This window comes from Photobacterium sp. TY1-4 (assembly GCF_025398175.1).
Taxonomy (GTDB): Bacteria; Pseudomonadota; Gammaproteobacteria; order Enterobacterales; family Vibrionaceae; genus Photobacterium.
Map to the genome: position 1 here is coordinate 57,672 of NZ_CP099734.1, position 228,615 is coordinate 286,286.

Here is a 228,615-nt window from a genome sequence, read left to right on the forward strand (position 1 = left end):
GATCTTGAGCGGTCAGCGCCAGGTAGTAGATCCCTGCCTGTGCTTTGGACTGGCTGCTTTCCGTGTCTTCAATGGCGCGGATGGTAATGTTGCCGTTGTGATCGATAGAAACATCGATACCGTTGTCAGCCAGGTGCTGTGAGCTTTCGGGAGTGATCGATACGTCTGGTGCCGTGGCTTGGTCTTCATCGTTGAACAGGTCATAAGCTGCGGTGCCCGCCGTGTAATTGAAGTTCTGGCCGGATTTGAGTTCAGCGCCCGCCAGATCCTGGGACAACTGTTTCAGCACTGTTGCATTTACAGTGGCCTGGTAATTGGCAACTGCTGGCTCGACTTTCTCTTCTCCGTCGATTTTGGTGACCGGCACGACAGGTTTGTAATTTGGGTTATCCAGTTGTTCTGTCGTCGCGCTATTGACTGCATCAACCGTTTGGGCGACTACCTGCTCTGCCACCTTATCCAGGCTGACATCGGTCGCTGTTTGGTGCTGGGTTTCGGTCAGGATCTGGGCGGTCTTATGGAGTTTGCTGGCCAGCAGTTTGGCTTCCTCTGAGGCAGCGGCCGTTTTCTCTTTCACATAATCAGCATACAGGTTGATCTCAATTTGGCTGTTGGCCTCTTTCAAGCCGCTGAGCATCAGGCGAACCTGGTTTTCCGCTGCCGCTTGATCTTTGCCTTGCTTCATTTCAGCAACGATCAGATCAGTGATCGGGCTGGCAATCGGGCTGCCCGCCGGGGCACGAAAGACGACATCTTTGCCCATGGCTTGATCCGGCTGGTCCATGTCGACCGTATAGATCCCCGGCGCAATGCCAAACTCCGGATAGGTTTTGTAAGGTTCCAGGATTTTCACGACCAGTGGGTTGCTTTGGATGCTTTCTTCGATGCTCTTCTTGACCTTGATGTCCAGTTTCCCTTCGGCATCCGTCAGAACCAGCTTGCCGTCGATGTCCGTGATTACTTCGTTGGCTTCACAAAGTCCGTTCTGATTGGTATCAGAGCAGATTAGGGCATTTTTCAGGTAGCCATCCATGGTGGTGATCACTACGTCGCCAGCGGCGGGTTCGGTAATATGCGGTTTTTTTTCGTCGCCGCTACCTGAGCCGCTTTCTGAACCGCCACCACAACCTGTCAGTGCAAGCGCCACGGACACCGCCAGTAAACTCATTTTTTTCATGTTTCATTCCTTGTGCTCTAGAAGTTGGCTGAAGCCAAATTGCTTTTATTTGTATTTGGTCTTCTGCAACCGCTCAAAGAGAAAACCAAAATAGGCATTTTTTAAAGCGGACTCACATTGAAAGCAAGGTACGAAAAAGAAAGGAAAAACCGTAAAATTTATTTTGTTTTTTTTATCGCTAACCGGCTTCCGGCGCGATGGCATGTCTGAATGTGAGCTACAAATTTTCTCTTTGTTCGCTGTTTTGCCGGGCGTGGTGATAAATCATATTGAGCTTCAGCTCTTCGAGTAAATGCGCATACTCCGGTTTCGGGCGGAGAATGTAGCTGTATATTTCACCGGCGACGAAAGGGTTTTGATCTTCAAAATCGTGGTTGATGTATATCGCTGACTGGGCTGTGTCATAGGGATTTGCATGACAGTCCAGATGCGCAAGATCATTGGGACGGGCGCTATCGGAGATAATGGGCCCGACACGGCCTTGTCCGGCGAGTCGTGAAAACAGGAAGTAGGGTTGGATGGCTTGGCAGTCGAGTTGGCCCGCCACTCGGAAGATGTTCAGATCGCTATCGTAGCGTTGATACTCGGCAGGGTTGATTGCGCGGCGGTCAAAGATATAGTTCATCACCGTTGTGTCGATGTAATTGTCTTGCGGATCGGTGAGTTGATAATCAAATGAGTGGCCCTGGTAGAGTCTTTGGCCCGTATGGACGTTGAGTCTGCGTTCCATGGCAACTTTGTCGGTTTGCAGTGTATAGGTTTCGTAGCCATCCCCCCTTTTGACCGTAGTCAGAAGGTTGTTGCTCTCAGGCGCGAATCTGGAAGGATAGATCTTCCGTACGATCCACCGCTGCTGGGCATCAAAATCAGATAAGTCGCTGGTGAGCAGCAGATCGTCCTGCTCAAACTGGTAACTGCCAACCAGGCGAAGATCGTCTTCATCCGGACAGCGGGTGCGGTTTCGGGCGGCGGCAAAGAACACCTGTTCATTGACCAGTTTCCACGCCTCACAGTACACCACTTCGTACGGGTAGTGTCGCCCGCCCAACTGCTGCGTTGTTTCCAGGCGATAAAACGTGGTACTAACCAGGGGATGTGTTTTATCGTTCATGGATCGGTTGATAAAGGGCAGTTCGAACGCTGCCGTCACCCAGGCATCTTGGTCGTTTCCGTGGTGATCGTCCCTGACTGCAATCGTCAGCATGGCGGTCGCAATGGCGGCTGACGGCGCTCCCAGCAGATGTATTCTGGAGCCATAGCGGACTTTCAGGCCGGGTACATTGGTCTGGATTTGCGTGGTCAGAAAGTCGTTGTCCGGATCGGTAAAGAGATCCTCGACAGAGAGACTAACACTGACCGGACTGTTTTGCGTCAGCTCCCAGCCGTAGATTTGTCGCTGTAGCTGCGCGTATACATGTTGATTGAGCTGCGGCTTGCGGTTTTTGGTCAGAAATGGGCTGCTTCCCCCGGGTTCGGGCCCGGGTTCGGGAGCGATGGTAACGGACTGCATGGCGGTCTCCTGCACGGGCTGTGGCGTAGCTTCGTTTGACGCGAGGAGAGCCATCGCTGGAGCGGAGTCCGAACCCTTTGTTTGTTGCTGCGTTTGCCTGGTTTCCTGTCTGGCTGGAGACGATGACGTATTCACTAGCGTTCGAGCGAAAATCGATGGTTTCGTCTGACTGAGTGCCTGTACCGCCAATGCCTTGCCAGCTGACAGGGAGAGAAACGCCTGGTTGTGGCTGCTCAGCAGCCATAGGGCGGTGGCGATAATGGCTGTTGTGGCAGTGAACAATAATCTTTTTTTCACGCGTCATGACGCCATTCTTGATTGCAGCCAGCAGCGGGAGAACTTGAGATCTTTTTCGATCAGGCTGGCACTGCACTCGAGGAGCTCGCTGATTTCCTGGTTTTTGAGCCCCATCAGGTACTTCAGCTTGAGGGCGTCTGACTGGCGCGGGTAGTGGGCACTGAAATTCTCCAGAGCTTTATCCATAATGATGAATTGCTCGAACCTGTCCTCGTTGGAAGACGGCAACGAAGTGAGTTGCTGGCGCTTCTGAGCCTGCTGCGCGCGGGCATTGTCGATCAGGATCTGACGCATCACTTTTGCCGCCAACAGAAAAAATTCTCGTTTATTGGCTATCTGGCTCGGATCGCTGCTCGATAGTTTCAGGTAGGCATCATGGATCAACGCCGTGGTGCTGTTGACACTGTCGGCGAGTACCTGGTTTGCAGTGCCGTGCTTTTCAGCGCTGCGCGCTCGCTCCTGTTGGGCAATCTTTCGTAGCTGAAGGTAAGCGAACTGATAGAGCTGACTTTCAGCCTGCTTATTACCGGATTGCCACTGGTGGATAATCTGAGTGATTTGTGAGTAAGGCTGACTCATGAACGTACTCCGGAAACTTTGATAAATTCAGAGATCGCAAAGGTATCAATGCGATCTGAACCATCTGGCTGAGGGGTGACGATTTGGCGATAGCGGTAGAGCACTCCCTGGTCCCAGAATTGCCCGGCAGGGAGGTATTCCCAGGTGGTGTATTGCGGTTGTGCGTCTTGTTGATACCAGCGAACCAGGACATTCAACTGCGCCAGCTGTGCCTGTCGGTTGGGGTTTTGCAGCCACCACATATCCGCATAGTGCTGGGTCACGTCTTGAGGATAAGCTGCTTTTGTCTCGGGGCATTGGTCGACATTGTCGGGTCCTGAGAAGACACGCCCGGCTTCAATGAGCAGGCAGGACTGACGGATCGCTGTGCCTTGATAGGAGGTCTGGCGCCATATCCCTTCATGGGCAATGCGATGGCCTTTATCCCGGGGGTAAGTAAACCAGATCATCTCGGTCTTATTCGCGTGATGTACCTTTTCATGGCGTCCAAGCCCTTGGACTTTTTCCATCAGTAGTTGCGTCTGTGGGTCAAAGTTCAGGGCGAGTGTGCGGTATTTCCAGTCTCCTTCATCATCATGATTATCAAGAGAGAACCCATTGAGGTCATTGCGGGTACAGCCGGTGGCCGCGCAGCCAATCAGGCCGTCCCAATCGGCAAAGTTTGAAAGGGGCTCTTCTATTTGGCTGTGGTTAGAACCGTGGCGGTCGAGATCACAACCGTGAAAATAATCCCCCACACTTGGATACTGGATCAGCTTGTCTGTTGTGATTTCGTAGGTCACTTCTCCAATGGGTGGATTGTAGTTCGGATCATGCGCCCTGCGGGCGTCGAGTGCACAGACTCTGCCCTGGCCGTCTTTCTTCTTAATGATAATGTTGGCGAGGCGCACATGAAGTGGCGCGTAGATCACTTCATTTGACCTGAAATTCTGCTCAATATAGCGCTGGCTTTGATTTAAGTGGGTAACTGCCTCTTCAACCGAGACGAGATCTAAAGCCAACTTGCCTGCGCTGTTGTCCAGAAAGCTGAGATCGAGGCCTTGTAGTTGCTGTTGGAATTCCGGGGAGGATAATGCTTGACTCATTAATAGGATCTCTTCGCGGTTTTGTGGCGTTTCGTCAAGCGACAGCAATAGCCGCGTCATATTAATGCTGCGGCTGGGCTGGGTTGTTGAGGCTGTGGGGGTGATCACTTCCCGGCCCGAGAGTGTGGTCAACAGGTAGCTGTTGTCATCTTTGCCGAGAAAAAAGCTGATGACGTCTCCCGGATGATATTGAAAGGCCCCTTTTTGGGTGGTCCCGGATAGATCTGAGCTGGTTTTGTAATACAACCCGGTCACCGGTGCATCAATAAAGTAACCGGTCTTGGGTTGTTGTGCCTGGGTGGTCAGGGGGATGAGGCTGAGGATCACAGCCATGACAAGAGAGTACTTCATTGGGTTACGCCTTCTGGATCACTTTGCGTCTGACAACCGCCCTGAACAAACTGACAGCCGGGGCTAATGTTGTGCTTCTCCGGAATGGGGGTGATCATGGCCAGTAATATTTTTTGTTTGATGTGCTTCGGGATCTCTGGGTTGGACAAAATCCTGCGCCGTGTGAGTTCAAGCATAGTGTTGACGCTGAGGTGTTTGGTCTCGGCCGCCTTGCTGTGAAACATCAAGCTGGTCACTTCATACATCATCTCTTCTGCAATCATTTTTTCCTGTGCCAGCTGGCGATTTTTGCTGATTAAAGTGCTGGTGAAGAAAATCCCGGCCAGGATCAGCAAGGTCAGTAAAAAGGTTGGTACGGGCCTGCGTTGGATCAGTCTTTGAACGCTGTAAAGGGGCGCATGTAGCTTGAGTGAAATCGGACGGTACGCCAGCACATGCTCAATATCATGCCGTAGTTCACTGACGCTGGAGTAACGCTGTGCTGCTTCGGGCTCCGTCGCTTTACGACCTATTAAATGAATGTCGGAGTGACTGCGCTCTTGAGGAAACATCCATAGGAGGATTTTCCCCAGCGAATAAAGATCACTTTGTTGCGTGAGGAAGGCGCCGGCTTTTTGTTCAGGGCTGGCGTACTTTTCGCTGTAAGCAATGCATGGATGATCAGCGCTGGCCGGCGTGCCACTGACTTTTTGCGTGAGGTTAAAGTCGAGTAATTTCGGATTCTGTTCGCGGTCGATCAGGATATTGTCCGGCGTCAGATCGGCATGCAGTACCTGATTTTGGTGAGCGTGTTCAATGGCCTGGCAAATTTTGCTCAAAAGTTGCAGTTTACTGGTTGGTGTCAGATGCGTGTCTTGCAGATACTGGTTCAGCGTCCTGCCTTCAATCTGCTCCATCACAATATAAACCGAGTCCTGATGGATGCCGCCATCAAAAATTTTCGCGATATAGGGATGACTTAACCGTGCCAGCAATTGGGCTTCTTCGAACAGTGCCCGTTTTCCCAGAACCCGGCTCAGGCTGGGCTGAATGAATTTGATCGCCAGGTCTTGCTCAAACGTTTCATCGGCCCGTCGAGCGGCGTAGACAATGGCGATACCGCCACGGCCAAGCTCATGACGAAGCTGATATTTGTCGATTGACTGGTTGCTGAAATCCAGTTCATCTTCAGTGGCTTGTCGGGCATGGAAGGTCAGCAAATCGGTAAACGGGTCGGCGGCTTCACTGTTCAATAATGCCGAGACCTCGTGAAACAGCCCGGGCTGTTGTCCTTGTATTTGCGCGAGCAGCTGTTGTTGTTCATTGTGCTCCAGATCCAGGAGGTGATAAAACAACTCGGTGGCGTGGTGCCCTGTCTGGAAGTGAGATGTCATGATGATGATCTAATCAGCTGCGTTTTATCCGGGGGGATGGTTGATGTTGGCTTGTAACTGAACAGACAATGTGTTCGAAAGATGAATGTCATCCCCATTGATGGTGAGGCCGCAATGGTATGCGCCGCGGGTCGTCAAAATACAATTGGTCTATCTATCCGTTCAATGTTGATAGACCCGTTTATAGTATCGGATGCATATTTACAGGAAGGCGTATTTTTGATCAATGTCTCATTTTTGTGTCTGTGATACCGGGCAAATTATTTTATAAATCAACACAAGCAAATGTCCTGCGCAGGGTGTTTTTAGGGAGATGCATAACTGACCGAGGATGACTCGCACTCACCCGGTGGCCGGAAAACAAAAAGCCAGCTGCAGGCAGCTGGCTTTAACGGGACAAAGGTTGGATGACCTTAGAAGATCAGGTGACCCATCAGCGCGATGACTGGCAGGGTGATCAGGGTCCGCAGGATGAAGATCAGGAACAGCTCCCATGGTTTGACCGGGATTTTACTGCCGATCAGCAGGGCGCCGATTTCTGACATATAAATCAGCTGCGTGACCGACATCGCTGCAATCACGAAGCGGGTCAGGTCGCTCTCGATGCCCGAGGCCAGAATTGATGGCAGGAACATATCGGCAAAACCGACCACAATGGTTTCAGAGGCGGCGGCCGCTTCCGGGATCTGCAGCAGTTCCAGGAACGGGATGAATGGCTTGCCCAGGATGCTGAACACCGGGGTGTTTTCCGCAATCACCAGAGCCACGGTCCCGATGGCCATCACCACCGGCAGGACGCCAAACACCATATCGACTGCGTTGTGCACGCCTTCTTTGAGCACTTTGCGCAGGCTGGTGACTTCGCTGGCTTTTTCCAGCGCTTGCTCCAGGCCAAAACCAATCACGCTCTTGCCGGCCGGCACGGCTTCTAAATCTTCAGTTGGAGCGGTGTCATCAATAAAGCGATCTTTTTTCCATGACAGCGGCGGCAGGCGTGGCACGATCACAGCAGCGACGAAACCGGCCAGACAGACCGTCAGGTAGAAAGGCACAAACATGTGCTCCAGGTTGACCTGGGCGATCACCACCAGGCTGAAGGTGATCGACACTGCAGTGAAGGTCGTGCCGATCACGGCTGCTTCACGTTCTGTATAAATCTTGCTTTCGTACTGTTTGCTGGTCATCAGCACACCGACACTGCCATCGCCCAGCCAGGAGGCGATACAGTTGACCGCCGAGCGACCCGGCAGGTTAAACAGTGGACGCATGATGCGGGTAAACAGCGCACCGACAAACTCCAGCAGGCCGAAATTCAGCAGCAGCGGCAGCAGCAGGCCGGCAAAAATAAACACGGACAGCAGCACGGGCAGCAGATCATTGAGTACCAGGCCACCGGTTGCGCCATCGTGGATCATCGCCGGGCCGACCTTGAAATAAGTCATCAGCACGAACAGTGCGCCAAGTTGCTGGACCACAAACCAAGGCAGGCTCGGATTGAACAGGCCGCTGAGGAGCCGGCTATTGAGAATGGCACGTGGCTTGAAGGTTTTGGTAAAAAGGGTCGCCACAGCTGCCAGGGTGATCACGAAGGTGACCATGGTGGTCAGCATGCCGTCCAAGAGCGTCTGGACGGATTTGGCCAGGACCGCAATCGGGATGGTGAGCGCATCCTGGTATTGGATGGGCGCCATAAATAAAAATACCCCCAAGAAAGAGGGAATAAAGAACATCAGCCAGTTTGCTTTGCGTGAGGGTGATGTTGTGAGTGCCTGTTCCTGCATATTCGACCTTTAACGTACTGTTTTCGTTCAGAGTGATGGCTATTGTTATTATTGGTGGAATAAATATTCACTGATTTTCCATAATCACGTAGTGAAAGATTACATTTTTTAGCTATGAAATGGAATACTTTGCGGTGTTTTCTGTGTTTCTATTCACTTTATGCTAAATTTGACTGTAATCACACCGCGCTAATGTTGACCTTTTGATAACAAATGATCAACAAGAAATTTAAGTCTGAATCCAACCGCGATCATAGTTTTGATAACTTTGTTGTTATTTTCACGATTGCTGAGGTTTCGTTACGGTCGGTTGCGGGTGAATGAGTTGTCGCTGGAAATGGGCGAAATATGCTCATTTTTGCATTCGCACCGCCAGTTTTAGCGTCGGATCTGTGCAATCGGTTGTTGATGATGAGCGGGGATCGCCAGGGGATGGCTTGGGTGAGCATGCACCCGCCCTGGGGTGGCTGGGCGCATCACACGGTGCAGCGAGGCGGATGGCAGTGCAATCGGCGATGTCACCCGGCATATTCATCATCTCTGCCGGGCTGCGCGCCATGGCCGGTTCTCGGGCAAGGTTATGCGCGCTCGGCCCGGATGATATTCCGGCGCTGGGTGGAGTGCTCTGCGTCCGTGACGGTAAAGTTGTTGGTCAGGGAGTGCAGCTTATCACCCAGTTTGGTGATGTCGTTGCTCAAGATGGCGCAGAGCTCAATCACACGACGGGTTTCTTCAAAACTGCTGTCCATTTGCTGGAAATTGTCTGAGACGCCGGACAGGACCCCGAGCTGTTCATGAATGGCATGGTCAATCTGGCTGACATGCGCTTCAATTGTATGCATCGCCGTTTCTATGTCAGCCCAGTTTGATTCGGTCTGGGTGACTTTGGCGGTGCAGTCTTCAGTCGACACCAGGCCTTTTTCCATGATCAGCGACAGGTGGGAGGTACTGCTACTGATGTTGTTGACCATATTGGTGACATCGTCGGTCGACTCCCGGGTCCGGGCGGCCAGGCCGCGGACTTCATCCGCCACCACAGCAAATCCCCGACCCATTTCTCCGGCCCGGGCGGCCTCAATTGAGGTATTCAGGGCCAGCAGGTTGGTTTGCTCGGCAATGCTGCTGATCACATCAACAATCCGGACAATTTCCTTGGCATCATTTTTCAGCTGGACCACGGCGCTGGAAACATCGCCAATTTCCTGCTTGAGCTCCTGCATTTTCGCGACGGTGGTACTGACGGCTTTGCGGCCGTTGCTGACTTCGTTGGTGGCATTCTCGGCGGCGGCTTTGATGTTGCTCAGCTCGCTCTCAACCGTGCGGCTGGCGGCCAGCGACTGGGTCAGTTCATCTTTCGCGCCCAGCGGAGCCGGATTTCGGGCAATCAAGGCCGACTGAAATGACTGCGCTCGGTCCGATAAACCGGAAAGCATCTGGCTGACGTCGGCGGTGCTGCCCGGGTTCAGAGCGGTAAACTGGCGGGAAAACTGGTTTTGGTAGTAATCCGTCAGCGCCGGATCGGCGGTTTGGGTGAGGGGCCGTTGAAAGAAGGCCTGATTAAATGCCTGCATGGCCTCGATATACATCAGGTTGTCTGACGTGGTGTTGATTTGACCGTAAGCCGTCGAAAAATAGTTCTCAACCTGCATCGCAGCCTGATTTCGGCTGGCGACCAGCTGGTTTTGTGCGTTGACCAGCAAGAGCTGCCGCGCTTCGTTGAGAGTCAGTGAGCCGAGGATCAGGCTACTGACGATGACAAAGGTAATAGCCAGGGCTGTGGTACTGAACAGCAGTTTTGATTGTAGCTTCATCACTCGATCCATGAATGTAGAAAAAATGCGTTGATCCTAGACTAGCATACAGGCGCATATGTGCTGTTGTGAGTGGGTTAATCGGGATGTTTGCGGATAAGGCTATCGCAGAACACGGTCCGCCAAAAGGAAGCGAGCGCAGATGATTTACGAGTGACTTGCAAGGGGATAGCGTGGTTGGGGAAAGTACAGGGCGCAATGATCGCGCGCCCTGTGTCGCTGTGATGCGCTTAGCGCATGGTCACAAACTCTTCCGAGCCCGTCGGGTGGATCGCCACCACGCTGTCGAAGTCCGCCTTGGTGGCGCCCATCTTCATTGCAACGCCGAAGCCCTGGATCATCTCATCCACGGTAAAGCCGATGCCGTGCAGGCCGACCACGGTTTCTTCCGGACCGGCACAAACCAGCTTCATCTTACATGGCTGACGGTTGCTGGTGACTGCGGTGTACATGGCGGTAAAGCCGGATTTGTACACTTTGACGTTGTCTTCGCCGTACTGGGCAATGGCTTCCGGCTCGGTCAGGCCGATGGTGCCGATTGGCGGGTGGCTGAAGACCACGGTCGGCACCAGCTTGTAATCCATCTTAGCGTTCGGCTTGTTGTTGAACAGGCGCTCAGACAGCTGGCGACCTGCTTTGACTGCGACCGGCGTCAGCTCGATCCCGCCTTCCATGATATCGCCGACACAGTAGATGCCCTCAACATTGGTTTGCTGGTACTCATCCACTTTGATGTAGCCGCGATCGTTGGTTTCCACCCCGGCTGCCGCCAGGTTGATTTTGTCCGTGGTCGGATTGCGGCCGATGGCCCAGATCAGCAGGTCTGTGTTGTGGGACTCACCGTTTTCAAAGTGCAGGGTGGTGGTGCCGTCGGCTTCTTTGACCACTTCTTTTGGCACGGAGTGGGTGTGCAGCGTCGGACCTTCGTTGTCCATCACTTCAACCAGCGTCTCAACGATCATCGGATCAAAGCTGCGCAGCGGCGACTCTTTACGCACAAACAGGTGGGTTTCAGTGCCCAGGGCATGCAATACTCCGGCAATCTCAACTGCAATATAGCCAGCGCCGACAACCGCGGTGCGTTTTGGCTGCTCGTTCAGGGCAAAGAAGCCGTCGGAGTCGATCCCGTGCTCGGCACCCGGAATATTCGGGATGGTCGGCTCGCCGCCGACGGCGATCAGGATGTGATCGGCGCTGTAATGCTCGCCGTTCACTTCTACGGTTTTCTCATCAACAAAGCGGGCAAACCCGTTGATCACTTCAATTTTGTTGTTGCCCAGCACGTTGTCGTAGGCGGTGTGGATCCGGCTGATGTAGGCTTCACGGCTTGCAACCAGCTTGCTCCAGTCGAATTGCTTCACTTCCACATCAAAGCCGTAATCTTTGGCGTACAGGTGCATGGCTTCTGCAATCTGGGCGCCGTGCCACATGACTTTTTTCGGCACACAACCGACATTGACACAGGTACCGCCCAGAGCTTTGGCTTCAATCAGCGCGACTTTGGCGCCATACATTGCCGCCCGGTTTGCCGATGCAATCCCGCCGCTACCACCACCGATACAAATGTAATCAAAATGCTTCGCCATGACTTTCTCCGCTTGGATAATTCGATATATTCGCCTGCGACAGGTTGAGCGCTGCAGGGGAAACTGGCCCTAGTGTAATCAAGAAAGTTGAGAGTTACGAGTACCGGGCTGGAATAACTCATGGCCAGAAAAAAGCGGGCCGGAGCCCGCTGTTGTGGAAGGTTGGTCAGAGAGCGCGTCGGCCGCCGGGTTACTCCGGAACGATCCAGTCCACTTTATAGAAGCCGTGGGTCGGGGCGATGGCCTGTTGCAGCCACGGCAGGATGGCCTGCATCTGGCTTTCCAGCTTCCACGGCGGGTTAATCACGATCATGCCCGAGGCCGTCATGCCGCGCTCGGTCGTATCCGGCTCCACGCCCAGCTCGATTTGCAGAATTTTACGGATCCCCAGGCCTTCCAGACCGGCAATCATCTGGTCGATATTCTCGCGGTACACCACCGGATACCAGATCGCGTAAGTGCCGGTCGCCCAGCGCTTGTAGCTTGCTTTGATCGCTTTCACCACGTCCATGTACTCGTGTTTGAGCTCATAGGGCGGGTCAATCAGCACTACCCCGCGGCGCTCTTTCGGCGGCAGGCTGCCCTTGAGGCGGGCAAAGGCATCTTCTTTATAGATTTTGACTTGGCGATCGCCGCGAAACTCCTGCAGCAGCAGGGGGAAATCAGTCGGATGCAGCTCGGTCAGCACCATGCGGTCCTGCTCGCGGAGCTGGGCGCGGGCAACACGGGGAGAGCCCGGGTAATAGCGCAGCGCATCGCCCTGGTTCAGTGTCTTGATCGCTTCAATGTAGCAGGCGATGTCGGCCGGCATATCGTCCCGCTGCCAGATCCGGGCAATGCCCTGCTTGAACTCGCCGGTTTTTTCGCTGCGCTCATCTTCCAGATCGTAGCGGCCCACACCGGAGTGGGTGTCGTGGTAGACAAAGGCTTTGTCCTTTTGCTTCAGGGCATCGAGGATCAGGCTCTGGACGATGTGTTTCACAACGTCGGCATGGTTGCCGGCATGGAAACTGTGGCGATAGCTCAACATTGCAAGGCTCTCTACAGGTCAGGGTGGAATAGGGCGCCTATTATGGCGGAAACGCGGTGGGGCGCAATAGCGGCGGATCTCCGCAGCAGGGGCGATGCTTTTGCCGGGCAGGGGACGGATTCCGGGTTAGACTATAAGGATAAAGGTGGAATTACCGCCCTTAAGGGATTGAATTTATAAGTTTGAAGACACATCTTGTCAGGAACAGACAAATTAAGGATTAGCGCATGTCGAACCCATTACTCACCATGACGGATCTGCCTCCGTTTTCTCAGATCGAAGCGGCACATGTTAAACCGGCCATTGAGCAGGCGATTGCCGATTGCCGTGCCAAGGTTGAAGCGGTGCTGGCCAACGAGGCGCTGCCGAGCTGGGACACCATTTGCGCGCCGCTGGCCGAAACCGACGATCGCCTGAGCCGGATCTGGTCGCCGATTAGCCACCTGAACGCGGTCAAAAACAGCGATCAGCTGCGCGAAGCATACGAGAGCTGCCTGCCGTTGCTGTCGGATTACGGCACCTGGGTCGGGCAACATAAAGGGCTCTATGAAGCGTATAAAGCGATCAAAGCCGATGCCGGGTTCAGCCAATTGAGCCAGGCCCAGCAGAAATCAGTGACCGATGCGCTGAAAGAGTTTGAACTGTCCGGGATTGGCCTGCCGGCGGCGGAGCAGCACCGCTATGGCGAGATCAGCAAGCGCTTGTCTGAGCTGTCGTCGACGTTCAGCAACAATGTGCTGGATGCCACTATGGGCTGGACCAAGCTGGTGACGGATGAAGCTGAGCTGGCCGGCATGCCGGAGTCGGCGTTGCTCGCGGCGAAAGCTGCTGCCGAAGACAAAGATCTCGACGGATACCTGCTGACGCTGGAGATCCCGTCTTACCTGCCGGTGATGACCTACTGCGAGAATCGCGCGTTGCGCCGGGAGATGTATGAAGCCTTTGCCACTCGCGCTTCGGACCGCGGCCCGAATGCCGGCAAGTGGGACAACAGCGAAATTATTGCCGAGAAGCTCAAGCTGAGCCACGAGCTGGCACGCTTGCTGGGCTTCAATTGCTACAGTGAGAAGTCCCTGGCGACCAAGATGGCCGAGACACCGGATCAGGTGCTGGGATTCCTCAATGATCTGGCTGCCCGCGCCAAGCCGCAGGGTGAGCGGGAAGTGGCGGATCTGCGTGAGTACGCTGCGGCTGAATTCGGCGCGACTGATCTGGAACCGTGGGATCTGGGCTTTTATGCCGAGAAGCTCAAGCAGCACCGCTACAGCATTTCCGACGAGCAGCTGCGTCCGTATTTCCCGGAGCATAAGGTCGTGGCCGGACTGTTCGAAGTCCTCAAGCGGGTATTCGGCATGGACGTTCAGGAGCGGCAAGGCGTTGATACCTGGCATGAATCGGTGAAGTTTTTTGATATTTTCGACGCCAAAGGTGCCCTGCGCGGCAGCTTCTATCTGGATCTGTACGCTCGTGATAACAAGCGTGGCGGGGCTTGGATGGACGAGTGTCTGGTGCGCCGAACCCGTATGGACGGCAGCCTGCAAGCTCCGGTGGCTTACCTGACCTGTAACTTCAACAAGCCGGTGGGCGGCAAGCCAGCGTTGTTTACCCACGATGAAGTCGTCACCCTGTTCCACGAAACCGGTCACGGTATTCACCACATGCTGACTCAGGTCGATATCCCGGCGGTATCCGGCATTAACGGCGTGCCATGGGATGCGGTCGAGCTGCCAAGCCAGTTTCTGGAAAACTGGTGCTGGGAAGAAGAGGCGCTGTCGTTTATTTCCGGCCACTATGAAACCGGTGAGCCGCTGCCGAAAGCAATGCTGGAGAAAATGCTGGCGGCCAAGAACTTCCATTCGGCCATGGGGATCCTGCGCCAGCTGGAATTCGGCCTGTTCGATTTCAGCCTTTACACCGATTACGATCCGGAAGTCGGCGCCCAGGTGCTGGAAACCCTTCGCAACGTGAAATCCCGGGTCTCCGTGGTTCAAGCGCCTGAATGGGGCCGTTTCCCGCACAGCTTCAGCCATATCTTTGCCGGTGGCTACAGCGCAGGTTACTACAGCTACCTGTGGGCGGAAGTGCTGTCCTCCGATGCCTACGCCCGCTTCGAGGAAGAAGGGATTTTCAACCCGCAAACCGGGGCTGATTTCCTCGACTGCATCCTAGAGCGCGGCGGCAGCGAAGAGCCAATGGCGCTGTTTAAGCGCTTCCGGGGCCGGGAGCCGAAGATTGATGCACTGCTCCGTCATTCCGGCATCACCGGATAATTGACTGATTGGGCTGGTTATTTCACCTCATTGCTGCATCGGACATGCTCATTGATAGTTATCAACTCCGCGTGTCCTTTTTGCTCTGAGGTGAAATTCCTGCGCCGAATCAGCAATGATAATTTTGCAGGCGAAGGGCATGCTCATGGATGGTGATGAACGCCGCGTGCTGGCTTAGCTCTGGAACGAAATACCGGCGCTGAACATCAGAAAATAAAAAAGCACCCGATTGGGTGCTTTCTTGTTTGGCGCTTTGTTGTTTTGGAGCCTGTTAGCTTTCGATCAGCGTCAGGGGCCAACCCATATCGGTTTGGCGGTTGGCTTCCTGTTGCAGCTCGGACCGGGTGAGCGGGTTGTCGGCCAGCCAGTGCGCCGGGAGGGTCAGGGTCAGTTGGTTGTCCTTGACCGTCAGGGTGGCGGGTGGCTGATTGCTGTCGTCGCGGCGGTGACACAGGATCACGGCCAGACGCAGCAAGCGCAACAGGCGGGTGGCCGTCTGGGCCGAGACCGCATGTTGCTCCGGCAGGCTGCTCAGCTGCTCGCGGAAGCGGCGCAGCAGTTCGGCAATCAGGTGTTTCTGGGCCCGGGTGAAGCCGGGCAGATCGAGATGATGGATCAGATAGGCGGCATGTTCGCCGCTTTGCTTGAACTCAATACAGGTGCCGATCTCATGCAGGGAGGTACAGGCATGGAGCAGACACTCGGCCTGCGGCTCCAGTTGCCAGTGCGGCTCACAGCTGGCCAGCAGGGCCATCGCCGTTTGGGTCACGGTCTCGGCATGCTGGCTGTCGAGCTGGAAGCGGGCATGCAGGCTGTCCAGGGTTCGGGTCCGTACGTCATGATGACGCATCTGGCTCATCATTTCGTACACCATCCCTTCGCGCAGCGCACCCCCGGCCAGGGTCATCGACTCAATGCCCAGGGTTTCGAAGATCGCGATTAGAATCGACAGACCGCTCGGGAACACCAGGGCGCGCTCGAGGGTCAGTCCTTCAATATCCAGATCTTCAAGATGCTTGTATTGCATCGCCTGACGTTGCATGCGTTTGAGTTTGGGGAGGGTGATCAGTTCGTCCATCCCTTGTGCCAGCATGATTTCCTGCAAGGCCTGGACGGTGCCGCTGGCGCCGACACAGGTCTCCCAGCCCAGGGACTGGTAGTGCTCAATCATCGGCTCAATCGCCAGCTTGGCTGCCTGAATTGCCGCCTCGAAGTTTTCCGTGTTGAGGCAACGATCCTTGAAATAGCGCTCAAGCCAGGTCACACAGCCGATTTTCAGGCTGGTCAGGGCACTGGCATCGAGCCCTTCGCCGATCACGACTTCAGTACTGGCCCCGCCGATATCGACCACCAGGCGCTTGCCGCCGCCACCGGAGGTGTGGGCAACGCCCTGGTAGATGATCCGGGCTTCTTCTTCGCCGGGAATGATGGCGATTGGGTGGCCCAGAATCGTTTGGGCTCTGGAAAGAAAGACATCGGCATTGACGGCGGTCCGCAGGGCTGCGGTACCGACAATCCGAATCCGCTCCGCCGGGATATCCTGCAGTCGTTCGGCAAACAGGCTCAGGCAGTCCCAGCCGCGTTGCATGGCATCATCGCTGAGCTCGTTATGTTCGTTCAGCCCGGCAGCCAGGCGCACTTTGCGCTTGATCTTTGCCAGGGTATGCACGCTGCCGGCGACTTCCCGGACGATCCACATATGGAAACTGTTCGAGCCTAAGTCAATGGCGGCATACAGCGGGGAGACGGTTCTTTCCATAGCTTATCTTATTGTTGTTTCTGTGGTGGGCGACGGCGGCTACGCTGACGCGATTGCCCCTGACCTTTGCGCTGCGACGAGCCACTGCGGCGGTTGCCACCCTGGCGCGGTGCGCGTGGGATGCTGACTGGTGCCGGCAGGTCGGTCAGGAGCGCTTCACTGTCGTACTTGGACTGCGGGATCGTATGTTCAATGTATTGCTCGATAGCCGGCAGGTTAATGGCATATTCTTCACAGGCAAAGCTGATGGAATGGCCGCTGGCCCCGGCACGTCCGGTCCGGCCGATACGGTGCACGTAATCTTCGGCATCGTCAGGCAGGTCGTAGTTAAAGACATGCGTTACCTGCGGAATATGCAGGCCGCGGGCAGCCACGTCGGTCGCCACCAGAATATCGACTTCGCCCTGGGTGAACTGCTCCAGGATCCGCACGCGTTTTTTCTGCGGGACGTCACCGGTCAGCAAACCTACGCGATGTTGGTCGGCGGCCAGGTGGGCCCAGATATCTTCACAGCGGTGTTTGGTATTGGCAAAGACGATCGCGCGATCCGGCCATTCTTCTTCGAGCAGGGTTTGCAGCAGGCGCATTTTTTCCTGGTTCGACGGGTAGAACAGCTCTTCTTTGATCCGGTGGCCGGTTTTCTGCTCCGGTTCGACCACAACGCTTTCCGGGTTGTTCATGTGTTCGAATGCCAGTTCTTTCACCCGGTAGGACAGGGTGGCAGAGAACAGCATGTTCATGCGTGCTTTCGGTGCCGGCATACGACGGAACAGGAAGCGAATGTCTTTAATAAAGCCCAGATCGAACATGCGATCGGCTTCGTCCAGTACCACGACCTGAATCGAGCGCAGGTCAATGACGCGTTGCTTATAAAAGTCGATGATCCGGCCGCAGGTGCCGATCAGAATATCGACGCCGTCTTCCAGGGTCTTCTGTTGCTTTTCATAGGCTTCGCCGCCATAGGCCAGGCCGGCTTTGAGGCCGGTACTGTCGAGCAGCGGTTGGGCATCATTGAAAATCTGAATGGCCAGCTCGCGTGTAGGTGCCATAATGATGGCACGGGGGTGATTTGGCTTACGGTCCTCCGGTGCCGGATTCAGCAGCAATTGGTTGAAAGTCGCCGTCAGGAACGCCAGGGTCTTTCCGGTCCCTGTCTGCGCCTGACCAGCAATGTCTCGGCCGGTGAGCACTACCGGCAATGCCAGCGCCTGGATCGGCGTACAATGATGGAACCCTTTGGCTTCCAGTCCTTGTAATACCAGGGGGTGTAATCCCAGGTCGGCAAATTTCTGCTCTGTGATGTGAGTCGTCTTCATTCGTATAGAATATCAGCTTAGGGTTGCAATACGAAACGGATTCCATTCAAATAGAGCATCGATTTGCTGGTTAAAATCAAATCAGCCAACAAAATCAACCATTGGAGTGGAAGATGAGCGACAAGATTGTGCAGCTGACAGACGCAAGTTTTGAAAGCGATGTAATTAATGCTGCGGGCCCTGTTTTAGTCGATTTCTGGGCTGAATGGTGCGGGCCTTGTAAAATGATTGCCCCGATTCTTGACGAAATTGCGGATGAGTACGAAGGTAAGCTGACGATCGGCAAACTGAATATCGACCAAAATGCAGGCACTCCGCCGAAGTTTGGGATTCGCGGTATTCCGACGCTGCTGTTGTTCAAAGACGGTGGTGTGGCTGCGACTAAAGTCGGTGCCCTGTCCAAAACTCAACTGAAAGAGTTCCTGGACGCGAACCTGTAAGCCGCTTTCAGTAAACCATGCACAATTTCTCGTTGTGCATGGTTTGACTTCCGACTATGCTAGACGGACAGCATCTTTAGTGCTAACTTATTGCACGTTAATTGTATATTTGTTCATTCCTTGACCAGCCCCATTGGTCGACTCTATCTCAACTAACATAGAACCCCGATTTTGACTGACAAGAAACCCACCACTATGAATCTAACAGAACTGAAAAACCAACCTATTTCCAAGTTGGTTGCGCTTGGAGAAAGCTTAGGACTCGAGAACCTGGCGCGTTTGAGAAAACAAGACATTATCTTCGCAATTCTCAAGCAGCATGCAAAAAGTGGTGAGGACATTTTTGGCGATGGTGTTCTGGAAATCCTTCAAGATGGCTTCGGCTTCCTCCGCTCAGCAGACAGTTCTTATCTTGCCGGTCCCGACGACATCTACGTTTCTCCTAGCCAAATCCGCCGCTTTAACCTTCGCACTGGTGACACCATTTCCGGCAAGATCCGTCCGCCGAAAGATGGCGAGCGTTACTTCGCGCTGTTGAAAGTGAACGAGGTGAACTACGACAAGCCGGACAACGCGCGTAACAAGATCCTGTTTGAAAACCTGACCCCGCTGCATGCGAACGAGCGTATGCGGATGGAACGCGGCAACGGTTCGACAGAAGATATTACCGCGCGTGTGCTGGATCTGGCATCGCCAATCGGTAAAGGTCAGCGTGGTCTGATCGTGGCGCCACCGAAAGCGGGTAAAACCATGCTGCTGCAAAACATTGCACAAAGCATTGCTTACAACCACCCGGAATGTGAGCTGATGGTTCTGCTGATTGACGAACGTCCGGAAGAAGTGACCGAGATGCAGCGTCTGGTGAAAGGGGAAGTGGTCGCGTCGACGTTCGATGAGCCGGCCTCTCGTCACGTTCAGGTCGCAGAGATGGTGATCGAAAAAGCCAAGCGTCTGGTTGAGCATAAGAAAGATGTGGTGATCCTGCTGGACTCCATCACGCGTCTGGCCCGTGCCTACAACACCGTGGTGCCGTCTTCCGGCAAAGTCCTGACCGGTGGTGTGGATGCCAACGCCCTGCATCGTCCGAAGCGTTTCTTCGGTGCGGCCCGTAATGTCGAAGAAGGCGGTAGCCTGACCATTATTGCCACCGCGCTGGTGGATACCGGCTCGAAGATGGACGAAGTGATCTACGAAGAGTTCAAGGGTACCGGTAACATGGAACTGCACCTGTCGCGTAAGATTGCAGAAAAACGCGTCTTCCCTGCGATTGACTTCAACCGCTCAGGCACCCGCCGCGAAGAGCTGCTGGCGAAAGCTGATGAGCTGCAGAAAATGTGGATCCTGCGCAAGATTGTTCACCCGATGAGTGAAACAGATAGCATGGAATTCCTGATCGATAAGCTGTCGATGACCAAGACCAACGATGAGTTCTTCGATGCGATGCGTCGCCAGAAGTCTTAATTTCGTCGGCTGACTCACAGTTTATTTAAACGCCACCTTGTGTGGCGTTTTTTATTATCGGCGCTTGTCGCATAATCGGCGGAGTCGTCTGGCTGTGTCGGCGCAGTCACGGAAAGCGGTTGTGAGGGTTATACTGTCATCCTTTCGACACACAGCGACACTATACTGCGCGTACCCGCAAGGAATGCCCGCGCGCTGCCAGGATGGCGGTTGACCGGGGGCGGGACGGATGATGTTTTATTCACCATAAGGAGGTGGTGATGATGATGCGACAAACATGGGGTCTCATGTTGCTGTTGTTCGCAGGCAGTTTGCACCCGGCGGTTGCCGCCCAGGAAGTATCCCAGCAGCAACTGGCACAAGTGGCGGCCTCGGCCCGGGTTCAGGATCGGGTGACAGCACTGACCAAGCTCTACAATCGCAGCGATTTCCGGGCGCTGGAATTTAACCTCTCCCAGCTGCCGCGTCTGCAGCAGGAAGCGGTTCGCGCCCAGCTGGTGGCCCATGCAATGGCCCACGGGGCGCTGGATCAGGCCAAAGCGGATTGGCTCCAGGTACAGGCCGAACGCAAGCAGGCCTTTACGGTGGTGGAGCAGGGTGACGGCTACCAAATTACCCAGTCCGCGTTTCATTATCCGGCTCAGGCCCGTAGCCTGGTGCGGCAATGGCAGGAAACCCAGCTCGGGCAGCAGATGGTGGCCCAGGCCGAAGCCGGCGAGCTGGTGCTGTCACGCTGGCTGGCCGGGGATCTCCATACCCAGCAAACCCGCCGGGATCTCTTTTTGCAACGCCTGCCGCAACTCTCTGCGTCGGCGGTTGCCAATCTGGTGGCCCAGTTTGCTTCTGATAGCCAGCTGATGTGGCTGCCGGATAACGGGGTGATCGCGCATCTGGCTGCGGTATCCGGTGATCCGGCTATGTATCATCTGCTCTGGCGGCGGCGCACGGATCGCTACAGCCAGGCTGAGCTGAACCGGCTGGCGAGCCAGGCGCCGGAACCAACGGCCGTGACCCAGCTGATGGCGGCCACGATGAACCCTTCCCTCAAACCGCAGGCCTATAAGGCCCTGATCACGTTGAAGCCGTTACCGGCGGAGGCTCGCGCTTTCCTGTCCCAGAAACTGGATGAAGTTGATGACGGCCATCTGGTGGCTTCGGAGCTGGCCCGCCATGGGTATCGTCAATGGCTGGCCCAGTTGGCTTCCGATAGCCGGAATCCGTTGCGCAAAAAGCACTTACAAGCAGCCCTGGCCCTTGAACCCTGAGTCTTGGGGTTGATTTTCCCAGTGTGCTCAGGTTAACAACTCGTTATAATGACGCCCAATTTATTGCAGATCCCGGCCCGTGGCGATACGGTGCCGGGGTTTGGCGCGCTGAAGATAACGAGAATCACGAGCCTATGAAATTCAAGGATCTGCGAGATTTTATCCACTTTCTGGAGCAGGCAGGGGAACTGAAGCGAATCACCCACCCGGTCGATCCGGATCAGGAAATGACCGAAATCTGTGACCGCACCCTGCGTGCCGGTGGCCCGGCGCTGCTGTTTGAAAACCCGATCGGCTACGACATGCCGGTGTTGGCCAACCTGTTCGGCACCCCGAAACGGGTGGCGCTTGGCATGGGCCGCGAGGACGTGCTGGAGTTGCGTGAAGTCGGCAAGTTGCTGGCGTATCTCAAAGAGCCGGAGCCGCCGCGTGGTTTTCGCGATGCCATCGACAAGCTGCCGGTGTTCAAGCAAGTACTGAACATGCCGGCCAAGCGGCTGCGCAAGGCGCCGTGCCAGGAGATTGTCTGGCAAGGTGACGCAGTTGATCTGGATAAAGTGCCGGTGATGAGTTGTTGGCCCGGTGATGTGGCCCCACTGCTGACCTGGGGCCTCACCGTGACCCGAGGTCCGAACAAGAAACGCCAGAACCTGGGCATTTACCGTCAGCAGAAGCTGGGGAAAAACAAGGTGATCATGCGCTGGCTGGCCCACCGGGGCGGCGCGCTGGATTTGCGCGACTGGATGGAAACCCATCCGGGCAAGCCGTTTCCGGTCTCGGTCGCTTTTGGCGCCGATCCGGCGACGATTCTCGGGGCGGTGACGCCGGTGCCCGATACCCTGTCTGAGTATGCTTTCGCCGGGTTGCTGCGCGGCAGCAAAACCGAGGTGGTCAAGAGCATCAGTAACGATCTGGATGTACCGGCCAGCGCCGAAATGGTCCTGGAAGGTTACATCGACCCGAATGAGTTTGCCGATGAGGGGCCGTATGGCGACCATACCGGCTACTACAATGAGGTCGAACGCCACCATGTGTTCACCATTACCCATATCACGATGCGCAAGGATCCGATCTACCACAGTACCTACACCGGTCGTCCGCCGGATGAGCCTGCGGTGCTGGGCGTGGCGCTCAATGAGGTGTTTGTCCCGATCTTGAGCAAGCAGTTCCCGGAGATTGTTGACTTCTACCTGCCGCCGGAAGGCTGTTCGTACCGGATGGCCGTGGTGACCATGAAGAAGCAGTATCCTGGCCATGCCAAGCGGGTCATGATGGGCGTGTGGTCGTTCCTGCGCCAGTTCATGTACACCAAGTTCGTGATTGTGTGTGACGAAGACGTCAATGCGCGAGACTGGAACAGTGTGGTTCAGGCGATGAGCACCCACATGGCGCCGGCGCGTGATACGCTGATGATCGACAGCACGCCGATAGATTCGCTCGACTTTGCCTCCCCTGTGGTAGGGCTGGGGTCGAAAATGGGGCTGGATGCCACCCGGAAATGGGAGGCTGAAACAGCGCTCACGCCCACTGCTGACCGGTCGGCGCTCCAGGATGCCGCCGCGTTCGACGGCGAGGCGATCACCCGGGCCATTCAGGCGCAGTTTCCGGAGGCGGTGGATTGTTACTTGCCGCCGGCGGCCGCGGGCGGCATGGTGATGGTCAGCATGAAGAAGACGGCGGCGGATCATGCCCGCCGCTTGATTGACGGACTCTGGTCGGTGCTGACGCCGCAGCTCGGCACTCCGTTCCTGATCCTCTGCGATGAGGATGTCAATGTCCGGGACTGGCATGATGTGATCTGGGCGGTGACCACACGGATGGATCCGAGCCGGGATACCCACATGGGCGAGTCCGATCTGGGGTCGCGCATGGCGCTGGACGCCACCAATAAATGGCCGGATGAGGTGCAGCGCGAATGGGGTACCCCGATCGCCAAAGCACCGGCAGTTGTGGCCAAGGTCGATGCGATCTGGGAGACGCTCGGTATCCTGCGTTAAGCGGCGGGCCTGCGACACCGATTGCCAGTACGCTGAAAGCAAGAGTGATCGACAGCTCGATCAACAATCAGCAAGATCAACAACCAGCAAGATCAACAACCAGCAAGATCAACCGAAAGCGGCCGGCAGTGATGCCGGCCAGATGAGTGACCGATATGCACCAAGTACGCCTGTTGCCGCATCACATCACGTTTTTTGCCGACGAGCAGGAGACTGTTTTGCAGGCAGCGCTCAACGCAGGCGTCGCGTTTCCTAACCGGTGTCAGGTCGGGGTGTGTGCCATGTGTCTGTGCCGCAAACTCTCTGGCGAGATAAGTTACCAGCTTGAACCTATGCTTACTGAGAATGAGCAAGCCGAAGGTTGGATCTTTACCTGTCAGGCCACGGCCAAAAGCGACCTGGTACTCCAGTTAGACTAGAGGAAAACAATGTCAATACAATGCGAAGTAAAGTCAGTTGAACCGCTTGCGTGTAATACCTACCGTATTCTGCTTCAGCCGGAACAGCATCTGGACTATAAAGCCGGTCAGTACCTGCTGGCGGTGATGGGTGAAAAAGACAAGCGTCCGTTCTCGATCGCCAGCAGCCCGTGCCGTGCCGGTGAGATTGAGCTGCACATCGGTGCGGCCGACCACAATCCGTTTGCGATGGAAGTGGTTGATGCGATGAAAGCAGCCATGGCCGCCGGACGTCCGTTTACCGTGGAAGCGCCGCATGGTGATGCCTGGGTACGGGAAGACAGCGACAAACCACTGCTGATGATTGCCGGCGGCACCGGATTCTCGTACGTGCGCAGTATCCTGGATAACTGCTTGAGCCGTGGTGTCACCCAGCCGATCTTCGTCTACTGGGGCGGTCGGGATGAATGCCAGCTGTATGCCCATGAGGAGCTGCAAGCCCTGGCAGCCCAACACCGCAACCTGACCTATGTGCCGGTGGTCGAAACCGCGCCGGCAAACTGGCAGGGCAAAGTCGGCAATGTGCTTGAAGCGGTCAGTGACGATTTTGTCAGCCTGTCGGCGTACGACATTTATCTATGTGGCCGGTTTGAAATGGCCGGCGCGGCGCGTGAGCAGTTCATAGCGGAGAAAGGTGCCGAGCGCGAGCGGATGTTTGCCGACGCGTTTGCGTTCATCTAATCCTGTTGGAGCGCACCGGCTGTGATGTAAAAGCCGTACAGTAAAAGCTGTTTAGTAAAATGCTGTGTAGTAAAAGCTATACAGTAAAAGCTGTGCAGCAAAAGGCGAGTCAGAGACTCGCCTTTGTTGTTTTTGCAGTTGTCATGTTTCGCCGTGGCGGCTGTTTCCTCAGGCGCGCGCGGTGGCGATTTTGCGCTTGACCCAGGTTTCGTTGAGCCACAGCGAGGCGATGATGATCACCCCGCCGGCGATCAGGCGCGGATAGTCGACATCGCGGTTCCAGATCAAGATATTGACGATCAGACCGGCCGGGACCAGCGCATTATTCATGATCGCCAGGGCTCCGGTGTTGACCAGGGTTGCCCCTTTGTTCCAGATAAAATAGCCCAGGCCGGAGGCTACGATGCCGAGGTAGATCAGAATGCCCCATTGGGTCTCTGTAGTCGGTAGCTTCTCGGTGTTGCCGAACAGCAGGAACATCGGCAGCGCGACGCAGATGGCACCGAGGTAGAACAGGCCGAACACGGTATGCTGCGGCAGATCGGCCTGCTCCTGCTCCATGATCCGCTTGTAGCCGACCTGGCCGATGGCAAAGCACAGGTTGGCCCCCTGGACAATCAGGAAACCGACGATGAAGTCTTCGTTGATCCCCTCAAATTTGATGACGGCCGCGCCCAGCACGGCAATGGCCGCCGTCAGCAGGTACCAGGCCGAGAACTGCTTGTGCAGCAGATCGTAAATCAGGGTGACGTAAACCGGGGTGAAAATGGTAAACAGCAGCACTTCCGGCACACTGAGGTAGAGGAAAGACTGGTAGTAGAAGCAGTACATCAGCCCGAGCTGGCAGGCACCGACAAACATCAGCTTCAGGGCGAGGGCCGGGCGCAGGTGCTGTTTACGCAGAAACGGCAGGAACACCAGGGCAGCCAGGCTGACCCGGGTCAGGACCGAGAACCAGGCGTCGACCTGTCCGGCCAGATACACCCCGATCAGGCTGAACGAAAATGCCCACAGCAGGGTGACGGCAGATAAATATCCCATAGCTACAATTCGATTCCAGATGATGAAGGCCGCCAGTGTACCTGATCCTGCGGTGCTGAAATATCACAAATCGACATTTGAGATACGTCCCGGCACCGGTAGCGCAGCGGTTGATTTCGGCGGGTGAAGCGGCGTTCAGGCATAAAAAAGCGATCCCGGGGGATCGCTTCAGGTCGGGGCAAAGGCTGATTTATTTCAGCGGCACCATCAGCAGATCGACCGGGGTGCGGTTGATCAGCTGCTTGGCTGAAGAGAGGACCTTGCTCCAGAAATCCTGGTGATGGCCGCAAACAACCAGCTCGACGTTGATATCACTGATGGCATGGCAGATTTCTTCGCTGAGATCGCCGCTGCCGACCAGGGTATGAGAAACCGGGTAGTTGGCTTTGTCAGCCAGCGACTGCAGCTGTTTCTGGGCATCTTCCGCCATGCGATGCTGGGCTTCGGCCAGGTTGATATCAATCAGGCCGGTATACAGTTCGGCATAGTTCACATCAATATGGATCAGCGAAAGCTTGGCATCCAGTACTTTCGCCAGTTCTGCTGCCTTGGCAACCAGAGTATAGCTGTCGTCAGACAGATCGACTGCCACCATAATGTGTTGATAGGCCATTGTTTGCACTCCGTGTCATATGTTTGCACTCATGCTAGCATTGAACCGGATTGAAAAATATCGGTCTGATCGCATCCTGGGGGCCTGGCAAAGCGGGCGATCTACGAAAAGGATTTCTTTGAGTTGCATTCTCAATGTCGCATTGTGACAATGGGTTATCGGCGATTTCTTACCAATCCATAGGATTGGTATACACTAGAATAGATAGGAGTAGTGCGATGCTAGCTCAGGCAATGGTTGAAAAACTAAACGAGCAAATCAACTTGGAGTTCTTTTCTTCGAACCTGTACCTGCAGATGAGCGCTTGGTGTGAAGACAAAGGATTTGAAGGAGCGGCCGAGTTTTTGCGAGCCCATGCGGTCGAAGAAATGGAGCATATGCAACGTTTGTTCACCTATGTGAGCGAAACCGGTTCGATGCCAATCCTGGGTGCGATTGAAGCGCCGAAGCATGAGTTTGCATCGCTTGGGGATGTATTCCGCGAAACGTATGAGCATGAGCAGTTCATCACTCAGAAGATCAACACACTGGCTCATGTCGCGTTTACTTCCCAAGACTACTCCACGTTTAACTTCTTGCAGTGGTATGTTGCAGAACAACACGAAGAAGAAAAATTGTTTAAGGGTATCCTGGATAAGATTGAGCTGGTTGGTGAAGACGGTAAAGCATTGTTCTTTATTGATAAAGATCTTGCTGCACTGGCCAAGGCTGAATCGTCATCCGTGATGGATACACCAGCTGGCTAACGCCGCCGGGGCGCTGTGAGGTGCCCCGAGTTTCGCCCGGCCAGCCTGTGATGACACGTTGTTCGGGGGTTGTTATGATCAGTGGTGATGCGCTTCTTTTAGCTCTCTTTTTTGTCGCAGTCGTGAATATTTCCCGCTATGTCAGCACGTTAAAAACCCTGCTGGCGGTGATGCGCGAATGTGATCCGCTTCTCTATCAACAGGTCGACGGGCGTGGCTTCTTCTCTTCCCAGGGGAATGTCAGCAAGCAGATCCGCCTGTTTCATTATATCCGCAGCCAGCAATACCAGAATCACCATGATCCGATTTTTATGGAGAAGTGTGTCAAGGTGCGCAAGCTGTTCATCCTGGCCAGTACGTTTCTGACGGTCTTTTTGGTATCGATTTTTGTCGTCGCCTATCTGGGCATTTAATGTATTGCTCATAAATGTGTCACTTGCTGCATAGATCATGTTTTTTCATTGATTGAACAAAACGTTGCGATTAATTTATCGCCATTTGTTCCAAAAAATTGAAAGCGGTGTCTATGAACAGAGTGTATGTATGGTGGGCGGCCCTGGAGCGCGGGGTGAGCCAGGACTGGATGAGCAATGTAGGCTTGTTGCTGTTGCTCAGCGCTTGTCTGTGGGGAGCCTGGCTCCTGTTGACCCGTCATTTGCTGGTCGCGGTCGGGAAAACCCGGCTGGTGTGGGACGATGCGTTGGTCCATGCGGTCCGGCGCCCGGTCAGCTGGTTGATCTGGCTCTGGCCGGCCGCGTTCTCACTGGGCGTGGTGATCGAAAATACCTCAGATTATCCGACGCAATTTCTCTCCGTCGTCCGACACCTGATGCTGGTGTGGACCTTCATCTGGGTGCTGCTGCGGCTGATCACCAACGCCGAAGATGCAATCAGCGAGACCGCCAAGGACGTCACCACCATCAATGCCATCTCCAAGGTACTGCGCCTGATGGTGCTGGTGATCGGTGGCCTGGTGATGATGCAGAATCTCGGATTGAGCTTGTCCGGTGTGCTGACCTTTGGCGGGGTCGGTGGTCTGATTGTCGGTATGGCGGCCAAGGATTTGCTGGCCAACTTTTTCGGCGCGATCATGATTTACTTTGACAAGCCGTTCAAGCTGGGCGACTGGATCCGTAGTCCGGATCGCGAGATTGAAGGCACCGTGGAGCGGATTGGCTTTCGGATGACCGTGATCCGTACCTTTGATAAACGCCCGCTGTATGTACCGAATGCCGTATTCAGCTCGATTGTGGTGGAAAACCCGTCGCGGATGCTCAACCGCCGGATCAAGCAAAAGGTCGGATTGCGCTACCAGGATGCCGCGGTGGTCGAGGATGTGGCCGCCGATATCAAGGCGATGTTGCAGGCGCACCCGGATATTGATACCAACCAGACCCTGATCGTGAATTTTGACAGCTATGGCCCGTCGTCGCTGGATATTCTGGTGTATACCTTTACCAAAACCACGCAATGGGTGGTGTTCCACGAGATCAAGCAGGATGTCATGCTCAAAATTGTCGAAATTGTTGAGCGCCACGGCGCGGAGTTTGCCTTTCCGACTTCGACGGTTCATCTTCCCGAACCGGAGCAGGTGGCTGTAGCCAAGTCTGCCCGGATGGCCCGGGTCTGACGCCCGCCTGCCCGCTTGTCTGCGGGGGAGGCAGCGACTGGCGTGCAATGCACGCTGATGTGACATGTCGGGTCTGAAGCGCTTGGGTGTACAGCGCGCTGATGAGAAAGTAGGGTGGCAATCCGTCCCGGTCGCGGTAAAATAGCCCGGATTTTGAGGGATGCAAGCAGTGTGCGGGCATCCCTTTTTCATTGGCAGGCGAACGTGATAGAGAAAAGGGCTGGCGTGGTGAGCGGGACGGATATGGCAGAAAAGTTTGATGTGGTAATTATCGGTGCCGGGGCTGCCGGGCTGATGTGCGCAGCCGAAGCGGGCAAGCGGGGCCGCTCGGTGCTGGTGGTGGATCACGGCAAGAAGCCGGGCCGGAAAATTCTGATCTCCGGCGGCGGGCGCTGTAATTTTACTAACTATGATGTCACGGCCGGGAATTACCTGTGCCGGAACCCGCATTTTGTGAAGTCTGCGCTGTCTCAGTACACCCAGTGGGATTTCATTGCCATGGTTGCCAAGCATGGGATTGCTTTTGAAGAGCGTGATCACGGTCAGCTGTTCTGCGAAGACTCGGCTAAAGACATCGTCAAGATGCTGCTGGCGGAGTGTGACTTGCCGTCGGTTCAGCAGCGCTACCAAGCCGACGTCCACCAGATTGAACAAACCGAGACTGGCTTTCGCCTGATGCTCAACACCGATGTGGTTGCCTGTGACTCGCTGGTGATTGCGACCGGTGGCCTGTCGATGCCGAAGCTGGGTGCGACGCCGTTCGGCTACCAGGTGGCCGAGCAGTTCGGCCTGCCGGTGGTGCCGACGACCGCCGGGCTGGTGCCGTTTACCCTGCACAAAGAAGAGAAAGAAGCCTATGCCGAGCTGTCCGGGATCTCGGTCCCAGTGGTGGTGGAAGCAGCCGATGGCACCAGTTTCAAGGAAAGCCTGCTGTTTACCCACCGAGGCCTGTCCGGCCCGGTGATCCTGCAAATCTCCTCCTACTGGACGCCGGGTCAGGCGGTCACCATTGATTTGCTGCCGGATCTGGATTTGCAGGAGACGCTTGAGGCGATGCGGGACAAGCATCCGAACCAGAGCCTGAAAAACTCGTTGGCACGGCTGCTGCCCAAGCGCTTTATCGAAGTGCTGATTGCTCGCGGCGATATTCAGGACAAGCCGCTCAAGCAGTTCAATGCCAAAGAGCTGACGGCTCTGGCAACTTATTTCCACCAGTGGTCGGTTGCGCCGAACGGCACCGAAGGTTACCGCACGGCCGAGGTGACGCTGGGCGGTGTCGATACCGATTCATTGTCTTCCAAAACCATGGAAGCCAAACAGGTGAAGGGGTTGTACTTTATCGGGGAAGTGATGGACGTCAGCGGCTGGCTCGGCGGCTACAACTTCCAGTGGGCCTGGAGCTCCGGTTTCGTCGCCGGACAGCATGTATGATGCGCTGAATTCGTCGCGCTCGTGTGTTGAATGATGAATGCCCGGCAACACTCGGTATGGCCGGGCATTTTTGATCGGATGTTCCGTCGTTATCCGCGGCTCAGGCGGTGTGCATCGCCGTTTGAGGAGACAATTGACGGCTGCAACCCCAGGCGCACAGCAGCACCGCGGCACCGGCAGCCAGGGTGACCCCAAACCCCTGCTGGACCCCGGCGATATCAATCACCCAGCCTGCAATCGCAGCGCCGGCGGCCACGCCGATCCCCAGGCCGGTGATCATCCAAGTCAGTCCCTCCGTTAACTGCGAGGCCGGCACCAGACGCTCGGCCAGCCCCATGGCAATGATCATGGTCGGCGCAAAGAACAGTCCGGCCACAAATACCGTCACCGAGAGCGCCAGGATGCTGTTGACCGCCAGCAGCGGCAGGGTCATGGCGGCGGTGGCCGTGGCCGCTATCAGCAGCTGTTTCGACAGCGGCAGGCGAACGTTCATCGCCCCGAACACCAGTCCGGCCAGGCAAGAGCCGACGGCGTAGACCGACAGCACCACACTGGCAGCGACCGGTTGCCCCTGCGCTTTGGCAAACGCCACGCTGATCACATCAATGGTGCCGACAATCATCCCCAGCGCCAGGAGCGCCAGAACCAGCAGTTTCATCGACAGGCTGGCTAAGGCTGAGCCCGTGTGGGATGTGGCAGCAGCCTGGATTGGGGGCTCCGTTTGTTTCTGCTGTACAAAAGCCAGGACGCCGACTGCCTGGAGCAGAGCGGCTGCCAGCGGACCGGCCTCCGGGAAGACGGCGACGCTGAGCCCGACGGCGAGCGGCGGACCGAGGATAAAGCAAACTTCATCGAGGACCGACTCAAAGGCATACGCTGTTTGTAGTTGCGGTGTGTCGCGGTAAATCGCCGTCCATCGCGCTCTCACCATCGCCGGCATACTGGGCATACATCCGGCTAGGGCCGCCCAGACATAGAGGGTCCATGTCGGTGCCTGGAAATGGGTGCTCAGGAGCAGGAGCAGCATGCCCACCACACTGATCGCGGTTGCGAAAGGCAGTACCCGGCATTGCCCGTAGCGATCGACGGCCCGTGAAATTTGCGGGGCAGCCACCGCCATGGTCAGGGTAAACGTGGCAGCAACGGTCCCGGCGAGCCAGTAGGAGCCTTGCAACTGTGACAGCATTGTAATCAGCCCGATCCCGGTCATTGAGATCGGCATCCGGGCAACCAGCCCCGCCAGTGAAAAAGCGACGGTCCCGGGCGCGTGGAATAAGGCGCGGTATGGGTTGGCCATAAAACCTCCAAAAAGTGATCGAAAGCGCCCTACGCAACAACTCACATACGGGGCCTATGTAAAACTAATTGACATACGCTCCGTATGTCAAATATAACGAAGAAAAATCTTTGGCAGAGGAAAGACGATGGCGCGTAAAACCCGTTCAGAAACCATGGCGGAGACACGGCAGAAATTGCTGTCGACCGGTCGCGAGCTCTTTGGCACGGTGGGGTATGCCGAAACGGTGATGGATGATCTGACCGCCAAGGTAGGGCTGACCCGCGGCGCGCTGTATCACCATTTCGGGGATAAAAAGGGGCTGTTTCTTGCTGTGCTGCAAGCTCTGGATGCTGACATGGATGCACGTCTGGCACATATTTCCGAGCAGGCACCTGATCCCTGGCAGGCATTCCAGCGCCGCTGCCGGGCCTATCTGGAGATGGCGACCGAGCCGGAAGTACAACGGATCATGTTGCGTGATGCCGCGTCGGTGCTGGCGGCGGAGCAGTTGCAGGCGATGCAGCTCAACTGTGTGGCGTCGATCGCCGGGATGCTGGATGCGATGATGCAACAGGGGTTGATCCCACCGGCTTCCCCGCAGATGTTGGCGCGTTTTATCAACGGCGGTTTGACGGAAACTGCGTTGTGGATTGCCCACAGCGAGGATGCCCCGGCAGCACTGACCGAGGCGCTGGCGGGTCTGGAGGTGTGGCTGGCCGGGCTGGTGGCCGCGCGGGCCGCCTCACTCTCAGCTCCTGAGTGAGCGGTGAGGTTGGGGTTGCATCTCAGCCGGAGCTCGCGTGGTAATAGGCCAGCACGTCTTCGATAAAGGTGCGCAGCTTAGCCGTGCGGTATTGGTCCCGGGTATAGAGTAAATGAACCGGCCGCGCCGGCCCTTCAAATTCAGGGAACAGGCGGATCAGCCGTCCGTCTGCCAGGGCATCGCGGACCATTACCTCGGGCGCCATGGCTATCCCGGCGCCACGCAGCGTTGCTGCGAGTAAAGCCGTACTTTCGTTGATGTTCAGCCGGGAGGTGATCGGGATTTTCACGCCGGGCTGCCCCGGTTGATGGAAATGCCACATCTGGCAGGTGCTGGCGTTGGCCAGCAGGTAGCTCAGGCATTCGTGGTGGTTCAACTGGTCCGGATGGGTCGGCGTGCCCGCTCGGGCGAGATAGCTCGGGGCAGCACAGGCCACCATCCGGTAAGGCGGTAGCGGTCGGGCGATCAGAGAGGAGTCCGGCAGCGTGCCGAAACGAAACGCCGCTTCAAATCCTGCTTCATTCAGATCGACCCTACGGTCGGTCATCACCAGCTCCAGTTCAATCTCGGGATAGCGAGCCATGAAATCAGTGATAAACGGCATCAGGCTGTAGGTTCCGAAGGTTTTCGGCGCGCTGATCTTCAGTTTTCCGCGCGGGATCTGATCCAGCTCCTGGGATAACCGCTCCGCTTCCCGCACCGCACCGAGGATCTGCCGGCATCGTGCCAGGTATTGCTCGCCGAAGATCGTCAGGCTTTGCCTACGGGTGGTGCGGTTGAGCAGTTTAGCCCCCAGATGCTGCTCCAGCTGGGCAATTGATTTGGCCACCTGCTGCTGGGAGACACCGAGCTGCGCCCCGGCGGCAGTAAATGTGCCAGCCTCGACCGCGGCGACGAAAGTTTCCATACTCCGGAATCGATCCATGATTAACAACTTTGGGTTGTGAGTTTTCAGCATGTTAGGCCATTTATGCTCAATTCGTAAATCAATAAGCTGTGCCTGTAGCTAGTTGCCGCAGCACTTTGTGACTGGCGGTTGTATCACGGACATGGATTGAAAGAGGAAAACGAGGATGAAAATCGGAGTGATTGGTGCCGGGTTTGTCGGCCAGGCGGTCGGACGTTTGTTGCTCAAGGCCGGACACCAGGTGTTGCTGAGTAACTCGCGCGGGCCGCAGACCCTGTTCAGCTTGTATGGCGGGGTGCCGGGTTGTGAAATCGGCACGGTTGAACAGGCTTGTGAATATGGCGAGATGGTTCTGGTCGCTGTGCCGCTGGCCAGCTATCAGCAGCTCCCGCGCGACAAACTGGCCGGCAAGATTGTCCTGGATGCCGTGAATTATTATCCGGAACGCGATGGCCAGATCGCTGCGCTGGAGAATCGTCAAACCACGACCAGTGCGTTGTTGGCAGCGCATCTGGACCGGTCGGTGGTGGTGAAGGTGTTCAACGCCATTATGGCCCGGGATGTGGTGGTCGACGCCCGTCCGGCCGGGGATGCGGAACGCCGCGCATTGCCGGTGGCCGGGGATGATCCGGTGGCGAAGGGTCAGGTGATCCGATTGCTGGACCAACTGGGCTACGATGCGGTCGATGCCGGTAGTCTGGCAGAGAGTTGGCGTTTTGAACGTTCAAAGCCGGCGTATTGTTTTCCGCAAAACATCGCGGCGTTGCAGCAGGCGCTGGCCGCTGCTGAGCGGGATGTGGCGTTGCCGCTGAGTGCCTGGCATGCGGTTTTACAGCGCGAGCTCTAGGGATCGCACCCGGCGGTGGTCATGCCGTTGGCCCCGCCCGGGATATGACAGATGTCACGTTCGGGTGTGAAGAGTCACAAAAATTAAACAAATGACTGTGATGGATGAATTATAACTGTTGAATTTGACTAGTCTGTTTTTTAGCCTGTTCAAAAATAACAAATAGGTTTCATATGAAGGTTAGTCAACACAACGCAATTCTTCCGCTGCTGATCAGCCTGGCGCTCGTCGGGTGTGGGGGTGGAGACAGCAACAATACAACACCAACGCCGGGGACGGGTACGCCGCCGGGGAGCGGTACACCCAATGCAGTGACGATTTCTGTCATTGACGGCTATCTGGGGGATGCCCGTGTGTGCGTCGATCGCAATCAGAATCGCAGCTGTGATGCGGATGAATGGTTGGCCGCGGCCACTGATGCGCGAGGGCAAGTGCAGCTCGCTGAAGCGGATACCCAGTATGGGGTGATCGCGCAAATCAGTGCCGGTGAAACCCGGGACAGCGATCGCATCGGGTATGTCGCGACCTCGTATCAGCTGTATGCGTCCCCCGGCAGTGCGCAGGTGACGCCGTTTACCACGTTGGCGACCTTAAAAAACGTCTCCCTCTCGACGCTGGCGAGTCAGCTGAGTCTGCCGGAATCCGTGATCAGTGGGGATTTTGTGGCCCAGAAAGCGGGCAATCCGGATGCGGTATATGCCCACCTGATGGCGCGCAGCCTGGTACCGCAGTTGGCTGGCACACTTGCAGAAAACGATGTCCCAGCACTGGAGACGGAATTAGCGTTGATCAAGACTGAGATTGATCGCCAGGTCAACCTCGGCACCGATCTCAACGCCATTGAGGTGCGCATTGATCACCAGGGACAGGCGGTCACCAAACGGCTGACCGGGGATCTGGCCGGTTATCTGGATAACAAAAGCTTCTGGTTTATTCCGATGACGAATGTTGATTTCATTCCGGTTCCGGTGACGTTCAAAGATCAAATCTATTCTTCGAGCATATCCGATCGTGTTTTTCCCTACACGGTTGAAGATAATGTTCTGCGTTTTGACCGTTTCAGTGACACCTTTATCCACGCTTCTGAGGATTTAGCCTTGAGTCTGAGCGAGGAAGGTCGGTTATATCTGTGGTCTGAGCAGGATTTTTGGGAGCAGGTGCTACCGCTGACGGCGGAGCGCTTTGCCGGAAAAACCTGGTATCACCTGCGTGATTTAGGTTGGAGTGACACCGAGACGAAGCCTGCTTTGACAAAACTTGATTTCGCCGAGAACAATGGAGTGACTGTGACGCCGCAAGGAGAAGCGGCCATTACCGGCAGTTGGGAGATGGTGACGTTGACACTGGCCGACAAATCGACCTTACTGACCTTGAGAATCACCCTGCCGGAAGGCACCAATAGTGAGGGGTTGGCCGGGGAGACTCAGTGGACGCTGGGTGCTGTACTCGATGCCGGTGAGTTGATCATGGTGTTCAATAACGATTCTGGGCTGGCTGCTGATGATCTCCTGTTCCAGGATCCTGCATTTGCCCGGTCTGTCGCCGAGGCGTGGGTGGCTGCGGTCACGGCTGCGAATAATGCATCTTAGCCGTCAATCAGTCCTGTTGCCGGAACGTGCCCGTTAGGGGGCGACCGGCGCCATAAGATCTGAAATGCCCCCGTCTGAAACGCTGGCTGTGCTGCCAGCAATGGGTTCTCGGCAGCAAAGTGGCCGTTGCCAGAAATGGCTGTGGCAAAAGTTCAGTACCAGAGGCTCCGGCAGCGCATTAGTCGTCGATGGTGAGGGTGTTTACGCCATGTGGCCCGAGATGTGGCGGTCATGCCGTTGGCCCCGCTCGGGGATATGACAAATGTCACGTTCGGCTGTGAAGGGTCACAAAAATTAAACAAATTGCTGTGATAGGTGAATTATTACTGTTGAATTTGACCAGTCTATTTTTTAGCCTGTTAAAAAATAATCAATAGGTTTCATATGAAGATTAGCAAATACAACATAAGTAAACGTCACCTAAGCCTCCCGCTGCTGATCAGCCTGGCGCTCGTCGGGTGTGGCGGTGGAGATGACAATGCGGCGCCCAAAGTCACGGTGATTGATGGTTACCTGAGTGATGCCCGTGTGTGTGTCGATCGCAATCAGAATCGCAGCTGTGATGCAGATGAATGGTTGGCCGCGGCCACTGATGCGCAAGGGCAAGTGCAGCTCGCTGAAGCGGATACCCAGTATGGGGTGATCGCGCAAATCAGTGCCGGTGAAACCCGGGACAACGATCGCATCGGGTATGTCGCGACCTCGTATCAGCTGTATGCGGCCCCCGGCAGCGCGCAGGTGACGCCGTTTACCACGTTGGCGACCTTAAAAAACGTCTCCCTCTCGACGCTGGCGAGTCAGTTGAATCTGCCGGAATCGGTGATCGGCGGGGATTTTGTGGCCCAAAAAGCGGGCAATCCGGATGCGGTATATGCCCACCTGATGGCGCGCAGCCTGGTACCGCAATTGGCAGAATCGCTTGCTGAAAACAATGTTACGGCACTGGAGACCGAATTAGCGTTGATCAAGACCGAGATTGATCGCCAGGTCAACCTCGGCACCGATCTCAACGCCATTGAGGTGCGCATTGATCACCAGGGACAGGCGGTCACCAAACGGCTGACCGGGGAACTGGCCGGTTATCTGGATAACAAAAGCTTCTGGTATATTCCGTTGTCGAATAGTGACCATATCCTTAATAAAATAATTTTGGAAGATCAGCTGTATAAGTCGGGTATGTACGGCAAAGATATCCCGTATACCGTTGAGGATAATGTCCTGAAATTTTACCTGTTCAGTGACACTTTTATCCACGCCACGGAAGATTTAGCCTTGAGCCTGAGCGAGGATGGTCGGTTGTGTCTGTGGTCTGAGCAAGATTTTGAGACGCGAGTACTCCCGCTGACTGCGGCGCGTTTTGCAGGAAAAACCTGGTATCACCTGCGTGATTTAGGGCAAAAAACGCCGGAGATGAAGCCGATCCTGACCAAGCTTGCATTGGCTGAGGACGGTACAGTGACAGTCACCCCGCAAGGGGAGGCCGCGGTGAGCGGTCAATGGGAGATGGTGGCCTTAAAGGACTCGACCCATTTGGGGCTGAAAATTACCTTGCCCCCAGAGACGAACAGCGCCGGTTTAGGCGGAGAAACTGAATGGACGCTCAGTGCCTCGCTTGATGCCGGAGAGCTGATGATTGTCAATAATGAAGGCTCTGCGTTGAAGGCCGATAACCTGCTGTTCCAGGATCCGGCGTTTGCCCGGTCCGTCGCCGAGGCGTGGGTGGCTGCGGTCACGGCCGCGAATGCGTCTTAGCCGCCAACCAGTTTGTTGCCGGGACGTGCCCGTTAGGGGGCGACCGGCGACAAGCCCTGCCATAAGATCTGAAATGCTCCCGCTTGAAACTCTGGCTGCGCTGCCAGCGCCGGGCTCTCGGCAAACAGAGCGGCCGTTGCCAGGAAATGGCTGTGGCAAAAGTTCAATACCAGAGGCTCCGGCAGCGGCGCGATCTGTCCTGCTGCCCGGGCCTGGGTGAGTAACGCAATTAAATAAGTCATCGACGTCGCCATCAGCGCGCGATGTTGTTCACTGCTGCAGTAAGGGTTGTGGGCCATGTGCTGCATAAAGCGGATCTTGTCCGGATGGCGCTGGGCCCAGGTCAGAGCCTGTTGCCAGCAATCACTCACTTTGTCCCGGAGTTCCTCGCAGGTTGGCGCGGGTTGCATCACCTGGCCGAGCTCGGTTTTCACCATCTGGTACAGGGCGAGGATCAGTTCCTGTTTGTTGGCAAAGTGGTGAAACAGGGTGCCGGTTGCCACATCGGCCTGTTTGGCGATGCTGGCGGTGGACGTAGCCTCGATCCCCTGCTGGGCAAACAGGGTCAGCGCGGCGTTGAGGATTTGCTGTTTCTTGTGGGTCATCGTGCTGCCGCTGGTCATGCATTTACTCGTCATGCTGTTGTGAGTGATGGTCCTGCCGGACATTATGGAATACTCGCGATGGATCCTATCATGGCGGCCCTGCATAGAGCAGGGCCGGGATGTGCTAGCGGAGGAAAAACGCCAGCATCAGCTTTTGTAACCAGCCGCCGTACGGCGGGGTGATCAGTTTGCCGGTGCTGAATTTGCCGCGGCTGAGCACGGTTTTGGCTTTGGAAAAGGTCAGAAACCCTTCCTTGCCGTGATAGTGACCCATCCCGGACGGACCGATCCCGCCAAAGGGCGCATCGTCGGCGGCAACGTGGAACACGGCATCATTGATGCACATCCCGCCAGCGTGGGTGGTGGTTTTGATCTGCTGTTGCAACGCCGGATCCAGGCTCATCAGGTACAGGGCCAGCGGACGCGGCTGGCGGCGAATTCTCGCCAGCGCCTCGTCCAGGCTGTGGTACGGGATCACCGGCAGCAAGGGGCCGAAAATCTCTTCCTGCATCAATTGTATCTGCTCGTTGGTCTCAAGCACCAGGTGAGTGATCATCCGGTGCTGCTCATCATCACGTGCCTCAGGATGGCAGGGGATCACCTTTGCGCCTTGCTGCTCGGCGTCCGCCAGCCATGCGCGCAGGCGATCATACTGCTTGCGGTTAATCACAGAAGTGAAATCGTTACTGGCGACCCCCTGGGGATACATGGCCTGAAATTGTTTCTGGTATTCGGCTACAAAGGCGTCGTGCTGGTCCGCCGGGACCAGCACATAGTCCGGGGCCACGCAGATTTGCCCGGCATTGAGGCTTTTGCCGTAAATCAGGCGCTCTACGGCCAGTGGGATCGGTATATCCGGGGCGATCAGGGCCGGGGACTTCCCGCCCAGCTCCAGAGTCACCGGGGTGAGGTTGTCGGCGGCGGCGCGCATCACATGGCGGCCGACCTGTGTGGATCCGGTAAAGAGCAAGTGATCAAACGGCAGCGCGCTGAACGCTGCCGCAATGTCGGCCTCACCCTCAATCACCGCCACAGTCTCCGGCTCGAACTGGCTGGCCAGCAAGTCGCGCAGCACCTGGTTGGTGGCCGGGGTAAATTCACTCAGTTTGATCATCGCCCGGTTACCTGCCGCCAGTGCGGTGATCAGCGGCCCCAGGCTGAGCATGACCGGGAAATTCCACGGCACGACAATGCCGACGACGCCCAGCGGTTGGTACACCACCTCGACTTTAGCCGGGGTGAGCATCAGACCGGCATGGCGCCGGGCCGGCTTCATCCATTTTTTCAGATGCTTGAGGGTGTAATTCAACTGGGCGACACAAGGCAGGATGTCAGCGATCAGGGTGTCGTGATGACTGCGGCGGCCATAGTCCTGATTCAGGGCTTCGCACAAGGCCGTTTTGTGGTTTAGCAGTGCAGCTTTCAGGGCTTTCAGCTGATGAGTACGCTGTTCGAGCGAAGGCATCGGATTGGCGCGAAATGCCGCTTGCTGCGCATGCAGGATCGCCTGCATCTGGGGACGGTCGGTGGCTTGAATCGGCAGTGTCTCGATGGCGGTCATGGCTGGCTCCCTGTGCTGTTTGCATCCGGTGCGGGTAATGGTTACGAAAAACCGACTAGTCAGTCGGTTTTGAAAGTATAGCCAACTTGCCTGAATGGCGCTTGAAATTTTTACCCTTTGCGATGACCGCTCTGCTCTGCCGGAAAAGTGTCGATAAAGGTTTGATAATAATGGCTGAGTTGCGCGGCTTGCTGCGGCTCGCCGATTAAATCGAGCAGGGCAATCCCGGCTTCGCAGGTACAGAGGTTACCGGCTTGCTGATTGCGGCGCAGGGTGTACGTCGAGGTATCGGTGACCGACAGGCTCAGGCGTGGTAAGTCGGCCAGCCAGGGACTTTTGCGCACCATCTTTCGGGCTTCCTGCCAGGTGGCATCGAGCACAATAAACAGCGGCTGTTTACTAGGCTCGGCCTGAAACGGTGCAGCCGGGTGCTGCGCGTCCGCAGGAAACAGCAGCCAGGGTTGTAGATCCGGCTGGCGCAACTGGTCCAGTAAGGTCTGTGGCGGATTGACCCGATCCCAGATCTCCCGGCGGCAGTGGGGCAGCGTCCGCAGCATCAGGGCCCCGGTATTGGTGGTTTTGCTCAGCTCGCGGGGATGGGTCAGCAGGACAAACCGGGCCTGGCTGGTCAGTGTCGGCTCGGCCGGGCAAATACAGTTATAGTGAAAATGGCAGCGGGGACAGGACACGCAGTGACTCTTCTTTCTTCAGATGGCGGCAGTGTGGCACAGTTCCGGCTGTGGGTGCAATCTTCCGTACCGGTCGGCGTAGCCGATGACTTGTGCGTCCCGGCGGCTATGGTAGGCTGGGCGGCTGAATGTATGTCACCCGCCGGATGTCCCGGCCACAACGAGTGAGAGGAACGATGGCCTATTGGTTATTTAAGACAGAGCCGGATACGTTTTCGATCGATACCCTGAAAAAGCAGACGGTGTCCTGCTGGGAAGGGGTGCGCAACTACCAAGCCCGGAACATGATGCGTGATGACATCAAGCTCGGCGATCAGGTGTTGATTTATCATTCATCGTGCAAGGATGTCGGGGTGGCCGGGGTTGCGACCGTGGTGAAAGAAGCTTATCCGGATCATTTTCAGTTTGACCCGGAGAGTCCGTATTACGATCCCAAGTCGGACCCGGACAATCCGCGCTGGGTGATGGTGGATGTCGAGTACCAGCGCCACCTGCGTCTGGTGTCGCTCAAACGAATCAAAGCCAATCCGGCGCTGGCTGAAATGCCGCTGGTGAAGCGCGGCAGCCGGCTCAGTATTATGCCGGTCACAGAAGCGCAGTGGCAGGAAATTCTGGCGATGACCGGTCAGTTCTGACCGCTCCGCCGACGCTGCCACAGGCCACCCTGAGCCTGTGGCAGTCGCGTGCTGCAATAAAAGCCGGTGCCCGTTAGGAGCAGCCCCCCGGTCCTCACCGGCCCTGGACTGCGGGCCTTTTATCGCCGGTCAATCACAACAAGTGCTCGGCCAGATAGCGGGCAACCGCTTCCTCGCTGCTGCTGCCGATGACGCCGTTATCCGGCAGGGCCTGCTTGACCTTCTCGTGGGCGGTGCCCATCACCAGCCCTTTGCCGGCCATGGTCAGCATTTCCACATCGTTCATCCCGTCGCCGAACGCCAGGCAGTCCGCCAGGGTGTAACCTTTCTCTTTCGCGACGGCTTCCAGCGCATGGCCTTTGGACACCTTGGCATCCATCACTTCCAGGCACCAGGGGGTGGAGAAAGCGATGTTGGCGCGATGGCCGAAGATCTGCTTGAATTTATCTTCCCACAACGCCAGTTGGTCATGGTCCTGATCGTCGCGGATAAAGAACACTTTGGCGACGCCTGCCAGCGGCGGGTTGTCGACATCGAACAGCTGGTAGGTAAAGGACTGGTGGTACTCTTTGAGGTTTTCATCTTCGGTGCTGATCAGCCAGTCGTCATTGCGGTAAATATGGATTTTCAGTGCCGGATCATGCTTGGTCAGGTCGATCAGGCCCTGGATCACTTCCGGATGTAAATCCTGCTGGAAGATGACTTCGCCCTGGCAGTTGTGCACCCGGGCCCCGTTGGAGGTGATCATGTACGCCGGGATCCCCAGCTCATCGCGCATGTCGGCCACGTCAATGTGGTGGCGGCCTGTGGCAAAGATAAAGTCCTTGCCTTGCTGGTGGAGGCGGGTGAGGACGTCCTTGGTGAACGGGGTGATTTGATGGTCCGGGGTGAGCAGGGTTCCGTCCAGATCGGATGCGACAATTTTATACATGGCAACTCTCGGCTGATTGAAACACGCCCCCCGGCGATGCGCCGGGGGAACAACACGGTCAATCTTAAACCAGTTTGGTGTCGAGAAAAGAGGTTAATTTACGGTTCGATCGTTTCCGCTTTCCGGAAATGGGCGATGGTTGCGCCTAACACGGGGTGACGGTATTTGTCTTCCTCAAAAAGCAGCTCGTGGCGGGCGCCCTCGATGATCTTGAGCTGGCAGTCGCGTCCGGCCTGCTGCATGGTGTGGCAGAACAGGTTCTGGGCCTGGTTATCGACAATGCTGTCGTCGCTGCCCTGAAGCAGCAAGATCGGGGTGGTGATATCCGGGGCGCGGGCAATGCAGCGCCGGGCCGCGGCCAGTCCCTGCCAGACCCAACGGGCACTGGGGCCGCCGATTTTCAGCTCCGGTTTCTGCTCATACAGATCGCGGAACCACTGGTAGCGGATCTGACTCTGGCACAGGGGGTTATCGGAAAACGGTTTTGGGTAGTAGGGAACCTGCCCCGGGGCATAGTTAGGCTGGCGTTGTAATTGCTCCACCACCCGGGCCAGTGGGGACGCGATGGGCTTCATCCAGTTGTTGATGTTGATCCCGTGCATCGGGGCACTGAGCACCGCGCGGTCAATCAGTCCCGGATGTTCGGCCAGAAACAGGCTGGCAATGGTGCCGCCCATGGAATGGGCCAGCATGAAGTGCTGGCGGTAGTCGCGCGGGGCAATTTCACGCTCGAAGAAGGTTTTGAGATCGGTGACATAATCATCAAATTCTTCGATATGACCCAGTTCGGTATCTTCGGCCAGCCGATCGGAGACCCCCTGACCGCGGTGATCCAGGGCGAACACATCATAGCCCTGCTGCACCAGGTCGTAGAACAGCTCCTGGTATTTCCAGTAACTTTCGATCCGCCCGTTGACCACAATAATGGCTTTATCGTGATTGAAGCCGGTCAGGCTGACCCAGCCGACCTTGAGCTGGTCGACGCCTTCGAACATCCCTTCCCGTCGGTGTTGCCACAGCGACGCCACCGGTCCGGCCATGGTTTCACCAAACTGGGATTCCCGGGAAAACTGAAAGTAATGTGGGGGTTGGACTGTCATGGCAATTCTCAACGTCGCAAATCATTTAATCGTCAGGGAAGCCGAGTGGAGAAAATCGGCAAAAATCTAGCTTCATTATAACCTGCTTTTCTTCCTGTCGGGGTGACAAGCATATGCATTGAGTGATCTGTTGTTAACCTCTGGTGTTTGTCGGTCGCCTTATCCTACATGGGTCGTTTATACTGCTGCGAGAATATGGGTGTTGGTGCCGGATGTAACCTCGGCGCCGACGATGAACAGGGGAAAGGGAAAGATGAGTGTTGAAATCTGGTTCGCCTATCTGGCAACGGCCGTGGTCTTTAGTTTGGCGCCCGGCTCAGGTACGGTGAACTCCATCAGTAACGGCATGGTCTATGGCTGGCGCAAGTCCCTGGCCTCGATTCTCGGGTTGCAGGTCGGGTTGGGCATTCATATTTTGCTGGTGGGCGTTGGCCTGGGCGCGATTGTGGCGCAGTCGGCTACGGCCTTCACGATGATCAAATGGGTTGGGGTGGTGTATTTGATCTGGCTCGGTATTCAGAAATGGCGTGAGCCGGCCCCAACTGCGGCTGCAGGTGCCAAAGGTGGCGCCAGTGCCTGGCAGCTGTTCCGTCGTGCGGTGTTGGTGAACCTGACCAACCCGAAAAGTATCGTGTTCCTGGTGGCCCTGTTTCCGCAGTTTATCGACCCCAACGGTTCGCAGTCCGGGCAACTGATGGTGCTCGGGATCACCACCTTAGTGATCGACGCGCTGGTGATGTTGGGCTATGTCACCCTTTCCTCCAAGCTGACCGGTTATTTACGCTCCGGTAAAGTGATGGGTGGCCTCAACCGGGTCTTTGGCTCGATGTTTATCGGCTGCGGCGCCTTGTTGGCCACCGCCAAAGCCTGAGCACGCTCAGGTGCCGGATTTTTGTTATAATGACAAACTATTTATTTACATCTTCACCAGTCGAGAGGCACTCAAGGCATTATGTACTCTTATGTCGCACGCCAGCCTATTTTTAACCGTAAGCAGCGCACGGTAGGCTACGAGCTGCTGTTTCGGGACGGCGAAAGTAATGCGTTTCCGGTGATCGAGGCGAATCAAGCGACATGTCGCCTGCTGGTTGAAAACTATATGGCTGTCGGGGACAACCCGGCAACGGCCGGTCAGCGTACGTTTATCAACTTTCCCCACGAAAGCCTGATACGCCTGTTGCCGCTGTTGCTGCCCAAGCGCAAGGTGATCATCGAGGTGCTGGAAACCTGTACGCCGGACGAGGAGCTGTTTGCGGCGATCAAGCATCTCTACCGCCAGGGCTATGTGATTGCGCTGGACGACTTTGAGCTGGATCCGCAATGGCATCGTTTCCTGCCGTATGTTCACCTGATCAAGCTGGACTTTATGACCCTCGGGGCCGAGAAGGCTTGCGCATATGTGCGCAAGCATCAGGATCGCAAGCTCAAGTTTCTGGCCGAAAAGGTAGAAACCCGGGAGGAGTTTGAAGCCGCATCGGAAGCCGGATTTCATTTCTTTCAGGGCTACTATTTCAGCAAGCCCGAGTTGATGAAAAATCGCCAGGTACAGCCGGAAAAACTTACCACGGTGCGGTTGTTGCAGGAAATCTGCCGTGAAGAAGTCAACTTTCAGCGGGTTGAGCAGATCATTGCCGGCGATGTCCCGCTGTCTTACCTGCTGCTGCGCTATGTCAATACGGCGGCGCACCGCACGATTGAGCCGATCAGCTCTTTTCGTCAGGCACTGGTGTATCTGGGTGAAGAAAAAGTCAAAATGTTTGTCAGCGCCGTGGCCACCGCGCACGCGGGAGTCGACAAACCCAAGGAGCTGTATGCCCTGTCTCTGCTGCGGGCCCGGATGTGCGAGATGCTGGCGGCCCACAGCCGTCTGGCACCGATGAAGGACAAAGCCTTCCTGACCGGGATGTTTTCCCTGCTTGATGCGTTGCTGGATAACACCCTGGCGCAGATCCTCGGCGTGCTGCCGCTCGCCGCGGAAGTCCGGGAAGCCCTGTTGCATCGGGAGGGGGATTTGGGCCAGATGCTGGCCCTGATTGATGCCTACGAGCAGGCCGACTGGGAGCAGGTGAGCGTGTGCTGCCGGGCACTGGCTATCCAGGAGTCTCTGGTCGCCAAAAGCTACCAGCAGGCGATGCGGTGGTCGCAGAATTACCTCGATACCTCGGCCAGCACCGCGGGGATCCCGCCACCGGCGGCTTCCCCGGATAGCTAGATCTGGCAGCGGGCCCCAACAGCGGGCGCTCGTGAAACTTTGGTGAAAACGCGGTCACAGGCTTTCTCTGTGGCCGCGTTTTTGTTTACACTGATTTTTCTTTTTGGACTACACAAGGTCGGAGGCTGCGGCCGTGTCGGGGATCGCTTTAGGATTAGTCATGTTGTCGGCCGTGATCCATGCCGCCTGGAATCTGCTGGGCAAATCGCGTAAGCCCTCACCGGCGTTTTTCGCGGTGGCCAGTCTCGGGGCCGGCGGCTTGCTGATCCCGGTGATGGCCGCTGTGTTGGGAAGGGCGGGGGTGTTGCCGGGCGAGTTCTGGTGGGTGTTGCTCGGCAGTGGCTTTTGTCAGATGGTCTATCTGGCCAGCCTGGCCCGGGCGTATCAGCAAGCCGACGTCGGCGTGGTTTATCCGATTGCCCGGGCGTTGCCGGTGCTGATGGTGGCCACCGTCAGCAGTCTGCTGGGGCAGGGGCTCCCCCCGCTGGCTTGGTTCGGGATGGGGTTGGTGACGGTCGGTTGTTTGTTGGTGCCGGTGGTGAGCTTTCGCCGCTGGCGCTGGCAGGCGTATGGTCAGGCCGGGTGTCTCTGGGCCTTGCTGGCTGCGCTCGGGACGGCGGGCTATTCGGTGCTTGATGATCGGGCACTGCTCCTGATGGCCGGCCACTTTTCGCCGGACATGGCACCGGCTCTGGTGGCGTTTACCTATTTGGGGATGCAGTTTCTGGTGACCGGCGCCTGGCTGATGCTGTGGTGCCTGCACGCTGCCGGGCGGGCGCAGCTGCGTCAGAGCGGTGCCGACTGGCGGGTCGCCCTGCTGACCGGGATCATGATGGGGGGAACGTATGGCCTGGTGTTGCTGGCGATGAGTCTGACCGAGAATGTCAGCTATGTGGTCGCCCTGCGCCAGCTCAGTATTCCGGTCGGGGTCGCGCTCGGGGTCTGGCTGCTGCGTGAGCCGGCGCATCGTCCGCGCTTGATCGGCGCAAGCCTGGTGTGTGCTGGGCTGGTGGCGGTGTCGCTGAAATAGCGGTGAGATGCCGGGATGAAAAAAGCCGGGACAGGTCCCGGCTTGTGAAGGTTTCGTCTGTGGTCTGCCGCGTGTTGGCTTAGCCGCCCACGGGATTAACCACCGACGTTGTAGTAGGTTGCAGCACCCGGACCAACCGGGATCCCCAGGATAAATACCCAGACGTAGAACATCAGGCTCCAGCCGACGATGAAGACCATCGAGTACGGCAGCATGGTTGAGATCAGCGTGCCCAGCCCAAGATTCTTCTGGTAGCGTGTGGCGACGGCCAGGATCATCCCGAAGTAGCTCATCATCGGGGTGATGATGTTGGTCACTGAGTCCCCGATTCGGTACGCCGCCTGAATCGTCTCCGGCGCGTAGCCGACCAGCATCAGCATCGGCACGAAGATCGGCGCCGTGACGGCCCACTGGGCAGAGGCGGAGCCAATCATCAGGTTGATGAAGCCACACATCAGGATAAAGGCGAAGAACAGGGCCGGTCCGGTCAGGCCGATGGTTTGCAGGAAGTCAGCACCGCCGACAGCAAACACCTGGCCGAAGTTGGTCCACTTGAAGAACGCTACGAACTGCGCAGCAAAGAAAACCAGTACAATGTACATGCCCATCGAAGACATGGACTTCGCCATGGCGTCAATCACATCCCGGTCATTCTTCATCGTCCCGACGACTTTACCGTAGACAAAGCCCGGGATGGCGAAGAAGACAAAGATAAAGGCCACAATTCCTTTCAGGAACGGGGAGCCGGCAACCAGACCGGTTTCCGGATGACGCAGGATGCCGTTTTCCGGCACGATGGTCAGGGCCAGCAGTACCGAGACCACCAGCGCAGCCAGACCGGCTGCCTTCAGACCTTTTTTCTCCAGCGCCGTCAGTTTGCCCATGTTGTCGCTACCCAGATCTTCGCTGGCCTCTTCCGGGTTGTATTGACCCAGTTTCGGCTCGACGATTTTCTCGGTCACGAAGGCGCCCATGATGGTGATGGCGAACGTCGATGCGAACATGAAGTACCAGTTCACTTCCGGACCCACGGTGTAGGTCGGGTCGATCATTTGCGCGGCAGTTTCCGTGATCCCGGACAGCAGCGGGTCAACCGTTCCCAGCAGCAGGTTGGCGCTGTAGCCACCGGAAACCCCGGCAAATGCTGCAGCCAGACCGGCCAGCGGGTGGCGACCCAGCGAGTGGAACAGCATGGCAGCCAGCGGCACCAGCACCACGTAGCCCAGCTCAGATGCGGTGTTGGAGACAATACCGGCAAACACCACTACCAGGGTGACCATGCGGCGTGAGGCGCCCATCACCAGGCCGCGCATCGCAGATGACAGCAGGCCGGAGTGTTCGGCAATCGCTACCCCCAGCATCGCAACCAGGACGGTACCGAGCGGCGCAAAGCCGGTGAAGTTTTTCACCAGGTTGGCAACGATTTTCTGTGCGCCGTCTTCGTTGAGCAGGCTAATCACATGGATCATGCCGTCGGCCGCGCGGCCGGGTGCGCCTTCCGGACGTGGGTCAACGACCGAGACGCCAAAATAACCGGCAATGCCGGAAGCAATCAGAATCGCCAGACAGAACAGGGCAAACAGGGTAATTGGGTGTGGCAGCAGGTTCCCCAGCCATTCCACAGTATCCAGAAAGCGGGTAAACAAGGCTTTCTTTTTGGGTTGCAGCGTTTGTTGTGAAGCAGATGAGTGCATCACGACCTCCATTTATCGTACTAATCCCATCAATGGGTACATCTCTTTTCGGTGGCGAAGGTTACGCTATTGTTAATACCTTAAACAAGGCAAAAGTATGTCTAAATATTTCAAATGGTGGTTTTTTGTCTAATTTTGGTTAGTAAATTGATGCAATATGCTGATTAACTCTGTGGCGAATGGTCAGAATATTGATTTCAACTATGAAAGTGGTTGAGGATTAGTCGGCGGTCTGATTTTTGAAGAAACAAACACTTAGTTGACAGTATGAATGTCTGATGTGATCACTATCACGAAAATAAACATTGATGGCTGTTGGCCGCCAAAATTGAAACGGCTCGGTAACATGTCGGTGGTCTTTTGCATGTCCTGATCGCACCGGTCGTGCGGCAGACTCAGTGCTATAGTGGAACAAACAAGTGGCAGGCAGGGGAAGCCGGTGAGAGAGAAGGTGGTTTTTTTTGATGTGCTGCGCTGTGTGGCCGCCTTGGCAGTGGTGACCATTCACGTGCTGGGTCCTTACCGCGAGCAATTGGGGGTGATCAGCGACAGTGCGTGGAGCACGGCTATTGTCCTGAACAGCTTCAGTCGTTGGGCGGTACCGATTTTTATCATGATCACCGGTGCGCTGATGCTCTCCGATACCCGGCCGTTTGCGCCTGGGTATTATGTCCGGCGGCGGCTGGGCAAGGTGCTGATCCCGTTTCTGATCTGGTCTCTGTTTTATGCCGGCCTCTCAGGCCTGAGCGCGGACGGTTATGATGCCGGGCACGCCTGGGAAACACTGAAGCACATGCCTGAGCACGAAACCTATTACCATCTGGGTTTCTTCTACTACTTTCTGCCGTTGTATTTTGTGGTGCCATTTTTACGCTATTACGTCCAGCAGGCTGATCGGATCGGGACCCTGGGGCTGACGGTGACCTGGCTGGCGATGACGGGGTTGTATTTGCTCTCGGTGGATGGCCTGTGGAGTGAGCAGTTGCTCCTTTACAGCGGCTATCTGTTGTTGGGATACAGTCTGTTTGTCTATCGCTGGCCGGCATTGCCCTGGCTTATTCTGCCGGGCATTGCGGCATTGTTGCTGACGGCTTATATGGTGATCAGCCATAGTCTGGCGGCGGGGGAATATACCGTGGGCCGTTGGCTGTCGTATAAAACACTGAACACGGCCGTGATTGCGGCATTGGTGTTTGCTCTGTGCCGGCACTGGAGTGAGCGGATGTCTGCGCGCTGGCTCCGCGGCGCAGCGTTTGTCAGTCGCTACAGTCTGGGCATTTATCTACTGCATCCGATCTTTCTCTGGCCGGTGCGGGCCTATGACTGGTACTTCGCCCATCCCCTCATCATGATCCCTTTTTGGACCCTGATCATCACCGCCCTGGCGCTGGGAGCCAGCTGGTTGCTGGCGAGATACCGCCTGACTGCGTGGCTGGTGCCCTGAGCACAGCCTTGATCGGTTTGTGCTAGTCGCGCTGGAGCGCGAAATGGCGGAATGTCTGCCCCTGGTAGGTCATGGTGCCGCGATCGCCGGGGTTGAGCGCATGGTAGTAGTGAACACCAACCTCGAATTCCCGTTTCGGCCCGCCCCGAAGTGGCTGCACATAGATCCAATAGGCTTCGCTGTCTTCCCCCGGCCGCGCTCCGGTTACGGCAATGCTTTGTTTGTCCAGGATTTCGACCTGCACGGTTTTTTCCGGAGCTTGATCCCCCTGTACATGGCGGCGGTAGATCCGCAAGGCGTAGAAAGCAGAGAGGACCAGTAATCCGGTGACCATAAAAATGAGCGGGGTGGGCATGGTTGACTCCTGGCTGACGTGAGAGAGAGAAACCGCTGTATTATGAAAGAAGGGGCACCGCAGGCGTACCCCGGGACGGAGAAACTGTGACCTCTTTTGGTTTTCTGGACCGGGATGCAGGGCGTTGATACCTGGAGGGGATGATCCGGGATGGCTTTTAAGTCTATGATTTAACAATGTACAGAAGGCTTGCATCTCGTCCGTGGCACGATATGTTAGGGAAGAGAGAAGTCGACAGGAGTTCGGGGATGGCGAATATTGAGTTAGTGGTAACACGCACACGGCGCATTGAGCACTTACTGCGCCAGCATTACCATGCGGAAGGCAAGGGGCTGCATCAGCTCATCACCAGTTGTGAGGAGCGTCTGCCCCACGAGATTATCCCGAAATTGCGTTTTGTGGCCACGGTGCGCAATAAAATTGTTCACGAAGATGGTTATCAGCTGGATGACAAAGCAGGATTCCTGGCCGCTTGCAAGGCGTGTGAGTCGGAACTGACGCCACGCAGTGGCCGTTTTGTCTGGACCGTAGCCGCGCTGGTCGTGTTGGGCTTTACGGCGCTGGCCGTGTGGTTTTATTCAGAAAACTGGCACCATATCCGGCTGCTGCCCTGATCGGCCCGGCGATTCTTACCCTACCAGTCAACGGCCGCGAGCGGTGTCCGACGACAACCCCGTTGCGCGGCTGTCGTTTCACCCTGCCTGAAAATGAAAAAGGTGCCCTGAGGCACCTTTTTCGGCAAATTCTGTCGTGATTTAGTAGATCACAGGCAGCGTCATTAAGCCCACAATGACTGCAATCATCACAAGTCCTTGTTTCTGAGAAGATGTAAACATAAGAAAGATCCTCACTCTGCTGCTGTTGATTATATGTTCGACATACTAACACTTTATTCGGTGTTTGATCAATCTCATCTGGTTTTTTGTTATAAAAATAAATTTCATGGTGATGTTTTGCAGCTTTTATCGATAGTTTTTGTTTGTTTTTGATGGGGTTGATTTTGGTTGTGATCGTTTTTGTTGCGTGGTTTTTTTCTTAAGCTGATGATTTTAATGTGTTTATAATGTTAGATTCTTTGGGTCTTTTTTGGGTTCGATATATTATTGTTAGTTTTGTCGCCATATGGCTTCATCGGGTAAAAATTGGGGTTTTATTTTTATTTTAAATCTACTGTGATGGCGATTTGAAAGGGTTGAAAAGAAAGGTTGCATGAATATGCGAACTTTTGTCATATAAGATAATTTTATTCTGGTTATTCGCACTTATTTATCAAGATAGGTTGCAGTGGGCTAAAACAGTGTTTAGTTGACTTGTTGTTTGTTTACCTCCCTGATATATAAAAATAATTTATGTTTGTTCTCATAGGTCTTCTTGCCGGTTGTCTCATGATTTTGGGGAATTGGTGTCATGATGAGTCATTGTGAATGCTATTCAGTGACTATGGCGGTGGGAAACGTTTGCTTTTTTTATCTTGTTGAACAGTCGGTTTCGAGCTGCGGGCTGACAGCTGAGGTGATGTCAGTTTTTTCGGATAGCAGATTTGTTGTGATTGGCAAATGCGTCGTGCGTGATTTTATAAGCGGGGTCTAGTTCTGACGGTTCGCTGCTAGACAATCCGAATTGGGTTCCTAAACTGTCCCTGCTTATAACTATAATGATTTCGGTGATGTTATGTGGGTTTGGTTAGCCATCTCATTCTCTGCCCTTTTACATATGACGGCGGCCTATCATGGCCCGAAGTGGCAGTACTATGTGTTCAAGCCGCTGACGATGGTGCTGTTGCTGATCCTAGCCTGGCAATCCGGGCTCGACTCGGTCTACCGGCAGGCGATTTTTATCGGTCTGCTGCTGTCGACGGTTGGAGATGTGTTTCTCATGTTGCCCAAAGATCGGTTCATCCAGGGGTTGGCCAGTTTTTTGCTCGCCCATACCGCTTATTCGGTGGCATTCTGGAGCCAGATTGATGGCCCGATGGTCTGGTGGTTACCGGCGATGCTGGTGGGCGGGGGGATTATTGTCTTTTTGCTTCTCCTGCCGACATTAGGGGCCATGGCGATGCCGGTCATGGCCTATATTGCGATGATTGTGCAGATGACCTGGGCGGCTGGGGAGTTCTGGTTGACGGTTGGTTCAACCGCGGGTTTGCTGGCGTTGATCGGCGCGTTGGTCTTTATCATCTCGGACACGGTACTGGCTGTCGATCGGTTTCGCGGCCCTTTCCGTGCCTCTACCGGCGTGATCATGACCAGCTATTACTTGGCCCAGGCCTTGTTTACGGCCACATTACTGGTGTAGCGAGCACCCGCTCACGGGGGCGTTTCAAGCACCGTGCGGCCCACGATGGCTGGTCGGAGTGAAGGAGTGATGATGGCGGCATCCTGGATCCGGGTATATCAGGCAACCAATAATCTGGAAGCCCATAGCCTCAAGGGCATGCTGGAACATGCACAGATTGAGGTTGCGCTCAGCGGAGAAAATCTCGCTGCCGCCGCAGGGGAACTGCCTGCGGATGTCCTCCAGGTGAGTCTGTGGGTTCCGGCGGCGCAGGCTGATCGGGCGCGGGCGCTATTGAAGGCGTATGAATCTGCCGGGGAGCGCGAATGGTGTTGTCCGACGTGCGGGGAGCTGAACAGCGGCGCTTTTGAGATCTGTTGGCAGTGCGGGGAAACGCAGCCCTGAGCGACCCGAATGGAACGTCGTCAAACAGAGCTCCGAAATATTCAACATGGCGTTGACCTATCAAACATGTCTTTGCTCTACTAAACATAGATTTGAAATGACACTTTTTTGCGCTGGGTCAACGCCGTCGCGAGCGGGTGTGATTTAATCGGTGTTCCAGTCAAGCGCCCAGATGAGGACAACGATGAATTCAATCCATGCCCATACGGTACTGAACCTGTTGCTGGCGGCAGAAACGCCGTATACCGAGCAGTCGCTGCAGCAGGCCATTGCGGCGAGTTATGGTGAGCACGCCCGGTTTCATACCTGCAGCCTGCAAGATCTGACTTTAGAAGCATTACTGGTATTTTTCCTGGAACGCGGCAAAGTCGTGCGCGAAGGCGATACCATTGTGGCTAACCCGGCCATGATGTGCAGCCACTGACCGCGAGCGAACCGCGCCTGCCGCAATGATCCGGGTGGTAAAAAAGTCGCCACCCGGGTGCTCAGTTGTTATACTCTCCTGCCGTCGCTCGATCGCCTGGTCGATGCTGCCCACTATCTCTAATCTTCTGAATATTTTTCTCTTTTTGAGGTCTGCTCTGTGGAAATTATCTCTGCAGCGGTCATGCTGTTTCTGATCATGGACCCGCTCGGCAATTTGCCGGTGATGCTGTCGATCCTGCGCCATATTGAACCGAAACGACGTCGGATTATCATGATCCGGGAGTTATGTATTGCACTGGTGATCCTGCTGGCGTTCTTGTTCGGCGGCCAGAAAATGCTCAACTTTCTCCATGTTTCCACGGAAACCGTCAGTATCTCGGGCGGCATCATCTTGTTTCTGATCGCGATCCGAATGATCTTCCCGACCCCGGGTGGGGTGACCGGTCTGGCGGCCGGTGAGGAGCCTTTTATCGTGCCGATGGCGATCCCGATGATAGCCGGTCCGTCGGTGCTGGCGTCGCTGTTGCTGCTGTCGAATCAGGAGCCGGGGCGGATGTGGGACTGGGTGGCGGCCGTGTGCCTGGCCTGGGGGGCGACCTTTGTGATTTTGATGTTTTATGAGGTGTTTAACCGCTTGTTGGGCGAGAGAGGCCTGAAAGCCGTGGAACGACTGATGGGCCTGTTGCTGATCATGATTTCGACCCAGATGTTCCTGGACGGGATCCGAAAATTCTTCCAGTTGGGTGTCTAGTCGGCGGGCCAGAGACAGCGCGAGGCCGGTGGGCCTCGCGTTGGGTTACATCATGTGCTTGCGGCGGATATCCAGTAGCGCGAAGATGCCGAAGATCAGGATCGACCATTTCTCCCAGCGGCTCATGGCGATCTTGTCGCCGAAGGCGCCGAGGAAAATCAGCATTTGCAGGCCGTGCATCATCAGCAGGAAGCCGGTCATGATGTACAGGGCCATTGCGGCCACGCCCGGGAAGGGATAGAAAATATTGATGAGCAGAATCAGCCAGACAAAGCCGATGGCTGCTTTCGCCAGGGTAATTAGCACTTTCATGATGCGTCTCTCTCGTAGAGCCGGTAGCTGACCTGACCGGCAGTTTTTTCCTTGTATAAATGCCAATGGGCCGGCGTTTCCGGTAAGCCCAGCTCCTTTTCCGCCTCGATATAGATGATGGCACGGGGTGCCAGCCAGCCATTATTTTCCAGTCGCAGGATCACTTCAGGCAGTAAGTGCTTGCGAAATGGCGGATCAATAAAGATGATATCAAACGGCGTACCCGGTTTGTCGAGAAAAACCAGGCTGTCGGTTTGATGGATACGGGCATTGTCGGCCCCCAGAGTCTGGCGGTTTTGTTCCAGTTGCGTGGCCGCCTGGCGGTCCAGCTCCAGCATGGTGACGCTGTCGACCCCGCGGGAGAGCGCTTCAAAGCTCAGGCTGCCGCTGCCGGTAAACAGATCCAGGCAGTTCGCCTGATACAAATCGGGAGCCAACCAGTTAAAGACGGTTTCTTTGACCCGGTCGGTCGTTGGTCGGAGACCTTCAACATCGTGTACTGGCAGTTTGCGTCCGCGCCAGCGTCCGCCGATGATCCTTACGACCCCTTCCCGGCGGTGATCGGGCTGATTTCGCCCGGATTGTTGCCTGCGTCTCGTCATAGATTTATTCGACCGTTGAGAAAATGTTAGTATACAGCAGTTTTTAAGCTGCAAATTGTACCAATCAAGCTTTAGGATTTGCCAATGGCAGAAAAAAAGAAACGCGGATTATTTTCGTGGCTGGGTTTTGGTTCTGAAGAACAAACCGAGCAAACCGAGCAACAAGCCGCCCAGGCGGAAGAGAAAGCAACATCGGCGGACGACGCAACGCTGACTTCGCAGGAGTCGTCGACGGCGCAGTCAGCCACGGAACAGCCTGCGCCGGAAACGGCTGAGACGAGCCGCGAGGCCGTGCAGGACGTTGAGCCGGAAGTTGTTGTTGTTGCGCCGCATGAGGCTGCCGAGATCGAGCAGCCTGCTACAGCGGAACAACCGTCGGCCCAGGTATCTGAAACACAAGCACCGGAAACCCTGGCACCTGAAACAAAAGCACCTGAAGCCCAGGTTGCAGAAGCACAGGGTTCAGAAGCCGAGCAACCGGCCGACGAAGGCAGTGCGGTTCAGAGCGCCGAGCAGGAAAAACCGAAAAGTGAAGGCTTCTTCGCCCGCCTGATGCGCGGCCTGAAGAAAACCAAATCCAATATCGGGTCTGGCTTTGTCGGTTTATTCCGCGGCAAGCAGATCGACGATGATCTGTTTGAGGAGCTGGAAGAGCAGCTGCTGGTGTCCGATGTCGGGATGGATACCACGCTCAAGATCATTGAGAGCCTGACCGAAAAAGCCGATCGCAAGGCCCTGAAAGATGGCGAAGCGCTGTATGGTTTGCTGAAAGAAGAGCTGGGTGAGATGCTGGCGAAAGTCGAGCAGCCGCTGGTGATCGACACCACGCGCAAGCCATACGTGATCCTGATGGTCGGGGTGAACGGCGTCGGGAAAACCACCACCATCGGCAAGCTGGCCAAGCAGTTCCAGAGCCAGGGTAAATCCGTGATGCTGGCTGCCGGGGATACCTTCCGCGCCGCGGCGGTGGAGCAGTTGCAGGTGTGGGGTGAGCGCAACAATGTGCCGGTGGTGGCCCAGCATACCGGCGCCGACAGTGCATCGGTGATTTTCGATGCGATCGAGTCGGCCCGCGCCAAAAACGTTGATGTGGTGATTGCCGATACGGCCGGCCGCCTGCAGAACAAGAGCAACCTGATGGAAGAGCTGCGCAAGATTGTACGGGTGATGAAGAAAGTCGACCCGCAGGCGCCGCACGAAATCATGCTGACAGTCGATGCCGGGACCGGGCAGAATGCGATCAGCCAGGCCAAGCTGTTCAGTGACGTGGCGCCGGTGACCGGGATCACCCTGACCAAGCTGGACGGGACCGCCAAGGGCGGGGTGATTTTTGCCATTGCCGATCAGTTCAATATCCCGATCCGCTACATTGGTATCGGCGAGGGGATTGACGATCTCCGTCCATTCGCGGCCAATGAGTTTATTGAAGCACTCTTTAGCGACGAGGAGTAAATCGTGATCCGGTTTCAGCAGGTCAGTAAAGCTTATCGGGGCGGGCGTCAGGCCCTGCAAAAAGTGGATTTCCACCTTCAACCAGCGGAAATGGCGTTTTTAACCGGACACTCCGGGGCCGGTAAGAGTACCTTGCTGAAACTGATCTGTGCCATTGAGCGGCCGAGTGACGGCCAGATTTTTTTCAATGGCCACGAGATTACCCGAATTGAAAACAAGCATATCCCGTTCTTGCGCCGCAATATCGGGATTATCTTTCAGGATCATAAGCTGTTGATGGACCGCAGTGTCTACGACAACGTGGCCTTGCCGCTGCGGGTCGAGCTGGCTTCGGAAGCGGAAATTAAACGCCGGGTGTCGGCGGCGCTGGATAAAGTCGGGTTGCTCGACAAGGCCCGCTGCCTGCCGCTCCAGCTCTCGGGCGGGGAGCAGCAGCGGGTGGGCATTGCCCGGGCGGTGGTGAACAAACCGCGGTTGTTGCTGGCCGACGAGCCGACCGGGAACCTGGACGCAGCCTTGTCGCAACAAGTCATGCAGCTGTTTGAAGAGTTTAACCGGGTGGGGGTGAGCGTATTGATGGCCACCCATGATACCTCCTTGCTCAGCACCCATAATTACCGGCGTCTGGATCTGCACCAGGGGCACCTACGGGAGGTCGCACGTGGCGCGTAAACAACCGGGCTTTTTTGCCGTCCATAAAATGCAATGCCTCGGGGCGCTGTCGGAGCTGATGCGACGGCCGTTGGGCAATCTGCTAACCCTGGCGGTGCTGGCGTTTGCCCTGACGTTGCCGGCCAGTTTTTACCTGCTGGCGAAAAATATCACTCTGGTGGCTCAGGCCTGGCAGAATCCGACGCAGCTGACGGTGTATCTGGCACCGCAGGTATCACCGGGCACCGCGACTCAGCTCTCCGAGCAACTTGCTGCCTGGCCGGAAGTGGAGAATGTGCGCTATATCTCGCCGCAGCAGGGGCTGACAGAGTTTCGGGAGCAGGCCGGGTTTGCCCAGGCGCTGACATTGCTGGAGGAAAACCCGCTGCCGGCTGTGGTGGTGATCCGTCCGGTGGCGGCGTGGCAGGGCAGTGATCAGGCCGCACAGCTGGCAGCGAAATTGCGTGCTGAGGCGACGGTGGACGAAGTGCGGCTCGACAGCGACTGGCTGCAGCGTCTGGCGGCGATTAAGTCGCTGGCGATCACCCTGGCGGCGCTGATTTCCGGCCTGATGCTGTTTGCGGTGTTTCTGATTGTCGGCAACACCTTGCGCCTGCAGGTGCTCAACCAGAAAGACGAGATCCAGGTGATGAAGCTGGTGGGCGCGACCGACAGTTTCATCCTGCGCCCGTATCTCTATACCGGGGCCTGGTATGGTTTGTTGGGCGGGATCGCCGCTTGGGTGCTGGCCGCAATCGTCACTATACTGCTAGATGGCGCGGTCGCGCAGTTGGCCGCACTCTACGACAGCGGGTTCCGGTTGGTCGGCCTGAGCTGGGATGAGACCCTGATCCTGTTGATGACGGCGGCGTTTCTCGGGCTGCTGGCGGCCCGGTTGTCGGCCGGACGTCATCTGAAAGAAATTGAACCTGTGTAAATTTTCGGACTCTACAGATGGGTCATGTGGCGAGAATGCACATGACGGCTTGCAATGTTGGCCCTTTTCCGGGCATCATTACAGGTTATGACGATGTTCCATCAGTACACAAAACACACGAGGTTTGTTGAATGGCACAAGAAATGACTTCATTGGCGTTAGTTTCTACAGACAGCCTGGACAGCTACGTTCAGAGTGTCAACGGCTACCCGATGCTGTCGGCGGAGCAGGAACGTGAGCTGGCGGAGCGCCTGCATTACGAGGGCGATATTGATGCGGCAAAGTCGCTGGTCATGTCCCACCTGCGATTCGTAGTGCACGTGGCGCGCGGGTATTCCGGCTATGGTTTGCCGATGGCGGATCTGGTTCAGGAAGGCAACATCGGCCTGATGAAGGCGGTGAAGCGGTTTAATCCGGAAGTCGGCGTGCGTCTGGTGTCGTTTGCGGTCCACTGGATCAAAGCTGAAATTCATGAGTATGTGCTGCGCAACTGGCGTATTGTCAAAGTCGCCACCACCAAGGCGCAGCGCAAACTGTTCTTCAACCTGCGCAAGGCGAAAAAGCGCCTGGGCTGGTTCAATAACGACGAAGTCAACATGGTTGCAGAGCAGCTCGGGGTCGATGCCAGCGAGGTCCGTGAAATGGAGTCCCGTCTGGCGGCGCAGGATCCGACCTTTGAAAGCCCGGTTGATGATGATGATCGCGACAGCGGCTTCAGCGCGCCGGTTTATTTCCTGGAAGACAAATCATCCGATGTGGCCCTGAGTTATGAAGAGAATAACTGGGAAAGCCATGCCACCAATCGCCTGTCTCAGGCGTTGGCCTGTCTGGATGAGCGCAGTCAGCACATTGTCCGCTCCCGCTGGCTGGATGAGCAGAAAGCAACCCTGCAGGAGCTGGCTGAGCATTACGGAGTGTCTGCGGAAAGGATCCGTCAGCTCGAAAAAAATGCGATGAAAAAGCTCAAAGAAGCGGTGGGTGACAGTCTCTGAGGATCCTTGGAAACTATCCACAACGATCCGCACAAGAAACCGGCCTGGCGCCGGTTTTTTTGTGCTTGATTTCTGGGGCGCAGGTCACATTTATGGCCTGAAATTCGAATGAAAGGTAAACTTATCCACAGATTATGATCGGATCCGATCTACATGTAGTGGATCCTCTGGGCACGAAACACATTATCAACGCTATTCACAGATTTTTCCACAGCTGGTGATTATTTGTGCGTCTGGTGGGCGCAGAGGTTTGGCAGGAGACCTTCAACCCTGGCATGGCCTGGATGAGTGCCCCCGGGAGCCGTCGGGTCAAAGCCCTACTTTCTGTGCGAGGTTGTGAGTAACTTTGTGGGGTACAATGGCGTCCTGCGCTGACGACTTTGGACCGTCGCTCGGGGAACCCAAAACGGAGGATCATCACAGTTTTGGACCGGGGCGGATCCTGGCGGGATCAGCAACGCAATAACCCTAATGCTGACAAGGTCAGCAGGACTTCAGTGAGGCAATGAATGGATCAGTTCGAGCATATATCGGTAGAGCAGGCGTTTGAGCTGCTGCAACAAGCGGACACCGGGGCCGTGCTGGCCGACATCCGCGACCCGCAGTCGTTTGGTCTGGCGCATCCGGAGTCGGCGTTTCACCTGACCAACGAGACCATGGTCGCGTTTATGGAGCAGGTCGATTTCGAGCAGCCGGTGATCGTGATGTGCTACCACGGGATCAGCAGCCAGGGCGCGGCCCAGTATTTGATTAATCAGGGCTATGAGACGGTTTACAGCCTGGATGGCGGGTTTGAAGCCTGGCGTCGACAGGCGTATCCTTGTCACCAATAGGTATCATCCTCACGGAGACTCAGATGTATCGGTTAGCCGGATTAAACAACCCCCGCCTGGCGCAGGCATTTATTGACTATATGGCGTCACGGGGGATCCCTATGAGTCTGGCGCCGGAGCCGGAAGGGCGGTTCGCGATCTGGCTGGAAGACAGCCAGTATCTGGTAGAAGCCGAGGCTGAACTGAGTTTGTTTCTGGCCAATCCCGACGATAGCAAATACCAAGCGGCCTCGTGGGCGATGGCTGAGTCCCGCACGGCTCGGTTTTCCTACCATAGTCCGGATCTGCTGGCGATCATCCGCGCCCGGGCCGGGCCGTTTACCCTGGCGGTGATGATAGCTGCGATGGGGATTTACGGCTTGTGGCTGTTCGGGTTCGAGCAGCCGGTGTTCCGCTGGCTGCATTTTCCGCTGATGCAGGGGGATGAGTGGCAGCTCTGGCGTTTTTTCTCCCACGCGCTGCTCCATTTCTCGACCTTGCATATCCTGTTCAACTGCCTGTGGTGGTGGTTGCTCGGCGGTCAGCTGGAGCGCCACAGCGGCAGCGCCAAGCTGTTGCAGGTGTTTCTGCTCTCGGCCCTGATCTCCGGATTCGCCCAATTCTGGTTTTACGGTCCGGGTTTCGGGGGGCTTTCCGGCGTGGTGTATGCCCTGTTGGGGTATGTGTGGTGGATGGGATGGCTGGCGCCTGAGCGCGGTCTGGCGATCCCCAAACCTTACGTTGTCTTTATGCTGGTGTGGTTGGTGATTGGTTTTGCTCAGCCGATGGGGATGTCGATTGCCAATATGGCCCACTTGTTCGGGTTATTCAGCGGTTGTGCGATTGCGCTGGTCGACGGGAAGCTGCGTCGCCCGGCCCGCAGCTAGGCGAGGCCCGAAGCGGCGAATGCTGCTCGGCTGAACCGACCGGGTGGCGAACCGAATGGAGCCGATACCCGGCACTCCCGCGACTCCGAAGATCGGTACGCAAGCCTGCTCAATTCCTCTTTCTCCCTTCATGTTCACTGAACCTGTTGATCTGTCAGCCTACGTCTTACTTTTTACAAAAAAGATAGAGTTAATACTCTATATGTTAATAATTAATCTTCGTTTTTGATTCCTTTCACATTTTATTATCGTCTTTCGAGCAATAATTTGCACATTATGAGTACTTTTGAGTATTTTCGCTCATCATTTTTTTGCGTTTACGCAAACCATCGCTAACAGAACGACAACTTCTAAGGAAACTTTTATGTTTGGCATTTTCAAACCCGCCATGCATACGGATCGGCTACCGGACGGCCAGATCGATCCTGTGTATAAGCGCCTGCGCTGGCAGCTCTTTTTCGGTATTTTCTTTGGTTACGCCGGGTACTACCTGGTGCGCAAGAACTTCAGTCTGGCAATGCCGCACCTGATTGAAGAATACGGCTACAGCCGTGGTGATCTGGGTGTGGCCCTGGCCGCGGTATCGATCGCTTACGGTTTGTCGAAGTTCCTGATGGGGAGTGTCTCGGACCGCTCCAACCCGAGATATTTCCTGGCCGCCGGTTTGACGATGTCGGCCCTGGTGATGCTGTGCTTCGGCTTTATGCCGTGGGCAACCGGCAGCATTGCGGCGATGTTTATCCTGCTGTTTCTAAACGGTTGGTTCCAGGGCATGGGCTGGCCGGCGTGTGGCCGGACCATGGTGCACTGGTGGTCGCGCAAGGAGCGTGGTGAGATTGTGTCGATCTGGAACGTGGCCCATAACGTGGGCGGCGGCTTGATCGGTCCGATGTTCCTGCTGGGCCTGTGGGCGTTCAATGATGACTGGCGTGCGGCTTTCTACGTGCCGGCGTTCTTTGCCCTGCTGGTGGCGGCATTTACCCTGCTGGTGATGCGTGACACCCCGCAGTCGTGTGGTCTACCGTCGATTGAAGAGCACAACAATGATTACCCGGACAGCTACGACAAATCCCATGAGCAGGAGATGACGGCGAAGGAAATCTTCTTCAAGTATGTCTTCAACAATAAGCTGCTGTGGTTCATCGCGGTTGCCAACGCCTTCGTTTACCTGATCCGCTACGGGGTGCTGGACTGGGCGCCGGTATACCTGAACGAAGTGAAACACTTTACCGTCGATAAGTCTTCCTGGGCTTACTTCCTGTACGAGTGGGCCGGGATCCCGGGCACCCTGCTGTGTGGCTGGATGTCGGATAAATTCTTTAAGGGCCGTCGTGCGCCGGCGGGTATCCTGTTCATGGCGTTGGTCACCATTGCGGTATTGGTCTACTGGTTCAACCCACCGGGCAACCCAACGGTTGATATGTTGGCGCTGGTTGCAATTGGCTTCCTGATCTATGGTCCGGTGATGCTGATTGGTCTGTACGCCCTGGAGCTGGCACCGAAAAAAGCGGCAGGGACGGCTGCGGGTCTGACCGGCCTGTTCGGTTACCTGGGCGGCGCAGTGGCAGCGAATGCGATCCTGGGTTACACCGTGGATCACTTCGGCTGGGACGGCGGCTTTATGGTGCTGACGGCGTCTTGTGGTCTGGCCATCTTCTTCCTGACCCTGGCCCTGATTGGCGAGAGCAAGCTGCATAAGGAAGTTGTGCAAGCGCAGGCCGGGCAAAATGCGTGATTGAGATCGCCATCATTGGCATCTTGGCAACGCACTAGGTAATATGACAAGGCTTCGCATTCGCGGAGCCTTGTTGCAACTAGGAGCCGCGTGAGCAGTGAAGCAAAGCAAACGTCATCAGGAAATCATCGATCTCGTTAAAACCCAGGGGTACGTCAGCACCGACGATCTGGTAGAGCGTTTTAACGTGAGCCCGCAAACGATCCGTCGTGACCTCAATGAGCTGGCGGCAGACAACAAAATCCGTCGTCATCATGGTGGCGCCACCATCCCATCCAGCTCGGTCAATACCTCATACAGCACTCGGAAGGTGATGCAGCTGGCGGAGAAAGACCGGATTGCCCAGGCGATGGTCCGGCATATTCCGGACGGGGCGACGTTGTTCATTGATATCGGCACCACGCCTGAGGCGGTGGCACGCGCGCTGCTCAACCACCACGATTTGCGGATTGTGACCAACAACCTCAATGTTGCCAGTATTCTGACCGGCAAGGATGATTTTCGGGTGATCCTGGCCGGCGGTGAAGTGCGCAACCGCGATGGCGGGATTGTTGGTGAAGCCACGCTGGACTTTATCTCCCAGTTCCGGCTCGATTTCGGCATCATGGGGATCAGCGGCATTGACCTCGACGGCTCGCTGCTGGACTTCGATTACCATGAAGTGCGGGTGAAGCAGGCGATCATTGAAAACAGCCGTTGTGTGATGTTGGGGGTGGATCATACCAAGTTTGGCCGCAACGCCATGGTCAATCTGGGCGACATCAGCCAGATCGATATGCTGTTTACCGATCAGCAACCGCCGGAAGAGCTCAATAAGCGCCTGGTGGAGAACGAGATCCACCTCGAAATCATCAACTGAGCCGTCGCTTTCCCCCGACCACGGACCCCTCACGGGCTGCCTCAAAAAAGGCAGCCCGTTTTTTTTCTATTCTTGTTACCTGTCTCATACTTATGTAACAAAGCGAAAATATAAATGATGATCTTCGTCAACACATGATCTATTATGTTCGCAATCGAGCATTTTTGAGCGTTTTTGAAATTTTTATTTTCGATTGAGGTGGGGATATGAAGGTTGCGACATCTGAAATTCTGGATTTGATTGTAGTCGGCGGTGGGATTAACGGTGCCGGGATTGCGGCTGATGCCGCCGGTCGCGGCCTGAAAGTCGGGTTGTTTGAAGCCAGCGACTTTGCCTCGGCGACCTCATCGGCCAGCTCGAAGCTGATCCACGGCGGCCTGCGTTACCTGGAGCACTATGAGTTCCGTTTGGTCGGGGAAGCCCTGGCAGAGCGGGAAGTGCTGCTGCGCAAGATCCCTCATATTGCCCGCCCGATGCGCTTTCGTCTGCCGCATCGTCCGCATCTGCGCCCGGCCTGGATGATCCGTGCCGGCCTGTTCCTGTACGACCACCTGGGCAAGCGCACCACGCTGCCGGCCAGTCAGGGGCTGAAGTTCGGCGCTGACTCGGTGCTGGTGCCGGAAATCACCAAAGGTTTCGAATACTCAGATTGCTGGGTCGATGATGCGCGTTTGGTGATTTTAAATGCCATGGAAGTCGCGGCCCGCGGTGGCGAAGTGCGCAACCGCTGCAAAGTGGAAAAAGCTGAGCAGGACGGCGTGCTGTGGCAGGTCACTGTTCGGGATACGATCACCGGCGAGACGTTTGAGCGCCGGGCCCGTGCGCTGGTGAATGCGGCCGGTCCTTGGGTGAAAGCGTTTTATGATCAGAGCCTGGCGACCAAATCCCCGCGCAACATTCGTCTGATCAAAGGCTCCCACATTGTGGTGCCGCGTGCCCATGACGAGCCGCAGGCCTATATTCTGCAAAACGAAGACAGCCGGATTGTGTTTGTGATCCCGTACCTGGACCGCTTCTCGATCATCGGCACCACGGATGTTGAGTACAAGGGCGATCCGCGCGAAGTGGCGATCGACGACAGTGAAATCGACTATTTGCTGAAGGTTTACAACAATCACTTTACCCGCAAGATGGCCCGTGAAGATGTGGTGTGGACCTACAGTGGGGTGCGCCCGCTGTGTGATGATGAGTCGGACTCGCCGCAGGCAATCACCCGCGACTATACCCTGGAGCTGGAGCAGACCGGCAACCAGCCGCCATTGCTGTCTATTTTCGGCGGCAAGCTGACCACGTACCGTAAGCTGGCGGAAGCGGCGATGACCAAACTGGCACCGTTCTTTCCGCAAATGGGGCCGGCCTGGACGGCGGATGCGTTCCTGCCGGGCGGCGAAGCACACTTCGACGGCCAACAGCTGGCAACGCAGCTGCAGCAGCAGTGCCCGTGGCTGTCCCGCTTTACCGCAGAGCGTATGGCGACCAACTACGGGACCCGTGCCCTGACTCTGCTGGACGGGATCTGTGAAGAAGCTGAAATGGGCGAGCACTTCGGGGAAGGTTTCTATGCCCTGGAGCTGGATTACCTGATGAAGCATGAGTTTGTTCAGGATGCCGAGGATGCCCTGTGGCGTCGCAGCAAACTGGGCCTGTATCTCAGTGCGGCACAGCAGCAGGCAGTGGCGGGCTATATCGCCGCAAAGCAGTTGGCCCGCTCGGCTGCGGCCTGAGCTGAATCAGCATGAAAAAGGCGCTCAAAATGAGCGCCTTTTTCTTTTGATGCCCAAGGGCCCGTTACTGGTACAGGTATTTGGTAAACAGCAATTCGGTGAGAATGCGCTGGCGGGTTTCCATGATCAGCAGCTCGTTGACCTTGTTCAGGCACGCCTGGCGGATTTCTTCCCGTCCGGCCAGCGATTTGATCCGGGCCTCCGGCTGCTCACCGATGATGTTGATAATGGCATCGCGGATCAGCGGGGCGTGGTGCTCAACGTCTTTGATCAGGGACGGGTCGGCCACCATCAGGTCAACCTGGAGGCGCAGGTAACCCAGTTTTTTGCCTTGGGTGACATAGTTGGTCGTGATGTCCGGCTCCAGGGTGTAGTAAGTGTATTGCGGCGCAGCCGGGCCGTCCTCGTCAGCCATGGCCTGAAAAGGCACCGTCAGCACGGTCGTACACAGGGCCAGGGCAAAAAATAGTGATCTCATTATGACACTCATTCTGGATTGACCGCCGTTGGCCGGCGGTGAATTGCGTTCTTTCGATCGTAACGATATTCGTACCCGTTACGGCTTGCTACAATAGTGTTTCCTTATGGTAATCAATTAACAGAGCTCTACCAAGCCCTTGCTGGCGACGTGGTCGAGTTTTTATTATAAAGATGTCGAAATTCAAGCAGTTGTACAAACCTTTGCTGGATGGTGCCCAGTGGCAGTGCCCGCAGGACATTGCCGTGGAAGACACAGCGTTCGGGCCCTGGTTGCTTGAACCCGATTCGCTGTCGCGACGTTTTCAGCGCTATTGCGAGCATTTCACCGTGACGCTGCTGGAGCAGCGGGTGATTGGAAATCACCAGTTGCAGGCCGACGAGCGGGCCTTGCTCGGCGAGGCCGACTGCCTACTGCGCAAGGTGGTGCTCAAAGGCGATGGGGTGCCCTGGGTGTTTGCCCGGACGCTGATCCCGCAGACCACCCTGACCGGTCAGGAGCAGGATCTGGAGCAGTTGGGCGAAATGCCGCTGGGCTTTCGGGTCTTTACCGACCGCAGCGCCCGCCGCGATGCGCTGATGGTGGCCCAGGTTCGTGAAGCGGCCCATTCCCTGTGGGCACGTCGCTCCCGGTTGTGGGTCAACGACAAGCCGATGTTGGTTGCTGAATTGTTTCTTGAACAGGCCCCGATCTATGCAAAGGAGACGCAAAGTTGGAATTAAGCAAAGCAAAAGCCTTTTGGCAACTCGCGCGATTTGACCGCCCGATTGGGAGCCTGCTGCTGCTGTGGCCGACCTTATGGGCGTTGTTCCTGGCCGCAGACGGTTGGCCGGATCCACGGGTGATGGTGGTTTTTGTCCTCGGGGTGTTCCTGATGCGAGCGGCCGGATGTGTCATCAACGATTATGCCGACCGTCATTTTGACGGCCACGTGAAGCGCACGGCGCAGCGGCCGATGCCGTCGGGGAAGGTGTCTGAGCGCGAAGCGTTAGGTCTGTTTGGGTTGCTGGTGGTGGCGTCCTTTTTGCTGGTGCTGACCATGAACCCGCTGACGATCCAGCTGTCGGTGGTGGGTTTGCTGCTCGCTGCCGCATACCCGTTTATGAAGCGCTACACCCACCTGCCGCAACTGGTACTGGGGATGGCATTTGGCTGGTCGATCCCGATGGCCTATGCGGCGCAGGCCGGTGCGCTGCCGGAAACGGCCTGGTTGTTGTTTGTCGCCAATATTCTCTGGACCGTGGCTTATGACACCCAGTATGCGATGGTCGATCGGGATGATGATTTGAAAATCGGCATCAAGTCGACGGCGATCCTGTTTGGCCGCTTTGACAAGATGATTGTCGGCCTGTTGCAGCTGGGGACGGTCCTGCTGCTGATTGTTGCCGGTTCTCTGCAGCAACTGCACCCGATCTACTTTTGGTTCCTGCTGCTGGCATCGGCGCTGTTTGTCTATCAGCAGAGGCTGATCCGCGGCCGCGAGCGTGAGCCTTGCTTTAAAGCCTTTTTGAACAACAACTACGTTGGCATGCTGGTGTGGTTGGGGATGGCGGTGAGTATCGCTTTGAGCTGATCGGTATATCTTTTTGACATCCTTTGAAAAAAGCGCCGAATGGCGCTTTTTTTGTGGCCGCCGTGATCATGGTGACCATGTCAGCAACCCGTTTGTGTTGTGGGCGAGGGGACGCGCGGGCAGGGCTTTTAGGCGGTCGTGTCCCCAAAGCTCAAACACCTGAACGCGGGTGGGCCGCGAGATAAAAAAAGCTGGCCCGGAGGCCAGCTCAGTGTTTCTGAGGTGAAAAGCAACTGCGCGTTTTAAGTCTCCGGCGTCACTTCTTCGACTTTCTCTTCCCGGCTCATGACGGCCTGAATGGTCAGTTTGACCTCCGGGGAAACCAGCGCGGCCAGCTGATCGGCCAGGGTTTCGACCGGGCGCGAGACGGCATGGCAATCTTCGTTCAGATAGCCTTCGCTGCGCAGGGTCTTGACCAGGGTCGCGAACACGCCTTTATCGAAGAATTCTGGTGCATTGATGCCGTGCAGCCGGCTCAATCGCTGGGCCATCATCTGGCTCTGTTGCTCCAGATCGCTCTTCATCAGTTGCGGCTCAGAGCGTAGCAGGGTCAGGGCAATGGCATAGCGTTGCAGGGTTTCGGTGATGGTGCGGGCCAGCAGTTGTAGCGGACCGATCCGGGCACTGTTGAGGGCCACGGTTGTGCCGTCGCGCAGGATCAGCCGCTGGCGGACCAGCTCGTCAATGTGGCCTTCGATGGCCTCGATCAGCTCTGCCTTGGTGTAGCGCAGGAACAGCTCGGCCTTGAGGAACGGGTAAAGCCGTTCGACCTGCACCCGGATCGCCTCGACGGACAGCTGCTGGTGCTGGACCACGATGTGGGCGATCAGCGACGGCAGCGCAAACAGGTGGATGATGTTATTGCGATAATAGGTCATCAGGATCGACTGCTGGCGATCCAGCGACACGATCTCGCCCAGGCTGTCGCGCTCAACCAGGAATTTATCCATGCTCAGGGCATGTTCAACCAGCGTCGCGGTGTCGTCGGTCGGAATCGTACACTGCGAGGAATACGGCACGTTACGCAGCAACTGCAGGTAGCAGTCGATCTGCTGCTCCAGCTCTTCTCGGCTCAGGGCGCGTTGGCGCGAGGCCAGCAGGGCCAGGGCACACAGGGTCAGGGCATTGGTTGCCGCGGCATCGTTGATGTGGGTCATCATCTTGTTGGCCAGATCATTGACCACCGGGTTCAGCCATTGCGGGCGCTGCGGCTCAATCGGGTCGATGTCCTGATGCCAGGTCGGCACCTGCTCGTTGAGGTAGCTGTTGAGCGGGATCGGCTCGCCGAAGTTGACGTAGCCTTGGCCCAGATTGCGCAGTTTGCGCAGGGTCCGCAGTACCTGGCCGACATTTTCCTTCTCTTTGCGCTTGCCGCGCAGCTCTTTGGCGTAGGTGCCGACTTCCATCACGTGCTCGTAACCGATATACACCGGCACCAGGGTGACCGGGCGGTTCAGCCCGCGCAGCATCGCCTGGATGGTCATCGACAGCATGCCGGTTTTGGCCGGCAGCAGGCGGCCGGTGCGGGAGCGGCCGCCTTCACTGAAGTATTCGACCGAATAGCCCTTGGCAAACAGCTCCGCCAGGTACTCGCGAAAGACCGTGGAGTAGAGGCGGTTGCCCTTGAAGCTGCGACGGATAAAGAATGCCCCGCCGCGGCGGAAAATCGGTCCGGCCGGGAAGAAGTTGAGGTTGATCCCGGCGGCAATGTGCGGCGGCACCATCCCCTCGCGATACAGCACGTACGACAACAATAGGTAGTCCATGTGGCTGCGGTGGCACGGCACGTAGACGATCTCATGGCCGTCCTGTGCCAGCTGGCGTACCCGCTGGGCATTGTGGACATTCAGGCCTTGGTAGAGCTTGTTCCACAGCCAGCCCAGGAAGCGATCGCCGCGTTTGATCAGCGAATAGGAGAAATCGGCCGCGATCTCTTCCATCATGTCGATGGCTTCTTTGCGGACTTTTTCGATCGGTACATCCCGGCTTTGGGCTTCTTCGGCGACCACTTTTTCAATCGCTTTGGAGGCCAGTAGCCGCTTGAACAGCGCATGGCGGTCCGGCAGTTTCGGTCCGGATGCGGCCAGTTGCTGTCGGGAAAAGTGGATCCGGGCGACCCGGGCCAGCTTGTGGGCGATGGAGTCATCGGTGCCGTGGCGGTCAGCCATGTAGCGCAGCGAAACCGGGGTGCTCAGGCGCACCATACAGTCGCGGCCGCTGCCCAGCACGGCGACAAATTTCTCCGGGCCGTTGAGCGGGCGCAGGATCGGCTTCTGGCTCTCTTCCCGGCCCGGCTTGCGGCCCCAGAGGATCGCGGCCGGGACCACCTGGACATCCAGCTCGGTGTCTTGTTTGTGCTGCTCTAGCAGGGCGGTGAACAGCGCCAATGATGCCCGGGGCAGCTCGCCGTCCGAGCCAAACACGCTCGGCCCGTCTGCGACATAGACATAGCGATCAAACAACTGTCCGCCCAGCTCCAGCGGGGACAGGGGATCGGGTAGGCCTAACGCCAGGGCGCTGCTGCGCAGGGTCATTAAATCCGTGTTCGAGCGGAACGGCAGGATATAGATGATGGGACGCGATAAATCCAGCGCCAGATCCGCGACCGGGTCTGATGGTATGGAATGGGTTTTAACCAACAGAGAAAGCGGCAAATTCAACAATTTTCGATAAACTTTCTGCCAACTTGACATATATTTACTAGCCTCGAAATCCTAATGCGTGGCAAGGATAGCAGAAAATGCCGGGTATTTTACGCTGAAATGCGACATCTTGACGGTGAAAGATCTGATTTCAGGAAATTTTATGCTAACCCATTGTTTCTTGGTGGCGGGGTTGAAGCGTAACGGGGATTTCGAAGAAGAAGCCAGCGCGTTCGTGACACAGAGCCCACAGGATGGACCAGCTGGACTTGTGCCTGCCGGGGGAATTGCTCTTTTCGTAAACAATTGTCTTTTCAACTTTGTTAACACTGGATATACTCACAGTGAACTGTATAAAAAGACAGGATTGAGCCATGAAGCCGTTAACGCCGCGCCAACAAGAAGTCTTTGAATTGATCAAAGCCAGGATTGAAGAGTCCGGAATGCCGCCTACACGCGCAGAGATCGCCCGTGAACTGGGCTTCCGCTCGGCCAACGCTGCCGAAGAGCATCTCAAGGCGCTGGCCCGTAAAGAAGTGATCGAGATTATCCCCGGTGCCTCCCGTGGGATCCGGGTCCTGGGTCTGCACGATGAGCAATCGGAGCAAGGGCTGCCCCTGATTGGCCAGGTCGCGGCCGGGGAGCCGATCCTGGCGCAGGAGCACGTGGAAACCCATTATGAGGTCGACCCGGCCCTGTTCAAACCGCGCGCTGATTTCCTGTTGCGGGTCAACGGGATGAGTATGAAAGACATTGGGATTATGGATGGTGACTTGCTTGCCGTACATAAAACCCAGGATGTCCGCGACGGCCAAGTGGTTGTGGCGCGGGTTGAGGATGACGTGACCGTGAAGCGTCTGGAGCGTAAAGGGTCCCAGGTGCTTCTACATGCCGAGAATGAAGCCTTTGCGCCGATTGTGGTCGATCTCAATCAGCAGCAACTGACCATTGAGGGCATTGCGGTCGGGGTGATCCGCAACACCGACTGGATGTAATCCGTGCCGGGCTGCCTTGGCAGCATGCCCGCTTTGAAATCGTCAGGCCCGAAACCTGGCGATTTTTTGTCTCAGGGGGCTTTACAAAAGTTAATGATAGTCATTATCATCCATTGATGATCAGATGGAGATGACAATGACCAAAACTTCCCGCTACCACATCCCGACAGCGTTGTTGCAACCGCTCTGGCTTCGTAGTCGTGAAAGCCTGGAAGATGAGGGTCTGATCTACGATCCTGTCGCCGCTGCTGCCTGCAACCAATGCCATTTCAAAGCAGACTGCCTGACCGGCAATGTGCCCGCCCGCCAGTTATTACATGCCACCCTGACGTTGCAGTGTGATCGCCTGGTGCAGCAGTTTTTGCGCCGTCATCCCAATGGCTGGATCATCAACGTCGGCGCCGGGCTTGATACCCGGTTTTACCGTCTGGATAACGGGCGCTGCCGCTGGTTTGAACTCGATACCGATGAGAACCTGCTCTGGCGTGAACGGCTGTTTCACCGCAGCGAGCGCTATACGATGCGTCCGGGGTCGGTCACGGATCTGTCCTGGCTGAAATCGTTGCCGGTCATGGGCAAGGCGCCGGTCCTGTTGCTGTGTGATCAGGCCCTGCTGCAGTGCAATGATGCGGAACTGGCTCGCTTCGTGCAGCAACTCGGCTGCCACTTCAGCCAGATTGAAGTATGCCTGGTCGTGGCCGGAGATCGTTGTGGCTCAGCGCTGGCGGCCCGGATGGGCTCGGGGTCGTATCAGCATGGCTACAAAGATCCGGTGCGCCAAATCCTGAGCTGGCTGCCCTGGGCGGAACTGATCGGCAGCCATAGCCCGCTGGATCATGCGTGCCCGCGCTGGCGGCCCTGGCAACGATGGCTGGCGAAAGTACCCAGCCTGAAATATCGCATCACGCCGGTTTTGGTTCATTTTCGGTTGTAATCGTCACCCTCTGTCATACCTTCCGCTATTCTCTCCGCACCCACTGCCGATTGCCTGCTGGCCGTCGGCCTGCTGACAGCTGATTTTTTTTCTGACATTTTTTTGCTGTTCTTTTCCTTTTTGTCCTAAGTTGAATGTAAATAAAGTGTTAATTCTCTTGGCATAAGTTTGCCGTCCAGACGGGTGTGCAAACTGCGCATTGTGTGCTGCGCTTTCGTTCGCTGAGGACGTTGGATAGGGAGGGATTGCGGTGAAAATTCGCAAATGGCTCTGCGGGTTACCGGCGGCTATTTTGGCCGGTTCGGTGGCTGCCGAAACGGATTCGATGCGGTTTAACATGACGGCCGGGGTCACCGACGTCAGTCAGCGGGTGTATGATCTCCACATGACGATCCTCTATATCTGCGTGGCCATCGGCATTGCCGTGTTCGGGGTGATGTTCTGGTCGATCCTCCACCACCGGAAATCGAAAGGCGCAGTCGCCGCCTCGTTTCATGAAAGTACCAAAGTGGAAATCCTCTGGACCCTCATTCCGTTCGTGATCCTGATCCTGATGGCCATTCCGGCCACCCAGACCCTGTTGGCGATGGAAGATACCACTGAATCGGATATCACAATCCAGATCACCGGGTCGCAATGGAAATGGCATTATCGTTACTTTGATGAAGATGTTGATTTTTACTCACTTTTGGCGACATCTCCCGCCCAGATCGCCAACGAACGGGACAAGCGTGACAACTACCTGCTGGAAGTTGATCGGCCGCTGGTGCTGCCGGTCGGCAAAAAGGTGCGCTTTCTGATCACCTCGCAGGATGTGATTCACTCCTGGTGGGTGCCGGCGTTTGCAGTCAAGAAAGACGCCAACCCGGGATTTATCAATGAAGCCTGGACCCGGATCGATGCGCCGGGGGTGTATCGCGGCCAGTGTGCGGAGCTGTGCGGCAAGGATCATGGCTTTATGCCGATTGTGGTGATCGCCAAGCCGCAGGACGAGTACCAGCAGTGGCTGCAGGCGACCAAAACCGCCCAGCGGGTTGCGGTTGAGGAAGAGCAGCGCTTACTGGCGATGGAAATGCCCATGGATGAACTGATGAGCCTTGGCGAGCAGGTCTACGGCACCCGTTGCGCTATGTGTCACCAGATCAATGGTCAGGGGATCCCGGGGGCCTTTCCGGCGCTGGCTGGTGAGGGAGTCTCGATTGATCCGGCACGCAAGCTCGAGCATGTCAGTGTGGTCGTTCACGGCCGGAGCGGTACCGCGATGCAGGCGTTCGGGCCTCAGCTGAGCCTGAAAGAGCTGGCGGCAGTGATCACCTATGAGCGTAACGCCTGGGGCAACAACACCGGCGATACCGTGCAGGCAGCAGAAGTGCAGGCCGTGATGGATGGTAAAGCGCTTTAACCGAAAGCGTTTTGGGTCAATGTTTTCAGGTTTAGGTTTTCAGGTCCCAGGTATAGGTTGCTAAGTACCAGGTAAAGATTTCCAGGTAAATGTCTTCGGGACATTAAGCTTTCATGGCAAGAGCTGAGGAGAACAACGATGACGGACATGTTGCGTGAGCAGGCCGGAGTGGAGGATGAACGGGCAACCGAGCATGCGCATCACGACCATCCTCAAGCCGGGTTCAAGCGTTGGCTGCTGACCACCAACCACAAGGATATCGGCTCATTGTATCTGATGTTCAGCTTCGCCATGTTCCTGGTCGGGGGCGCCATGGCGATGGTGATCCGCGCCGAGTTGTTTCAGCCTGGGTTGCAGCTGGTGGAGCCGAATTTCTTTAACCAGATGACCACGGTCCACGGCCTGATCATGGTGTTCGGGGCTGTGATGCCGGCCTTCACCGGGCTGGCCAACTGGATGATCCCGATGATGATTGGCGCGCCGGATATGGCGCTGCCGCGGATGAACAACTGGAGCTTCTGGATCCTGCCGTTTGCTTTCACGCTGTTGCTGGCTTCGCTGTTCATGGAAGGGGGCGGCCCGAACTTCGGCTGGACGTTTTATGCGCCGCTCTCGACTACCTATAGCCCCGCCAGTACCGGCCTGTTCGTGTTTGCCATTCATATCATGGGGATCAGCTCCATCATGGGGGCGATCAACGTGATTGTCACCATCGTCAACCTGCGGGCGCCGGGGATGACCTACATGAAAATGCCGCTGTTTGTCTGGACCTGGCTGATCACCGCGTTTTTGCTGATTGCGGTGATGCCGGTGCTGGCCGGGGCGGTGACCATGGTGCTGACGGATAAGTTCTTCGGCACCAGCTTCTTTGATGCCGCCGGCGGTGGCGATCCGGTGATGTTCCAGCATATCTTCTGGTTTTTCGGTCACCCGGAAGTGTATATTATGATTTTGCCGAGTTTCGGTATCATTTCGGCGATTATCCCGGCATTTTCTCGCAAGAAGCTCTTTGGTTACAGTTCAATGGTTTATGCGACGGCGTCGATTGCCGGGCTGAGCTTTTTGGTCTGGGCCCACCATATGTTCACCACCGGGATGCCGGTCGCCGCCGAGCTGTTTTTCATGTACTGCACCATGCTGATCTCGGTGCCGACCGGGGTCAAGGTGTTTAACTGGGTGGCGACCATGTGGCGCGGCTCGCTGACGTTCGAAGTGCCGATGCTGTTTGCGATCGCCTTTATTATTTTGTTCACCATCGGCGGGTTCTCCGGCCTGATGCTGGCCATTACCCCGGCGGACTTCCAGTATCACGATACCTACTTTGTCGTGGCCCATTTCCACTATGTGCTGGTGTCCGGAGCGATTTTCTCGATTATGGCCGCGGCCTATTACTGGCTGCCGAAATGGACCGGGCACATGTTCGACGAGAAGCTGGCCAAGTGGCATTTCTGGTGTTCGGTGGTGTCGGTCAACATTCTGTTTTTTCCGATGCACTTTTTGGGATTGGCGGGGATGCCGCGGCGGATCCCGGATTACGCGCTGCAGTTTGCGGATATCAATGCGGTGGTCAGTATCGGCGGTTTCCTGTTCGGCCTGTCGCAGCTGATCTTCCTGGCGGTGGTGGTGAAGTGCGTACGCGGCGGACAGCAGGCGTCGGCCAAGCCCTGGGACGGGGCTGAGGGCCTGGAGTGGACGGTCGCATCGCCGGCGCCGCACCATACCTTTACCACCCCGCCCAAGATTGATTGAGCGCGACACGCAACCAGGAGGCATGGATGAGCGGGAAATCGAACCCTACGCCAGCAACGCCGACACCAGGCCAGTCCAAAGCTGGGAATGCCACGACGGCTGAGCAGCGCAAGTGGCGCTCGATCTGGTCATTGGTCGGCCTGGCGCTGGGGATGTTTGGCTTCGCCTTTGCTCTGGTGCCGCTCTATGACGTGTTTTGCGACATTACCGGGATCAATGGCAAAACCGCTTCGACTCCGACGGAAGCCAGCGAGCGGGTCGATACCTCGCGGCAGGTCACGGTGGAGTTTGTCTCGTATATCAATCCCGGGGTGCCATGGACGTTTGAACCGGAAGTGCGGCGGCTGGTGGTGCACCCCGGTCAAACCCAGACCGTGAATTACGCCGCGCGGAACCTGGCGCAGGAGGCAAGCATCGGCCAGGCGGTACCGTCGGTTTCACCGGGTCAGGGCGCCCAGTATCTCAATAAAATCGAATGCTTTTGCTTTAACCGTCAGCCGCTGGCGGCCGGGGAGTCAGCCCGGCTGCCGTTGGTGTTCTATGTTGACCCGGCGTTGCCGGCCGACATTCACACCCTGACGTTGGCGTATACCTTGTTCCAAGCCCCGTCGACTGAGACGGCTCAAACCCAATGAGGTGGCACGATGGCAAATCCCTACAGCGAACATGATCAGGCAATCCAGCCTCCCCATGAACCTTATTACGTGCCGGCGACCAGTATCTGGCCGATTGTCGGGGCGGTGGCGCTGTTTCTGATCGCCTTGGGTGCCGGGGCCTCGGTGGGCGGCCTGTTTGGTGGTCAGGGGCCGTGGATCCTGCTGGCCGGGGTCGGGATTTTGCTGCTGATGGTGGTGGGCTGGTTCCGGGATGTGATCCGTGAATCCATGGGCGGGCTGTACAGTCATCAGATGGACCGCTCCTTCCGCCAGGGCATGAGCTGGTTCATTTTCTCGGAAGTGATGTTTTTTGCGGCCTTCTTCGGTGCGCTGTTCTACGCCCGGATGATTGCCGTGCCCTGGCTCGGCGGGGCTGGTAACAATGCGATGACCCACGCGGTGCTGTGGCCGGACTTTATCGCTCAGTGGCCCTTGGTCGCAACGCCGGGCGGCACCATCACCGAAGCCATGGGGGCGCTCGGGTTGCCGCTGTATAACACCCTCATCCTGCTGACCTCCTCGATCACGGTGCATATTGCCCACACCGCACTGGAGCAGGATAACCGCCCGCGCCTGACCCTGTTTCTGCTGTTGACGGTGCTGCTCGGCGCCCTGTTTGTGTATCTGCAGGGGGTGGAGTATGTCCATGCCTATCACGACATGGGCCTGACGCTGGATGCCGGGATCTACGGCAATACCTTTTTCATGCTGACCGGATTTCACGGCATGCACGTAACGCTGGGCACGGTGATCCTGTTTGTGGTCTGGCTGCGGGTCCTGCGCGGTCATTTCTCGTCTGAAAAGCATTTTGCTTTCCAGGCCGGGGCTTGGTACTGGCACTTTGTCGACGTGGTGTGGCTCGGGCTGTTCGTGTTCGTGTATATCCTCTGAGAGCGACCCGACGGGGGCCGGTGTCAGTAGGGGCGGGGATTGGGCGTGAGATAGCCGGTGACCATCGCAATCAGCAGCAGCGCGAACAGCAGGACGGAGATCAGCAGCCGGCGCCCGAGATAGCGGCTCATCGGCTGGCTGCCCCGACCCTTGAGCATCACCGGCAGGGCCCGGAACAGGTTGAGGATGATGAAAATCAGCAGGCAGACAGCAAGGGCTTTTAGCAGCATCGGCGCTCCATGGAATGACAGGTGAGTATGCGACGGATCGGGTTCATCTTTTTTACTGTGGTGGTCCTGGCGACATTGGTCAAGCTGGGGATGTGGCAAATGTCACGGGCGCAGGAAAAAGAAAGCCTCAGCGCGGCGCTCAAATATCGCGGTGAGCAGACTTACTTCAGCCTGGCCAGTTTGCCGACAGACCCGCGCTGGTACCACCTGACCTTGCGCGGCCACTTTGACCACAGCAAAGCTGTGTTACTGGATAACCAGTTGTATCAGGGGCAGGTCGGCTATCACCTGCTGTATCCCTTTTCCGCCGAAGACGGCTGGGTGCTGGTCAATCTGGGCTGGATTGCGGCGCCGGCTTACCGGGATCAGATCCCGGTCCTGCCGGAGCATCACGGCGAGATGCGGATCACCGGGGTGATTGCCCCGGCCTCCAGTTTGCCGGAGCTGGCGGCAACGCTGCCGGAGCAGCTCGGGGCCGGGGGGCCGTTGCGGGTGCAGAACATTGATCCGGCTGAGTTGGGCGAAATCATGGGCGTGGCCCTGCAGCCTTGGGTGCTGCAAATCGACACCGATAGCCCGGTGGCGTTGCAGCAGACCTGGACGCCGGTGGTGATGGGGCCGCAAAAGCATTATGGCTATGCGGCGCAGTGGTTTCTGATGGCGCTGGCCATTGCGGTGGCGGCAGCATGGTGGCTGAAACGGAGCAAGGGATGAAGAAATTCGGGAAGCTATGGTTGTTGCTCGCCGCATTTGCGCTGCCGGTCGGGATTGCCCAGCTGATGCTGACGATGCACTGGTACCAGGGCGGTGTTACCAACCGCGGGATCCTGCTGGACCCGCCGCTGCATGAGGATTGGGTTGCCCGGCCCGGGCGCTGGCAACTGTTGTATGTGCTGCCGGATCACTGCGATACGGCATGTGCCGGGGCGCTGTTTCACCTGCGTCAGATCCCGCAGGCGGTTGGCGCCGATCAGGATCGGGTCGCGGGCTTGCTCTTGGTGAGCGAGCTGGCCGGCCAAGCGGATGAATTGCTGCAGGGATTACAACCATCGATGGGTCCGGCGCCGCTGCTGAAGCAGTTGCAAGCGACCGAATACGGCGCGCAGGCAATCTATCTGGCCGATCCGCTCGGCAATATCCTGATGGCCTATCCGCTGGCCACAGATCAGCCGGCTATTCTCGCCCAGGGCAAAGATGTGCTGCGCGATCTGAAACGACTGCTGAAAGTGTCCAAAATCGGCTAAGGAGAGCCTATGCGCTGGAGACGGTATCAATACCTGGTGTATCTGACGTTGGTGTGGTCGCTCGCGGTGATTGTACTGGGGGCTTATACCCGCTTGACGGAGGCCGGACTGGGGTGCCCGGACTGGCCCGGCTGCTACGGGTTTGCCGCGGTGCCGCAGACGGCGGAGCAGCATCTGCAGGCGAAGGCTGCATTTCCCCATGCGCCGCTGGAAGTCCACAAAGCCTGGAACGAGATGATCCATCGCTATTTTGCCGGTGGGTTGGGGATTTTAATCTTGCTGCTCAACCTGATGGCCTGGCGGCACCGGGGATTGCCCCGCGGGTTGCCGGCATTGCTGCTGGGGGTGGTGATCTTTCAAGCCATGCTCGGGATGTGGACGGTCACCATGGCCCTGAAGCCGGTGGTGGTGATGGGGCACCTGCTGGGTGGATTTACCACCGCCGGATTGCTGTTGCTGCTGGCAATGCGGGTCCGGCGCCGGGTCCGGGGCCATCTTGACCGGAGAACCCCGGCGCGAAATATGGGTGGATTGACCTGGCTGGCGGCGCTGGCGTTGCTGGTGACCCTGACCCAGGTGGCACTCGGTGGCTGGACCGCGGCCAACTATGCGGCGGTGGTTTGTACCCAGCTGCCGGTGTGCGAGGTGGACTGGGCCCAGCAGTTTGACTGGTCCGCATTTCATCCGATCCAGCCGCCGCATGACAGTTATCAGTACGGGGTGCTGAACTATGAGCAGCGGGTGTCAATCCATGTGGCGCATCGCTTCGGCGCGGCGATCACTGCGTTGGTGCTGGGGGTGTTGAGTTGGCAGTTATGGCAATCGGTCCGGCTGCGTCGGCTGGCCTTGTGGGTCGGCACTCTGTTGGGGGTGCAACTCACCCTCGGGATCACCAACGTGGTGGCGAGTTTGCCGCTGATGGTGGCCGTCGGCCATAACCTGGTCGGGGGATTGCTGCTCATAACCCTGGTGGCAACCAATTACGCCATCTTCAGCTGCCGGGTGCCGTTGGGGATGCGTTTGAACATGGCAAGGGAGGGCTGAGCCGATGACGAAGTTATTTCAGACCGCGGGGCGGGCGCATGTCAAAGGGAGCGTGGTCCGGCCCGGTGTATGGCAGGATTACCTGACCATCACCAAACCGAAAGTGGTGGCGATGCTGCTGCTGACCGCGTTGGTCGGCATGTGCCTGGCGGTGCCCGGGATCCCGCCGCTCAAGGCGGTGGTGCTGGGGCTGGCGGGCATCGGCTTACAGTCGGCGGCGGCGGCGGCGTTCAACCATGTCCTGGATCGCCGGTTTGACGCCCAGATGGCCCGCACCCACCACCGGCCGCTGGCCAAAGGACGGATTTCTACCGCGCGCGCCGTGGGGTTTGCGACCGTGTTGATGGTGCTTGGCTTCGTATTGCTGTGGCAGCTCAATGCCCTGACTGCCTGGCTGACTTTCGCCAGTCTGGTCGGTTATGCCGTGGTCTATACGGTGTGGCTCAAGCACGCCACGCCGCAGAATATCGTGATCGGCGGTCTGGCTGGTGCGGCGCCGCCGCTGCTGGGCTGGACGGCGGTCACCGGCCAGCTTGACCCGCATGCGCTGCTGCTGGTGATGCTGGTTTTTACCTGGACCCCACCGCATTTCTGGGCGCTGGCGATCCACCGCAAAGCCGATTATGCCCGGGCCGGGATCCCGATGTTGCCGGTCACCCACGGCATTGAATTTACCAAAACCATGGTGCTGCTCTATACCGTGATGCTGCTGTTGGTCGGCTTGCTGCCCTGGCTGACTGGGATGAGCGGGCTGTTTTATCTCGCGGGCAGCAGTGTGCTGAACCTGGGGTTTGTCGCTTATGCCCTGAAGCTCAAGTTTGCCGATGTGCCGGGCCATGCCTGGGCCACGTTCAAGTATTCGATCTGGCATCTGCTCGGCTTGTTTGTGGTGTTGCTCGGCGATCACTGGTTGCTGGCCCTGCTGCGATGAGCCGGTGTCTTTAACGTTGCTTCATAATCCCCAGTCCATGTAACTGGCTTCGGTCCGAAACTGCTCCTGGCAGTTTCGCCGTTGCCGGCAAGCCGCTACACTGTCTGCCTGATTGAAACAGCCTGCCGATACGCGGCGGGCAAAGCGTTTGAGGTTGAGAGTGCTGACTGCGTTACGGGATATGTCGCTACATCGCCAGGTGTTTGCCCTGGCCCTGCCAATGGTGTTGTCCAACATTACGGTGCCGCTGCTCGGGCTGGTGGATGCGGCAGTGATTGGCCATCTGGAGCATGCCTGGTTCCTCGGTGGGGTTGCGGTCGGCGGGACCATGATCAATGTGACCTTCTGGCTGCTGGGTTTTCTGCGCATGGCCACCACCGGCCTCAGTGCTCAGGCTTATGGTGCTGGTGATAAAGCCGCGCAGGCCGGTTACCTGATCCAGGGGCTGGCGCTGGCCTGGCTGCTGGCCCTGGTGCTGATTGTCCTGCACCAGCCGCTGGCGGAGCTGATCTTCCACTTCAGTAGTGCCAGCGCCGAAGTCAAAACCTACGCCGGGCAGTATTTTTCGATCCGGATCTGGAGTGCCCCGGCGGCCCTGGCCAACCTGGTGATCATGGGCTGGTTGCTCGGCACCCAGAATGCCCGCCTGCCGATGTGGCTGCTGATCATCACCAATGTGGTCAATATTCTGCTCGATCTGCTGTTTGTCCTCGGCTTTGGCTGGCAGGTGCGCGGCGCGGCGGCGGCGTCGGTGATTGCCGATTACAGCGGGCTGGCGCTGGGACTGTGGTTTGTCGCAGGTCAGTGGCGCGCCCATGGCCTGCCAGCGCTGAAAAGTTGCCTCGGTGCGGTGCGCCATGGTATGGGTCGGCTGCTCAAGCTCAACCGTGACATTTTCCTGCGCAGCCTTTGCCTGCAACTGGCGTTTTCCTTTATGACCTTCCACGGCGCCAGCCTTGGCGATACCGTGGTGGCGGCCAATGCGGTGCTGATGAGCTTTTTGATGCTAGTGTCCTACGCCATGGACGGGTTTGCTTATGCCATGGAAGCCATGGTCGGCAAGGCGATTGGGGCGCGCAACCGCGATTTGCTGGGACGCTCACTGGTTGGTACCACCTTCTGGAGCCTGATCATTTCGCTGCTGATGACGCTGGCCTTTGTCGGCTTTGGCCGGGAGATTGTCGGCCTGATCTCCGATATTCCGGCGGTACGGGCGGAAGCGGCGCGCTATCTGCCGTGGCTGGCGGCGGTCCCGCTGGTGGCGATGTGGTGTTTTCTGCTCGACGGCATCTTTATCGGCGCGACGCGGGGGCGGGAGATGCGCAACAGTATGGTGCTGGCGACCAGCAGTTTCTTCCTGACCTGGTGGCTGCTGACGGATTGGGGCAACCATGGCCTGTGGGCGGCCATGTTGGTATTCCTGGCCATGCGTGGGATCGGCCTGGCAGTTGTGCTGGGATACCAGTGGCAAAAAAAGACGTTTTTATTTCCCGGTGAAACTTGCTAATTCAACAATGAGTTAAGTTTTTTCAAGCGTACCTGACCAAATTTTACACAAAAAAAGCCTGTTCTCGGCAGCATAAAATTGCTTAAAATGGTGGTTTTTTGAGCAGGTAATGGTAGCGCATGAGGAAAGTAGTTCTTGGTCTGTTGTTGACGATCATGATGTTGGGCGGCGGGATGGCTCAGGCCAGTTTAGTCGGGAAACAGTTGCAGGTCACCGCGACCGCGTATAACTCGGTCCGGGCACAGACGAATTCAAATCCCACCCTTGCCGCCTGGGGCGACCGCCTCAAGCCCGGGATGAAAGTGATTGCGGTGTCTCGTGATCTGCTGCGCCTCGGGATCGGGCACGGGACCCGGATCAAGATTTCCGGCCTGCCGGGGGAATATGTGGTGATGGACAAGATGAACAAGCGCTGGTCGCGCAAGATCGATATTTATATGGGCAAAGATATCCGCGCGGCGAAAAAGTGGGGCCGCCGCAAGGTGACGATCACGGTGCTCGGGGCCTGATGATTGGCTGAGCGTGAATAGAGCGAGAGCGCGGCTCTCGCTTATTCATACTTGGACGGGGCGTCGTCAGCCGGAGGTTGAGGACGCCCTGAGCCGTTTTGTACTTAGTAGTAAGAGTGCTCGCCCCGGGCGTGCTCGGTGACGTCACGGACACCGGTCAGCTCGCCTTCAAACTGCGCCAGCAGCTCTTTTTCGATCCCTTCTTTCAGCGTTACATCCACCATTGAACAGCCGTTACAACCGCCGCCGAATTGCAGGATCGCCACGCCGTCTTCGGTGATTTCGGCCAGGGACACATGACCGCCGTGGCCGGCCAGTTGCGGGTTCACCTGGGTTTGGATCACGTAATCCACACGTTCCATCAGCGATGCATCGTCCGAGACTTTACGCACTTTGGCGTTCGGCGCTTTCAGGGTCAGCTGAGAGCCCATTTTGTCCGTCACGAAGTCGATTTCAGCATCTTCCAGAAACGGCAGGCTGAGCTCATCGATGAACGCAGAAAACAGACCAAACTTAATTTCGGTATCACTGGCTTCCACCGCTTCTGGTGGGCAGTAGGATACGCCGCACTCTGCGTTTTGCGTCCCCGGATTGACCACGAATACACGGATATTGGTCCCTTCCGCCTGTTGGGCGAGCAGTTTGCCGAAGTGCTGCTCCGCACTTTCAGAAATAGTAATCATAGACACGACGTAATACCTGACTGAGTTAGTAAGTTTAATTCTATTCTACTCCGAGATAGCCTCGGTATCATCCCCTAATCGTTTCGGCGATGTGTGCATCACAGTTTACCCGTGCTGCGGCGGCACCCCGGTTTGACTCCGGCCTCGCGTGGCGCCCGGATTCAACGGGATGTCCGGCCGTGCGCCGGCGTATAACAGAGGCAATAAATGTCCACCTGACGGCACCCCTGAGCCAGCAGCAACCGGGTCAGTTCGGTGAGCGTGCTGCCGGTGGTGATCACATCATCGACCAGGGCGACATGGTCGGGGAGATCCCTTGTCTTGAGTATAAAAGCCTGGCGCAGATTCTGCTGGCGCTCGCGGCGACTGAGGTGGTGCTGGGGCGGGGTATGCCGAACCCGCCGGAGTGCATTGCTGTCACAGGTGCTGCCCAGCGTCCGGGCGATAGCCTGCGCCAGCAGGGTGCTCTGGTTGAAGCTGCGGGATAGCCGGCGTTGGCGATGCAACGGCACCGGGATCAGCGTGGGGGCCGGGGTGGTGATTTCGCGTGCCAGCTGTTGTCCGAGTGGCTCAGCCAGCCAGAATTTGCCGCCGAATTTGAGCTGGTGGATCAGCTGGCTGAGCGGAAAACGGTACTCGCCGAGGCGATAGCACTGCTGCCAGGGCGGCGGATCGCTGAGGCAGCGGCCGCAGGCGCTGGTCGGTGCGGGTGTGGTGGCGCCGCAGCGGCGGCAATAGGGGAGCCGGGGAAACCGGGCCAGGCAGTGTGTGCACCACAGAGGCTCGTTCCGGTCCAGCGGTAACTGGCACAGCTGACATTGACGTTGGGTCCGGGCCATCCACTGGCCAAGGACATGAGAAACAAACATTTGTATGCTCCGGTGCGGGGCTACCCAACAGATTCGACCACCCCAGGCGATCAGAATGGGGGCTGGTTTGGTATGATAGCCGGAAGTCGCGGTTGATAGAGGAAGTGTAAATGACAGCCAAGCTGCATTGGGAAACGGAAGGTCAGGGTTCGGATCTGGTTCTCATTCATGGATGGGGAATGAACGGAGCCGTCTGGCAGGCACTGATGCCGCTGCTGACGCCGCACTTTCGGGTTCACCGGGTGGATTTGCCGGGTTATGGCCACAGCCGGGACCTGGGTGCCCGGAGTCTTGAAGAAATGGCACACCTGTTGCTTGAAAATTCACCAGCGTCTGCAACCTGGTTAGGCTGGTCGCTCGGGGGACTGGTTGCCAAACAAGCGGCCTTGCTGGCCCCGACACGGGTTCGTCAGTTAGTGACGGTTGCCAGCTCACCACGGTTTGCAGCCGAAGATACATGGCGGGGGATCCAACCCAAGGTGCTGCGTGATTTTCAGCGCCAGCTGAGCGAGGATTTCCAGTTAACCGTGGAACGCTTCATGGCCCTGCAGGCGATGGGCAGTGCGACCGCGCGCCAGGACATCAAACAACTGAAACAGGCCGTATTCTCCCGTCCGCAGCCCTGCCCGCAAGCGCTGGCCTCCGGGCTGGACGTGTTGGCCGAGGTGGACCTGCGCGATCAACTGGGGCAAATCACCCAGCCGTGGTTACGTCTGTACGGCCGCCTTGACGGCTTGGTGCCGGTGAAGGTTGCCAGTGCGCTCGATGGCCTGGCGCCGCAGTCGGAGCGGCAGGTTTTTGCCGCGGCTTCACACGCGCCGTTTATTTCGCATCCGGACGATTTTGTTCGGGCGGTACGGGCGTTCGTCGGGGAAGGATAAGCCGGGGGCGTTTGCCCGTCATGTGTCATGTGTCATCAGGTGTGGGTGTCGGTGCTTTTTTATTCAATTTTTGCTGTCAGGTGCCGATATTGATCAAATGGAGTTGCTCTGTTTCGGAGAGGAGCCATAATGACAATAGGAATAGTTACAAAGACAACAGGATACATGCCGGGGATGTTGCAGGCATCGTCGGAGCAGCGGGCGTTGTCTGCTTCATCTTCGGATAAGCAGGACAGCCGTGCGGGCCGCGGCGCCGATACGGTCTCGTTGTCGAGCGAGGCGAAGCGACTTCAGCTTGCAGACGCCCGGGTAGAAGAGGCAAACAATAAGAATACAGAGGCTGGTGACATGGCCCAAACGACGAAGAAAGCCGAGTCGTTTGCCTATGGGGCGCTAGGATTGGATCACCCTGAAGCGGTTCAGCAATACGATGACGACTACTATAGTGCCGGGAAGGGATTGTCGGCACTGGGTACGGTCGCGACGGTACTGCTGGCAGTGATCTGATGCCCCCATCAGCTGATGTCCGGAGAAGTACATCAGCATGATCGTTTCCCCAACACAAGCCGGCGTGCCGACCATCGCGCCTTCCGTGAACCCGCCAACCGAACAGGCTGCGCGGGATAACCGCGTTCGTGAAAAAATTGTCCCCCCGACCGAGACTACGGCGTCGGCCCGGGAAAAACCGCTCAGCAGTGATGAGAAGCAGCTGAAAAAACCGGCCTGGGATCCCAGTGAGCATCCGGATTATCACGAGGCGGTGGTGCGTGAGCAGCAGTATGGCTACCAGGATGATCTGGAGCAACTGGTCAAAGCCCTGTCTGCCGACACCTATTTGCGTGATGTCGGCGAGCTGGGTTATTCGATGCACATTCAGCTGCCGCGTAATCTGCTGGAAGAGCTGGAGAAAATCAGCGAAGTGGAGCGGATCAAAGGAGTGGTGGCTCACCGCTATGCCCAGGCGACGGTGCCGAATCCGCCGACGGAGTATCTGGTGATCCTCTAGCGTATCCCCGGTCACGACTGGCACGACACACTGAGATCAAAAAAGAGCCGGCATGATGCCGGCTCTTGTCGTTTGGCGCGCTCACCACCGACGATATCGGTGGTTGGCGCGGGTTACTTCTTCTTGGCGTTGGCAAAAGCCGCGGCAAAGGCGCCGCCCATCGCGCTGTTGTCCGGCTTGCCCGTGTTGCGAGCGCCTGCGTTGCGAGCGCCGGTCGGGCGGGCCTGGCCTTGCGGTTGCGGCTTGCGGGCTGGTTTGTCCTGGCCCGGCTCATCGCTGAGGCGCATCGACATACCGATCCGCTTGCGCTGCAGATCCACTTCCATCACCTTGACCTTGACGATGTCACCGGCCTTCACCACCTCGCGCGGATCCGAGACAAACTTGTCGGACAGCGCCGAGATATGCACCAGACCATCCTGATGAACCCCGACATCGACAAAGGCACCGAAGTTGGTCACGTTGGTGATCACCCCTTCCAGCACCATGCCCGGGATCAGATCTTTGACCTCATGCACGCCTTCGGCGAAGGTGGCGGTCTTGAACTCCGGACGCGGGTCACGGCCCGGTTTGTCCAGCTCGCGAATGATGTCGGTGACGGTCGGCAGGCCGAACTGCGCATCGGTGTATTCGGCCGGTTTCAGACCCTTGAGGAAGTCACTGTTGCCGATAATGGCATCGAGCGCCTTGTCATTTGCAGCGGCGATGTTTTTCACCACAGCGTAAGATTCCGGGTGCACCGCCGAGCTGTCGAGCGGGTTCTTGCCGTTCATGATCCGCAGGAAACCGGCACACTGTTCAAAGGCTTTCGGCCCCAGACGCGCCACTTTCTTCAGCGTGGTGCGGGCATCAAAGCGGCCGTTTTCATTCCGGTAGTTCACGATGTTCTGGGCGATAGTACCGTTCAGGCCGGCGACGCGGGTCAGCAGCGCCGCTGAGGCGGTATTCACATCGACGCCGACGGCGTTGACACAGTCTTCGACCACGGCATCAAGCCGCTTGGCCAGCATGCTCTGGCTGACATCGTGTTGGTACTGGCCCACCCCGATGGATTTTGGATCGATTTTCACCAGCTCGGCCAGCGGATCCTGCAGGCGGCGGCCGATGGATACCGCGCCGCGCAGGGACACATCCAGGTTCGGGAATTCATTGGCAGCCAGCTCAGACGCGGAGTATACCGAGGCACCGGCCTCGCTCACCATCACGCTCTGGACTTTCAGGTTGTTCTCTTTCAGCAGCGTGGCGACAAAGCTGTCGGTTTCCCGCGATGCGGTGCCGTTGCCGATGGCGATCAGATCGACGTTGTGCTTGGTGATCAGCGCCAGCACCGTTGCGGCCGATTGGGCCACCTGGCGTTGCGGCTGGTGCGGATAAATGGTTGCGGTATCAAGCAGCTTGCCGGTTTGATCGACCACGGCCACTTTACAGCCGGTGCGCAGACCCGGGTCCAGCGCCAGGGTGATACGCGGACCGGCCGGCGCGGCCATCAGCAAGTCTTTCAGGTTGTCGGCAAACACCTGCATGGCACCGTCTTCGGCTTTTTCGCGCAGGGCACTCAGCAGCTCGGTTTCCATGTGCATCAGGATTTTGATCCGCCAGGCCCAGCTGATCACCTGCTTGCGCCAGCTGTCGGCCGGTTGGGTGCCGAGGGTGATGCCGTAATGATCGGCGATCATCACTTCGCAGTAGGAGCCGCGGGTGCCCGCTTCCTGATTCGGATCGGCGTTGAGGGTCAGTTGCAGCACGCCCTCGTTGCGGCCGCGGAACAGCGCCAGGGCGCGGTGCGACGGGATGTTTTTCAGGGTTTCGCTGTACTCAAAGTAGTCTTTGAACTTGGCACCCTCTTGTTCTTTGCCGTCGACGACGGCGGCGCTCAGCTCGGCCTGCTGTTGCAGGTGGCGGCGGATTTTATCCAGCAGCGCGGCATCTTCGGCAAAACGCTCCATCAGAATGGCGCGGGCACCGTCGAGGGCTGCTTTGGTATCCGCTACGCCTTTGTCAGCGGCAACAAAAGCTGCTGCCGCAGCTTCCGGTGACTGGCTCGGATCGGTCCACAGGCTGTCGGCCAGCGGCGCTAAGCCGGCTTCGATAGCAATCTGGCCTTTGGTGCGGCGCTTGGGTTTGTACGGCAGGTACAGATCTTCGAGCCGGGTTTTGCTGTCTGCGGCCTGGATTTCGGCTTCCAGCGCCGGGGTCAGCTTGTTCTGCTCACTGATGGATTTCAAAATCACCTGGCGGCGATCTTCCATTTCCCGCAGGTAACCGAGGCGGGACTCCAGGTTGCGCAGCTGGGTATCATCCAGCCCGCCGGTGACTTCCTTACGGTAACGGGCAATAAAAGGGACTGTATTGCCGTCATCGAGCAGGGTCACGGCGGCCGTGACTTGCTCTGGGCGTACCGCCAGTTCATGGGCAATCGTCTGGTTGATCGGGTTGCTCATCCGTTCATTCTCTTGTTGTCGTTTGTGCCTCCATTCTACGGGTGAATGGGGCGGAGGCAAGTTGAGAACCGTCAGGTGTCTGTCAGTGTGACCCCGGTGCCGTGATTGCCCGGGGTCCGGCGACGGGGCGGTGATCCAGGGAGCATCAGTCCGGGGCAACTGGCTTAGAAGCGGTCGACCCGGAACGGGGCCGGATCGATGGCCGGTGGCTGACCGCGCAGCAGGCTGACCACCAGCTCGGCACTGACAGCTGCCTGGGTCAGCCCCAGGTGCTGGTTGCCGAAGGCAAACAGCAGGCGCGGGTGACTCGGGTGACGGTCAATCACCGGCAGGGAGTCCGGCAGCGTCGGCCGGTGGCCCATCCATTCGCTGATTTTCAGGCTCGGGTCGGCCAAGTGCCGGAGTAACTGGCTGCTGTGGTGGCGTAGGGCTGCAAAGCCCCGGGCCAGCGGCGGCAGGGACAGGCCACCGATTTCGGTGATCCCGACCACCCGCAAGCCGCTGTCGAGCGGGCTCATAACAAAGCGGCGTTCGGCGGAGCCGATGGGATGGTTCAAGGTGAGATGGTCAGCCTCAATTGTCAGGTGGTAGCCGCGCTCGGCTTCCAGCGGCACGGTGAGCCCGACTTGCTGCAACAACGCTTTGCTCCAGGCCCCGGTGCAGATGATTGCCTGCTCAGCATGGAAACTGGCACCGTCAGCGGTCTCAAGCTGGATCCGGCCGGCTTGCGGGGTGATGTTGCGGATCTCCTGGCGAAGAAGCTGGCCGCCGCGGGCTTCAAACGCAGCCAGCAGGCATAGCGACAGCTGGTACGGGTCGCGGACCCGGCAGGCGTTCGGAAAAAACAGTGCGTGGCTGAGGCGCTCGGCCAGTGCCGGCTCCTTGGCGGCCAGCGCTTCGCCCTGCAGCAGCTCGGTCGGGATCCCCTGCTGGGCCAGAGATCGGGCATGGGCTCGGGCAGCCTCAAGCTTGTCGGGGGACTCCCATACCAGCAGATAGCCTGAGCGGACGAGTTGCTCGGTGGCGCCGATGTCGTCCAGGCAGCGCTGCCAGGCCGGAACTGCGGCCCGGTTCAGGGCCGTCAGGGCAGCCCGGCTGTGCGCAACGGCAGCCGGAGCGGCGGCGCGGATAAAGCGTGTCAGCCAGGGCAGGGCCCGGGGCAGGTAGCGCAGCGGCAGTGACAGCGGCCCGTTGGGATCGAGCCACATCGCCGGGGCGCTGGCCAACGTTGCCGGGGTGGCCAGCGGGTCGATGAGCTCGGTGGCCAGGTAGCCGGCATTGCCGAACGATGCGCCGGTACCCGGCGGGTTGCGGTCGATCAGGGTAACGGCATAGCCATGGCGCTGGGCTTCCAGCGCTGTACAGAGCCCGACGACACCGGCACCGAGGACCGCCAGTCGGCCCCGGGATGCTGCGGGTGAGGAGAGATTGGCCATGGTTGGATTTCCTTCTGGTCGTTGAATCATTGGGAGGGCGCGGCAGCAGGCGCAGCATCGTCATCGCGTGTCGAGGTTTGCGGGACCTGCAGGGAGAACCAGCCGGTCTGGGCATAGAGGATGCCGATTGCCGGGGACAGCCAGCAGGCAAACGCCAGCGGGATATACAACAGCGCGCTGTAATCGCCCGGGGTGACACTCAGGCCGAGGGTGCCCATCACAAAGGCGCCGCCGGCATTCCAGGGGATCAGCGGCGAGACCAGGGTGCCGCCTTCTTCAATGGCTCGCGACAGGTTGAGGCGGCTGTAGCCCAGTTTATCGTATTCCGGCCCGAACATCCGGCCCGGCAGGGCAATCGACAGATAGACATCACCGGAGACGGCATTGGTTGCAACGGAGGTCAGGATGGCATTGGTCTGCAAGCCGCGAAAACAACGGGTGGTGCGCATGATGGCGCCGACCACGGATTCCAGGCAGCCGGTGCGCTCCAGGGCGCCGCCGAAGGCGAGGGCGAACATCATCAGGGTGATCACCCAGGTCATGGAAGAAACGCCGCCGCGGTTGAGCAGGCTGTCGAGGGCCTGGGTGCCGGTGTCGATTTGAAAGCCGCTGTGGGCAAAGGTCAGGATTTCATTGAGGTTGTAGCCATACTGGTGGGCAGCCACTCCGGCGCCGAGGACAAAGCCGGTAAACAGCGCCGGAATGGGAGCGATTTTGCCAAACGCCAGCGCCATCACCACCACCAGCGGCAGCAGCGGCAGCAGACCCAGCGCAAAATGTGCTTCCAGTCCCTGGCGGATGTCGGTGATATGGGCCAGCTGCGACGGGTCGGCGCTGTTGGTGCCGCCGACAAACGCATAGATTGCCATGGCAATCAGCATCGCCGGGATGGTGGTCGGCATCATGTTGCGGATATGGGCAAACACATTGGTCTCGGTCACCGCCGCGGCCAGATTGGTGGTATCGGACAGCGGGGAGACTTTATCGCCGAAAAAGGAGCCTGAGACCACGGCGCCGGCGGTCCAGTAAGCCGGGATCCCAAACGCATAACCGATGCCGACCAGCGCCAGGCCGACGGTACCGACTGTGGTCCAGCTTGATCCGATCGACAGCGAGACCAGCGAGCAGAGCAGCATGGTTGCGGCCAGAAACCAGCTTGGGTCGATCAGGGCCAGGCCGTAATAAATCAGGGTCGGGACGGTGCCGCTGGCAATCCAGGTACTGACCAGCATGCCGACTACAATCAGGGTGGCGATCGACGGCATGGCGATGTGCAGCACGCGAAACGCACCGGCTTCAATGTCCTGCCAGCGCAGCCCCTGATACCAGCCGACCAGGGCGGTGAGGGCAAAACCAATCGCCAGGGCGATATGGGGGGTAAAATCGTCGTAGTAGAAAATCTGGATCGCCAGCAAGCCAATGGTCAAAAGAATGGGGATCATGGCCACACCGAGGTGCGGGGTGGCGGTAAAGTCTGAATTTTTCTGTGTCATCGTGCTGCATCCTTACATCAATCGATCCCGGGCGAGCCCGGTTGCAGGCGGGAGCCGGCGTCAGAGCCCCGGCTCCCGGAGGGCTGACGGTACTCAGGCGATGCTCTGGTAGGCCAGTATCGCGGCGGCGAGATCTTCGCGCGAATCGCCCACGGATTTAAAGGCCGTGATGGCCGTCTTCGGATCGGGCAAGGCCTGGCGGCCGGTGTGAGTGCCGCTGCACAGCTCGGCAAAGTCAGCGAGGATATGGTGCTCGTCGATGGCGCCATCCTGGATCGGCAGGATCAGCTCACCGGTTTCCGCCAAGGCGGCGGCTTTGACATCGACAAACAGCGCCGCCCGTTGCATGGCGTTGTTGTCGGCTTCGCGCATGGTCGGGGTGAAGCTGCCGACCAGATCGAGGTGGGCGCCGGGTTTGAGCCAGGCCCCTTGGACGATCGGGGTGGTCGACAGGGTGGCACAGCTGATCAGATCGGCAGCTCTGGCCACGGTTTCAAGCTGGTCCAGCGGGCAAGCCTGTGCCTCAATGCCCTGGTCGCGCAGCTCGGTCGCCAGTTGCTCGGCGGCGGCCGGGTTGATATCCCAGATATGCACGGTGTCGATCGGGCGAACACTCATGTGGGCCGGGATCAGGCGGCGGGCGACCCGGCCGGCACCAACCATCAGCATGCAGCGGGTGTCTTCGCGTGACAGATAACGTGAAGCCAGCGCCGATGCGGCGGCCGTGCGGCGGGCGGTGAGCTCATTGCCGTCAATCTGGGCCAGCAGCTGCCCGGTCTGGCCGCAGCTCAGCAGGTAGTGGCTGCTCAGGCCCGGCAGGTTGCGGGCGCTGTTGCCGGGAAACACATTGACCTGCTTGACCCCGAGGTATTCGCCGGGCAGCCAGGCAGGCATCAGCAGCAGGGTGGCATCCGGATTCTCCGGCACCGACAGGGTATGGTGGTGGCGGATCGGTGCGACCACATCACGGGTAAACATGGTGCGTAGCGCCTCGATCAGCGGTTGCCACGGCAGTGCGTCCTGGACTTGGTTCTGGTTGAGTTGCATTTCAGACTTCCTTCCCTGTTAATGTATTGTTATTTTATCGACAAATAAAACCGGGCATTTGCCTGAGACTATGATGTTGTTAGCTCAGACTCCTGAGCTGTTGCCAAGACGTGGAAAAGTGAGGGTTCGGGTGGAGCGTAGTCAGATCAGAAGGAATCTCATTGCCCGTCGGCAGGGCGATCATCAGCATGGCTTTGCCCAAGTGTTGCTGGGCTGGCGCGGGCAGATGGCGTGTGAGTTTGAGCGTGAACAGGGCCAGATTGGCCATGGCGGGATTGCGATTGTTCCCGACAGTGCGCCGCATTTTTTCAATGGCCTGAGTGAAGACAGTGAGTTGCTGGTGATCGATCTGGCGCCGGCCGATCCGTATCTCCAGGCGCTGGAGCAGGCATGTGAGCAGCCACTGCTGACCACCCTGTTCAGCCAGCCGCATTTTCTGACCTTGGCTCCGGACAGCCAGCCGCTGCTTGATTTTGCGGCCCACCAGTTACGTCGCGCCGGTGAGCAGGTTAGCCCGCAGCTGCATTGTCAGCTGATCTCATTGTTCCTGACCCAGTTCGGGCAGATGTCCGCGGCGCCGGTAGCGCGGGTACTGACCTCCGGGCGCCTTGACGCGCGGACGCTCGATGCCTATCTCGACCGGCACCTGTCGTCTTCGCTGAGCAATGCCGCGATTGCCCAGGCGATGCATTTAAGTGAAAGCCATTTTTACTGCCTGTGCCAGCGCCAGTTCGGCATGACGCCTCAGCAATATGTGATGCAGCGGCGGATGCGGCGGGCGCGGCAGTTGCTGCTGGAGACCCAGATGCCTCTGACCGAGCTGGCTGCCGAAGTCGGCTTTGCCCAGCTGTCCGGCTTTTCCCGCGCCTACAAACGGTTCTACAGTCAAACGCCCAGCGTGACCCGGCGCCGGACGAATTAACCCGACGCGGCGGTTGCTGAGAAAGCGCGGGATGGCCGGGATGAATGGGGGCGGCGTTAGCGGTAGCGAATGCTGTTGACGAACCACTCTTTTTTGCCGGCCGGGGTGCTGACCTCAAACTCGTCATCGACTTCTTTTTTCAGCAGGGCTCGGGCCATTGGTGAGTCGATAGAAATGTAGTCGTTGCGGCCGTAGATCTCGTCCGGGCCGACAATGCGGAAGGTTTTCACCTCGCCGTCTTCGTTTTCAATTTCAACCCAGGCACCGAAGAAGACTTTGCCGTCCTGCTGCGGCGAGTAGTCGACGACCTGGACCAGCTCCAGGCGCTTGCGCAGGTAGCGCACCCGGCGGTCAATTTCGCGCAGGCGCTTTTTATTGTACTGATAATCCGCATTTTCACTGCGATCGCCGAGGCTGGCGGCCCAGGTGACTTTTTTGGTGACTTCCGGGCGCTCTTCCTTCCACAGGAAATCGAGCTCTTCTTTGAGCTTGGTGTATCCCTCACGCGTGATTAAGTTGGTTTTCATGGTGTGGATCCGAATCTGGTTGTTGGCTGCGTAAATCTTCTAACGCTTTGACTCGCAGGTCAATCTCCGCGCTTGCAGGGCGACGGTTCAGCATAAAATCGGGGAAAGCGGGAAAGCTGCAAATTGCGGTGGCGTCGATGAAAAAGGCCACAGGGACAGTAGCCCCTGTGGCCTGGCTCGGATCAAGCGATGAACCGAGACGCGTTAGAACTTAAACTTGTTGAGCTTCTCTTCCACGTCGCTGGTTTGCGTCAGCATCCCTTGTGCTTCCTGGCTCGATGTTTCGGCACTTTGGGCGGCCTTGACGGTGATCTCGGTGATCGCATTGATGTTGCGGTTGATATCTTCCGTCACCTGATGCTGCTCCTCAGCCGCAGTGGCGATCTGGCAGATCATCTCCTGCATGGCAGCAGTGGTTGCCATCAACGCCTCAAGCTCCACGACGGCCGTTTTGCTGCTGTCGATGCTGCTGCGGCTATAGGACTGGCCGTTGGAAATCGCTTCAACCGTCCGCTGGATCTGGCTCTGGAAGCGGTCAATCATCTGCTGGATTTCTTGCGTCGAGTTTTGGGTCTTGGAGGCCAACTGGCGCACCTCATCGGCGACGACTGCAAACCCACGGCCATGCTCGCCCGCCCGGGCGGCTTCAATCGCGGCGTTCAGGGCCAGCAGGTTGGTCTGGTCGGAAATACTGCGGATCACCTCGAGAATGCTGCTGATCTGGTGGCTCTGGGTTTCCAGCTCCACAATCGTCTCCGTCGAGCGCTCCATTTCCTCGCCGAGCCGGCTGATCATGCTGGCGCTGTCATTGACAACATCGCTACAGCGGGTGATGGCCTGGTTGGCTTCCTCCACCGAGCTGGCCGTGTTGGCCACATTGTTGGCGACCTCGCTGGCGGTACAGGCCATCTCATTGATGGCGGTCGCGACCTGCTCTAACTCCTGGCGCTGTTGCTGGACGCCCTGGTGCGAGGTTTCGGCGATCCCGGCCGAGCGGTTGGCGGCCATGTTCAGGTTGTCAACCGAGCCGGCAATATCCCGGATCATGCCCTGAAGCGACGCCATCAGGATATTTAGTCCATGCATGAGGGCGCCGGTTTCGTCTTTTCGGGTGACGTCCAGCCGGTAGGTCAGATCGCCACCGGCTTGACCGAGCTGGCGGACGATATCGACGACCTGTTGGATCGGGGTGGAAATCCGTTTGGCCATGATATATAGCACCGCCAGGGCAAAGAGAGAGATCACCACACCGGCGATCAGCTGGCTGTTCAGAAATTCCCCGAACGAGGTCTTCAGATCGCGTTCCAGGGCATGGATATCCTCAAGCAGCTCGGCTTTAGGAACCGATATCCACAGCATCCACGGGGTATCCGTATTCCCGACCCGAATCGGCGTCACCAGGCTGGAGAAGTCTTCGGTTGAGTTCCAGATTTGCTTGCCGGCCTGGAACTGGGCTTGGCGCTGGCTCCAGTCGCTCAACACCTCACCGAGCGGGGAAACCGGGTTGGTATCCCCGGCGACGACGCCGCGATAGGTGATAATACTGATGTGGGAGTTCGGGCCGAATTTTTCGCGCTGCAGCTTGAGGGCCAGCTCGTTGATAAAGTTCACCGACAGATCAATCCCGAGCATGCCGATGGTCCGGCCGTTGACCTTGATCGGGGTCACCAGGTTGGCCATGAGCACCTGCTGGCCCTGGACATCATAGGCCCACGGGTCGATGAGGCAGCTGCGCCCGGTTTCCAGCGGGCACAGATACCATTCACTGACCCGGGTGCCGGTTTTGGTCCGGTCCTGGAGATAGAATCGATCGGAGTCCACCGATGAAGGCTTGAGCTGGTTATCGCTACTGCGGGTCCAGTAGACGTTGAACTGGCCTTTGCCGTCAATGGACTCATAAATGGCATCTTTGCCGTCCCAGGCATTGGGCTCGAACGCGATATAGGCGCCGAGGAATTTCTGGTTTCCGGCCAGCAGATCCCGGACCATCAGTGAGAGCGCTTCGCGGCTCAGCCTGTCTGGGGTGTCCGTCGCGCTTGCCATGCCTGACACGACACTGGCCAGGGCTTCGGCCGAGTTCATGGCCACCGAGAGCTGGTTCTGGATCTGTTCGGAGTGAAATTTGCTGGTTTCTTCCAGAAGCTCGGTCAGCGTACTATCGGCAAACGCGTAGGTTTTGTTGTGCACCATGCCTTCCAGCTGGGTCGAGTATTTCTGCCCGACCAACAGGACCGCGACCAGTGAGAAAAACAGGCAGCTGGCCGCACCAAGAATGATTTGGTGACGGATGGATTTGAGTGACATCATAATGCGATTCCGGTGTTGACGAGGCGGGCGGCATCTTTCGCGAGGATCTGATGCATGGCGGTCGTCGGGTGCAGGCCGTCCCAGTACAGGTTGTGGTTCGGCTGGGCAATCACCTTGCCGGTGGCGTAGCTGTAGGCTTCACCGGTGACATCCGTGATGGTGACTGCCAGCTCGGCATCATGGTACCGGCCGTTTTGTTTGACTGCGTTGATCACTTTGTCAAAGGTCGCAAACGCGTCGAAGTGGAAGATCGCGACTTCGGGATGGCTTGCGGCCAGCTGCTCCAGACCGGATTTCAGCGCAAGATTGTGCTCACGGATAAAGCGGGTGGCTGTGTTCTGCTGGCCGTCAAACCAAGGGGCATCGACAAAGTTTGGAATATTCGCCGCCAGGATGTGTGTTGCGCCGGCATCAATGAGCGATGCGATATCTTTGAGCGCCAAGGCCGCCGCCTGATCTCCGCTCTGGCCGAGATCGCCGAACAGGGTGAACCATAAGTTATTGGTCCCGCTCATGTAGCTCACGAGCTCATGGCCGCTGAACGGGCCTTTATGGTGGATGCGTTGCTGAATCTGCAGGCCGCTGTTGGACAGGACATCCAGCCCTGCGCTGGCCGAGAAGCCGTTGGCGGCATCAATGTCGATAAAGCGGCCCGGTCCGGACATAGCGCCGCCGACCGCCCAGTTGGTGCCGATCAGGGCCTTGCCCTGGTAGCGGTAGCTGACTTGCTGCCCATCCGGGCTGGTTAAGACGACGGTGCTCTTAATCTGGCCGTGGGCACGTGTCGGGGCCGGCATTTCGAGCTGTGTGGCGAGGTATTCGGTCCAGACCGGGCCGTTGCTGAAGCGGCCGTTGACGTTGGGCGCCTGGGCGCGGATACCGATATTGCCGTCGGTCGCCTGATTCATCTCGACGGTGATCAGGTGCTTGTTGCCCATATCGGACAGGCTGTCCCCGAAGTTGGTGATCGTTGTAAAGTCTGCGGCGTGAAGGCTCAGCGGAAACAGTGCAAGCAGTGCAGGTAATGTTAATTTGTTCATACGGTACTTATCTGTGTGATGGAGTGGCGGAAGCGTTGTTGTGTCGGGCAGGTGTGAAGTGACCTGTGCACATCAAAATGGTTGTCATGCGCGATTGGAGTATTCAAGCGTGCTCAGTGCAAGTGGTTTATTCTGTTGGATTATATAGAAAGGTTTCCTATTATCAAATTCATCAGCCTGGAAAGATGAATCTTTCGGTGGGTGAGTCCGTCTTGAACTATTAAGGGCCGGATGTGGTCAGTGGTGTGGGGAATTCACCGGAATGCGCTGCTTTTCGCCGGGATGGTAATCACGCGACATACTCTGTAACAATTTGGCGTATGATTTAGCAGCACGGTTGCGTGTCAGGGTACTGTTGTCGAGTAAGATATGAATAAATTTCGATACGATTGTCGATGCAGGTGAGATGAGATATGCAGGAAAATTTCAAGATTCTGGTGGTTGATGATGATATGCGCCTGCGGGCGTTGCTGGAGCGTTACCTGTCGGAGCAGGGGTTTCAGGTGCGTAGTGTTGCCAATGGCGAGCAGATGGACCGTTTGCTGTCCCGGGAGAATTTTCACCTGATGGTGCTGGACCTGATGTTGCCGGGCGAAGACGGTTTGTCGATTTGCCGCCGGCTGCGCAATGCCAACAACATGCTGCCGATCCTGATGCTGACCGCCAAGGGCGATGAGGTCGATCGGATTGTCGGGCTGGAAGTCGGTGCCGACGACTACCTGCCGAAGCCGTTTAATCCGCGTGAGCTGCTGGCCCGAATCCGGGCGGTGCTGCGTCGTCAGACCATTGAAGCGCCGGGTGCCCCGAGCGTCGACAGTAAGATCATCGAGTTCGGCGAATTCCGCCTCAACCTCGGTACCCGCGAGATGTTCCGTGGCGAGGAAGCGATGCCGCTGACCTCGGGCGAGTTTGCCGTGCTCAAGGCCCTGGTGACCAATGCCCGTGAGCCGATGTCCCGCGATAAGCTGATGAATATGGCCCGCGGCCGTGAGTATTCGGCCATGGAGCGCTCGATTGACGTGCAGATCTCGCGCCTGCGCCGGATGATTGAAGAAGATCCGAGCCGTCCGCGTTACATCCAGACCGTCTGGGGTCTGGGTTATGTGTTCGTACCGGACGGCAGTGAGGCATAAAGAAGGACGCGACCATGCGGATGTCCCCGCGCAGTACATTTGCCCGCACCCTGATCCTGCTGGCTGGCCTGTTGATAGCCAGCCAGATTTTTTCGTATCTGGCGGTGCTCAACTATGCCCTGCTGCCCAGCCTGAAGCAGTTTAACCGGATTTTGGCCTACGAGGTTCGGCTGATGCTCAAGGAAGATGTGGAGCTGGCCGACGGCCATACCTTCCACCTCGACACGCCGTTACGGCGCCAGTTGCTGGAGCAACTGGGCGTGACGCTGCATAGCGAGGAAAGCGAGTCGCTGGCGGAGTTTCGCGAGGCGACCCGGATTGATTATCTCAGTGAGGAGATGAGCCGGGAGCTGGACGCGCCGACCGAGGTCCGCCTGGTGCTGGGGGCCGACAGTTATGTGCTGTGGATGAAGTGCGATGCGATGCCGGGCTACCTGATGCGGATCCCGCTGTCGGAATTGCAGGAAGAGGATTTTTCGCCGCTGTTCCACTACAGCCTGATCATTGCGCTGATGGTGATTGCCGGGGGCTGGCTGTTTATCAAGATCCAGAACCGGCCGTTGGTGGCGCTGGAGCAGGCGGCGTTGCAGGTGGCTCAGGGCGGTACTCCACCGCATTTGCCGGAGCGGGGCGCGTCGGAGATCCGGGCGGTGACTCGGGCCTTTAACAAGATGGCGGAAGGGATCCAGCAACTGGAAGATGACCGGGCGCTGCTGCTGGCCGGGGTCAGCCACGATTTGCGCACTCCGCTGACCCGGATCCGGCTGGCAACCGAGATGATGTCGCCGGAAGACAGTTACCTGGCGGAGAGCATGATTAAGGACACCGAGGAGTGTAACGAGATCATTAGCCAGTTCATGGAATACCTCAAATCGACCAAGCAACTGGCGCAGGAGCCGCTGGATCTGAACAGTTTGCTGCAGGAAGTGGCCGAAGCCGAAGGCGGTTATGAGCAGGAAATTGCGCTGGCGCTGAGTCCGATCCCCGGGGTGGTGCAGGGCGATCCGGTGGCGATCAAGCGCTCGGTGGCCAACCTGGTGGTCAATGCGTTGCGCTATGGCCATGGCTGGGTCAAGGTGTCCAGCGGGGTGACGGTCGATCGCCAGACCGCCTGGTTCTGTGTCGAAGATGACGGGCCGGGGATTGCGCCGGATCAGGTGGCGAAGATGTTCCAGCCGCTGACCCGGGGCGACAGTGCCCGCGGCAGTGACGCGGAAGGGACCGGGCTGGGGCTGGCCATTGTGAAGCGGATCATCGACCAGCATGGCGGCAGTATTCTGGTGACCAACCGCAGCGGCGGCGGGTTGAAAGTGCAGATTGGCCTGCCGATGCAGAACGGTAAAAAACATTAAGATCCGGGCGCGCCGCGCGCCGGGTCAAAACAAATCGGATCAAAACGAAAAAGCGCCGGCAGTGATGCCGGCGCTTTTTTTATCGGTTGTGATTGCCGTGAGGCGAATTACTTCTCTTCCGGCAGCACCAGGTTCAGCACAATTGCGGTGATCCCCCCGGCAGCCATGCCGGAAGACAGGATGCTCTGGATCCATTCGGGCATGAACTGGAGGATTTCCGGTTTCTGGGCAATGCCCAGACCCATGGAAAATGACAGCGCCATGATCAGGATCGCCCGGCGGTCGAGGTTGCAGCGCGAGATAATCCGGACTCCGGAAGCCGCAATGGTGCCGAACATCACAATGGTGGCACCGCCCAGCACCGGCTCGGGGATCAACTGGACTAAATTGGCCACGCTTGGCAGCAGGCCCAGCAGTACCAGCATCCCGGCCACGAAGTAGCCGATGTAACGGCTGGCAACCCCGGTTAGCTGGATAATGCCGTTGTTCTGGCTGAAGGTGGAGTTCGGGAAGCTGTTCAGCACGGCGGCCAGCGCTGAGTTGACGCCGTCGGCCAGGACGCCGCCCTTGATCCGTTTCATGTACACCGGACCGGCAACCGGCTGCTCGGAGGTTTCGGACGTTGCGGTAATATCGCCGATGGCTTCCAGCGAGGTGATGGCAAAGACAATCACCAGCGGGATCAGCAGCGACCAGTCAAAGCCGAGGCCGTACTGCATCGGCAGCGGCACGGCGATCAGGTCGGTCTTAGCGACGTGGGCGGTATCGAGCATCCCGGTGCCCCACGCCAGCAGAGTGCCGGCGGCCATGGCAATCACAATCGAAGAGACGCGCAGGTACGGGTTCTTCACCCGGTTCAGCAGGACAATCAGGCCCAGCACAGTCCCCGCCAGCATCAGGTTATCCAGGCTGCCGAAGCTGCCGTTTTCAATTGCCGCGTAGCCGCCACCCATGGAGGTGAGGCCGATTTGGATCAGGGTCAGGCCGATCAGGGTGACGACGATCCCCGAGACCAGCGGGGTGATCACGCGCTGGGCATGTTGCAGCACCCGGGAGATCAACACTTCGGTCAGCGAAGCGGCCAGAATGGTGCCGAAAATGGCCGCCATCATGGTTGGAATATCTGCGCCGCCGGCTTTCATTGCCAACCCGGCACCGATGATCGGACCGAGGAAGTTGAAACTGGTGCCCTGGATCGACAGCAGCCCCGAGCCGACCGGGCCGATGGTGCGGATCTGAATGAACGAGGCAATGCCCGAGGCGAACAGTGACATGCTGACAATGGTGTTGGTGTCACTGGCCGGCAGGCCGAGGGCCTGGCAGATGATCAGCGACGGGGTGATCACCGCGACAAACATCGCCAAGAGGTGCTGAGTGGCGGCAAACAGGGTTTGCGGCAGTGGCGGCCGGTCTTCAAGGCGATAGATCAGATCGGATTTCTGCGGTGTTGCGATGTCGTCGTGTTGGCGTGTCATAGCCATGGTTTCCTTGATGGACTTCTAAATCCCCGGCGCTGCGCTGGATGGGCAAAGCCAGTGAGGGCGAATAATTCTGTGATTGCTGTTAGTCAGATCCGCCGGTTCACGGGAGAAGTGCGTGTGGGTGAAATTTTGTGCGCTATTGTAATTATCTGACAGAAAATAGCAAACGTTTGCGCTGAGTTGGGCAGACTTTTTTATCGTCCTGTCAGGGCGGTTCGGGAGTGGCTGTGGTGGCGGTGCTGCGGCCGGAAAGTGCACTTTCCGGCCGCATATGTGGGCTTTGGGGACAGCGCTGGTGCTGGGAACGGCTCAGGCGTTGGAGTAGTTCTCGCGCCGGCCGAGCCAGCGGGTAATGATGGCTTGGGCATTGTCCGGATAGCGGTCGTGAATATAGCGGGCCAGTTTCTGCACCTGCGGGATCAGATGCTGGTCGCGTACCAGATCGGCCACTTTGAAGTCGGCGAGGCCGGTCTGCTTGGTGCCCAGCAATTCACCGGGACCGCGGATTTCCAGATCGCGCTGGGCAATCACAAACCCGTCGCTGCTCTCGCGCAGCACACCCAGGCGTTTCTGAGCGGTTTTGGACAGCGGGGCATGATAGAGCAACACACAATGGCTGGCGACGCTGCCCCGGCCAACCCGGCCGCGCAGCTGGTGGAGCTGGGCCAGACCGAGCCGCTCTGGGTTTTCAATCACCATCAGGCTGGCGTTCGGGACATCGACCCCGACCTCAATCACGGTGGTGGCGACCAGCAGGTGCAGCTCGCCGTCCTTGAAGCGTTTCATCACCGCCTGTTTTTCAGCCGGTTTCATCCGGCCATGGACCAGGCCGATATTGAGCTCCGGTAGCTGGGCGGTCAGCTCGTCGGCAGTATCTGACGCCGCCTGGGCTTCCAGCACTTCGGATTCATCAATCAGGGTGCAGACCCAATAGGCCTGGCGGCCTTCATTGAGGCAGGCGGCGCGGATCCGCTCGACGATATCTGCCCGGCGGCTGTCGGGCACCGCCACGGTCTGGATGGGCGTGCGGCCCGGCGGCAGCTCGTCGATCACCGAGGTTTCGAGATCGGCATAGGCGGTCATTGCCAGGGTGCGCGGGATTGGGGTGGCGGTCATGATCAACTGGTGCGGATAGTGGCCGTTGTGGGCGCCTTTCTCGCGCAGCTCCAGCCGCTGATGGACGCCGAAGCGGTGCTGCTCATCGATGATCACCAGCGCCAGGTTCTGAAACACCACCTGCTCCTGGAACAGGGCATGGGTGCCGACCACCATTTTGGCTTCGCCGCTTTCAATCCGGGCCAGTTCGTTTTCACGGGCCTTGCCCTTGAGCTTGCCCGCCAGCCAGCCGACCTCGATGCCGAGTGGGTTAAGCCAGTTGGCAAAGTTCAGCGCATGCTGCTCGGCCAGCAGTTCGGTCGGGGCCATCAGTGCTACCTGATAGCCGTGCTCAATCGCGCGAATGGCGGCCAGGGCTGCGACCAGGGTTTTTCCCGAGCCGACATCCCCCTGCACCAGACGCATCATCGGATGGGGCCGGGCGAGGTCGGTTTCGATATCGCCGACGACCCGCTGCTGGGCACCGGTCGGGCTGAACGGCAGGCTGGCGAGCAGCTGCTGTTTCAGGGTGTGGCTGGGCGGCAGCGGCCAGGCCAGATGTTGCTGGCCTTTGCTGCGCACGGCCAGCATCGACAGGTTCTGCGCCAGCAGCTCTTCGAGGATCAGCCGTTGCTGGGCCGGGTGTTTGCCTTCTTCGAGTTGATCGAGGGAGACATCCGGGGTGGGCCGGTGCATAAGGTGCAGCGCTTCGGCCAGGGTCATCTGGCGATCGTAGAGACCTTCGGGCAGCAATTCGCTGACTGCGGCCTTGTCGAGCAGGGCCAGCGCCTGATCGGTCAGGTTGCGCAGAGTGAGCTGGCGCAGGCCGTCGGTGGTCGGGTAGACCGGGGTCAGGGTTTCCTCGACGCTGAGTTCGGTCGGCTCGGAAAACACGTTGTAGTCGGGGTGAATGATCTCCAGCCCGTGCTGGCCACGCTTGATCTCGCCATAGGCTTTGACCTGCTTGCCTTCGGCCAGGCTGTTTTTCATTGCCGCGTTGAAGTTGAAAAAGCGTAGGGTGGCGCTGCCGGTCTGATCGCTGATTTTGACCGTCAGCATCCGCCGTTTGCCGAAGCTGATGTTGTTGCTGATCACCTCGCCCTGAATGGTGAGGTGCTGACCGGGCAGGGCCCCGGCAATGGGCCAGATCCGGGTGCGGTCTTCATAGCGGAGCGGCAGGTGAAACAGCAGGTCCTGCACGTTGTGCAGGCCGATTTTTTCCAGTTTTTCGGCCATCTTGGCCCCGACGCCGGAGAGTTCTGTCAGGGCGACGCTGTCAAGGAGTTGTCCGCTCATCGCTATTTCCGCTGATTAGTTATTTCCGTTGGTTAGTGACGCTTTGGTTTACGTTTTTTGGGCTCGATGGCCTGCATGGTCTGCCACCACTGCTCGTCTGCGACGATCTGACCGTGCTCGTCCAGTGGCGGATACGGCAGCCCCTTGCGCTGGGCCACCTTGGCCAGCACCGGATGGCCGCGTTCAAACAGGATCCGGTGAACCACATCGTCCGGTAACGGCGTGGTGGTGCGATCGTACATCCCGGCGGCCTGACGCTGGCGCTGGGCTTCATAGAGGATCAGGGCGCTGGCCACCGAGACATTGAGCGACTGTACCATACCGACCATCGGAATGATGATATCCTGATCGGCCAGTGACAGCGCTTCAGCGGTGATCCCATTTTTCTCGCCACCGAGGATAATCGCCGTCGGCAGGGTGTAATCCACCTCACGAAAATCAATCGCGCGCTCTGACAGGTTGGTGGCAACCACCTGCATGCCCTGGGCTTTGAGGGCGGCGACCGCGTCGACCATGGAGTCATGGGTGTCCAGCTCGACCCAGTTGCGGGCACCGGCGGAGGTATGGCTCAGCACGCGCATGTCTGCTTTCGGCCACACGGCATGGACTTTGTGGACACCGACCGCATCGGCGGTGCGGATGATCGCAGACACGTTGTTGGGCTTGTGCACTTCTTCCATGCAGACGGTCAAATCCGGCTGGCGGGTGGCCAGGACCGACTGGATCCGTTGAAAACGTTCGGGTGACATACTGTTCTATCGTCTTTTTGAATAAAGAAAACGCCCGATAACGGGCGTTCGTCAACAGGCGGCTGGGACCGCACTCGCGGTCAGCCTTAGTTTTTCTGGCGTGAAACCCGAACCACGTTCGGCATCACCCGGATCCGGCGCATGATATTGGCCAGGTGGATCCGTCCCTTGGTCGTCAGGCGCACCGTGATGGTGTACAGGCGACCGTCTTTCTCTTCCGTCGACAGGCCCTGGATGTTGGAGCCGGTCGCGGCAATGGTGTTGGTCAGATCGGCCAGCGCACCCTGGTGGTTTTGCATGTCCACTTTGAGGTTGGTGACAAACTCCTGCTCGAAGTCTTCGCTCCACTCGACCGGCATGTATTTGTCCGGCTCTTTCTGGTAACCGCGGATGTTGGCACATTCTTCGCGGTGGATCACCAGACCTTTGCCCGGGCTGACATGGGCCATGATCGGGTCACCGTGGATCGGGTGACAGCAGTTGGCAAAGGTCAGCAGGATACCGTCAGCACCACGGATCGGCATGCTGTGGGCGGTTTCCTTGGCGTGGCCTTCCTCGCTGTTGCCGAGCAGGCGACGGGCGATGACGACACTCATCCGCTCACCGAGACCGATGGCGGCCAGCAAATCGTCGATGGATTTCAGGCGCAGATCGCTCAGGGTTTGCGCCAGATGGTCCGGGTTGATCTGATCGATACTCAGCTCGCCCAGCGCGTGGTTGAGCAGGCGGCGACCCAGGGTGATCGACTCGGCCCGGCGCATGGTCTTCAGCACCTGACGGATTTTGGTCCGGGCGCGGGAGGTGACCACATAGTTGAGCCAGGCGGCGTTCGGGCGGGCACCCGGCGCACAGATAATATCGACGGTCTGGCCGTTTTTCAGCGGCTTGCTCAGCGGATACGGCTGACGCTCGACCCGGGCACCGACACAGGCATTGCCGACATCGGTATGTACCGCGTAGGCAAAGTCGACGGCGGTGGCACCCACCGGCAGTTCGACAATCCGGCCTTTCGGAGTGAAGACGTAAATCTCATCCGGGAACAGGTCAGATTTCACGTTCTCGATAAACTCAAACGAGCTGCCGGCGCTTTGTTGTAGTTCCAGCAGGCTCTGCATCCAGCGCTGGGCCTTGACCTGCGCGGTGGTGCCTGAGCTTTCGCCGTCCTTGTACGTCCAGTGTGCAGCGACCCCTTTGTCGGCCATTTGGTCCATATCTTCAGTTCGGATCTGCACTTCCACCGGCACGCCGTGCGGGCCGACCAGCGAGGTGTGCAGCGACTGATAGCCATTGGCTTTCGGGATCGCGATGTAGTCTTTCATCCGGCTCGGGCGTGGCTTGTACAGGTTGTGGACCTGGCCCAGCACCCGGTAGCTGGTATCGAGATCTTTGACCAGTACCCGGAAGGCGTAGATATCCATGATGGAATGGAAACGCTGCTCCTTGCTCTTCATCTTGTTATAGATGGAGTACAGGTTTTTCTCGCGTCCCAGCACCTTGGCATCGATCCCCGCGTCTTTGAGGCGGCCCTCAATTTCGGCGTGGATCTTGTTAATCATTTCTTTGCGGTTGCCGCGCGCAGAGGCGACGACTTCTTTCAGCACCCGGTAGCGATTGGGGTAAAGGGCTTCGAAACCCAGCTCTTCGAGCTCGGTCTTGATATTGTGGATCCCCAGACGGTGGGCCAGCGGTGCAAAGATTTCGAGGGTTTCGCGGGCAATCCGGCGGCGTTTGTCCGGACGCAGGGCACCCAGGGTGCGCATATTGTGCGTGCGGTCGGCCAGCTTGATCAGGATCACGCGGATATCATGGGCCATGGCCATGATCATCTTGCGGAAGTTTTCCGCCTGCGCTTCTTTGCGGTCGCGGAATTTGAGTTTGTCCAGCTTGGAGACGCCATCCACCAGGTCTGCGACGGTTGCGCCGAAGCGGCTGTCGAGATCGTCTTTGGTGACCTCGGTGTCTTCGATCACGTCGTGCAGCAGCGCAGACATCAGTGTTTCGTAATCCAGGCGCATTTCCGCCAGGATCCGGGCTACGGCAATCGGATGGATGATGTAAGGTTCGCCGCTGGAGCGGGTTTGCCCTTCGTGGGCGTCGCGCGCAACGAGGTACGCCTGCCTGAGCGCTTCAATTTGTGGCTCAGGCAGGTACTCGATGACGACTTCTTTCAGGCTATCAAAGAGATACAATTCGCCCGGTTCCCTGAATTAACGGTGGTCGCCTGCAATCGCGCTCACAGCTGCTAGCTCTGCCGCTTCTTGCTCTTGAAGTTCCTGACGCTCACGGGCATCCAGGATGTCTTTGGTGATCAGACCTTCTTCGATCTCGCGCAGGGCGATCACGGTGTACTTGTCGTTTTCTTCCGGAACCAGTGGATCCTTACCGCCAGTTTGCATCTGACGAGCGCGGCGTGAAGCAATTTGGATCAGATCGAAACGGTTGCCAATTTTATCAACAGCGTCTTGAACGGTTACGCGTGCCATGGAGGACTCCAGTGGTTATCTACAAATAAAAGATGGAAAATTGTACAAAAATAGTTACTGCTGCGCCAGTAGGGCAGTGATCATGCTGTTATATTTAGCAGCTTGTTTGTCCTGCTTCAATCGCTCAGCACGGATAATGGCTTTGAAGTCCATCAGCGCGACATCGAAATCGTCGTTAACGATCACATAGTCGTACTCATCGTAGTGAGAGATCTCTGAGCGGGCTTCCTGCATCCGGCGCTCAATCACGGCATCGCTGTCCTGACCCCGGGCATTGAGGCGACGTTCCAGCTCTTCTTTGGAAGGTGGCAGAATAAACAGGCTCTTGGCTTGCGGCATCTGCTTGCGGATTTGACGCGCACCCTGCCAGTCGATATCCAGGAACACATCAATGCCTTTGTCCAGTTGCTGCTCAATCCACGGACGGGATGTGCCGTAATAGTTGCCGAACACTTCAGCATGCTCCAGAAAGGCGCCCTGCTCGACCAGATCAGTAAATTCTTCGACACTGACGAAATTGTAATGAACACCATGCTCTTCGCCGGGACGCATACCGCGTGTGGTGTGGGAGACGGATACCTTCATATCATAGGTCGGGTTAGTCTCAAGAAGGGCGTTAATCAAACTGGATTTGCCCGCGCCACTTGGGGCCGACACGATGTAAAGTGTACCTTTGCTCATTGTTCATCCACTCAGTGTTAGAAGGGCGCGCAGATTACCATGATCCGCCGGGAATTGAAATTCTCTGCCTGCCTGAAAAATCATCTTTTTCTGATCTGAAGCGCTTCTTATTAATCCTAGATGGCTTTTGGCAAAAAAGGGGGAGGTGGCCGGGCTGCGGCGTGACAGCCCGGTGAGAGAGGTGAGTGTCCCGCGACAGGTGGGCTTGTGCGACGGGTAGGCTTGCGTTACGCCGGTGCGGTGTCGGTTGGCTCATTCTGTACCGGCGCGGCAGTTGTGGCCGTGTTCGAACGGTCAAGCAGCAAGGTCAGCAAGCCGAGCATGGCGATGGCGATCCCGACCCACATCGGTGCGTGGAGGCTGTAGCCCCAGTCCAGCACCTGTCCGCTGGCATAGCTGCCGAACATGATCCCGAGGGTGATCACCGAGGCATGGACGGTGTTGACCAGCGGCCGCTCGCCGTTCGGGACCTGCATCACCCGGCTGACCATCGCCGGGTTCATGCTGATCCCGGTCAGGCCGAGCCCGAGGACGGCGATGACGGCTGCCCAGGGCTGATGGACCTGCAGGGCCAGCAGTGCCAGGAACAGGCTCTGCAACACCAGGCCGCAAGCGAGGATGCGCAGGTTACGCTGGCCGGCCAGCCGGGCGACGACGTGATTGCCGAACAGCATGGCGATCCCGTAGGCAAACAGCAGCCAGGTGACGCTGTGGTGCGCAAAGCCGGCCAACTGGGTCAGGATCGGGACGAAGTAGCTGAACGCAGCATAAGTCGTGCCGATGACACAGAAACTGGTGGCAAAGACGGCCCAGAGCTGGCGGTTGCCAAACGCTGCCAACTCCTGACGCAGGCCGATTTTTGGGGCGGCGGGTAAGGTGGGGAGCAGCACGGCCGTGCCCAGGGCTGCCAGCACGGTCAGGATGACCACGAACCAGAAGCTGGCGCGCCAGCCGTAATATTCGCCGACCAGGCTCGCCAGCGGCAGTCCGAGAATGGTGCCGACCATGATCCCGGCCAACACGATGGCGACGGCGCGGATCCCCAGCTCGGGCGCGACCAGGCGGTGACAGGTGCCCAGCGCGGTGCCGAAGAAAGCCCCGGACACGGCACCGGTGATCAGCCGGGAGACGATCAGCATGGGATAATTCTGGGCCAGTGCCCCCAGAATTTCGCCGACGATAAAGAGCGCAAACAACAGGTAGAGGATTTTCTTCGGCGGCTGGGTTCCCAGCCCCAGCGTCAGCAGCGGGCCGCCGAGCGCCATGGCAGCGGCATAGATAGAAACCAGATAGCCGACCTGGGAGATGGAGATGTCCAGATCCCGGGCCATTTGCGGCATCATGCCCAGTACCTGCAACTCGCAGTTGATCATGGCGAAAATGCCCAGGGCCAGGACATAAACGGAAACCGGTATGCTCGGTTTGGCGGTGGTGTGCATAAGCGATCCTTGTTATGGAGTGGATGTCACTTGCACCAGTATCACTTATGCAATAAGTTTGATTAACCCGGTCACTCTCCTTTCAGTAATGAATAAAATCATGGATCTCAATGCGATTCGCCAGTTTCTCAAGGTCGCCGAATGTCTGAGCTTTACCGATGCGGCGGCCCAGCTCGGGGTGACCCAGTCCGGGGTCTCTCGTGCGGTCAGCCGCTTGGAGCACCAGCTTGGGGTGCGCCTGCTGCACCGCAATACCCGTCGCCTGAGTCTGACCCCGGACGGTATGGTGTTTTATGAGCGAAGTGCCCCGCTGCTGGGCGATCTGGAGGCACTCGGCCAGGAGTTGCAGGACCGTCGCAGTTCTCCCTCGGGACGGCTGAAAGTCAGTGCGCCGTCGGCATTCGGGCGGGTGGTTCTGATGCCGATCCTGGCCCGGCTGCTGGTAGCGCATCCGCAACTGAACATCGAAGTGGTGATGAGCGATCGCATCGTCGATTTGGTGGAAGAAGGCTTTGATGCCGTGCTGCGCACGGGGGAGATCCGGGATCAGCGTCTGATTGCCCGGCCGCTGGCCCCACTGACCTGGCAGACGCTCGCTTCGCCGGAGTATCTGGCCCGCCAAGGCATGCCAGTGTATCCGGATGAGCTGGCCGCGCACAACTGCCTGCAAGTGCGCAATCCGCATACCGGGCGCCCGGTGCGCTGGCGTTTCACTGAAGCAAATCAGGAGAGAATGTTAGCTGTGGATGGCAACCTGGTGTTCGACCACGGCGATCCGCTGCTTGATGCCGCGCGGCTCGGGGTCGGGGTGGTGCAGGTGATGACTTTCTTTGCCCGCGAGGCGATCGCCCGCGGCGAGCTGCAACCGATCCTGACCGAGTTCAATCCCCCGGCACACAAGCTGTCGCTGGTCCATCAACCCTCAAAGCTGCATTCAGCCAAACTACGGGTGTTTAAAGAAGCCTTGCTGGCCGAGTGGGGCGAAGCCCCGGTGCCGCAGCGTATCCAGGAGGAAGCGCGGGGTCGGAAATAAAGTTATTTGTGTCGCCATTTGATGAAAGGCAACTCCTCAATTACTTTTACTTCATACGTTGTAGCGTATAGTGACCAGTATCACCTACTCAGATAGATAATCAGAGAATTGGCTACGGCGAAGGTCATCTACGAGCAGCTGAATCCGCTGTTGTTGCTCGTTATCGGCATCGCAGATCCCACCAAGCCAAGCGAGCAGCATCCGGTCCGCAGGGAAGAACCACTCCTTAAGGGCTTTATCCTGTCGAATACCGTTATTTATCCACTCGTCAAACTCGGCAGCCTGCTCCTGATTGTTGGGTAGGGTGTTGCATCTTAAAGCATTGTCTTCAAAGGCATAGCGAACCTGATTGAGATGAGCCTGTACGCTGCGGTCGGTACCTGTGGTGACATGATATTTGCCAAAGCGTGACATTAAGGTGTTCAGCATGGGGGTTAAGTGGTCTTCGCTCCAAAGTTGCAGTGCTTCGCCTTGCCACATCAGGTTGTTTATCCAACGTTCAAAGAACAGGTTGAGAAACCCCTCCCAATCCCCCTTTTTGAGGTCGGCAAATACCATGGCATAGCGGGTATATTGCTCCATGGCGATGAGCACATGCTTGCGTTTGACAGTAAACGCATGGATCTGCCAGTGGGCTAGTGGCTTTGGCGTTGATGGCTTTACCTCGTTTTTGCTCTGCTTTCCCCTACTGGGGTCTGCTGCGGTGAGTATCCGTTTGCCTGTCAATAATCGTATTTTTGCATAAAGCAGAAGGGAAGTCGTAACAGATTTTGGCGTTATGTGATTGAGAGAAAATCATTTGTGTCATCGTGAAGTGTGGGTCAACACCCTATAAATCAATGTGTTGATTTTTAAATACATTTATCGGCTTTCATCATGATTCATACAGCAAGGCGACCTTTCCAACATTACTCGACCAAACTTATCGCAAGATAAAATCGATATCAGGTGACGGCGCTTATGATACCAGGTTGTGCTATCAAGCGATTCACCGGAAAAAGGCACGTCGGCTTATTCCTCCAAGAGCTGGGGTGTAGTGGTCACCTCAAGAATGTTGTAGTGGCAAACCAGCGATTTTACGGCAGCAGCGAACACTGGAAAAAGATAAGTGGCTACCACCGTAGTTCAATCTCAGAAACAGCGATGTTGAGATATAAGCGGTTACTTGGCTCAGCTTTAAGTTTGCGAGATTACAACGCTCAAGTCGGGAAGCACTTGCTGCCGTCCGTGCGTTGAACAAATTAACAAGGCTAGGTACGCCCGTAAACCACAAAGTAAGCTAAATCATGACTTATGTTGGGTTGATCTGCTGGATTCTCTGATTTGAACAACAAAGTCGCTCTCGCACACAATCACTCGGAGGGGCTGCCTACATGAACCCTTGCACACTGCTAATAAATAGATCTTGAAGGCCTTTGTTCCCTGCAAAATTCATCCGTTAATTATTCGTGTAATGAAGTGTAATAGAGTGCAGGGCTCTATTAATTTAAATTGGCATTTAAGCGGTATTTTTAAACTCAATGACTAACCAACTGATTAAAAGGAATGTGTTATGGGTTCTTCTCCAAGTTTTCAAAAAGTTGCCATAGATGTCTCAAAAGAAATGCGAGATACGTATACCAAAGAAGGAGATGCTGAATTTATAGAACTGCAAAAAAAGTATTTCAAGCACCCAGAAGAAAACCAAATAATCCTGGAAGGAGGTTCATGCGACGTACAATCTGTAGAGGGCTCGCCGACTTTCAACATAATGAATACAGTTCAAGGCTTGGCTAAAGCTCTGATTATGGAAAAAGACAGGTACAAGTTTGACTTGACCAATGTCACTATCAATGCTTCTTCAAAGCAGAATTACGAAGCGTTATTGAAGGAAAAAGGTGGAGAAGACCCACTTTTATTTAGCCCGGAAGGTTCTATCGCATTAGCTTGTTTTTCTTCAATACAGGATACTATAGATGCTGTTAGTGGTGAAGACAAAGAGGGCACGACGTCTTCACGCTCCTCATTTTCTACTATCGGCATAGGCGTGCGTTTACTCGTTGTGGCGAACAGTGAGATTCGTGAAATCACTGAGGATGAAGCTGCAAAAAAAGGCAGAATACGTGTTATTTATATCCAATATCAACTGGTATGGAGCCCAGATTTGTTTTTGGACGATACATTAATAGGGGAGCTATATCTTAATGAAGAAGCAGTTATAAAAAATTTGGAGTCCGTAAACCAGCTTGAGCGGAAAGCACTCGATTTACAATTGGATGGGAAAATAAACGAAGCTCAGGTATTAATTGATGCATGTGCAGGGTGGACTGAACGATCGCAGCAAAAATTGGAACAAATTAAGGAACTGCTCAAACACTTCAAACAAACAGAAGTCGTGAGCTGAACATCCGGATTGTTGTGACTGACATTTTTAGTGGCACTGAATATAAGCTAGATTTATTTTCTGGTTGGTGATGTGGAAACACTCATAGACAGGACCTTAAGCATTAATATTTTCATAAATTCCATCTAAGGTTCTGTCTTTCTTGTATTTTCTCTGGGCTGATTTACGAGCATTTATTGATATATATATACGATAGCACACTCCAATCGTCCTGATATTTCAGACCTTGCTTGGTGCATCAAGCTTTCCAATATTGGAAGTAGCCAAACATCAACATTTTTTGCCGCTTTTAATACAGATACTGACGGCAGGCTGGTTATGGCGATACTTCGCCGAACCATCAGCGCTAAATAGCTGATCCTAATAGTGCTACATTTTGATAATCCCATGCCCGCCTCCTGGAAATGGTGATACGTTGTCCATGAAGAACTTCACCTGCCGAAGAAGTTGCCACATATAGCTACATTTGTGGTTCCGTGTGATGGTTTCATGCAGCGCATTCCACAGCCGCTCGATAACATTGACCCAAGGCGAATAAACAGGCTGAAACCGCAAAATGAACTTGGGATTTTGTTTTAGCCAGGCTTGTGTTTTTCGGCTCTTATGAATGATGTAGTTATCCAGGATAAGTGTGATCGTTTTTGCGCCACGATAGTGGCGCTTGAGTTTCTCTAACATCGCGATGAATAACTCTGAGTTTTTGCTGGCCTTTCATCACCCAATCAGCACCGATTTTAGGGTTTAAATTGATATCAACTTCATCCTCGTAAAAGACAGGATGTCTTGCATAGCAATTGGCTAAGGCTTGATTGATTTTATCCATCTTTTCAGTGCGATGCGGATCTCTGATACAGAGTGTTGGCGCTGCTCGTCGCCAAACAATGCCAGCTTTAGGTAACCAGCGACGGACAGTTGAGGCGGCAACGGATGAACGAAACAATTTGTTCAATTCCAGTGTCAGCAGCTCGGTACTCCAGCGGCTTCGCTGATATCCTAAATCCTGTGGTGATAGCTGAATCAGAAGTACTAACATAGAAAGCATTTCATTCATGGGTAACAGCGGTGGACGGCCGGTATCCATTGATTTCAACCCGTCCATACCACACTCAGTAAACCAGTTAATCCAGCGTCCGATAGAGGAGCGAGCAGCACCAGTCAGGGCATGAACTTCAACGATAGACTTACCATCATGCAGGGCAAGAAGTGCAATTAATCGACGGGCAAAACCTTTATCTGCTGTTGATTGAATCGCTTTGTGCATTCTTCGACGTTCCGGACGTGGAATCGGTGCTATGATGGCCATTGCTCAGTCCTCTGCGTGGATATGATTTGGTGTGGTAACTGATCAGATCGCACAATTTGGACTGAGTTCCCTTCCCTGAGAGATCTACTATTAGGAACAGCTATTTAGTAAACTGGCCCAAATCAGCCCCTCAGCAATGGCTTTTTGTGCCGTTACAAAACGACGCCAATTCGTATGCGATTTTAACTCCTTGAATAGCAACTCAATTTTCCACCGGCACCGATAGAGCGCCATGATATCGTCTGCTGAAAATTGTGATGTCGGCAAGGTTGTCAGCCACAGACAGAAACGTTTTTCTTCAGCGAACCAACGACGCACCACCCGGAACTCATACTTTCCTCGCTTGCATCTCAGGTCAAGAACTTCGGAGCGGTTAGTTTTTCGGCTAACATCCTTGAGTTTCATATCTATTAATTTTGGTAATCGCCGACCATTGCCATTGTGGGCATCAACAATTGTTGGGTTAAGTGATTTACCGCCACGGACGATAAAATGGCCGTTATGACGAGAAAGTTGCTCGAAATAACTAAAATCCAAATAGCCAGCATCAGCTAAAAGCAATTTTTTCTCTATGTTGCCAGGTGTGGGTAAGTACGTCCGCTCAGATGCTGTATCTGCCGTTACTGTCATCGTTTTTGGTGACTGGTCAAACAGCGACATGGTCATATGACATTCAATCGCAGCTGGATAGTTTTTGAAGCGGCTTGGAAAAACCTCACGAAGTCCGTCGTGAACTCGGAAAGAACTGCCATCTTGCAGAATAACATCGTCGAAATGAGATAACTTTGCTGGCATTGAGCGTGAACTCTTCTGGAGCAGCTGAGCTGTTGCAAATTTGACCAGTTCTTTCATAAAGTCGGAAAAACTATCTTTTCGCAACTGGTTATGAAAAGGCTTATAAGCAACATTTTGTTTCTCACTCAGGCACATCCCGTTGAACTGGCGATGTAGATCGGCAATGGAGTGGCAGTTGCCCTTACTCAAAGCCGCGAGAAGGCTGAGTACCAAATGCTGAGGCTGAATTGCTCTGACCCGCAGAGTAAAACCACATCTTCTTGCAGTTTTTTCGAGAAAGTTGGCATCGAAGAATTGCATAAGTTGCTTCTTTAAAGAGATAATCGTCATCGGCTTCACGGTTGTTTCTGGTTGTTTGTTTGGCGACGATTATCAGATCATAAGTGAAGCCTTTTTTCTATCTAAAATATGGGGTTAGGGCTAAAGATCCTGTCTATGTGGAAACACTAAACTGTACTGATTCAGACCTGATATGACAGCTACCCAGAGGGTGTTCATAGTTCTGTGTCAGCGTAAGTCACAGATCCATATATTGATCGACCCTGTCCGGGAAGTGGCTGCGCAGCTGAGATAGCGTCAGATTCCAGTTCTGCACTGGATGCGCCCACTTGCCGGAGGCCTTCAACATCCCCGCATAAAGTAGCTTCAACAAGCTAGTTTCGTTGGCGAAGCCGCCCTTGGTTTTAGTCAATTTTCGAACTAACGGTGCACCGCCTCAACCACACTGGTGGTGTAGATGGCACGGTCATTCAATTGAAGTCAGTACGGACGGTTCATCTTGGTTTGAAGCGTCCGCAAAAGTACTGAGATGGACGATCGTTTGATGACTTTTTCGATGCCTTTTCGCACCTTTTTCCGGCTTCTGATGCCAAGGGGTAAGAAAGCTCACTTTTTTTCATTGCCCACTTGTCTTCATGTGGTTTCATGCTATTTTCTCGCCATCAACGATGAATCGGAGTTATGACAATGCCAAAGGCGAGTGAGATTAAAAAGTCTGCAGCCATTGAACACGATGGTAAAGTTTATTTTGTAAAGGAAGTCAGTAAGTTGACGCCAAGTGGCCGTGCCGGAAACAGTTTGTACCGGATGCGTATGTATGATGTTGCGACCAACGCGAAAGCGGATGTCAGCTTCAAAGCGGATGACATTATCACCCTGGCAGATTTCAGTCGTCACCCAGCGGCGTTCTCTTATATTGACGGTGAAGAGTACATCTTCATGGATAATGAAGATTACACCCCATATCACTTCCATAAGGATGTCATTGAAGAAGAACTGCTGTTTATCACTGAAGATACGCAAGGTCTGCATGTCTTGGTCGTGAATGGTGCGCCAGTGGCATTGGAACTGCCATCAACGGTTGATCTGGACATCGTCGAGACAGATCCTTCCATTAAGGGGGCATCTGCCAGTGCGCGGACCAAGCCAGCGGTGCTGAGTACGGGCCTGACCGTCCAGGTGCCTGAATACATCGCAAACGGCGATCGGATTCGGGTGAATACGCTGGAACATAAATATATGAACCGCGTTGAGAAATAACCTGTATTTCTGACGGATAAAGCAGCCGCCATGAGCGGCTGTTTTTGTATCTGTAGATCGAACTTGGCCGTTTGGATCAGCCGAAGACATCACGTGAAGCGATGTCACGGAGTGATTCCTTGTTGAATAAGCTTTCGTTGTTGGAAGGCAGCATCGCGTGCGTCAGCAAGGGAAAGTTATTTATCAGAAAACTCATCCGTTGATGGAAAATACAGGAAAGAATCTGAAATCTGGTGAAAATAAAAAGCCCCTTAAACAGGGGCTTGGTAAGAATAAGTTAGCTTAAGTAAATTCAGAAACTCTTACTCAATGTTCTGGATCTGCTCGCGCATTTGCTCGATCAGCACCTTGAGCTCAACGGCAGACGCGGTGATGTCGGTGTTGATGGACTTTGACGCCAGGGTGTTCGACTCGCGGTTGAACTCCTGCATCATGAAGTCGAGGCGACGGCCACAGGCACCGCCTTTTTTCATGATCTTGCGGGTTTCTTTGACGTGTGAGTCCAGGCGATCCAGCTCTTCGGCAACATCGACTTTCTGCGCCATCAGGATCAGCTCCTGCTCGATGCGGGTCGGATCCAGCTCGACATTGGCTTCTTCAAAGCGGGTGGTCAGGCGCTCGCGCTGCCAGTTGATGATCTCCGGCATTTGCTGGCGCACCTTGTCGGCTTCCCCGGCAATAGCGTCCAGACGCTGCTCGATCAGCACCTTCATGTTGTCGCCTTCGCTGGCGCGGGCGGCGATGAAATCGGTCAGGGCGTCATCGAAACCGGCCAGCAGCTCCTGGTTGATGGTATCGAGATCCTGCTCCGGCGCTTCCATCACACCCGGCCAGTTCAGCACCTGAAACGGGCTGATGCTGCCTTCTCCGGCGGTGTCTTTGACCCATTTGGCGGCCTGAATCACCTGCTTGGCCAGCGCTTCATTTATCCGCAGATCGCAGCTGGCCGCCGGGTTGGCTTCAAAGCGCAGGCTGCACTCGACCTTGCCGCGGGCCAGACGTTTGCGAAAACGCTCGCGCAGCACCGGCTCCAGGCTGCGGAATTGCTCCGGCAGGCGCAGGTAAGTTTCCAGGTAACGTTGGTTGACCGAACGGATTTCCCAAACGGCAGTACCCCAGTCGCCTTTGACTTCGCGACGGGCATAGGCGGTCATGCTGTGGATCATTGGCTGATGGCCCTTAGTTAGAAAAAGAGTAGCGCTACGTTGTGGCTTGCGGCCCACCGGGAGCAGAAAGCCAGTGTCAGGCTGGATCAGTGCGTAGCGCAGACAGTGCCTTGATTATACGCGGCCTTGGCGATAAAGGAAATGAAGCGGCAGCGGGGCCGGGGTGGGTTTTACGTGCACCGGTCGGCAGAACTGGCTATAATCGCCGGTTAATGTCAGCAAGCCAAAGGTATATCCCGATGCGTCCAAGCGGAAGAGCAAATCATCAAGTGCGCCCCATCACCATCACTCGTCAATTCACGGCCCATGCTGAAGGCTCGGTGTTGGTTGAGTTCGGCAATACCAAGGTGATCTGTACGGCCAGTGTGGAAGAAAATGTGCCGCGTTGGCTGAAGGGCAAAGGGAAAGGCTGGGTGACGGCTGAATACGGCATGCTGCCACGGGCCACGCATTCACGTAACCGTCGTGAAGCAGCGAGCGGTAAGCAGGGCGGCCGGACCATGGAAATCCAGCGCCTGATTGCCCGTAGCCTGCGTGCCGCGGTGGATCTGGAAGTGCTGGGCGAGCAGATGATCACGGTTGACTGTGATGTGATCCAGGCCGACGGAGGGACACGGACAGCGTCGATCTCCGGGGCGATGGTTGCACTGGTTGATGCGATCAACCATATGCTGGCCAATGGCCTGCTGAAAACCAACCCGCTGAAACAGATGGTTGCGGCGGTGTCGGTGGGGATCTACAACGGCGAGGCAGTCTGTGACCTCGATTACGCCGAAGATTCAGCCGCTGAAACCGATATGAACGTGGTGATGACCGAAGCCGGCAAGATGATTGAAATTCAGGGCACGGCGGAAGGCGAGGCATTCAGCCACGAAGAGCTGTTGTCGATGCTGGCGTTGGCCAAAGACGGCATTGCCGACATCATCAGCGTTCAGAAGCGAGCGCTGGAAAATTGATTTTGAAGCGGTTCCTGTTGGAGCCGCTTTTTTTTGCGCTGAATTTGTCCTGCTGTGTTGCACCCGGCGGGGGCAACACAGCAGGCAGCGCAACGGTGCTGCGCCTGAAACGATAGCACCTGAAACGATAGCGCCTGAAACGATAGCGCCTGAAACAATAGCGCCTGAAACAATAGCACCAACACATAGATGCTCAATAAGGAGAAACCATGAAAGCATATCAGCGTCAGTTCATCGAATTTGCCCTGGAGAAAGGGGTACTGAAATTTGGTGAGTTTACTCTGAAATCCGGCCGTCAAAGCCCGTATTTCTTTAATGCCGGCTTGTTCAACACCGGGCGTGATCTGGCACGTCTGGGCCGTTTTTACGCTGAGGCTTTGGTGGATGCCGGCATCCAGTATGACGTTCTGTTCGGCCCGGCTTATAAGGGGATCCCGATTGCAACGACCACGGCGGTGGCACTGGCCGATCACCATGATGTTGATACCCCATACTGCTTTAACCGTAAGGAAGCCAAGGCGCATGGTGAAGGCGGCAATCTGGTCGGCAGTGCGCTGGAAGGACGGATCATGCTGGTGGATGATGTGATCACCGCCGGCACTGCGATCCGCGAGTCGATGGAAATCATCCAGGCCAACGGCGCGGATCTGGCCGGGGTGCTGGTGGCCATTGATCGCCAAGAAAAAGGTAAGGGCGAGCTGTCGGCGATTCAGGAAGTCGAGCGCGACTTCGGCTGTGCGGTGATCTCGATTGTGTCTCTGGGCGATGTGGTGCGCTATTTGGAAGAGCAACCGGGGATGGAGCAGCACCTGGAAGCGGTGAAAGCCTACCGCGCGCAATACGGTATCTAACGGTAGCCAATACGGAATCAACAAAAAAGCGAGAGGGATGCCTCTCGCTTTTTTGTTGGGTGCTGTTTGTCCCGGACTTAGCCCAGTTCGGCACTCAGCAGCCGCCAGTAGTCGTCGAAACTTTCCGTCGGCTTGTATTTGAAATTGGAGCGGACAAAGCGGTTCAGGCTACCCTCGACCTGACCCAGCAGCTGGGCGGCGAGAATATTCTCTTCCACCGGGAACCCTTTGCCTTCCCGGAGCTTGCGCTCCCGCAGGATCTGGCGCAGTTGGGTCTCGATGCGCTCGAACAGCTGGTTGATCCGCGCCTGGAGACGGTCTTGCTCGAACATCAGGGCGTGGCCGGTCATGATCCGGGTCAGGCCCGGGTTACGCTCGGCAAAGCCCAGGATCAGTTGCAGCACCATCCGCAGCCGGTTCAGGGTGTCTTTTTCCTCATCGAGGATGCGGTTGATCCGCGTGGTGATGGAGTCTTCGATAAATTCAATCAGGCCTTCGAACATCCGGGCCTTACTCGGGAAATGGCGATACAGGGCGGCTTCGGAAACACCAACCTGTGCTGCCAGCTTGGCGGTCGTAATGCGTTGGCTGCCCTGGGCAGACTCCAGCATTTGCGCTAACGCTTGCAATATTTCTTCGCGGCGATTGTTTTTTTTGTTGCCAGCCATGAATAACCGTTCCTTTTCGAAATGAGTCTGCCCTCGGGCAGCACAAAACCCGCTTATCTTAGCGATGCCGTCGCGTTGTGAAAAGCACGGGTGTTAGATACTGATCGCTTTATCGGCAAAAAAGCCGGGCCCTGAAGGGGAAGTGATGTTGTTGCCTGATCTTGCTCGAAAAACTCGCCACCGGGTGGCGAGTTTTTACCCGGGACCGCCGGGTTAGCGGCTTGGGTGCTGTTGACGGTAGAGCGTCAGAATTTCGTCGATCAACTGCGCGCCGATGGCGTGTTTGGAGGCCAGCGGCAGGGCCTTGTCGCCCTGAGGCCAGAACAGGTGCAGGGCGTTGTGATCGCTGTTGAAGCCTTGCTCCTGAACGGACACATCGTTGGCGCAGATCAGATCGAGGTTCTTACGGTTCAGCTTGCTGCGGGCATATTGCGCGACATCCTGAGTTTCCGCGGCAAAGCCGACGGTAAACGGGCGGTGCTCGGTCAGGGCGGCGACACTGGCGACAATATCGGGGTTTTTGACCAGTTGCAGCACCATGGTGTCGCTGTCGTCGGTTTTCTTCATTTTCTGCTCGGCGATGGCGGCCGGGCGGAAATCGGCCACGGCGGCGCAGGCAATGAAAATGTCATGCTGCTCGGCATGGCGCATCGCTGCCTGATGCATCTGCTCGGCGCTGCTGACGTCCACTCGGGTGACACCGGCCGGAGTTGTCAGGTTGACCGGGCCGCTGATCAGGGTGACGTCTGCGCCACGTTTGGCGGCCGCCTCGGCAATGGCATAGCCCATTTTGCCGGAGCTGTGGTTGGTCAGGTAGCGCACCGGGTCGATGGCCTCACGGGTCGGACCGGCGGTGATCGCCAGTTTGATCCCGGCCATATCAGCCGGGCGGAAAAAATGTTCCACCTGGTGGACCAGTTGCATCGGCTCGAGCATCCGGCCCGGGCCGACATCGCCACAGGCCTGCTCACCGCTGGCCGGACCCCAAATCGGGAACTGGCGCCGGCTCAGGGTGGCCAGGTTTTCCTGGGTGGCGACGTTGCGGTACATCTGCTGATTCATGGCCGGGGCCACGGCAATCGGCGCGTCGGTGGCCAGGCACAGGGTGGTCAGGAGATCATCGCCCATGCCGGCGCTGAGGCGGGCAATCAGATCGGCGGTGGCCGGTGCCAGCAGGACCAGATCGGCCCACTTGGCCAGCTCAATATGGCCCATGGAGGCTTCTGCGGCCGGATCCAGCAGGCTGTCGGCGACGGGCTTGCCCGACACCGCCTGCATCGTCAGCGGGGTGATAAACTCTTTGGCAGCCTTGGTCATCACGACCCGTACTTCGGCGCCGCGTTCAATCAGCCTGCGGGTGAGCTCCGCACATTTGTAGGCGGCAATTCCGCCGCTGATCCCCAGCAGTATTTTCTTTCCGGCCAATGTTTGCATGGTGCGTCTGTCTCTCTGAGCCTGTTGATTCCGGGCACCAAAGATAGCACCAACCGGCGGCGGATTCACCGTTTGAGATCAAGCTCCGCCGCCGGTATCGCGGAAAAAGGCCCCAAAAGTGGCGAGGTTGCGTTGGTCCGGCAGAGTGTCGGCAAGCGCAAAACATGGCCGTTACTTCGGTCTGGGATGCACAAAAGAGTGCGAATGATTTCCCATTTTCCCGGCGGGGGGCTTGCCTGAGTTCGCCCGTCGACGTCTGCTGAGGGGCTTGGAGGGGAGGGATTGTGATGTCACTGAAACTGTTACCGGAAGCGAGCCGGCCACGGGAGAAGTTGCTCTCGCACGGCCCGGAGGCGCTGACCGATGCCGAATTGCTGGCCATTTTTCTGCGCACCGGGGTCGCCGGGATGAATGCCCTGGAGCTGGCCACTCAGTTGTTGGCCGATTTCGGCTCGTTGCGGGCGCTGCTGGCCGCCAATCAGGCGGAGTTCTGTCGCCATAAAGGGTTGGGGCCGGCAAAGTACGCCTTGTTGCAGGCGGTTATGGCGATGAGCCACCGCCATTTTGAGGAAACGCTGAAAAAGGAAGATGCGCTGACCAGTCCGGATCATACCCGGCGCTACCTGAGCCAGAAATTGCGCGATCGGCAGCGGGAAGCTTTCTTTGTGCTGTTTCTCGACAATCAAAATCGGGTGCTGAGCGGGGAGGTGCTTTTTGAAGGAACAATCGATGCTGCCAGCGTTTATCCGCGTGAAGTGGTAAAAAGATCGTTAGAACTTAATGCAGCGGCGCTCATTTTAGCGCATAATCACCCCTCGGGCGTGGCAGAGCCGAGTCAGGCAGACCGTCGAATAACAAGGAGGATCAGCGATGCGCTGGCCTTGGTTGATATTCGCATCCTGGATCATTTTGTTGTCGGCGACGGAGAAACTGTCTCTTTTGCTGAACGAGGTTGGCTATAAAATAGCCACAATTTGACCAAAAAGTTGAGAAAGGATCTGCTCGGGACTTGAGCAACTGGTTTTGACTTAGTATAATGCGCGACCTTTGATAGCTGTGGCTGAGTGTGGAACTGAATTTCACATTGAATGGGCCATGGTAGATATCGAGCTGAAACGATTTGGAGAAAGACAGTAATGTCCCGAGTATGCCAAGTAACTGGTAAGCGTCCTGTAACGGGTAACAACCGTTCACACGCACGTAATGCCACCAAGCGTCGTTTTCTGCCGAACCTGCAAACTCATCGTTTCTGGGTAGAAAGCGAAAAACGCTTCGTTAAACTACGCCTTTCTGCGAAAGGTATGCGTATCATTGATAAGAAAGGCATCGATGTCGTTCTGTCTGATATGCGTGCTCGCGGCGAGAACGTTTAAGAGGATTTGAACAATGGCTAAAGGCATTCGTGAGAAGATCCGTCTAGTATCATCTGCTGGTACAGGCCACTTCTACACTACCGACAAAAACAAGCGTAACATGCCAGGCAAATTCGAGATCAAAAAATTTGATCCAGTAGTTCGCCAGCACGTTATGTACAAAGAAGCTAAAATCAAGTAATTGGTTCTGCCTCTTTGATAAAAACCCGGCATTTGCTGGGTTTTTTTATACCTGGCGTTTGAGCAACAAGGGGCGTGGCGGGCATCGGCTGCGGATATTCCCCGGAGTGAGGTGATTATTGCCGGGGCGCTGGGTATGATGCAGACAATGAATATTGATGCGGGGGATCGGTATGGGAGTGAGATTGTCGCGGCGGGGCTGGAATAACGTCATCATTATCGGCGTGATCCTTTTTATCGCCGTGATCCAGTTTCCGGATCTGCTCAGAAACCGTCAGGCGGCGAATGAGGCCGCGGGGACGCCGGCGCTGGCGTTGTTGCTGCCGGAATTAGCCGAGATCAACCGGCTGGTGCTGCCGGCCCACGAACTGCTGCGTGAGGCATCCGGTGCCTGGCGCAGCCAGCCGCCGCTGGCTGATGCCGCGCAGGTGGTGGCCCATTGGCAGGCCCTGGCCGGCACTCGGGTGGAGGATGCCCTGATAGCACAGCTGAAGCCGCAGCTGACGGCCCCGAGAACCGCTGAGATTTGGCTGGCGTCTGCCCAAGAGCCGATCCGGGTCACTTGCTACCAACTGCCGCAGTTCTGGCTGCTCCGCAACTGGCAGGGACAGTGGCTGGCGGTCACGGTCGATGAAGCCTACCTGTTTCCGGCGTCACCGGAATGAATATGAAACCCATGGGAACGCAAGATGCCAGAATTACCTGAAGTTGAAGTGAGCCGGATGGGGATCACCCCTCATGTGGTGGGCCAGACGGTGACCCGGATCATTGTCCGGAATCCGAAGCTGCGCTGGCCGGTGCCGGAGGCGATCTGCCGGATCGAAGGTCAGGTGATCCGCCGGGTCAGCCGCCGGGCCAAATACCTGTTGCTCGAAACCGATATCGGCTACGCCATTGTGCATCTGGGCATGTCGGGCAGCCTGCGGATCCTGCCGAGCGGGATCCCGGCAGAAAAGCATGATCATGTTGATCTGGTGCTCGCCAGCGGTGAGGTGCTGCGCTATAACGATCCCCGTCGTTTCGGGGCCTGGCTGTGGCAACAGCCGCCGGAGGAGATCCATCAGGTGCTGGGTAAACTCGGCCCGGAGCCGCTGGATGCGGCATTTTCGGCGGACTATCTGTACGAGAAGGCCCAGGGCAAGAGGACGGCGATCAAGCAGTTCATCATGGATAACCAGGTGGTGGTCGGGGTCGGGAATATTTATGCCAATGAGTCACTGTTCTGTGCCGGGATCCACCCGAAACGGGGTGCCGGACAGATCTCTCGTGCGCGGATCGTGGCACTGGTCGATCACATTAAAGCGGTGCTGTCGTTTGCGATTGAGCAGGGCGGCACGACCTTGAAAGATTTCAAGAACGCTGATGGCAAGCCGGGCTATTTTGCCCAGGAGCTGCAGGTGTACGGCAAGGCGGGCCAGCCGTGTCCGCGTTGCGACAAGCCGCTCAGTGAGATGAAAATCGGGCAGCGGTCAACGGTGTATTGTAGCGACTGCCAGACATAAGAGTGACGTTGCCGGGGGCTGCCGGAAAAGGGGGCTTCTCCGGCGCGTCGGTCAGCCGTGCAGCTTCTGCTCCAGGGCTTCGGCAATGGATGGAGCGACAAACTGGCTCACATCGCCCTTGTGCAGGGCCACTTCCTTGACGATGGTCGAAGAGATAAAGGAGTTTTCTTCGGCCGGGGTTAGGAAGACTGTTTCCAGTTCGGGCATCAGGCGACGGTTCATGTTGGCCAGCTGGAACTCGTACTCAAAGTCCGAGACTGCGCGCAGTCCCCGGACCAGGACATTGGCCTGGTATTCTTTGGCAAAGTCGACCAGTAATCCGGAAAAGCCGACGATTTCGACGTTATTCAGGTGAGCGGTGACTTCTTTCGCCAGCGTGACCCGCTCTTCTAAATCAAACAGCGGCTTTTTGCTCGGGCTGAAGGCAATGCCGACAATCACATGGTCAAACATCGCGGCAGCACGCTCGATGAGGTCCAGGTGGCCGTTGGTGATAGGGTCAAAGGTGCCGGGATAGATGACACGGGTGTTTTTATTTTGGCTCACAGGGCGATCCTCTTTCTCTGAATCACGATATGCTATCAAAAAAACTGCCGGTTTCTCTAATCTTTACCGCAATCCCTATGGCGGGTGAACGATATCTTGTAAGATCCGGACCGTTGAGACTCGTTGGAACAAGGTGCTATGAAAAAAATTCTCGTTGTACGCAATGACAAGATTGGTGATTTTATGCTGGCCTGGCCCAGTTTTGCGATGCTGAAGCAGTCGTTGCCCGAGAGTCATATCACGGCACTGGTTCCCAACTACACGGCGCCGATTGCCCGGTTGTGTCCGTGGATTGATGAAGTGATTATCGATCCGACTAAAAAAGCCGACAAAGCAGCGCAGGCGGCGTTGCTCGACACGCTCAAGGCCGAGCGGTTCGACGCCGGGATCTGCCTGTTTTCGACCGGCTATAATGCGATGCTGTTGTGGCGGGCCGGGATCCCGTACCGGCTGGCACCGGCCACCAAACTGGCGCAAGTGTTGTTTAACCGCCGCCTCAAGCAGCGCCGCTCGCAGTCTGCGAAACCTGAATTTGAGTACAACCTGGATTTGATCCGGTTTTTCCTCCGGGATCACGGCCTCGCGATTGAGGAGCCCCGGGGACCTTATCTGCATTTCAGCCCGCAGGCCCTGGATGCCCAGCGGGCGAAGCTGGTGGACCAGTTGGGACTGGATCCGGACAAACGCTGGTGCTTCGTGCATGCCGGGAGCGGCGGCTCGGCTAATAACCTGTCACTGGCGCAGTATGCGGCGTTGATCCAAGGGGTTGGCGCGTCTGTTGATTGTCAGTTTGTCCTGACTGCCGGGCCGGGGGAGGAAGCCATGGCGGCCTCACTGTATGAACGGGTGCACCCGCATGTCAGTGCGGTGGTGTATGATCGCAATGACGGCCTGCAGGATTTTACTTGCTCGTTGGCGTGTGCGTCCCTGTTTATGGCGGGCTCGACCGGGCCGTTACATATTGCCGCCGCACTGGATGTCCCGACCCTGGGGTTTTTCCCGAACAAACGTTCGGCCACGCCGCTGCGCTGGAAAACCCTCAACACCGAAGGACGCCATCTGGCGTTTTGTCCGCCTGCGGGCAAGGAGACCGAGACGGACATGAGCCTGATTGAGATCGACGATGTGGTTACTCAAGCGGTGACTTGGGCGGCGCCGTACTGGTCCTGATCCACAAATCGGCATATTTGACGAAGGTTGAGTGGGCGGACAGGATTGACAGCAGCAAGCCTTGTTTGCCATCCAGGAAGCCCGCCTTGATCACATACATCTTGAGAAAACAGCCTAGGGCATGCAGCAGCCCCTGGCTGATACTGCTGCGCTTACCGCGTTTTTCCCGCTGCTCGGCCCAGGCTTTGGCATAACCGGCCGACTTCACCAGGTAGTGGTGCAGATCATTGTAGGTAAAGTGCAGGAGATCCCCGTCCAGCTTGGCCACCTGCATGCTTTCATTCAGTTCCACTTTTTCATGGACCAAATCTTCGTTGTACTGCGTTAGCGCCGTCGGGTAGAGGCGGTTGACCCGATCCGGATACCAGCCGCAGTGGCGGATATAACGGCCAAACACCCAACTGAGCCGGGCAATGCTGTAGACCGTGTTGGCCTGCGGGTTGGCCAGCGTCTGTTCGATGCTGGCGCGGAGTTCCGGCGTGACCCGCTCATCGGCATCCAGCCACAGGACATAATCCGCGGTGACATAGCTTTGTGCCAGGCGGCGCTGGGGGCCAAAGCCCGGCCATTCGGCGTTGACATAAAACTTGTCGGTATACTGGCGTGCGACGGCCTCGGTATGGTCGGTGCTGCCCGAGTCGAGCACGATGATCTCATCGACCCAGCCACTGACGGACGCCAGGCAAGCCTGGAGGTTGTCGGCTTCGTTCTTCACGATCAGGGCTACGGCCAGTGTCGGCTTCTGCGTGCTCATGGTGTCTCCTCGAGAATAGAAAAATCGGTTAGGGCTTTATCCAGCATGGCGCAGACGGCCTCGGGCGGAATACGGCTCATGGCATCTTCGGCTTTGACCCGGCTTCGCCAGCTCAGTTGTTCCGGGGATTTGCCGGTTTCAGCTTCAATCGCTTCCCGGTATGCACTCACCACATAATCCAGATACCGATACGGACCGGTGCGTTGCGGGTTGTGGTGGGCATATAAGCCAATCACCGGGGTGTTGACGGCGACAGCCATGTGGGTCGGACCGGTATCCGGGGCGATCACCAGATCCGCTGCCGACAGCTGGGCCAGCATTTGCTTCAGCGAGCTTTGTCCGACCAGGTTGAGCAACGGCACTTGGCATTGCGAGCATACCTGCTCTGCGAGTTCGACCTCGACCCTAGCCGGGCTGCCAGCCAGAATCACCTGCATCCCCTTGGCGGCGGCGTATTCTGCAACCCTGGCATATCCTGTGGCTGTCCAGTTCTTGAAGGCTTTGCTGGCGGCCGGGACAATCACCAGAGTCGGCTGGCCGGACGTTATATATTGTGACGCCCAGTCCGTCTCGGCCGCGCCGAGCGGCAGTGACCAGCGCGCAGTGGTATCCTCAATCCCTAGTTCCCGGGCAAAGGCCATAAAACCGTCCAGCACATGTGGCGAACGTGGGGAAGGAACCGGATGGTTGATAAACCATTTTTGCATGTCGCTGCTGCGGGTGTGATCAAAGCCCAGCCGGTATTTGGCCCGGACCCCCAGGCTGACAATACTGGCCCGCAGGGCGGTTTGTAGATGCAGCAGGGCATCGAATTTCCGACCGCGGAGCTGGCGCCAGAGTTGGGTATAGCCTTTCCAGCCGAGCTTTTTATCAAACGGGATCACTTCGACGCCGGGCAGGTCGCCCAGCAGCTGGGCTTCGGCTTTGCCCATGATCCAGGTAATTTTTGTCTCCGGCCATTGCCGCTGGATCGCTTGGACCATCGCGCTGGCATTGCAGGCATCACCAATGGCGGAGAGCCGTAAAACACATAAAGATGTGGGAGGAGACAAAAATAAGCTCATACTTCATTGCTCTGGAAAATAGAAGTCTGCATTATGCAGCTGGGATAAAAAATTGTAAAACCACAGATTTAAACACATATGCAAGTTATATCATCAACAAATACCCGGATCTGGTTTGATGAGGCTTTGCTTGACGCTGAGCCGGAACGCAGCTTTGACCCGCAGTATTGGCAGCAGCGGGGAGCGATGAGCGGCCAGGCCCGCGGACGCGGAACGACGTATTTTATCGAGACGCCCGTCTTGCCGATGGCGCTGCGTCATTACTGGCGTGGCGGCTTACTGGGAAAGCTCATTCGGGATCAATATATTTTTACCGGCTGGGACAACACCCGTTGCGCGCAGGAGCTCCAACTATTGCAGCTGCTGGCTGAGGGGGGAGTGCGGGTGCCGCGGCCGGTGGCGGCCCGGGCGGTGCGCTGCGGTGTCGGGTACCGGGCTGATATTCTGACCGAAAAAGTGCCGGGTGCGCAGGATCTGGTGGCAGTGTTGCAGCTGCGTGCTATGGCCCCCGCGGAATGGGCCGAAGTTGGTCAATTGATCCGGCAGATGCATGATCTCGGCGTCTGCCATACAGATTTAAACATTCACAATATACTATTAGATAACCAAGGGCAGTGCTGGTTGATCGATTTTGACAAGTGCTCCCAGCGGAAAGGAGAAGCATGGAAGCAGCAAAACCTTGATAGGTTGTTGCGATCTTTAAGAAAGGAACTTCAGCGTTTTTCCATCCTGTGGGTTGAGGATGACTGGGAAGCGCTCATGGCCGGCTATCGGCATAACGAGTAATTCTAAAAATTGTACGACGAACAAATGAAGAATATAACTATTTTATTGGCCAACCGCGGGATTAAATTATTGGGCAACTGCTTTAAAGTGCTCTCGTATCCGTTCCACTGGTTGTTCCCGAAAAAACGATTTGAGATCCCGATTTATTCGAAAGCGAAGATCAAAGCTGTGAATGATGCGGGGATCCCCAAGGTGATCTGGCAAACCAATTTCTCCAACCAATCCACCCTGCCGGTCTATCTGAACTATTTGTTTAACCGCCTGATGGCTTTGGATCACGACTACTATTATGTCAGCACCGAGGCGCGTCAGGAATTCATCAAGGCAAACGCCTCCGACGAGATCTACCAGAGTTACTGCCAAATCACGGACGGCGCTGCCCAGGCGGATTTATGGCGCCTGTTGACCCTGGACAAGCTGGGGGGGATTTATATGGACATTGACGCCTGCCTGGTGTGGCCGCTGTCCCGGATCACCCGGGGGAAAGATCATGTCTTTATCTCGAATAAGCAGGACCGACAAATCACCAACTTTTTCATTGCGACGAAGCCGAATAATCCGGTGTTGCAGAAAACCATCGCGCAGGTGGTGAAAAATATTCAACACTATGATGCGCAGAAAGGGGTGTATTTTACGACGGGCCCAGCCGTACTTGAGCAAGCGCTGGCAGGCGAGGATGCTTACATCAGAAGCTACCGCTATACCGCGATTCAGGGATGCTTTACCAATGAGCATTTTCAGTACATGGATAAACCGCGAGGCAAGTGGATCCATGCCGATGCGAAAGATTTAATCAATAAAGGGACGCCCAAGCCTTGAGCCCGGCGCATGTCCAGGCCAAGAAAGTCAGCTGCGGCTGACTTTCTTGTTTCTGGCAAAATATACTGATGGCAGGGGCTTGCGAGCAAAGGCTCCTAGCAGCGATAGAGCCCTTAGCGCCATTGTTCAGATTCTGAGTTGTCAGGACTGTTGCGCTGTTAACGTCCGTGAGATAGCCGCCAGGGTCTTCGCAATTGCCCCCTGGTTTTCTTCCAGCACCGCCCGTGCATTGGCGCCCATGGCTTCACACTGCTGCGTGTCACACAATAGGGTGGTGACTTGTTGGGCTAACTGCGCCGCATCTTCACAGACCCGGCAGCCGCCGCGATGGATCAGCTGCTGGGCAATGTCCGTAAAGTTATAGTAGCTGGGCCCCGTCAGGACAGGTTTGGCCAGGGCGGCAGGTTCCAGCATATTGTGGCCGCCGACCTTGTCCCCGATCAGGCTCCCGCCGACGAAAGCGATATCGGCCGCAGCAAACATCATCAGCATTTCCCCCATGGTGTCGCCGAGGTAAATCTCACATGAGGCCGGGAGCGGCTGATCACCGGTATCCGTGCGCCGAACCCAATCGAATCCTGCCTGGCTGCACAGTTGGGAGACGGCGGCAAAGCGTTCGGGATGGCGTGGCACCAGCATCAGCAGCGCGTCCGGGCATTGGGTTTTGATTTGCCGGAAGGCTGTCAGAATTTGTTCATCTTCTCCCTGGTGGGTACTGGCGGCAATCCACACCGGGCGTGAACCCAGTTGCCGACGCAGCGCGGCGCCTTGGCTGCGGATGGTGTCGCTGATGGCGAGGTCAAATTTCAGAGAGCCGGTCACCTGAACCTGTGATGGGCTGACCCCGAGCCGCTGAAAGCGATCGGCATCATCCGGGTGCTGGCAAAGCAGCAGGTCAATGTTTATGCGGGCGAGATCAAACAGCGGCTGGACTTTCCGGTAGCGCTGGCAAGAGCGCTCGGACAGGCGGGCGTTGAGCACGGTAACTGCAATACCGGCCCGCTTGGCTTGGCGTAGGGTATTTGGCCACAGCTCGGTTTCCATGATCAGCAATGCCCGGGGCCGGGTGATGTTCAGAAACCGGCGCACGGCCCAGCCGAAATCCAGCGGCATATAGCGATGTTCGGCAATATCTGCCAGCTTGGCGGCCTGAGCGGCGCCGGTGCTGGTGGTGGTCGTGAGTAGCAGTGCCTGGTTCGGATACTGGCGGTGCAAGGCACGGATCAGCTCGCTGGCGGCGATCACCTCGCCGACAGAAACTGCATGGATCCAGACAGGCCGCTGGCCTGTGAGCGGCGGACAGAAGCCAAAGTGCTCCCGCCAGCGGCGGCCGACCGCGGGCTTGTCCGGATGGTGCCGGTACAGCTTTACCAGAAAGAACGGGCAGGCCAGGTACAGCAGGGCCGAGTAAAGGTATCTCAGCATCATGCTTGCGCTTCTACGTTGAGTTTGTGGATGGCGTCTACAACCCGCGACGGCATCAGCTCTTTCAGACACTTCAGATGGCCGTAAGGACACTCGCGCTTGAAGCACGGGCGGCATTCGATATCGGTGTGGAGGATGGCAACCTGCTCGGCGAGCGGCGGTGTGTAGTCGGGCGAGGTAGAGCCATACAGGGCGACAATTTTGGTGCCGACGGCTGCAGCGATGTGCATCAGGCCTGAATCGTTGCTCAGGACAATCCGGCACTTCGCCAGCAGGTCGATGGCCTCAACCAGCTGCGTTTGGCCGGCCAGGTTCGCACAATGCTGGCGATGTTCCGGCGCCAGCTGCGAAACGATGTCATTAGTTACGGCTTGATCTTTTTGTGAGCCAAACAGCCAGACCTGGAACCCGGCTTTAATCATGGCGTTGGCGACTTCGGCAAAATAGTGTTCAGGCCAGCGTTTGGCCGGGCCGAATTCAGCCCCCGGGCACATCCCCAGCACAGGACGCTCGTCACTGAGGCCTAATCGCGCCATTGAGGCTGCTTGTTGGGCTTGATCCACATTCAGTTTCGGATGCGGAATCGCCGGGAGGCAGCTGCTGTCCGCCATCCGGGCCTTGTCGTAGGCCAGGGCGCAGTAGCACTCGACCATCAATCCGAATTGTTTTTTGTTGCTCCGCAGATCATTGAGCAGCCCGTAGCGTGACTCCCCTTTCCAGCCGGTTCGGGACGGAATCTTGGCAAACAGGGGGATCAGTGCAGACTTGGCGGAATTGGGCAGGACATAGGCATGGGTATATCCGTGTCCACGCAGGGATTTCCCGATCTGGTAGCGGCCTGTTAAGTTGAATTCACCATGGCCAATCGGCATCTCGAGCGCTTGGTTGATTTCCGGCATGCGTTCCAGGAGTGGTTTACACCAGGCGGGCGCGATCACATCAATTGTGGCGTGTGGGTGTTGTTGCTTGAGGCTGGTATAAAGCGTCTGCGACATCACCATATCGCCGACCCAGGATGGGCCAATAATTAGTATTTTCATTTTACGTCGTGCCTGATGGGTCAATCTATCTGTTGTGAAGTTTATAAGGAAAGGCGGCGCTAATGAACGAATTTTTTACCTTCGAGGCTGGAGATTGGCTTCGCCGGATTACCACCGAGGATCAGATCGGACTCAGGAAACGTCCGGGTGACGTTGGCATTGGCGGACACAATACTGTTGTTGCCGATGGTGACGCCTTTGAGGATGGTGCTTTTGGCGCAAATCCATACATCGTTGCCGATTTGGATGGGCTGGTCCGGGTTCAGTCGCTGGTGATGTTGATCCACGATGCTGTGCTGATCGGTATCCATAAACAGGGTTTGCCAGGAGATGAGACTGTTTTTCCCAAACTGTATTTTATGGTTACAGATGATGGTGGCTTCACCGGTGAAGTTGGACCCTTCCCCGATCTCCAGATGGCCGCGGACATCCAGTTTCGTGCCTGTGCCCAGTTTGACTTTGGGATGGAAGGTGATTCGGCCTTGTGGCGAGACGGCCCATAATGCACGTGAACGGGCCGGGTCGGCGATTTGAACTTTGCCGAAACCAATGCGGATTTTTCCGGTTCTGATTTGGCCGACGAGTTCAATTTTGCCAGACAGGCGCTCGATTTTGACGCGATGACTGACAATCATCGGTAATTTGAGGGCCTGGTTCAGCGGCAGGTAGTAAAAGTTGAATAACAGGGTTTTTGGGACGGCGCGTAGGTAAAAATAGAGTTTATTTAGGAATTTCATGCTCTCTCCGGTCAATCAAAAGGTGAGTTTTTCATCCCAAGTGATATTGTCCTTGATGGCTTTGGCCGGACTCCCCACAGCAAGTTTATTGTCGCCGATATCTTTGGTGACCAGTGCATTCATACCGATGACACTGTGATCGCCGATAGAGGTGCCTTTGAGCACCGTGACATTATCCGCGATCCAGACATGTTCGCCGATATAGATATCTTTGGCCGGGTTGATTCGGTGCCCGTTTTGATAAATATCGTGGCCATCACTGGTCATGATTTTAATATTTCTCGAAAACATCGTGTTTTTACCCACCGATAATTTGGTATTGTCCTCCCGACAGGAAAAGTAACACCGCTCACCGATGACGGAACCCTCCTCAAAGATCAGGGTGCAATGATTTCCGTTTATTTCGATAATCGATCCTTTGATATTCACGCCATCTTTAATAATGAGCGTGTTGTTGGAACCTTTGATCGAAATATCACACTGACGTATTCTGGATTTTGGGGAGATGTCGATGTGATTGTGCTCGGATATTCTGACTTTATTTCTCAGTTTGAAGATCAAATGCTGCATGCGCGTGTCTCTCAGACGATGTTCTGCTGATAGTACAGAAAAGTGGCTGGAAAAGGTAGCGTGATGCGGGTGGGGAAGTGCCGGATTCTACAGCCGAAAGTCGCCTTCAGACGTGAGATTTGATTGGGGAATCGCTCCTTGGCCAGGGGATGGTGATGCTGCATACCGGCTGGCAGGTATGCAGCAATCGTCACCGTTCAGGGCAATTGTTGGTGATCAGGCTTTTTCAATCCCATAAGGGGTGATTTTCATCTGCTGTCTTTGGACTTCCAAGAAAATGTCTTGGTTAATCGAGTCTCTGAACCGAATGGTGTGGTACAGGTGAATTTGGTTGGCCAAATAAAAGATATTCTTAATTTTCACCCCATCCAGGCGGAGCCGGTATTCAATATCGCTATCTTCCCCGACGCCTGGCGACTCATAGCGCTCATCGAATCCATTGATCTTGAGCAGGCTCGACTTGAATAGTGAAAAGTTACATCCAACCAAGCCTTTATCTTTCTTGTTCAGGTATTGGCTCAGGGTCGGATTGACGATACGCAGACCCTTTTCAATATTTTTACCGTGGCCACGAACATAGTCGGTAAGAATTGCTTTCCAATACGTTTTAAAAAGCTGATTAGGTGGTGTGTTGTCATCCTCACGAATGGTCTGGCTTACCGATGGTGACAGATCGGCCCGTCTGCCGTTGAGACAGGTGTTTGGCGCGGCATGCGCCAGGTGATCATGAACAAAATTATCCTGTGGAATACAATCGCCGTCGATAAAAATCAGGTAGTCATAGCTTGCTTGCAGCAAGGCCTGATTCAGAATACGATTTTTACGAAAGCCAGAATCTTCATGCCAGGCATGTTGTATCTGGAAAGGGTATTCGGGGATCAGCGCGTTGATTTGCTCGACAATCTCATCCCGCGAACCATCATCTGCAATCACCACCTCAAAGTCATCACGATATTGATTTTTCAGCGCCGATAAAATCATTTTCAAGCTTTTAATATCATTATAAAAAGCTACGATAATACTCGCTTTAAGCATCGTGATGCTCCCGGATGTGAGATAGTGAGATGGATAAGAAATAGAAGAAACAAATCGTCTGATATTCTAATTGATTGGTATAGAACATCCCAATGCTGAAGAATGCCGCGATAACACACAAGCCAGAGTATTTAATATTCGGTGTGGCGCGTAACATTGCCCGAGCGATGAGTGCAATCAAGACAATGAACAGCGATTCATAAATCACCCCGAGTTTTAGCGAGGCATCTAAAATACCGTTGTGGGTATCCGTGTATGAAAATATCTGTGTTTGAGTAATATCTGTATTGTTATTACGGTCGATCGTAAAGCTTTTAAACTCGTGCTCGAAATTCAATGGACCAGAACCAAAGAAAAAGGCCATCGGGTTCTGTTGCAGATTGTTTGCTGCAAATGATGCACCGGTCTGCCACATGGTTAAACGGGCCGAATTCGACTCGTCGTTCGTGTTGACAATACTGGCAACCCGTTCTTGGATAAGCGTTGCTTTGGTCGGGAATATGACGACAAGCAAGGGTAAAATGACCAAGCTGGCGACGGCGACCCGGTATAACACTCTGCGGTTGAGGGCCAGTAAAAACAGGGTACTGATGCCAAAGGTTGTGAGCATCGCGCCGCGTGAACCACTCAAAATCAGGCAGACGTAGCCAATGATCAGCAATGCGATCAGAAAGAAGCGTTTGGTTTGGCGCTCTTTGTGATCCAGGGCGATCGGCAACGTAAATACCAGGAAGTAGGTCAGGATTTCTGACCAGCGACCCACGTCGAGAAAACTGCTGATCCGTTCTTCTTGCCAGTGTTCCAGGCTCAGGGCGTGATAGAGCGCGAGCAGGGCTGCGAGAATAAAACTAATGATCATCGCATAGATGGCAACACGCTTATTTTCCGGTTTTCGGTTCAACAGGAACAGACAGGGAATCGCGAGCAAAAATGCCGCTTTTCGGGCAAAGTAAGCCGTGTCTGGCCCGGTGGTCGGATAGAGAATTGTGGACAGCAGGCCCACGAAATAGAGTCCGATCGCCAGCATGAAAACTTTGCACTGCACGATCTGCTGACGGTATTCCCGATTGTTAAAGCAGGCGCAGATAAAATACAGCAGGAGTAACCCGACGGAAATATTCAGACCGGCTTTTGAGGTAAACAGGGACAGTCCAAAAAAAGCAATGAGGGCTTTCTCGATCACCGTGACATTCATCGATGTCTTCATTGCCTGATTAACGTTCATCATAAATTAATTCTAGTGCCGCAATATGTGTTTCTGTACTGAAGTGTTGTGCCGCTCGCTGCTGGAGCGCCAGAGACAGCGGTTTGAGTGACTCGAGCTCGCTGACTATGGTTGCCAGCGTATCGGTAATAGCGCGGATATCCAGCGGGTCGGTGATGTAGGGGTAATGTTCACCGAGAATTTCCGGGACTGCACCGGTGGAAGCGCCCAGGATCAGTTTCCGGGCGGCCATGGCTTCTATAACCGTCAGGCCAAAGGCTTCCTGGTGCGAGAGAATGGCACAGATGTCCATCGCCGCGAGCATGTTGCCGGTATCCCGGCGAAAGCCGACGAGGTGGATCTGTGATGCCATGCCGGACGAAGTGATCGCCTGTTGCATTTCAGCGACGATGCCATCGTCTGAACCCTGTTCTGCGTTCAACCCGCCGACAATCAGTAAGTGCAATGGCAGGGCCGGATGTTGCTGGGTCAGGCTGAGAAAGGCTTCGAGTAATTCGCGTTGTCCTTTACCTTTGTCGATTCGCCCCACGGTGCCAATCACGATGGCTTGCGGGGGAATCCCGAGGCCCTCACGGATGGTGGCAATCTGTGCCGGATCATCAATGGCAGGGCGGATGTCGGTTCCGAGCCAGAGTCGGTGAATTTTCTCCACCGGAACAGGAAGCGCTTTGATATTCCGCTGTTTGGTGAAATTGCTGATCGACAAGACCTGGTCGACATGCCGATAAACCCAGCGATGATAGAGATCGTTTCTGGAGCTGGAGCTGCCCATGTGTTCGGTAAAGATGACTTTGAAATCCCCGACGGTGTCGAGCAGGGCTGCAACAACAACGTCGCCGGATTTGTGACAGTGGATCACGTTGACGTGATGGGCCGCCAGCCAGCGTTTCAGGGTCATCAGCTGGGGCAGTACGGCGGCTTTGCTGTTGATTTCGAAAACCTCAAAACCTTGCTCACGCATCCCCTCGGCGACGCGGGTGCCCCGAATGCAAAGCCCCAGCACTTTCCAGCCTTTGTCGATCAATTGTTTGCCGGTGCGAATGGGATACATCTCCAGTCCGCCCCATCCCTTCGACAGGCAGATGTGTAATACTGCTCGGTTGTTCGCCATGTACTCAAATCTCTTGTGACCGTCGGCTGCTGTCATTGTTTGTTTTTGGTGATGGATAAAATCGTTATGGGCACGCAGGCTGTGCCGTTTGGGTCACGGTCTGTTTGTGTTTGGGACGATTTTATTGAGTCTATTTTTATTCGCCCAAAGGACACGCAGATCCCACTACCGGGATGTTTTGCACAACAGGCGCAGCATACCACAAAATCACGTGCATTTTTTACTGAACTCGAATCAGCAGTATGGCAGGCAGCGGTGGTCTGCCGGGCTCAGTTGTGAACCCGGCTCGGCAGGGCGGGAGACCCGCTTACCAACGGTGTTTCCTGCTACCTGCGTGCGTCTTACTGATCCAATATCGCCAGATACTCAGCAACGCCTTCGGCGACCGACTTGAATTCGTGCGGGTAGCCGGCGGCGCGGACCTTGGTCAGATCGGCCTGGGTAAACTTCTGGTAGCGGCCTTTCAGATGCTCCGGGAATGGAATTTCTTCGACGTTCCCTTTGCCGTGGTGTTTCACGACGGCTTTGGCGACTTCGGTGAAGGATTCTGCGGTGCCGGTGCCGCAGTTGAAGATCCCGGATACGCCCTGCTCCCAGAACCACAGGTTCATTTTACAGACATCACCGACGTAGACGAAATCACGCTTGAGATTTTCCGAGCCTTCGAACAGTTTCGGCTGCTCGCCCTTGCTGATTTGGGTGTGCAGATGGAACGCGACTGAGGCCATGCTGCCCTTGTGCTGCTCACGTGGTCCGTAGACGTTGAAGTAGCGGAAGCCGGTAATTTGCGACAGGGTTTCGCCGTGGGCTTCGGCATCTTGCCACAGGCGGCGGACATAGTTGTCGAACTGCTGCTTGGAGTAGCCGTAGACGTTCAGTGCGCCTTCATACGGTTTCTCTTCGATAAAATCATGGTCACGGCCGCCGTAAGTGGCCGCTGAAGACGCATACAGGAACGGGATCTGACGCTCCAGGCAGTAGTGCAGCAACTCTTTCGAATACTCGTAGTTGTTCAGCATCATGTACTTGCCGTCCCACTCAGTGGTGGCAGAGCAGGCGCCTTCATGAAAAATTGCGTCGATGGGGCCGAATTCATCACCAGCCATGATCTGGGTGATGAAGTCTTCTTTGTCCATGTAGTCGGCGATATCCAGATCAACCAGATTGGCGAATTTGGTGCCATCTTTGAGGTTGTCGACCACCAGGATGTCGTTACGACCCTGCTCATTGAGCGCTTTGACAATGTTGCTGCCGATCATGCCGGCGCCACCAGTTACAATAATCATGCGTCTTCCCGTATTTGATGCATTGGGACCACGGCCGCATCACTGCCACCGCGATGAATATTCTTTGTGATAACATTACACTATTGCCTTCGGGTGACGATAGTGAGAAGCAAATGAAGACCCGCGACAGAATTATTCAGGCCGCACTGACACTGTTTAACGACAGCGGTGAGCCAAATGTAACCACGAACCATATTGCCGCTCATCTGGGGATCAGCCCCGGCAATCTGTATTATCATTTTCGCAATAAAGAAGAGATTATACACAGTATTTTTGATGAATACGCTCAGGATTTACGGATTCGTTTCCAGCCTCAGGAAGCGGCGGCCGTAACTGCTGATAATCTATTGGGTTACCTGGATGCGGTATTCATGCTGATGTGGCGATACCGGTTTTTCTATGCCAATTTGCCGGATATTTTACGCCGGGATCCAGAGTTGCAGCAGAAATACCTGGCGGCTCAGGAGTCCCTGCACGGCAACATCATGGCGATGATGAAGAGCTTCCGGACCAGCGGGCTGCTGGATCTGGATGATGCGGAGCTGCTCAGTCTGGCCAATACCCTGAAGCTGGTCGCCTCCAGCTGGATTTGTTATCAGACCACCCAGGCCGTCGGCGCTCAAATTACCAAGGCGGTGATTTACCAGGGGGTGCTGCAAATGCTCAGCATTGTTCGTCCGCTGACAACGGCCAAAGGCAAAGCGCAGGTGCTGATGCTGGAATCACACTACTGTGAGCAGGTGACCCGGGACGTATAACGTCCTGGCGCTAGGGATAGAGTTCGGACAAGCGGACCAGCCGGACATTGTGACCGGCCAGGGTCGGGAGCTGTTCGGCCAGCGTGCTCAAGGTTTCGGGGTAGGGGTGGCCAATGGCAATGGCATAGCCGTCCCGCTGCGCCTGCCGAATGGCTTGTTGGAGCTGGTGGCTGACAAATGCCGGAGTTCTGAGGTGGTCGAGAAAGACATGGCGGCGCAGGGCCCCGACGCCCCGGAGGTTGGCTCGCTTGAGGGCGACCGATTTGGCCGTGGTGCGGCTGTCGAGAAAATACAGTCCCTGCTCGCGCAGCACTTCCATCACCCAGTCCATGGCCCGGACATCCTGGGTTAAGGCACTGCCCATATGGTTATTGACCGCCATGGCATACGGTACCCGGCTCAGGGCATGGCGCAGCGTGCGTTGTAAGTGCTGTCGTGACATCGCCAGGGTCAGGGTGGTGTGCTCGAGTGGTGCGTCGTGGTCGGGCTCCATCGGCATGTGCAGTAGAATATCCCGCTGCTGCCCCCGGGCCAGGTAGGCCGTGTTCAGATCGTATGGGGTATCGGGCAAAATAGAGATGCTGACTTCGGCCGGCAGGCGGGCCAGTTCAGCCGGCATCGCCTGGTAGCCGAGATCATCGATGACAATGGCCAGCCGCGCGGCCGCCAGCGGCCCCGGTAGCCAAAGCCCGCAGAGCAGAGAAATCCATATTGCAATCCGTTGCATTTTGTTCTGCTCCCGTGCCGTCTACCTCGTCAGCCAGCCTTGCGGATCGAGGGCGGTGCCTTTGCGCCGGATCTCAAAATAGAGCGCCGCGCTTTCCTGGCCCCCGCTGTCTCCCACCAGCGCAATGGCTTCGTTCGGCTGTACCGTATCCCCGACTTTTTTCAGCAAGGTTTGGTTGTAGCCGTAAAAGCTCATATACCCTTTACCGTGATCCACGGCGACCATCAGGCCGTAGCCGCGCAGCCAGTCGGCAAAGACAACTTTGCCGCCAGAGATGGCATTGACCTGGCTGCCTTTGGGTTTGTCGATCACCAGCCCTTTCCAACGCAGCTCCCCTTGCTGCGGACTGCCGAAGCGATGGCGGATTGTCCCTTTCACCGGCCAGGGGAGTTTCCCCTGTTGTCCGGCCAAGCCGTTCATCGCCACCCGGCGTGCGGCCTCGGCGGCCGCCTTGGCTTTGGCGATCTCGTCGACCAGGCGTTTTTCATTCTGCTTGAGTTCGGACAGGTACTGAGTATCTGACTTGAGCTGGCCTTTGATGGTGCGGACGGTTTTTTGCCGCTGTTGTTGCTCCCGCTCCAGCTGGCGTTTTTCGTCGGTCAGTTGGGCCAGTAAACCCTGCTGTTGCTGGCGTTGCTGGGACAGCTGATGGGTTTTGAGCTGTAGCTCGGTTTTAGTCGCCGCCAGCTCATCCAGTACCCGGGCCCGGGCCTGGCTCAGCCGCTCGGCATACACCGTCATGCGATCCAGGCGGTCCTGATCGATGCCGCTGAGTAAGGTCGCCAGTTGACTGTGTTTTCCTTGCCGATAGTGGGCATTGATCAGCTCTTTGAGCATCTCTTGCTGGCCCAGCTGTTGCTGTAACAGCGCCTGTTGCTCTTGTTGCAGCGTCTGGATCGAGCGCTTCAGGGCGTTGACCTTGGTCTCGGCCTGATGAATTTTCCGGGCGGTCGCGGCAATGGCCAGTTCCTGTTTTTTGAGCGATTGCTGCAGCGTATTGATTTCTTTCTGCTTGCTTCCCAGTTGGCTCTGCTGACGGGAGATTTCCTGTTTTACGCCGTCGAGTTGTTGCTGGCTGGCCGCAAGGGCCGGCGGGGTAAACGCCAGGCATAGCAAAGCGCCAGTGCTAAAAGCACTGGCGCGGAGCAGTTGGTTGAGGCGTGTGATCTGATCCCGCATAGGAGGGATTATTTCAGATCAAACAGCACCTGACCAGACATCTCTGACGGGATTTCCATATCGGACAGCGCCAGCATGGTCGGCGCCAGATCAGACAGCTTGCCGCCGTCTTTCAGGCTCAGGGCTTTGCTGCCGACATAGATCAGCGGCACCGGCAGGTTGGTGTGCGCGGTGTGAATACCGCCGGTTTCCGGGTTCACCATCATTTCGGCATTGCCGTGGTCCGCGGTGATCAGCAGTTGGCCGTCCACTTCGCGGATCGCTTCAACAATGCGGCCGATGCAGCCGTCAACGGCTTCACAGGCTTTCACCGCTGCATCGTATACACCGGTGTGGCCGACCATGTCGCCGTTCGGGTAGTTACAAATGATGGTGTCGAACTCGCCGCCCTTGATCGCGGCGACCAGTTTGTCGGTCAGCTCCGGCGCGCTCATTTCCGGCTGCAGATCGTAAGTCGCCACTTTCGGTGAGGCAACCAGCTGGCGTGACTCGCCGTCAAACTCGTTTTCGACCCCGCCGTTGAAGAAGAAAGTCACGTGGGCATATTTTTCGGTTTCAGAAATCCGCAGCTGCTTTTTGCCTTGTTTCGACAACCACTCACCCAGGGTGTTTTCCAGGCCCTCCGGCGGGAAGGCGATCGACAGGTTAATGTCAGCCGCGTATTGGGTCAGCATCACGAAATCAGCCAGTTGCGGGAACTGGGTACGCTCGAAGCCGGCAAAATCGGCTTCAAAGGCGCGGGTGATCTGGCGGGCACGGTCGGCACGGTAGTTCATGAAGATCACGGCATCGCCATCAACCATGGCGGCATCTTCCTGGCCCGCTGCACGGAGCACAGTGGCTTTGACGAACTCGTCGTTTTCGTCACGGGCATAGGCAGCTTCCAGGCCGGCCACAGCGCTATCGGCGGTGAAGTCTGCCTTGGCTGCGGTCAGCAGGTCGTAGGCTTGCGCAACGCGATCCCAGTTGTTGTCCCGGTCCATGGCGTAGTAGCGGCCAACCAGCGATGCCGTGCGGCCTTTGCCGAGCTTGGCAAACAGGGCGTCGAACCGCTCCAGTGATGCCTGGGCGCTGCGTGGCGGCGTATCACGGCCGTCCAGGAAGCAATGCAGGTAGATTTTCTCGGCACCACGCTGGGCGGCCATTTCAACCGCTGCGGCGATATGATCTTCGTGGCTATGAACGCCACCCGGGGACATCAGGCCCATGATGTGGACCGCTTTGCCTGCGTTGATCGCTTTATCCATCGCGCCAACCAAGGCGTCATTGTGGAAGAAGTCGCCATCGGCAATGGATTTGGTGATTCGGGTCAGATCCTGGTAAACCACGCGACCGGCACCAATATTGGTGTGGCCGACTTCAGAGTTCCCCATCTGGCCGTCAGGCAGGCCGACATCCATCCCCGATGCAGAGATCAGCGTGTTCGGCTCGTTGGCGATCAGTCCGTCCAGAACCGGGGTGCTGGCATTGGCAATGGCGTTGCTGGTGTTGTCTTCGCGGTAGCCCCAACCATCCAGGATCACTAAAGCCAGTGGCTTCTTAGCAGACATATCTTGTCCTCTCGTAAAGTTAGAAATCTGAGTATTCAATTAGACCAATTACCTTAACCGTCTGGACCGAGCGGGCAGTGGGCTAAGGTGATTGATCCGGTCGATATGTAATTTTACTACAGATAATGGCCGAAAATGTAGGTCGGGATCAAACAATACTGTAAATAGATTGTTATCTTCTTACGTAAAAATATATTCATTTCTGTCTTGAAGTGTAAGCCCTAAATGAGAGTTTTTTTCAATTTCATTGAAAGGTCTCGCCGAACAAGGGACGATGAGCGGGTATACTGCGAAGGGGATCCAGTGAGCCATCGCGCGGAATTGCTGTTGCTTGCTGTACAATAAGGTTGCCACGGGTATACTCAGGGTCCTTTTAAGCTGGAGTCTGGCCCTGGCCTCAGGTGTCTGATATTGAGAGAAATAGAGCGAAAATCATGCAGCAATATATCGATTTTGTTACAAGTAATCCCATTTTATCTCTGATTTGGGTTGGTTTGGTGGTGGCGATCATCGCGTCGTTCGTCAAACAGAAGACAGCCGGCTACTCGGTCGTGACCCCGAACCAGGCGACAGCGCTGGCCAATCGTGAGAACGGTGTCTTTATCGATATCCGCAGCCGCGATGAATATCGTCAGGGCCATATTTCGGGCGCACTTCACATTTTGCCGAGCCAGATCAAAGAGCAGAACTTTGCTGAGCTTGAAAAGCACAAATCCGACCCAATCATTGTGGTATGCAAAACAGGCCAGACCGCACACGAAAGCGCTAACCTGTTACATAAGGCCGGGTTTGAAAAGGTCAGTCTGCTGAAAGACGGCCTGATCTCCTGGAATGAAGCCAACCTGCCGCTGATCCGCAGCAAATCAGGTAAAGGCAAGCGATAAGTATTCGGGCGGGGTGGTGCGTCCATCCCGTTTGACCCTTTGTGCAGTCCGTGACGATTCATCGGTGCGGCTGCGAATTTGAAAATCTCATGTAGTTGAGAGTGAGAGAAAAAGGACACGAAAATGGCTGAAGCAGCAAACAACGAAGCACAACAGAACTTCCAAATCCAGCGTATCTTCCTGAAAGACGTCTCTTTTGAAGCGCCAAATTCACCAGAAATGTTCCAGAAAGAGTGGAATCCTGATGTGAAACTGGATCTGGATACCCAAAGCCGCGAGCTGGCTGAAGGTGTGTTCGAAGTCGTTCTGCGCCTGACGGTCACCGTGAAAAATGCCGAAGACACAGCGTTCCTGTGTGAAGTTCAGCAAGGTGGTATTTTCTCTGTCGCTGGCATGGAAGCGCCGCAACTGGCCCACTGCCTGGGTGCCTTCTGCCCGAATATCCTGTTCCCGTATGCGCGTGAAACGATTTCCAGCCTGGTTGTGAAGGGCACGTTCCCACAACTGAACCTGGCGCCGGTGAACTTCGACGCGCTGTTCATGAACTACCTGCAAAACCAGGCGCAGGAAAACGCTGAGAACAGCGAAGCTTAATTCGCTGCGTGGCCGATATGAATCAGAATGCCAATCAAGCCATCACCATGACCGTCCTGGGCGCAGGATCATACGGGACCTCATTGGCGATTTCGCTGGCCCGTAACGGGGCCAATGTCATCTTGTGGGGCCACGAGCCGGCGCATATGGCGCAGCTTGAGATGGACCGCGCCAATGAAGCTTTTCTGCCGGGAGTGGCGTTTCCCGACTCGCTGATTATCTCAGCGGATCTGGAAGCGGCGGTCCAGGCCAGCCAGGATCTGTTGGTGGTTGTGCCGAGCCATGTGTTTGGTGACGTGCTGGCAAACGTGAAGCCTTTCCTGCGGGAAGATTCGCGGATTTGCTGGGCCACCAAAGGGCTTGAGCCGGAAACTGGCCGTCTGCTCAAAGATGTGGCGACGGAAGTGCTGGGTGAGGACATTCCGCTGGCGGTGCTGTCCGGACCGACGTTTGCCAAAGAGCTGGCCGCTGGTTTGCCGACCGCGATTGCGGTGTCGTCGCCGGACGAGGCCTTTGTGCGTGATCTGCAGGAGAAAATTCACTGCAGCAAAACGTTCCGGGTCTATAGCAATACCGATTTTATCGGGATGCAACTGGGCGGCGCAGTGAAAAACGTGATTGCGATTGGTGCCGGGATGTCGGACGGTATTGGCTTTGGTGCCAACGCCCGGACGGCCCTGATCACTCGCGGTCTGGCGGAAATGTGCCGTCTGGGAGCCGCCTTGGGTGCGCAGCCGGAAACCTTTATGGGGATGGCCGGTCTGGGCGATCTGGTGCTGACTTGTACCGATAACCAGTCGCGCAACCGGCGCTTTGGCCTGGCGTTGGGCCAGGGCAAAGATGTCGACGCCGCCCAAGTGGAGATCGGCCAGGTGGTCGAAGGGTATCGTAACACCAAGGAAGTCTGGGTTCTGGCCCAGCGTTATGGGGTGGAGATGCCGATCACCGAGCAGATATATCAGGTGTTGTACCAGGGCAAAGATGCCCGGGATGCAGCCAAAGCCTTGCTGGCGCGTGAGAAGAAAGACGAGTAATTGTCACTTGCACTGGCTGGTGCGTATCAAGCTGATGTCTATCAAACAACGCGAGCCGCAAGGCTCGCGTTGTTTTTTTTGCTGAGCGCGTTAAAGTTATAGCCAGTTGAGCAGTAAATCAGCTGGGTATTTGGGAACTGATGACGATACAGAGGATGATGTGAGGGAATGTCAACAATATGAGGTCTGGCAGGCGATCAAGCGGGAAGCGCGAAAGCAGTCGGATCAGGAGCCGATGCTGGCCAGCTTTTATCATGCCACCATTATCAAGCATGATAACTTAGCGGCGGCGTTGAGTTACATCCTGGCCAATAAACTGGCTACCCCTTCGATGCCGGCCATGGCGGTGCGGGAAGTGATTGAGGAAGCTTTTGCAGCAGACTGTATGATCACCGAGTCGGCAGCGTGCGATATCCGGGCGGTCGTCGAGCGCGACCCGGCGGTGGAGATGTACTCGATCCCTCTGTTGTACCTCAAAGGTTACCATGCCCTGCAGGGCTACCGGGTCGCCAACTGGCTGTGGAAACAGAAACGGGTCGCGCTGGCGGTGTATTTGCAAAATCAGATTTCGGTCACCTGCCAGGTCGATGTACACCCGGCCGCGCGGATTGGCCAGGGGATCATGTTTGACCATGCCACCGGGATTGTGATCGGGGAAACGGCGGTGATCGAGAATGATGTGTCGATCCTGCAGGATGTCACGCTCGGGGGGACCGGGAAAGAGAGCGGCGATCGTCATCCGAAGATCCGTGAAGGGGTGATGATTGGTGCCGGGGCCAAGATCCTCGGCAATATCGAGGTGGGCGAAGGGGCCAAGATCGGCTCGTGCTCTGTGGTGCTGAACCCGGTACCGCCGCATACCACAGTGGCCGGGGTGCCGGCGAAAATTGTCGGGCGCCCGAGCAGTGAGAAACCCTCAATGGATATGGACCAGCAGTTTAACGGCTCGGCCCAGACGTTTATCGCCGGAGACGGGATTTAACGCCGCGCGAAGGATATCCGTGCATGACGGACACGGTGCATCACTCTGGGGAATCATGCCAGAAGCAAGAATTAAAAAAGCGAGAGCCGGGCTCTCGCTTTTTTGATCGGGAATTGTCGCGGCAGGTGTCAGCAGGCGCCGTCAAATCCCAGTTGGCGCCAGGCTTCATAGCCGATAATGGCAGCGGCATTGGACAGGTTGAGGCTGCGGCTGTCCGGGTGCATCGGGATCCGCAATCGCTGGGCCGGGGGCAAGCTGTCGATGATCTCGGTGGGCAGGCCGCGGGTCTCGGGGCCGAACAGCAGAATATCCCCTTCCCGGAATTCAGCCTGGGTGTGGAACTGGGTCGCCTTGGTGGTGCAGGCAAACAACCGCCGCTCGCCGACGGCGGCCAGAAAGGCCTCGAAATTGGCATGGCGGGTGACGTGGGCCAGGTCGTGGTAGTCCAGTCCTGCGCGGCGCAGTTTTTTCTCTTCCAGATCGAAACCCAGCGGCTCAATCAGGTGGAGGTTGGCGCCGCAGTTGGCACACAGGCGGATAATATTGCCGGTATTGGGGGCAATTTCCGGCTCATACAACGCAATATCAAACATAGATCGGTCAGGCGAAAAGTTAGGTGGCGTCATTGTGGCAAGTCCGGCGCCGGGGCGCAAATGCTATTGTGTTGTTGCCGGAGCTCGCTCTGGCAGGAACCCGGAGGCCCGGCCCGGACGTGATGTCTCCTGAGCCGGGCAGCCGTTTAAGCCGGCGTTGTGTCGAGCGGTAACGTCAGGCGAATTTGCAGGCCGCCCAGCGGGCTACGGCTGGCGCTGACGGTGCCGTTGTGCTGGCGGATGGCACTGTCGGTAATGGCCAGGCCAAGCCCTGTTCCTCCACTGCTGCGATCCCGGGCGGTCGAGACGCGATAGAAGGGGCGGAAGATATCCCCGAGCTCACTGTCCGGCACCCCCTCGCCATCGTCATCAATCCAGATTTCCAAGTGGTCAGCCCCCGGTTGGAAGCGGATTTGAATGGTCTCGCGGCCATATTTGATCGCATTGCGAACGACATTTTCCAGTGCACTGATCAGCAGTCCCGGATTACCACAGAGCGGCCAGGCTTCCAGCGTGCCGTAATCGAGTTGCTTTTGGCACTGCTCGGCTTCAAAGCGGGCGTCTTCCAGCATCTCCAGCCACAGGCTGCCGGCATCGGTGTGCTCGCGTTGCCCCTGACCGTTACTTTGCATGCGCGAGAGCTCCAGCAACTCGCTGATCATCTTTTCCAGCCGCTCGGCTTCGGTATCAATCCGGGCCAGCTCTGCGCTGTCGCCTTGTTTGCGCTTGGCCAGGGCGGTTGCCATTCGCAGCCGGGTCAGTGGTGAGCGTAGCTCATGGGAGATATCTGACAGCAGGCGTTGCTGGCCGCTGATTGTCTGGTTGATCGCCCGCACCATCTGGTTGAAGCTGGCCCCGGCCTGGCGGAACTCGCGGGGACCGGCTTCCAGCGTCGGATCGGCCTCGAACTGGCCGGTCGCGACCCGTTCGGCGGCTTGCTGCAGGCGCCGGGCCGGAATGGTCACGGCCCAGGCCAGCCAGAGCAGGAGCGGGGTACTGACCAGCATGGTGACCAGCAGCAGCTGCAACGGCTTATCGAGGATTTGGATGAAAAAGGGGGGCGGCCGGTGCCAGATCCGGCCGACATACATCAGCACCGGTGCCGGTTGGGCATCGACCTGAAATGGTCCGGCCATCATCCAGCGTCCGTAGAGGCGTTGTCGCGGCTTGGCGGGGTCGTCCGCCATGGTGATGAAGTTGCGCAAGGCTTTATTGCGACCGTCCGGGGCGATGATCTCCCCTTCCGTCGAGGTGAAGTAGAGCTGAAACCCCTTGCGGCGGCTGTCGTGGGTGAGTTGCTGCAGTCGTTGCCCTGCCGGGCCGCGAGCTTCGGCCAGCCGTAAACCGATGTTCTGTGCCGCAGCCTGAAAACGGTGTAGATCAGGTGCGGGAATGGTGTGCTGGGTCCGCGGATCCAGGATCGGCAGCAACACTAGGGTGAAGACCACCAACAGCAGGGTCAGCCAGAAAATTGCGAAAATGCGGCCGTAGAGGCTGGAAAACAGCGGGAATTTCATGAGCCTTTCCCGGTGGCGGCTTGCCGCGGCGCGCCAGTGGGCCAGCGCCGGGCTCATGGCGTCGCCTCGACCAGCAGGTAGCCTTTGCCGCGTAGGGTTTTGATCCGCGGTTTGCCGTCATCGCGCGGCGGCAGTTTTTTGCGCAAGTTCGACACATGCATATCGATGGCCCGATCAAACGGCGTCAGCCGCTTGCCCAGCACTTCCAGGCTCAGCGCCTCTTTGGCAATGATGGTCCCGGGATGGCTGATGAAATAGCTGAGCAGGGCGAGCTCGGTCCCGGTCATGACCAGCGGCAGCCCTCCGCACAGCACTTCCTGGCGTCCCGGGTAGATCTCGATATCCTGGTAGCGCAGGCACTCCGGCTGATCTCGCGGATCTTCCTGGGACGGACGGGTACGGCGCAAAATCGCTCGCATCCGGGCCAGCAGCTCGCGGTCGCTGAACGGTTTGGGCAGGTAATCGTCTGCGCCCAGCTCCAGCCCCAGCACCCGGTCAATTTCTTCGCCTTTGGCGGTCAGCATCAGCACTGGGGTCTGGTGCTGCTCACGCAGCCGGCGCAGCATTTCGGTGCCGTTCATCACCGGCATCATGACATCAAGCAGGATCAGGTCAATGTCGGCATCCACTTTCGCCAGTCCCTGCTCGCCGTTATTGGCTTCAATGACCGTAAAGCCTTCCAGCTCCAGAATGTCGGTCAGTAGTGCTGTCAGCTCGGTATCATCATCTACCAGCAGAATGTTTGTCATGGCGATTACCTACGTGCGCCCCGTGGCGGGAGAAAAATCAGGATGGTCACAGTATCGCTAAACTTGTGCTCCGAACCAAGGTCGGTCCCGGAGCTTTACGCAGCTTTACGTTCTGCCGACAGCAGTTTACCGGGGGGGCGTTATGCTTAAGACATACCCGAAGACCACGAGATGGGAGAGGAACACATGACAATGACAAAGAAAATGATGGCGATGGCGATTGCACTGCCTTTGGTACTCGGTTCGGCCTCGGTGCTGGCTTACGGTGGTCACCATGGTAAAGGGGAAGGCCGCGGTGGCTGTGGGATGGAGGATGGCCGCAAACTGATGCAAGAGCTGGATTTGAGCGATGCGCAGCAACAGCAGCTGAAAGCCATGCGCCAGAGCAAGCGTGAGGCGATGAAGGCCGGGTTTGCCGGAAAACGTGAACAAATGCAGGCCCATCATCAGCAGATGCAGGCCCTGATGCTGGCCGATACCTTTGACGAAGCGGCGGCGCGCACGCTGGCGCAGACGATGGTTGAGCAACAGGTCGAGCGTCGGGTCGCGATGATGAAAAGCCGTCACGAGATGTTCAGCATGCTGACAGATGAACAGAAAACCCGGTTTCAGCAGCTGATGAGTGAACGTCAGGCCCAGTGTGAGCAGCGCTGGCGCGACGCAAAAGATCAGTAATCCTGACGGTCGCAGCCTCGCTGCGGCCGGTTGTCGTTCCGCTGGCCTACAAACTCAAACTTCCCTCGCGAAAATTAGATTCCTTTCTTTTTTGTTATTAATTTTCAACGTAAAAAAGCTATACTGCCCAACATGACCCAGTGAGTGTCCGGGAGCGGCGTGATTATCATGGAAGAAAAAGATGCTCGCCCACGGTTGTCACTCCCCCTCACGCACAGCTGGTGGCTCTGATGACAGGATATATACTTAGGGCATGATGTCGGGTCATGCGCTAACGGCCTGGTTGTTCATCCGAATGTCATTGGTTTTGATTTATCTTGGCGGGGCCCGCAAAGTGCGGTGCCACAGTCCGAGGTGATCGTGACATGAATCAACAAATGTTTTTATCAAAATTGTAATACTCTTACATTAGTAGGAAAGTTACAGTTTACACGGGCATCGGCCGTGTATCGGGCGGATGAGACCGAGCGGGGGAACCTCGGTCACTCGTGTCGGATTTGATTTTTCAATTCCCAAAGTTCAGAGGGTAACCATGATTAAAAAGATTGGTGTTTTGACCAGTGGTGGTGACGCACCTGGAATGAATGCGGCGATCCGCGGTGTGGTTCGTGCAGCATTGTCTGAAGGCCTGGAAGTGTATGGGGTGTATGACGGCTATCAGGGCCTGCACCAAAACCGCATTGAGAAGCTGAGCCGCTCGAGCGTGTCGGATGTGATCAACAAGGGCGGGACCTTCCTGGGTTCGGCGCGTTTTCCGGAGTTCAAAGACGAGAAAGTGCGCGCTCAGGCGATTGAAAACCTGAAAATCCACGGGATTGATGCGCTGGTGGTGATCGGGGGTGATGGCTCTTACATGGGGGCCAAAAAGCTGACCGAAATGGGTTACCCATGTATCGGTCTGCCGGGCACGATTGATAACGACGTGGCGGGCACTGACTATACCATTGGTTTCCTGACGGCGCTGAACACCGTGATTGATGCGATTGACCGTCTGCGGGATACCTCGTCTTCTCACCAGCGGATTTCGATTGTTGAGGTGATGGGTCGCCACTGTGGCGATCTGACCCTGATGTCAGCGATTGCCGGCGGCTGTGAGTACATCATCACCCCGGAAACCGGCCTGAACAAAGAGCAGCTGCTGGCCAAGATCAAAGAAGGGATCTACAAAGGCAAGAAGCACGCGATTATTGCCCTGACCGAGCTGATGACCGATGCCACTGAGCTGGCCAAGTACATTGAAGATGAAACCGGCCGTGAAACCCGCGCGACTGTGCTGGGCCATATCCAGCGTGGTGGCCAGCCGACCGCGTTTGACCGCATTCTGGCTTCCCGCATGGGCGCCTATGCGGTTGAGTTGCTGGTGAAAGGCGAAGGCGGCCGTTGTGTGGGGATCCAGAATGAGCAGATGGTTCACCATGACATCATTGATGCGATTGAGAACATGAAGCGTCCGGTTCGTACCGATCTGTACGATCTGGCCAACAAACTGTTCTAAATCCGCAATGCTCTGCGCCAGGTGAACAGCTTGGTCGCATCTCGAAAAAACCGGCGCTATCGCCGGTTTTTTGATGGCCTCGCGTTGCTCTTTGGCATAAAAAAAACCGCCCGGAGGCGGTTTTTCTGTTGTTCTGAAAGCTTTCAGCCAGTTGCTTATTTCTTCGCTTCTGCGGCAGCTTTGGCAATGGCAGCAAAGCTGACAGCGTCCAGGGCTGCGCCGCCAACCAGGGCACCGTCGATGTCCGGCTGGGCAAAGTAAGCCGCTGCGTTTTCTGGTTTCACAGAGCCGCCATACTGGATAATGACTTGCTTGGCCACTGCTTCGCTCTTCTCTGCGATGTGAGCACGGATCGCGGCGTGGATACGCTGCGCGTCATCCGCTGTTGCTGCTTTGCCGGTTCCGATGGCCCAGATTGGTTCATAAGCAATGATGGCACCGTTCAGCGCTTCCACGCCCTGGGTGTTGATCACCGCGTCGATTTGACGGGCACACACCGCCACTGTTTCACCGGCTTCGTTCTGAGCTTCAGACTCACCGATACACAGCACTGGTGTCAGGCCGTGCTCTTTCAGGAACGCGAATTTCTTGGCCACGAACTCGTCAGACTCGTTGTGGTATTCACGGCGCTCAGAGTGACCGATGATGATGTGGCTGGCGCCGAAGTCTTTCAGCATCTCAGGCGAAATGTCACCGGTGAAAGCACCGCTGGCATTGATGTCCACGTTCTGGGCACCCAGAATGATTTTGTTGTTTGCCTTGCCGATCAGCTGGTCGGCCAGATCCAGGTACATCGCTGGTGGAGCAACCGCTACGTCAACACCTTCAACACCGTTGAGTTCAGCATCAAGGCCCTTCAGCAGGTTAGATACCATTTCCTTGCTACCGTTTAGCTTCCAGTTACCCATAACCACAGGATGGCGCATAGCTTTTCTCCAAATCAATTTGACGTAAAAAAGAATACCAAAAAGCGTAGCTCTCTGAGCGCTGCCAGACAACTAGGCTGTTGGGTATCCGCGCGAGTGAAAAAATATAACAGTTTTCAGTGCTATTTTTTCTGTCCGAAATCATTTCTGTGCCCGGTTGTACCTTTTTCGCCGCGAAAAGTGAACTCCTGGTAGGCAATATTTTAAAAAAAATGTGGTTTGGGGTTGCGCGATCGCAACATCAGAGCGTGATCGGCGGTAGAAAAATCTGCCGTGGTTTTGGCGTTCGGCCGGGGATCAGGTAACGTGAAGGCAGGCAGACAGGGTGTCTGACGTAACCTTGCAAAATTCATGGAGGAAAATGTGCCCAATCTATTGATGGAATACGCGGAGCCGGTAGCCGAGCGGGTGAATGTGCCCGGCTTACTGGAAGACTTGCACCAGTGCCTGCTGGCCTGCGGCCTGTTCGATGCCTCGGCCGTCAAATCCCGCAGTTACCCGTGTCGCGCCTGGCTGGTCGGCCGGGAGGGCGATCTTAACACCTTTATTCATGTCGAGCTGAGCCTGCTGTCCGGCCGAGAGCCTGCGCAAAAACGTGAGCTGTCGCGTGGGCTGCTGTCGGTGCTGGAGCAGCACGGTGCCGGGATCAACAGCCTGACGGTTGAGATCCGCGAGATGGACCGCGACAGTTATATGCGGATCCACAACTAGAGCATGTGGATCAGCAACTCGTGCGATGAGGTTCAGTCACTCGCGTGATGCGGAGCAGCCACAAGAGCGGACGACTAGGTGCCGGTTGGCGGCGTCTTTTGCTCGGGACGGCGGAACGGCATCACCGCCGCTTCATGCTCGGTCAGGGTGTCCGGGGCATTGAGCGCCTGGGCAAAGCGTTTGAGCTGCTGTTGCAGCTCTGCCATTAACATCACATTGGTATGATTGGGGTTTTTCCCTTGAGCGATGACCTGGTTGATGTGGCTCATCTGGGCGCGCAGGCGCGGCTGCATGGCCGGGCTGGCGTGCTGGATGATCTCTTCGCTCATCGTCAGTCGCAACGTTTCCAGGGCCTGCGGATCGTGTTCGGCCATGGCTTTGAGTTCATCAAATGACGGTAAGTCTTGCATAACAGCTCCCCTGTCGCGCGCCTCGCGCTGCTATTTCCCTTGCTGAAGACCGTGCCGGACAAGGGAGATGGTTGATGTGTTATGCCTTAAAGTTAGCCAGCCGGGGGGAGGACGACTGGCTCATTCCTGAGATAATGCAAGAGATTGCAATGAGACCGGATGGACTCCGGTCCCGGGGGATGGGTTACCAGTAGCGCTCCATGGTGATCTGGCCAGGGTTGCGGCGCAAGTTTTTGCGAAAGCCCATCGTTTCGAGGATGTTGCGGGTATCCCGGACCATTTCCGGGTTGCCGCACAGCATGATCTGGCTGTGTTCCGGGGTTAAGGACAGGCCGATATGGCGCTCGAGCATTCCGTCGGCAATGGCCTGCGGGATCCGTCCGGTCAGGGACAGCGGCGCGGGCTCGCGGCTGACGAACGGCTGCACAATCAGTTGCTCGGGGTGCTGCTCTTTCAGCGCATTGATCTCTCCCTGATAGGAGAGGTCTGCGGCGTAGCGCACGGCATGGACCAGGATGACTTTGCGAAAGCGTTGCCAGACCTGCGCCTCCCGCAGGATCGACAGGTACGGGCCAATCGCAGTCCCGGTGGCCAGGAGCCAGAGGTGGTCTCCGGGCGGGACTTCGTCCAAGGTGAAGTAGCCGCTGGCACGGGCGGAAATATAGACGGTGTCGCCTTGCTCCAGGGCGTGGAGACGTGGGGACAGCTCGCCGTCGGCGACCCGGGTGGCGTACACTTCCAGGTGCGGGTCGCTGGGCGGATTCACAAAAGAGTAGGCCCGCTGGATCAGTTTACCGTCGATCTCAAGCCCCAGTTTGGTAAATTGTCCGGCTTTAAAGGGTTCAATATTGGCCTGTAATTTCAGGCTGAATAAATCACTGTTCCAGTGGCGGTTGGTGATGACTTCTGCGGGGATCCAGTCGGCCATAATTCTCTCCTAATTTACATTTTTTGTATTCGATAAGCGCAGCGCCTCTCTCCGGCAATAATGTGTTCGTTTCGTTCTATCTGATACGCTGCTCCCAGCAGGCGCTGGAAGACGGCGAGTTCCGATTTGCATAATGAAGGGCAGCGTTTGGCGGCATGGCAGATCGGGCAGTGGTTCTCCACCAGAACGAACGTCTCGCCGTCCTGATGCAGCTCTGCCATATAGCCTTCCTGTTCCCTCAGTGTAGTCAGTATTTCCAGTTTTTCTTTTAAATCGGTGCTGGCCGCCATGGCATGCTGATAGTGTTCAAAGGTTTGATTCTCCCGCCGTTCGACCACCTGGCTCAGCCCGTCGGCACCGAAAATCTCCTCGACAGAATCAAGCATTTGAATAATCAGTTCACCGTGGCGATCGGAAAAACGCCGGTGTCCTTTGCCCGTCAGGTTCCAGTGGCGGGTCGGACGGCCGACTTTGGCCTTGATGTCCTGGAAATCGACCAGACCTTCTTCTTCCAGTCCTTGCAGGTGCTGACGGACGCCCATGGTCGTGAGGCTGAGCTCATCCGCCAGTATCTTGGCGGTGACCGGGCCGTCGCGTTTCATCCGGTTGAGAATTTTATCAATGGTTTTCATAGCAGCTTTATTTTCCTGTGTCGGTTTATTATGTAGCCAGCCAAGTAAATAAAGCAACAGCTTTACAAAGCTAAGTATAGCGGCAGAACCGACAAGGTGGGGAAAGAATGGAGTACGGGGGGGGTGGCCAGGCCCCGGGTGGGACCTGGCCTGAAGACGTTACAGGATGTGGCCTTTGATGGCGTCGTCCTTGCGATCTAAGTAGTGGGTCGATTTGATGCGGCGGATGGTGCGGCACTTGCCGCGGATCAGCAGGGTTTCAGTGGTGGCGATATTGCCCTGGCGGTTGATCCCGTCGAGTAGATCGCCCTTGGTGATCCCGGTGCCGGCAAAAATCACGTTGTCGCTCTGGGCCATGTCTTCCATGCGCAGCACGGTGTTGGCTTCAATGCCCATCTCGCGGCAACGGATGATTTCCGTCTCGCCCAGGCGGCGGTTCTCTGCGTTATCCCCCTTGACCTGGTGGCGCGGCAGCAGGCGGCCCTGCATGTCGCCGCCCAGGGCGCGGATTGCCGCGGCTGAGACCACGCCTTCCGGCGCGCCGCCGATGCAGTACATCACATCGACTTCGCTGTCCGGCATGCAGGTCAGGATCGAAGCCGCCACATCCCCATCGGGGAAGGCAAACACGCGCACGCCCATGGCCTGCATTTCGGCAATCACGGCATCGTGACGCGGTTTAGCCAGGGTGGTCACGGTCAGAGCGTTGAGAGGCTTGCCAAGGGCGGCGGCAATTTTTTCCAGATTCACCGCCAGCGGCTGGTGGAGATCAATCACCCCTTTGGCGGCAGGGCCGACCACCAGTTTTTCCATGTACATATCCGGCGCTTTGAGGAACGAGCCTTTCTCACCGGCGGCCAGCACGGCCAGGGCATTATTCTGGCCCATGGCGGTCATGCGGGTGCCTTCAATGGGGTCAACGGCAATATCAACCGCATCACCGCCGATGCCGACCTGCTCGCCAATATAGAGCATTGGGGCTTCGTCGATTTCACCTTCACCGATCACAATTTCACCGGCAATCTCGGTCTGGTTCAGCAGGGTGCGCATCACCTCCACGGCAGCGCCGTCGGCGGCATTTTTATCGCCGCGGCCAAGCCATTTGTAGCCGGCCAGAGCGGCGCCTTCGGTTACACGGGAAAATGCCATTGCTAAATCGCGTTTCATGGGGACTCCGAATCTAGAAAACTGGGGCTGAAAATCTGGGCGCGATTTTAACACAGCGAAAAGGAAACGTTTGCGTTATTTCCGGATGCGTGTCCGCGCGAAGGGGGATCAGGGTTGCATGACGATAAAAAAGGCCTGCGGAGCAGTAATGCCGTTCACTTAAGGTGAGCGGCATTTTTCTTTTGGGCGTATCTTTTGGGGCGAGGCTTGACTGTTCTGGGGAAGGTTCTTTCTCTTCGTCCCTCTAATATCAAACTTTCAGCCATGCTGTGGAAGCTCTTGAGCTGGCGTGGGATAGCTCCCGGTGTTGAGTACGGTAATCCAACCAGTAAGCGCATTATGTGTGCGAGCGTTCCATTGAAACTCAGTTGGTAAGGCAAGTAGTTCCCTTTTAGGGTGAAGCAGAGCTCCACCATCTGATAACGGATCAGGTTGTAAGTCAGTAAAATCCCCCACAGCTCTTGCTTCACCAGTTCGGGGAGACGGCTTCGAAGGGTCAGACGGTTGCCCAACATATACTGCTTTTGCTCTCGGTAACCCATTTCTATTTCCCAGCGATGTCCATAGAGACTGCTGATATCTGCGGCAGGGTAGCGCATAGCATCTACCATTGAAGTCAGCACCTCGTATGTCTTCCCTTTGACTTTACGCGTGACTAAGCGAGCGGTGATTTTATCCGGTAGATTGGGCCAAAGTTTACGGGCTCTCGGGTTACTTCTCAGTGATACCAGTTTGTCGTTTCGGCCTAAAGATTGTACGATCTCATATTGCGTATTTTTCTTTAATGGGAGCAACCAGTGGCGTTCAGTACCCGCCTGATGCCACTGATGCAGCAAGCCCAGAGAGTAAAAACCTTTATCGAACATGGTGAGGCTATGATCTGGGGTCGTCTCAATGAGTTTCTCTGCCAACACCATCTCATTGACAGCATAGTCATCGAAAGCACTGCCTGTAATTAAATGGCTGCTTAACTCCATTTGGCAGACCATGCGGACTTGAGGGTATTGGGTGTCTTTTTGCCGGGAGAATACTTCGTTATTTTGTGGACTGTCCGGCGTCCGCCAGACCACGCCATCAACGCCCAACAGTGTGAGGCCGTTCCAGTGAGGCAAGTTGGCGCCTTCCATCCACGCGGCAGTCATACGTTCGAAGACCGCTCTCATGGCAGGCTCCCCGAGAGTCTTTCGACGTTGGGTCAATGCACTTGGAGCAACAAAAGCCTTCCCGGTTCTATCAACAATATCTAGCTGATTTACAAGATCTTTCACTGACTTGTCATTGTAAATGGCCATGCCAACCAATAGCCAGACCATGGATTCCAGCGTCAACTTTCGCTTGCGCATCGTGACGGTATCCGTGAGGGAATAGGCTTCATCAATCAGTTCGAGAGGAAGCAAGTCAGCCAGTGTTTCTACTTGGTTAGGCTTCCAGTTATTAATGATATCGAGGGCTTGTGAGACGTCCATAAAAAATCCGAGTGCACTGAATACACTCGGATTTTGACAGCTCCAGAGGATCGTTCAACCGATCATTTTTGGCTTAACTGATCGGCATTACTGCGGAGCAGGCCTTTGAAAGTGACATCGTACGGGGAAACGGGATCAGATCTCGTCTTCGTTCAGTGCCCAGCCTTTAGCGCACTCGACGGCACGCTTCCAGCCCTGGTAGCGGCGCTGACGTTTTTGCTCGTCGCCGCAAGGGTGGAAGCTGCGATCCAGCTTGGCCTTGTCTTTCAGCTCGTCAATGCTGCCCCAGAAACCCACTGCCAGACCGGCCAGGTAAGCGGCACCCAGCGCGGTGACTTCGGTGACGACCGGACGGTGAACCTCGGTGTTGAGGATGTCCGACTGGAACTGCATCAGGAAGTTGTTCGCCACGGCGCCGCCGTCGACACGCAGGTTGGCCAGCTCAATGCCGGAATCGGCCTGCATGGCATCCAGCACGTCGCGGGTCTGGTAGGCGATGCCTTCCAGCGTGGCGCGGATGATGTGGTTGGCATTGACGCCACGGGTCAGGCCGACAATGGTGCCGCGGGCATACGGGTCCCAGTACGGCGCGCCCAGGCCGGTGAAGGCCGGCACCAGGTAAACGCCGTTGGCACTGCCGACTTTCTCAGCAAAGTACTCGGAGTCGCTGGCATCATTGAGCAGTTTCATTTCGTCACGCAGCCACTGGATGGATGCGCCGCCCATGAAGACTGCCCCTTCCAGCGCGTAGGCCACTTCGCCTTCCGGGCCACAGGCCAGGGTGGTCAGCAGGCCGTTTTGCGATGCAACTTTCTCTTTCCCGGTGTTCATCAGCAGGAAGCAGCCGGTGCCGTAGGTGTTCTTGGCCTGACCGGCTTCGACACACATCTGGCCGAACAGCGCGGCTTGCTGGTCTCCGGCGATCCCGGCGATTGGGATCCGGGTGCCGCCTTTCCCGCCGATGTTGGTCTGGCCGTAGACTTCCGACGAGGCTTTGACTTCCGGCATCATCGACAGCGGAATATCCAGCGCCTTGAGCAGCTTCTCGTCCCACTCCAGGGTGTTGATGTTGAACACCATGGTGCGCGAGGCGTTGGTGAAGTCGGTGACATGAACGCGGCCCTGGGTCATTTTCCAGATCAGCCAGGTATCGACGGTCCCGAACAGCAGGTTGCCGGCTTCGGCTTCTTCGCGGGCCCCTTCAACGTTGTCGAGGATCCACTTGATTTTGGTGCCGGAGAAGTACGGGTCGACCACCAGGCCGGTATTGTCGCGGATGTATTCTTCCAGGCCCTGGGCCTTGAGTTCGTTACAGATGTCCGCGGTACGGCGGCATTGCCAGACAATTGCGTTGTACACCGGCTTGCCGGTCTGCTTATTCCAGACGATGGTGGTTTCACGCTGGTTGGTGATGCCGATCCCGGCGACCTGGTCCGAGCGGATCCCGGCTTTGGCCAGGGCCTCCACTAAGGTTGAACTTTGCGTGGCATAGATCTCCAGAGGATCATGCTCCACCCAGCCGGCTTTCGGATAGATTTGAGTAAATTCACGCTGTGACGAGCACACAATGTTGGCGTTGTGATCCAGCACAACGGCGCGGGAGCTGGTTGTGCCTTGATCAAGGGCAACAATGTATTTTGGCTCTGTAGTCATGATGCTTTCCTCTTGTAGTCATTATAGGGTAGCCGAGGCCGGCTTAGGCTTGTGCGGTTTCAGGTGCTTCCGCGCCTTGTTCTGCTTCAGGTTGTGCGTTGCCCGGCAGGTAGGCACCGATGGCTTTCGGATAGAGCCAGCCGCCGAAGGCTGCACCGAAAATAGGCGCCAGCATCGGGACAATCAGGTAAGGAATATCTTTGCCGCCGGTGAGTGCGATATCACCCCAGCCGGCCAGGTAAGCGAAGAACTTCGGACCTAAGTCACGGGCCGGGTTCATGGCAAAGCCGGTGAGCGGGCCCAGGGAGCCACCGATCACGGCGATCAGGATCCCGATCAGTACCGGGCCCATGGCACCGCGCGGCGCGCCGTTTTTCTCATCGCCGATTGCCAGGATGGCAAACATCAGCACCGCGGTGATCACAAACTCGACCGCAAATGCGCCGCCGAAGGACAGGGCCGGGTTCGGGTAGGTTGAGAAAATGCCGGCGGTGGCCAGGCTGGCTTCGCTGCCGCGAATGATCTGGTGGCTGGCTTCAAAGTCGGTAAACAGGTTGCCGTACAGGGTGTAGACTAGGGCCGCCGAGCAGAAAGCGCCGAGCATTTGCGCAGCGATGTATGGGCCGACTTTACGTTTGTCGAAGCCGTGGAATAGGGCGAGGGCGATGGTGACCGCCGGGTTAATGTGGGCCCCGGAGACACCGGCGGTGCAATAGATGGCGATGGTGACGCCAAAGCCCCAAACGATGCTAATTTCCCACTGGCCGAATTCCGCCCCGGCCAGAACCAGTGCGGCGACACAGCCGACGCCGAAGAAAATTAACAAGCCGGTCCCGATAAACTCGGCGAGACACTCGCCAAGCAGTGTGTGTTGCTTTTGGGTTGTCATGGTTGCTCAGTCCTTTTGTCAGAGTGGTTGGTTCATTGTTTTTCTTATTCGCTCTTAATGTACTCAAATTAAACGTGATGAAAATGTTAAGAAATAAAAACTGTGCGTTCGAGCATGAAATAAGATTGATTTTGTTCGCTAACGCAAACGGTTTCGTTTTGTGTGATTAATGAGCAGGTTTTGCCTGTGATGGTGACGTGAATGCGGCGCGTTACGATGGGGATGGCGAGTACCGATCTTATCTATATGATTGTAAAGTAAAAAGCCCGGACACTCTGGCCGGGCTCGCCCAAACGGGGGCAGTTTCCTGGAAAATTCCAAGAGAGATACGATCAAGCTAAAAATTAGCATGCCATCGATGCATGAAAATTGAGTCCGATCGCAATTTTACCCATTTTCGTTCGAGCCCGTCGCTCGGGCCAGTGCACTGCTTTCGCGTACCGACGCCGGAAGTTGGAGAGGGGTCAAGAACGCGGGAGAAAACGGCGGTAAAATCAGCGTCAGGATTGGGTAAAAAACGCTCATTTGCCACAAAGCGACCGATTTGTAGATGCCAGACGGCAGTGGCCTCGTTAGAATAGGCGCAATAGTAATGTAATTATGCCTGAGGGAAATTACCTTAACGGTTTAGGGTAATCAGCCAGGCGGAGACCGGGTGAACCATATGTCATTAGAAATGTTGGAAAAGCTAGAAGCCAAAGTGCAAATGGCTGTTGATACAATTTCCCTGCTGCAAATGGAAGTTGAAGAACTGAAAGAAAAAAATGATGCGCTGGCCAGCGAAGCGCAGGAACTGCGTGCCGGTCGTGAAACGCTGGAGCAGGACAATGCCAAAATGCGCAATGACCATCAGGCATGGCAAGAGCGCGTTCGTAACCTGCTGGGTAAAATGGACAGCGTGGAATAAGCGCTGCCACTGCCGCGGGCGGCTTATTGGCCACCGTTTGACGGCATCGAGATGCAAAAAACAGAGCCGTCCGGCTCTGTTTTTGTTTGGAATGTGTTCTGCGCCGGTCGAATTATTCGATATCCAGCGGCTCCGGTGAGAGGATCACGCCGGTGTTGTCGGCATAGAGGTGATCTTCCGGCAGGAAGGTCACGCCGCCAAAATTGACCGGCACATCAACGTCCCCGGTCCCTTGCTGATCGGCGCCGACCGGGATCGAAGCCATGGCGTGGATCCCGATCTCCAGCTCATCCAGTTCATCGACATGGCGCACGCAGCCATAGACTACCAGTCCTTCCCATTCGTTGTTGGTCGCCAGCTGGGCAATTTCAGCGTCAACCAGTGCCCGTCGTAGCGAGCCGCCGCCATCGATCAGCAATACCCGTCCGACACCGGACTCCTGCAGCACTTCACGGATCAGACCATTGTCTTCAAAACACTTGATGGTGGTGATCTGGCCGCCAAATGAGCTGCGACCGCCGTAAGAGCTGAACATGGGCTCAACAACATCGACCTGGTCCAGGTAAATATCGCATAGTTCGGAGGTATTGTATTCCATAAGCTCGCTTCTTCTTTGTGGCAATAAAAAAGTTGTTGCCCGGCGGCACGCCGACCATCCGGCACAGGCTAACCTGTTGAAAGTATAACCACCTGCGAGGGCATTGCAATCTTCGTGGTCCAACGGGCCTTGCGGTGGCTGTCAGCGCAAGGCCACCACCCGGCTGTGATCCCTACGCCGCCAGTACCACCCCGGCGGCAAACAGCAGGTTGGTGAGCAGGGCGCATTTGACCATGGTGGCCATCATCGGCCGCAGCGCCGCACCGTCCGCGGCCTGCAAGACCTGCCGGCCGTGGCGAAACAGCAGTGGAGCACTCAGGGCAAACAGCCAGCCGTAGGGCGACTCCAGCTCCAGCACGGCGAACAGCGCCAGGCACAGCACGCTGGCCAGCAGCAGGCACAGGTGATATTTACGCCCCCAGCTTGGCCCCATCCGCACTGCCAGGGTCAGCTTGCCGCAGGCACGGTCGTTGTCGATATCCCGCAGGTTGTTGATATTGAGCACCCCGACGGCCAGCAGGCCGCAGGCGGTGGCCGGCAGCATGATCACCGAGTCAATCTGGCCCGCTTGCAGGTAGTAAGTCCCGGCGACACCGAGCCAGCCGAAGAACATCAGCACCGACAGATCGCCCAGTCCGCGGTAGCCATAAGGCTTATTGCCGACGGTATAGGCAATGGAGGCGGCAATCGCCATCAGGCCGAGCAGGAGAAAGCCGACAATATCCTGCGGGGTGCTGCAGGCAATCAGGATCAGGCACAGGCCGCTGCTGACCGTCAGGATGATATTGAGGATCATCGCATTGCGCATCGCCTCGGGGGTGATGTGCCCGGACTGAATCGCGCGCTGCGGGCCCAGACGATCGGCGTTATCGGTGCCTTTGGCAGCATCGCCGTAGTCATTGGCCAGGTTCGACAAGATTTGCAGCAGCAGGGCGGTGATCAGGGCGAGGCCGGCGATCAGCGCGGAGAAGTGTCCCTGCCAGGCGGCGACGGCGCTGCCGCTGACAATGGAGGTGACGGCCAACGGCAAGGTTTTCGGTCTTGCCGCATCCAGCCAGATTGCGAATGAAGAAGGAGTCATAATGTGCTTAATTCGAAAACCATCGAAAAGCTATTATGGCGGATATGCAGCGCGGGGCAACTTTATCGGCCCAATGTTTGTCCGAGAACAAAAAACGGTGCCAGCCGGCACCGTTTGGTGAGTGTGTCGCGGGCGCGTCTTGCGCGGCGTTACAGGATAAAGCGGCTCAGATCTTCGTCTTCCACCAGCTCACCCAGACGCTCGGTGACGTAGGCATCGTTGATCACGATTTTCTCGCCGGATTTCTCGGTAGCGTCGAAGGACAGTTCTTCCATCAGGCGTTCCATCACGGTGTGCAGGCGGCGGGCACCGATGTTCTCGGTCCGCTCGTTGACCTGCCAGGCGGCATCGGCCAGCTTGTTGATCCCGCTTTCGTCAAACTCGATGTTCACCGATTCGGTGGCCATCAGGGCCTGGTATTGCTCGGTCAGCGAGGCGTTCGGCTCGGTCAGGATGCGCTTGAAGTCATTGCTGCTCAGGGCTTCCAACTCAACGCGGATCGGCAGACGGCCTTGCAGTTCCGGGATCAGATCCGAAGGCTTGGCGACCTGGAAGGCGCCGGAGGCAATGAACAGGATGTGGTCGGTACGAACCATGCCGTGTTTGGTCGAAACGGTGCTGCCTTCCACCAGCGGCAACAGGTCACGCTGAACCCCTTCGCGCGAGACATCCGGGCCGGAGGTTTCGCCACGCTTACAGATCTTGTCGATCTCATCAAGGAACACGATACCGTGGTTTTCGACCGCGAAAATCGCTTTCTCTTTGAGTTCTTCCTGGTTGACCAGCTTGGCCGCTTCCTCTTCGGTCGCTGCCTTCATCGCGTCTTTGATTTTCATCTTACGCTTTTTGGTCGTGTTGCCGGCCAGGTTCTGGAACATGCCCTGCAGCTGGTTGGTCATTTCTTCCATGCCCGGCGGGGCCATGATTTCCACCCCCATTTGCGGTGCAGCGACATCGATTTCGATCTCTTTGTCATCCAGCTTGCCTTCACGCAGCTTCTTGCGGAACGACTGGCGGGTCGCGGAGCTGTTGTCCGCTTCTTCGTTCTGGCCCCAGGCATCGCGGGCCGGCGGCAGCAGGACGTCCAGGATCCGATCTTCCGCCTGCTCTTCGGCGCGGAAACGGACTTTTTCCATCGCTTGCTGGTGGGTCATCTTCACCGCCACATCCGTCAGGTCGCGGATGATGGTTTCGACTTCTTTGCCGACATAGCCGACTTCGGTAAATTTGGTCGCTTCGACCTTGATGAACGGCGCATTGGCCAGTTTGGCCAGGCGGCGGGCGATTTCGGTTTTACCGACCCCGGTCGGGCCGATCATCAGAATGTTTTTCGGAGTCACTTCGACCCGCAGCTCTTCAGGAAGCTGCATGCGGCGCCAGCGGTTGCGCAGGGCAATGGCCACTGCGCGCTTGGCTTTGTCCTGACCGATGATGTGGCGATCAAGTTCGTGGACGATTTCGCGAGGCGTCATCTCAGACATAGGGCTTCCTTACTTGCTCTCAAGCTCTTCGATGGTATGGAACTGGTTGGTGAAGACACAGATATCCCCAGCAATTTTCAGCGATTTTTCAGCAATCTCACGGGCATCGAGATCAGTGTTCTCCAGTAGGGCCGTCGCCGCAGCTTGGGCGAAGTTGCCGCCGGAGCCGATGGCGATCAGGTCATTTTCCGGCTGCACAACATCGCCGTTGCCGGTAATGATCAGCGAGCAAGTTTCATCGGCCACCGCCAGTAGGGCTTCCAGGCGTCGCAGCATGCGATCGGTGCGCCAGTCTTTGGCCAGCTCGACCGCGGCTTTCATCAGGTGGCCCTGGTGCATTTCCAGCTTACGCTCGAAACGCTCGAATAGGGTGAAGGCGTCCGCTGTACCGCCGGCAAAGCCTGCCAGTACTTTATTGTTGTATAAACGGCGCACTTTGCGAGCGTTACCTTTCATCACGGTATTGCCCAGGGACACCTGGCCATCACCGGCGATAACTACTTTACCGTTTCGACGTACAGATACGATTGTGGTCACGGTTTTACCTCTTTGAGTCTGTCCGGCCTGGGCCGGTATCGGTATAGGAGTATATCTGGGGATAGGGGGGAGCGTTTTCAAGGAAGGGCTCAAAAGAAAAGGATGCCGGCGGGGCATCCTGTTCTTGTGGCGGTCGCGTGCCGATTTATTCCCAGAACCAGATGGCGCAGGGTTCAATGCCGGCGCGGCGCAGCTGGTTGCGGTCGCTCTCGGCTTTACGTTTTTGCGGGTACGGGCCAAGGATCACCCGGTACCAGCTGCCTTTTTCACCCTGGCTGACCTTAATCTGGCTGGTCAGTCCCTGGAAGGCAATCATGGCTTTGCGCTGCTCGGCCTGATCGGCGCTGCGATAGGCGCCGCATTGCATCAGGTAGGGCCGGGTGGGTTGCTGTTGCGCTTTGGCCTCAACCTTCACTTCTTTATTTTCCAGCTCTTCAATATAACGCCATTTCTCCTCCGGCTTCGGCGGCAGGGTGGTTTGCGGCTTCGGCTCGGGCTTTGGCACAGGCTTGGGTGCCGGTTTCGACGCAGGTTTGGGCGCAGATTGGGGTGCCGGTTTGGGCTGTGCCGTGGTCGCCGGCTTCGGGGCCGGGCTGGTCGACAGAAAATACAGGCCGTAGCCCAGGGCACCGACCAGGCAAAGCGCAATCAGCGCCCATTTGAACGGAAAGCCGCCGGATGCCGGTGCCTTGCGAGAATTGCGGGTCGACTTCTTCGGCGCTCGCCCACGTTTGACATAATCTTTTGTGGCCACAGTCTGATTCTGTATCAACGGAAATAACAATGGCCGTTATGGTACAAAGTTGCGTCGGCACTGACCAGTGGCGGGAGTCAATCCGGCGTGTAAGCCGGGATGCGTTTGAGTGATTTTTGTGAGCTTATGCCCAAAACATAAGCTCACAGCGGGGCTTCGTGCCTGGTTTAGGCGACAGGCGGCGCTGCACTTTCCCGGATCACCAGCTTGGCATCGAGCAGGCGTGAGCCGGAGCTGATGTCTTTGCCTTGCAGGATATCGAGCAGCATCAACATCGACTGACGGCCGATTTCATAGCGTGGCTGAGACACCGTGGTCAGCGGCGGATCGCAGTACTCGGCGAACTGGATGTCATCGAAGCCGACAATCGACAGATCCTGCGGGACCTGGAAGCCCAGGCGTTTGGCCTGTTGCATGGCACCGATCGCCATCACATCGTTGTGACACAGCAGTGCCGTCGGGGGCTCCGGCAGCGACAGCAGGGCCGTGACGGCGCGGGCACCGGCGGCAAAGGTGAAGTCGCCCTTCACGGTGTAGGCCGGATTGAGCTCGACGCCGGCGCGGCGCAGGGCCTGTTGGTAGCCCTGGGAGCGGAACTGGCACAGCACGGCGGTGTCCGGTCCGGCAATTTGGGCGATCCGTTTGTGGCCCATCTGGGTCAGGTAGTTGACGGCTTCAAACGCAGCGGTCAGGTTGTCGATGTGGACCGTCGGCAGTTCCAGCTCCGGCGCAAATTCGCACGCCATCACCATCGGTGGCAGGTTTTTCTGCTCCGGCTTGCTGACATCAAACGGCAGATCCGTGCCGAGCAGCAGCATGCCGTCCGCCTGTTTGGTAAACACCAGGTTGACGAAGGAGTTTTCGCGGGTTTTTTGTTGCCCACTGTCACCCAGTAAGACCAGGTAACCGTGCTCCATTGCTGCTTCCTCAATCCCGCGAATGATCTCGGTAAAGTAGGGATCACAGATGTCCGGCACGATTGTGACAATGGTCTTTGATTCGTTACGACGCAGATTCCTAGCCAGGGAGTTGGGGGAATAGCCAGCATCCATGACGGCCTGCTCAACCTTTTTGCGGGTTGAGGCCGACACTTTTTCCGGGTTCATCAGGGCACGGGAGACCGTGGCCGTCGAGACGCCGGCTAGCTGGGCAACATCCTTCATTGTCGCCATAGTTGCAGTTCCTCTCTATTTATTATTTCTCTCATCATTGCCGGAGGATCCTAGCCAAACCGGGCAGATACCTATACCAGCGAGCCTACTATTGTAGGCGCTCCTTCCGGGATTAAACATGGTCAAATCAGCATAAATTACATTCGGGATGTGATGTAAGTCGCATTGTTCATTTTAAGTTAAATCCTGGGGTTCGACATCGATCGACCACCGAACTTTGCGGGCCAACGGCAGCATCTGGATGGCCGGTTTGGCCACGGTCAGCATGCGTTGCAGGGTTTTGCGATCCGGGGCCTGGAGCAGCAGCTGCCAGCGATAGCGCCCGGCTCGGCGGGCCAGCGGGGCCGGATTGGGACCGAGAACCGGCGTGTATTGGTCATACAGCGGGCTGGTTTCGAAAATCCCCCGCACCTGCTGCAAAAACTGTTCGGTCTGCTCGCTGCTGTTGGCCTCGGCCCGAAACAGCGCCAGATAGGTGAACGGTGGCAGCCAGGCCTGCTTGCGCTCGGTCAGGGCGCTGCGGGCGAAGGCGTCGTAGCCCTGGTGGAGCAGGGCCTGCAGCAGGGCATGCTCGGGATGGTGGGTCTGGAGCAGCACTTCCCCGGGTTTGCTGGCCCGTCCGGCCCGTCCGGCGACCTGGATAAACAACTGGGCCAGCCGCTCGCTGGCGCGAAAGTCGTTGCTGAACAGGGCGCTGTCGACATCAATCAGGCCGACCAGGGTGACATCCGGAAAGTGGTGGCCCTTGGCCAGCATCTGGGTGCCGATCAGGATCTGGTATTCGTTGTTGCGGATCGCTTCGAGGTAGTTTTCCAGGCTGCCCTTGCGCCGGGTGCTGTCGCGATCGATACGGACGGTTTTGTAGTCGGGAAACAGGGTTGCCAGCTGTTGCTCAAGTTGTTCGGTGCCGACTCCGACCGCATGGAGCTGGGTCGAGCCGCACTGGTGGCACTGGGGCATCACCGGCCGCTGAGTGGCACAGTGGTGGCAGCGCAGCTCGCCCGATTGCTGGTGGAAGGTGTAGTAGGCGTCGCAGCGTTGACACTCAGCCAGCCAGCCGCAGGCGTGGCACATGATGGCCGGGGCAAAGCCGCGGCGGTTGAGAAACAGCATCACCTGGTTGCCCGCTTCCAGGTGTTTGCGCATCTGGGCGATCAGCGGGGCCGACAGCCCGGCTTCCAGGTACAGCCCTTTGACATCCAGTACCCCGTGGCGGGCCTGGCGGGCATTCCCGGCCCTGCGGGTCAGGGTCAGGTGATGGTACTTACCGGTGTTGGCATTGTGCAGGCTCTCGAGCGCCGGGGTCGCCGAGCCGAGAATGATCGGAATGTTTTCCTTGCTGGCGCGCATCACTGCCAGATCGCGGGCATGGTAGCGCAGGCTGTCTTGTTGCTTGTACGAGGCGTCGTGCTCTTCATCGACAATGATGATCCCGAGGTTATGGCACGGGGTAAACAGCGCCGAGCGGGTACCGATAATAATCCCCGCCTGGTTGTCCCGTCCGGCCAGCCAGGCCGACAGCCGTTCGGTGTCATTGAGCCCGGAGTGGACGGTTTGCAGCGGCACATTGAAGCGGCGGCGAAAGCGGTTGATGGTTTGCGGGGTCAGGCCGATCTCCGGGACCAGGATCAGTGCCTGTTTGCCGGCGGCCAGCACCGGCTCAAGCAGATTGAGGTAGACCTCGGTTTTGCCGGAACCCGTCACGCCTTCGAGCAGGTAGCAGCCGAAGCCGGGATTGGCGTTGACGGATGCCACCGCCAGGGCTTGCTCGTCATTGAGCCGGGGCTTTTCTTCGGTGATGGCAAAGTCGTCGGTCCAGGCCCGTTGCGGCGGCCGGGCTTCGCAGGCTTCGATCCAGCCCTTGTCACTGAGGGTTTTGAGGATCGCGGCGCTGATCTCTTCGCCCAGCAGGGCTTCGTGGCTCCAGCGGTCGTTGCGCAGCAGGTTCAGGACCTGGGCCTGGCGCGGCGCCCGGGTCGGCAGCGGCTGATCGCGGCCGGCGTCGGTCAGCTGCCAGACCTTGAGGCTGGCCGGCGAGGCTTCGCGCCCTTTGCGCAGCAGGGTCGGCATGGCATTGGCTAGGGTATCGCCGAGCGGATACTGGTAATAGCTGCTGGCCCAGCGCAATAACTCGAACAGGGAGTCCGGCCACAGCGGTGCGTGATCGAGCACGGCCGAGATCCCTTTGAGCTGGTTGAGCGGGAAATCAGACTGGTCGGTGAGGGCTACCACCACCCCGACCAGTTGCTGGCGGCCAAACGGCACCCGCACCCGGGCGCCGACCACCGGGGCCTGGTCGGGCTTGATCAGGTAGTCGAACTGTTTATCCAGGGGAACAGGGAGTGCCACGCGGGCAATCTTGGAGGCCATAACAAACCGCAATTTTCAGCATTGACTAAGATCAGAGAGTGTACCTTGCCCGGAGGCAAGCGCAAAGTGGCGAAAAAGGGAGCGTATCAGTTGATTTGGACGGATTGTTTGATTACTATACGCCGCCTGAATTCGGTGTACTGGAACCCCATTACACCTATTGTTATTAACGACGTGTGGTGCCCGGCTTTGGATCGGGAGAGCGACACGGCCTTACTATTGAGGTTATCCCATGAAACAAGGTATCCACCCAGAATACGCAGAAGTAAACGCGAAATGTTCTTGCGGCAACGCGTTCGTATTCAAGTCAACTCTGGGCAAAGACATCAACCTGGATGTCTGTGACAAGTGTCACCCATTCTACACTGGTAAGCAGCGTCAAGTGAGCACCGGTGGTCGTATCGACAAGTTCAACAAGCGTTTCGGTGCGCTGTCTAGCAAGTAATTGCCAGCAGAATTCCGACAAAAGGGGACGCCAGGCGTCCCCTTTTTGTTTTCCCGCAGCCTGCGCGCAATTTAGTCTATTCTGCCGCGATTGCCGGACGGATCCGGGATGTTTACAGGCCAGTGCGACGATTTCCACCCATTTTACGGTATGCGGATCATAAATTCGCGATACCTGACTACAGCAGTGGGAGATTATTGGCTCGACCAGCCGGGCCCGGCTAGGATTTTCTACCGCTATAGCATATGATTTATCTCCCACTACCCAACTGAACCTCATTTTCTTTCAGGATCTGAAACACTATGTCTGAAGACTTTCGCCAACAAGCGCTTCATTACCATGCTTACCCTGTACCAGGCAAAATTGCCGTAGAGCTCTCCAAGCCTGCTGATACTGTTGAAGACCTTGCCCTTGCTTACAGCCCGGGTGTGGCTGAGCCGGTGCGTGAAATTGCCCAAAACGCTGACAATGTTTACAAATACACCGCCAAAGGCAATATGGTGGCGGTGATCAGTAACGGCACCGCGATCCTTGGCCTGGGCAACCTGGGCCCGCTGGCATCCAAGCCGGTGATGGAAGGGAAGGCGCTGCTGTTCAAGCGCTTTGCCGGCCTGGACTCGATTGATATCGAAGTGAAACACCGCACGATCGACGAGTTTGTTGATACTGTGGCCAACATCGCCGATACATTCGGCGGCATCAACCTAGAAGACATTAAAGCGCCGGACTGCTTTGAAATTGAAAAGCGTCTGATCGAGCGTTGCCAGGTGCCGGTATTCCACGATGATCAGCACGGCACCGCGATCGTGACTGCGGCCGGGATGCTCAATGCCCTGGAACTGCAAGGCAAAGAGATCAGCGAAGCCGTGATCGTCTGTCTGGGTGCCGGTGCGGCTGCCGTGGCCTGTATGGAACTACTGATCAAGTGCGGTGCACAGCGTGAGAAGATCTACATGCTGGATCGTAAGGGCGTGATCCATACCCGCCGTGACGACATCAACGAATACAAGCAGCTGTTTGCCAACAATACCGACAAGCGCACGCTGGAAGACGTGATCGAAGGCGCAGACATTTTTGTCGGCGTATCCGGTCCGGATCTGCTGTCACCGGAAGCCCTGAAGCTGATGGCGGACAAGCCGGTGGTCTTTGCGTGTTCTAACCCGGATCCGGAAATCAAGCCGGCGCTGGCGCATGCCGTGCGTGACGATTTGATCATGGGCACCGGCCGTTCGGACTATCCGAACCAGGTCAACAACGTACTGTGCTTCCCGTTCATCTTCCGCGGTGCCCTGGACGTGCGCGCCAGTGCGATTAATGACGAGATGAAACTGGCAGCCGTGAAGGCGATCCGTGAACTGGCCAAAGAGCCGGTCCCGGCAGAAGTGCTTAAAGCGGCTGGCGTGGACAGCCTGGCCTTCGGTCCGGAATACATTATTCCGAAACCAATGGATCCGCGTCTGCTGCCGCGCGTGGCCAAAGCCGTGGCGGTGGCTGCGGTTGAATCCGGTGTTGCCCGGATCGACATGCCGGTCAATTACATGGCTGATAAATAATTCAGTCGGATAGGAAAAAACCAGCCCACGGGCTGGTTTTTTTGTCTCTGGCGGCAGAAAAGCAGCGATTACTCGTTGATGTCTTCGTACTTGATGCCCATCTCGTCCATCAGGGCTTTGGCCTCGGCCGGCAGATCATCCGGGCGGTCTTTGCGGATGTCATCGTCGGTAGGCAGGGGCTGGCCGGTGTAGGCATGCAGGAATGCCTCACACAGCAGCTCACTGTTGGTGGCGTGACGCAGGTTGTTGATCTGACGGCGGGTACGCTCGTCAGTCAGGATTTTCAGTACCTTCAATGGAATCGAAACGGTAATTTTTTTGACTTGCTCGTTTTTCTTACCGTGTTCCGCGTATGGGCTGATGTACTCGCCATTCCACTCTGCCATTTTCTACCTTCTCAGCGATATTGGATTGAATAAATTAGATGATGGGTGAATTTTAGCGGGATTTACCGCCACAAGCAAAGACATATAGACGTCCAGAAGTGTTGACGTCTTTATGGATTATGGCTAATGTTGGTGCTCATCCGTTCTTCACCGCAGGGCCAGCCCTCAGACAAGGAAAGTAAATATGAGTGACAAGAAGCGAGCGACCGTTGCCGTCCGCACCGGGATCGAATCGGACACCCAATATAATGCGGTGGTGCCGCCTATCTACCTTACTTCGACTTATAGCTTCTCACAACTGGGGGAAGTACCGCAGTTTGACTATTCCCGCTCGGGCAACCCGACCCGCAATACCTTGGCTGAAGCGCTGGCTGCGCTGGAAGGGGGCGCCGGGGCCGTGGTGACCAACTGCGGTACGGCGGCGATTAACTTGCTGGTCACTGCCCTGCTGGGGCCGGATGATTTGGTGGTGGCTCCGCATGACTGCTACGGCGGCACCTACCGCCTGTTCCATACCCGGGCTGAGAAAGGGGATTTTCAGGTCTGTTTTGTCGATCAGACCGATCCGGCCGCGCTGGCAGCGGCACTGGCCAAGCAGCCCAAACTGGTCTGGGTGGAAACACCATCCAACCCGTTGCTGCGGGTGGTCGATATCGCCGCGGTGTGCGAACAGGCGCACCAGACCGGGGCGCTGGTCGCGGTGGACAACACTTTCCTGTCCCCGATCCTGCAACAGCCGATCGCCCTGGGCGCGGATTTTGTCGTCCATTCGACCACCAAGTACATTAACGGTCATTCCGACGTGCTCGGCGGGGTGCTGATTGCCAAAGCATCGGAGCAGGCGGAAACCCTGGCTTGGTGGGCCAACTGTATCGGTGCCACCGGGGCGCCGTTTGATGCATACCTCACGCTGCGCGGACTGCGGACCCTGGCCCCCCGGATGAAGCTGCACGAAGAGAACAGCGCCCGGATCCTCACTTACCTGCAAAGCCAGCCGCTGGTCGGGCAAATCTATCACCCGAGTCAGCCCGAACATCCGGGCCATGCGATTGCCCTCAAGCAACAGCAGGGATTTGGCGCTATGCTCAGTTTTGAAATGGCCGGCAGTCAGGCGCAGCTGGAATCGTTTGTCCGCCAGCTGCAATGCTTTTCTCTGGCGGAGTCCCTCGGCGGGACCGAAAGCCTGATCTGCCATCCGGCCAGCATGACCCACCGGGCGATGTCGGATGCAGCGCAGGCCGAAGCGGGCATTAAGCCGTCCCTGCTCCGGTTGTCCGTGGGACTGGAAGATGCCGATGATTTGATTGCCGATTTGGCGCAGGCGTTTGCCCTGGCAGCGGAGGTGACGGAATGAGCCAGCCGACAGCACGACAGCTCCACAAATTTGGCGGCAGCAGCCTGGCCGATCCGGCGTGTTATCGCCGGGTGGCCGAGATCATCGGTGAATATGCCGGTCCTGAAGATTTGATTGTGGTTTCCGCCGCCGGCAAGACCACCAACCAATTGATCGCCTGGGTCGAGTTGCTGCGAAAAGATGGCCGACAGGCCCATGAGGCGTTGCAGGAACTGCGGGCGTTTCAGCAGGCGCTGATCAGCGAGCTCGTGACCGGCCCGGCTGCGGATGAGCTGCAAACCCAGCTCCACCTGGAGCTGAGTACGCTGGCCAAGCTCAGCGGTCCGGATTTGACGGAAGCGGCGGTGGCCGCGGTGCTTGGGCATGGCGAGCTGTGGTCTGCCCGGTTGCTTGCTGCGTTGCTGGCGCAGCAGGCGATGCCGGCGACCCATCTGGATTCCCGGACGTTCTTGCGGGCCGAGCGGGCCGCGCAACCGGAAGTCGATCGCGCCCTGTCCTGGCCGCTGCTGACGGCTGAGCTGGCCCAGCACAGCCGGCACCGGATTGTGATCACCGGATTTATGGCCCGCAACGCAGCCGGTGAAACCGTGCTGCTGGGTCGCAACGGCTCGGATTATTCTGCGACGGTGATCGGCGCTTTGGCGGAAGTGGCACGGGTGACGATTTGGAGCGATGTGGCCGGGGTGTACAGTGCCGATCCGCGATTAGTCGCCGATGCCTGCCTGTTGCCGTTGCTGCGGCTCGATGAAGCCAGCGAGCTGGCCCGTCTGGCAGCGCCGGTGCTGCACAGCCGCACGCTGCAGCCGGTGGCTCAGAGCGCAATTGATTTGTCTCTGCGTTGCAGCCATCAGCCGGAAGCGGGTTCGACCCGGGTTGAGCGGGTGCTGGCCTCCGGGCGCGGTGCGAAAATTATCACCTCGCTTGATGATGTCTGCCTGATTGAGCTCGACATTGCCCGTTCGCATGATCTGGCCCCGATCCAGGCTGAGCTGGCCAGGTTGCTGCAACGGATCCAACTGCCGCCGCTGGCGCAGAGTGTCGAAGCCGACAAGGGCCGGATCCGGCTCGCCTATACCCGGGAAGTGGTCAACGGGGTGCTGGGCTCGCTGCAGGACAGCGGGATCACCGCCGAGCTGCGTCTGCGGGAAGGCTTTGCCATGGTCGCGGCTGTGGGTGCCGGGGTGATCGGCAACCCGGTCCATTGCTACGGCTTTTCGCATCAGCTCAAGAACCAGCCGGTGGAATTTATCAGTGAATCGGAGCAGGGGCTCAGCCTGGTGGCGGTGCTGCGCCGGGTCGATACCCGGGCGCTGATTGGCCAGATCCACCAGAGCCTGTTCCAGGCCCAGAAGCGCATTGGCCTGGTGCTGTGCGGCAAAGGCAACATCGGCAGCCGCTGGCTGGAACTGTTCCAGGAAGAGCAGGCCAATCTGGAAAAACGTCACGGCAAGAGTTTTACCCTGATTGGTGTGGCCGGGAGCGACCGCCACTGGATTGATTTTCAGGGCATCGATCCGGCGCGGGCGTTGACGGCGTTTGAAGATGAAGCCGTTGCGTATGGTGAAGGGGAGTTGTTCCAGGCCCTGGCCAACCATCCGTATGATGATGTGGTGGTGCTGGACGTCACCGCCAGTGCGTCACTGGCGGCGAAATATCCGCAAATTGCGGAGATCGGCCTGCATTTGATCTCAGCCAACAAGGTGGCTGGTTCGGCGTCGGGGTCGCAGTATCATGCGGTGCAGGATGCTTTTGCCAAAAGCGCCCGGCACTGGCTGTATAACGCCACGGTCGGGGCGGGACTGCCGGTGAACCACACGGTACGCGATCTGTTGGAGAGCGGGGATGAAATCCTGGCCCTGTCGGGGATTTTCTCCGGTACCTTGTCCTGGCTGTTCCAGCAGTATGACGGCAGTGTGCCGTTCTCCCAGCTGATTGAGTTGGCCTGGCAGCAGGGACTGACGGAACCGGATCCGCGCCATGATCTCGATGGCAGCGATGTCATGCGCAAGTTGGTGATCCTGGCCCGCGAATCCGGGTTGAAGCTGGAGCCGGAGCAGGTCCGGGTAGAATCCCTGGTCCCGGAAGCGCTCGCATCGCTGAGCCTAGACGGTTTCTTTGAGCAGGGGGAAGTGCTGGACCAACGGCTGGCCAAGCGCCTGGCAAAAGCCCAGAAAGAGGGCCTGGTGCTGCGCTACGTGGCGCGGCTGGATAAGCAGGGCCGGGCGGTGGTTGGCGTTGAGGCCCTGCCGCCGGAACATGCGCTGGCCAACTTGTTGCCGTGCGACAACATCTTCGCGATTGAAAGTCGTTGGTACCGGGATAATCCGCTGGTGATCCGCGGGCCGGGGGCCGGTCGGGATGTGACCGCCGGGGCGCTGTTGTCAGATATCAACCGTCTGGCGGCCCTGTTATAGCGAGTGCGTATTTGCATCCGATCCTGTTTTTTCCTACCGGAGCAGTGAAAATTGCCGCCTATACTTGTCTTGCTGGCGGTAACCTCTCCCTGGAATTCAAAAGCCCGCAGACTGCGGGCTTTTGTGTTTTAGCCGGGTTGCCGATAGATGAAGATCGTGCACGATCAAGTTGAATAAATTTCATGATGGGCAGGTTGACAAGAAATTGGTTACAAGACATTCTGTAGACATATAGACGTCTAAACGGTTATTTGACGTCATCACGGATTAGGACCGCGGCCGGGGCCGGAGCAGAAGGAAAAAATTATGGGGTATTCATACGCAAGCCATTTTGACACGCTGAATCAGAACATTGCCGATCTGAATGGGAACATCAATGTGTCATTTGAATTTTTTCCGCCGAGCTCTGCGCAAATGGAGCAGACGCTGTGGGAGTCGATCCACCGTCTGAAAAATCTCAAGCCGAAGTTTGTGTCGGTGACTTACGGTGCGAACTCCGGTGAGCGGGACCGCACCCACTCCATTATCAAAGATATCAAAGAGCAGACCGGCCTGGTCGCTGCCCCGCACCTGACCTGCATTGATGCGACCCGTGATGAGCTGCGTGCCATTGCCCGGGATTACTGGAACAACGGTATTCGCGATATTGTCGCCCTGCGCGGGGATCTGCCGGAGAAAGGGGTGAAGCCGGATATGTATGCGGTGGATCTGGTCAAACTGCTGCGTGAAGTAGCGGACTTTGATATCTCCGTCGCGGCGTACCCGGAAGTGCATCCGGAAGCCAAAAGTGCCCAGGCGGATCTGATCAACCTCAAGCGCAAAGTCGACGCCGGCGCCAGCCGGGCGATCACCCAGTTCTTCTTTGATGTCGAGAGCTACCTGCGTTTCCGGGACCGCTGTGTGGCCGCCGGGATCGATGTCGAGATTGTTCCGGGGATCCTGCCGGTGTCGAACATGAAGCAGGCCAAGCGTTTTGCCCTGGCCAACAATGTCAAAATCCCGAACTGGCTGGAGAAGCAGTATGAAGGTCTGGATGATGACTTGCTGAGCCGCCAGATGGTGGGCGCGAGCAATGCGATTGACCTGGTGCGGGTGCTGAGCCGCGAAGGGGTGAAGGACTTCCATTTCTATACCCTGAACCGGGCCGAGCTGACGTACGCCATCTGTCACACGCTGGGCGTGCGTCCGGTGCAGGTGCAGCCGGCCTGAATCGTCTGAGGTCATTCAGGGCTCGATGTTGCTGCGATGGCCTTTGCGGATGCGATGGTCTTTGCGGATGTGATAGCCTTCTCGGTTCAAAGCGGCCAAAGCCAAAGCCAACGCAAGGGTAAGTCATCACAGGGTCCAAGGAATAAAAAAAGCCGCGATTGCGGCTTTTTTTATATCACATGCGGGGTTCTCCCGGCATCCGGCTTAGTCGTTCAGGGCGACCTTGCTGCTGTCGCTGTCCATGTCTTTCAGCTCAGCCAGCACCTCTTCTGCCCAGTCAATCCAGGCCTGGCGGTTATGGATACCGCGGCGCAGCGTCAGGCGATCCAGACGAGACTGGCGATCCATGTTCTTGTAATCGCCGAAGTGAACTTTTTCCAGCTCGTGGTAATGGTTCATCAGGGTATGAGACTCTTCAATCAGAGCCTCCAGCTGCTGCTGCATCGGGACGGAGTTGTACACGCCGCACACCAATAGCTTGGCGGAAAACTCATCACGAATGGTTGGGTTGCGTGCAGGCTCCTGAAACCACTCGAACAGTGCCTGACGGCCCAGATCCGTAATGGAGTAAACTTTGCGGTCCGGCTTGCCTTCCTGCGGCTCCAGCTTACAGGTGACCTGGTCGTTGGAGGCCATCTTGTTCAGCTCGCGGTACACTTGCTGATGGCTGGCCTTCCAGAAGTAGCCGATGCTATGTGAAAATTCTTTGGTGATATCGTAACCGGTTGCGTCGCGACTGCTCAGCACCGTCAAAATTACATGTGGTAGTGACATCTCTTCTATCCGTTAAAATACTACAAATATAAAAACAATCAGGTCACGTTACTCGTCGCTCTTTGGCGTCCGTTATAATCGTCTTGTTGCAGTGCCTGATCGGGATCACGTAGCATACACATCAATATGATCTTTATCGACACTGAATTGTGATAATAACCATTTTTAGTCACGGCTAATTGTTCATCTTGTGACGTTTGTCTATATCTTAAGGTTTAAGATGCACTGCAATCCTTTTAGATTCACCTTTGTTCACAGTGCATGCAATTACTGTAGACTATGCGCTCAGTTACATTTCGTCTCATTATTGAGTCATGGAACGAAAAACTTATTTCGGTGGGAAGACCCGGAAAAGCGCCGGGCTGTGGTGCGGGGGATGAAAATAACAGGCCACCGCGCCGGGCGGTGGCCTGAATAGATGCGGGATGCAACGGGCCGGATTAGCCGGTGTTGCGCATCCCGGTGGCAATCCCGGCGATGGTGATCATCAAGGCCTCTTCCAGGATCGGCGACGGGGTCTCCTGCTGGCGGGTCCGGTACAGCAGCTCGGCCTGCAGCATGTTCAGGGGTTCAACGTAGATATTCCGCAGGCGGATGGACTCCGCACCCCACGGGTTCTGCTCCATCAGGTGGGCGCTGTTTTCGACTGTCAGCACTGCCTTGATATCCTGTTGCAGCTGCGAGCGCAGTTGCTCACCCAGCGGCCACAGGCGCTGGTCGGTCAGGCGGCGATCATAATACTCGGCAATTTCGATATTGGTTTTGGTGTACACCATTTCCAGCATCCCCAAGCGGGTGGAGAAGAATGGCCACTCGCGGCACATCTCTTCCAGCTGCTTGGCATGGCCTTTATCAATCGAGTACTGAATTGCTTCCCCGGCACCTAGCCAGGCCGGCAACAGCAGGCGGTTCTGGCTCCAGGCGAAAATCCACGGGATGGCGCGCAGGCTTTCCACACCGCCTTTCGGGTTGCGCTTTGACGGACGCGAGCCGAGCGGCAGTTTGCCGAGCTCCAACTCCGGCGTGGCGGCCCTGAAGTACGGCACGAAATCCGGATTGCCGCGTACGATGGCGCGATAGGCGTCGCAGGAGATCTCCGACAACACATCCATCAGCTCGCGCCAGTCCTGCTTCGGTGCCGGTGGCGGCAGCAGGTTGGCTTCGAGGATCGCACTGGCGTACAGGGTCAGGCTGCTGACGGCCACTTCCGGTAGTCCCAGCTTGAAGCGGATCATCTCACCCTGCTCGGTCACGCGCAGGCCGCCTTTGAGGCTGCGTGGCGGTTGCGACAGCAGGGCAGCATGGGCGGGTGCGCCGCCGCGGCCAAGGGAGCCGCCACGGCCGTGGAACAGGGTCAGTTCCACTCCGGCTTCCTCGCATACGTTGACCAGGGCTTCCATTGCCCGGTACTGGGCCCAGCCGGCCGCCATGACCCCGGCATCTTTGGCAGAATCCGAGTAGCCAATCATCACCATCTGGTGGTTCTGGATAAAGCCGCGGTACCAGTCAATGTTCATCAGCTGGCTGATCACCGACTCGGCGTTATTGAGATCGTCGAGGGTTTCGAACAGCGGGCAGACATCCATCCGGAACGGGCAGCCGGCTTCCTGCAGCAGCAGGTGGACGGCGAGAACATCCGAGGCCGTGCGGGCCATGGAAATCACGTAGGCACCCAGCGCTTCGCGGGGTTGTTCGGCAATAATCCGGCAGGTGTCGATGACTTCCTGCACGTTGTCCGACGGCTGCCAGTTGCGCGGCAGCAGCGGACGTTTGGAAGACAGCTCGCGGACCAGGAAGGCGACCTTGTCCTGCTCGCTCCATTGATCGTAATCCCCCAGGCCCAGATAGCGGGTCAGTTCGGAAATCACATCCGAGTGGCGGGTGCTCTCCTGGCGGATGTCGAGACGGACCAGGTGAATGCCGAAACATTTGATCCGGCGCAGAACGTCCAGCAGCAGACCGTCGGCAATGATCCCCATGTCGCATTCGTGCAGCGACTGGTAACAGGCATAGAGTGGCTCCCACAGCTCGTTGACGTCCTCAAGGATCGGGGTGCTCGGGGCATTTTGGCCTTTAATGCGGGCATCCAGGACATCCCGGGTCTCGGTCAGTTTGGTGCGCAGGCCTTTGAGGATCGCCCGGTACGGTTCGTGCTCTTCACCAGCTAGTTCACGGACCTGGTCGTTGCATTTGACCATCGACAGTTCACTGACCAGCTCCTGAATATCGCCGAGGTACAGGTCGGCGGCTTTCCAGCGCGATAGCAGCAGTACTTCACGGGTGACTTTCGCGGTCACGAATGGGTTGCCGTCGCGATCGCCGCCCATCCAGGAAGAGAACTTTACCGGTGCGGCATCCATCGGCAGCCCTTCGCCGAGATGGTTCGTCAGCTTTTCGTCGAACTGGCGCAGAAATTCCGGTACCGCTTGCCACAGTGAATTCTCAACCACTGCGAAGCCCCATTTGGCTTCGTCGAGCGGCGTTGGACGCTGCTGGCGGATCACATCGGAGTGCCAGGCCTGGGCGATCAATTGTTCCAGACGCTGCTCTACCCGCTGGCGCTCGCTGTGCGATAGCTCGCTCAGCTCCAGCTTTGAGAGGCACTTATTGATCTGGACCAGTTTGTGGATCATGGTACGGCGGGCAATTTCCGTCGGGTGGGCGGTCAGCACCAGCTCAATATTCAGATCGCGTACAGCCTGGACGGAGTCCAGCTGGCTGACTTGCTGCTGATTGAGCTTGGCAAACAGATCATCAATGGCATCGGGATTGCACACATGGGCTTCGCAATGACGAGAGACCGTATGATACTGCTCGGCAATATTGGTCAGGTTGAGGAACTGGCTGAAGGCCCGGGCAACCGGCAGCAACTGGTCGTCGGGCAGATTCTGCAGCTCATCGATCAGTTTTTCGCGATCGGCCTGGTTGCCGCCACGGGCGGATTTCGAGAGCTTGCGTATGGTCTCGACTTTGTCGAGAAGCGGCTCACCGTGGGCTTCTTTAATGGTGTTGCCCAGCAGGTGGCCAAGCATACTGACGTTACTTCTTAACGCGCTGTACAGTTCGTTCATAGCGTATCCATCTCGTAATTTTGTTACATCCAATTTACTCGTCTCTACCCGACAATCTATCTGTGATCCCGGTCAAAGGTCAACTTTGATCACTTTTCGGGCCAGTTAAATGCCATGAGTTTGATATTTGTCATGATCAGCCAACCATACTGTAAAAAACTTTCGTAAATACTCCACAGGATGGGTGCCGCTGGGGGAAGTTCCTGTCCCGTAAGGTTATAGCAGGCAATCTGACCGCGCCGGATGAAATTGCTACTTTTTTTAACGCTGTGGTTGACAGACGTGGGCTGAATCGGTAAACATACAAATGCAAAGTTAATGAATAAAAATTTAACTCGGAATTTATGGGCTCCTGAGATATGCAAACGCTCGGAGAGCCGCAAAAGCAACAATGATTGTAGGAAGTTGTTAACATGAGCCAGGCGAGCATTCACAATTCACTTTCCCTCCGACGACGCTAAGTCTCATCGCCTGGTGCGCTTGCACCCCGTCACGGCTGTTTCACAGCACAGTACTAAAATCCCTGAAAGTCAAAAATACGGAATCAGTTATGTTGAACACCTTTATTATCGGTGCCAGCGGCTATACCGGCGCAGAGCTGGCCGGCATGGTGGCTCGCCATCCCCAGTTGCATCTGGCCGGCCTGTTTGTTTCCGCCGGGAGCCAGGATGCCCACAAGCCCATCAGTCAGTTGCATGGTCAGTTGAAAGGGATCGTCGATCTGCCGCTCCAGCCTTTGGCCGACCCGCAGGCGGTTGCTGCGCAAGCCGACATCGTCCTGCTGGCCACGGCCCATGAAGTGAGCCACGACCTGGCCCCGGTGTTTTTGGCTGCCGGCTGTCAGGTATTTGATCTCTCAGGGGCGTTCCGGGTGGAAGGGGATGAATTCTATACCCGCTACTACGGCTTTGAACATCAGCATCCGGGGTGGCTGGCGCAGGCGGTGTATGGCCTGGCTGAGTGGCACCAGGACGCGATTGCCAAGGCGCAGCTGGTGGCAGTGCCGGGATGTTACCCGACGGCGGCGCAAATGGCGCTGAAACCGCTGTTGGCAGGCGAGCTGCTTGACACTACCCAGTGGCCGGTGATCAATGCGGTCAGCGGTGTCTCCGGTGCCGGGCGCAAGGCCAGCATGGTCAACAGTTTCTGCGAAGTCAGCCTGCAGGCTTACGGGCTGTTCAGCCACCGCCACCAACCGGAAATCGCCACCCACCTGGACTGCGACGTGATTTTTACCCCGCATTTGGGCAACTTTAAGCGCGGGATCCTGGCCACCATCACCGCCAAGCTGGCCGATGGCGTCGGCACGGGCGAAGTCAGTGCGGCGATGGCCCAGGCCTATACCGGGCAGGACGAGCCCAATGCGGTGCGTTTGCTCGGTGAGCAACCGGCCCGGCTGCAGGATGTGGTGAATACCTGCTTCTGTGATATCGGCTGGCAGGTACAGGATGAGCACATTATCTTAACATCTGCGATTGACAATTTATTGAAAGGCGCATCGTCTCAGGCGATGCAGTGCATAAACATTCGAAATGGTTTCGCGCCGTTAACTGCCCTGGTGTAAGGGCAGGCTGGTATGGGTTGAGGAGAGAGCACCATGAATCGGGTTCCGTTGGTGATTAAGTTAGGGGGCGCAGCACTGTCATGTACTGAGACCCTGGAGAAGCTGTTCAATGCGATTAGCCAGTACCGCGAGCAGGCGCAGCGTCCGCTGTTGCTGGTCCATGGCGGCGGGTATCTGGTGGATGAGCTGATGACGAAAATGCAGCTCGAGACGGTGAAGAAAGATGGCTTGCGGGTGACGCCGAAAGATCAAATTCCGTTCATTGCCGGGGCACTGGCCGGGACGGCCAATAAATTGCTGCAGGGCCAGGCGATCAAAGCCGGCGTGGCGGCAGTGGGCCTGAGTCTGGCCGATGGCGGGCTGTGTCAGGTGAGCGAGCTGGATCCGGCGTTGGGCTCGGTCGGCAAAGCAGCGCCGGGCGACAGCACGCTGGTGAAGCAGGTGATGGCCGCAGGCTATCTGCCGATCATCAGCTCAATTGGCCTCGACAGCCACGGTGCGCTGATGAACGTCAATGCGGATCAGGCGGCGGTTGCCGTGGCCGCGGCACTGGAAGCCGAACTGGTACTGCTGTCGGATGTCAGCGGCGTGCTGGATGGCAAAGGACGGCTGATTGCGGCCCTGAATGAATCCGAGGCCGAGGCCCTGATTGCCCAGGCGGTGATCACCGACGGCATGGTGGTCAAGGTCCGGGCGGCTTTTGAAGCGGCGAAGGCGCTGGGCCGGCCGATTGAAGTCGCCACCTGGCGCTACCCCGACAAACTCGCCGAGCTGTTCGAAGGACAAAGCATCGGGACTAAATTTGCAGTGTGAGCCGGTTGGCTCCACCCCATCATTTTTTTGATTGATTCAATACGCCTGAGCGCGGTGACCGTCGAGCAGGCAAGCAGGAGAGCATTATGAGTAAGGTAACGAAAGTTGTATTGGCCTATTCCGGCGGTCTGGACACCTCAGCCATCATCCCTTGGCTGAAAGAGAACTACGGTTGTGAAGTGGTGGCGTTTGTCGCCGATGTCGGCCAGGGTGAAGCGGAGCTGGAAGGGATTGAAGAAAAAGCGCTGGCCTCCGGTGCTTCGGCTTGCTACATCGCCGATCTGAAAGATGAGATGGTGGCTGACTATATTTATCCGAGCCTGAAAACCGGCGCGATTTACGAAGGCAAATACCTGCTGGGGACCTCCATGGCCCGGCCGATCATCGCCAAAGCCCAGGTTGAATGTGCGCTGGAAGTGGGTGCTGATGCCCTGTGCCACGGCTGTACCGGGAAGGGCAATGACCAGGTGCGTTTCGAAAGTGCTTACGCCGCGCTGGCGCCGCAACTGACCGTGATTGCCCCGTGGCGGGAGTGGGATCTGCGCAGCCGTGAAGCCCTGCTGGATTACCTGGCTGAGCGTCAGATCCCGTGTACCGCATCGCTGGAGAAAATCTACTCCCGGGATGCCAACGCCTGGCATATTTCGACCGAAGGCGGCGTGCTGGAAGATACCTGGAACCAGCCGAATGAGCAGTGCTGGGTCTGGACCAAAGATCCTGAGGATGCGCCGAACACCCCGGAAACCGTTTCAATTCTGGTCGATAAGGGCGAAATCGTTGCCGTGGACGGCGAAGCCATGTCGCCGCTGCAGGCACTGACCTACCTTAACGCCAAGGGTGCTGAGCACGGCGTCGGCCGGATCGATATCGTCGAGAACCGTCTGGTCGGGATGAAATCCCGCGGCTGTTACGAAACTCCGGGCGGCACCATCATGAACGAAGCCCTGCGTGCGGTCGAGCAGTTGGTGCTGGACAAGGAATCGTTTGAATTCCGTGAGTCGCTGGGCCTGAAAGCCTCGCACCTGATCTACGACGGTCGCTGGTTCACGCCGTTGTGTAAGTCGCTGCTGGCTGCCGCGCAAGAGTTGGCGCAAGATGTGAGCGGTGAGGTTGTGGTGAAGCTGTATAAAGGGCAGGCTACCGTGGTGCAGAAGCGCTCGCTCAACAGCCTGTACTCGGAAGAGTTTGCGACCTTCGGCGAAGATGAAGTGTACGATCACAGCCACGCGGAAGGCTTTATCCGCCTGTACTCGCTGGCCAGCCGGATCCGCGCGCTGAACGAACAGAAGAAAAATAAATAACCCTACACCGCAAGCAATGAGACACGTCGAATAGCGAAACATAGGAGAAGTACCATGGCATTATGGGGCGGACGTTTTAGTCAGGCAGCAGACACACGGTTCAAAGAGTTTAACGATTCCCTGCGCTTTGATTACCGCTTGGCGGAGCAAGATATCGTTGGCTCCATTGCATGGTCAAAGGCACTGCGTCAGGTCAACGTCTTGACCGAGGACGAGCAGCAGCGGCTGGAGCTGGCGCTGAACGAGCTGAAGCTGGCGGTGATGGAAGATCCGGAGCAGATCCTGCATTCGGATGCCGAAGACATCCACAGCTGGGTCGAGCAGCAACTGATCGGCAAGGTCGGGGATTTGGGCAAAAAGCTCCATACCGGGCGTTCGCGTAACGATCAGGTGGCGACCGACCTCAAGCTGTGGTGTCGCCAGCAGGGCCAGCAACTGCTGATGATGCTCGATAAGCTGCAAAGTCAGTTAGTGTCAGTGGCGCGGGAGAACCAGGGCACGGTGCTGCCGGGTTACACCCACCTGCAGCGGGCACAGCCGGTGACGTTTGCCCACTGGTGCCTGGCCTATGTTGAGATGTTCGAGCGGGATCATTCGCGGTTGCAGGATGCGCTGAACCGGTTGGACACCTGTCCGCTTGGCTCGGGCGCACTGGCCGGGACGGCGTACCCGATTGATCGGGAAGCGCTGGCCCACAGTCTGGGTTTTCACCGGGCAACCCGCAACAGCCTGGACTCGGTGTCCGATCGCGACCATGTGATGGAGCTGTTGTCGACGGCGTCGATCTCGATGCTGCACCTGTCCCGGATGGCTGAGGATCTGATCTTTTATAACTCGGGTGAGTCGAACTTTATCGAGCTGGCCGATACGGTCACCTCCGGCTCATCCCTGATGCCGCAGAAGAAAAATCCCGATGCCCTGGAGCTGATCCGGGGTAAATGCGGCCGGGTTTACGGCGCGATGGCCGGAATGATGATGACGGTGAAAGCGCTGCCGCTGGCCTATAACAAGGACATGCAGGAAGACAAGGAAGGCCTGTTCGACGCGCTCGACAGCTGGCATGACTGTATGGAAATGGCCGCGCTGTGCTTTGAAGGGATCAAGGTCAACCAGGCGCGGACGCTGGAAGCCGCGATGCAGGGCTATTCCAACGCCACCGAGCTGGCGGACTATCTGGTCGCCAAGGGGATTCCGTTCCGTGAAGCGCACCATATCGTCGGGGTCGCTGTGGTGGCGGCGATTGCCAAAGGTTGTGCATTGGAAGAGATGTCGCTGGCCGAGATGAAGTCGTTCTCGGCGGTGATTGATGATGATGTTTATCCGATCCTGACCATCGAGTCGTGTCTGGAAAAACGCTGCGCCCTGGGTGGGGTCGCGCCGAACCAGGTGGATTATGCGATTTCCCAGGCTGAGAAGCGGCTGGAAAAACGCTATACCCCGGGCGTGAAGGTTCGTGGTGCCCGCCTGACCGATCTCGATGCGATTGAAGGTATGGTCGCGTACTGGGCCGGGCTGGGGGAAAATCTGCCGCGGATGCGCAACGAACTGGTGCGGGATATCGGCTCGTTTGCGGTGGCCGAGCATCATGGCACGGTGACCGGGTGCGCATCGCTCTATGTGTATGACTCGGGGCTGGCGGAAATTCGCTCGCTGGGGGTTGAAGCCGGCTGGCAGCATCAGGGACAAGGGAAAGCTATTGTCGATCACCTGATTGAAAAAGCGGATCAGATGGCGATCAAGAAAGTCTTCGTGCTGACCCGGGTGCCGGAGTTCTTTATGAAGCAGGGCTTTATTCCGACCTCGAAATCGCTGTTGCCGGAGAAAGTGATGAAAGATTGCGACCGTTGTCCGCGCCAGCATGCCTGTGATGAGGTGGCGCTGGAAGTGCGGCTTGATAAAGAGCAGTCCATTCCGACGGTCAACGTGGCCTGACCGATCGCTGAAAGGACATCAAATATGATATTGAACTGAATTTTTGAGTCCTAGTTCTAGTCCGACCCCGGCCCGATGCCTCTGGTATCGCGGCCGGTTTTTTTTCAGCGGGACGGGGATGGACGGGGACTGCGTTTACGTGCCAGGGCAGCCACGCCATGGGCCAGCAGTAACAGGCTGAAGGCGCTGGCGGCAAATAGCAGGGTGATGGACTCCACCTGGGTCGGCGTCGGCAGGTAGTAATAGAACCAGGCACACCAGCTCAGGGTGCTGAGCAGGATCAGTTGCAAAATACAGCGGCGGCAACGGCCGAGTTTGCGGCGAAAGACCTGTGAGTGGTGGCAGTGAGGACAACCCATGTTTGTCTCCTCAAACGGGGAAGACTTCAGAGTGTACTGGAAAAAAGCCCTCCGGAGGAGGGCAAATCATCGTGCAAGGCAGTGCAAGAGTGTTGGAACTGGTTAGCAGCCCGGGCCGCAGTCAAGGCAGTGTTTGACCATCTGCGGACCGAGGTGGAGCTTGGCGTTAAGATCGCGCAGCGCGGTCCGGACCCCTTCTTCAATCACCGGATGATAGAACGGCATGTCCAGCATCTCGGCGACGGTCATTTTGTTCTGGTGCGCCCAGGCCAGCAGGTGAGCCAGGTGTTCGGCATTCGGTCCCATCATTTCGGCACCGAGAAACCGGCCGGTACCGTGTTCACCGTAAACGTGCAGCAGGCCTTTGTTGCGCAGCATCACCCGGGAGCGCCCCTGGTTCTCAAATGAGACGACACCGGTTTCGAAGCAGCCACAGTTGCCGAGGCGCTCGCTGACTTCTTTGTAGGTTTCCCCGACCAGCGCAATTTGCGGATCAGAGAACACGGCAGAAATTTTCGAGCGGCGCAGACCGGCACGGATATCCGGGAAGCGGCCCGCATTGTCTCCGGCAATCCGGCCCTGATCCGCCGCTTCGTGCAGCAGAGGCAGTTGGTTGCTGGCATCACCGGCAATGAAAATCGTCTCGACCGAGGTTTGCAGCGTGAAGTGGTCCGCCACCGGGACACTGCGCTCATCCAGGGCCATGTTGGTGTTTTCAATCGCCAGCTTGTCGACATTCGGTCGGCGGCCGGTCGCGGCCAGCACATAATCCACCCGGATCACGGCCAGCTCACCTTGTTTGTCCAGGTACTGGATCTCAACTTCGTCGCCGTCGCGTTTCATGCTTTCGACTTTGACATCCGCATCCAGATAGAATTCTTCATTAAAGGCTGAATCGGCATAAGCCATGATTGCCGGGTCCGTCAGCGGGCCGACCTGGCCCCCTAAGCCGAACATCACCACTTCAACGCCCAGGCGTTTGAGTGCCTGACCCAGCTCCAGACCGATCACGCCGGGACCAAACACCGCTACGGCGCGGGGCAGATCGTCCCACTCAAAGACGTCATCATTGATGATCAGGCGATCGCCCAGTTCGTTCCAGACCGCCGGGTAGGCCGGGCGGGAGCCGGTTGCAATCACAATGCGCTTGGCTTCAATCCGGGCATGGTCATCCACCATCAGGGTGGTGTCATTGATAAACCGGGCATAGCCGGCAATTTTGTCTTCGGCCGGGATCTCATCCACACCTTCCAGCACGAAGCCGACGAAACGGTCCCGCTCGCGTTTGACCCGATCCATCACTTCACGGCCGTTGATCCGGATCTCGCCTTGCGGGTGGATGCCAAAGCCCGGCGCTTTTTCGATCTGGTGAACGCTTTCCGCTGCCGCAATCAGCAGCTTGGACGGCATGCAGCCGACACGGGCACAGGTGGTGCCGTACGGGCCGCCTTCAATCATCACGATGCTGTCTGTATGCGCCTTGGCCGCACGGTAAGCACCGAGGCCGGCTGTCCCGCCGCCAATCACTGCCACATCTACATTCAGGGTTTTCATTCTTATCTCTCCAATCACACTGCCGATAAAAGGCAGGGCCAAGCGGCCCTGCAAAATTGCTGACCGGTTAGGCGCTCAGGTAGGTGTCCAGCTCTTCGCTGCCACCAATGTGCTGGCCCCCGATGAAGACTTGCGGCACGGTGCTGCGACCGGTCACGGCACGCAGGCTGACTGTGGTGGCATCTTTACCCAGGATCACTTCTTCATACTGCAGGTTGTGGTCAATCAGGCTCTGCTTGGCTTTGGCACAGAACGGGCAGCCCGGCTTGGTGAAGACCGTAATTGACTCCTGTAGCTGGTGCTCCGGGGCAATGTACTTAAGCATAGTATCGGCATCGGAAACCTTGAACGGGTCGCCCGGCTCGTCGTTCTCGATGAACATCTTCTGCACCACGCCGTTTTTCACCAGCATGCTGTAGCGCCATGAACGTGCGCCGAAGCCCAGATCTTCTTTGCTGACCAGCATGCCCATGCCTTGGGAGAACTCACCGTTCCCATCCGGGATAAAGGTGATGTTGTCGGCTTCCTGATCGGCTTTCCAGGCGTTCATCACGAACGTGTCGTTGACGGAAACACACAGGATGTCATCGACACCGTGCTCGGCAAAGACTGAGGCCAGCTCGTTGTAGCGTGGCAGGTGGCTGGATGAACAGGTTGGGGTAAAGGCGCCCGGCAGACTGAAGACAATCACCGTTTTGTCTGCGAACAGCTCGGCAGTGGTGACATCCACCCACTGATCGCCCTGGCGAGTGCGGAACGTGACTTGTGGGACGGCTTGGCCTTCTTTAGATGCAAACATAATGTTTCCCCTTAATTTGATGAATATGTCATTTGTTTTGTGGTTACAACCGGAGCTTTGTTCATCCCGCTCCGTTTTAATGGGAGAATTATGTCGCGAAGCCATTGATAGTTCTAATCGTTTGCTGCTATGGTTTTGATAGTTTTATTCTATGGACAAAAGAGGCGTCATGAACATCCGCGATCTTGAATATCTGGTGGCATTATCGGAGCACAAGCATTTTCGCAAGGCGGCGGAGGCGTGTTTTGTCAGCCAGCCGACGCTGAGCGGGCAGATCAGAAAACTGGAAGATGAGTTGGGTGTCTCGCTGCTCGAGCGCACCAGTCGCCGGGTGCTGTTTACCGACGCCGGCCTCAGCCTGGTGGCCCAGGCCCGGAAGATCCTGATGGAAGTGAAGGTGCTGACTGAGCTGGCCAGCCAGCAGGGGGACAGCATGGCCGGGCCGCTGCATATCGGTTTTATCCCGACGGTAGGGCCATATCTGTTGCCGCATATTATTCCGCACCTTAAGGCTGCGTTTCCGCAGCTGGAGCTGTATCTGCATGAAGCCCAGACCCACCAGCTGGTCCAACAGCTGGAAGAAGGCAAGCTCGACTGTATTGTGCTGGCGGCGGTGAAAGAGACCGAGCATTTGGTTGAGCTGCCGCTGTACCATGAGCCGATGGTGCTGGCTGTGCCGCAGGATCATCCCTGGGCGGCCCGGGAGAGCCTGGCCATGGATCAGCTCAATGGCCAGACCCTGCTGATGCTGGGTGACGGCCACTGCCTGCGGGATCAGGCGATGGGCTTCTGTTTTGCGGTCGGGGCGCAGGAAGACAGCAGCTTCAAGGCGACCAGCCTGGAAACGCTGCGTAATATGGTCGCAGCGGGCAGCGGGATCACCTTGTTGCCGCAACTGGCGACCCCGGCTACGCGCCAGCGGGACGGGATTTGTTATATCCGGGCCTTAGCTCCCGAGCCGACCCGCCAGATCGTGCTGGCCTACCGGCCGGGCTCTCCCTTGCGGGGCCGGTATGAAAAGCTGGCGGCGCTGATTGGCGAGCAGATGCAGCCGCAGTTTGCCCGGGAAGCGGCGGATCACCCGGTATCGGCGCTCTCTGATCCGGCTTAACGCTTGTCTTTACGCTTTGGCCGGGGAGGGCTGGCCAGGGTATTGGTACCTAGCCCTTCCGGCAAATTGTCGACGCGGTCGCGATGAAAAAAAGCGCCCCCTGAACATTCAGGGGGCGCTGTTTGATTACTGCGGTTGTTTTAAATCAGAACAGTTCATCTGAACTGTCGGCTTCGAAAATACCCCCGGCACCGCTCTCGCTGGCTGTCTCGGTCGGCTCGGTGCCTTTTTCGAAATATTCAAACATCGAAGTGAAGTCAGTCCGGTTGCTCAGCTTGCCGGTATCACGGTCAATGCGGACCTGGATGATCCCCTCCGGGAGCTGCTTGCGCTGGACCGGGACATCTTCCAGCGCTTGCGCCATAAAGGAGACCCACGCCGGCTGTGCCGTTTTGGCACCGGCCTCAGCCCCTGAAATTTGCTCTTTGTCCAGGTTGTTGTTCCAGCTGGTCCGGCCCAGATTGCGGCTGTGATCGTCAAAACCGACCCAAGCGGTGGCCACTATGTTCGGACCGAACCCGGAATACCAGGCATCTTTCGAATCGTTGGTGGTACCGGTCTTGCCGCCGACATCGCGGCGTTTCAGAACCTGGCCGCGCCAGCCGGTCCCGTTCCAGCCGGTGCCGTGACGCCAGTCACCGCCACCCCAGATATTGCTCTCCAGCATCTCGCGGATCAGGAAAGCATTTTGCTCCGAAATCACCTGAGGAGCGTAGCGCGGGGCCTGCTCTGCGTCAGCGCTGCCGCTGTCACTGAGTTCTTGTTCGCTGATGGCAATGCCGTGCAGCACGGCTTTGCTGGCGGTGACGGTATTGCCGGCTTGCTGCTGCCCGTGCTGGCACTCGGTGTCACAGACCTGGTTCGGGTTGGCTTGGTAAATCAGGTTGCCATAGGCATCTTCGACCCGCTCAATGAAGTATGGCTCGACATAGTAGCCGCCGTTGGCAAAGACCGAGAAGCCCTGGGCCATTTCCAGTGGGGTCAGGCTGCCGGCACCCAGCGCAATTGCTTCGGCGCGGGGCAAGTCTTCGCGTTTGAAGCCGAACCGGGTCAGGTAACCGATGGCATCGTCCAGACCGACATTTTGCAACACCCGAACCGCCATTACGTTCTTCGACTGGGCCAGGCCCAGGCGTAGCCGGGTCGGACCGTTATAGGTCGGTGGTGAGTTTTTCGGCCGCCAGGCGGTACCCATGCTCTGATCCCAGCGGTTGATCGGGGCATCGTTGACCAGGGTCGCCAGGGTCATGCCCTTGTCCAGTGCCGCCGAATAAATAAACGGTTTGATCCCGGAGCCAACCTGGCGCACCGACTGGGTCGCCCGGTTAAATTTGCTGTGGACGAAGTTGAATCCGCCGACCATGGCTTTCACTGCGCCGTTTTGTGGCGATACGGCGACAAACGCGGTGTTGGCATCCGGCACCTGGCTCAGGACCCAGTCCTGCTCCCGCTGCTCGACCCAGACTTGCTCACCCGGGGTGAGGATTTCAGTCGCTGCTGTCGGGGCGGCGCCCTGGCGCTCATCCGTCATATAGCGGCGGGCCCATTTCAGGCCGTCCCAGGCCAGGGTGTGCTGGGCCCCGTCTTTGGTCATCACTTGTGCGGACTTGTTGTCTACGGCGGTCACCACTGCAGCTTGCAGCGTGCCATAGCCGGGTTGCTGGCGCAGGTGCTCCATGATTTTCTCACTCGGCCAGGCTGCCTGTTTCGGCTGCCAAAGCGTGGCGACGGCACCGCGGTAGCCATGGCGCTGGTCGTAGCTCAGCAGGTTGTTGATCGCGGCAGTCTGCGCGGCTTGCTGCAGTTTCGGATCCACCGTGGTGTAAATCCGCATCCCGGAGGTGTAGGCATCCTCGCCGTAGCGCTCGATCATCCAGGCCCGGGCACGCTCGGCAAAGTACGGCGCGCTCAGCTCAATTTCTGCGCCGTGGTAGCGGGCGACAATCGGCTCTGAACGGGCCTGCTCCAGCTCGGCCTGGCTGATATAGCCTTCGTCGAACATCCGGCCTAGCACCACATTGCGGCGCGTCGTGGCGCGGTCCATCGAGTAGAGCGGGTTCATGGTCGACGGGGCTTTCGGCAAACCGGCGATCACCGCGATCTCACCCAGGGTCAGCTGGTTCACTTCTTTGCCGAAATACACCTGTGCTGCGGCACCGACACCATAGGCCCGGTAGCCGAGATAGATTTTGTTGAGGTAAAGCTCAAGGATTTCTTCTTTACTCAGCAGCTGCTCAATGTGAATGGCGATAAAGATCTCTTTGATCTTTCGCATGATCTTTTTTTCATTGGTGAGAAAGAAGTTCCGGGCCAGCTGCTGGGTAATGGTACTGGCGCCCTGCTTGGCAGAGCCTGAGACGGCGACGACGATGGCGGCGCGGGCAATCCCGATCGGGTCAATCCCCGGGTGCTCGAAGTAGCGGCTGTCCTCGGTGGCGATGAATGCATGGAGCATCTGCGGCGGAATGGCATCAAGTGACAGGGGGATCCGACGCTTCTCGCCAAATTGGGAGATCAGTTTGCCGTCAGCACTGAACACCTGCATCGGGGTTTGTAATTCAACGTTTTTCAGTGTTGCGACATCCGGGAGCTCAGGCTTTACATATTGGTAAAAACCAAAGATTGTACCGACCCCAAGAAATATGCAACCCAGTGCAAGTATAAGTAATCGCTTTATGAACTTCACTTGAGAATTCCTGTTACACCATCGTTTGACCGTTCACTCTATTTCAATCAGTAAGTATAAAGATAACTCAAAGAAAATTAACGCTATAGGTTGGTGTTTAGATGAAAAATATATTGCATGTCCGCTACTGGGAGCATAGCACGGTATGTTTCAAAACCCACTGATTGTCGGGATTGATATCGGCCACCATAGTATCAAAGCCGTGGTGCTGAGCCAGAAGAAATCACAACTGGCCCTGGTCGCTTTCGCGGAAGTCGTGCCGACGGCGCCGATTTTAAATGATCAGCATACCGTGGATGTCGGGGGGCTGTTGTCAGCGATACGTCAAATCCGGAAAAGCCTGCCCCGGGGAGCTCGTCGCACGGTTTTAGCGCTACCGGACAGCGCGGTGATCAGTAAGGTGATCCAGCTTGATACCAATCTGACCGAAGAAGAAGCTGAATTTGCCGTGACCCAGGCGTTAAGCGCGTCCTCGCCGTTTCCGGTCGATGAGCTGCGGCTCGATTTTTATCCGGCGGTGACGTCGGGGCTCGGTGAATTGTCGACAACAGCGCCCTATCAGGTGTTTGCCGCACGCAAGGCCACCTTGGATCCGCGGGTGGCATGCCTGAAAAAGGCCGGCTTACGGCCGGACGTGATGGAGCTGCAAACCCATGCGTTGCTCTGGTTGGCGACGTTTACGGCCGAGCAGTCGGGCCTGTCCGGCCAGTGGGGTGTGGTGGATATCGGCCAGCGGCTGACTGAGTTTGCGGTGCGCGCGGCCGGCAGCGGTGCCTATCATCGGGAAATCGCCTGGGGCGTCGGACAGCTGACGCCGACCCGGGAGGCGGACGAGCCGGTGCTGACGATGCCGGATGCTGAACAAAGCGAAGCCTTGACCAAGCAACTGGCGGATCAGCTTCGGCGTCAGTTCCAGCTCTACAATTCGACCCATGCGACTGCGCCGCTCGAAGGTGTCTGGCTGTGTGGTGGCGGCCAGTATGTGGTCTCGGAGAGCCTGCTGACCCGGTTATTAGGGCTGGAAGTCCGCTGGCTGAATCCGTTTCGCTACCTGCCGAATGATAAAAAGCTGGGTGAGATTGCAGGGGAGCATCTCTACAGTCAGTACGCGGTGGCGACCGGGCTGGCACTGCGGGGAGTGGCACCATGATGGAAAAACTGAACCTCCTGCCCTGGCGCGATCGGCAACGCCAGCAACACCGTCAGCATTTCTATGCATTGATCGCCGCGACTTGTCTGGTGGTGGCAGCCGGTATCGGGGGCGCCAGGGCCTACCTGGCCGGGCAGCACAGCGTGCAGCAGGGGCGAAACCAGCAGTTGGCACAGGCCATTGATGCCTTGGAGCATCAGTTGTCGATGTTGCCCAAGCTGGAGCGGCAGCGGCTGGCGTTTCATGAGCGGTTGGCGGTCATCGAGGAGATCCAGCAGGACCGGAACCAAGTGACGCATCTGCTCAATCTGCTACCGGCGGTTGTGCCGCAAGGCGTGTATCTCAATCACGTCAGCCAGGCGGAGCGTCGGGTAACTTTGGCGGGGGAGGGGGATTCCAACGGTCAACTGGCGATGTTGTTATCCCGGGCTGAGCAGTCTCCCTGGATTAGCGACGTGACCATCCACTCGATACTGGCCGGTCGCGAAGCGGATGAACCGGCCACCAGCGCGTTCAATGTCTCGTTTGTGTTGAGGCCAGCGCAGGCCGGGGCTATCGGGTCGAGTGCACAAGGAGAGAGCCGGTGACCGAATGGCAGGATCTGGAACTGGATGAAATTGCGGACTGGCCCCGGTTGCCGCAATGTCTGGCCGCGCTGGTGCTGGCGCTGGTGTTGGCGGGGGCGGGATACTGGTTTTGGCTCATACCTTCCCAGGCAACGCTGGCCGAGTTAAAGCAGCGGGAAACAGGATTGCATCAGCAACTGGTGATCCGAGCCAATCAGGCCGCGGCGTTGCCGCTGATCCGCCAGCAACTGACGGCGCTGGGCGGCCGGTATCAGCAGGTCGTTCAGCAACTGCCGGAAGAGAAAGAGCTTGCCAGCCTGTTGTCCGGCATTAATGACATCGGGATCCGCAACGGTCTCGATTTTCAACGGATCGAATGGGCACCGACGGTGGAGCACCCGCTGTTTTTTGAACTCCCGATCAGTATCGAGCTCACCGGCAGCTATGAGGAGATCGGTCAGTTTGCCGCAGCGGTGGCAGCGCTGTCCCGGATTGTCACCCTGAGTGATTTCCAGCTGGATTTGGTCAGCGAGCCGTCGTCGTCAGTGCTGTTAAAGCTGACGGTCTCGGCCAGTACGTATCGGTTCAAACCGCCGCAACAGGGAGGATAGGATGGTAGGACGATGGAGCGGATTGATCATCGCCGGACTGCTGTGGGGGTGCCAGGCGAATGAGGGCTCGGTAGAGCAGATGATTGCACAGGCGACGCTGCAGGCCACGGCGAAGACTGAAGCCTTGCCGGCGGAGTATGTCTACCGGGCGGATCCGTTCGTACTGGCCGACGAGCGGGTGCCGTTTGCCCGTCCGCGAGCGGAAGCGCGGGTGCCGGAAACGCAGGAAGAGACGGCATGCTGGCAGCCGGAAGATCAGCGCAAGCCGATGCCGCTGGAGCAGTTTGCTCTGGAGCAGCTGGAGATGAAGGGGGTGATTGGGGATGGCAAGCGGCGCTGGGCGCTGGTTTATACCCCGACACAGCAACTGGTTAAGGTACGCCGGGGAAATTACCTCGGCTTGAATTATGGCCGGGTGACCCGGGTGGGGAGCAACGGCCTGGAGTTGGTGGAAACCCTGCCGGATGGCGCCGGGTGCTGGCTGACGCGTACGGTTTCGTTACCGATTGTTGGCACGGAACCGACAGGTTAGAAAAAATTAGAGAAGTACGCATGATGAAGCGCGATTTGAGCATGAAAAGGGCGGGATGCTGGCGTTGGGACACCGCCGGAGTATGGGCGGCCGGGATGTTGCTGTGGCTGGTGGCGGCATCCGCGTCTGCCATTGAGGTGGTGGACAATAAGATCCTGGATATTGATTTCCGGCGCGATGGCGACGGACGGGGGATAGTCAGTGTTGATCTGGCCAAAACCCGGGCGCTGGTCGATGTCCGCCAGGTCGGACGGCAGCTGTATGTTGAGCTGGTCGATGCGGCGATTGACGATGACATGCTGTATGTCCTGGATGTCGCGGACTTTGCGACTGTGGTGACATCGGTGGAGACGCTGCGCGGGGAGAAAGGCACCCGGCTGAAACTGTCGATGAGCGACGGTTTCCACTATGACTATCGCCTGGAAGGGACGCGGCTCAGTGTGATGGTGACCGCGCTGCCGACGGAAGCGTCGTCCGGGCAAATCAGCTATAGCGGCAAGCCGATTTCAATTAACTTTCAGGATATACCCGTTCGAAACGTCTTGCAGTTGATCGCCGAGTATAACGATTTCAACCTGGTGGTCTCCGACAGTGTCACCGGCACGGTGACCTTGCGGCTCGACAATGTGCCCTGGCCGCAGGTGCTGGATATCATTTTGCAGGCCAAGGGGCTGGATAAGCGGGTCAAAGACTCGGTGGTGCTGATTGCGCCGAAGCAGGAGCTGGCTTTGAGTGAACAGCAGGCGCTGGAAGCGAAGCAACAGGCACTGGCACTGGCGACGCTGCGTTCGGACATTGTTCAGGTGCACTATGCCAAAGCGACGGAGCTGGCCGAGTTGTTGCGGGGCAAGGAAGAGGGTTCCAGTATGCTGTCAGAGCGGGGCTCACTGCATGTGGACGAGCGGACGAATGCGTTGATCATTCATGACTTGGGTGAGCGTATCGACAAAATCAAAGCCATCGTGGCCGCGCTGGATATCCCGGTGAAGCAGGTGCATATCGAAGCCCGGATTGTGTCGGTCAATGAAGATGATGTCGACGAGATCGGGGTACGGTGGGGCGTGTTGGGCAGCAATGGCGACACCACTGTCGGCGGCTCGATTGAGAGTAATCTCGTTTCGTCCGGCCTGCTGGAGAGCAGCGATACACCCGTGACTGATTTTCTCAATGTGAATCTGGGGGCCACCGAGCCCGGGGCGGCGCGGGTCGCTTTTCAGGTGGCGAAGATGGGCGATATTTTGCTGGATCTCGAGCTCTCGGCCCTGCAGTCGGAGAAAAAGCTGGAAATTATCTCCAGCCCCCGCCTGGTGACCACGGACAAAAAGATGGCGTATATCGAACAGGGCACCGAAATCCCGTATCTCGAGGCGTCCTCCAGCGGTGCGGTCTCGGTCGGGTTTAAAAAGGCCGTCCTGAGCCTGATGGTCACGCCGCAAATCACACCGGATAATAAACTGGTGCTGGATCTGATGGTGACCCAGGACAAGAAGGGCAGCGAGGTGAAGACCGGCACTGGGGAGGCGGTTGCCATTGATACCCAGCGGATCGGCACCCAGGTGCTGGTCGAAAATGGCGAGACCGTGGTGCTCGGTGGGATTTACCAGCACCAGATCAATAACATCATGCGCAAGGTCCCGTTATTGGGGGACTTACCGGTGCTGGGGGCGCTGTTCCGCCATAAGCTGGAGCAGTTTACCAAGCGTGAGCTGTTGATCTTTGTGACTCCGAAAATCGTCATGCAGTAGCTGCGGCGCGGCCTCTGACCGGGAATTAAATTGGGAATGAATGGCTCTAGCTATTGCCAAGTGATAGCGAGTCCTGAGATAATTTTCGGTCTTATCACGAATGAAAAGTGAGGAACTTGGCGCCTCGGGCTTTTGTAATCGATAGCCTGCGGGCGGTGTCGTTTTATTAACCGCGCGTAAAATTGCTAAAAATGGCTGAAAAACGAAATATTTTCCTGGTCGGGCCTATGGGTGCCGGCAAAAGTACTATTGGTCGACATCTTGCACAGCAGCTGCATATGGAGTTCCTGGATTCGGACACTGTGATTGAAGAGCGTACTGGAGCCGATATCAGCTGGGTATTCGATGTTGAAGGTGAAGAGGGTTTCCGTGTTCGCGAAGAGAAAGTGATCGATGATCTGACTCAAGAGCAAGGAATCGTACTGGCAACAGGGGGTGGTTCTGTAAAAAGCAAGGAAAACCGCAACCGTCTGTCTGCCCGCGGTATCGTGGTATATCTTGAAACTACCATAGAAAAACAGCTGGCGCGTACCCAGCGTGACAAGAAACGTCCTCTGCTTCAGACCGATACACCACGTGAAGTACTGGAAGAGCTTGCAAAAGAGCGTAATCCTTTGTATGAAGAGGTAGCAGACTACGTTGTCCGCACTGATGACCAAAGCGCCAAAGTCGTGGCGAACCAAATCATCAAGATGCTGGAAGAACGATAATTTATTGAAATAGAGATACTGACCATGGAACGGATCCACGTTAATCTTGATGACAGAAGTTATCCCATCTCAATCGGCGCCGAGTTATTTGATGACCCGGCGTTGTTTTCCTCTGCCATCAAGGGTGGGCAACGGGTTGTTGTGGTCAGTAACGAGACGGTGGCGCCACTTTATGCCGAACAGGTGATGGCGACCATCCGTTCTCTGCCTTGCGAAGTTTCCCTTCTTTCCCTGCCGGATGGCGAACAGTTCAAAACCCTGGACACGTTTAACCAAATCATGACCTTTTTGCTGGAAGGCAATTACGGCCGGGATGTCGTCCTGGTTGCGCTCGGCGGCGGGGTGATTGGGGATGTGGTGGGGTACGCCGCGGCGTGCTACCAGCGCGGCGTGGACTTTATTCAGGTCCCGACCACCTTACTGGCTCAGGTTGACTCGTCGGTTGGCGGCAAGACCGCCGTGAACCATCCGCTGGGCAAAAACATGATCGGGGCATTTTACCAGCCCAAAGCCGTGGTGATTGACACCCACTGCCTGCACACGCTGCCGCCGCGCGAATTTGCCGCCGGGATGGCGGAAGTGATCAAATACGGGATTATTGCCGATCACGACTTTTTCGTCTGGCTGGAGCAGAACATGGCCAAACTCCAGGCACTCGATACCGCTGCTCTGGCGTATGCGATCCGGCGTTGCTGCCAGATCAAAGCCGATGTGGTGGCCGCGGATGAGAAAGAGTCCGGGGTGCGGGCGCTACTGAACCTGGGTCATACCTTTGGCCACGCCATTGAGGCGGAAATGGGCTATGGCAACTGGCTGCACGGTGAAGCCGTCGCTGCCGGGACGGTCCAGGCGGCCCAAACTGCGTGTGAACACGGCTTACTGGATCAGGCGGATGTCGAGCGGATTATCCGTTTGCTTGCGCAGGCCAACCTGCCGATCGCCGCACCTGCGGAGATGGATTTCGATTGCTATATGAAACACATGATGCGAGATAAGAAAGTCTTGTCCGGCCAGCTTCGACTGGTGTTGCCGACATCGATCGGGTGCGCTGAGGTTGTTGCGGATGTGCCGCATGATATTCTACGTCGTGTGATTCAATCTTGATGTTGTGAACCCCCATGACTCGTGACACTGCTGTCGCTATGCTGGATGTGGACAGCCAGATCCAGCTTCTTTCCCGTGTTCAGTTCCTGACCCGATTTAGTTCCAATCTGATCCAGATCACCGGCCGTGACGGCGCGGGAAAAACCTGGCTGGCGCAGCGCTACCTGGAACTTTGGGCCGGGCAGAGCAACCAGAGTCTGCTGTTGTGTCACCCATCCCAGAGCCTGGCGCAGCACCGCTCCATTTTGCTCAAGCAACTGATCCCTCAACCCGTATTTAACGAACAAGACCCAATACTGCAAAGTCTTGAGCATATGCTGGTGGGCGGATTGCCGGTCAATTTATTGTTGGTGATCGACGAGGCGCATTTGTTGAGTGCCACACTGGTCGCCGAATTATGGGCCTTGGTTCAGAAAGCCAAGGCGACTCCGGGTTGGCAGGTCAATGTCCTGCTGTTCAGCCAGCCGGGGCGGTTGGATAAATACCTGAGCCAGGCTTCGCATGGCCAGGGAAGCACGCCGCTGGAACTGGAGATAACTGATTTCAGCGAACAGGAAGTCCAGACATTTGTTGAAGTCGTGTTTGCGTTTGACCGGCTGGAGGCCAATCGTCGGCGCAACCTGAAGGAGCAGGCCCGGCTGGTGGAGCCTTTGCCGGGGGCTTTGATGCAATTAGAGAATACGGAGCAGACAACTATGGCCGGTCGATCGTCTCGTCAACTTTCTCCCCTGATCCTGATGCTAGCCCTGCTGGTGGTGGCTGTGGCCGGCATTGGCACCTGGTTCTTCAGTCAGCCCCCGACGGCGGGGGAAGCCGATCTTGAGATGGCACCGGAGATCGCCGCCTTGTCGGTGCTCGAATCGCGGGAAACGCAGGCGCCACAACCGGCCCTGTCGACCGGACGGTTTGATGACATGCCATCCCAGTCACCGCTGGCATTACCGGCAGATGAAACCAAGCAGCCAGCCTTAACGCAGCAGCGTGCCGGGAGCGTGCCGATTGTTGAGGACTCCGGGAGCTTGCCGCCGGCTGTTTCTGTCGAAGGGCTGACGGTCGGGCGCAGTGATACGCCGCCCCGGGTTGTCGTGCCTTCGGATGTGGTGGATGCGATGCTGAGCGAGCAGGCGCTTGGCGGCAGTGGCGAGCTGGCGGCGGCAGCTTTGGTGCCATCTGCCACGGAAACCGGACTGACGCCACCCACGGCACCTGCTTCGGTGGCATCAGCGCCTCAAGACCCGGATTCAAGCGCAACATCACCGTCTGCTCCTGTGACACAAGCGGCTCCGGCGTCAGCACCGGCACTCGAAGCTGCCCCTGTCTCTGCACCGTTACCGGCTGCTGCGCCGACGCCGCAACTGGGTGTGGCCCTGAAAGCGGTAGACGCCCGGCATTATGCATTGCAGCTGGCGGCGCTGCGATCCCTGACCGCTGCGAACCAGTTCATCGCCCAATACGATATCGCCCGGATTGCCAACATTTATGAAACCCGCCGTAATGGCGAGCCGTGGTTTATCATCGTCACCGGCGATTATCCGAGCGTGGTATCTGCCCGGCGTGCCGAGTCACGTTTGCCGGCCCGGTTGCAGCAGGTTCAGCCGTGGGTGAAATCCTATGCGCAAATCCACCGCGAGATCGATCGGGTGAAATAATGGCAGCGACAGGCAGATATTTACGTGAACCGGTATCAGAGTTGGGGTGAAATGGGGTACAATCCGCCACCCTTCGAAACAATATCGGTACTGGTGGTGGTAAGCTGAATGAAAAAGCATCGTGCATTCCTGAAATGGGCTGGAGGCAAGTACTCTCTGGTCGAGGAAATCGAGCGGCATTTACCACCTGCGCGGAAACTGGTTGAGCCTTTTGTCGGAGCGGGCTCTGTATTCCTCAACACCGATTTTGAGCAGTACCTGCTGGCCGATATCAACCCGGATCTGATCAATCTGTATAACATTTTGAAGACCGAGCCGGAGCGTTATATCCGCGATGCCCGCGATCTGTTTACCCCGGAATACAATCGTAAAGAGGCATACCTGGAAATCCGAGCCGCCTTTAACCAGACTCAGGATCCGTACCTGCGCTCGCTGTATTTCCTCTACATGAACCGCCATGGTTTTAACGGCCTGTGTCGTTATAACAAGAAAGGCGGCTTCAATGTGCCGTTCGGCTCCTATAAAAAGCCCTATTTCCCGGAAGATGAAATGGGGTATTTTTCCGAGAAGGCCAAACGAGCCACGTTTGTGTGCGAAGGCTACCATCAGACGTTTTCCCGGGCCCGCAAGGGCTGCGTGGTGTACTGCGATCCGCCGTATGCACCGCTCTCGACCACCGCGAACTTTACCTCCTATGCCGGTAACGGCTTTAGCCTGGACGACCAGGCTGCCCTGGCAGATGTTGCGGAACGGGCGGCCCTGGAGCGCGAGATTCCGGTGCTGATCTCCAACCACGACACCACGCTGACCCGTCGCTTGTACCACGGGGCCGAGCTCTCGGTGGTGAAAGTGAAGCGGACCATCAGCCGTAACGGCAGCGGTCGCAACAAAGTGGATGAGTTGCTGGCGCTTTTCCGTCCGCAATAACGCCGTTCACCATCAATGCTGCTGACATCACCACCGCCCGCCTAGGCGCCAGCGGTCACCAGACGCACAATGACGATCAGCAGCGCCACAAACAGGCAAATCCCGACGATCCCGGCGACAATAAACGGCCGGGCCGAAGTCTGGCTGAAATCGGCCTGTCGGTTGCGCTCTGACTGCACCCCGAACAGGGCAGCCGCCGCGCTCAGGAGCGGTCGTGTGGTTTTCCCCGGTTTGGTTGGGTGCTGCGGGGGATGTTGGTTGTTCATGTCCCTGCTCCTTATCCGTCCTTTCAGTTGAAATGCGGCCGTTATCGTCGTCACTTGCGTTGGCCAAGCGGCTGCTCTACGCCACGCTTCCCCTTCAAGCATAGTCATCCTGACTGAATCGCTCGACTCCGTTGACCGAGAAAGCATTCAACGCTCCTTTGAAATAAGACATCTGTGCACGGATCGGGTAGAATTGCGCCGATTTCTGATCCCGTAATTACCGTATAGAGGCTGAACATGAAGGATTTTTTGATCGCTCCATCGATCCTGTCTGCAGATTTTGCGCGTCTTGGCGAAGATGTCGAGAAGGTGCTGGCAGCGGGTGCAGATGTCGTGCACTTTGACGTGATGGATAACCACTATGTGCCGAACCTGACGTTTGGCGCGCCGATTTGTAAAGCACTGCGCGACTACGGGATCACCGCGCCGATTGATGTTCACCTGATGGTCAAGCCGGTGGATCGGATCATTCCGGACTTTGCCAAAGCCGGGGCGACCATGATCACGGTCCATGCCGAAGCGACTGAGCACCTGGATCGCACCCTGCAGCTGATCAAAGAGCATGGTTGTCAGGCCGGTGTCGTCTTTAACCCGGCGACGCCGTTGCACTACCTCGATTACATCATGGATAAGGTCGATATGATCCTGCTGATGTCGGTCAACCCGGGCTTCGGCGGCCAGTCGTTCATTCCCGGCACCCTAGATAAACTGCGGGAAGTCCGCCGACGCATCGAGGCATCCGGCCGCACCATCCGCCTGGAAATTGACGGTGGCGTGAAGGTCGACAACATTCGGGAAATCGCAGAAGCGGGAGCGGATATGTTTGTGGCCGGCTCGGCGATTTTCGGCCAGCCGGATTATCAAGCCGTGATCGATGAAATGCGGGCTGAACTGGCAAAGGTGACCCGCGCATGAAGATGATTGACGGGATTAAATTTGTTGCCTTCGACCTCGACGGGACCCTGCTGGACAGTGTGCCGGACCTGGCCGATGCTGTGAACAAAACCCTGCAGGCGCTGGGACGCCCTGAAGTGACGATCGCTCAGATGACCACCTGGATCGGTAACGGCGCCGAGATCATGCTCGGCCGCGCCCTGAGCCGCAGCATCGAGGTGGATCCGGGTCTGGATCCTGCGCTGCACCGCGAGGCCCGCCAGCTGTTTGACCGCTTCTACGATGAAGGCGGCCACCGTCAGAGCGCCCTGTATCCGGGCGTGAAGGACACGTTGGATGCGCTGCGCGACGCCGGGATCCCGATGGCGATTGTGACCAACAAACCGGCGCAGTTTTTGCCGCACCTGCTGGCGCAGCACGGGATTGCCGACTATTTTGTCGACGTGATCGGCGGTGATACCTTCGCGCAGAAAAAGCCGGATCCGTTTGCCCTGCACTGGCTGATGGAAAAACACCGCCTCGCTGCCTGCGAGCTGTTGATGGTCGGTGACTCGCGCAATGACATTCTGGCAGCCAAAGCGGCCACATGTTATGTTGTCGGTCTGACCTATGGTTACAACTACGGCCAGCCGATCAGTGCCAGTGATCCCGATATTGTGCTGGATCACTTTAGTCAACTGGCTGAAGTGGTTAAACTAGGCAGCTAGTACAGTCAGCCGTGCTGACTGGATCCCCCCGTTTTTGATTTAGACAGCGGCCCCGGGCCGCTGCTTACTTGAGTGACATAGGATAATCGCATCATGAGCAAACCCATTGTATTGAGTGGCGTCCAGCCTTCGGGTGAATTAAGTATCGGTAACTATCTGGGTGCGCTGCGTCAGTGGGAACAGATGCAGGATGATTATGACTGCCAGTACTGCGTGGTCGACTTGCACGCGATCACCGTTCGTCAGGACCCGATTGCCCTGCGCGAAGCGACCCTGGACGCGCTGGCGATCTGCCTGGCGGTTGGTGTAGACCCGAAGAAAAGCACCTTGTTTGTGCAGTCGCACGTGCCGGAGCATGCGCAGCTGGGCTGGTTGCTGAACTGCTACACCCAAATGGGCGAGCTGAGCCGGATGACCCAGTTCAAGGACAAGTCGGCGCGTCATGCCAATGACGTCAACGTCGGTCTGTTTGACTACCCGGTGCTGATGGCCGCCGACATCCTGCTCTACGGTGCGCATCAGGTGCCGGTTGGCAGTGATCAGAAACAACACCTGGAGCTGGCGCGGGATATCGCGACCCGTTTCAACAACATCTACTGCCCGGACAGCCCGATTTTCACTGTGCCGGAGCCGTATATCCCGACCGTCAATGCCCGCGTGATGAGCCTGCAGGATGCGACCAAGAAGATGTCGAAGTCGGATGACAATCGTAAGAATGTGATCACCCTGCTGGAAGAGCCGAAGTCGATCATCAAGAAGATCAACAAGGCGCAGACCGACACCGAAACGCCGCCGCGCATTGCGCATGATCTCGAGAGCAAGGCCGGGATTTCAAACCTGATGGGCCTGTACTCGGCAGCGACCGGCTTGAGCTTTGCTGATATTGAGGCGAAGTACCAGGGCGTGGAAATGTACGGTCCGTTCAAGAAGGATGTCGGTGAAGCGGTGGTGGCGATGCTGGAGCCGATCCAGGCCGAGTACCGACGTATCCGCGAGGATCGCGCCTATATGGATGAGGTGATGAAGGCCGGTGCCGAGAAAGCCTCTGCCCGCGCAGCCGAGACGCTGAAAAAAGCCTTTGAGGCGGTGGGTTTCGTCCCGCGCCCGTAAGGGGTTTGATTCACATGGAAGCCGACCGTCAGGTCGGCTTTTTTATGTCCTCCGGTTGTGACGAGGATTGTTTCGGATGTCAGGGGGGCCGGGTGCGCTTTCGACTTGCCTTTCTGGTTCGCTATAGCACAATAGGGCGCCGACTTACCCGAGAGCTGATGTATCTATGCTGTTGATGATCGATAACTACGACTCCTTTACCTACAATCTCTACCAGTACTTTTGCGAATTGGGCGCCGAGGTACAGGTGGTCCGCAATGACGAGATCGACATCGCCGGGATCGAAGCATTGGCACCGAGCCATCTGGTGATTTCGCCGGGACCCTGTACGCCGAATGAAGCCGGCATATCCCTGCAGGCGATTGAATATTTTGCCGGGAAGCTGCCGATTTTAGGGGTTTGCCTCGGCCACCAGTCGCTGGCGCAGGTGTTCGGCGCCGAAGTGGTGCGGGCCCGGCAGGTGATGCACGGGAAGACCTCGCTGGTGGTCCATACCGGGCGCAGCGTGTTTACCGGGCTGAACCAGCCCCTCACGGTTACCCGCTACCATTCCCTGGTTGTGAAAGCGGATACTTTGCCCGATTGTTTCGACATCACCGCCTGGACCGAGCGCGACGGGGAGATGGATGAAATCATGGGGATTGCCCATAAAACGCTGCCGCTGGAAGGGGTGCAATTCCATCCAGAAAGCATCCTGACCGAGCAGGGACACCAGCTGTTGGCTAACTTTCTTCGCCGCTGAAACACACGAAAAGGGTTGCAACAGTAGAATATGTTGTTTCTGACGTGTCAGTAGGGGGAAATTGGCGGTTGGTCCATCCTGACCACTCTGCTATTTCCCCCTTCCGCCCTCCGCTGAGAGTCTCAATTTCGCGATCTTTATCACTCTTTTTAACAAATCCTTCATTTCTGTCGCGCCGGCCCGGCAGGCAATCTTATGCAGCGTCGGCCCCCGGGGATAGCGGTATTTCCTATATGGAAAAACACTTTTATCCGGTCAGTGGTTAATAATTCTCAGACAAACCCGCATAAATATGTATCGCGCAGAGCGTTGACCAAGTCAGAGCAGCGTTAAAAAAAATTTTCTGCTATTGAATTGGTTAATAAAATGTAAATACTATGCTGTAGAAGCAAATCACAGAAGGAAAGGATGATGGCAATGGATCAAAAAGTAGGACGTGAGCTGTTTGATGAGGTCATGGTGCCTTGTTATTCCCCGATGCAGATTATTCCGGTGAGAGGCCAGGGATCGCGGATTTGGGATCAGGAAGACCGGGAGTATGTCGACTTTGCCGGTGGGATCGCAGTGAGCTGTCTGGGACATTGTCATCCGGTCATGGTCGATGCGCTGAAATCTCAGGCGGACAAACTGTGGCACCTGAGCAACGTGATGACCAACGAGCCGGCCCTGCGCCTGGCCAAGAAGCTGACAGAGCTGACGTTTGCAGACAAAGTGTTCTTCGCCAACTCCGGCGGCGAAGCCAACGAAGCGGCGCTGAAACTGGCACGCCGTTATGCGGTGGATAAGTTTGGCCCGGAAAAATCTGAAATTATTTCCTTTAAGCAAGGCTTCCATGGCCGGACGTTCTTTACCGTGACGGTCGGTGGCCAGGCGGCTTACTCTGATGGTTTCGGTCCGAAGCCGGGCGACATCACCCACATGGTTTACAACGACCTGGAAAGCCTGGCTGAGCACATGTCTGATCGCACCTGTGCGGTCATGATGGAGCCGCTGCAGGGCGAAGGCGGGATCATTTCCCCGACGCCGGAATTCATTCAGGGCGTTCGTGAGCTGTGTGACAAGCACAATGCGCTGCTGATCTTCGATGAAGTTCAGACCGGCAACGGCCGTACCGGTGCATTCTATGCCTACGAAGGCCTGGGCGTGACGCCGGATATCCTGAGCACAGCAAAATCGCTGGGCGGTGGTTTCCCGATTGGTGCGATGCTGACCACGACCGAGCTGGCCAAGCACCTGAAAGTGGGCACCCACGGTTCAACATACGGCGGTAACCCGCTGGCATGTGCGGTGGCGGAAGCGGTGATTGATGAAATCTCCAAGCCGGAAGTGCTGGCTGGCGTCAAGGAGCGTGAGCAATGGTTCCGTGACGGTCTGGCGCAAATCAATGCCAAATACCCAATCTTCGCCGAAGTGCGTGGCCAAGGCCTGCTGCTGGGTGCAGCCCTGACCCAAGAGTGGCAGGGCCGTGCGCGTGACATTCTGGTCGCTGCCGGTGAAGAAGGTCTGATGGTGCTGGTTGCCGGGGCCAACGTGGTTCGCTTTACACCGTCACTGGTGATTGAAAAAGCTGACATTGATGAAGGGATGGCGCGTCTGGAGCGTGCAATCGCTAAACTATACCAATAAGTCCTTTCTGATTAATTGCAGCGGCTGACAGGAGCTGGCCGCTGCATTTTTGCCTGCGTAGAAGACAGGTTACCTACATAAATTCATAACGATAAGTTAGTGGCTTCATGCCGCTACCTGCATCTGGAGGGAATGCGATGCTGGTTATTCGTCCTATTACAGCAGCCGATCTGCCGGCACTGATGCAATGTGCAGAAGAGTCTGGCCATGGCTTTACGTCACTACCGGTGAACGAAGAAATCCTGAGCAACCGAATCAACCACTCGGTAGAGAGTTTTGCCAGACACGTCACCCAGCCGGGGCCGGAAGGCTACCTGATGGTGGCGGAAGATACGGAAACCGGAGAGATTGCCGGAACGACAGCCATTGAGGCTGCCGTTGGACTGGACACCCCGTTTTATACTTATCATTTGAGCACCGTGGTCCATTCATCCCGTCGCCTCAACGTTCACAATGTGGTGAAAACCCTGACGTTGGGCAATGACTATACCGGGGTGAGCGAGCTGTGCACCTTGTTCCTGCGTCCGCAGTGGCGCGAAGGCCTGAACGGCCGCCTGCTGTCGAAGTGTCGTTTTATGATGCTGGCGGAGCACCCGGAACGTTTTGATAAAACCATTATCGCGGAAATGCGTGGCGTTTCTGATGACGACGGTCATTCGCCGTTCTGGGAGTGGCTCAAAGAGCACTTCTTCTCGATTGATTTTACCCTGGCCGATTATCTGACCGGGATTGGCAAGAAAGGCTTTATCGCTGATTTGATGCCGAAACTACCGATTTACGTCAACCTGCTGAGCCCGGAAGCGCAAGCAGTGATTGGCGAGGTTCATGAAAAGACCCGCCCGGCATTGCGCCTGTTGGAAAAAGAAGGCTTTAGCTGTAAGGGCTATGTCGATATTTTCGATGCTGGCCCGACCGTTGAGTGTGACGTGCGCCATATTGAATCGGTGCGTCACTCCAAGCGTTTCACCGTTGTGATTGGTGAGGGAGCGCAAGGGCGCGATTGTATTATCAGCAATACCTCGTTCGAGCACTTCCGTGCCGTGGTCGGCAAGGTGACGCTGCAGAACGATCAGCAAGTGGCAGTGATCAGCGCCGACATGGCCGCCGCACTGCAAGTACAAGATGGTGATCAGGTTCGCCTGATTGAGCAATAACTGACGGGAGAACATCATGACACAATGGATTGCAGGCAAATGGCTCGCGGGTGAAGGCGATGCGATGCAGTCGCTCAACCCATTCAGTAGCGAAGTGATCTGGCAGGGTCAGAGCGCAACCGCCGAGCAGGTGGAGCAGGCCGTTACCGCTGCCCGTGAGGCACTGGTGAGCTGGCGCAAGAGCGACTTGAGCGAGCGCCGGGCAATTGTCGAGCGATTTGCCGATCTGGTGAAAGAGAACAGTGAGCACATCGCCCGGACCATTGCGGAAGAAACCGGCAAGCCGCTGTGGGAAACCCGTACCGAGGCTGGTGCCATGGTGGGCAAGATTGCCATTTCCCTGCGTGCCTACGAAGAGCGTACCGGCTTCAAGCAAAAAGAAGTGGCCGGTGGGACTCAGGCGGTACTGCGCCATCGTCCGTTGGGTGTGATGGCGGTGTTCGGCCCGTACAACTTCCCGGGCCACCTGCCGAACGGCCATATTGTTCCGGCTTTGCTGGCGGGCAATACCGTGGTCTTCAAGCCGTCGGATCTGACGCCGAAAGTTGCGGAAGAAACCATGAAGCTGTGGCAACAGGCGGGTCTGCCGGATGGCGTGATCAACCTGGTGCAGGGCGCACGTGCCACCGGTGAAGCCCTGGCGGGATCGCAGGGGATCGACGGTCTGTTGTTTACCGGCAGCGCCAATACCGGTCATATCCTGCACCGTCAGTTTGCCGGTCAGCCGGGCAAAATGCTGGCGTTGGAAATGGGCGGTAACAACCCGATGGTGATCTCCAAGGACTATGGCGAGCTTGATGCCACTGTCTACACTATTATTCAGTCGGCCTTTATCAGTGCCGGTCAGCGTTGTACCTGTGCCCGTCGCCTGTACCTGCCGACAGGGCCGCAAGGCGATGCGGTGCTGAAGCGCCTGCTTGAAGCAGCGTCGCAGCTCAATGTCGATGGTCCGTTTGCCGAGCCACAGCCGTTTATGGGCCCGCAAATCTCGGTTGCGGCGGCGGACAACATCATCCGCGCCCAGGCGAACCTGGTTGCGCTGGGTGGCGAGATGCTGCTGGAAGCCAAGCGTGGTCAGGGCGCGGTGGTCACACCGGGGATCATCGAAGTCAGCAACATTGCCAAGCTGCCGGATGAAGAATACTTCGGCCCGCTGCTGCAGGTCGCCCGTTATGACGACCTGGCCCAAGCGGTTGAGCTGGCCAATGACACGCGCTACGGCCTGTCGGCGGGTCTGGTGACGACCCAGGACGATGAATGGCAGTACTTTATTGACCATATCCGTGCCGGGATTGTGAACCGTAACCGTCAGCTGACCGGGGCCAGCGGCGATGCGCCGTTTGGTGGTCCGGGCGCTTCCGGTAACCTGCGTCCGAGCGCGTACTATGCGGCCGACTACTGTGCCTATCCGATGGCATCGATGGAAGGCGAGCACACTGAACTGCCGGCACAATTGTCGCCGGGGATCACAATGTAAGTCGCGTCGGTCGCGACACTGCGATTAGGTAAGGGGAACAAGCAACATGGAAAGGGTCGAACAATTGTTTAACGCGCTGTGGCAAGATTACACCCAGCGTTTGTGTCCATCAGCCGCGCAGGTCCATGACCTGCTTGAGGAAGATGAACCCCTGCTCAACGATCATATCGCACTGCGGACATTTAACCTGCCGCAGGTCGGACTGGATCGTCTGGCGGCACCGTTTATTGCGATTGGCTATAAGCCGTGTGGCAAGTACCACTTCGAAGCGAAGAAGCTGTATGCCGAGCACTTTGAACATCCGAATCCGGCGGCACCGAAGGTCTTTATCAGTGAGCTATTGGTCGGGCAGTTCTCATCCTTGCTGCAGCAAACCATTCGCGATCTGGTGAGCCAGGTGCCGGAGGCGGCCCTGAACGATCCGGCCTTCCTGTACGGCGGCCGGTTGTGGGACCTTGATTTTGCCACGTACGAGTTGCTGGCGGCAGAAAGTGAGTATGCCGGCTGGGTTGCGGCCCATGGTTTCGGCGCCAACCACTTTACGGTGAACGTGAATCAGCTGGAGCAGTTTACCGAGGTACACGAGGTGAACCACCTGCTGCGCCATAACGGTTTTGCGATCAATGAGTCCGGCGGTGAAGTGAAAGGCAGCCCGGAAGTGCTGCTGGAGCAGTCATCGACCATGGCTGATCGGGTGGCGGTCAGCTTCCTGGACGGCGTACGGGAGATCCCGGGCGGTTTCTATGAGTTTGCCAAGCGTTATCCGACGGCAGACGGCGAGCTGTATCGCGGCTTCGTTGAGGCCTCGGCGGATAAGATCTTCGAGAGTACCAACCAGTGATCGCGCGCTGAGGAGCTGTGCCTTCATGTTCGCCCATTGAGGCACGGCTGCTTCGTGAATACATTCACAGCCCGGGAAGAGATTCCCGGGCTTTTTTTTATGTCCGTCAGACTGCTCAGCAAGCGTGGCGTTGATGTCGATGCCACGGATTTTGCTACGATTTTTTTCACCGTTTTTTGCAACGGTCTTGGCCTAATGCTGGCTGTCGAGCGGCGGCACCCAGGCGGTTTCCTGATCCTGGTGGCGGCTTTCGGGATCCAACGGGGGCTGCTGCGCCAGGTAGTGGCGCGGATCGCTGAATCCGGTCATTTCGATAGTGGCGGGCAGAGCTTGCAGCACCGTCGGTGGGGTGGTGCTGGTGTTGGGTGCAAAACGTTCGATATCCATATCGTTACAATTCGTTGGTTGCTTGATCCTGTGTGACGAAGCGGCTGCTTTCTTCGTCGGTGATTATTCGGTGGTTTGCTGCTGAAAGGCTACCCGTCCGGGGATGCTCCAGTACCGGAATAGCGGTTTCGCAATATGCTCAATGTAGCATCAAATTGGCAGAGTGCAAGCCGGAGGAGCCGGCAGGGCGCAGCGGTCACAGGATTGAAGAAAGCGTTGTAACTGAAACAAGGCCGGAAATGAAAAAAGCCGCACCCGGTGCGGCTTTTGAAATAGGATGGGCTCGGCGCTTAGCGGGTGCCGTAAACCACAATGGTTTTGCCGTGGGCAGAGATCAGGTTCTGCTCTTCCAGCATCTTCAGGATACGGCCGACGGTTTCACGCGAACAACCGACGATTTGACCGATTTCCTGACGGGTGATCTTGATCTGCATGCCGTCCGGGTGGGTCATGGCATCTGGCTGCTTGGCCAGGTTCAGCAGCGTCTGGGCAATACGACCGGTCACATCCAGGAAGGCCAGGTCGCCGACTTTTTGGCTGGTGACCTGCAGGCGGCTTGCCATTTGCGCAGAAAGACGCATCAGGATATCCGGGTTGACCTGGATCAGCTGACGGAATTTCTTGAATGAGATTTCAGCCACTTCACATGGGGTTTTGGCACGAACCCAGGCGGTACGCTCCTGGCCTTCTTCGAACAGGCCCAGCTCACCAATGAAGTCGCCCTGGTTGAGGTAAGACAGGATCATCTCCTTGCCTTCTTCATCCTTGATCAATACGGCAACAGAACCCTTGACGATGTAGTAGAGAGTTTCTGCTTTCTCGCCCGCATGGATCAAAGTGCTCTTTGATGGGTATTTATGAATGTGGCAATGGGAAAGAAACCACTCTAGCGTTGGATCTGTTTGAGGTTTACCTGGAACCATATTACTAACTTCCTCTGCGTTTGTTGCCCAGCAATGACATCCCTATAATTCGCGGCTGGGCATCACAATAACATTGTTCGCCGACTAGGATATGCCAGTCAGCCGCTGGGCTGCAAGCTCACGTGAATAATTAGTTGAGAGTTTATCTTTTTTCGCCGGGTTTTTCTTGATATTGATCTATCTGAAATTGGCATTTTGCCGTTCTAACTGTGCACATGATCACACAGTTGTGAGATAGTGTCTGAAACCCCTGTCAGTAGTAAGGAGTAAGCAATGCAATCACGGGTGAAATGGGTCGAAGAGATGACATTTTTGGGGCAGTCCAACTCCGGTCACAGCGTGGTGATGGACGGCAATGGCGGGGCAACAGCACCCAGCCCGATGGAGCTGGTCCTGATGGCTGCGGGTGGTTGTAGCTCGGTTGATGTGGTGGACGGACTGAAGTCTGCCGGCCAGCAGATCACCGGCTGTGAAGCGCAAATTACCTCGGTCCGCCGGGAGCAGGCACCGCGCATTTTTACCACCGCCAACCTGCATTTTGTTGTCACCGGCCATGATCTGGACGAAGCCTTAGTGGCCAAAACCGTGGCGGATTCTTTGGAGAAGTACTGCTCGGTGTGCCTGATGCTGGGCGAAGGGGTGGAAATGACTCACTCCTATGCCGTGGTGCCGGCGTAAGGATGTTCGCGTGACGAGAAGCCGGTCTTCTCGTCACGCTCTGATACGGGGCGGGCGGATTTAGCCGAACTTGCCGGTTTCGATCAGCTGCTGGATCAGCGGGCCCATGATCAGCTCCATCGCGAAACTCATCTTGCCGCCCGGCACGACCAGGGTGTTGTGGCGCGACATGAACGAGCCCTGGATCATCGCCAGCAGGTACGGGAAATCGACATTTTTGATCCCGCGAAAACGGATCACCACAAAGCTCTCATCCAGGCTCGGGATCGCCTTGGCGGTAAACGGGTTGGAGGTGTCGACCGTCGGCACGCGCTGGAAGTTGATATGGGTGCGTGAGAACTGCGGGGTAATGTAGTTGAGGTAGTCATCCATCGAACGGACCACGGAGTCCATCACGGCTTCGCGGGAATGACCCCGATCGCGGGTATCACGGACAATTTTCTGAATCCACTCCAGATTGACGATCGGCACCATGCCGATCAGCAGGTCGACATGCTGGGCGACATTGATATCGCCATCTACCACCCCACCGTGCAGTCCTTCATAGAACAACACATTGGTATTTTCCGGCAGATCCTGCCAGGGGGTAAAGGTGCCCGGCATTTGGTTGTAGGGCACGGCCTCATCGAAGGTGTGGAGATAACGGCGGAATTTGCCGCTGCCGTCATTGCCGTACTGGCGGAAAAAGTTTTCCAGTTGGGCAAAGTCATTGGCCTGAGGACCAAAGTAGCTGATATGCCGGCCTTGCTCTTTGGCCTTACGGATCTCGACGTCCATTTCCGGTCGGGTAAAGCGGTGGAAGCTGTCGCCTTCCAGCCAGGCCGCATTGATGCCCATCATATTGAACATTTTGCGAAAGGCTTCGGAAGTCGTCGACGTTCCGGCGCCCGAAGAGCCCGTAACGGCAATTATCGGATGTTTTGCAGACATGACAAACCCTGTCGTTAACAATAACGGAAAGAGTTATTAACAGGCGAGCAGGGGGCAGGTCAAGCCGGATTGCTAAATTTGCAGGGGAGTCACCGCCGCCGGGCGGTGTTATGCGTCCAGTTGGCGGCGTAGTTTGATATCGACCGTTTCATGCAATTCGGAGAACACAATGACGGCATCACCGCTTTGCAGCTGGCGGCGAACATGGCTGACTTTCTCGGCCATCGTGAGCTCGCTTTCGCCGTAGTCGGTGCCTTCGCGCAGCACGAAATGTTCAATCAGGTTGGTCAGGGTTTCAGGATCGATGTCTTGCCAGGGAATAATCATTGCAAACTCTCCAGGGGATATTGAATTGGTCGATTATATTGACAATTGCATCGCTTGTAGAGCCCCTTGGTTTCGCGCTCATCCGGCGGTGCCACGCTGTGTTGCATTGATCTGCACCGCGGCTCTGGCTTTGCCCTCGGCCCGGGCTTCAAACCAGGCCGGGACGGTCTGCTCAAGCCAGAACTGCGGCTTGTTCCACGATCCGGTGACGAACCCGACATGGCCGCCGTACGGGCTGAGGTGATAGTCGATGTTCTCTGGGAGCGGCATCGTGGGGATCACGGCCGGGGTCATAAACGGATCGTCGGCGGCATGGATGATCCGCAGCGGGGTCGTGATGTGCTGGAGCTTGTCGAGTCCGCTGCATTGGCGGTAGTAGTCTTCGGCATCCCGGAAGCCGTGCAGGGGGGCGGTTACCCAGTCATCGAACTGGCGCAGCGTGCGGATGGCGTTGATCTGCTCAAGTGCCAGCGGCATCGCCTCCGGCAGGACCTGTACTTTCCGGCTCAGGGTTTTCTTCATCGAACCGAGCAGATATTGCTGGTAGAGCCGTGAGAAGCCCTGCTCGATCCGCGCCGAGCAGGAGGCCAGGTTCAGCGGCGGGGAGATCACCTGCGCCGCGGCAAACTCGCTGCGGTGTTGATGCTCGGCCAGGTAGTTGACCAGCATGTTGCCGCCGAGCGAGACGCCGATCCCCCACAGCGGGTTCGTTGGAAACTGCTGCCGCAGCCAGCGCAGGAAGAAGGCGGCATCGCTGGTTTCCCCGGAGTGGTAACTGCGCGCCAGACGGTTGATCTCGCCGCTGCAGCCGCGAAAGTGCATCATTACCCCGAGCCAGCCCCGGCGTTTTGCCGCGTAGAGCAGGCCGTTGGCATACGGGCTGTGAAAGCTGCCTTCTAGGCCGTGAAACAGCACCAGGATCGGCTGGTCGTTCGGGTAGTCCTGGCCGGGACCGGTCCAGGCGAGGTCGAGAAAATCGCCATCCGGGGTTTCAATCCGCTGGGTCAGCGGAGTAAAGAGCGGAGCGCGGCGCAACAAGCGCGGCAGCAGGGTTTGCAGATGGGCATTGCGCAGGCCACTGGCCGGTTCAAAAGGGGTCATGTGCTCGCCTGACGTTGTTCGAAGATTCTTTTGGGTGTTATAGCACAGCTGGCGGCTCAGGGTGAGTCCTTGTGTTGCTCGCCCCGGAGCTGTTGCAACAGCGCCGATGGCAGGCCGAGGTGGCGCCCGTACTCGTGCAGGTTGCTATTGTCTTCGTGCAGGTTGCCACCGCATTGCCGTGGGCTGCCGGAAAAGGCCGCCGGGCGCAGGGGCAATTGGGACAGCTGGGTGAGCAGGGCTTGCTGTTGGCGTTGCTCGAGGGTGAGCTCAAAGTTGAGCAGCTGCTGGTAGCCAGCCGGGTCGAGCCGGGGTTTGAGTGCGCGGCGCATAGCGCGGTAGGAGGTGAGCAGCGCATCGGTATCTTTTAGTGCCTCGTCAAGCTGTGCCAGGCCATCTTCGGGCAAGAGCAGCGCCTGGGTGTCGAGCCAGTGTAGTAGCAAAGCCAGGTTGACATTGCCGTGATGGCGGTCTTGCAGGGCAAGGCAGGCCGCTTCAACGCCGGGATGGGCATAGTGCGCCAGGCAGAAGGGCCAGAACCCGGCCGATTTGGGCCGGGTCTGAGGTTGGGGCTGAGTCCGGGGCTTGGCGTCAGCCATTAAACTCGGCTTCCATGGCTTCCAACTGCTCCTGTAGCGCCATCCATGTCATCTCGACATCTTCGAGCGCCGATTTGGCATCGCCCTGGCGTTGCAATTGCTCGTTGAGGCGGGCTTTGTTGTCGGCGTCATAAATGCTCGGGTCTGACAGCTGGGCTTCGGCATCGCTGATCTGAGCCATCAGTTTTTCTATCTGCTGGTCGAGCTTGTCGATTTGCTTGCGCAGCGGCGCGGTTTGTTTGCGGAACTCCGCTTCCAGCCGTTTTTGCTCTTTGCGTGAGGCGGCACTGTTGTCCTTGCTGGCTTCCGGCTTAGCGGCCTGTTGTTCGCGGCGCTCGTTGCGTTGCTGCTCAGTCAGCCACTTGTGATAGTCGTGCAGATCGCCGTTGAACGGTTCGACCTTCTGATCGTGCACTAAGTACAGATCATCGGTGGTGGCCCGCAACAGATACCGGTCGTGGCTGACAATCACCATGGCGCCTTCATAGGACTGTAGGGCCAGGGTCAGGGCCTGGCGCATATCGAGATCCAGGTGGTTGGTCGGTTCATCGAGCAGCAACAGGTTCGGGCGCTGCCACACGATCAGGGCCAGCACCAGGCGGGCTTTTTCGCCGCCGGAGAACGGGCCGACCGGCTCCAGGGCCTTGTCCCCCTGAAAGCCAAAGCTGCCGAGATAGTCGCGCAGTTGTTGCTCGGTCGCCTGCGGGGCGATGCGCACCATGTGCTGCACCGGGGTGTCTTCCAGATACAGGGTTTCCAGCTGGTGCTGGGCGAAGTAGCCGATTTTGACCCCTTGCGAGTAGGTCAGATCGCCCGCTTTAGCCGGCAGCTCACCGGACAGCAGCTTGATCAGGGTGGATTTACCGGCGCCGTTGCGCCCGAGCAGGCCGATCCGGCTGCCCGGCACCAGGTTGAGACGGATGTTGTCCAGGATCAGGGTGTCGCCGTAGCCGGCCATCACCTGATCCATCATCAGGATCGGGTTCGGCAGGGCCGCCGGTTCGCGAAATTCAAAATTGAACGGGTTATCGAACTGGGCCGGCAGCACTTTTTCCATCCGCTCCAGCGCTTTGATCCGGCTCTGGGCCTGACGGGCCTTGCTGGCTTTGTAGCGGAAGCGGTCGATGTAGGACTGCATGTGCGCCATTTGCTTCTGCTGCTTCTGGAACATCGCCTGTTGCAGGATCATCTTTTCTGCCCGCTGGGTTTCAAACGATGAGTAGTTGCCGGTGTAGCTGTTCAGGGTCTCGTTCTCGATATGGATGATCCGTCCGACCACAGGATCGAGGAAATCGCGGTCGTGGGAGATCAGCACCAGGGTGCCACGGTAGCTTTGCAGCCATTTTTCCAGCCACATTACGGCATCGAGATCCAGGTGGTTGGTCGGCTCATCGAGCAGCAGGAGATCTGAGCGGCACAGCAGCGCCTGCGCCAGGTTGAGGCGCATCCGCCAGCCCCCGGAGAACTGGGTCAGGTGCCAGTCCATCTGCGCCTGGGAAAACCCCAGGCCGTCGAGCAGCTCGGCGGCGCGGGCACGGATACTGTAGCCGCCGATGGTATCGAGCTTGCCGTGCAGCTCGGCCACACGGGTGCCTTGATCCGCCGCTTCGGCAGCCGCTAACGCCTGCTCCAACTGACGGTATTCCCGGTCGCCGTCAATCACATATTCAATGGCGCTGCGTTCAAGTGCCGGGGTTTCCTGGGCCACCCAGGCCAGCTCCCAGTGGGCCGGCAGCTGACTGGTACCGGCATCGACACTGAGTTCACCTTTCAGTAACGCAAACAGGGTAGACTTGCCGCAGCCGTTTTTGCCGACCAGGCCGACTTTGTCACCAGGGTGAATGGTGGCTGAGGCATTGTTGAGAAGGGCTTTGCCGCCCCGTAAGAGCTGAATATCCGAAAAGGTAATCATCAACAGTATCGGGGTAGCCCCGCTCCGCAAAAGTGCACGAAATGAGCGGCAGTCTATACCAAACCCTGGCGGACTGCTAACTTGAAGACGTGAACCGCACGATATTGCAACAGATCCCGTTATGAGTGCAGATTCATGCCACCAGAGCACTGCATTTCTGTATGATGGAAGTGCGCTGCCTTATCGACGTTCTCCCTGCATCCGGCGCCGCAGGTCAATCAAAGGGAAGTTATGACCACGCAAGAACAACCAAGCCACGACCCACAGCTGCCACGGATCCTGGTGATTTATGCCCACCCGGATCCGCAGGAATCGGTCGCGAACCGCGCCATGATCCGCGGGATCGCGGATCTGCCGCATGTCACCATTCACGATCTTTACGGAGCCTACCCGAATTTCTTTATTGATGTCAGCCAGGAGCGGCAGTTGATCCGCCAGCATGACATCATCGTGTTCCAGCATCCGCTCTATATGTACTCCTGCCCGGCGCTGCTCAAGGAATGGATCGATACCGTGCTGAGCAAAGGGTTTGCCCATGGGGACGGCACGGACACCATCGGCAAGCACTGGCGTTCGGTGATCACCACCGGCGGGGCGGCGGAAGCCTATACCCCGGATGGCTATAACCGCTGTACGGTGGCGGAGATCCTGCGCCCGTTCGAGCTGTGTGCCGATTTGTGCCAGATGACCTGGATTGAGCCGCTGACGTTGCACTGGGCGCGGCGGATCCCGGCGCTGGAGCTGACCCAGCATGTGGCCACCTACCGGGCGTGGCTGGCGAACCCTTTCCACACGGCGCAGGAGATGACAGATGGCGAGTGATGTATTGTCGGTCAGTGTGGTCTTTCTGGCTGCGGCTGTGGTCGCGGTGCCGATTGCCCAGCGTCTGGGCCTGGGATCGGTGTTGGGCTATCTGCTGGCGGGGATCGCGATTGGCCCCTGGGGGCTGAGGCTGATTTCCGATGTCGACGCAATTTTGCATTTTTCCGAATTCGGGGTGGTGCTGCTGCTGTTTTTGATTGGGTTGGAGCTCAATCCCAAGAAGCTGTGGCAGATGCGCAAGCCGATCCTCGGGCTCGGCGGCAGCCAGGTGGTGGTGACCAGCGCGGTGATTGCGGCGCTGGTGATGGCCAGCAGCCATTATTTCCCGGAGATCAGCTGGCGTGATGCGCTGGTGGTCGGGATGGGGCTGGCGTTGTCCTCGACCGCGATTGCCCTGCGGGTAATTGAAGAGCAGAGCCTCGGCGGCAGTGAAACCGGTCAGGCCGGGTTTGCAGTGTTGCTGTTTCAGGATATCGCGGTGATCCCGATGCTGGCGGTGCTGCCGGCACTGGCCGGGGGCGGCGGCGGCAGCTGGCTCGATTTTGCCTGGATGATCGGGGGGATTGTGGCCCTGCTGGTCGGCGGCCATTTCCTGCTCCGGCCGCTGTTTCGCTGGGTGGTGGTCAGCGGGGTGCGGGAGCTGTTTAACGTCGCGGCCCTGTTGCTGGTGATCGGCATTGCGCTAGGGATGCAGTCGCTGGGCCTGTCGATGGCGCTGGGGACGTTCCTTGCCGGGGTGCTGCTGGCCGAGAGTGAATACCGCCACGAGCTGGAAATTGCCATTGAGCCGTTCAAAGGTTTGCTCCTCGGTCTGTTTTTTATCTCGGTGGGGATGGCGGTCAATCTAGGGCTGCTGCTTCAGTATCCGTTGCAGATCCTGGCGGCGGTGATTGCGCTGGTGTGCGTCAAGGGCCTGCTGCTTTACGGCCTGGCGCGGTTGTTCGGGATCCGCGCCAAGTCGCGCAGCCAGATGGCGGCAATTCTCAGCCAGGGCGGGGAATTCGCTTTTGTCCTGTTTACGGCGGCGATGGGCGAGGGGCTGCTGGGCACGCAGTTGTCTTCGTTCTTGCTGGTGGTGGTCAGTATCTCGATGATGACCACCCCGCTGGTGCTGCTGTTGCAGGAGAAATGGTTCATCCGCACCTTCAAGGCCGAAGCCGAAGAGGCGATGGAAAGCGATGTGATTGATCGCGAGCCGCGGGTGATCATTACCGGGTTTGGCCGCTTCGGCCAGGTGGTGGGGCGGTTGCTGTTTGCCAACAAAATCCGGGTCACGGTATTGGAACGGGATCCGAGTCAGATCCAGTTCCTGCGTAAATTCGGCTATAAGGTTTATTATGGCGATGCGACGCAGCTGGATTTATTGCGTGCTGCCGGGGCTGATAAGGCCGAAGCCATTATTATCTGTACCGATGAACCGGATGAAGTGATGAAGGTGGTGCTGCTGTGTCAGCAGTATTTTCCTCAGCTCAAAATCCTGGCCCGGGCCCGTAGCCGGGTGGAGGCACATCAGTTGCTGGGGCACGGGGTGGAGCACTTCTCGCGGGAAACCTTTGCCGGAGCCCTTGATTTGGGGCGCCAAGCCCTTATATCTCTCGGCATGCACCCGTATAAGGCTCAGCGGGCTGAGGCGCATTTTCGTAAACTGGATACAACAGCCCTGCGTGATTTGCTGCCGCAGCATTCCGAAGACGTTCACTTAGCCTCGCGGGCCAAAGAGGCCCGCAAAGAGCTGGAAGAGATCTTCGATCGGGAGATGCGCGGTGAGCAAGAGCGGCACAACGGCTGGGATTAACCAAGGCTGCGTTGGCGCAGCCGGTGAACAAGGAATGGGGTGATGGCAAAGAAACGATTTATTGCCGGTGCGGTTTGCCCGCAATGCCAGCAGAAGGATACCCTGCGCTGGTGGCAGGAACATGAGATGGAGCGGGTAGAGTGTGTTGCCTGTGATTATAGCGACAGCCGGGCGCCGCAGGCGGTGGAAGCCAGCGAGCAGCTGTCGCAGCAAACCAAAGATCAAGTAATTGGGATCTTTAAACCGGAATAACGACGTGGGGATTGGCATCCGGCCCCCTTTATCCGTTATGATGCGGGAAGATTTACACCGGGTACGGCTGGGCTGGCGAGCGCCGCAAGGCCGATACTCACTCAACATCCGATATTGGAGTGAACATGAAAGTCGCTAAAGACATCGTAGTAAGCCTGGCTTATCAAGTGAAAACTGAAGATGGCGTGGTAGTCGATCAGTCAACTGCTGAAGCACCACTGGATTACCTTCACGGCCACAACAACCTGATTGTGGGTCTGGAGAAGGCACTGGAAGGTCGTGAAGCCGGCGAGAAATTCGAAGTGACCGTTGCTCCGGAAGAAGCTTATGGCGAGCATATGGATGAAATGGTTCAGCGTGTTCCAGCGGATGTATTCCAGGGCGTTGACGAAATCACTGTGGGTATGCGCTTCCTGGCGGATACTGATCAGGGTCCGATCCCGGTTGAAGTTACTGAAGTTGATGGCGACCACGTGGTGGTTGACGGCAACCACATGCTGGCCGGCCAGACGCTGACGTTTGCTGCAGAAGTTGTTGCGCTGCGTGAAGCGACTGAAGAAGAAATCGCCCACGGCCACATCCACCAGGGTGGCGGTTGCTGCGGTGGCGGTAGCTGCGGTGATCACGACCACGGTCACGATCATGACCACGAAGGTGGTTGCTGCTCGCACTAAGCCATCGGGCTTAGCCAAGCATGAAAAAAGGAAGCCGAGGCTTCCTTTTTTTGATCCAATTCTACCTTGAAATCCGCCTTGACATGCGGATGGGAGCCACGACTCAGTAATGGGGCGGCGGGGTTTCTTCTGACTCACTGGCCATATTGGATGGCTCCATCCCTTTGACTTTTCCGACCAGAAACTGCAGTTGCGTGTGCATTTTGTCGATCGCAAACTGCTGCTGGGTCAGTGCCTGGTTGAGCTCTTCAATGGTCTGCTCCTGAAACGCCTGCTTCATTTCCAGCTCATCGATCTGGGCCTGTAATTTTTCAATCTCGGTCATAGGGCAAAGAGGTCCGTTATTTGGTGGTCCAGGCCTGGGCAATGCCGGCGGAGGTGCCGGAGATCACCTGCCCGTCTGGGGTAATGGCGACATCATACACCACTGCTGCCGGGGGTCGAGTGTCTTGTTGCGGGGCGGCTTCCCAGCGACCGAGGTTTTCGCCGGTGGCGGTATCCCACAGTTCGACGCGCCGGGCCGGAGTGCCGGTCGCCAGCCAGTGGCCGTCATCAGAAAACCGGGCGCTGGAGAGGTTTTGCTGGCGCAGGCGGACCGCCAGTTCGGCTTGTTTGTCCCCGGAATCCAGGCGCCAAAGATAGATGTCATTGCCGCCATCGGCCGTCAGGGCCAGCTTACCGTCGCGCTGCAGCGCCACCCGGCTGATCCGCGAATTGTGGGCAAACTGGTAGATCACCTGGCCGGTTTGGGTATCCCACAGGTAGGCATTGTGGTCATTGCCGCCGGACAGGGCATACTGGCCATTGGCCGACAGGGCGACAGAATTGACTTTTTCCCGGTGGGCAAGGAACTCCAGGCGACGACCGGTGCCTAAGTCGACGTACATTGCCTTCCCGTTCGATAACCCGAGCAGGACATGCTGGCCGTTATTGGCGATATCGACATCGCGGATGATCCCGTCGGAAACCGACCAGAGCCCGTCGGATTGCCCCCAGGCCAGGTCCCAGACTGCAAAATTTTGTGCGGTGGCCGTAATGGCGAAACGGTGGTTGTCGGAGATCCGGCTCGACAGGACCGGATTGTGATGTGGATCTTGAGAACCAAAATCAGCTAACCTTTTGTTTTGCTGTAAGTCCCACAGCACGATACCTTGTTGCGTCGTATGAAAAAGGGCAAACCGGCCATCCCGGCTGAGGCTGAAGCTGGTGGCGCCTTCCGGAGCCAGCTCCCAGCGCTGACTTTCAGAACCTGAAAAAAAACAGCCGGTCAGGATGAACAGTGCCAAAATAATGCTTAAGACTGGAATATTTTTGCGCATTACGTCAGGTTCCGGTTGCTGGGCGAGCGATAGATTCGGCAGTTTGAGTAAGTGACTGATTAAAAATGAATAAGGCAGTGACTTACTCCGGTTGCTATTAGTATATTGATATAGCGCGCTTTTCACACCTATTGCGGAAAGCCGGAGATAAATTTGAGGCATCCCCTCAGTAAATGATGGAGAAATACATGAAACCTGTTCTAAAGATGTCTGTTTTGGCTGCGACAATCCTACTGGCTGTAGGCTGCCAAGATGAGAAAACGGCCGAAGCCAAACCTGAAGCCCCTGCCAAGGTGGAGCAGGTTGCATCTGATGCAGCAACAGCGTTTGCGTCTGAGGACGATAAAGCCGCGTATGCGATTGGTGCTTCGCTGGCACAATATCTGTCAGCGAATCTGGATCAGCAAAAAGAGCTGGGCATGACGCTGGATCGGGAGCAGGTGCTGGCCGGGGTGCGTGATGTCTTTGCCGGGAACAGTCGTCTGACACCGGAAGAAACCCAACAGGCCCTGCAGGATCTGGACAAGCGTGTGTCTGAGATGATGATGGCCAAGGCGCAGGAAGAAGCAGACAAGAACAGCAAGGCCGGCGATGCGTTCCGCGCCGAGTTCGAAAAGCAAGATGGCGTCATGAAGACGGATTCCGGCCTGTTGTACCAGGTAGAAACGCAAGGTGAAGGCGAGAAGCCACAGGCAACCGACACCGTGAAAGTGCACTACAAAGGCACGCTGACGGACGGCACTGAGTTTGACAGCTCGTACAAGCGCAACCAGCCGGCAACCTTCCCGCTGAACCAAGTGATCCCGGGTTGGACCGAAGGCGTTCAGCTGATGCCGGTCGGTTCGAAGTTCAAGTTTGTCATTCCGCCGGAGCTGGCTTACGGCTCGCAGGCCAACCCAAGCATTCCGGCCAACTCGACGCTGGTGTTTGAGGTTGAGCTGCTGGATATCGTGAAATCTGAAGCGGCTCAGGCGGAAGCCGGCGACGCAGCGACCCAGTAAAGGAGTCCCGGCGGAGCACGTCTGCGGCACTCAAATTAATAAAAAACCCGGCTCAGGCCGCAATGCAGTTCACTTAAGGGGAGCTGCATGGCGATTAACCGGGTAGCGGGTCTTTGATATCTTAACTGCCCTGGGCCTAGATGGCCTGGGGCGATTTTCCTTGAAGAGCACTGACAGGTCCCCCCGTAGTGCCTTTAGCCTCTTGGGCGTGTTTCCCGGTGACAGTGCCTTACTCATTACCCTGAGCTGACTTGCAATAAACTGGCAGGCGTACTTGAAGCTTATTTCTGTGGGGGCTCTGTCATGCGCCACAGCCGCCTGGCTTGCCTCTCTCCTGACCAGGTTGTAGCCGAGAAGCAACCCCCATAACTCTTGATAAACCAGCTCGACCGTTTTGCTCCGCAAGGTAAGAGAATTGTGCTGCATGGAGCTCTTTATATCGCGGTAGCCCAGTTCAATCTCCCAGCGTTCGTGGTATAGGGTGGCAACCTGCTCGGCGCTGTACATCTCTCTTGGCAGGGAGGTGAAAACCGTTTTCTCTTTCCCGTCTACCTCATAGGTGACTGCCCGTACCTGCCATTTCTCAGGAAGGGTCGGATTCTTCTTTCTCGCTTGGGGCGAGACCTTCATCTCGATAAGGTTGTCATTGGTTTCCTCCTCGTCGAGAAGTGTGTATACCACGCCTTTTTTAGCAGGAATAAGCCAATGTCGGTTTGCCCCGCTGGCAGAGATGCCCAGCAACAGGCTTGCTCCGTAAAATCCCTTATCCAGCAAAGTCACCGAGTTATCCGGCAGCGAGTTGATAAAGGGTTGGGCCAGCGGTATTTCACCTCGGCGATAAGGGCTGATATCGGCATCAATGATGATATGGGAACGCACGTTCATCATGGTGACAAGACGGAGTACAGGGTAAGGTGTCTGGCGCTTTCCGGATGTGTTTCCCGAACCGAAGTGTTCGCGAAGCCCGGGGGTATCCGGGGTCCTGAACAGAGCCCCATCAACAGCAAAAACCTGAAGTTTATTCCAGCTGTCTTCCGGGTACCTTTCTTTACCCCATACCTGAGCACACTGTTTGAACAGCCATTTAGGCGCTTCCTTTCCCAGTCGCTGACGGGCTTGTGTCAGAGCACTCTTGGCCAGGAGTTCCTCGTTTGCCAACCCTTCGGCACAGACATTCATACGGCGGGCCACTTCAGCTATAGGCTCATTGCGGAAAAAGGCCATACCGACAATAAGCCAGAGCACCATATCACTGGGGAGCCGTCTTCGTCTGATGGTTGCCTGAGTCGATAAAGATGTAGCTCTGGCAACCCACTCGTCGGGAACGTGTTCAGAGAAAGTGGTCAGCTGGGAGATATCGACAGGAGACTCTTCAAGAAAATCTGTGAGTGCGGAAGCTAAGGGCATAAAAAAACCGGAAACCAGTAAATGATTTCCGATTTTGACGCATCAGAAGGATCAGTCAACCGATCCTTAACTGATCAGCATTGCGGCTCAGGCCGGGTTTTTTATTGCAAAGCGCGATACCCGCGAGGAGATAAATGTTCAGGCCGCTGTCAGTATTCTGATAAACTTGCTAGAAAGATTTGAATTCATTCCCCATGTATTTATTTTCATCACCAGGACGGGTGTTGAAAATAAATGAATCGGGCTCTGCAAGGAAGAGATGACAAGTGGTTTCGACAGATAACTTTGGCTCTGACGTCATGGTGGAAAGTGACCTGATTGAAGCGCGGGCCTTCACCGAACATGACTATATCGTTTTGCGCTCGTATGAAGCGGTCGTCGACGGGCTGGCAGCCCTGATCGGCCCGTTTTGTGAGATCGTGCTGCACTCGCTGGCTGATCTGAACACCTCCGCGATTAAAATTGCCAACGGGGAGAATACCGGGCGGAAGGTCGGCTCGCCGATCACCGATCTGGCGCTGCGGATGTTGCGTGATATCGAAGGCTCTGAGCGGAATTTTTCCCGGGCCTATTTTACCCGTGCGAAAGGCGGTGCGTTGATGAAGTCGATCACCATTGCGATCCGCAATGGCGAGGATCGGATCATCGGCCTGCTGTGCATCAACGTCAATCTTGACGCGCCGTTCTCCCAGATCCTGCAATCGTTCATGCCGACGGATGAAGCCAAGCAGGCGGCGTCCAGCGTAAACTTTGCCAGCGACGTGGATGAGTTGGTGGATCAGACTGTTGAGCGGACGATTGAAGAGATCAATGCCGACAAGAATGTCTCCAACAACGCCAAGAACCGGCAGATTGTCATGGAGCTGTATGACAAGGGTATCTTTGACATTAAAGATGCCATCAACCGGGTGGCGGAGCGGCTGAACATTTCCAAGCATACGGTGTACCTGTATATCCGTCAGCGTAAAACCGAGGATGGCGAAAAATGAGCCTGAACTATGTGCTGGTGGTGGACGGACCGGCATACGGGACTCAGGCCGCCCGTACGGCTTATCAGTTTGCACAGGCCGTTCTGGCCGAAGGGCACCGCTTGACCCGGATATTTTTCTACCGGGACGGGGTGTATAACGGCTCGGCATTGTCGGCTCCCGCCTCTGACGAATTCGATTTGGTTGCTGCCTGGCAGCAGCTGGCCGCAGCACATCAAATTGAATTACAGACCTGTGTTGCCGCGGCGCTGCGCCGTGGCATTGTTGGTGAGCAGGAAGCGGCCCAGAATCAGTTGCCGGGTCAGAATCTGGCGGCTGGTTTTGAACAGGCCGGGCTCGGCGGGTTATCCGAAGCCCTGCTGACCGCGGATCGGGTGATCCAGTTTTAAATTAAGCGATGCGAGAGCAGTGCATGAAATCATTAGGCTTTGTCTTTCACAGCGCCCCCCATGGCAGCAGTAGCGGCCGCGAAGGGCTTGATGCGGTGCTGGCGACTTCAGCATACAGTGAAGAGATCAAGGTATTTTTTATCGGTGACGGCGTGTTTCAGCTGTTGGCAGGCCAACAGCCGGAGCAGGTGTTGTGCCGGGACTATATCGCCACCTTCAAGATGCTGGCACTGTATGACATCGAGCAGGTGTATGTGTGCCAGCAGTCACTGGCCGAGCGGGGGATTGACCCTGCAGGCCTGTTGATTGAGACCGAGCTGCTGAGCGCAGAAGCGCTGAGCGCCCAACTGCACCAATGCCAGCGTGTGCTAAGTTTCTGAGGACTCTATGCTCCATACCATCATGACTTCCCCGTTTCAGAGTCAGGCCCTGCGGCGTTGCCTGCGTTATCTTGCCCCACAGGACGAAATTTTGTTGATCCAGGATGCGGTGGTGGCCGGGACCGAAAAAAATGCCTGGTCCGAGGCGCTCACGCAGGCCGGCGTAAACATATATGTACTGGAAGTGGATCTGGTCGCCCGTGGATTACGTGAGCAGATGAACGAACGGATCCATGTTGTTGATTATTCAGGATTTGTTGGCTTAACAGAACGCCACGAAAGCCAGATGAAATGGGAGTAGCCGCGGCCAGTCAGCCGGGTCTGCGACGGCTTCGATCGATTGTCTAAGAAATGATCACCCTATTGATCGTTGGTTATATCTTGACACCCTTAGGTCCGATGCCTAAAATTTCGCGTCCTCCTGTTGTTGGGAGGCAGATTTTTCACACTTACGAAAGTAATTTCAGGAGCTATTTAATGGCAACTATTAACCAGCTGGTACGCAAGCCACGTGCAAAGCAAGTTGTTAAAAGCAACGTGCCTGCGCTAGAAGCGTGTCCACAAAAACGTGGTGTATGTACTCGTGTATACACTACTACTCCTAAGAAACCAAACTCAGCACTACGTAAAGTGTGCCGTGTTCGTCTGACGAACGGTTTCGAAGTAACTTCATACATCGGCGGTGAAGGCCACAACCTGCAAGAGCACAGTGTTGTTCTGATCCGTGGTGGTCGTGTTAAAGACCTTCCTGGTGTTCGCTACCACACTGTTCGTGGTGCACTTGACTGTGCAGGCGTTAATGACCGTAAACAAGGTCGTTCTAAGTACGGTGTGAAGCGTCCTAAGTCTTAATGGAATCCGTTAAGTAAGGCCAAACACTAAAATTATTTAATTTTGAAGAAACTGAAAAGTTTTGGATAACCTGAAGAAGACAACGGAGAATATCCATGCCACGTCGTCGCGTAATTGGTCAGCGTAAGATCCTTCCAGATCCAAAGTTCAAATCTGAACTGCTGGCAAAATTCGTCAACATCCTAATGATTGACGGTAAGAAATCTACTGCAGAGAAAATTGTTTACACTGCACTGGATACAATGGCTGAGCGTTCTGGTGAAGAACACCTGGCTATCTTTGAAAAAGCTCTTGAAAACGTTCGTCCAGCGGTAGAAGTTAAGTCTCGCCGTGTGGGTGGTTCAACTTACCAAGTACCAGTTGAAGTACGTCCAGTACGTCGTAACGCGCTGGCTATGCGTTGGTTGGTTGAAGCTGCGCGTAAGCGTGGTGAAAAATCTATGGCTGGTCGTCTGGCTGCTGAAATGCTGGATGCCGCTGACAACAAAGGTTCTGCTGTTAAGAAACGTGAAGACGTTCACCGTATGGCAGAAGCGAACAAAGCGTTCGCACATTACCGCTGGTAATCACCCCGGTAATAAAAATTGGGCGCAGCAAGCTTGGCTTGCTGCGCCTGAACCATATTCTAAGGCCCCCCTTAGCAAGAGGATACAGCCGTGGCTCGTAAAACGCCTATCGAGCGCTACCGCAATATCGGTATCTGTGCTCACGTTGACGCCGGTAAAACAACAACGACCGAGCGTATCCTGTTTTATACAGGCCTGTCTCACAAAATCGGTGAAGTTCACGACGGCGCAGCTACCATGGACTGGATGGAGCAAGAGCAGGAGCGTGGGATCACCATCACTTCTGCTGCGACAACGACCTTCTGGCGTGGTATGGAAGCGCAATTTCCTGAACACCGCGTAAATATCATCGATACTCCGGGACACGTTGACTTCACCATTGAAGTTGAGCGTTCCCTGCGTGTGCTTGACGGTGCAGTTGTTGTGTTCTGTGGTTCTTCCGGGGTTGAGCCTCAGTCTGAAACTGTATGGCGTCAGGCTGATAAATACCATGTTCCTCGTATGGTATTCGTAAACAAGATGGACCGTGCCGGTGCCGACTTCCTGCGCGTGGTCGAGCAGATTAAAAACCGTCTTGGTGCGAACCCAGTGCCAATCCAATTGAACATTGGTGCTGAAGAAGAATTTAAAGGCGTTGTTGACCTTATCAAGATGAAGGCCATCAACTGGAATGAAGCCGACCAGGGGATGACATTTACCTATGAGGACATTCCGGCGGATATGGTCGAGCTTGCCGAGGAATGGCGCCAGAACCTGGTGGAATCTGCGGCAGAAGCTTCTGAAGAGCTGATGGACAAGTACCTGGAAGAAGGTGACTTGTCTGAAGCCGAGATTAAAGCCGGTCTGCGTCAGCGTACGCTGGCGAATGAGATCGTACTGGCGACCTGTGGTTCAGCATTTAAGAACAAAGGGGTTCAGGCAGTACTGGATGCTGTGGTTGAATTCCTGCCTTCGCCAACGGACGTGAAATCGATCCGCGGTGAAGATGAATTAGGAAACGAGATTGAACGTCATTCCAGCGATGAAGAACCATTTTCTGCGCTGGCGTTTAAGATCGCGACCGACCCGTTTGTGGGCTCTCTGACCTTCATGCGCGTGTACTCCGGTGTGGTGAACTCTGGAGATACGGTTTACAACTCTGTCAAAGAGAAGCGTGAGCGTTTCGGTCGTATCGTACAGATGCATTCGAACAAGCGTGAAGAAGTAAAAGAAGTTCGCGCGGGCGACATTGCAGCAGCAATCGGTCTGAAGAACGTTACCACCGGGGATACCCTGTGTGATCCGGAGCATCGCGTAATCCTGGAACGCATGGAGTTCCCGGAGCCGGTGATTCAGATTGCTGTTGAGCCGAAGTCGAAAGCGGACCAGGAAAAGATGGGGATCGCGCTGGGTAAACTGGCTGCAGAAGATCCATCGTTCCGCGTCGAGACGGATGATGAAACCGGTCAGACACTGATCTCTGGTATGGGTGAACTGCACCTGGACATCATCGTTGACCGTATGAAGCGTGAGTTCAGCGTCGAATGTAACGTGGGTAAACCTCAGGTTGCATACCGTGAAACCATTCGTGGGAAGACGGAAGTTGAAGGCAAGTTCGTACGTCAGTCCGGCGGTCGTGGCCAGTACGGTCATGTCTGGCTGAAAATTGAGCCGTCAGAGCAAGGCGAAGGTTTTGTCTTTGTCGATGAAGTCGTCGGTGGTGTGGTTCCGAAAGAATACATCAGCTCGGTTGCCAAAGGTATCGAAGAGCAGATGAATAACGGTGTCCTGGCAGGTTATCCGGTTCTGGATGTCAAAGCGACCCTGTTCGACGGTTCTTACCACGATGTTGACTCCAGCGAAATGGCGTTTAAGATCGCGGGCTCAATGGCCTTCAGGAAAGGGGCGCTTGAAGCGAACCCTGTTATTCTTGAGCCAATGATGAAAGTTGAAGTAACCACACCGGAAGATTGGATGGGTGATGTTGTGGGCGACCTGAACCGTCGCCGCGGCATGATCGAAGGGATGGATGAGGGCCCTGCGGGTCTGAAGATCATCCGTGCCCAGGTTCCATTGGCAGAGATGTTTGGTTACGCAACTGACCTACGTTCAGCGACTCAGGGTCGTGCATCCTATTCGATGGAGTTCAGTGAATATGCTGAAGTTCCTAAGAATGTTGCCGATCGAATTATTGCTGAGCGCTCTTAATTTGAATATTGCGTCAATCGTCGTTGACGCATAGAATACACTCTTCGGACGCGCCCCCTGACCTAGTAGGGGGCGTATCTTAACTAGGAAGGAACACGATCGTGTCTAAAGAAAAATTTGAACGTACGAAACCGCACGTTAACGTTGGTACTATCGGCCACGTTGACCACGGTAAAACTACTCTGACTGCAGCTATCTGTACTACTCTGGCAAAAGTTTACGGCGGTGCCGCTCGTGACTTCGCGTCTATCGACAACGCGCCAGAAGAGCGTGAGCGTGGTATCACAATCTCTACTTCTCACGTAGAGTACGATACTCCGTCTCGTCACTACGCACACGTAGACTGCCCAGGACACGCCGACTATGTTAAAAACATGATCACTGGTGCTGCGCAGATGGACGGTGGTATCCTGGTTGTTGCTGCAACTGATGGCCCTATGCCTCAGACGCGTGAGCACATCCTGCTGGGTCGTCAGGTTGGTATCCCTTACATCATCGTATTCATGAACAAGTGTGACATGGTTGATGATGAAGAGCTGCTAGAGCTGGTTGAGATGGAAGTTCGTGAACTGCTGTCTGAGTACGACTTCCCAGGTGACGACTGCCCAGTAATCATGGGTTCTGCTCTGGGCGCCCTGAACGGCGAGAAAGAGTGGGAAGACAAGATTGTTGAGCTGGCTGAAGCCCTGGACAACTACATCCCAGAGCCAGAGCGTGCGATCGACAAGCCATTCATCCTGCCAATCGAAGATGTATTCTCAATCCAAGGCCGTGGTACTGTTGTAACTGGTCGTGTTGAGCAAGGTATCATCACTGTTGGTGACGAAGTTGCTATCATCGGTATCAAAGACACTATCACTACTACTTGTACTGGTGTTGAGATGTTCCGTAAGCTTCTGGACGAAGGCCGTGCCGGTGAGAACGTTGGTGTTCTGCTGCGTGGTACTAAGCGTGACGAAGTTGAGCGTGGTCAAGTACTGGCGAAGCCTGGTTCAATCACTCCGCACACTAAGTTCGAGTCAGAAGTATACGTTCTGTCTAAAGACGAAGGCGGCCGTCATACTCCGTTCTTCAAAGGCTACCGTCCACAGTTCTACTTCCGTACAACTGACGTGACTGGTACTATCGAGCTGCCAGAAGGCGTTGAGATGGTAATGCCAGGCGACAACATCAAGATGGTTGTTGAGCTGATCGCTCCAATCGCAATGGACGAAGGTCTGCGCTTCGCAATCCGTGAAGGTGGCCGTACCGTTGGTGCTGGTGTTGTTGCTAAGATCGTCGCTTAATTTGCGATTGTCTTAATGACGAACCTGAAAAAGGGAGCTTCGGCTCCCTTTTTTGATCGTCCAAAACCCGTTGGGTCGGCACGGCTCAATGGGCAGTATGTGTATAGTACATATAGCTATACATTAGTGTCTGTATATTATTATTTAGAATATATTATCGGGGTTAAGAGCAAAAGCATCTAACAGATGGGGCAGAAAATAGTAGTAATGAAAACTATTCTTGTTTATATTTTTGTGGTCACCAAGAAAGCTGGAACAAAAATGTACGTCTGTTTGTGTCACGGAATTACCGATAAAAAAATCATGAAGCTCACCCTGGAGCACGGGCTCACCGATGTCCGCGGCATTCGCCAAATTACGCCGCTGGGCTCACAGTGCGGCAAATGCATCCGGACTGCCAAAGAGGTGATAGAAGACACCGTGGCAAAAACGTACCAGAAAGCCAGCTGATCCCCGCAGCAAAAAAACGAGGACGGCTACAGCTGGGGCA

General features: G+C 56.8%; 216 protein-coding genes and 5 pseudogenes (1 of these 221 cut by a window edge). 120 read left to right on the forward strand and 101 right to left on the reverse strand.

All coding sequences use genetic code 11. The features are described 5' to 3' along the window. The 9 genes from NH461_RS00255 to NH461_RS00295 all read right to left on the reverse strand — a co-directional run. Positions 1–1,177: the 5' end (the start) of a hypothetical protein gene (locus tag NH461_RS00255; protein WP_261601382.1), read on the reverse strand. The gene continues 2,039 nt to the left of window position 1, outside the view; only the first 1,177 of its 3,216 coding nucleotides appear in the window; its start codon is at positions 1,175–1,177; its stop codon lies beyond the left edge, outside the window. Positions 1,178–1,394: 217 nt separating this feature from the next. Next, entirely contained in the window at positions 1,395–2,984 is a 1,590-nt protein-coding gene (locus NH461_RS00260; RefSeq protein ID WP_261601383.1) for a hypothetical protein, read from the reverse strand. 3 nt (positions 2,985–2,987) lie between these two features. Beyond that, the gene (locus tag NH461_RS00265) at positions 2,988–3,563 is read right to left on the reverse strand and encodes an ECF-type sigma factor (protein ID WP_261601384.1); all 576 of its coding nucleotides are present in this window, start codon (positions 3,561–3,563) and stop codon (positions 2,988–2,990) included. Then, on the reverse strand, positions 3,560–4,981 hold the full coding sequence (locus NH461_RS00270) for a chromosome partitioning protein ParA (RefSeq protein WP_261601385.1): 1,422 nt from the start codon (positions 4,979–4,981) through the stop codon (positions 3,560–3,562). Before NH461_RS00270 ends, NH461_RS00265 begins: the two co-directional genes overlap by 4 nt. Positions 4,982–4,995: 14 nt before the next feature. After that, on the reverse strand, positions 4,996–6,372 hold the full coding sequence (locus NH461_RS00275) for a serine/threonine protein kinase (RefSeq protein WP_261601386.1): 1,377 nt from the start codon (positions 6,370–6,372) through the stop codon (positions 4,996–4,998). Between the two features lie 413 nt (positions 6,373–6,785). Continuing rightward, complete coding sequence (locus tag NH461_RS00280) at positions 6,786–8,153, reverse strand: YjiH family protein (RefSeq protein WP_261601387.1); 1,368 nt, start codon at positions 8,151–8,153, stop codon at positions 6,786–6,788. Positions 8,154–8,731: 578 nt separating this feature from the next. After that, positions 8,732–9,964: a methyl-accepting chemotaxis protein gene (locus NH461_RS00285; protein ID WP_315903230.1), complete on the reverse strand. Its 1,233-nt coding sequence runs from the start codon at positions 9,962–9,964 to the stop codon at positions 8,732–8,734. Between the two features lie 230 nt (positions 9,965–10,194). After that, on the reverse strand, positions 10,195–11,550 hold the full coding sequence (gorA, locus tag NH461_RS00290; protein ID WP_261601388.1) for a glutathione-disulfide reductase: 1,356 nt from the start codon (positions 11,548–11,550) through the stop codon (positions 10,195–10,197). 190 nt (positions 11,551–11,740) lie between these two features. After that, positions 11,741–12,580 (reverse strand): 23S rRNA (adenine(2030)-N(6))-methyltransferase RlmJ, encoded by an 840-nt coding sequence (locus NH461_RS00295; protein ID WP_261601389.1) that lies wholly within the window; start codon positions 12,578–12,580, stop codon positions 11,741–11,743. A gap of 227 nt (positions 12,581–12,807) precedes the next feature. Between NH461_RS00295 and prlC the strand changes: the two genes are divergently transcribed. Then, positions 12,808–14,850 carry an oligopeptidase A gene (gene prlC, locus NH461_RS00300; RefSeq protein WP_261601390.1) on the forward strand — a complete coding sequence of 681 codons (2,043 nt, stop codon included), beginning with the start codon at positions 12,808–12,810 and terminating at the stop codon, positions 14,848–14,850. Between the two features lie 271 nt (positions 14,851–15,121). Here prlC and gppA read toward each other — a convergent pair whose 3' ends face one another. Then, positions 15,122–16,609 carry a guanosine-5'-triphosphate,3'-diphosphate diphosphatase gene (gppA, locus tag NH461_RS00305; protein WP_261601391.1) on the reverse strand — a complete coding sequence of 496 codons (1,488 nt, stop codon included), beginning with the start codon at positions 16,607–16,609 and terminating at the stop codon, positions 15,122–15,124. A gap of 8 nt (positions 16,610–16,617) precedes the next feature. Beyond that, positions 16,618–17,925, reverse strand: coding sequence for an ATP-dependent RNA helicase RhlB (gene rhlB / locus NH461_RS00310; protein WP_261601392.1), 1,308 nt, complete (start codon positions 17,923–17,925; stop codon positions 16,618–16,620). Between the two features lie 113 nt (positions 17,926–18,038). Here rhlB and trxA point away from each other — a divergent pair, with 113 nt between their 5' ends. From trxA to fre, 6 genes are all read left to right on the forward strand, one after another. Further along, entirely contained in the window at positions 18,039–18,365 is a 327-nt protein-coding gene (gene trxA, locus NH461_RS00315) for a thioredoxin TrxA (protein ID WP_261601393.1), read from the forward strand. A gap of 195 nt (positions 18,366–18,560) precedes the next feature. Continuing rightward, positions 18,561–19,826 (forward strand): transcription termination factor Rho, encoded by a 1,266-nt coding sequence (gene rho / locus NH461_RS00320; RefSeq protein ID WP_261601394.1) that lies wholly within the window; start codon positions 18,561–18,563, stop codon positions 19,824–19,826. 260 nt (positions 19,827–20,086) lie between these two features. Next, entirely contained in the window at positions 20,087–21,091 is a 1,005-nt protein-coding gene (locus NH461_RS00325; RefSeq protein ID WP_261601395.1) for a hypothetical protein, read from the forward strand. Between the two features lie 134 nt (positions 21,092–21,225). Next, on the forward strand, positions 21,226–23,088 hold the full coding sequence (ubiD, locus tag NH461_RS00330; RefSeq protein WP_261601396.1) for a 4-hydroxy-3-polyprenylbenzoate decarboxylase: 1,863 nt from the start codon (positions 21,226–21,228) through the stop codon (positions 23,086–23,088). Positions 23,089–23,243: 155 nt separating this feature from the next. Then, positions 23,244–23,507, forward strand: coding sequence for a 2Fe-2S iron-sulfur cluster-binding protein (locus tag NH461_RS00335; protein WP_261601397.1), 264 nt, complete (start codon positions 23,244–23,246; stop codon positions 23,505–23,507). Positions 23,508–23,516: 9 nt separating this feature from the next. Continuing rightward, complete coding sequence (gene fre / locus NH461_RS00340; RefSeq protein ID WP_261601398.1) at positions 23,517–24,227, forward strand: NAD(P)H-flavin reductase; 711 nt, start codon at positions 23,517–23,519, stop codon at positions 24,225–24,227. 168 nt (positions 24,228–24,395) lie between these two features. Here the strand turns inward: fre and NH461_RS00345 are convergent, their stop codons facing one another. Beyond that, positions 24,396–25,268: a carboxylate/amino acid/amine transporter gene (locus NH461_RS00345; RefSeq protein ID WP_261601399.1), complete on the reverse strand. Its 873-nt coding sequence runs from the start codon at positions 25,266–25,268 to the stop codon at positions 24,396–24,398. Between the two features lie 190 nt (positions 25,269–25,458). After that, complete coding sequence (locus tag NH461_RS00350; protein ID WP_261601400.1) at positions 25,459–25,881, reverse strand: universal stress protein; 423 nt, start codon at positions 25,879–25,881, stop codon at positions 25,459–25,461. Between the two features lie 218 nt (positions 25,882–26,099). On the opposite strand from NH461_RS00350, the gene ftnA reads away from it, so the two are divergent. The 4 genes from ftnA to NH461_RS00370 all read left to right on the forward strand — a co-directional run bounded on the left by ftnA (position 26,100) and on the right by NH461_RS00370 (position 29,688). Then, complete coding sequence (gene ftnA / locus NH461_RS00355; RefSeq protein ID WP_261601401.1) at positions 26,100–26,627, forward strand: non-heme ferritin; 528 nt, start codon at positions 26,100–26,102, stop codon at positions 26,625–26,627. A gap of 74 nt (positions 26,628–26,701) precedes the next feature. After that, positions 26,702–27,040, forward strand: coding sequence for a universal stress protein UspB (uspB, locus tag NH461_RS00360; RefSeq protein WP_261601402.1), 339 nt, complete (start codon positions 26,702–26,704; stop codon positions 27,038–27,040). Between the two features lie 113 nt (positions 27,041–27,153). Then, entirely contained in the window at positions 27,154–28,257 is a 1,104-nt protein-coding gene (locus NH461_RS00365; RefSeq protein ID WP_261601403.1) for a mechanosensitive ion channel family protein, read from the forward strand. Between the two features lie 243 nt (positions 28,258–28,500). Further along, positions 28,501–29,688 (forward strand): NAD(P)/FAD-dependent oxidoreductase, encoded by a 1,188-nt coding sequence (locus NH461_RS00370; protein ID WP_261601404.1) that lies wholly within the window; start codon positions 28,501–28,503, stop codon positions 29,686–29,688. Positions 29,689–29,788: 100 nt separating this feature from the next. On the opposite strand, the gene NH461_RS00375 is transcribed toward NH461_RS00370, so the two are convergent. Further along, positions 29,789–30,985, reverse strand: coding sequence for an MFS transporter (locus NH461_RS00375; RefSeq protein WP_261601405.1), 1,197 nt, complete (start codon positions 30,983–30,985; stop codon positions 29,789–29,791). A 127-nt stretch (positions 30,986–31,112) separates the two neighbouring features. Between NH461_RS00375 and NH461_RS00380 the strand changes: the two genes are divergently transcribed. Next, complete coding sequence (locus NH461_RS00380) at positions 31,113–31,730, forward strand: TetR/AcrR family transcriptional regulator (RefSeq protein WP_261601406.1); 618 nt, start codon at positions 31,113–31,115, stop codon at positions 31,728–31,730. A gap of 22 nt (positions 31,731–31,752) precedes the next feature. Here NH461_RS00380 and NH461_RS00385 read toward each other — a convergent pair whose 3' ends face one another. Then, positions 31,753–32,637 (reverse strand): LysR substrate-binding domain-containing protein, encoded by an 885-nt coding sequence (locus tag NH461_RS00385; protein WP_261601407.1) that lies wholly within the window; start codon positions 32,635–32,637, stop codon positions 31,753–31,755. A 166-nt stretch (positions 32,638–32,803) separates the two neighbouring features. Here NH461_RS00385 and NH461_RS00390 point away from each other — a divergent pair, with 166 nt between their 5' ends. The 3 genes from NH461_RS00390 to NH461_RS00400 all read left to right on the forward strand — a co-directional run bounded on the left by NH461_RS00390 (position 32,804) and on the right by NH461_RS00400 (position 36,825). Beyond that, complete coding sequence (locus tag NH461_RS00390) at positions 32,804–33,484, forward strand: NADPH-dependent F420 reductase (RefSeq protein ID WP_261601408.1); 681 nt, start codon at positions 32,804–32,806, stop codon at positions 33,482–33,484. 173 nt (positions 33,485–33,657) lie between these two features. Continuing rightward, positions 33,658–35,073 carry a hypothetical protein gene (locus NH461_RS00395; protein ID WP_261601409.1) on the forward strand — a complete coding sequence of 472 codons (1,416 nt, stop codon included), beginning with the start codon at positions 33,658–33,660 and terminating at the stop codon, positions 35,071–35,073. 384 nt (positions 35,074–35,457) lie between these two features. Continuing rightward, positions 35,458–36,825 carry a hypothetical protein gene (locus tag NH461_RS00400; protein WP_261601410.1) on the forward strand — a complete coding sequence of 456 codons (1,368 nt, stop codon included), beginning with the start codon at positions 35,458–35,460 and terminating at the stop codon, positions 36,823–36,825. A 32-nt stretch (positions 36,826–36,857) separates the two neighbouring features. Here NH461_RS00400 and NH461_RS00405 read toward each other — a convergent pair whose 3' ends face one another. The 3 genes from NH461_RS00405 to NH461_RS00415 all read right to left on the reverse strand — a co-directional run bounded on the left by NH461_RS00405 (position 36,858) and on the right by NH461_RS00415 (position 39,680). Then, positions 36,858–37,448, reverse strand: coding sequence for a TetR/AcrR family transcriptional regulator (locus tag NH461_RS00405; RefSeq protein ID WP_261601411.1), 591 nt, complete (start codon positions 37,446–37,448; stop codon positions 36,858–36,860). 106 nt (positions 37,449–37,554) lie between these two features. After that, on the reverse strand, positions 37,555–38,991 hold the full coding sequence (locus tag NH461_RS00410) for a coniferyl aldehyde dehydrogenase (RefSeq protein ID WP_261601412.1): 1,437 nt from the start codon (positions 38,989–38,991) through the stop codon (positions 37,555–37,557). 110 nt (positions 38,992–39,101) lie between these two features. Continuing rightward, positions 39,102–39,680, reverse strand: coding sequence for a tRNA-uridine aminocarboxypropyltransferase (locus NH461_RS00415; RefSeq protein WP_261601413.1), 579 nt, complete (start codon positions 39,678–39,680; stop codon positions 39,102–39,104). Positions 39,681–39,856: 176 nt separating this feature from the next. Between NH461_RS00415 and NH461_RS00420 the strand changes: the two genes are divergently transcribed. Beyond that, the gene (locus NH461_RS00420) at positions 39,857–40,315 is read left to right on the forward strand and encodes an EVE domain-containing protein (RefSeq protein ID WP_261601414.1); all 459 of its coding nucleotides are present in this window, start codon (positions 39,857–39,859) and stop codon (positions 40,313–40,315) included. A gap of 133 nt (positions 40,316–40,448) precedes the next feature. Here the strand turns inward: NH461_RS00420 and NH461_RS00425 are convergent, their stop codons facing one another. Beyond that, entirely contained in the window at positions 40,449–41,246 is a 798-nt protein-coding gene (locus NH461_RS00425; protein ID WP_261601415.1) for a Cof-type HAD-IIB family hydrolase, read from the reverse strand. 98 nt (positions 41,247–41,344) lie between these two features. Then, positions 41,345–42,346 (reverse strand): alpha/beta fold hydrolase, encoded by a 1,002-nt coding sequence (locus tag NH461_RS00430; protein ID WP_261601416.1) that lies wholly within the window; start codon positions 42,344–42,346, stop codon positions 41,345–41,347. A 253-nt stretch (positions 42,347–42,599) separates the two neighbouring features. Between NH461_RS00430 and rhtB the strand changes: the two genes are divergently transcribed. The 3 genes from rhtB to NH461_RS00445 all read left to right on the forward strand — a co-directional run bounded on the left by rhtB (position 42,600) and on the right by NH461_RS00445 (position 45,588). Continuing rightward, entirely contained in the window at positions 42,600–43,217 is a 618-nt protein-coding gene (rhtB, locus tag NH461_RS00435; protein WP_261601417.1) for a homoserine/homoserine lactone efflux protein, read from the forward strand. 81 nt (positions 43,218–43,298) lie between these two features. Further along, positions 43,299–44,558: an EAL and HDOD domain-containing protein gene (locus NH461_RS00440; protein WP_261601418.1), complete on the forward strand. Its 1,260-nt coding sequence runs from the start codon at positions 43,299–43,301 to the stop codon at positions 44,556–44,558. 160 nt (positions 44,559–44,718) lie between these two features. After that, positions 44,719–45,588 carry an EamA family transporter gene (locus NH461_RS00445; RefSeq protein WP_261601419.1) on the forward strand — a complete coding sequence of 290 codons (870 nt, stop codon included), beginning with the start codon at positions 44,719–44,721 and terminating at the stop codon, positions 45,586–45,588. A 95-nt stretch (positions 45,589–45,683) separates the two neighbouring features. Here NH461_RS00445 and NH461_RS00450 read toward each other — a convergent pair whose 3' ends face one another. Continuing rightward, positions 45,684–47,282, reverse strand: a complete 1,599-nt coding sequence (locus NH461_RS00450; RefSeq protein ID WP_261601420.1) for an AbgT family transporter — start codon at positions 47,280–47,282, stop codon at positions 45,684–45,686. A gap of 439 nt (positions 47,283–47,721) precedes the next feature. Here NH461_RS00450 and NH461_RS00455 point away from each other — a divergent pair, with 439 nt between their 5' ends. Next, complete coding sequence (locus NH461_RS00455) at positions 47,722–48,726, forward strand: acyltransferase (RefSeq protein WP_261601421.1); 1,005 nt, start codon at positions 47,722–47,724, stop codon at positions 48,724–48,726. Positions 48,727–48,748: 22 nt separating this feature from the next. On the opposite strand, the gene NH461_RS00460 is transcribed toward NH461_RS00455, so the two are convergent. Beyond that, the gene (locus NH461_RS00460) at positions 48,749–49,081 is read right to left on the reverse strand and encodes a DUF2500 domain-containing protein (protein WP_261601422.1); all 333 of its coding nucleotides are present in this window, start codon (positions 49,079–49,081) and stop codon (positions 48,749–48,751) included. A 248-nt stretch (positions 49,082–49,329) separates the two neighbouring features. Between NH461_RS00460 and NH461_RS00465 the strand changes: the two genes are divergently transcribed. From NH461_RS00465 to NH461_RS00485, 5 genes are all read left to right on the forward strand, one after another. Then, positions 49,330–49,695 carry a DUF4145 domain-containing protein gene (locus tag NH461_RS00465; protein WP_261601423.1) on the forward strand — a complete coding sequence of 122 codons (366 nt, stop codon included), beginning with the start codon at positions 49,330–49,332 and terminating at the stop codon, positions 49,693–49,695. 1,057 nt (positions 49,696–50,752) lie between these two features. Continuing rightward, entirely contained in the window at positions 50,753–51,376 is a 624-nt protein-coding gene (locus NH461_RS00470) for a lysoplasmalogenase (protein WP_261601424.1), read from the forward strand. 69 nt (positions 51,377–51,445) lie between these two features. Continuing rightward, positions 51,446–51,760, forward strand: a complete 315-nt coding sequence (locus tag NH461_RS00475) for a DUF2007 domain-containing protein (protein ID WP_315903231.1) — start codon at positions 51,446–51,448, stop codon at positions 51,758–51,760. Positions 51,761–51,944: 184 nt separating this feature from the next. Then, on the forward strand, positions 51,945–52,184 hold the full coding sequence (locus tag NH461_RS00480; protein ID WP_261601425.1) for a YecH family metal-binding protein: 240 nt from the start codon (positions 51,945–51,947) through the stop codon (positions 52,182–52,184). Positions 52,185–52,343: 159 nt separating this feature from the next. Further along, complete coding sequence (locus tag NH461_RS00485) at positions 52,344–52,937, forward strand: YhgN family NAAT transporter (RefSeq protein WP_261601426.1); 594 nt, start codon at positions 52,344–52,346, stop codon at positions 52,935–52,937. A gap of 45 nt (positions 52,938–52,982) precedes the next feature. Here the strand turns inward: NH461_RS00485 and NH461_RS00490 are convergent, their stop codons facing one another. Then, the gene (locus tag NH461_RS00490) at positions 52,983–53,249 is read right to left on the reverse strand and encodes a DUF1145 domain-containing protein (protein WP_261601427.1); all 267 of its coding nucleotides are present in this window, start codon (positions 53,247–53,249) and stop codon (positions 52,983–52,985) included. Next, on the reverse strand, positions 53,246–53,851 hold the full coding sequence (gene rsmD / locus NH461_RS00495; protein ID WP_261601428.1) for a 16S rRNA (guanine(966)-N(2))-methyltransferase RsmD: 606 nt from the start codon (positions 53,849–53,851) through the stop codon (positions 53,246–53,248). Before rsmD ends, NH461_RS00490 begins: the two co-directional genes overlap by 4 nt. Positions 53,852–53,935: 84 nt before the next feature. Between rsmD and ftsY the strand changes: the two genes are divergently transcribed. From ftsY to glpD, 9 genes are all read left to right on the forward strand, one after another. After that, positions 53,936–55,303, forward strand: a complete 1,368-nt coding sequence (gene ftsY, locus NH461_RS00500; protein WP_261601429.1) for a signal recognition particle-docking protein FtsY — start codon at positions 53,936–53,938, stop codon at positions 55,301–55,303. Between the two features lie 3 nt (positions 55,304–55,306). After that, complete coding sequence (ftsE, locus tag NH461_RS00505) at positions 55,307–55,975, forward strand: cell division ATP-binding protein FtsE (protein ID WP_261601430.1); 669 nt, start codon at positions 55,307–55,309, stop codon at positions 55,973–55,975. Next, positions 55,965–56,891: a permease-like cell division protein FtsX gene (gene ftsX / locus NH461_RS00510; RefSeq protein ID WP_261601431.1), complete on the forward strand. Its 927-nt coding sequence runs from the start codon at positions 55,965–55,967 to the stop codon at positions 56,889–56,891. The genes ftsE and ftsX overlap by 11 nt, the downstream gene beginning before the upstream one ends. 131 nt (positions 56,892–57,022) lie before the next feature. Then, entirely contained in the window at positions 57,023–57,883 is an 861-nt protein-coding gene (rpoH, locus tag NH461_RS00515; RefSeq protein ID WP_261601432.1) for an RNA polymerase sigma factor RpoH, read from the forward strand. A 509-nt stretch (positions 57,884–58,392) separates the two neighbouring features. Further along, complete coding sequence (gene glpE, locus NH461_RS00520; protein WP_261601433.1) at positions 58,393–58,716, forward strand: thiosulfate sulfurtransferase GlpE; 324 nt, start codon at positions 58,393–58,395, stop codon at positions 58,714–58,716. Positions 58,717–58,739: 23 nt separating this feature from the next. After that, positions 58,740–59,582 (forward strand): rhomboid family intramembrane serine protease GlpG, encoded by an 843-nt coding sequence (glpG, locus tag NH461_RS00525; protein ID WP_261601434.1) that lies wholly within the window; start codon positions 58,740–58,742, stop codon positions 59,580–59,582. 364 nt (positions 59,583–59,946) lie between these two features. Beyond that, on the forward strand, positions 59,947–61,317 hold the full coding sequence (gene glpT, locus NH461_RS00530) for a glycerol-3-phosphate transporter (RefSeq protein ID WP_261601435.1): 1,371 nt from the start codon (positions 59,947–59,949) through the stop codon (positions 61,315–61,317). A 97-nt stretch (positions 61,318–61,414) separates the two neighbouring features. Continuing rightward, positions 61,415–62,176, forward strand: coding sequence for a DeoR/GlpR family transcriptional regulator (locus NH461_RS00535; protein ID WP_261601436.1), 762 nt, complete (start codon positions 61,415–61,417; stop codon positions 62,174–62,176). 206 nt (positions 62,177–62,382) lie between these two features. Further along, positions 62,383–63,900: a glycerol-3-phosphate dehydrogenase gene (gene glpD / locus NH461_RS00540; RefSeq protein WP_261601437.1), complete on the forward strand. Its 1,518-nt coding sequence runs from the start codon at positions 62,383–62,385 to the stop codon at positions 63,898–63,900. Positions 63,901–63,964: 64 nt separating this feature from the next. On the opposite strand, the gene NH461_RS00545 is transcribed toward glpD, so the two are convergent. Continuing rightward, the gene (locus NH461_RS00545) at positions 63,965–64,378 is read right to left on the reverse strand and encodes a flagellar basal body-associated protein FliL (protein WP_261601438.1); all 414 of its coding nucleotides are present in this window, start codon (positions 64,376–64,378) and stop codon (positions 63,965–63,967) included. 173 nt (positions 64,379–64,551) lie between these two features. Here NH461_RS00545 and NH461_RS00550 point away from each other — a divergent pair, with 173 nt between their 5' ends. Continuing rightward, entirely contained in the window at positions 64,552–65,100 is a 549-nt protein-coding gene (locus NH461_RS00550; RefSeq protein WP_261601439.1) for a chorismate--pyruvate lyase family protein, read from the forward strand. Next, a complete protein-coding gene (ubiA, locus tag NH461_RS00555) occupies positions 65,091–65,951 on the forward strand; it encodes a 4-hydroxybenzoate octaprenyltransferase (RefSeq protein ID WP_261601440.1) in 861 nt (286 codons plus the stop codon). The genes NH461_RS00550 and ubiA overlap by 10 nt, the downstream gene beginning before the upstream one ends. Positions 65,952–66,193: 242 nt before the next feature. Here the strand turns inward: ubiA and plsB are convergent, their stop codons facing one another. Further along, positions 66,194–68,644, reverse strand: a complete 2,451-nt coding sequence (plsB, locus tag NH461_RS00560) for a glycerol-3-phosphate 1-O-acyltransferase PlsB (RefSeq protein ID WP_261601441.1) — start codon at positions 68,642–68,644, stop codon at positions 66,194–66,196. A 323-nt stretch (positions 68,645–68,967) separates the two neighbouring features. Between plsB and lexA the strand changes: the two genes are divergently transcribed. From lexA to NH461_RS00590, 6 genes are all read left to right on the forward strand, one after another. Further along, on the forward strand, positions 68,968–69,588 hold the full coding sequence (gene lexA / locus NH461_RS00565) for a transcriptional repressor LexA (RefSeq protein ID WP_261601442.1): 621 nt from the start codon (positions 68,968–68,970) through the stop codon (positions 69,586–69,588). 136 nt (positions 69,589–69,724) lie between these two features. After that, positions 69,725–70,522 (forward strand): class I SAM-dependent methyltransferase, encoded by a 798-nt coding sequence (locus tag NH461_RS00570; protein ID WP_261601443.1) that lies wholly within the window; start codon positions 69,725–69,727, stop codon positions 70,520–70,522. Positions 70,523–70,811: 289 nt separating this feature from the next. After that, a complete protein-coding gene (gene coxB, locus NH461_RS00575; protein WP_261602794.1) occupies positions 70,812–71,924 on the forward strand; it encodes a cytochrome c oxidase subunit II in 1,113 nt (370 codons plus the stop codon). 138 nt (positions 71,925–72,062) lie between these two features. Next, on the forward strand, positions 72,063–73,673 hold the full coding sequence (ctaD, locus tag NH461_RS00580; protein WP_261601444.1) for a cytochrome c oxidase subunit I: 1,611 nt from the start codon (positions 72,063–72,065) through the stop codon (positions 73,671–73,673). Between the two features lie 26 nt (positions 73,674–73,699). Continuing rightward, the gene (locus tag NH461_RS00585) at positions 73,700–74,308 is read left to right on the forward strand and encodes a cytochrome c oxidase assembly protein (protein WP_261601445.1); all 609 of its coding nucleotides are present in this window, start codon (positions 73,700–73,702) and stop codon (positions 74,306–74,308) included. A 9-nt stretch (positions 74,309–74,317) separates the two neighbouring features. Beyond that, complete coding sequence (locus tag NH461_RS00590) at positions 74,318–75,220, forward strand: cytochrome c oxidase subunit 3 (protein WP_261601446.1); 903 nt, start codon at positions 74,318–74,320, stop codon at positions 75,218–75,220. Positions 75,221–75,243: 23 nt separating this feature from the next. Here NH461_RS00590 and NH461_RS00595 read toward each other — a convergent pair whose 3' ends face one another. Next, complete coding sequence (locus tag NH461_RS00595) at positions 75,244–75,450, reverse strand: DUF2909 domain-containing protein (protein WP_261601447.1); 207 nt, start codon at positions 75,448–75,450, stop codon at positions 75,244–75,246. A gap of 27 nt (positions 75,451–75,477) precedes the next feature. Between NH461_RS00595 and NH461_RS00600 the strand changes: the two genes are divergently transcribed. The 6 genes from NH461_RS00600 (at position 75,478) to NH461_RS00625 (ending at position 80,685) form a co-directional block, all read left to right on the forward strand. Beyond that, a complete protein-coding gene (locus NH461_RS00600) occupies positions 75,478–76,164 on the forward strand; it encodes an SURF1 family protein (RefSeq protein WP_261602795.1) in 687 nt (228 codons plus the stop codon). Continuing rightward, positions 76,161–76,694, forward strand: coding sequence for a cytochrome oxidase (locus NH461_RS00605; RefSeq protein WP_261601448.1), 534 nt, complete (start codon positions 76,161–76,163; stop codon positions 76,692–76,694). The genes NH461_RS00600 and NH461_RS00605 overlap by 4 nt, the downstream gene beginning before the upstream one ends. Before the next feature lie 9 nt (positions 76,695–76,703). Then, a complete protein-coding gene (locus NH461_RS00610; RefSeq protein WP_261601449.1) occupies positions 76,704–77,738 on the forward strand; it encodes a COX15/CtaA family protein in 1,035 nt (344 codons plus the stop codon). Positions 77,739–77,742: 4 nt separating this feature from the next. Further along, positions 77,743–78,669 (forward strand): heme o synthase, encoded by a 927-nt coding sequence (cyoE, locus tag NH461_RS00615; protein ID WP_261601450.1) that lies wholly within the window; start codon positions 77,743–77,745, stop codon positions 78,667–78,669. Positions 78,670–78,829: 160 nt separating this feature from the next. Continuing rightward, on the forward strand, positions 78,830–80,176 hold the full coding sequence (dinF, locus tag NH461_RS00620; protein ID WP_261601451.1) for an MATE family efflux transporter DinF: 1,347 nt from the start codon (positions 78,830–78,832) through the stop codon (positions 80,174–80,176). A 155-nt stretch (positions 80,177–80,331) separates the two neighbouring features. Beyond that, positions 80,332–80,685, forward strand: coding sequence for a 3D domain-containing protein (locus tag NH461_RS00625; RefSeq protein ID WP_410000101.1), 354 nt, complete (start codon positions 80,332–80,334; stop codon positions 80,683–80,685). 104 nt (positions 80,686–80,789) lie between these two features. Here NH461_RS00625 and nfuA read toward each other — a convergent pair whose 3' ends face one another. Together nfuA and NH461_RS00635 are read right to left on the reverse strand one after the other, a co-directional pair. After that, positions 80,790–81,368, reverse strand: coding sequence for a Fe-S biogenesis protein NfuA (gene nfuA / locus NH461_RS00630; RefSeq protein ID WP_261602796.1), 579 nt, complete (start codon positions 81,366–81,368; stop codon positions 80,790–80,792). Between the two features lie 161 nt (positions 81,369–81,529). Further along, the gene (locus tag NH461_RS00635; protein ID WP_261601453.1) at positions 81,530–82,237 is read right to left on the reverse strand and encodes a ComF family protein; all 708 of its coding nucleotides are present in this window, start codon (positions 82,235–82,237) and stop codon (positions 81,530–81,532) included. Between the two features lie 110 nt (positions 82,238–82,347). Between NH461_RS00635 and bioH the strand changes: the two genes are divergently transcribed. The 3 genes from bioH to NH461_RS00650 all read left to right on the forward strand — a co-directional run bounded on the left by bioH (position 82,348) and on the right by NH461_RS00650 (position 84,124). Further along, a complete protein-coding gene (gene bioH / locus NH461_RS00640) occupies positions 82,348–83,118 on the forward strand; it encodes a pimeloyl-ACP methyl ester esterase BioH (protein WP_261601454.1) in 771 nt (256 codons plus the stop codon). A gap of 129 nt (positions 83,119–83,247) precedes the next feature. Next, positions 83,248–83,625, forward strand: a complete 378-nt coding sequence (locus NH461_RS00645) for a hypothetical protein (RefSeq protein ID WP_261601455.1) — start codon at positions 83,248–83,250, stop codon at positions 83,623–83,625. Positions 83,626–83,662: 37 nt separating this feature from the next. Beyond that, positions 83,663–84,124, forward strand: a complete 462-nt coding sequence (locus tag NH461_RS00650; RefSeq protein WP_261601456.1) for an ATP-dependent Lon protease — start codon at positions 83,663–83,665, stop codon at positions 84,122–84,124. 113 nt (positions 84,125–84,237) lie between these two features. On the opposite strand, the gene NH461_RS00655 is transcribed toward NH461_RS00650, so the two are convergent. The 4 genes from NH461_RS00655 to NH461_RS00670 all read right to left on the reverse strand — a co-directional run bounded on the left by NH461_RS00655 (position 84,238) and on the right by NH461_RS00670 (position 90,541). Further along, positions 84,238–86,565 carry a Tex family protein gene (locus NH461_RS00655; RefSeq protein ID WP_261601457.1) on the reverse strand — a complete coding sequence of 776 codons (2,328 nt, stop codon included), beginning with the start codon at positions 86,563–86,565 and terminating at the stop codon, positions 84,238–84,240. Between the two features lie 164 nt (positions 86,566–86,729). Next, on the reverse strand, positions 86,730–88,001 hold the full coding sequence (locus NH461_RS00660) for an NAD(P)/FAD-dependent oxidoreductase (RefSeq protein ID WP_261601458.1): 1,272 nt from the start codon (positions 87,999–88,001) through the stop codon (positions 86,730–86,732). 26 nt (positions 88,002–88,027) lie between these two features. Continuing rightward, on the reverse strand, positions 88,028–89,494 hold the full coding sequence (gene nhaC, locus NH461_RS00665; RefSeq protein WP_261601459.1) for a Na+/H+ antiporter NhaC: 1,467 nt from the start codon (positions 89,492–89,494) through the stop codon (positions 88,028–88,030). A 93-nt stretch (positions 89,495–89,587) separates the two neighbouring features. Then, positions 89,588–90,541, reverse strand: a complete 954-nt coding sequence (locus tag NH461_RS00670) for an ornithine cyclodeaminase family protein (RefSeq protein WP_261601460.1) — start codon at positions 90,539–90,541, stop codon at positions 89,588–89,590. Between the two features lie 130 nt (positions 90,542–90,671). Between NH461_RS00670 and NH461_RS00675 the strand changes: the two genes are divergently transcribed. Further along, the gene (locus tag NH461_RS00675; RefSeq protein ID WP_261601461.1) at positions 90,672–91,463 is read left to right on the forward strand and encodes an AraC family transcriptional regulator; all 792 of its coding nucleotides are present in this window, start codon (positions 90,672–90,674) and stop codon (positions 91,461–91,463) included. A gap of 56 nt (positions 91,464–91,519) precedes the next feature. Here NH461_RS00675 and greB read toward each other — a convergent pair whose 3' ends face one another. From greB to NH461_RS00690, 3 genes are all read right to left on the reverse strand, one after another. Beyond that, positions 91,520–91,990 (reverse strand): transcription elongation factor GreB, encoded by a 471-nt coding sequence (gene greB, locus NH461_RS00680; protein WP_261601462.1) that lies wholly within the window; start codon positions 91,988–91,990, stop codon positions 91,520–91,522. 204 nt (positions 91,991–92,194) lie between these two features. Next, the gene (locus tag NH461_RS00685; RefSeq protein ID WP_261601463.1) at positions 92,195–94,297 is read right to left on the reverse strand and encodes a methyl-accepting chemotaxis protein; all 2,103 of its coding nucleotides are present in this window, start codon (positions 94,295–94,297) and stop codon (positions 92,195–92,197) included. Continuing rightward, positions 94,294–95,337 carry an SGNH/GDSL hydrolase family protein gene (locus NH461_RS00690; RefSeq protein ID WP_261601464.1) on the reverse strand — a complete coding sequence of 348 codons (1,044 nt, stop codon included), beginning with the start codon at positions 95,335–95,337 and terminating at the stop codon, positions 94,294–94,296. The genes NH461_RS00685 and NH461_RS00690 overlap by 4 nt, the downstream gene beginning before the upstream one ends. A gap of 413 nt (positions 95,338–95,750) precedes the next feature. Between NH461_RS00690 and ompR the strand changes: the two genes are divergently transcribed. Next, the gene (gene ompR, locus NH461_RS00695) at positions 95,751–96,470 is read left to right on the forward strand and encodes a two-component system response regulator OmpR (protein WP_261601465.1); all 720 of its coding nucleotides are present in this window, start codon (positions 95,751–95,753) and stop codon (positions 96,468–96,470) included. A gap of 14 nt (positions 96,471–96,484) precedes the next feature. Further along, on the forward strand, positions 96,485–97,822 hold the full coding sequence (gene envZ / locus NH461_RS00700) for a two-component system sensor histidine kinase EnvZ (protein ID WP_261601466.1): 1,338 nt from the start codon (positions 96,485–96,487) through the stop codon (positions 97,820–97,822). A 107-nt stretch (positions 97,823–97,929) separates the two neighbouring features. Here envZ and NH461_RS00705 read toward each other — a convergent pair whose 3' ends face one another. The 7 genes from NH461_RS00705 to NH461_RS00735 form a co-directional block, all read right to left on the reverse strand. Next, complete coding sequence (locus NH461_RS00705) at positions 97,930–99,297, reverse strand: uracil-xanthine permease family protein (protein WP_261601467.1); 1,368 nt, start codon at positions 99,295–99,297, stop codon at positions 97,930–97,932. A gap of 315 nt (positions 99,298–99,612) precedes the next feature. Further along, a complete protein-coding gene (gene recG, locus NH461_RS00710; protein WP_261601468.1) occupies positions 99,613–101,694 on the reverse strand; it encodes an ATP-dependent DNA helicase RecG in 2,082 nt (693 codons plus the stop codon). A gap of 32 nt (positions 101,695–101,726) precedes the next feature. Further along, positions 101,727–102,443 carry a tRNA (guanosine(18)-2'-O)-methyltransferase TrmH gene (gene trmH, locus NH461_RS00715; protein WP_261601469.1) on the reverse strand — a complete coding sequence of 239 codons (717 nt, stop codon included), beginning with the start codon at positions 102,441–102,443 and terminating at the stop codon, positions 101,727–101,729. A gap of 86 nt (positions 102,444–102,529) precedes the next feature. Beyond that, complete coding sequence (gene spoT / locus NH461_RS00720) at positions 102,530–104,632, reverse strand: bifunctional GTP diphosphokinase/guanosine-3',5'-bis pyrophosphate 3'-pyrophosphohydrolase (protein ID WP_261601470.1); 2,103 nt, start codon at positions 104,630–104,632, stop codon at positions 102,530–102,532. A gap of 18 nt (positions 104,633–104,650) precedes the next feature. Beyond that, positions 104,651–104,926, reverse strand: coding sequence for a DNA-directed RNA polymerase subunit omega (rpoZ, locus tag NH461_RS00725; protein WP_036821454.1), 276 nt, complete (start codon positions 104,924–104,926; stop codon positions 104,651–104,653). A gap of 54 nt (positions 104,927–104,980) precedes the next feature. Continuing rightward, positions 104,981–105,607 (reverse strand): guanylate kinase, encoded by a 627-nt coding sequence (gene gmk, locus NH461_RS00730; RefSeq protein WP_255389131.1) that lies wholly within the window; start codon positions 105,605–105,607, stop codon positions 104,981–104,983. Positions 105,608–105,834: 227 nt separating this feature from the next. Beyond that, complete coding sequence (locus NH461_RS00735; RefSeq protein WP_261601471.1) at positions 105,835–107,046, reverse strand: MFS transporter; 1,212 nt, start codon at positions 107,044–107,046, stop codon at positions 105,835–105,837. 100 nt (positions 107,047–107,146) lie between these two features. On the opposite strand from NH461_RS00735, the gene NH461_RS00740 reads away from it, so the two are divergent. Further along, on the forward strand, positions 107,147–108,079 hold the full coding sequence (locus NH461_RS00740; RefSeq protein WP_261601472.1) for a LysR family transcriptional regulator: 933 nt from the start codon (positions 107,147–107,149) through the stop codon (positions 108,077–108,079). Between the two features lie 84 nt (positions 108,080–108,163). Here the strand turns inward: NH461_RS00740 and NH461_RS00745 are convergent, their stop codons facing one another. Further along, on the reverse strand, positions 108,164–108,805 hold the full coding sequence (locus NH461_RS00745) for a DUF6933 domain-containing protein (protein ID WP_410000086.1): 642 nt from the start codon (positions 108,803–108,805) through the stop codon (positions 108,164–108,166). Positions 108,806–108,981: 176 nt separating this feature from the next. On the opposite strand from NH461_RS00745, the pseudogene NH461_RS00750 reads away from it, so the two are divergent. Together NH461_RS00750 and NH461_RS00755 are read left to right on the forward strand one after the other, a co-directional pair. Continuing rightward, positions 108,982–109,362, forward strand: a pseudogene (locus NH461_RS00750) (IS5/IS1182 family transposase); the annotation flags it as partial. 269 nt (positions 109,363–109,631) lie between these two features. Continuing rightward, a complete protein-coding gene (locus NH461_RS00755; RefSeq protein ID WP_261601474.1) occupies positions 109,632–110,462 on the forward strand; it encodes a hypothetical protein in 831 nt (276 codons plus the stop codon). A 96-nt stretch (positions 110,463–110,558) separates the two neighbouring features. On the opposite strand, the pseudogene NH461_RS00760 reads toward NH461_RS00755, so the two are convergent. The 4 pseudogenes from NH461_RS00760 to NH461_RS00775 form a co-directional block, all read right to left on the reverse strand. Beyond that, positions 110,559–110,818: pseudogene (locus NH461_RS00760) on the reverse strand (IS4 family transposase); the annotation flags it as partial. A gap of 13 nt (positions 110,819–110,831) precedes the next feature. Beyond that, a pseudogene (locus tag NH461_RS00765) lies at positions 110,832–111,765 on the reverse strand (IS630 family transposase). Between the two features lie 105 nt (positions 111,766–111,870). After that, positions 111,871–112,890, reverse strand: a pseudogene (locus tag NH461_RS00770) (IS4 family transposase); the annotation flags it as partial. 187 nt (positions 112,891–113,077) lie between these two features. After that, positions 113,078–113,301, reverse strand: a pseudogene (locus NH461_RS00775) (IS256 family transposase); the annotation flags it as partial. A gap of 225 nt (positions 113,302–113,526) precedes the next feature. Between NH461_RS00775 and yeiP the strand changes: the two are divergent. Both yeiP and NH461_RS00785 read left to right on the forward strand, forming a co-directional pair. Beyond that, positions 113,527–114,099: an elongation factor P-like protein YeiP gene (gene yeiP / locus NH461_RS00780; protein ID WP_261601475.1), complete on the forward strand. Its 573-nt coding sequence runs from the start codon at positions 113,527–113,529 to the stop codon at positions 114,097–114,099. Between the two features lie 157 nt (positions 114,100–114,256). Continuing rightward, positions 114,257–114,385, forward strand: coding sequence for a hypothetical protein (locus tag NH461_RS00785; protein WP_261601476.1), 129 nt, complete (start codon positions 114,257–114,259; stop codon positions 114,383–114,385). A gap of 16 nt (positions 114,386–114,401) precedes the next feature. Here the strand turns inward: NH461_RS00785 and NH461_RS00790 are convergent, their stop codons facing one another. Further along, positions 114,402–115,265: a YicC/YloC family endoribonuclease gene (locus NH461_RS00790; RefSeq protein WP_261601477.1), complete on the reverse strand. Its 864-nt coding sequence runs from the start codon at positions 115,263–115,265 to the stop codon at positions 114,402–114,404. A gap of 239 nt (positions 115,266–115,504) precedes the next feature. On the opposite strand from NH461_RS00790, the gene rph reads away from it, so the two are divergent. Next, positions 115,505–116,221, forward strand: coding sequence for a ribonuclease PH (rph, locus tag NH461_RS00795; RefSeq protein ID WP_261601478.1), 717 nt, complete (start codon positions 115,505–115,507; stop codon positions 116,219–116,221). Between the two features lie 209 nt (positions 116,222–116,430). Then, entirely contained in the window at positions 116,431–117,072 is a 642-nt protein-coding gene (gene pyrE / locus NH461_RS00800) for an orotate phosphoribosyltransferase (RefSeq protein ID WP_261601479.1), read from the forward strand. Positions 117,073–117,149: 77 nt separating this feature from the next. Here pyrE and slmA read toward each other — a convergent pair whose 3' ends face one another. Next, complete coding sequence (gene slmA, locus NH461_RS00805; protein WP_261601480.1) at positions 117,150–117,740, reverse strand: nucleoid occlusion factor SlmA; 591 nt, start codon at positions 117,738–117,740, stop codon at positions 117,150–117,152. Positions 117,741–117,953: 213 nt separating this feature from the next. Continuing rightward, positions 117,954–119,174, reverse strand: a complete 1,221-nt coding sequence (coaBC, locus tag NH461_RS00810) for a bifunctional phosphopantothenoylcysteine decarboxylase/phosphopantothenate--cysteine ligase CoaBC (protein ID WP_261601481.1) — start codon at positions 119,172–119,174, stop codon at positions 117,954–117,956. 287 nt (positions 119,175–119,461) lie between these two features. On the opposite strand from coaBC, the gene radC reads away from it, so the two are divergent. From radC to mutM, 5 genes are all read left to right on the forward strand, one after another. Next, on the forward strand, positions 119,462–120,136 hold the full coding sequence (gene radC, locus NH461_RS00815) for a RadC family protein (protein ID WP_261601482.1): 675 nt from the start codon (positions 119,462–119,464) through the stop codon (positions 120,134–120,136). Between the two features lie 174 nt (positions 120,137–120,310). Next, a complete protein-coding gene (gene rpmB / locus NH461_RS00820) occupies positions 120,311–120,547 on the forward strand; it encodes a 50S ribosomal protein L28 (RefSeq protein WP_261601483.1) in 237 nt (78 codons plus the stop codon). Positions 120,548–120,560: 13 nt separating this feature from the next. Then, the gene (rpmG, locus tag NH461_RS00825; RefSeq protein WP_002535344.1) at positions 120,561–120,728 is read left to right on the forward strand and encodes a 50S ribosomal protein L33; all 168 of its coding nucleotides are present in this window, start codon (positions 120,561–120,563) and stop codon (positions 120,726–120,728) included. 172 nt (positions 120,729–120,900) lie between these two features. Next, a complete protein-coding gene (locus NH461_RS00830; protein WP_261601484.1) occupies positions 120,901–121,392 on the forward strand; it encodes a hypothetical protein in 492 nt (163 codons plus the stop codon). A gap of 24 nt (positions 121,393–121,416) precedes the next feature. Further along, entirely contained in the window at positions 121,417–122,229 is an 813-nt protein-coding gene (mutM, locus tag NH461_RS00835) for a bifunctional DNA-formamidopyrimidine glycosylase/DNA-(apurinic or apyrimidinic site) lyase (protein WP_261601485.1), read from the forward strand. Positions 122,230–122,280: 51 nt separating this feature from the next. On the opposite strand, the gene coaD is transcribed toward mutM, so the two are convergent. Next, positions 122,281–122,775, reverse strand: a complete 495-nt coding sequence (coaD, locus tag NH461_RS00840) for a pantetheine-phosphate adenylyltransferase (protein ID WP_261601486.1) — start codon at positions 122,773–122,775, stop codon at positions 122,281–122,283. Positions 122,776–122,913: 138 nt separating this feature from the next. Between coaD and NH461_RS00845 the strand changes: the two genes are divergently transcribed. Continuing rightward, positions 122,914–123,945, forward strand: coding sequence for a glycosyltransferase family 9 protein (locus NH461_RS00845; protein ID WP_261601487.1), 1,032 nt, complete (start codon positions 122,914–122,916; stop codon positions 123,943–123,945). On the opposite strand, the gene NH461_RS00850 is transcribed toward NH461_RS00845, so the two are convergent. Both NH461_RS00850 and NH461_RS00855 read right to left on the reverse strand, forming a co-directional pair. Continuing rightward, entirely contained in the window at positions 123,905–124,699 is a 795-nt protein-coding gene (locus NH461_RS00850; RefSeq protein WP_261601488.1) for a glycosyltransferase family 2 protein, read from the reverse strand. The genes NH461_RS00845 and NH461_RS00850 overlap by 41 nt on opposite strands. Beyond that, positions 124,696–125,763: a glycosyltransferase family 9 protein gene (locus tag NH461_RS00855; RefSeq protein WP_261601489.1), complete on the reverse strand. Its 1,068-nt coding sequence runs from the start codon at positions 125,761–125,763 to the stop codon at positions 124,696–124,698. Before NH461_RS00855 ends, NH461_RS00850 begins: the two co-directional genes overlap by 4 nt. A 78-nt stretch (positions 125,764–125,841) precedes the next feature. Here NH461_RS00855 and NH461_RS00860 point away from each other — a divergent pair, with 78 nt between their 5' ends. Beyond that, positions 125,842–126,549 carry a 3-deoxy-D-manno-octulosonic acid kinase gene (locus NH461_RS00860; protein ID WP_261601490.1) on the forward strand — a complete coding sequence of 236 codons (708 nt, stop codon included), beginning with the start codon at positions 125,842–125,844 and terminating at the stop codon, positions 126,547–126,549. 24 nt (positions 126,550–126,573) lie between these two features. Further along, positions 126,574–127,368 carry a glycosyltransferase family 32 protein gene (locus tag NH461_RS00865; protein ID WP_261601491.1) on the forward strand — a complete coding sequence of 265 codons (795 nt, stop codon included), beginning with the start codon at positions 126,574–126,576 and terminating at the stop codon, positions 127,366–127,368. 141 nt (positions 127,369–127,509) lie between these two features. Here the strand turns inward: NH461_RS00865 and waaA are convergent, their stop codons facing one another. From waaA to rfaD, 8 genes are all read right to left on the reverse strand, one after another. Then, a complete protein-coding gene (gene waaA / locus NH461_RS00870; protein ID WP_261601492.1) occupies positions 127,510–128,796 on the reverse strand; it encodes a lipid IV(A) 3-deoxy-D-manno-octulosonic acid transferase in 1,287 nt (428 codons plus the stop codon). After that, positions 128,793–129,833 carry a lipopolysaccharide heptosyltransferase II gene (waaF, locus tag NH461_RS00875; RefSeq protein ID WP_261601493.1) on the reverse strand — a complete coding sequence of 347 codons (1,041 nt, stop codon included), beginning with the start codon at positions 129,831–129,833 and terminating at the stop codon, positions 128,793–128,795. Before waaF ends, waaA begins: the two co-directional genes overlap by 4 nt. A gap of 59 nt (positions 129,834–129,892) precedes the next feature. Next, a complete protein-coding gene (locus NH461_RS00880; protein WP_261601494.1) occupies positions 129,893–130,570 on the reverse strand; it encodes an acyltransferase in 678 nt (225 codons plus the stop codon). Between the two features lie 15 nt (positions 130,571–130,585). After that, positions 130,586–131,140, reverse strand: coding sequence for an acyltransferase (locus NH461_RS00885; protein WP_261601495.1), 555 nt, complete (start codon positions 131,138–131,140; stop codon positions 130,586–130,588). Between the two features lie 216 nt (positions 131,141–131,356). Next, positions 131,357–132,175, reverse strand: a complete 819-nt coding sequence (locus NH461_RS00890) for a glycosyltransferase (RefSeq protein WP_261601496.1) — start codon at positions 132,173–132,175, stop codon at positions 131,357–131,359. Next, positions 132,168–133,370 (reverse strand): O-antigen ligase family protein, encoded by a 1,203-nt coding sequence (locus NH461_RS00895; RefSeq protein WP_261601497.1) that lies wholly within the window; start codon positions 133,368–133,370, stop codon positions 132,168–132,170. Before NH461_RS00895 ends, NH461_RS00890 begins: the two co-directional genes overlap by 8 nt. Positions 133,371–133,389: 19 nt before the next feature. Further along, positions 133,390–134,511 carry a glycosyltransferase family 4 protein gene (locus tag NH461_RS00900; RefSeq protein WP_261601498.1) on the reverse strand — a complete coding sequence of 374 codons (1,122 nt, stop codon included), beginning with the start codon at positions 134,509–134,511 and terminating at the stop codon, positions 133,390–133,392. 341 nt (positions 134,512–134,852) lie between these two features. Beyond that, the gene (gene rfaD, locus NH461_RS00905; protein WP_261601499.1) at positions 134,853–135,797 is read right to left on the reverse strand and encodes an ADP-glyceromanno-heptose 6-epimerase; all 945 of its coding nucleotides are present in this window, start codon (positions 135,795–135,797) and stop codon (positions 134,853–134,855) included. A gap of 113 nt (positions 135,798–135,910) precedes the next feature. Here rfaD and NH461_RS00910 point away from each other — a divergent pair, with 113 nt between their 5' ends. Further along, complete coding sequence (locus tag NH461_RS00910) at positions 135,911–136,555, forward strand: TetR/AcrR family transcriptional regulator (RefSeq protein WP_261601500.1); 645 nt, start codon at positions 135,911–135,913, stop codon at positions 136,553–136,555. A gap of 10 nt (positions 136,556–136,565) precedes the next feature. Here the strand turns inward: NH461_RS00910 and NH461_RS00915 are convergent, their stop codons facing one another. From NH461_RS00915 to gpmM, 3 genes are read right to left on the reverse strand one after another with little or no spacing between them, the layout of a single operon-like run. Then, a complete protein-coding gene (locus NH461_RS00915) occupies positions 136,566–137,282 on the reverse strand; it encodes a divergent polysaccharide deacetylase family protein (RefSeq protein WP_261601501.1) in 717 nt (238 codons plus the stop codon). Positions 137,283–137,303: 21 nt separating this feature from the next. Continuing rightward, a complete protein-coding gene (locus NH461_RS00920; protein WP_261601502.1) occupies positions 137,304–138,461 on the reverse strand; it encodes a peptidoglycan DD-metalloendopeptidase family protein in 1,158 nt (385 codons plus the stop codon). 8 nt (positions 138,462–138,469) lie between these two features. Then, the gene (gpmM, locus tag NH461_RS00925; protein ID WP_261601503.1) at positions 138,470–140,011 is read right to left on the reverse strand and encodes a 2,3-bisphosphoglycerate-independent phosphoglycerate mutase; all 1,542 of its coding nucleotides are present in this window, start codon (positions 140,009–140,011) and stop codon (positions 138,470–138,472) included. A 434-nt stretch (positions 140,012–140,445) separates the two neighbouring features. Here gpmM and NH461_RS00930 point away from each other — a divergent pair, with 434 nt between their 5' ends. The 4 genes from NH461_RS00930 (at position 140,446) to cysE (ending at position 143,505) form a co-directional block, all read left to right on the forward strand. Continuing rightward, positions 140,446–140,895 (forward strand): rhodanese-like domain-containing protein, encoded by a 450-nt coding sequence (locus NH461_RS00930; protein ID WP_261601504.1) that lies wholly within the window; start codon positions 140,446–140,448, stop codon positions 140,893–140,895. Positions 140,896–141,018: 123 nt separating this feature from the next. After that, entirely contained in the window at positions 141,019–141,489 is a 471-nt protein-coding gene (gene secB / locus NH461_RS00935) for a protein-export chaperone SecB (RefSeq protein ID WP_261601505.1), read from the forward strand. A gap of 17 nt (positions 141,490–141,506) precedes the next feature. After that, positions 141,507–142,523: an NAD(P)H-dependent glycerol-3-phosphate dehydrogenase gene (gene gpsA, locus NH461_RS00940; RefSeq protein ID WP_261601506.1), complete on the forward strand. Its 1,017-nt coding sequence runs from the start codon at positions 141,507–141,509 to the stop codon at positions 142,521–142,523. A 160-nt stretch (positions 142,524–142,683) separates the two neighbouring features. Next, a complete protein-coding gene (gene cysE, locus NH461_RS00945) occupies positions 142,684–143,505 on the forward strand; it encodes a serine O-acetyltransferase (protein WP_261601507.1) in 822 nt (273 codons plus the stop codon). A gap of 128 nt (positions 143,506–143,633) precedes the next feature. Here the strand turns inward: cysE and trmL are convergent, their stop codons facing one another. From trmL to NH461_RS00960, 3 genes are all read right to left on the reverse strand, one after another. Then, positions 143,634–144,098 (reverse strand): tRNA (uridine(34)/cytosine(34)/5-carboxymethylaminomethyluridine(34)-2'-O)-methyltransferase TrmL, encoded by a 465-nt coding sequence (gene trmL, locus NH461_RS00950; RefSeq protein WP_261601508.1) that lies wholly within the window; start codon positions 144,096–144,098, stop codon positions 143,634–143,636. 146 nt (positions 144,099–144,244) lie between these two features. Next, the gene (gene cpxA / locus NH461_RS00955) at positions 144,245–145,615 is read right to left on the reverse strand and encodes an envelope stress sensor histidine kinase CpxA (protein WP_261602797.1); all 1,371 of its coding nucleotides are present in this window, start codon (positions 145,613–145,615) and stop codon (positions 144,245–144,247) included. Positions 145,616–145,668: 53 nt separating this feature from the next. Further along, complete coding sequence (locus NH461_RS00960) at positions 145,669–146,364, reverse strand: response regulator (protein WP_261601509.1); 696 nt, start codon at positions 146,362–146,364, stop codon at positions 145,669–145,671. Between the two features lie 186 nt (positions 146,365–146,550). Between NH461_RS00960 and NH461_RS00965 the strand changes: the two genes are divergently transcribed. After that, positions 146,551–147,039 carry a CpxP family protein gene (locus NH461_RS00965; protein WP_261601510.1) on the forward strand — a complete coding sequence of 163 codons (489 nt, stop codon included), beginning with the start codon at positions 146,551–146,553 and terminating at the stop codon, positions 147,037–147,039. 532 nt (positions 147,040–147,571) lie between these two features. Then, positions 147,572–148,534: a 6-phosphofructokinase gene (gene pfkA, locus NH461_RS00970; RefSeq protein WP_261601511.1), complete on the forward strand. Its 963-nt coding sequence runs from the start codon at positions 147,572–147,574 to the stop codon at positions 148,532–148,534. A gap of 155 nt (positions 148,535–148,689) precedes the next feature. Here the strand turns inward: pfkA and tpiA are convergent, their stop codons facing one another. Continuing rightward, entirely contained in the window at positions 148,690–149,460 is a 771-nt protein-coding gene (gene tpiA / locus NH461_RS00975; protein ID WP_261601512.1) for a triose-phosphate isomerase, read from the reverse strand. 363 nt (positions 149,461–149,823) lie between these two features. Here tpiA and NH461_RS00980 point away from each other — a divergent pair, with 363 nt between their 5' ends. Next, a complete protein-coding gene (locus tag NH461_RS00980) occupies positions 149,824–150,171 on the forward strand; it encodes a 5-carboxymethyl-2-hydroxymuconate Delta-isomerase (protein WP_261601513.1) in 348 nt (115 codons plus the stop codon). 74 nt (positions 150,172–150,245) lie between these two features. Here NH461_RS00980 and NH461_RS00985 read toward each other — a convergent pair whose 3' ends face one another. The 7 genes from NH461_RS00985 to NH461_RS01015 all read right to left on the reverse strand — a co-directional run bounded on the left by NH461_RS00985 (position 150,246) and on the right by NH461_RS01015 (position 157,316). After that, positions 150,246–150,581: a DUF3135 domain-containing protein gene (locus NH461_RS00985; protein WP_261601514.1), complete on the reverse strand. Its 336-nt coding sequence runs from the start codon at positions 150,579–150,581 to the stop codon at positions 150,246–150,248. Between the two features lie 184 nt (positions 150,582–150,765). After that, entirely contained in the window at positions 150,766–151,509 is a 744-nt protein-coding gene (locus NH461_RS00990; RefSeq protein WP_261601515.1) for a ferredoxin--NADP reductase, read from the reverse strand. A gap of 14 nt (positions 151,510–151,523) precedes the next feature. Continuing rightward, the gene (locus NH461_RS00995; protein WP_261601516.1) at positions 151,524–152,141 is read right to left on the reverse strand and encodes a helix-turn-helix transcriptional regulator; all 618 of its coding nucleotides are present in this window, start codon (positions 152,139–152,141) and stop codon (positions 151,524–151,526) included. Between the two features lie 159 nt (positions 152,142–152,300). After that, positions 152,301–153,308 carry a class II fructose-bisphosphatase gene (glpX, locus tag NH461_RS01000; RefSeq protein WP_261601517.1) on the reverse strand — a complete coding sequence of 336 codons (1,008 nt, stop codon included), beginning with the start codon at positions 153,306–153,308 and terminating at the stop codon, positions 152,301–152,303. 155 nt (positions 153,309–153,463) lie between these two features. After that, positions 153,464–154,774, reverse strand: a complete 1,311-nt coding sequence (locus NH461_RS01005; protein ID WP_261600205.1) for an IS4 family transposase — start codon at positions 154,772–154,774, stop codon at positions 153,464–153,466. Positions 154,775–154,909: 135 nt separating this feature from the next. Further along, a complete protein-coding gene (glpK, locus tag NH461_RS01010) occupies positions 154,910–156,427 on the reverse strand; it encodes a glycerol kinase GlpK (RefSeq protein WP_261601518.1) in 1,518 nt (505 codons plus the stop codon). Between the two features lie 43 nt (positions 156,428–156,470). Next, positions 156,471–157,316 (reverse strand): MIP/aquaporin family protein, encoded by an 846-nt coding sequence (locus NH461_RS01015; protein ID WP_261601519.1) that lies wholly within the window; start codon positions 157,314–157,316, stop codon positions 156,471–156,473. Positions 157,317–157,980: 664 nt separating this feature from the next. Here NH461_RS01015 and zapB point away from each other — a divergent pair. Next, positions 157,981–158,223, forward strand: coding sequence for a cell division protein ZapB (zapB, locus tag NH461_RS01020; RefSeq protein ID WP_261601520.1), 243 nt, complete (start codon positions 157,981–157,983; stop codon positions 158,221–158,223). Positions 158,224–158,335: 112 nt separating this feature from the next. Here the strand turns inward: zapB and rraA are convergent, their stop codons facing one another. The 7 genes from rraA to priA form a co-directional block, all read right to left on the reverse strand. Then, complete coding sequence (rraA, locus tag NH461_RS01025) at positions 158,336–158,821, reverse strand: ribonuclease E activity regulator RraA (protein WP_261601521.1); 486 nt, start codon at positions 158,819–158,821, stop codon at positions 158,336–158,338. Positions 158,822–158,993: 172 nt separating this feature from the next. Beyond that, a complete protein-coding gene (locus NH461_RS01030) occupies positions 158,994–159,902 on the reverse strand; it encodes a 1,4-dihydroxy-2-naphthoate polyprenyltransferase (RefSeq protein WP_261601522.1) in 909 nt (302 codons plus the stop codon). Positions 159,903–160,051: 149 nt separating this feature from the next. Further along, positions 160,052–161,383: an HslU--HslV peptidase ATPase subunit gene (hslU, locus tag NH461_RS01035; protein WP_261601523.1), complete on the reverse strand. Its 1,332-nt coding sequence runs from the start codon at positions 161,381–161,383 to the stop codon at positions 160,052–160,054. Positions 161,384–161,392: 9 nt separating this feature from the next. Continuing rightward, positions 161,393–161,920, reverse strand: a complete 528-nt coding sequence (gene hslV / locus NH461_RS01040; RefSeq protein WP_261601524.1) for an ATP-dependent protease subunit HslV — start codon at positions 161,918–161,920, stop codon at positions 161,393–161,395. 145 nt (positions 161,921–162,065) lie between these two features. Next, positions 162,066–162,674 (reverse strand): SPOR domain-containing protein, encoded by a 609-nt coding sequence (locus NH461_RS01045; RefSeq protein WP_261601525.1) that lies wholly within the window; start codon positions 162,672–162,674, stop codon positions 162,066–162,068. A gap of 167 nt (positions 162,675–162,841) precedes the next feature. Continuing rightward, a complete protein-coding gene (gene cytR, locus NH461_RS01050; RefSeq protein ID WP_261601526.1) occupies positions 162,842–163,846 on the reverse strand; it encodes a DNA-binding transcriptional regulator CytR in 1,005 nt (334 codons plus the stop codon). A 174-nt stretch (positions 163,847–164,020) separates the two neighbouring features. Further along, positions 164,021–166,216 (reverse strand): primosomal protein N', encoded by a 2,196-nt coding sequence (priA, locus tag NH461_RS01055; protein WP_261601527.1) that lies wholly within the window; start codon positions 166,214–166,216, stop codon positions 164,021–164,023. Between the two features lie 232 nt (positions 166,217–166,448). Between priA and rpmE the strand changes: the two genes are divergently transcribed. Together rpmE and NH461_RS01065 are read left to right on the forward strand one after the other, a co-directional pair. Further along, positions 166,449–166,661, forward strand: coding sequence for a 50S ribosomal protein L31 (gene rpmE, locus NH461_RS01060; protein WP_261601528.1), 213 nt, complete (start codon positions 166,449–166,451; stop codon positions 166,659–166,661). A gap of 302 nt (positions 166,662–166,963) precedes the next feature. Beyond that, positions 166,964–168,214: a malic enzyme-like NAD(P)-binding protein gene (locus NH461_RS01065; protein ID WP_261601529.1), complete on the forward strand. Its 1,251-nt coding sequence runs from the start codon at positions 166,964–166,966 to the stop codon at positions 168,212–168,214. Between the two features lie 68 nt (positions 168,215–168,282). On the opposite strand, the gene metJ is transcribed toward NH461_RS01065, so the two are convergent. Then, positions 168,283–168,600: a met regulon transcriptional regulator MetJ gene (gene metJ, locus NH461_RS01070; RefSeq protein WP_255389194.1), complete on the reverse strand. Its 318-nt coding sequence runs from the start codon at positions 168,598–168,600 to the stop codon at positions 168,283–168,285. 184 nt (positions 168,601–168,784) lie between these two features. On the opposite strand from metJ, the gene NH461_RS01075 reads away from it, so the two are divergent. The 3 genes from NH461_RS01075 (at position 168,785) to metF (ending at position 173,577) form a co-directional block, all read left to right on the forward strand. Beyond that, positions 168,785–169,954 carry an O-succinylhomoserine (thiol)-lyase gene (locus tag NH461_RS01075; protein WP_261601530.1) on the forward strand — a complete coding sequence of 390 codons (1,170 nt, stop codon included), beginning with the start codon at positions 168,785–168,787 and terminating at the stop codon, positions 169,952–169,954. Beyond that, positions 169,951–172,368 (forward strand): bifunctional aspartate kinase/homoserine dehydrogenase II, encoded by a 2,418-nt coding sequence (locus NH461_RS01080; RefSeq protein ID WP_261601531.1) that lies wholly within the window; start codon positions 169,951–169,953, stop codon positions 172,366–172,368. Before NH461_RS01075 ends, NH461_RS01080 begins: the two co-directional genes overlap by 4 nt. Positions 172,369–172,674: 306 nt before the next feature. Further along, positions 172,675–173,577, forward strand: a complete 903-nt coding sequence (gene metF, locus NH461_RS01085; protein WP_261601532.1) for a methylenetetrahydrofolate reductase — start codon at positions 172,675–172,677, stop codon at positions 173,575–173,577. A gap of 204 nt (positions 173,578–173,781) precedes the next feature. Here metF and NH461_RS01090 read toward each other — a convergent pair whose 3' ends face one another. After that, positions 173,782–174,351, reverse strand: coding sequence for a PadR family transcriptional regulator (locus tag NH461_RS01090; protein WP_261601533.1), 570 nt, complete (start codon positions 174,349–174,351; stop codon positions 173,782–173,784). 440 nt (positions 174,352–174,791) lie between these two features. Beyond that, the gene (gene ppc, locus NH461_RS01095) at positions 174,792–177,422 is read right to left on the reverse strand and encodes a phosphoenolpyruvate carboxylase (protein WP_261601534.1); all 2,631 of its coding nucleotides are present in this window, start codon (positions 177,420–177,422) and stop codon (positions 174,792–174,794) included. 550 nt (positions 177,423–177,972) lie between these two features. Between ppc and argC the strand changes: the two genes are divergently transcribed. From argC to argH, 4 genes are all read left to right on the forward strand, one after another. Continuing rightward, on the forward strand, positions 177,973–178,986 hold the full coding sequence (gene argC, locus NH461_RS01100; protein ID WP_261601535.1) for an N-acetyl-gamma-glutamyl-phosphate reductase: 1,014 nt from the start codon (positions 177,973–177,975) through the stop codon (positions 178,984–178,986). A gap of 33 nt (positions 178,987–179,019) precedes the next feature. Beyond that, the gene (gene argB / locus NH461_RS01105) at positions 179,020–179,799 is read left to right on the forward strand and encodes an acetylglutamate kinase (RefSeq protein ID WP_261601536.1); all 780 of its coding nucleotides are present in this window, start codon (positions 179,020–179,022) and stop codon (positions 179,797–179,799) included. An 86-nt stretch (positions 179,800–179,885) separates the two neighbouring features. Continuing rightward, positions 179,886–181,100, forward strand: coding sequence for an argininosuccinate synthase (locus tag NH461_RS01110; protein ID WP_261601537.1), 1,215 nt, complete (start codon positions 179,886–179,888; stop codon positions 181,098–181,100). A 54-nt stretch (positions 181,101–181,154) separates the two neighbouring features. Beyond that, a complete protein-coding gene (argH, locus tag NH461_RS01115; protein WP_261601538.1) occupies positions 181,155–183,032 on the forward strand; it encodes an argininosuccinate lyase in 1,878 nt (625 codons plus the stop codon). A 104-nt stretch (positions 183,033–183,136) separates the two neighbouring features. On the opposite strand, the gene NH461_RS01120 is transcribed toward argH, so the two are convergent. The 3 genes from NH461_RS01120 to NH461_RS01130 all read right to left on the reverse strand — a co-directional run bounded on the left by NH461_RS01120 (position 183,137) and on the right by NH461_RS01130 (position 185,744). Next, positions 183,137–183,391, reverse strand: a complete 255-nt coding sequence (locus NH461_RS01120; RefSeq protein ID WP_261601539.1) for a DUF3624 domain-containing protein — start codon at positions 183,389–183,391, stop codon at positions 183,137–183,139. A gap of 102 nt (positions 183,392–183,493) precedes the next feature. Next, positions 183,494–184,945 carry a dihydrolipoyl dehydrogenase gene (locus NH461_RS01125; RefSeq protein ID WP_261601540.1) on the reverse strand — a complete coding sequence of 484 codons (1,452 nt, stop codon included), beginning with the start codon at positions 184,943–184,945 and terminating at the stop codon, positions 183,494–183,496. Between the two features lie 67 nt (positions 184,946–185,012). Further along, positions 185,013–185,744 (reverse strand): glutathione peroxidase, encoded by a 732-nt coding sequence (locus NH461_RS01130; RefSeq protein ID WP_261601541.1) that lies wholly within the window; start codon positions 185,742–185,744, stop codon positions 185,013–185,015. Positions 185,745–185,913: 169 nt separating this feature from the next. Between NH461_RS01130 and oxyR the strand changes: the two genes are divergently transcribed. Beyond that, entirely contained in the window at positions 185,914–186,855 is a 942-nt protein-coding gene (oxyR, locus tag NH461_RS01135) for a DNA-binding transcriptional regulator OxyR (RefSeq protein ID WP_261601542.1), read from the forward strand. A 145-nt stretch (positions 186,856–187,000) separates the two neighbouring features. Here the strand turns inward: oxyR and NH461_RS01140 are convergent, their stop codons facing one another. Beyond that, complete coding sequence (locus NH461_RS01140) at positions 187,001–189,541, reverse strand: penicillin-binding protein 1A (RefSeq protein WP_261601543.1); 2,541 nt, start codon at positions 189,539–189,541, stop codon at positions 187,001–187,003. Between the two features lie 145 nt (positions 189,542–189,686). Here NH461_RS01140 and pilM point away from each other — a divergent pair, with 145 nt between their 5' ends. From pilM to NH461_RS01185, 9 genes are all read left to right on the forward strand, one after another. Beyond that, positions 189,687–190,691, forward strand: a complete 1,005-nt coding sequence (gene pilM / locus NH461_RS01145; RefSeq protein WP_261601544.1) for a type IV pilus biogenesis protein PilM — start codon at positions 189,687–189,689, stop codon at positions 190,689–190,691. After that, complete coding sequence (locus NH461_RS01150; protein WP_261601545.1) at positions 190,688–191,278, forward strand: PilN domain-containing protein; 591 nt, start codon at positions 190,688–190,690, stop codon at positions 191,276–191,278. The genes pilM and NH461_RS01150 overlap by 4 nt, the downstream gene beginning before the upstream one ends. Beyond that, positions 191,275–191,868 carry a type 4a pilus biogenesis protein PilO gene (locus tag NH461_RS01155; protein WP_261601546.1) on the forward strand — a complete coding sequence of 198 codons (594 nt, stop codon included), beginning with the start codon at positions 191,275–191,277 and terminating at the stop codon, positions 191,866–191,868. The genes NH461_RS01150 and NH461_RS01155 overlap by 4 nt, the downstream gene beginning before the upstream one ends. A 1-nt stretch (position 191,869) precedes the next feature. Continuing rightward, on the forward strand, positions 191,870–192,400 hold the full coding sequence (locus NH461_RS01160) for a pilus assembly protein PilP (protein ID WP_261601547.1): 531 nt from the start codon (positions 191,870–191,872) through the stop codon (positions 192,398–192,400). A 23-nt stretch (positions 192,401–192,423) separates the two neighbouring features. After that, a complete protein-coding gene (locus NH461_RS01165) occupies positions 192,424–194,145 on the forward strand; it encodes a type IV pilus secretin PilQ (protein WP_410000102.1) in 1,722 nt (573 codons plus the stop codon). Between the two features lie 191 nt (positions 194,146–194,336). Continuing rightward, complete coding sequence (aroK, locus tag NH461_RS01170) at positions 194,337–194,855, forward strand: shikimate kinase AroK (protein WP_261601548.1); 519 nt, start codon at positions 194,337–194,339, stop codon at positions 194,853–194,855. A gap of 24 nt (positions 194,856–194,879) precedes the next feature. Next, positions 194,880–195,959 (forward strand): 3-dehydroquinate synthase, encoded by a 1,080-nt coding sequence (aroB, locus tag NH461_RS01175; RefSeq protein ID WP_261601549.1) that lies wholly within the window; start codon positions 194,880–194,882, stop codon positions 195,957–195,959. A gap of 14 nt (positions 195,960–195,973) precedes the next feature. Further along, the gene (locus NH461_RS01180; RefSeq protein WP_261601550.1) at positions 195,974–197,608 is read left to right on the forward strand and encodes an AAA family ATPase; all 1,635 of its coding nucleotides are present in this window, start codon (positions 195,974–195,976) and stop codon (positions 197,606–197,608) included. A 108-nt stretch (positions 197,609–197,716) separates the two neighbouring features. Further along, entirely contained in the window at positions 197,717–198,535 is an 819-nt protein-coding gene (locus NH461_RS01185) for a Dam family site-specific DNA-(adenine-N6)-methyltransferase (protein ID WP_261601551.1), read from the forward strand. 41 nt (positions 198,536–198,576) lie between these two features. Here NH461_RS01185 and NH461_RS01190 read toward each other — a convergent pair whose 3' ends face one another. Beyond that, the gene (locus NH461_RS01190; protein ID WP_261601552.1) at positions 198,577–198,801 is read right to left on the reverse strand and encodes a DUF2970 domain-containing protein; all 225 of its coding nucleotides are present in this window, start codon (positions 198,799–198,801) and stop codon (positions 198,577–198,579) included. Between the two features lie 237 nt (positions 198,802–199,038). Here NH461_RS01190 and rpe point away from each other — a divergent pair, with 237 nt between their 5' ends. The 8 genes from rpe to NH461_RS01230 all read left to right on the forward strand — a co-directional run bounded on the left by rpe (position 199,039) and on the right by NH461_RS01230 (position 207,352). Further along, entirely contained in the window at positions 199,039–199,716 is a 678-nt protein-coding gene (rpe, locus tag NH461_RS01195; RefSeq protein ID WP_261601553.1) for a ribulose-phosphate 3-epimerase, read from the forward strand. After that, the gene (locus NH461_RS01200) at positions 199,713–200,402 is read left to right on the forward strand and encodes a phosphoglycolate phosphatase (RefSeq protein ID WP_261601554.1); all 690 of its coding nucleotides are present in this window, start codon (positions 199,713–199,715) and stop codon (positions 200,400–200,402) included. The genes rpe and NH461_RS01200 overlap by 4 nt, the downstream gene beginning before the upstream one ends. 93 nt (positions 200,403–200,495) lie before the next feature. After that, positions 200,496–201,512: a tryptophan--tRNA ligase gene (gene trpS, locus NH461_RS01205; protein WP_261601555.1), complete on the forward strand. Its 1,017-nt coding sequence runs from the start codon at positions 200,496–200,498 to the stop codon at positions 201,510–201,512. A 166-nt stretch (positions 201,513–201,678) separates the two neighbouring features. Next, positions 201,679–202,254: an aminodeoxychorismate/anthranilate synthase component II gene (locus NH461_RS01210; protein ID WP_261601556.1), complete on the forward strand. Its 576-nt coding sequence runs from the start codon at positions 201,679–201,681 to the stop codon at positions 202,252–202,254. Positions 202,255–202,665: 411 nt separating this feature from the next. Then, positions 202,666–203,880: an aspartate aminotransferase family protein gene (locus NH461_RS01215; protein ID WP_261602799.1), complete on the forward strand. Its 1,215-nt coding sequence runs from the start codon at positions 202,666–202,668 to the stop codon at positions 203,878–203,880. A gap of 137 nt (positions 203,881–204,017) precedes the next feature. Beyond that, on the forward strand, positions 204,018–205,034 hold the full coding sequence (gene astA, locus NH461_RS01220) for an arginine N-succinyltransferase (protein WP_261601557.1): 1,017 nt from the start codon (positions 204,018–204,020) through the stop codon (positions 205,032–205,034). 16 nt (positions 205,035–205,050) lie between these two features. After that, positions 205,051–206,511 carry a succinylglutamate-semialdehyde dehydrogenase gene (gene astD / locus NH461_RS01225; protein WP_261601558.1) on the forward strand — a complete coding sequence of 487 codons (1,461 nt, stop codon included), beginning with the start codon at positions 205,051–205,053 and terminating at the stop codon, positions 206,509–206,511. 46 nt (positions 206,512–206,557) lie between these two features. Beyond that, the gene (locus NH461_RS01230) at positions 206,558–207,352 is read left to right on the forward strand and encodes a DUF1338 domain-containing protein (RefSeq protein ID WP_261601559.1); all 795 of its coding nucleotides are present in this window, start codon (positions 206,558–206,560) and stop codon (positions 207,350–207,352) included. Positions 207,353–207,544: 192 nt separating this feature from the next. Here NH461_RS01230 and NH461_RS01235 read toward each other — a convergent pair whose 3' ends face one another. Next, on the reverse strand, positions 207,545–207,739 hold the full coding sequence (locus tag NH461_RS01235; RefSeq protein ID WP_261601560.1) for a hypothetical protein: 195 nt from the start codon (positions 207,737–207,739) through the stop codon (positions 207,545–207,547). A gap of 290 nt (positions 207,740–208,029) precedes the next feature. After that, complete coding sequence (gene crp, locus NH461_RS01240) at positions 208,030–208,662, reverse strand: cAMP-activated global transcriptional regulator CRP (RefSeq protein WP_036801200.1); 633 nt, start codon at positions 208,660–208,662, stop codon at positions 208,030–208,032. 273 nt (positions 208,663–208,935) lie between these two features. Between crp and NH461_RS01245 the strand changes: the two genes are divergently transcribed. After that, positions 208,936–209,340: an OsmC family protein gene (locus NH461_RS01245; protein ID WP_261601561.1), complete on the forward strand. Its 405-nt coding sequence runs from the start codon at positions 208,936–208,938 to the stop codon at positions 209,338–209,340. Between the two features lie 60 nt (positions 209,341–209,400). On the opposite strand, the gene NH461_RS01250 is transcribed toward NH461_RS01245, so the two are convergent. The 5 genes from NH461_RS01250 to NH461_RS01270 all read right to left on the reverse strand — a co-directional run bounded on the left by NH461_RS01250 (position 209,401) and on the right by NH461_RS01270 (position 214,206). Next, on the reverse strand, positions 209,401–210,270 hold the full coding sequence (locus NH461_RS01250) for a phosphoribulokinase (RefSeq protein WP_261601562.1): 870 nt from the start codon (positions 210,268–210,270) through the stop codon (positions 209,401–209,403). 108 nt (positions 210,271–210,378) lie between these two features. Beyond that, positions 210,379–210,597: a YheU family protein gene (locus tag NH461_RS01255; RefSeq protein ID WP_261601563.1), complete on the reverse strand. Its 219-nt coding sequence runs from the start codon at positions 210,595–210,597 to the stop codon at positions 210,379–210,381. Between the two features lie 78 nt (positions 210,598–210,675). Further along, positions 210,676–211,698, reverse strand: a complete 1,023-nt coding sequence (locus NH461_RS01260) for a hydrolase (protein WP_261601564.1) — start codon at positions 211,696–211,698, stop codon at positions 210,676–210,678. Between the two features lie 56 nt (positions 211,699–211,754). Next, positions 211,755–212,294: a TIGR02444 family protein gene (locus NH461_RS01265; RefSeq protein ID WP_261601565.1), complete on the reverse strand. Its 540-nt coding sequence runs from the start codon at positions 212,292–212,294 to the stop codon at positions 211,755–211,757. Next, positions 212,287–214,206: an ABC transporter ATP-binding protein gene (locus NH461_RS01270; protein ID WP_261601566.1), complete on the reverse strand. Its 1,920-nt coding sequence runs from the start codon at positions 214,204–214,206 to the stop codon at positions 212,287–212,289. Before NH461_RS01270 ends, NH461_RS01265 begins: the two co-directional genes overlap by 8 nt. A 231-nt stretch (positions 214,207–214,437) precedes the next feature. On the opposite strand from NH461_RS01270, the gene kefG reads away from it, so the two are divergent. The 4 genes from kefG (at position 214,438) to slyD (ending at position 217,749) form a co-directional block, all read left to right on the forward strand. Continuing rightward, positions 214,438–215,028 (forward strand): glutathione-regulated potassium-efflux system ancillary protein KefG, encoded by a 591-nt coding sequence (kefG, locus tag NH461_RS01275; protein WP_261601567.1) that lies wholly within the window; start codon positions 214,438–214,440, stop codon positions 215,026–215,028. Then, positions 215,018–216,823, forward strand: coding sequence for a glutathione-regulated potassium-efflux system protein KefB (kefB, locus tag NH461_RS01280; protein ID WP_261601568.1), 1,806 nt, complete (start codon positions 215,018–215,020; stop codon positions 216,821–216,823). The genes kefG and kefB overlap by 11 nt, the downstream gene beginning before the upstream one ends. A gap of 42 nt (positions 216,824–216,865) precedes the next feature. Next, positions 216,866–217,075 carry a YheV family putative zinc ribbon protein gene (locus NH461_RS01285; RefSeq protein WP_261601569.1) on the forward strand — a complete coding sequence of 70 codons (210 nt, stop codon included), beginning with the start codon at positions 216,866–216,868 and terminating at the stop codon, positions 217,073–217,075. Between the two features lie 125 nt (positions 217,076–217,200). Beyond that, the gene (gene slyD / locus NH461_RS01290; RefSeq protein ID WP_261601570.1) at positions 217,201–217,749 is read left to right on the forward strand and encodes a peptidylprolyl isomerase; all 549 of its coding nucleotides are present in this window, start codon (positions 217,201–217,203) and stop codon (positions 217,747–217,749) included. 103 nt (positions 217,750–217,852) lie between these two features. Here the strand turns inward: slyD and NH461_RS01295 are convergent, their stop codons facing one another. Both NH461_RS01295 and NH461_RS01300 read right to left on the reverse strand, forming a co-directional pair. Continuing rightward, on the reverse strand, positions 217,853–218,074 hold the full coding sequence (locus NH461_RS01295) for a SlyX family protein (protein WP_261601571.1): 222 nt from the start codon (positions 218,072–218,074) through the stop codon (positions 217,853–217,855). A 16-nt stretch (positions 218,075–218,090) separates the two neighbouring features. Continuing rightward, positions 218,091–219,068, reverse strand: a complete 978-nt coding sequence (locus tag NH461_RS01300) for a WD40 repeat domain-containing protein (protein WP_261601572.1) — start codon at positions 219,066–219,068, stop codon at positions 218,091–218,093. A 188-nt stretch (positions 219,069–219,256) separates the two neighbouring features. On the opposite strand from NH461_RS01300, the gene fkpA reads away from it, so the two are divergent. Then, positions 219,257–220,069 (forward strand): FKBP-type peptidyl-prolyl cis-trans isomerase, encoded by an 813-nt coding sequence (gene fkpA, locus NH461_RS01305; protein ID WP_261601573.1) that lies wholly within the window; start codon positions 219,257–219,259, stop codon positions 220,067–220,069. Between the two features lie 69 nt (positions 220,070–220,138). On the opposite strand, the gene NH461_RS01310 is transcribed toward fkpA, so the two are convergent. Beyond that, positions 220,139–221,476: an IS4 family transposase gene (locus NH461_RS01310; protein WP_261600266.1), complete on the reverse strand. Its 1,338-nt coding sequence runs from the start codon at positions 221,474–221,476 to the stop codon at positions 220,139–220,141. 266 nt (positions 221,477–221,742) lie between these two features. On the opposite strand from NH461_RS01310, the gene NH461_RS01315 reads away from it, so the two are divergent. The 9 genes from NH461_RS01315 (at position 221,743) to NH461_RS01355 (ending at position 228,575) form a co-directional block, all read left to right on the forward strand. Beyond that, on the forward strand, positions 221,743–222,465 hold the full coding sequence (locus NH461_RS01315) for a transcriptional regulator (RefSeq protein ID WP_261601574.1): 723 nt from the start codon (positions 221,743–221,745) through the stop codon (positions 222,463–222,465). Continuing rightward, the gene (tusD, locus tag NH461_RS01320; protein ID WP_261601575.1) at positions 222,462–222,854 is read left to right on the forward strand and encodes a sulfurtransferase complex subunit TusD; all 393 of its coding nucleotides are present in this window, start codon (positions 222,462–222,464) and stop codon (positions 222,852–222,854) included. The genes NH461_RS01315 and tusD overlap by 4 nt, the downstream gene beginning before the upstream one ends. Before the next feature lie 23 nt (positions 222,855–222,877). Next, positions 222,878–223,234 (forward strand): sulfurtransferase complex subunit TusC, encoded by a 357-nt coding sequence (gene tusC, locus NH461_RS01325; protein WP_261601576.1) that lies wholly within the window; start codon positions 222,878–222,880, stop codon positions 223,232–223,234. 7 nt (positions 223,235–223,241) lie between these two features. Next, positions 223,242–223,535, forward strand: a complete 294-nt coding sequence (tusB, locus tag NH461_RS01330; RefSeq protein WP_261601577.1) for a sulfurtransferase complex subunit TusB — start codon at positions 223,242–223,244, stop codon at positions 223,533–223,535. A gap of 176 nt (positions 223,536–223,711) precedes the next feature. Then, positions 223,712–224,086 (forward strand): 30S ribosomal protein S12, encoded by a 375-nt coding sequence (gene rpsL / locus NH461_RS01335; RefSeq protein ID WP_004399892.1) that lies wholly within the window; start codon positions 223,712–223,714, stop codon positions 224,084–224,086. Positions 224,087–224,181: 95 nt separating this feature from the next. Further along, positions 224,182–224,652, forward strand: coding sequence for a 30S ribosomal protein S7 (gene rpsG / locus NH461_RS01340; RefSeq protein WP_261601578.1), 471 nt, complete (start codon positions 224,182–224,184; stop codon positions 224,650–224,652). Positions 224,653–224,742: 90 nt separating this feature from the next. Then, positions 224,743–226,839 carry an elongation factor G gene (gene fusA / locus NH461_RS01345; protein ID WP_261601579.1) on the forward strand — a complete coding sequence of 699 codons (2,097 nt, stop codon included), beginning with the start codon at positions 224,743–224,745 and terminating at the stop codon, positions 226,837–226,839. A 101-nt stretch (positions 226,840–226,940) separates the two neighbouring features. Further along, positions 226,941–228,125: an elongation factor Tu gene (tuf, locus tag NH461_RS01350; RefSeq protein WP_261601580.1), complete on the forward strand. Its 1,185-nt coding sequence runs from the start codon at positions 226,941–226,943 to the stop codon at positions 228,123–228,125. 261 nt (positions 228,126–228,386) lie between these two features. Continuing rightward, positions 228,387–228,575: a (2Fe-2S)-binding protein gene (locus NH461_RS01355; RefSeq protein WP_261602800.1), complete on the forward strand. Its 189-nt coding sequence runs from the start codon at positions 228,387–228,389 to the stop codon at positions 228,573–228,575. The last annotated feature ends 40 nt before the right edge of the window (positions 228,576–228,615 follow it).

Excerpts from the sequence above, each read along its gene's own strand:
- plsB (WP_261601441.1), bottom strand. The coding sequence starts at position 68,644 with ATGTCAAGTTGGCAGAAAGTTTATCGAAAATTGTTGAATTTGCCGCTT.
- NH461_RS01125 (WP_261601540.1), bottom strand. The coding sequence starts at position 184,945 with ATGAAAACCCTGAATGTAGATGTGGCAGTGATTGGCGGCGGGACAGCC.
- rfaD (WP_261601499.1), bottom strand. The coding sequence starts at position 135,797 with ATGATTATTGTAACTGGTGGCGCCGGCATGATCGGCAGCAACATTGTC.
- astA (WP_261601557.1), top strand. The coding sequence starts at position 204,018 with ATGCTGGTTATTCGTCCTATTACAGCAGCCGATCTGCCGGCACTGATG.
- NH461_RS00990 (WP_261601515.1), bottom strand. The coding sequence starts at position 151,509 with ATGGCCGACTGGATCCCCGCAGAAGTCATCACCAACCGCCACTGGAAC.
- NH461_RS00755 (WP_261601474.1), top strand. The coding sequence starts at position 109,632 with ATGGGTTCTTCTCCAAGTTTTCAAAAAGTTGCCATAGATGTCTCAAAA.
- NH461_RS00370 (WP_261601404.1), top strand. The coding sequence starts at position 28,501 with ATGGCAGAAAAGTTTGATGTGGTAATTATCGGTGCCGGGGCTGCCGGG.
- NH461_RS00635 (WP_261601453.1), bottom strand. The coding sequence starts at position 82,237 with ATGTTTGTTTCTCATGTCCTTGGCCAGTGGATGGCCCGGACCCAACGT.
- NH461_RS01200 (WP_261601554.1), top strand. The coding sequence starts at position 199,713 with ATGAAGATGATTGACGGGATTAAATTTGTTGCCTTCGACCTCGACGGG.
- recG (WP_261601468.1), bottom strand. The coding sequence starts at position 101,694 with ATGAGCGGACAACTCCTTGACAGCGTCGCCCTGACAGAACTCTCCGGC.
- NH461_RS01355 (WP_261602800.1), top strand. The coding sequence starts at position 228,387 with ATGTACGTCTGTTTGTGTCACGGAATTACCGATAAAAAAATCATGAAG.
- tusB (WP_261601577.1), top strand. The coding sequence starts at position 223,242 with ATGCTCCATACCATCATGACTTCCCCGTTTCAGAGTCAGGCCCTGCGG.
- pfkA (WP_261601511.1), top strand. The coding sequence starts at position 147,572 with ATGATTAAAAAGATTGGTGTTTTGACCAGTGGTGGTGACGCACCTGGA.
- NH461_RS01300 (WP_261601572.1), bottom strand. The coding sequence starts at position 219,068 with ATGCGCAAAAATATTCCAGTCTTAAGCATTATTTTGGCACTGTTCATC.
- rraA (WP_261601521.1), bottom strand. The coding sequence starts at position 158,821 with ATGGAATACAATACCTCCGAACTATGCGATATTTACCTGGACCAGGTC.
- fkpA (WP_261601573.1), top strand. The coding sequence starts at position 219,257 with ATGAAACCTGTTCTAAAGATGTCTGTTTTGGCTGCGACAATCCTACTG.
- NH461_RS00270 (WP_261601385.1), bottom strand. The coding sequence starts at position 4,981 with ATGGCTGTGATCCTCAGCCTCATCCCCCTGACCACCCAGGCACAACAA.
- NH461_RS00910 (WP_261601500.1), top strand. The coding sequence starts at position 135,911 with ATGAAGACCCGCGACAGAATTATTCAGGCCGCACTGACACTGTTTAAC.
- NH461_RS00625 (WP_410000101.1), top strand. The coding sequence starts at position 80,332 with ATGATGTTGGGCGGCGGGATGGCTCAGGCCAGTTTAGTCGGGAAACAG.
- rpsL (WP_004399892.1), top strand. The coding sequence starts at position 223,712 with ATGGCAACTATTAACCAGCTGGTACGCAAGCCACGTGCAAAGCAAGTT.
- pilM (WP_261601544.1), top strand. The coding sequence starts at position 189,687 with ATGTTTCAAAACCCACTGATTGTCGGGATTGATATCGGCCACCATAGT.
- aroK (WP_261601548.1), top strand. The coding sequence starts at position 194,337 with ATGGCTGAAAAACGAAATATTTTCCTGGTCGGGCCTATGGGTGCCGGC.
- cpxA (WP_261602797.1), bottom strand. The coding sequence starts at position 145,615 with ATGAAATTCCCGCTGTTTTCCAGCCTCTACGGCCGCATTTTCGCAATT.
- NH461_RS00660 (WP_261601458.1), bottom strand. The coding sequence starts at position 88,001 with ATGGCCAATCTCTCCTCACCCGCAGCATCCCGGGGCCGACTGGCGGTC.
- NH461_RS00995 (WP_261601516.1), bottom strand. The coding sequence starts at position 152,141 with ATGAAAACCATTGATAAAATTCTCAACCGGATGAAACGCGACGGCCCG.
- NH461_RS01245 (WP_261601561.1), top strand. The coding sequence starts at position 208,936 with ATGCAATCACGGGTGAAATGGGTCGAAGAGATGACATTTTTGGGGCAG.
- NH461_RS00385 (WP_261601407.1), bottom strand. The coding sequence starts at position 32,637 with ATGGAAACTTTCGTCGCCGCGGTCGAGGCTGGCACATTTACTGCCGCC.
- rpoH (WP_261601432.1), top strand. The coding sequence starts at position 57,023 with ATGGCACAAGAAATGACTTCATTGGCGTTAGTTTCTACAGACAGCCTG.
- glpG (WP_261601434.1), top strand. The coding sequence starts at position 58,740 with ATGTATCGGTTAGCCGGATTAAACAACCCCCGCCTGGCGCAGGCATTT.
- NH461_RS01160 (WP_261601547.1), top strand. The coding sequence starts at position 191,870 with ATGGTAGGACGATGGAGCGGATTGATCATCGCCGGACTGCTGTGGGGG.
- NH461_RS00830 (WP_261601484.1), top strand. The coding sequence starts at position 120,901 with ATGGGAGTGAGATTGTCGCGGCGGGGCTGGAATAACGTCATCATTATC.
- NH461_RS01265 (WP_261601565.1), bottom strand. The coding sequence starts at position 212,294 with ATGGCTGACGCCAAGCCCCGGACTCAGCCCCAACCTCAGACCCGGCCC.
- NH461_RS00685 (WP_261601463.1), bottom strand. The coding sequence starts at position 94,297 with ATGATGTCACTCAAATCCATCCGTCACCAAATCATTCTTGGTGCGGCC.
- NH461_RS01185 (WP_261601551.1), top strand. The coding sequence starts at position 197,717 with ATGAAAAAGCATCGTGCATTCCTGAAATGGGCTGGAGGCAAGTACTCT.
- NH461_RS00350 (WP_261601400.1), bottom strand. The coding sequence starts at position 25,881 with ATGGCCTATCAACACATTATGGTGGCAGTCGATCTGTCTGACGACAGC.
- NH461_RS00900 (WP_261601498.1), bottom strand. The coding sequence starts at position 134,511 with ATGGCGAACAACCGAGCAGTATTACACATCTGCCTGTCGAAGGGATGG.
- slmA (WP_261601480.1), bottom strand. The coding sequence starts at position 117,740 with ATGGCTGGCAACAAAAAAAACAATCGCCGCGAAGAAATATTGCAAGCG.
- NH461_RS00570 (WP_261601443.1), top strand. The coding sequence starts at position 69,725 with ATGACCAAAACTTCCCGCTACCACATCCCGACAGCGTTGTTGCAACCG.
- NH461_RS01110 (WP_261601537.1), top strand. The coding sequence starts at position 179,886 with ATGAGTAAGGTAACGAAAGTTGTATTGGCCTATTCCGGCGGTCTGGAC.
- NH461_RS01295 (WP_261601571.1), bottom strand. The coding sequence starts at position 218,074 with ATGACCGAGATTGAAAAATTACAGGCCCAGATCGATGAGCTGGAAATG.
- NH461_RS00645 (WP_261601455.1), top strand. The coding sequence starts at position 83,248 with ATGACAATAGGAATAGTTACAAAGACAACAGGATACATGCCGGGGATG.
- kefG (WP_261601567.1), top strand. The coding sequence starts at position 214,438 with ATGACCACGCAAGAACAACCAAGCCACGACCCACAGCTGCCACGGATC.
- ftsY (WP_261601429.1), top strand. The coding sequence starts at position 53,936 with ATGGCAGAAAAAAAGAAACGCGGATTATTTTCGTGGCTGGGTTTTGGT.
- NH461_RS00480 (WP_261601425.1), top strand. The coding sequence starts at position 51,945 with ATGAATTCAATCCATGCCCATACGGTACTGAACCTGTTGCTGGCGGCA.
- NH461_RS00475 (WP_315903231.1), top strand. The coding sequence starts at position 51,446 with ATGATGGCGGCATCCTGGATCCGGGTATATCAGGCAACCAATAATCTG.
- NH461_RS00850 (WP_261601488.1), bottom strand. The coding sequence starts at position 124,699 with ATGAGCACGCAGAAGCCGACACTGGCCGTAGCCCTGATCGTGAAGAAC.
- argC (WP_261601535.1), top strand. The coding sequence starts at position 177,973 with ATGTTGAACACCTTTATTATCGGTGCCAGCGGCTATACCGGCGCAGAG.
- aroB (WP_261601549.1), top strand. The coding sequence starts at position 194,880 with ATGGAACGGATCCACGTTAATCTTGATGACAGAAGTTATCCCATCTCA.
- NH461_RS01210 (WP_261601556.1), top strand. The coding sequence starts at position 201,679 with ATGCTGTTGATGATCGATAACTACGACTCCTTTACCTACAATCTCTAC.
- NH461_RS00690 (WP_261601464.1), bottom strand. The coding sequence starts at position 95,337 with ATGAACAAATTAACATTACCTGCACTGCTTGCACTGTTTCCGCTGAGC.
- metJ (WP_255389194.1), bottom strand. The coding sequence starts at position 168,600 with ATGGCAGAGTGGAATGGCGAGTACATCAGCCCATACGCGGAACACGGT.
- nfuA (WP_261602796.1), bottom strand. The coding sequence starts at position 81,368 with ATGATTACTATTTCTGAAAGTGCGGAGCAGCACTTCGGCAAACTGCTC.
- trmH (WP_261601469.1), bottom strand. The coding sequence starts at position 102,443 with ATGTCACCCGAACGTTTTCAACGGATCCAGTCGGTCCTGGCCACCCGC.
- fre (WP_261601398.1), top strand. The coding sequence starts at position 23,517 with ATGTCAATACAATGCGAAGTAAAGTCAGTTGAACCGCTTGCGTGTAAT.
- ftnA (WP_261601401.1), top strand. The coding sequence starts at position 26,100 with ATGCTAGCTCAGGCAATGGTTGAAAAACTAAACGAGCAAATCAACTTG.
- NH461_RS01270 (WP_261601566.1), bottom strand. The coding sequence starts at position 214,206 with ATGATTACCTTTTCGGATATTCAGCTCTTACGGGGCGGCAAAGCCCTT.
- NH461_RS00885 (WP_261601495.1), bottom strand. The coding sequence starts at position 131,140 with ATGCAGCATTTGATCTTCAAACTGAGAAATAAAGTCAGAATATCCGAG.
- NH461_RS00600 (WP_261602795.1), top strand. The coding sequence starts at position 75,478 with ATGCGACGGATCGGGTTCATCTTTTTTACTGTGGTGGTCCTGGCGACA.
- gpsA (WP_261601506.1), top strand. The coding sequence starts at position 141,507 with ATGAATCAGAATGCCAATCAAGCCATCACCATGACCGTCCTGGGCGCA.
- yeiP (WP_261601475.1), top strand. The coding sequence starts at position 113,527 with ATGCCAAAGGCGAGTGAGATTAAAAAGTCTGCAGCCATTGAACACGAT.
- NH461_RS01130 (WP_261601541.1), bottom strand. The coding sequence starts at position 185,744 with ATGTTTGCATCTAAAGAAGGCCAAGCCGTCCCACAAGTCACGTTCCGC.
- pyrE (WP_261601479.1), top strand. The coding sequence starts at position 116,431 with ATGAAAGCATATCAGCGTCAGTTCATCGAATTTGCCCTGGAGAAAGGG.
- glpD (WP_261601437.1), top strand. The coding sequence starts at position 62,383 with ATGAAGGTTGCGACATCTGAAATTCTGGATTTGATTGTAGTCGGCGGT.
- NH461_RS01150 (WP_261601545.1), top strand. The coding sequence starts at position 190,688 with ATGATGGAAAAACTGAACCTCCTGCCCTGGCGCGATCGGCAACGCCAG.
- argB (WP_261601536.1), top strand. The coding sequence starts at position 179,020 with ATGAATCGGGTTCCGTTGGTGATTAAGTTAGGGGGCGCAGCACTGTCA.
- NH461_RS00705 (WP_261601467.1), bottom strand. The coding sequence starts at position 99,297 with ATGACACGCCAACACGACGACATCGCAACACCGCAGAAATCCGATCTG.
- ompR (WP_261601465.1), top strand. The coding sequence starts at position 95,751 with ATGCAGGAAAATTTCAAGATTCTGGTGGTTGATGATGATATGCGCCTG.
- NH461_RS00490 (WP_261601427.1), bottom strand. The coding sequence starts at position 53,249 with ATGAAAGTGCTAATTACCCTGGCGAAAGCAGCCATCGGCTTTGTCTGG.
- NH461_RS01165 (WP_410000102.1), top strand. The coding sequence starts at position 192,424 with ATGAAGCGCGATTTGAGCATGAAAAGGGCGGGATGCTGGCGTTGGGAC.
- cyoE (WP_261601450.1), top strand. The coding sequence starts at position 77,743 with ATGACGAAGTTATTTCAGACCGCGGGGCGGGCGCATGTCAAAGGGAGC.
- NH461_RS00915 (WP_261601501.1), bottom strand. The coding sequence starts at position 137,282 with ATGCAACGGATTGCAATATGGATTTCTCTGCTCTGCGGGCTTTGGCTA.
- nhaC (WP_261601459.1), bottom strand. The coding sequence starts at position 89,494 with ATGACACAGAAAAATTCAGACTTTACCGCCACCCCGCACCTCGGTGTG.
- NH461_RS00420 (WP_261601414.1), top strand. The coding sequence starts at position 39,857 with ATGGCCTATTGGTTATTTAAGACAGAGCCGGATACGTTTTCGATCGAT.
- lexA (WP_261601442.1), top strand. The coding sequence starts at position 68,968 with ATGAAGCCGTTAACGCCGCGCCAACAAGAAGTCTTTGAATTGATCAAA.
- NH461_RS01075 (WP_261601530.1), top strand. The coding sequence starts at position 168,785 with ATGAGTGACAAGAAGCGAGCGACCGTTGCCGTCCGCACCGGGATCGAA.
- oxyR (WP_261601542.1), top strand. The coding sequence starts at position 185,914 with ATGAACATCCGCGATCTTGAATATCTGGTGGCATTATCGGAGCACAAG.
- NH461_RS00960 (WP_261601509.1), bottom strand. The coding sequence starts at position 146,364 with ATGACAAACATTCTGCTGGTAGATGATGATACCGAGCTGACAGCACTA.
- rpmG (WP_002535344.1), top strand. The coding sequence starts at position 120,561 with ATGGCTAAAGGCATTCGTGAGAAGATCCGTCTAGTATCATCTGCTGGT.
- NH461_RS00365 (WP_261601403.1), top strand. The coding sequence starts at position 27,154 with ATGAACAGAGTGTATGTATGGTGGGCGGCCCTGGAGCGCGGGGTGAGC.
- NH461_RS00920 (WP_261601502.1), bottom strand. The coding sequence starts at position 138,461 with ATGCGGGATCAGATCACACGCCTCAACCAACTGCTCCGCGCCAGTGCT.
- NH461_RS01190 (WP_261601552.1), bottom strand. The coding sequence starts at position 198,801 with ATGAACAACCAACATCCCCCGCAGCACCCAACCAAACCGGGGAAAACC.
- rhlB (WP_261601392.1), bottom strand. The coding sequence starts at position 17,925 with ATGAAGACGACTCACATCACAGAGCAGAAATTTGCCGACCTGGGATTA.
- rsmD (WP_261601428.1), bottom strand. The coding sequence starts at position 53,851 with ATGACGAGACGCAGGCAACAATCCGGGCGAAATCAGCCCGATCACCGC.
- NH461_RS00965 (WP_261601510.1), top strand. The coding sequence starts at position 146,551 with ATGACAATGACAAAGAAAATGATGGCGATGGCGATTGCACTGCCTTTG.
- NH461_RS00845 (WP_261601487.1), top strand. The coding sequence starts at position 122,914 with ATGAAAAAAATTCTCGTTGTACGCAATGACAAGATTGGTGATTTTATG.
- NH461_RS01310 (WP_261600266.1), bottom strand. The coding sequence starts at position 221,476 with ATGCCCTTAGCTTCCGCACTCACAGATTTTCTTGAAGAGTCTCCTGTC.
- glpT (WP_261601435.1), top strand. The coding sequence starts at position 59,947 with ATGTTTGGCATTTTCAAACCCGCCATGCATACGGATCGGCTACCGGAC.
- ubiD (WP_261601396.1), top strand. The coding sequence starts at position 21,226 with ATGAAATTCAAGGATCTGCGAGATTTTATCCACTTTCTGGAGCAGGCA.
- hslU (WP_261601523.1), bottom strand. The coding sequence starts at position 161,383 with ATGTCTGAGATGACGCCTCGCGAAATCGTCCACGAACTTGATCGCCAC.
- NH461_RS00405 (WP_261601411.1), bottom strand. The coding sequence starts at position 37,448 with ATGACCAGCGGCAGCACGATGACCCACAAGAAACAGCAAATCCTCAAC.
- NH461_RS01080 (WP_261601531.1), top strand. The coding sequence starts at position 169,951 with ATGAGCCAGCCGACAGCACGACAGCTCCACAAATTTGGCGGCAGCAGC.
- NH461_RS00380 (WP_261601406.1), top strand. The coding sequence starts at position 31,113 with ATGGCGCGTAAAACCCGTTCAGAAACCATGGCGGAGACACGGCAGAAA.
- NH461_RS01180 (WP_261601550.1), top strand. The coding sequence starts at position 195,974 with ATGACTCGTGACACTGCTGTCGCTATGCTGGATGTGGACAGCCAGATC.
- NH461_RS01260 (WP_261601564.1), bottom strand. The coding sequence starts at position 211,698 with ATGACCCCTTTTGAACCGGCCAGTGGCCTGCGCAATGCCCATCTGCAA.
- gpmM (WP_261601503.1), bottom strand. The coding sequence starts at position 140,011 with ATGTCTGCTAAGAAGCCACTGGCTTTAGTGATCCTGGATGGTTGGGGC.
- astD (WP_261601558.1), top strand. The coding sequence starts at position 205,051 with ATGACACAATGGATTGCAGGCAAATGGCTCGCGGGTGAAGGCGATGCG.
- gorA (WP_261601388.1), bottom strand. The coding sequence starts at position 11,550 with ATGGCGAAGCATTTTGATTACATTTGTATCGGTGGTGGTAGCGGCGGG.
- tusD (WP_261601575.1), top strand. The coding sequence starts at position 222,462 with ATGAGCCTGAACTATGTGCTGGTGGTGGACGGACCGGCATACGGGACT.
- NH461_RS00445 (WP_261601419.1), top strand. The coding sequence starts at position 44,719 with ATGTTGTCGGCCGTGATCCATGCCGCCTGGAATCTGCTGGGCAAATCG.
- prlC (WP_261601390.1), top strand. The coding sequence starts at position 12,808 with ATGTCGAACCCATTACTCACCATGACGGATCTGCCTCCGTTTTCTCAG.
- NH461_RS00430 (WP_261601416.1), bottom strand. The coding sequence starts at position 42,346 with ATGACAGTCCAACCCCCACATTACTTTCAGTTTTCCCGGGAATCCCAG.
- NH461_RS01255 (WP_261601563.1), bottom strand. The coding sequence starts at position 210,597 with ATGATTATTCCCTGGCAAGACATCGATCCTGAAACCCTGACCAACCTG.
- NH461_RS00265 (WP_261601384.1), bottom strand. The coding sequence starts at position 3,563 with ATGAGTCAGCCTTACTCACAAATCACTCAGATTATCCACCAGTGGCAA.
- rpe (WP_261601553.1), top strand. The coding sequence starts at position 199,039 with ATGAAGGATTTTTTGATCGCTCCATCGATCCTGTCTGCAGATTTTGCG.
- zapB (WP_261601520.1), top strand. The coding sequence starts at position 157,981 with ATGTCATTAGAAATGTTGGAAAAGCTAGAAGCCAAAGTGCAAATGGCT.
- gppA (WP_261601391.1), bottom strand. The coding sequence starts at position 16,609 with ATGGAAAGAACCGTCTCCCCGCTGTATGCCGCCATTGACTTAGGCTCG.
- NH461_RS00345 (WP_261601399.1), bottom strand. The coding sequence starts at position 25,268 with ATGGGATATTTATCTGCCGTCACCCTGCTGTGGGCATTTTCGTTCAGC.
- NH461_RS00285 (WP_315903230.1), bottom strand. The coding sequence starts at position 9,964 with ATGAAGCTACAATCAAAACTGCTGTTCAGTACCACAGCCCTGGCTATT.
- rpmB (WP_261601483.1), top strand. The coding sequence starts at position 120,311 with ATGTCCCGAGTATGCCAAGTAACTGGTAAGCGTCCTGTAACGGGTAAC.
- tpiA (WP_261601512.1), bottom strand. The coding sequence starts at position 149,460 with ATGCGCCATCCTGTGGTTATGGGTAACTGGAAGCTAAACGGTAGCAAG.
- NH461_RS00605 (WP_261601448.1), top strand. The coding sequence starts at position 76,161 with ATGAAGAAATTCGGGAAGCTATGGTTGTTGCTCGCCGCATTTGCGCTG.
- rhtB (WP_261601417.1), top strand. The coding sequence starts at position 42,600 with ATGAGTGTTGAAATCTGGTTCGCCTATCTGGCAACGGCCGTGGTCTTT.
- NH461_RS00545 (WP_261601438.1), bottom strand. The coding sequence starts at position 64,378 with ATGAGATCACTATTTTTTGCCCTGGCCCTGTGTACGACCGTGCTGACG.
- NH461_RS00410 (WP_261601412.1), bottom strand. The coding sequence starts at position 38,991 with ATGACCGCCATCGAGACACTGCCGATTCAAGCCACCGACCGTCCCCAG.
- NH461_RS00790 (WP_261601477.1), bottom strand. The coding sequence starts at position 115,265 with ATGATCCACAGCATGACCGCCTATGCCCGTCGCGAAGTCAAAGGCGAC.
- waaA (WP_261601492.1), bottom strand. The coding sequence starts at position 128,796 with ATGATGCTGAGATACCTTTACTCGGCCCTGCTGTACCTGGCCTGCCCG.
- priA (WP_261601527.1), bottom strand. The coding sequence starts at position 166,216 with ATGGCCTCCAAGATTGCCCGCGTGGCACTCCCTGTTCCCCTGGATAAA.
- NH461_RS01030 (WP_261601522.1), bottom strand. The coding sequence starts at position 159,902 with ATGACTCCTTCTTCATTCGCAATCTGGCTGGATGCGGCAAGACCGAAA.
- NH461_RS00890 (WP_261601496.1), bottom strand. The coding sequence starts at position 132,175 with ATGCTTAAAGCGAGTATTATCGTAGCTTTTTATAATGATATTAAAAGC.
- NH461_RS00880 (WP_261601494.1), bottom strand. The coding sequence starts at position 130,570 with ATGAAATTCCTAAATAAACTCTATTTTTACCTACGCGCCGTCCCAAAA.
- rph (WP_261601478.1), top strand. The coding sequence starts at position 115,505 with ATGCGTCCAAGCGGAAGAGCAAATCATCAAGTGCGCCCCATCACCATC.
- waaF (WP_261601493.1), bottom strand. The coding sequence starts at position 129,833 with ATGAAAATACTAATTATTGGCCCATCCTGGGTCGGCGATATGGTGATG.
- rpsG (WP_261601578.1), top strand. The coding sequence starts at position 224,182 with ATGCCACGTCGTCGCGTAATTGGTCAGCGTAAGATCCTTCCAGATCCA.
- NH461_RS00855 (WP_261601489.1), bottom strand. The coding sequence starts at position 125,763 with ATGAGCTTATTTTTGTCTCCTCCCACATCTTTATGTGTTTTACGGCTC.
- NH461_RS01285 (WP_261601569.1), top strand. The coding sequence starts at position 216,866 with ATGGCAAAGAAACGATTTATTGCCGGTGCGGTTTGCCCGCAATGCCAG.
- glpK (WP_261601518.1), bottom strand. The coding sequence starts at position 156,427 with ATGACTACAGAGCCAAAATACATTGTTGCCCTTGATCAAGGCACAACC.
- secB (WP_261601505.1), top strand. The coding sequence starts at position 141,019 with ATGGCTGAAGCAGCAAACAACGAAGCACAACAGAACTTCCAAATCCAG.
- NH461_RS00610 (WP_261601449.1), top strand. The coding sequence starts at position 76,704 with ATGCGCTGGAGACGGTATCAATACCTGGTGTATCTGACGTTGGTGTGG.
- kefB (WP_261601568.1), top strand. The coding sequence starts at position 215,018 with ATGGCGAGTGATGTATTGTCGGTCAGTGTGGTCTTTCTGGCTGCGGCT.
- NH461_RS00860 (WP_261601490.1), top strand. The coding sequence starts at position 125,842 with ATGCAAGTTATATCATCAACAAATACCCGGATCTGGTTTGATGAGGCT.
- trpS (WP_261601555.1), top strand. The coding sequence starts at position 200,496 with ATGAGCAAACCCATTGTATTGAGTGGCGTCCAGCCTTCGGGTGAATTA.
- NH461_RS00450 (WP_261601420.1), bottom strand. The coding sequence starts at position 47,282 with ATGCACTCATCTGCTTCACAACAAACGCTGCAACCCAAAAAGAAAGCC.
- NH461_RS00735 (WP_261601471.1), bottom strand. The coding sequence starts at position 107,046 with ATGCACACCACCGCCAAACCGAGCATACCGGTTTCCGTTTATGTCCTG.
- NH461_RS00465 (WP_261601423.1), top strand. The coding sequence starts at position 49,330 with ATGGCGAATATTGAGTTAGTGGTAACACGCACACGGCGCATTGAGCAC.
- gmk (WP_255389131.1), bottom strand. The coding sequence starts at position 105,607 with ATGAGCAAAGGTACACTTTACATCGTGTCGGCCCCAAGTGGCGCGGGC.
- NH461_RS00275 (WP_261601386.1), bottom strand. The coding sequence starts at position 6,372 with ATGACATCTCACTTCCAGACAGGGCACCACGCCACCGAGTTGTTTTAT.
- NH461_RS01235 (WP_261601560.1), bottom strand. The coding sequence starts at position 207,739 with ATGGATATCGAACGTTTTGCACCCAACACCAGCACCACCCCACCGACG.
- ppc (WP_261601534.1), bottom strand. The coding sequence starts at position 177,422 with ATGAACGAACTGTACAGCGCGTTAAGAAGTAACGTCAGTATGCTTGGC.
- argH (WP_261601538.1), top strand. The coding sequence starts at position 181,155 with ATGGCATTATGGGGCGGACGTTTTAGTCAGGCAGCAGACACACGGTTC.
- NH461_RS00390 (WP_261601408.1), top strand. The coding sequence starts at position 32,804 with ATGAAAATCGGAGTGATTGGTGCCGGGTTTGTCGGCCAGGCGGTCGGA.
- rho (WP_261601394.1), top strand. The coding sequence starts at position 18,561 with ATGAATCTAACAGAACTGAAAAACCAACCTATTTCCAAGTTGGTTGCG.
- rpmE (WP_261601528.1), top strand. The coding sequence starts at position 166,449 with ATGAAACAAGGTATCCACCCAGAATACGCAGAAGTAAACGCGAAATGT.
- NH461_RS00395 (WP_261601409.1), top strand. The coding sequence starts at position 33,658 with ATGAAGGTTAGTCAACACAACGCAATTCTTCCGCTGCTGATCAGCCTG.
- NH461_RS00325 (WP_261601395.1), top strand. The coding sequence starts at position 20,087 with ATGATGATGCGACAAACATGGGGTCTCATGTTGCTGTTGTTCGCAGGC.
- trmL (WP_261601508.1), bottom strand. The coding sequence starts at position 144,098 with ATGTTTGATATTGCGTTGTATGAGCCGGAAATTGCCCCCAATACCGGC.
- uspB (WP_261601402.1), top strand. The coding sequence starts at position 26,702 with ATGATCAGTGGTGATGCGCTTCTTTTAGCTCTCTTTTTTGTCGCAGTC.
- radC (WP_261601482.1), top strand. The coding sequence starts at position 119,462 with ATGTCACTGAAACTGTTACCGGAAGCGAGCCGGCCACGGGAGAAGTTG.
- NH461_RS00440 (WP_261601418.1), top strand. The coding sequence starts at position 43,299 with ATGTACTCTTATGTCGCACGCCAGCCTATTTTTAACCGTAAGCAGCGC.
- NH461_RS00655 (WP_261601457.1), bottom strand. The coding sequence starts at position 86,565 with ATGAGCAACCCGATCAACCAGACGATTGCCCATGAACTGGCGGTACGC.
- NH461_RS00375 (WP_261601405.1), bottom strand. The coding sequence starts at position 30,985 with ATGGCCAACCCATACCGCGCCTTATTCCACGCGCCCGGGACCGTCGCT.
- NH461_RS01065 (WP_261601529.1), top strand. The coding sequence starts at position 166,964 with ATGTCTGAAGACTTTCGCCAACAAGCGCTTCATTACCATGCTTACCCT.
- crp (WP_036801200.1), bottom strand. The coding sequence starts at position 208,662 with ATGGTTCCAGGTAAACCTCAAACAGATCCAACGCTAGAGTGGTTTCTT.
- NH461_RS01215 (WP_261602799.1), top strand. The coding sequence starts at position 202,666 with ATGGCAATGGATCAAAAAGTAGGACGTGAGCTGTTTGATGAGGTCATG.
- greB (WP_261601462.1), bottom strand. The coding sequence starts at position 91,990 with ATGAAAACCAACTTAATCACGCGTGAGGGATACACCAAGCTCAAAGAA.
- NH461_RS00670 (WP_261601460.1), bottom strand. The coding sequence starts at position 90,541 with ATGCAACTCAACCAGAACCAAGTCCAGGACGCACTGCCGTGGCAACCG.
- NH461_RS00585 (WP_261601445.1), top strand. The coding sequence starts at position 73,700 with ATGAGCGGGAAATCGAACCCTACGCCAGCAACGCCGACACCAGGCCAG.
- NH461_RS00280 (WP_261601387.1), bottom strand. The coding sequence starts at position 8,153 with ATGCAGGAACAGGCACTCACAACATCACCCTCACGCAAAGCAAACTGG.
- NH461_RS01005 (WP_261600205.1), bottom strand. The coding sequence starts at position 154,774 with ATGGACGTCTCACAAGCCCTCGATATCATTAATAACTGGAAGCCTAAC.
- NH461_RS00650 (WP_261601456.1), top strand. The coding sequence starts at position 83,663 with ATGATCGTTTCCCCAACACAAGCCGGCGTGCCGACCATCGCGCCTTCC.
- NH461_RS00895 (WP_261601497.1), bottom strand. The coding sequence starts at position 133,370 with ATGAATGTCACGGTGATCGAGAAAGCCCTCATTGCTTTTTTTGGACTG.
- NH461_RS00590 (WP_261601446.1), top strand. The coding sequence starts at position 74,318 with ATGGCAAATCCCTACAGCGAACATGATCAGGCAATCCAGCCTCCCCAT.
- NH461_RS00295 (WP_261601389.1), bottom strand. The coding sequence starts at position 12,580 with ATGTTGAGCTATCGCCACAGTTTCCATGCCGGCAACCATGCCGACGTT.
- mutM (WP_261601485.1), top strand. The coding sequence starts at position 121,417 with ATGCCAGAATTACCTGAAGTTGAAGTGAGCCGGATGGGGATCACCCCT.
- NH461_RS01120 (WP_261601539.1), bottom strand. The coding sequence starts at position 183,391 with ATGGGTTGTCCTCACTGCCACCACTCACAGGTCTTTCGCCGCAAACTC.
- NH461_RS00460 (WP_261601422.1), bottom strand. The coding sequence starts at position 49,081 with ATGCCCACCCCGCTCATTTTTATGGTCACCGGATTACTGGTCCTCTCT.
- glpX (WP_261601517.1), bottom strand. The coding sequence starts at position 153,308 with ATGAAACGCGATTTAGCAATGGCATTTTCCCGTGTAACCGAAGGCGCC.
- glpE (WP_261601433.1), top strand. The coding sequence starts at position 58,393 with ATGGATCAGTTCGAGCATATATCGGTAGAGCAGGCGTTTGAGCTGCTG.
- NH461_RS00470 (WP_261601424.1), top strand. The coding sequence starts at position 50,753 with ATGTGGGTTTGGTTAGCCATCTCATTCTCTGCCCTTTTACATATGACG.
- slyD (WP_261601570.1), top strand. The coding sequence starts at position 217,201 with ATGAAAGTCGCTAAAGACATCGTAGTAAGCCTGGCTTATCAAGTGAAA.
- NH461_RS00865 (WP_261601491.1), top strand. The coding sequence starts at position 126,574 with ATGAAGAATATAACTATTTTATTGGCCAACCGCGGGATTAAATTATTG.
- cytR (WP_261601526.1), bottom strand. The coding sequence starts at position 163,846 with ATGGCGACAATGAAGGATGTTGCCCAGCTAGCCGGCGTCTCGACGGCC.
- NH461_RS00985 (WP_261601514.1), bottom strand. The coding sequence starts at position 150,581 with ATGCAAGACTTACCGTCATTTGATGAACTCAAAGCCATGGCCGAACAC.
- NH461_RS00740 (WP_261601472.1), top strand. The coding sequence starts at position 107,147 with ATGGATCTCAATGCGATTCGCCAGTTTCTCAAGGTCGCCGAATGTCTG.
- NH461_RS00400 (WP_261601410.1), top strand. The coding sequence starts at position 35,458 with ATGAAGATTAGCAAATACAACATAAGTAAACGTCACCTAAGCCTCCCG.
- trxA (WP_261601393.1), top strand. The coding sequence starts at position 18,039 with ATGAGCGACAAGATTGTGCAGCTGACAGACGCAAGTTTTGAAAGCGAT.
- NH461_RS01230 (WP_261601559.1), top strand. The coding sequence starts at position 206,558 with ATGGAAAGGGTCGAACAATTGTTTAACGCGCTGTGGCAAGATTACACC.
- bioH (WP_261601454.1), top strand. The coding sequence starts at position 82,348 with ATGACAGCCAAGCTGCATTGGGAAACGGAAGGTCAGGGTTCGGATCTG.
- rpoZ (WP_036821454.1), bottom strand. The coding sequence starts at position 104,926 with ATGGCACGCGTAACCGTTCAAGACGCTGTTGATAAAATTGGCAACCGT.
- NH461_RS00595 (WP_261601447.1), bottom strand. The coding sequence starts at position 75,450 with ATGCTGCTAAAAGCCCTTGCTGTCTGCCTGCTGATTTTCATCATCCTC.
- NH461_RS00930 (WP_261601504.1), top strand. The coding sequence starts at position 140,446 with ATGCAGCAATATATCGATTTTGTTACAAGTAATCCCATTTTATCTCTG.
- envZ (WP_261601466.1), top strand. The coding sequence starts at position 96,485 with ATGCGGATGTCCCCGCGCAGTACATTTGCCCGCACCCTGATCCTGCTG.
- coaBC (WP_261601481.1), bottom strand. The coding sequence starts at position 119,174 with ATGCAAACATTGGCCGGAAAGAAAATACTGCTGGGGATCAGCGGCGGA.
- NH461_RS00335 (WP_261601397.1), top strand. The coding sequence starts at position 23,244 with ATGCACCAAGTACGCCTGTTGCCGCATCACATCACGTTTTTTGCCGAC.
- NH461_RS00550 (WP_261601439.1), top strand. The coding sequence starts at position 64,552 with ATGTCGAAATTCAAGCAGTTGTACAAACCTTTGCTGGATGGTGCCCAG.
- NH461_RS01090 (WP_261601533.1), bottom strand. The coding sequence starts at position 174,351 with ATGTCACTACCACATGTAATTTTGACGGTGCTGAGCAGTCGCGACGCA.
- tusC (WP_261601576.1), top strand. The coding sequence starts at position 222,878 with ATGAAATCATTAGGCTTTGTCTTTCACAGCGCCCCCCATGGCAGCAGT.
- NH461_RS00425 (WP_261601415.1), bottom strand. The coding sequence starts at position 41,246 with ATGTATAAAATTGTCGCATCCGATCTGGACGGAACCCTGCTCACCCCG.
- NH461_RS01015 (WP_261601519.1), bottom strand. The coding sequence starts at position 157,316 with ATGACAACCCAAAAGCAACACACACTGCTTGGCGAGTGTCTCGCCGAG.
- metF (WP_261601532.1), top strand. The coding sequence starts at position 172,675 with ATGGGGTATTCATACGCAAGCCATTTTGACACGCTGAATCAGAACATT.
- ctaD (WP_261601444.1), top strand. The coding sequence starts at position 72,063 with ATGACGGACATGTTGCGTGAGCAGGCCGGAGTGGAGGATGAACGGGCA.
- NH461_RS01250 (WP_261601562.1), bottom strand. The coding sequence starts at position 210,270 with ATGTCTGCAAAACATCCGATAATTGCCGTTACGGGCTCTTCGGGCGCC.